This is a genomic window from Pseudomonas sp. FSL W5-0299, from assembly GCF_005930655.1.
Classification (GTDB): Bacteria; Pseudomonadota; Gammaproteobacteria; order Pseudomonadales; family Pseudomonadaceae; genus Aquipseudomonas; species Aquipseudomonas mandelii.
This window is the reverse complement of record NZ_RXHX01000010.1, coordinates 1-202,433: the sequence shown is the minus strand read 5'-3', so window position 1 is coordinate 202,433 and position 202,433 is coordinate 1. Positions and strand designations below refer to the sequence as shown.

188 protein-coding genes, 1 tRNA gene and 9 pseudogenes are annotated in these 202,433 nt (G+C 59.3%); 74 read left to right on the top strand and 124 right to left on the bottom strand.

The genetic code is table 11. The annotated features are described in order from the left end of the window. Nucleotides 1-254 precede the first annotated feature (254 nt). The 3 genes from FHL16_RS15640 to FHL16_RS15630 all read right to left on the bottom strand — a co-directional run bounded on the left by FHL16_RS15640 (nucleotide 255) and on the right by FHL16_RS15630 (nucleotide 3,345). Nucleotides 255-1,913 (bottom strand): cation acetate symporter, encoded by a 1,659-nt coding sequence (locus FHL16_RS15640; protein ID WP_010456858.1) that lies wholly within the window; start codon nucleotides 1,911-1,913, stop codon nucleotides 255-257. After that, nucleotides 1,910-2,221, bottom strand: coding sequence for a DUF485 domain-containing protein (locus tag FHL16_RS15635; RefSeq protein WP_010456859.1), 312 nt, complete (start codon nucleotides 2,219-2,221; stop codon nucleotides 1,910-1,912). The genes FHL16_RS15640 and FHL16_RS15635 overlap by 4 nt, the downstream gene beginning before the upstream one ends. Before the next feature lie 272 nt (nucleotides 2,222-2,493). Further along, nucleotides 2,494-3,345, bottom strand: coding sequence for a glycine betaine ABC transporter substrate-binding protein (locus FHL16_RS15630; RefSeq protein ID WP_010456861.1), 852 nt, complete (start codon nucleotides 3,343-3,345; stop codon nucleotides 2,494-2,496). 299 nt (nucleotides 3,346-3,644) lie between these two features. Between FHL16_RS15630 and FHL16_RS15620 the strand changes: the two genes are divergently transcribed. Further along, nucleotides 3,645-5,240, top strand: a complete 1,596-nt coding sequence (locus FHL16_RS15620; protein ID WP_077748650.1) for a glycoside hydrolase family 17 protein — start codon at nucleotides 3,645-3,647, stop codon at nucleotides 5,238-5,240. 120 nt (nucleotides 5,241-5,360) lie between these two features. Here the strand turns inward: FHL16_RS15620 and FHL16_RS15615 are convergent, their stop codons facing one another. Beyond that, entirely contained in the window at nucleotides 5,361-5,729 is a 369-nt protein-coding gene (locus tag FHL16_RS15615; protein ID WP_010456864.1) for a hypothetical protein, read from the bottom strand. Nucleotides 5,730-5,953: 224 nt separating this feature from the next. Here FHL16_RS15615 and FHL16_RS15610 point away from each other — a divergent pair, with 224 nt between their 5' ends. Both FHL16_RS15610 and FHL16_RS15605 read left to right on the top strand, forming a co-directional pair. Further along, on the top strand, nucleotides 5,954-7,252 hold the full coding sequence (locus FHL16_RS15610; RefSeq protein WP_077748649.1) for a serine/threonine protein kinase: 1,299 nt from the start codon (nucleotides 5,954-5,956) through the stop codon (nucleotides 7,250-7,252). Continuing rightward, nucleotides 7,245-8,033 carry an MlaA family lipoprotein gene (locus FHL16_RS15605; RefSeq protein ID WP_010456868.1) on the top strand — a complete coding sequence of 263 codons (789 nt, stop codon included), beginning with the start codon at nucleotides 7,245-7,247 and terminating at the stop codon, nucleotides 8,031-8,033. Before FHL16_RS15610 ends, FHL16_RS15605 begins: the two co-directional genes overlap by 8 nt. A gap of 91 nt (nucleotides 8,034-8,124) precedes the next feature. Here the strand turns inward: FHL16_RS15605 and FHL16_RS15600 are convergent, their stop codons facing one another. Together FHL16_RS15600 and FHL16_RS15595 are read right to left on the bottom strand one after the other, a co-directional pair. Next, nucleotides 8,125-9,087, bottom strand: a complete 963-nt coding sequence (locus FHL16_RS15600) for an IS110 family transposase (protein ID WP_077748648.1) — start codon at nucleotides 9,085-9,087, stop codon at nucleotides 8,125-8,127. Nucleotides 9,088-9,389: 302 nt separating this feature from the next. Further along, nucleotides 9,390-10,304 (bottom strand): DUF808 domain-containing protein, encoded by a 915-nt coding sequence (locus FHL16_RS15595; protein ID WP_010456870.1) that lies wholly within the window; start codon nucleotides 10,302-10,304, stop codon nucleotides 9,390-9,392. Between the two features lie 134 nt (nucleotides 10,305-10,438). Here FHL16_RS15595 and FHL16_RS15590 point away from each other — a divergent pair, with 134 nt between their 5' ends. Continuing rightward, nucleotides 10,439-11,044, top strand: coding sequence for a TetR/AcrR family transcriptional regulator (locus tag FHL16_RS15590; RefSeq protein WP_077748647.1), 606 nt, complete (start codon nucleotides 10,439-10,441; stop codon nucleotides 11,042-11,044). 131 nt (nucleotides 11,045-11,175) lie between these two features. Here the strand turns inward: FHL16_RS15590 and FHL16_RS15585 are convergent, their stop codons facing one another. Both FHL16_RS15585 and FHL16_RS15580 read right to left on the bottom strand, forming a co-directional pair. Further along, entirely contained in the window at nucleotides 11,176-11,634 is a 459-nt protein-coding gene (locus tag FHL16_RS15585) for an REP-associated tyrosine transposase (protein ID WP_077748646.1), read from the bottom strand. 196 nt (nucleotides 11,635-11,830) lie between these two features. Then, nucleotides 11,831-12,271, bottom strand: a complete 441-nt coding sequence (locus FHL16_RS15580) for a GlcG/HbpS family heme-binding protein (RefSeq protein WP_077748645.1) — start codon at nucleotides 12,269-12,271, stop codon at nucleotides 11,831-11,833. Nucleotides 12,272-12,538: 267 nt separating this feature from the next. Between FHL16_RS15580 and gcl the strand changes: the two genes are divergently transcribed. From gcl to FHL16_RS15540, 8 genes are all read left to right on the top strand, one after another. Beyond that, the gene (gene gcl, locus FHL16_RS15575) at nucleotides 12,539-14,314 is read left to right on the top strand and encodes a glyoxylate carboligase (protein WP_010456878.1); all 1,776 of its coding nucleotides are present in this window, start codon (nucleotides 12,539-12,541) and stop codon (nucleotides 14,312-14,314) included. A gap of 174 nt (nucleotides 14,315-14,488) precedes the next feature. After that, nucleotides 14,489-15,271: a hydroxypyruvate isomerase gene (gene hyi, locus FHL16_RS15570; RefSeq protein ID WP_077748644.1), complete on the top strand. Its 783-nt coding sequence runs from the start codon at nucleotides 14,489-14,491 to the stop codon at nucleotides 15,269-15,271. A 167-nt stretch (nucleotides 15,272-15,438) separates the two neighbouring features. Next, nucleotides 15,439-16,329: a 2-hydroxy-3-oxopropionate reductase gene (locus tag FHL16_RS15565; protein ID WP_010456882.1), complete on the top strand. Its 891-nt coding sequence runs from the start codon at nucleotides 15,439-15,441 to the stop codon at nucleotides 16,327-16,329. Between the two features lie 153 nt (nucleotides 16,330-16,482). Continuing rightward, on the top strand, nucleotides 16,483-17,763 hold the full coding sequence (locus tag FHL16_RS15560; RefSeq protein ID WP_077748643.1) for a glycerate kinase type-2 family protein: 1,281 nt from the start codon (nucleotides 16,483-16,485) through the stop codon (nucleotides 17,761-17,763). Beyond that, nucleotides 17,753-19,168, top strand: a complete 1,416-nt coding sequence (gene pyk / locus FHL16_RS15555; protein ID WP_010456886.1) for a pyruvate kinase — start codon at nucleotides 17,753-17,755, stop codon at nucleotides 19,166-19,168. The genes FHL16_RS15560 and pyk overlap by 11 nt, the downstream gene beginning before the upstream one ends. Nucleotides 19,169-19,307: 139 nt before the next feature. Next, the gene (locus tag FHL16_RS15550) at nucleotides 19,308-20,222 is read left to right on the top strand and encodes an urea transporter (protein ID WP_077748654.1); all 915 of its coding nucleotides are present in this window, start codon (nucleotides 19,308-19,310) and stop codon (nucleotides 20,220-20,222) included. Between the two features lie 21 nt (nucleotides 20,223-20,243). Beyond that, on the top strand, nucleotides 20,244-21,068 hold the full coding sequence (locus FHL16_RS15545) for an ion transporter (RefSeq protein WP_010456890.1): 825 nt from the start codon (nucleotides 20,244-20,246) through the stop codon (nucleotides 21,066-21,068). 93 nt (nucleotides 21,069-21,161) lie between these two features. Then, on the top strand, nucleotides 21,162-22,160 hold the full coding sequence (locus FHL16_RS15540; protein WP_010456892.1) for a sulfate ABC transporter substrate-binding protein: 999 nt from the start codon (nucleotides 21,162-21,164) through the stop codon (nucleotides 22,158-22,160). Between the two features lie 191 nt (nucleotides 22,161-22,351). On the opposite strand, the gene FHL16_RS15530 is transcribed toward FHL16_RS15540, so the two are convergent. Beyond that, on the bottom strand, nucleotides 22,352-22,981 hold the full coding sequence (locus tag FHL16_RS15530) for a DUF5666 domain-containing protein (protein WP_177346237.1): 630 nt from the start codon (nucleotides 22,979-22,981) through the stop codon (nucleotides 22,352-22,354). A gap of 234 nt (nucleotides 22,982-23,215) precedes the next feature. Between FHL16_RS15530 and FHL16_RS15525 the strand changes: the two genes are divergently transcribed. Then, the gene (locus tag FHL16_RS15525) at nucleotides 23,216-24,421 is read left to right on the top strand and encodes an MFS transporter (RefSeq protein ID WP_010456896.1); all 1,206 of its coding nucleotides are present in this window, start codon (nucleotides 23,216-23,218) and stop codon (nucleotides 24,419-24,421) included. Between the two features lie 97 nt (nucleotides 24,422-24,518). On the opposite strand, the pseudogene FHL16_RS15520 reads toward FHL16_RS15525, so the two are convergent. Next, nucleotides 24,519-24,689: pseudogene (locus FHL16_RS15520) on the bottom strand (type II toxin-antitoxin system HicB family antitoxin); the annotation flags it as partial. A 185-nt stretch (nucleotides 24,690-24,874) separates the two neighbouring features. Between FHL16_RS15520 and FHL16_RS15510 the strand changes: the two are divergent. Both FHL16_RS15510 and FHL16_RS15505 read left to right on the top strand, forming a co-directional pair. Then, entirely contained in the window at nucleotides 24,875-25,594 is a 720-nt protein-coding gene (locus tag FHL16_RS15510) for an SDR family oxidoreductase (protein WP_010456900.1), read from the top strand. Nucleotides 25,595-25,645: 51 nt separating this feature from the next. After that, nucleotides 25,646-26,533: a LysR family transcriptional regulator gene (locus FHL16_RS15505; RefSeq protein ID WP_077748641.1), complete on the top strand. Its 888-nt coding sequence runs from the start codon at nucleotides 25,646-25,648 to the stop codon at nucleotides 26,531-26,533. Between the two features lie 63 nt (nucleotides 26,534-26,596). Here FHL16_RS15505 and FHL16_RS15500 read toward each other — a convergent pair whose 3' ends face one another. The 10 genes from FHL16_RS15500 to ccmA all read right to left on the bottom strand — a co-directional run bounded on the left by FHL16_RS15500 (nucleotide 26,597) and on the right by ccmA (nucleotide 33,963). Next, the gene (locus FHL16_RS15500) at nucleotides 26,597-27,001 is read right to left on the bottom strand and encodes a hypothetical protein (RefSeq protein WP_010456904.1); all 405 of its coding nucleotides are present in this window, start codon (nucleotides 26,999-27,001) and stop codon (nucleotides 26,597-26,599) included. Nucleotides 27,002-27,015: 14 nt separating this feature from the next. Further along, on the bottom strand, nucleotides 27,016-28,218 hold the full coding sequence (gene ccmI / locus FHL16_RS15495) for a c-type cytochrome biogenesis protein CcmI (RefSeq protein ID WP_077748640.1): 1,203 nt from the start codon (nucleotides 28,216-28,218) through the stop codon (nucleotides 27,016-27,018). After that, nucleotides 28,211-28,684, bottom strand: a complete 474-nt coding sequence (locus tag FHL16_RS15490; RefSeq protein WP_010456908.1) for a cytochrome c-type biogenesis protein — start codon at nucleotides 28,682-28,684, stop codon at nucleotides 28,211-28,213. Before FHL16_RS15490 ends, ccmI begins: the two co-directional genes overlap by 8 nt. Next, complete coding sequence (locus FHL16_RS15485; protein ID WP_010456909.1) at nucleotides 28,681-29,217, bottom strand: DsbE family thiol:disulfide interchange protein; 537 nt, start codon at nucleotides 29,215-29,217, stop codon at nucleotides 28,681-28,683. Before FHL16_RS15485 ends, FHL16_RS15490 begins: the two co-directional genes overlap by 4 nt. Then, nucleotides 29,214-31,202 (bottom strand): heme lyase CcmF/NrfE family subunit, encoded by a 1,989-nt coding sequence (locus tag FHL16_RS15480; protein ID WP_010456911.1) that lies wholly within the window; start codon nucleotides 31,200-31,202, stop codon nucleotides 29,214-29,216. Before FHL16_RS15480 ends, FHL16_RS15485 begins: the two co-directional genes overlap by 4 nt. A gap of 3 nt (nucleotides 31,203-31,205) precedes the next feature. Next, complete coding sequence (gene ccmE, locus FHL16_RS15475) at nucleotides 31,206-31,661, bottom strand: cytochrome c maturation protein CcmE (RefSeq protein WP_010456913.1); 456 nt, start codon at nucleotides 31,659-31,661, stop codon at nucleotides 31,206-31,208. After that, nucleotides 31,658-31,834: a heme exporter protein CcmD gene (gene ccmD, locus FHL16_RS15470; protein WP_010456915.1), complete on the bottom strand. Its 177-nt coding sequence runs from the start codon at nucleotides 31,832-31,834 to the stop codon at nucleotides 31,658-31,660. The genes ccmE and ccmD overlap by 4 nt, the downstream gene beginning before the upstream one ends. Continuing rightward, on the bottom strand, nucleotides 31,831-32,586 hold the full coding sequence (locus FHL16_RS15465; RefSeq protein WP_010456917.1) for a heme ABC transporter permease: 756 nt from the start codon (nucleotides 32,584-32,586) through the stop codon (nucleotides 31,831-31,833). The genes ccmD and FHL16_RS15465 overlap by 4 nt, the downstream gene beginning before the upstream one ends. 76 nt (nucleotides 32,587-32,662) lie before the next feature. Then, nucleotides 32,663-33,331 carry a heme exporter protein CcmB gene (gene ccmB / locus FHL16_RS15460; protein ID WP_077748639.1) on the bottom strand — a complete coding sequence of 223 codons (669 nt, stop codon included), beginning with the start codon at nucleotides 33,329-33,331 and terminating at the stop codon, nucleotides 32,663-32,665. Next, nucleotides 33,328-33,963 (bottom strand): cytochrome c biogenesis heme-transporting ATPase CcmA, encoded by a 636-nt coding sequence (gene ccmA, locus FHL16_RS15455; protein ID WP_077748638.1) that lies wholly within the window; start codon nucleotides 33,961-33,963, stop codon nucleotides 33,328-33,330. The genes ccmB and ccmA overlap by 4 nt, the downstream gene beginning before the upstream one ends. Before the next feature lie 197 nt (nucleotides 33,964-34,160). On the opposite strand from ccmA, the gene fliK reads away from it, so the two are divergent. Further along, a complete protein-coding gene (fliK, locus tag FHL16_RS15450; protein ID WP_077748637.1) occupies nucleotides 34,161-35,735 on the top strand; it encodes a flagellar hook-length control protein FliK in 1,575 nt (524 codons plus the stop codon). After that, nucleotides 35,732-36,061 (top strand): EscU/YscU/HrcU family type III secretion system export apparatus switch protein, encoded by a 330-nt coding sequence (locus tag FHL16_RS15445; protein WP_010456924.1) that lies wholly within the window; start codon nucleotides 35,732-35,734, stop codon nucleotides 36,059-36,061. Before fliK ends, FHL16_RS15445 begins: the two co-directional genes overlap by 4 nt. Before the next feature lie 116 nt (nucleotides 36,062-36,177). Here FHL16_RS15445 and FHL16_RS15435 read toward each other — a convergent pair whose 3' ends face one another. The 14 genes from FHL16_RS15435 to flhA form a co-directional block, all read right to left on the bottom strand. Continuing rightward, entirely contained in the window at nucleotides 36,178-36,570 is a 393-nt protein-coding gene (locus FHL16_RS15435) for a DUF2802 domain-containing protein (RefSeq protein WP_010456926.1), read from the bottom strand. Continuing rightward, nucleotides 36,571-37,056, bottom strand: a complete 486-nt coding sequence (locus FHL16_RS15430) for a chemotaxis protein CheW (protein WP_010456928.1) — start codon at nucleotides 37,054-37,056, stop codon at nucleotides 36,571-36,573. A gap of 89 nt (nucleotides 37,057-37,145) precedes the next feature. Further along, a complete protein-coding gene (locus FHL16_RS15425) occupies nucleotides 37,146-38,042 on the bottom strand; it encodes a CheW domain-containing protein (RefSeq protein WP_077748636.1) in 897 nt (298 codons plus the stop codon). A gap of 1 nt (nucleotide 38,043) precedes the next feature. After that, complete coding sequence (locus FHL16_RS15420; protein ID WP_010456932.1) at nucleotides 38,044-38,832, bottom strand: ParA family protein; 789 nt, start codon at nucleotides 38,830-38,832, stop codon at nucleotides 38,044-38,046. Nucleotides 38,833-38,875: 43 nt separating this feature from the next. Continuing rightward, nucleotides 38,876-39,766: a flagellar motor protein MotD gene (gene motD, locus FHL16_RS15415; protein ID WP_010456934.1), complete on the bottom strand. Its 891-nt coding sequence runs from the start codon at nucleotides 39,764-39,766 to the stop codon at nucleotides 38,876-38,878. A 15-nt stretch (nucleotides 39,767-39,781) separates the two neighbouring features. Next, on the bottom strand, nucleotides 39,782-40,522 hold the full coding sequence (locus FHL16_RS15410) for a flagellar motor protein (RefSeq protein WP_010456935.1): 741 nt from the start codon (nucleotides 40,520-40,522) through the stop codon (nucleotides 39,782-39,784). Next, complete coding sequence (locus tag FHL16_RS15405; protein ID WP_077748635.1) at nucleotides 40,522-41,673, bottom strand: protein-glutamate methylesterase/protein-glutamine glutaminase; 1,152 nt, start codon at nucleotides 41,671-41,673, stop codon at nucleotides 40,522-40,524. The genes FHL16_RS15410 and FHL16_RS15405 overlap by 1 nt, the downstream gene beginning before the upstream one ends. A 50-nt stretch (nucleotides 41,674-41,723) precedes the next feature. Next, a complete protein-coding gene (locus FHL16_RS15400) occupies nucleotides 41,724-43,955 on the bottom strand; it encodes a chemotaxis protein CheA (protein ID WP_010456937.1) in 2,232 nt (743 codons plus the stop codon). 53 nt (nucleotides 43,956-44,008) lie between these two features. Next, entirely contained in the window at nucleotides 44,009-44,797 is a 789-nt protein-coding gene (locus FHL16_RS15395; RefSeq protein ID WP_010456938.1) for a protein phosphatase CheZ, read from the bottom strand. A 22-nt stretch (nucleotides 44,798-44,819) separates the two neighbouring features. Next, complete coding sequence (locus FHL16_RS15390; protein WP_003183998.1) at nucleotides 44,820-45,191, bottom strand: chemotaxis response regulator CheY; 372 nt, start codon at nucleotides 45,189-45,191, stop codon at nucleotides 44,820-44,822. Nucleotides 45,192-45,358: 167 nt separating this feature from the next. Beyond that, nucleotides 45,359-46,099 carry an RNA polymerase sigma factor FliA gene (fliA, locus tag FHL16_RS15385; RefSeq protein WP_007894214.1) on the bottom strand — a complete coding sequence of 247 codons (741 nt, stop codon included), beginning with the start codon at nucleotides 46,097-46,099 and terminating at the stop codon, nucleotides 45,359-45,361. Beyond that, nucleotides 46,096-46,926 carry a flagellar synthesis regulator FleN gene (fleN, locus tag FHL16_RS15380; RefSeq protein ID WP_003222917.1) on the bottom strand — a complete coding sequence of 277 codons (831 nt, stop codon included), beginning with the start codon at nucleotides 46,924-46,926 and terminating at the stop codon, nucleotides 46,096-46,098. The genes fliA and fleN overlap by 4 nt, the downstream gene beginning before the upstream one ends. A 116-nt stretch (nucleotides 46,927-47,042) precedes the next feature. Continuing rightward, nucleotides 47,043-48,377, bottom strand: coding sequence for a flagellar biosynthesis protein FlhF (gene flhF, locus FHL16_RS15375; RefSeq protein WP_010456940.1), 1,335 nt, complete (start codon nucleotides 48,375-48,377; stop codon nucleotides 47,043-47,045). Between the two features lie 11 nt (nucleotides 48,378-48,388). Further along, nucleotides 48,389-50,518: a flagellar biosynthesis protein FlhA gene (flhA, locus tag FHL16_RS15370; RefSeq protein WP_010456941.1), complete on the bottom strand. Its 2,130-nt coding sequence runs from the start codon at nucleotides 50,516-50,518 to the stop codon at nucleotides 48,389-48,391. 231 nt (nucleotides 50,519-50,749) lie between these two features. On the opposite strand from flhA, the gene FHL16_RS15365 reads away from it, so the two are divergent. Then, the gene (locus FHL16_RS15365) at nucleotides 50,750-52,096 is read left to right on the top strand and encodes a YncE family protein (RefSeq protein WP_077748634.1); all 1,347 of its coding nucleotides are present in this window, start codon (nucleotides 50,750-50,752) and stop codon (nucleotides 52,094-52,096) included. A 139-nt stretch (nucleotides 52,097-52,235) separates the two neighbouring features. Here the strand turns inward: FHL16_RS15365 and FHL16_RS15360 are convergent, their stop codons facing one another. From FHL16_RS15360 to FHL16_RS15100, 52 genes are all read right to left on the bottom strand, one after another. Next, nucleotides 52,236-52,898: a hypothetical protein gene (locus FHL16_RS15360; RefSeq protein WP_042933033.1), complete on the bottom strand. Its 663-nt coding sequence runs from the start codon at nucleotides 52,896-52,898 to the stop codon at nucleotides 52,236-52,238. 175 nt (nucleotides 52,899-53,073) lie between these two features. Next, on the bottom strand, nucleotides 53,074-54,213 hold the full coding sequence (gene flhB, locus FHL16_RS15355) for a flagellar biosynthesis protein FlhB (RefSeq protein ID WP_077748633.1): 1,140 nt from the start codon (nucleotides 54,211-54,213) through the stop codon (nucleotides 53,074-53,076). A gap of 3 nt (nucleotides 54,214-54,216) precedes the next feature. Then, on the bottom strand, nucleotides 54,217-55,002 hold the full coding sequence (fliR, locus tag FHL16_RS15350; protein ID WP_077748632.1) for a flagellar biosynthetic protein FliR: 786 nt from the start codon (nucleotides 55,000-55,002) through the stop codon (nucleotides 54,217-54,219). A 3-nt stretch (nucleotides 55,003-55,005) separates the two neighbouring features. Continuing rightward, nucleotides 55,006-55,275 carry a flagellar biosynthesis protein FliQ gene (fliQ, locus tag FHL16_RS15345; RefSeq protein WP_010456946.1) on the bottom strand — a complete coding sequence of 90 codons (270 nt, stop codon included), beginning with the start codon at nucleotides 55,273-55,275 and terminating at the stop codon, nucleotides 55,006-55,008. Then, entirely contained in the window at nucleotides 55,272-56,030 is a 759-nt protein-coding gene (gene fliP, locus FHL16_RS15340; protein ID WP_077748631.1) for a flagellar type III secretion system pore protein FliP, read from the bottom strand. Before fliP ends, fliQ begins: the two co-directional genes overlap by 4 nt. Further along, nucleotides 56,030-56,470 (bottom strand): flagellar biosynthetic protein FliO, encoded by a 441-nt coding sequence (gene fliO, locus FHL16_RS15335; RefSeq protein WP_077748630.1) that lies wholly within the window; start codon nucleotides 56,468-56,470, stop codon nucleotides 56,030-56,032. Before fliO ends, fliP begins: the two co-directional genes overlap by 1 nt. After that, nucleotides 56,471-56,929 carry a flagellar motor switch protein FliN gene (gene fliN, locus FHL16_RS15330; protein WP_042933032.1) on the bottom strand — a complete coding sequence of 153 codons (459 nt, stop codon included), beginning with the start codon at nucleotides 56,927-56,929 and terminating at the stop codon, nucleotides 56,471-56,473. A 65-nt stretch (nucleotides 56,930-56,994) separates the two neighbouring features. Next, nucleotides 56,995-57,963, bottom strand: coding sequence for a flagellar motor switch protein FliM (gene fliM, locus FHL16_RS15325; protein WP_010456950.1), 969 nt, complete (start codon nucleotides 57,961-57,963; stop codon nucleotides 56,995-56,997). Between the two features lie 9 nt (nucleotides 57,964-57,972). Next, entirely contained in the window at nucleotides 57,973-58,470 is a 498-nt protein-coding gene (gene fliL / locus FHL16_RS15320) for a flagellar basal body-associated protein FliL (RefSeq protein WP_077748629.1), read from the bottom strand. 209 nt (nucleotides 58,471-58,679) lie between these two features. After that, nucleotides 58,680-60,056, bottom strand: a complete 1,377-nt coding sequence (locus FHL16_RS15315; RefSeq protein ID WP_077748628.1) for a flagellar hook-length control protein FliK — start codon at nucleotides 60,054-60,056, stop codon at nucleotides 58,680-58,682. A gap of 105 nt (nucleotides 60,057-60,161) precedes the next feature. Next, the gene (locus FHL16_RS15310) at nucleotides 60,162-60,509 is read right to left on the bottom strand and encodes an Hpt domain-containing protein (protein ID WP_010456953.1); all 348 of its coding nucleotides are present in this window, start codon (nucleotides 60,507-60,509) and stop codon (nucleotides 60,162-60,164) included. Between the two features lie 30 nt (nucleotides 60,510-60,539). Continuing rightward, a complete protein-coding gene (locus tag FHL16_RS15305; protein ID WP_010456954.1) occupies nucleotides 60,540-62,246 on the bottom strand; it encodes an ATP-binding SpoIIE family protein phosphatase in 1,707 nt (568 codons plus the stop codon). A 5-nt stretch (nucleotides 62,247-62,251) separates the two neighbouring features. After that, nucleotides 62,252-62,557: an STAS domain-containing protein gene (locus FHL16_RS15300; protein WP_010456955.1), complete on the bottom strand. Its 306-nt coding sequence runs from the start codon at nucleotides 62,555-62,557 to the stop codon at nucleotides 62,252-62,254. A 210-nt stretch (nucleotides 62,558-62,767) separates the two neighbouring features. Continuing rightward, nucleotides 62,768-63,217: a flagellar export protein FliJ gene (gene fliJ, locus FHL16_RS15295; protein ID WP_010456956.1), complete on the bottom strand. Its 450-nt coding sequence runs from the start codon at nucleotides 63,215-63,217 to the stop codon at nucleotides 62,768-62,770. Nucleotides 63,218-63,223: 6 nt separating this feature from the next. Continuing rightward, the gene (gene fliI / locus FHL16_RS15290; RefSeq protein WP_077748627.1) at nucleotides 63,224-64,582 is read right to left on the bottom strand and encodes a flagellar protein export ATPase FliI; all 1,359 of its coding nucleotides are present in this window, start codon (nucleotides 64,580-64,582) and stop codon (nucleotides 63,224-63,226) included. After that, a complete protein-coding gene (gene fliH, locus FHL16_RS15285) occupies nucleotides 64,572-65,372 on the bottom strand; it encodes a flagellar assembly protein FliH (RefSeq protein WP_010456958.1) in 801 nt (266 codons plus the stop codon). The genes fliI and fliH overlap by 11 nt, the downstream gene beginning before the upstream one ends. Nucleotides 65,373-65,379: 7 nt before the next feature. Then, entirely contained in the window at nucleotides 65,380-66,399 is a 1,020-nt protein-coding gene (gene fliG, locus FHL16_RS15280) for a flagellar motor switch protein FliG (RefSeq protein ID WP_007894195.1), read from the bottom strand. Beyond that, entirely contained in the window at nucleotides 66,392-68,179 is a 1,788-nt protein-coding gene (gene fliF, locus FHL16_RS15275) for a flagellar basal-body MS-ring/collar protein FliF (RefSeq protein WP_010456960.1), read from the bottom strand. Before fliF ends, fliG begins: the two co-directional genes overlap by 8 nt. Nucleotides 68,180-68,193: 14 nt before the next feature. Next, nucleotides 68,194-68,523, bottom strand: coding sequence for a flagellar hook-basal body complex protein FliE (gene fliE, locus FHL16_RS15270; RefSeq protein ID WP_010456962.1), 330 nt, complete (start codon nucleotides 68,521-68,523; stop codon nucleotides 68,194-68,196). 130 nt (nucleotides 68,524-68,653) lie between these two features. After that, complete coding sequence (locus FHL16_RS15265) at nucleotides 68,654-70,033, bottom strand: sigma-54-dependent transcriptional regulator (protein WP_077748626.1); 1,380 nt, start codon at nucleotides 70,031-70,033, stop codon at nucleotides 68,654-68,656. Between the two features lie 5 nt (nucleotides 70,034-70,038). Beyond that, nucleotides 70,039-71,244: a sensor histidine kinase gene (locus FHL16_RS15260; RefSeq protein WP_172962161.1), complete on the bottom strand. Its 1,206-nt coding sequence runs from the start codon at nucleotides 71,242-71,244 to the stop codon at nucleotides 70,039-70,041. A gap of 128 nt (nucleotides 71,245-71,372) precedes the next feature. After that, the gene (locus tag FHL16_RS15255) at nucleotides 71,373-72,848 is read right to left on the bottom strand and encodes a sigma-54 dependent transcriptional regulator (RefSeq protein ID WP_010456968.1); all 1,476 of its coding nucleotides are present in this window, start codon (nucleotides 72,846-72,848) and stop codon (nucleotides 71,373-71,375) included. A gap of 173 nt (nucleotides 72,849-73,021) precedes the next feature. Continuing rightward, on the bottom strand, nucleotides 73,022-73,318 hold the full coding sequence (locus FHL16_RS15250) for a flagellar protein FliT (protein ID WP_077748624.1): 297 nt from the start codon (nucleotides 73,316-73,318) through the stop codon (nucleotides 73,022-73,024). Between the two features lie 10 nt (nucleotides 73,319-73,328). Further along, nucleotides 73,329-73,724, bottom strand: a complete 396-nt coding sequence (fliS, locus tag FHL16_RS15245) for a flagellar export chaperone FliS (RefSeq protein ID WP_010456972.1) — start codon at nucleotides 73,722-73,724, stop codon at nucleotides 73,329-73,331. A 128-nt stretch (nucleotides 73,725-73,852) separates the two neighbouring features. Next, complete coding sequence (gene fliD, locus FHL16_RS15240) at nucleotides 73,853-75,283, bottom strand: flagellar filament capping protein FliD (protein ID WP_077748623.1); 1,431 nt, start codon at nucleotides 75,281-75,283, stop codon at nucleotides 73,853-73,855. 82 nt (nucleotides 75,284-75,365) lie between these two features. Then, complete coding sequence (locus FHL16_RS15235) at nucleotides 75,366-75,731, bottom strand: flagellar protein FlaG (RefSeq protein ID WP_010456977.1); 366 nt, start codon at nucleotides 75,729-75,731, stop codon at nucleotides 75,366-75,368. Between the two features lie 73 nt (nucleotides 75,732-75,804). Next, nucleotides 75,805-76,656 carry a flagellin domain-containing protein gene (locus tag FHL16_RS15230; protein WP_008072599.1) on the bottom strand — a complete coding sequence of 284 codons (852 nt, stop codon included), beginning with the start codon at nucleotides 76,654-76,656 and terminating at the stop codon, nucleotides 75,805-75,807. Nucleotides 76,657-76,909: 253 nt separating this feature from the next. Then, nucleotides 76,910-77,179 carry a hypothetical protein gene (locus tag FHL16_RS15225; protein ID WP_077748622.1) on the bottom strand — a complete coding sequence of 90 codons (270 nt, stop codon included), beginning with the start codon at nucleotides 77,177-77,179 and terminating at the stop codon, nucleotides 76,910-76,912. Continuing rightward, nucleotides 77,176-78,468: a motility associated factor glycosyltransferase family protein gene (locus FHL16_RS15220; RefSeq protein WP_077748621.1), complete on the bottom strand. Its 1,293-nt coding sequence runs from the start codon at nucleotides 78,466-78,468 to the stop codon at nucleotides 77,176-77,178. The genes FHL16_RS15225 and FHL16_RS15220 overlap by 4 nt, the downstream gene beginning before the upstream one ends. Nucleotides 78,469-78,564: 96 nt before the next feature. Then, nucleotides 78,565-79,491, bottom strand: coding sequence for a ketoacyl-ACP synthase III (locus tag FHL16_RS15215; protein ID WP_010456985.1), 927 nt, complete (start codon nucleotides 79,489-79,491; stop codon nucleotides 78,565-78,567). A 228-nt stretch (nucleotides 79,492-79,719) separates the two neighbouring features. Continuing rightward, nucleotides 79,720-80,772: a pseudaminic acid synthase gene (gene pseI / locus FHL16_RS15210; RefSeq protein WP_077748620.1), complete on the bottom strand. Its 1,053-nt coding sequence runs from the start codon at nucleotides 80,770-80,772 to the stop codon at nucleotides 79,720-79,722. After that, a complete protein-coding gene (gene pseG / locus FHL16_RS15205) occupies nucleotides 80,765-82,270 on the bottom strand; it encodes a UDP-2,4-diacetamido-2,4,6-trideoxy-beta-L-altropyranose hydrolase (RefSeq protein WP_077748619.1) in 1,506 nt (501 codons plus the stop codon). Before pseG ends, pseI begins: the two co-directional genes overlap by 8 nt. Then, nucleotides 82,267-82,962, bottom strand: coding sequence for a pseudaminic acid cytidylyltransferase (gene pseF / locus FHL16_RS15200; protein WP_010456991.1), 696 nt, complete (start codon nucleotides 82,960-82,962; stop codon nucleotides 82,267-82,269). Before pseF ends, pseG begins: the two co-directional genes overlap by 4 nt. A 21-nt stretch (nucleotides 82,963-82,983) precedes the next feature. Beyond that, nucleotides 82,984-84,147 carry a UDP-4-amino-4,6-dideoxy-N-acetyl-beta-L-altrosamine transaminase gene (pseC, locus tag FHL16_RS15195; protein ID WP_077748618.1) on the bottom strand — a complete coding sequence of 388 codons (1,164 nt, stop codon included), beginning with the start codon at nucleotides 84,145-84,147 and terminating at the stop codon, nucleotides 82,984-82,986. Then, on the bottom strand, nucleotides 84,144-85,145 hold the full coding sequence (pseB, locus tag FHL16_RS15190; RefSeq protein ID WP_077748617.1) for a UDP-N-acetylglucosamine 4,6-dehydratase (inverting): 1,002 nt from the start codon (nucleotides 85,143-85,145) through the stop codon (nucleotides 84,144-84,146). The genes pseC and pseB overlap by 4 nt, the downstream gene beginning before the upstream one ends. A gap of 30 nt (nucleotides 85,146-85,175) precedes the next feature. After that, nucleotides 85,176-88,109 (bottom strand): TIGR00180 family glycosyltransferase, encoded by a 2,934-nt coding sequence (locus tag FHL16_RS15185; RefSeq protein ID WP_077748616.1) that lies wholly within the window; start codon nucleotides 88,107-88,109, stop codon nucleotides 85,176-85,178. 51 nt (nucleotides 88,110-88,160) lie between these two features. Continuing rightward, nucleotides 88,161-88,898, bottom strand: a complete 738-nt coding sequence (locus FHL16_RS15180) for a cephalosporin hydroxylase family protein (RefSeq protein ID WP_010456998.1) — start codon at nucleotides 88,896-88,898, stop codon at nucleotides 88,161-88,163. A 17-nt stretch (nucleotides 88,899-88,915) separates the two neighbouring features. Continuing rightward, nucleotides 88,916-89,986: a class I SAM-dependent methyltransferase gene (locus FHL16_RS15175; protein ID WP_010457000.1), complete on the bottom strand. Its 1,071-nt coding sequence runs from the start codon at nucleotides 89,984-89,986 to the stop codon at nucleotides 88,916-88,918. Next, nucleotides 89,976-90,833: an NAD-dependent epimerase/dehydratase family protein gene (locus FHL16_RS15170; protein WP_077748615.1), complete on the bottom strand. Its 858-nt coding sequence runs from the start codon at nucleotides 90,831-90,833 to the stop codon at nucleotides 89,976-89,978. The genes FHL16_RS15175 and FHL16_RS15170 overlap by 11 nt, the downstream gene beginning before the upstream one ends. Next, entirely contained in the window at nucleotides 90,830-92,056 is a 1,227-nt protein-coding gene (locus FHL16_RS15165; RefSeq protein WP_077748614.1) for a class I SAM-dependent methyltransferase, read from the bottom strand. Before FHL16_RS15165 ends, FHL16_RS15170 begins: the two co-directional genes overlap by 4 nt. Further along, a complete protein-coding gene (locus FHL16_RS15160) occupies nucleotides 92,053-92,613 on the bottom strand; it encodes a dTDP-4-dehydrorhamnose 3,5-epimerase family protein (protein WP_010457005.1) in 561 nt (186 codons plus the stop codon). Before FHL16_RS15160 ends, FHL16_RS15165 begins: the two co-directional genes overlap by 4 nt. Then, the gene (gene rfbG, locus FHL16_RS15155) at nucleotides 92,610-93,692 is read right to left on the bottom strand and encodes a CDP-glucose 4,6-dehydratase (protein ID WP_077748613.1); all 1,083 of its coding nucleotides are present in this window, start codon (nucleotides 93,690-93,692) and stop codon (nucleotides 92,610-92,612) included. The genes FHL16_RS15160 and rfbG overlap by 4 nt, the downstream gene beginning before the upstream one ends. Then, a complete protein-coding gene (gene rfbF / locus FHL16_RS15150) occupies nucleotides 93,674-94,447 on the bottom strand; it encodes a glucose-1-phosphate cytidylyltransferase (RefSeq protein WP_008072576.1) in 774 nt (257 codons plus the stop codon). The genes rfbG and rfbF overlap by 19 nt, the downstream gene beginning before the upstream one ends. Before the next feature lie 265 nt (nucleotides 94,448-94,712). After that, nucleotides 94,713-98,294, bottom strand: coding sequence for a glycosyltransferase (locus FHL16_RS15145; RefSeq protein ID WP_077748612.1), 3,582 nt, complete (start codon nucleotides 98,292-98,294; stop codon nucleotides 94,713-94,715). A 95-nt stretch (nucleotides 98,295-98,389) separates the two neighbouring features. Next, nucleotides 98,390-99,955, bottom strand: a complete 1,566-nt coding sequence (locus tag FHL16_RS15140) for a flagellar hook-associated protein 3 (protein WP_010457009.1) — start codon at nucleotides 99,953-99,955, stop codon at nucleotides 98,390-98,392. Nucleotides 99,956-99,968: 13 nt separating this feature from the next. Then, on the bottom strand, nucleotides 99,969-102,029 hold the full coding sequence (flgK, locus tag FHL16_RS15135) for a flagellar hook-associated protein FlgK (protein WP_010457010.1): 2,061 nt from the start codon (nucleotides 102,027-102,029) through the stop codon (nucleotides 99,969-99,971). Nucleotides 102,030-102,052: 23 nt separating this feature from the next. Continuing rightward, nucleotides 102,053-103,348: a flagellar assembly peptidoglycan hydrolase FlgJ gene (gene flgJ / locus FHL16_RS15130; RefSeq protein ID WP_077748611.1), complete on the bottom strand. Its 1,296-nt coding sequence runs from the start codon at nucleotides 103,346-103,348 to the stop codon at nucleotides 102,053-102,055. Nucleotides 103,349-103,359: 11 nt separating this feature from the next. Further along, complete coding sequence (locus tag FHL16_RS15125; RefSeq protein ID WP_010457013.1) at nucleotides 103,360-104,448, bottom strand: flagellar basal body P-ring protein FlgI; 1,089 nt, start codon at nucleotides 104,446-104,448, stop codon at nucleotides 103,360-103,362. Between the two features lie 27 nt (nucleotides 104,449-104,475). After that, on the bottom strand, nucleotides 104,476-105,171 hold the full coding sequence (gene flgH / locus FHL16_RS15120; protein WP_010457015.1) for a flagellar basal body L-ring protein FlgH: 696 nt from the start codon (nucleotides 105,169-105,171) through the stop codon (nucleotides 104,476-104,478). A gap of 51 nt (nucleotides 105,172-105,222) precedes the next feature. Next, nucleotides 105,223-106,008 carry a flagellar basal-body rod protein FlgG gene (gene flgG, locus FHL16_RS15115; protein WP_010457017.1) on the bottom strand — a complete coding sequence of 262 codons (786 nt, stop codon included), beginning with the start codon at nucleotides 106,006-106,008 and terminating at the stop codon, nucleotides 105,223-105,225. A 45-nt stretch (nucleotides 106,009-106,053) separates the two neighbouring features. Next, the gene (locus FHL16_RS15110; RefSeq protein ID WP_010457018.1) at nucleotides 106,054-106,794 is read right to left on the bottom strand and encodes a flagellar basal body rod protein FlgF; all 741 of its coding nucleotides are present in this window, start codon (nucleotides 106,792-106,794) and stop codon (nucleotides 106,054-106,056) included. 366 nt (nucleotides 106,795-107,160) lie between these two features. Further along, on the bottom strand, nucleotides 107,161-108,723 hold the full coding sequence (locus FHL16_RS15100; protein WP_010457020.1) for a sigma-54-dependent phenylalanine hydroxylase transcriptional regulator PhhR: 1,563 nt from the start codon (nucleotides 108,721-108,723) through the stop codon (nucleotides 107,161-107,163). A gap of 383 nt (nucleotides 108,724-109,106) precedes the next feature. Here FHL16_RS15100 and phhA point away from each other — a divergent pair, with 383 nt between their 5' ends. The 3 genes from phhA to FHL16_RS15085 all read left to right on the top strand — a co-directional run bounded on the left by phhA (nucleotide 109,107) and on the right by FHL16_RS15085 (nucleotide 111,549). Next, nucleotides 109,107-109,895, top strand: a complete 789-nt coding sequence (gene phhA, locus FHL16_RS15095; protein ID WP_010457022.1) for a phenylalanine 4-monooxygenase — start codon at nucleotides 109,107-109,109, stop codon at nucleotides 109,893-109,895. Between the two features lie 104 nt (nucleotides 109,896-109,999). Further along, a complete protein-coding gene (locus tag FHL16_RS15090; protein ID WP_010457024.1) occupies nucleotides 110,000-110,356 on the top strand; it encodes a 4a-hydroxytetrahydrobiopterin dehydratase in 357 nt (118 codons plus the stop codon). Continuing rightward, nucleotides 110,356-111,549 carry an amino acid aminotransferase gene (locus FHL16_RS15085; protein ID WP_077748610.1) on the top strand — a complete coding sequence of 398 codons (1,194 nt, stop codon included), beginning with the start codon at nucleotides 110,356-110,358 and terminating at the stop codon, nucleotides 111,547-111,549. The genes FHL16_RS15090 and FHL16_RS15085 overlap by 1 nt, the downstream gene beginning before the upstream one ends. Nucleotides 111,550-111,794: 245 nt before the next feature. Here FHL16_RS15085 and FHL16_RS15075 read toward each other — a convergent pair whose 3' ends face one another. After that, nucleotides 111,795-112,784 carry a LysR family transcriptional regulator gene (locus FHL16_RS15075; RefSeq protein WP_010457027.1) on the bottom strand — a complete coding sequence of 330 codons (990 nt, stop codon included), beginning with the start codon at nucleotides 112,782-112,784 and terminating at the stop codon, nucleotides 111,795-111,797. 90 nt (nucleotides 112,785-112,874) lie between these two features. On the opposite strand from FHL16_RS15075, the gene FHL16_RS15070 reads away from it, so the two are divergent. The 14 genes from FHL16_RS15070 (at nucleotide 112,875) to FHL16_RS15005 (ending at nucleotide 125,813) form a co-directional block, all read left to right on the top strand. Beyond that, nucleotides 112,875-113,501, top strand: coding sequence for a hypothetical protein (locus tag FHL16_RS15070; protein ID WP_077748609.1), 627 nt, complete (start codon nucleotides 112,875-112,877; stop codon nucleotides 113,499-113,501). Between the two features lie 92 nt (nucleotides 113,502-113,593). Beyond that, on the top strand, nucleotides 113,594-114,364 hold the full coding sequence (locus FHL16_RS15065) for a 2OG-Fe(II) oxygenase (protein WP_010457032.1): 771 nt from the start codon (nucleotides 113,594-113,596) through the stop codon (nucleotides 114,362-114,364). 1 nt (nucleotide 114,365) lies between these two features. Then, the gene (locus tag FHL16_RS15060) at nucleotides 114,366-115,004 is read left to right on the top strand and encodes a LysE family translocator (RefSeq protein ID WP_077748608.1); all 639 of its coding nucleotides are present in this window, start codon (nucleotides 114,366-114,368) and stop codon (nucleotides 115,002-115,004) included. Between the two features lie 198 nt (nucleotides 115,005-115,202). Further along, nucleotides 115,203-116,942 carry a dipeptidase gene (locus FHL16_RS15055; RefSeq protein WP_077748607.1) on the top strand — a complete coding sequence of 580 codons (1,740 nt, stop codon included), beginning with the start codon at nucleotides 115,203-115,205 and terminating at the stop codon, nucleotides 116,940-116,942. Nucleotides 116,943-117,614: 672 nt separating this feature from the next. After that, complete coding sequence (locus tag FHL16_RS15050; RefSeq protein WP_042955538.1) at nucleotides 117,615-118,514, top strand: LysR family transcriptional regulator; 900 nt, start codon at nucleotides 117,615-117,617, stop codon at nucleotides 118,512-118,514. A 484-nt stretch (nucleotides 118,515-118,998) separates the two neighbouring features. After that, entirely contained in the window at nucleotides 118,999-119,208 is a 210-nt protein-coding gene (locus FHL16_RS15045) for an AlpA family transcriptional regulator (RefSeq protein WP_020798931.1), read from the top strand. A gap of 30 nt (nucleotides 119,209-119,238) precedes the next feature. Continuing rightward, on the top strand, nucleotides 119,239-120,102 hold the full coding sequence (locus FHL16_RS15040; protein ID WP_020798930.1) for a ParA family protein: 864 nt from the start codon (nucleotides 119,239-119,241) through the stop codon (nucleotides 120,100-120,102). Continuing rightward, the gene (locus tag FHL16_RS34460) at nucleotides 120,086-120,301 is read left to right on the top strand and encodes a hypothetical protein (RefSeq protein ID WP_077748606.1); all 216 of its coding nucleotides are present in this window, start codon (nucleotides 120,086-120,088) and stop codon (nucleotides 120,299-120,301) included. The genes FHL16_RS15040 and FHL16_RS34460 overlap by 17 nt, the downstream gene beginning before the upstream one ends. A gap of 13 nt (nucleotides 120,302-120,314) precedes the next feature. Beyond that, nucleotides 120,315-121,982 carry a ParB family protein gene (locus FHL16_RS15030; RefSeq protein ID WP_020798929.1) on the top strand — a complete coding sequence of 556 codons (1,668 nt, stop codon included), beginning with the start codon at nucleotides 120,315-120,317 and terminating at the stop codon, nucleotides 121,980-121,982. A 20-nt stretch (nucleotides 121,983-122,002) separates the two neighbouring features. Next, nucleotides 122,003-122,563 (top strand): DUF2857 domain-containing protein, encoded by a 561-nt coding sequence (locus FHL16_RS15025; protein WP_020798928.1) that lies wholly within the window; start codon nucleotides 122,003-122,005, stop codon nucleotides 122,561-122,563. Nucleotides 122,564-122,566: 3 nt separating this feature from the next. Next, nucleotides 122,567-123,724 carry an STY4528 family pathogenicity island replication protein gene (locus FHL16_RS15020; RefSeq protein ID WP_020798927.1) on the top strand — a complete coding sequence of 386 codons (1,158 nt, stop codon included), beginning with the start codon at nucleotides 122,567-122,569 and terminating at the stop codon, nucleotides 123,722-123,724. A 270-nt stretch (nucleotides 123,725-123,994) separates the two neighbouring features. Further along, the gene (locus FHL16_RS15015) at nucleotides 123,995-124,783 is read left to right on the top strand and encodes a PFL_4669 family integrating conjugative element protein (RefSeq protein WP_020798926.1); all 789 of its coding nucleotides are present in this window, start codon (nucleotides 123,995-123,997) and stop codon (nucleotides 124,781-124,783) included. After that, on the top strand, nucleotides 124,780-125,325 hold the full coding sequence (locus tag FHL16_RS15010; protein WP_020798925.1) for a DUF3158 family protein: 546 nt from the start codon (nucleotides 124,780-124,782) through the stop codon (nucleotides 125,323-125,325). Before FHL16_RS15015 ends, FHL16_RS15010 begins: the two co-directional genes overlap by 4 nt. Nucleotides 125,326-125,399: 74 nt before the next feature. Next, a complete protein-coding gene (locus FHL16_RS15005; RefSeq protein WP_020798924.1) occupies nucleotides 125,400-125,813 on the top strand; it encodes a single-stranded DNA-binding protein in 414 nt (137 codons plus the stop codon). A gap of 219 nt (nucleotides 125,814-126,032) precedes the next feature. Here the strand turns inward: FHL16_RS15005 and FHL16_RS15000 are convergent, their stop codons facing one another. Next, nucleotides 126,033-126,236, bottom strand: coding sequence for a DUF7740 domain-containing protein (locus tag FHL16_RS15000; RefSeq protein WP_042955536.1), 204 nt, complete (start codon nucleotides 126,234-126,236; stop codon nucleotides 126,033-126,035). A 250-nt stretch (nucleotides 126,237-126,486) separates the two neighbouring features. On the opposite strand from FHL16_RS15000, the gene FHL16_RS14995 reads away from it, so the two are divergent. The 6 genes from FHL16_RS14995 (at nucleotide 126,487) to FHL16_RS14970 (ending at nucleotide 132,197) form a co-directional block, all read left to right on the top strand. Continuing rightward, nucleotides 126,487-128,505, top strand: coding sequence for a DNA topoisomerase III (locus FHL16_RS14995; RefSeq protein ID WP_020798922.1), 2,019 nt, complete (start codon nucleotides 126,487-126,489; stop codon nucleotides 128,503-128,505). 770 nt (nucleotides 128,506-129,275) lie between these two features. Continuing rightward, complete coding sequence (locus FHL16_RS14990) at nucleotides 129,276-129,524, top strand: hypothetical protein (protein ID WP_020798921.1); 249 nt, start codon at nucleotides 129,276-129,278, stop codon at nucleotides 129,522-129,524. 23 nt (nucleotides 129,525-129,547) lie between these two features. Next, the gene (locus FHL16_RS14985) at nucleotides 129,548-129,940 is read left to right on the top strand and encodes a hypothetical protein (RefSeq protein ID WP_020798920.1); all 393 of its coding nucleotides are present in this window, start codon (nucleotides 129,548-129,550) and stop codon (nucleotides 129,938-129,940) included. An 89-nt stretch (nucleotides 129,941-130,029) separates the two neighbouring features. Further along, nucleotides 130,030-130,743 (top strand): DUF5983 family protein, encoded by a 714-nt coding sequence (locus FHL16_RS14980; RefSeq protein WP_020798919.1) that lies wholly within the window; start codon nucleotides 130,030-130,032, stop codon nucleotides 130,741-130,743. 279 nt (nucleotides 130,744-131,022) lie between these two features. Continuing rightward, a complete protein-coding gene (locus FHL16_RS14975) occupies nucleotides 131,023-131,820 on the top strand; it encodes a hypothetical protein (protein ID WP_020798917.1) in 798 nt (265 codons plus the stop codon). Nucleotides 131,821-131,837: 17 nt separating this feature from the next. Then, nucleotides 131,838-132,197 (top strand): DUF3085 domain-containing protein, encoded by a 360-nt coding sequence (locus tag FHL16_RS14970; protein WP_020798916.1) that lies wholly within the window; start codon nucleotides 131,838-131,840, stop codon nucleotides 132,195-132,197. Nucleotides 132,198-132,532: 335 nt separating this feature from the next. Here the strand turns inward: FHL16_RS14970 and FHL16_RS14965 are convergent, their stop codons facing one another. From FHL16_RS14965 to FHL16_RS14955, 3 genes are read right to left on the bottom strand one after another with little or no spacing between them, the layout of a single operon-like run. Then, nucleotides 132,533-134,773: a DEAD/DEAH box helicase gene (locus FHL16_RS14965; protein WP_042955535.1), complete on the bottom strand. Its 2,241-nt coding sequence runs from the start codon at nucleotides 134,771-134,773 to the stop codon at nucleotides 132,533-132,535. Beyond that, nucleotides 134,748-136,043, bottom strand: coding sequence for an ATP-binding protein (locus tag FHL16_RS14960; protein WP_020798914.1), 1,296 nt, complete (start codon nucleotides 136,041-136,043; stop codon nucleotides 134,748-134,750). Before FHL16_RS14960 ends, FHL16_RS14965 begins: the two co-directional genes overlap by 26 nt. Further along, a complete protein-coding gene (locus tag FHL16_RS14955; RefSeq protein WP_020798913.1) occupies nucleotides 136,040-138,535 on the bottom strand; it encodes a tellurite resistance TerB family protein in 2,496 nt (831 codons plus the stop codon). The genes FHL16_RS14960 and FHL16_RS14955 overlap by 4 nt, the downstream gene beginning before the upstream one ends. A gap of 468 nt (nucleotides 138,536-139,003) precedes the next feature. Here FHL16_RS14955 and FHL16_RS14950 point away from each other — a divergent pair, with 468 nt between their 5' ends. The 4 genes and pseudogenes from FHL16_RS14950 to FHL16_RS34450 form a co-directional block, all read left to right on the top strand. Further along, a complete protein-coding gene (locus FHL16_RS14950; RefSeq protein ID WP_020798912.1) occupies nucleotides 139,004-139,903 on the top strand; it encodes a DUF3577 domain-containing protein in 900 nt (299 codons plus the stop codon). 187 nt (nucleotides 139,904-140,090) lie between these two features. After that, nucleotides 140,091-140,918, top strand: a complete 828-nt coding sequence (locus tag FHL16_RS14945) for a DUF932 domain-containing protein (RefSeq protein WP_042955534.1) — start codon at nucleotides 140,091-140,093, stop codon at nucleotides 140,916-140,918. Nucleotides 140,919-141,008: 90 nt separating this feature from the next. Next, nucleotides 141,009-141,272 (top strand): annotated as a pseudogene (locus FHL16_RS34455) (DUF3275 family protein); the annotation flags it as partial. Between the two features lie 80 nt (nucleotides 141,273-141,352). Continuing rightward, nucleotides 141,353-141,733 (top strand): annotated as a pseudogene (locus FHL16_RS34450) (DEAD/DEAH box helicase); the annotation flags it as partial. A 123-nt stretch (nucleotides 141,734-141,856) separates the two neighbouring features. Here the strand turns inward: FHL16_RS34450 and FHL16_RS35000 are convergent. Beyond that, nucleotides 141,857-142,132 (bottom strand): 4-fold beta flower protein, encoded by a 276-nt coding sequence (locus FHL16_RS35000; protein WP_077748605.1) that lies wholly within the window; start codon nucleotides 142,130-142,132, stop codon nucleotides 141,857-141,859. Nucleotides 142,133-142,153: 21 nt separating this feature from the next. After that, a complete protein-coding gene (locus FHL16_RS14930; protein WP_042955531.1) occupies nucleotides 142,154-144,835 on the bottom strand; it encodes an AAA family ATPase in 2,682 nt (893 codons plus the stop codon). Nucleotides 144,836-145,104: 269 nt separating this feature from the next. On the opposite strand from FHL16_RS14930, the gene pilL2 reads away from it, so the two are divergent. The 7 genes from pilL2 to FHL16_RS14895 are packed head-to-tail and all read left to right on the top strand — an operon-like array spanning nucleotide 145,105 to nucleotide 151,041. Next, nucleotides 145,105-145,638: a PFGI-1 class ICE element type IV pilus protein PilL2 gene (gene pilL2 / locus FHL16_RS14925; protein ID WP_042955530.1), complete on the top strand. Its 534-nt coding sequence runs from the start codon at nucleotides 145,105-145,107 to the stop codon at nucleotides 145,636-145,638. Further along, nucleotides 145,635-146,288 carry a hypothetical protein gene (locus FHL16_RS14920; protein ID WP_020798907.1) on the top strand — a complete coding sequence of 218 codons (654 nt, stop codon included), beginning with the start codon at nucleotides 145,635-145,637 and terminating at the stop codon, nucleotides 146,286-146,288. Before pilL2 ends, FHL16_RS14920 begins: the two co-directional genes overlap by 4 nt. Before the next feature lie 9 nt (nucleotides 146,289-146,297). Then, nucleotides 146,298-147,023: a TIGR03759 family integrating conjugative element protein gene (locus FHL16_RS14915; protein ID WP_020798906.1), complete on the top strand. Its 726-nt coding sequence runs from the start codon at nucleotides 146,298-146,300 to the stop codon at nucleotides 147,021-147,023. Continuing rightward, nucleotides 147,005-147,586, top strand: a complete 582-nt coding sequence (locus FHL16_RS14910; RefSeq protein WP_077748604.1) for a lytic transglycosylase — start codon at nucleotides 147,005-147,007, stop codon at nucleotides 147,584-147,586. The genes FHL16_RS14915 and FHL16_RS14910 overlap by 19 nt, the downstream gene beginning before the upstream one ends. After that, nucleotides 147,583-148,110 carry an integrating conjugative element protein gene (locus FHL16_RS14905; protein ID WP_020798904.1) on the top strand — a complete coding sequence of 176 codons (528 nt, stop codon included), beginning with the start codon at nucleotides 147,583-147,585 and terminating at the stop codon, nucleotides 148,108-148,110. The genes FHL16_RS14910 and FHL16_RS14905 overlap by 4 nt, the downstream gene beginning before the upstream one ends. Before the next feature lie 10 nt (nucleotides 148,111-148,120). Further along, the gene (traD, locus tag FHL16_RS14900; protein WP_020798903.1) at nucleotides 148,121-150,295 is read left to right on the top strand and encodes a type IV conjugative transfer system coupling protein TraD; all 2,175 of its coding nucleotides are present in this window, start codon (nucleotides 148,121-148,123) and stop codon (nucleotides 150,293-150,295) included. Continuing rightward, the gene (locus tag FHL16_RS14895) at nucleotides 150,292-151,041 is read left to right on the top strand and encodes a TIGR03747 family integrating conjugative element membrane protein (RefSeq protein WP_020798902.1); all 750 of its coding nucleotides are present in this window, start codon (nucleotides 150,292-150,294) and stop codon (nucleotides 151,039-151,041) included. The genes traD and FHL16_RS14895 overlap by 4 nt, the downstream gene beginning before the upstream one ends. 82 nt (nucleotides 151,042-151,123) lie before the next feature. On the opposite strand, the gene FHL16_RS14890 is transcribed toward FHL16_RS14895, so the two are convergent. Further along, nucleotides 151,124-152,473, bottom strand: a complete 1,350-nt coding sequence (locus FHL16_RS14890; RefSeq protein WP_020798901.1) for a type II toxin-antitoxin system HipA family toxin — start codon at nucleotides 152,471-152,473, stop codon at nucleotides 151,124-151,126. Next, a complete protein-coding gene (locus FHL16_RS14885) occupies nucleotides 152,470-152,733 on the bottom strand; it encodes a helix-turn-helix transcriptional regulator (RefSeq protein ID WP_042955529.1) in 264 nt (87 codons plus the stop codon). The genes FHL16_RS14890 and FHL16_RS14885 overlap by 4 nt, the downstream gene beginning before the upstream one ends. Nucleotides 152,734-153,024: 291 nt before the next feature. On the opposite strand from FHL16_RS14885, the gene FHL16_RS14880 reads away from it, so the two are divergent. The 10 genes from FHL16_RS14880 (at nucleotide 153,025) to FHL16_RS14835 (ending at nucleotide 161,067) form a co-directional block, all read left to right on the top strand. After that, nucleotides 153,025-153,399 (top strand): integrative conjugative element protein, RAQPRD family, encoded by a 375-nt coding sequence (locus FHL16_RS14880; RefSeq protein ID WP_020798899.1) that lies wholly within the window; start codon nucleotides 153,025-153,027, stop codon nucleotides 153,397-153,399. After that, nucleotides 153,396-153,629 carry a TIGR03758 family integrating conjugative element protein gene (locus tag FHL16_RS14875; protein WP_020798898.1) on the top strand — a complete coding sequence of 78 codons (234 nt, stop codon included), beginning with the start codon at nucleotides 153,396-153,398 and terminating at the stop codon, nucleotides 153,627-153,629. Before FHL16_RS14880 ends, FHL16_RS14875 begins: the two co-directional genes overlap by 4 nt. Before the next feature lie 72 nt (nucleotides 153,630-153,701). Continuing rightward, nucleotides 153,702-154,004, top strand: coding sequence for a TIGR03745 family integrating conjugative element membrane protein (locus FHL16_RS14870; protein ID WP_238706179.1), 303 nt, complete (start codon nucleotides 153,702-153,704; stop codon nucleotides 154,002-154,004). Nucleotides 154,005-154,019: 15 nt separating this feature from the next. After that, nucleotides 154,020-154,415 carry a TIGR03750 family conjugal transfer protein gene (locus FHL16_RS14865; protein ID WP_020798896.1) on the top strand — a complete coding sequence of 132 codons (396 nt, stop codon included), beginning with the start codon at nucleotides 154,020-154,022 and terminating at the stop codon, nucleotides 154,413-154,415. Continuing rightward, a complete protein-coding gene (locus FHL16_RS14860; protein WP_020798895.1) occupies nucleotides 154,412-155,092 on the top strand; it encodes a PFL_4703 family integrating conjugative element protein in 681 nt (226 codons plus the stop codon). The genes FHL16_RS14865 and FHL16_RS14860 overlap by 4 nt, the downstream gene beginning before the upstream one ends. Continuing rightward, a complete protein-coding gene (locus FHL16_RS14855) occupies nucleotides 155,089-155,979 on the top strand; it encodes a TIGR03749 family integrating conjugative element protein (RefSeq protein ID WP_020798894.1) in 891 nt (296 codons plus the stop codon). Before FHL16_RS14860 ends, FHL16_RS14855 begins: the two co-directional genes overlap by 4 nt. After that, the gene (locus FHL16_RS14850; protein ID WP_020798893.1) at nucleotides 155,969-157,393 is read left to right on the top strand and encodes a TIGR03752 family integrating conjugative element protein; all 1,425 of its coding nucleotides are present in this window, start codon (nucleotides 155,969-155,971) and stop codon (nucleotides 157,391-157,393) included. Before FHL16_RS14855 ends, FHL16_RS14850 begins: the two co-directional genes overlap by 11 nt. Next, a complete protein-coding gene (locus FHL16_RS14845; protein ID WP_020798892.1) occupies nucleotides 157,374-157,808 on the top strand; it encodes a TIGR03751 family conjugal transfer lipoprotein in 435 nt (144 codons plus the stop codon). Before FHL16_RS14850 ends, FHL16_RS14845 begins: the two co-directional genes overlap by 20 nt. Continuing rightward, nucleotides 157,808-160,669 carry a conjugative transfer ATPase gene (locus tag FHL16_RS14840; protein ID WP_020798891.1) on the top strand — a complete coding sequence of 954 codons (2,862 nt, stop codon included), beginning with the start codon at nucleotides 157,808-157,810 and terminating at the stop codon, nucleotides 160,667-160,669. Before FHL16_RS14845 ends, FHL16_RS14840 begins: the two co-directional genes overlap by 1 nt. Before the next feature lie 11 nt (nucleotides 160,670-160,680). Continuing rightward, entirely contained in the window at nucleotides 160,681-161,067 is a 387-nt protein-coding gene (locus FHL16_RS14835) for a hypothetical protein (protein ID WP_238706177.1), read from the top strand. Between the two features lie 44 nt (nucleotides 161,068-161,111). On the opposite strand, the gene FHL16_RS14830 is transcribed toward FHL16_RS14835, so the two are convergent. Then, nucleotides 161,112-162,128 carry a nucleotidyl transferase AbiEii/AbiGii toxin family protein gene (locus FHL16_RS14830; protein WP_020798889.1) on the bottom strand — a complete coding sequence of 339 codons (1,017 nt, stop codon included), beginning with the start codon at nucleotides 162,126-162,128 and terminating at the stop codon, nucleotides 161,112-161,114. Next, complete coding sequence (locus FHL16_RS14825; protein WP_020798888.1) at nucleotides 162,118-162,732, bottom strand: DUF6088 family protein; 615 nt, start codon at nucleotides 162,730-162,732, stop codon at nucleotides 162,118-162,120. Before FHL16_RS14825 ends, FHL16_RS14830 begins: the two co-directional genes overlap by 11 nt. Before the next feature lie 307 nt (nucleotides 162,733-163,039). On the opposite strand from FHL16_RS14825, the gene FHL16_RS14820 reads away from it, so the two are divergent. From FHL16_RS14820 to FHL16_RS14790, 7 genes are all read left to right on the top strand, one after another. Next, nucleotides 163,040-163,294, top strand: coding sequence for a hypothetical protein (locus tag FHL16_RS14820; protein ID WP_020798887.1), 255 nt, complete (start codon nucleotides 163,040-163,042; stop codon nucleotides 163,292-163,294). 244 nt (nucleotides 163,295-163,538) lie between these two features. Next, on the top strand, nucleotides 163,539-164,033 hold the full coding sequence (gene radC / locus FHL16_RS14815) for a RadC family protein (protein WP_020798885.1): 495 nt from the start codon (nucleotides 163,539-163,541) through the stop codon (nucleotides 164,031-164,033). Between the two features lie 151 nt (nucleotides 164,034-164,184). Next, entirely contained in the window at nucleotides 164,185-164,622 is a 438-nt protein-coding gene (locus FHL16_RS14810; protein ID WP_020798884.1) for a TIGR03757 family integrating conjugative element protein, read from the top strand. Beyond that, nucleotides 164,619-165,554: a TIGR03756 family integrating conjugative element protein gene (locus FHL16_RS14805; RefSeq protein WP_020798883.1), complete on the top strand. Its 936-nt coding sequence runs from the start codon at nucleotides 164,619-164,621 to the stop codon at nucleotides 165,552-165,554. The genes FHL16_RS14810 and FHL16_RS14805 overlap by 4 nt, the downstream gene beginning before the upstream one ends. Nucleotides 165,555-165,562: 8 nt before the next feature. Further along, nucleotides 165,563-166,966 (top strand): integrating conjugative element protein, encoded by a 1,404-nt coding sequence (locus FHL16_RS14800; RefSeq protein ID WP_020798882.1) that lies wholly within the window; start codon nucleotides 165,563-165,565, stop codon nucleotides 166,964-166,966. A 2-nt stretch (nucleotides 166,967-166,968) separates the two neighbouring features. After that, complete coding sequence (locus FHL16_RS14795; RefSeq protein ID WP_042955527.1) at nucleotides 166,969-167,304, top strand: hypothetical protein; 336 nt, start codon at nucleotides 166,969-166,971, stop codon at nucleotides 167,302-167,304. Between the two features lie 12 nt (nucleotides 167,305-167,316). Further along, nucleotides 167,317-168,834, top strand: coding sequence for a conjugal transfer protein TraG N-terminal domain-containing protein (locus FHL16_RS14790; protein ID WP_020798880.1), 1,518 nt, complete (start codon nucleotides 167,317-167,319; stop codon nucleotides 168,832-168,834). Between the two features lie 20 nt (nucleotides 168,835-168,854). Here the strand turns inward: FHL16_RS14790 and FHL16_RS14785 are convergent, their stop codons facing one another. From FHL16_RS14785 to FHL16_RS14775, 4 genes are all read right to left on the bottom strand, one after another. After that, nucleotides 168,855-169,232, bottom strand: coding sequence for a DUF3742 family protein (locus FHL16_RS14785; RefSeq protein WP_042955526.1), 378 nt, complete (start codon nucleotides 169,230-169,232; stop codon nucleotides 168,855-168,857). A gap of 140 nt (nucleotides 169,233-169,372) precedes the next feature. After that, on the bottom strand, nucleotides 169,373-169,534 hold the full coding sequence (locus FHL16_RS34035) for a hypothetical protein (protein ID WP_020798878.1): 162 nt from the start codon (nucleotides 169,532-169,534) through the stop codon (nucleotides 169,373-169,375). 73 nt (nucleotides 169,535-169,607) lie between these two features. After that, entirely contained in the window at nucleotides 169,608-170,063 is a 456-nt protein-coding gene (locus tag FHL16_RS14780) for a type II toxin-antitoxin system YhaV family toxin (protein WP_020798877.1), read from the bottom strand. Next, entirely contained in the window at nucleotides 170,063-170,380 is a 318-nt protein-coding gene (locus FHL16_RS14775; protein ID WP_020798876.1) for a type II toxin-antitoxin system PrlF family antitoxin, read from the bottom strand. Before FHL16_RS14775 ends, FHL16_RS14780 begins: the two co-directional genes overlap by 1 nt. Before the next feature lie 312 nt (nucleotides 170,381-170,692). Here FHL16_RS14775 and mobH point away from each other — a divergent pair, with 312 nt between their 5' ends. Continuing rightward, nucleotides 170,693-172,519 carry a MobH family relaxase gene (gene mobH / locus FHL16_RS14770; protein ID WP_020798875.1) on the top strand — a complete coding sequence of 609 codons (1,827 nt, stop codon included), beginning with the start codon at nucleotides 170,693-170,695 and terminating at the stop codon, nucleotides 172,517-172,519. 208 nt (nucleotides 172,520-172,727) lie between these two features. Here the strand turns inward: mobH and FHL16_RS34445 are convergent. The 13 genes and pseudogenes from FHL16_RS34445 to FHL16_RS14705 all read right to left on the bottom strand — a co-directional run. Continuing rightward, nucleotides 172,728-172,976 (bottom strand): annotated as a pseudogene (locus tag FHL16_RS34445) (Lrp/AsnC ligand binding domain-containing protein); the annotation flags it as partial. Between the two features lie 21 nt (nucleotides 172,977-172,997). Next, the gene (locus tag FHL16_RS14760) at nucleotides 172,998-176,267 is read right to left on the bottom strand and encodes an efflux RND transporter permease subunit (protein WP_020798873.1); all 3,270 of its coding nucleotides are present in this window, start codon (nucleotides 176,265-176,267) and stop codon (nucleotides 172,998-173,000) included. Continuing rightward, entirely contained in the window at nucleotides 176,264-177,340 is a 1,077-nt protein-coding gene (locus FHL16_RS14755) for an efflux RND transporter periplasmic adaptor subunit (RefSeq protein ID WP_202979493.1), read from the bottom strand. Before FHL16_RS14755 ends, FHL16_RS14760 begins: the two co-directional genes overlap by 4 nt. Beyond that, a complete protein-coding gene (locus FHL16_RS14750) occupies nucleotides 177,333-178,370 on the bottom strand; it encodes a patatin-like phospholipase family protein (protein ID WP_020798871.1) in 1,038 nt (345 codons plus the stop codon). Before FHL16_RS14750 ends, FHL16_RS14755 begins: the two co-directional genes overlap by 8 nt. 522 nt (nucleotides 178,371-178,892) lie before the next feature. Next, nucleotides 178,893-179,447, bottom strand: coding sequence for a methyl-accepting chemotaxis protein (locus FHL16_RS34995; RefSeq protein WP_371106615.1), 555 nt, complete (start codon nucleotides 179,445-179,447; stop codon nucleotides 178,893-178,895). A gap of 1,109 nt (nucleotides 179,448-180,556) precedes the next feature. Beyond that, nucleotides 180,557-181,246 carry an OmpW/AlkL family protein gene (locus FHL16_RS14740; protein ID WP_077748602.1) on the bottom strand — a complete coding sequence of 230 codons (690 nt, stop codon included), beginning with the start codon at nucleotides 181,244-181,246 and terminating at the stop codon, nucleotides 180,557-180,559. Nucleotides 181,247-181,350: 104 nt separating this feature from the next. Continuing rightward, a complete protein-coding gene (locus tag FHL16_RS14735; RefSeq protein WP_020798868.1) occupies nucleotides 181,351-182,967 on the bottom strand; it encodes a long-chain-fatty-acid--CoA ligase in 1,617 nt (538 codons plus the stop codon). Between the two features lie 85 nt (nucleotides 182,968-183,052). Then, the gene (locus FHL16_RS14730; protein WP_020798867.1) at nucleotides 183,053-184,717 is read right to left on the bottom strand and encodes a GMC family oxidoreductase; all 1,665 of its coding nucleotides are present in this window, start codon (nucleotides 184,715-184,717) and stop codon (nucleotides 183,053-183,055) included. Nucleotides 184,718-184,751: 34 nt separating this feature from the next. After that, nucleotides 184,752-186,203: an aldehyde dehydrogenase family protein gene (locus FHL16_RS14725; RefSeq protein ID WP_020798866.1), complete on the bottom strand. Its 1,452-nt coding sequence runs from the start codon at nucleotides 186,201-186,203 to the stop codon at nucleotides 184,752-184,754. Nucleotides 186,204-186,235: 32 nt separating this feature from the next. Beyond that, complete coding sequence (locus FHL16_RS34990; protein WP_042955522.1) at nucleotides 186,236-186,766, bottom strand: rubredoxin; 531 nt, start codon at nucleotides 186,764-186,766, stop codon at nucleotides 186,236-186,238. Between the two features lie 43 nt (nucleotides 186,767-186,809). After that, a complete protein-coding gene (locus FHL16_RS34985) occupies nucleotides 186,810-187,196 on the bottom strand; it encodes a rubredoxin (RefSeq protein WP_042955521.1) in 387 nt (128 codons plus the stop codon). A gap of 160 nt (nucleotides 187,197-187,356) precedes the next feature. Further along, nucleotides 187,357-188,559 (bottom strand): alkane 1-monooxygenase, encoded by a 1,203-nt coding sequence (locus FHL16_RS14710; protein WP_042955520.1) that lies wholly within the window; start codon nucleotides 188,557-188,559, stop codon nucleotides 187,357-187,359. Between the two features lie 304 nt (nucleotides 188,560-188,863). After that, a pseudogene (locus FHL16_RS14705) lies at nucleotides 188,864-189,181 on the bottom strand (IS66 family transposase zinc-finger binding domain-containing protein); the annotation flags it as partial. Between the two features lie 154 nt (nucleotides 189,182-189,335). On the opposite strand from FHL16_RS14705, the pseudogene FHL16_RS14700 reads away from it, so the two are divergent. Next, a pseudogene (locus FHL16_RS14700) lies at nucleotides 189,336-189,728 on the top strand (transposase); the annotation flags it as partial. Nucleotides 189,729-189,775: 47 nt separating this feature from the next. Here the strand turns inward: FHL16_RS14700 and FHL16_RS14695 are convergent. After that, a pseudogene (locus FHL16_RS14695) lies at nucleotides 189,776-189,970 on the bottom strand (transposase domain-containing protein); the annotation flags it as partial. Nucleotides 189,971-190,148: 178 nt separating this feature from the next. On the opposite strand from FHL16_RS14695, the gene FHL16_RS14690 reads away from it, so the two are divergent. The 3 genes from FHL16_RS14690 to FHL16_RS14680 are packed head-to-tail and all read left to right on the top strand — an operon-like array spanning nucleotide 190,149 to nucleotide 193,353. Further along, a complete protein-coding gene (locus tag FHL16_RS14690; RefSeq protein ID WP_020798860.1) occupies nucleotides 190,149-191,402 on the top strand; it encodes a site-specific integrase in 1,254 nt (417 codons plus the stop codon). Further along, nucleotides 191,399-192,346: a tyrosine-type recombinase/integrase gene (locus FHL16_RS14685; protein WP_020798859.1), complete on the top strand. Its 948-nt coding sequence runs from the start codon at nucleotides 191,399-191,401 to the stop codon at nucleotides 192,344-192,346. Before FHL16_RS14690 ends, FHL16_RS14685 begins: the two co-directional genes overlap by 4 nt. Then, nucleotides 192,343-193,353, top strand: coding sequence for a site-specific integrase (locus FHL16_RS14680; RefSeq protein WP_077748601.1), 1,011 nt, complete (start codon nucleotides 192,343-192,345; stop codon nucleotides 193,351-193,353). The genes FHL16_RS14685 and FHL16_RS14680 overlap by 4 nt, the downstream gene beginning before the upstream one ends. 87 nt (nucleotides 193,354-193,440) lie before the next feature. Here FHL16_RS14680 and tnpC read toward each other — a convergent pair. From tnpC to FHL16_RS14635, 9 genes and pseudogenes are all read right to left on the bottom strand, one after another. Then, nucleotides 193,441-194,793: pseudogene (gene tnpC / locus FHL16_RS14675) on the bottom strand (IS66 family transposase); the annotation flags it as partial. An 18-nt stretch (nucleotides 194,794-194,811) separates the two neighbouring features. After that, a complete protein-coding gene (tnpB, locus tag FHL16_RS14670; RefSeq protein ID WP_020798857.1) occupies nucleotides 194,812-195,171 on the bottom strand; it encodes an IS66 family insertion sequence element accessory protein TnpB in 360 nt (119 codons plus the stop codon). 318 nt (nucleotides 195,172-195,489) lie between these two features. Beyond that, nucleotides 195,490-196,653 carry an NAD(P)/FAD-dependent oxidoreductase gene (locus tag FHL16_RS14665; protein WP_020798856.1) on the bottom strand — a complete coding sequence of 388 codons (1,164 nt, stop codon included), beginning with the start codon at nucleotides 196,651-196,653 and terminating at the stop codon, nucleotides 195,490-195,492. Between the two features lie 49 nt (nucleotides 196,654-196,702). Continuing rightward, complete coding sequence (locus FHL16_RS14660) at nucleotides 196,703-199,183, bottom strand: LuxR C-terminal-related transcriptional regulator (protein WP_238706176.1); 2,481 nt, start codon at nucleotides 199,181-199,183, stop codon at nucleotides 196,703-196,705. Nucleotides 199,184-199,424: 241 nt separating this feature from the next. Further along, complete coding sequence (locus FHL16_RS14655) at nucleotides 199,425-199,721, bottom strand: transposase (RefSeq protein WP_020798854.1); 297 nt, start codon at nucleotides 199,719-199,721, stop codon at nucleotides 199,425-199,427. A gap of 3 nt (nucleotides 199,722-199,724) precedes the next feature. Continuing rightward, entirely contained in the window at nucleotides 199,725-199,991 is a 267-nt protein-coding gene (locus tag FHL16_RS14650; protein WP_138739045.1) for a hypothetical protein, read from the bottom strand. 337 nt (nucleotides 199,992-200,328) lie between these two features. Beyond that, nucleotides 200,329-200,637 (bottom strand): hypothetical protein, encoded by a 309-nt coding sequence (locus FHL16_RS14645; RefSeq protein ID WP_020798852.1) that lies wholly within the window; start codon nucleotides 200,635-200,637, stop codon nucleotides 200,329-200,331. Between the two features lie 176 nt (nucleotides 200,638-200,813). Next, a pseudogene (locus tag FHL16_RS14640) lies at nucleotides 200,814-202,127 on the bottom strand (tyrosine-type recombinase/integrase); the annotation flags it as partial. A 224-nt stretch (nucleotides 202,128-202,351) separates the two neighbouring features. Continuing rightward, nucleotides 202,352-202,427 (bottom strand) — tRNA-Gly (locus FHL16_RS14635). Between the last annotated feature and the right edge of the window lie 6 nt (nucleotides 202,428-202,433).

Below are 202,433 nucleotides of genomic sequence, written 5' to 3'. Positions count from 1 at the left end.
CTTTTTGGTTCCTTTTGGCTGGGCCGGCACTCCGGGCGTTTGACAAAAGGGACTCGCCGTAAGGGCGAAACCGCCAGCCGCCGTTACCGCAGGAATGGATATATACACCTGAGAGAGACAGGTCGGCTGTCAGGCCGCCTTCGCGGGCAAGCCTCGCTCCTACACCAAATACCATCGCCAACAAAAAAAATGCCCCGATCTCTCGACCAGGGCATTTTTCGTTTAACGCAACTTACACAGACAAACCCGAAGCCTTAGTGAGAAACCGCCCCACTCGCCCCCAAACCGGTCTGCGAACGAACAAACTGCGGGAAGAACAGCGCACGCTCATTAACGCCAGCCGCCGACTTGTCAGTGATCGAGAAGAACCAGATCCCGATAAACGCAATGGCCATCGAGAACAGCGCCGGGTACTCATACGGGAAGATAGCCTTCTCGTGATGCAGGATCTGCACCCAGATGGTTGGACCCAGCACCATCAAACCAACCGCACTCACCAGACCCAACCAGCCGCCGATCATTGCACCGCGAGTGGTCAGCTTCTTCCAGTACATGGAAAGCAGCAGCACCGGGAAGTTACAGCTCGCTGCGATGGAGAACGCCAGGCCCACCATGAACGCGATGTTCTGGCTTTCGAACAGAATGCCCAAGCCGATCGCCAGCACTGCCAAAGCGATGGTGGTGATTTTCGAGACACGGATCTCGTCCTTCTCGTTGGCCTTGCCTTTCTTGATCACGCTGGCATACAGGTCGTGAGACACCGCCGAAGCACCGGCCAGGGTCAAACCGGCAACCACCGCCAGAATGGTCGCAAACGCTACCGCCGAGATAAAGCCCAGGAAAATACTGCCACCCACCGCGTTGGCCAGGTGCACCGCCGCCATGTTGTTGCCACCCAACAGCGCGCCAGCAGCATCTTTAAAGGCCGGGTTGGTGCTGACCAGCAGGATCGCGCCGAAGCCGATGATGAAAGTCAGGATGTAGAAGTAGCCAATGAAGCCGGTTGCATACAGCACGCTCTTGCGAGCTTCTTTTGCGTCACTCACGGTGAAGAAGCGCATCAGGATGTGCGGCAGGCCAGCGGTACCGAACATCAATGCCAGGCCAAGGGAGAACGCCGAGACCGGGTCTTTCACCAGACCGCCGGGGCTCATGATCGCTTCGCCTTTGGCGTGAACCTTGATCGCCTCGGAGAACAGTGTGCTGAAGTCAAAGTTGACGTGCTTCATCACCATCAGCGCCATGAACGAGGCACCGGACAGCAACAGCACAGCCTTGATGATCTGCACCCAAGTGGTCGCCAGCATGCCGCCAAACAGCACGTACATGCACATCAGGACGCCGACCAGGATCACTGCTACGTGGTAATCCAGACCGAACAGCAACTGGATCAGCTTGCCGGCCCCGACCATTTGCGCGATCAGGTAGAACGCCACCACCACCAGCGAACCGCAAGCGGACAGCGAGCGAATCTGGGTTTGCCCAAGGCGGTAGGACGCCACATCGGCAAAGGTGTACTTACCCAGGTTACGCAGGCGCTCGGCGATCAGAAACAGAATGATCGGCCAGCCCACCAGGAAGCCGATCGAGTAGATCAGGCCATCGTAGCCGGAAGTGAACACCAGGGCGGAAATACCCAGGAAGGACGCCGCCGACATGTAGTCACCGGCAATCGCCAGACCATTCTGGAAACCGGTGATCTTGCCGCCGGCCGCATAGTAGTCGGCCGCCGAGTTATTTTTCTTGGAAGCCCAGTAGGTGATATACAAAGTCGCGCCGACGAACGCCACGAACATCAGAATCGCGGCGACGTTCAGCGGTTGTTTCTGAACCGCGCCGGTCAGGGCTTCAGCCGCCCAGGCACCCGGTGCGAATGCTGCAACGCTCAATAGAGCCAATAGACGCCGGATCATTGCTGAGCCTCCTTGAGAATCAGATTGTTCAGGTCGTCGAATTCGCCATTGGCGCGTCGTACATAGATCGCTGTCAGGATAAAGGCCGAGAGAATCAGCCCGACACCAATCGGTATCCCCCAGGTAATCGAAGAATCGGGGCTGATTTTCGCTCCCAGAATATGCGGCCCGTAAGCAATCAAAAGGATGAATCCGGAGTAAAGCCCAAGCATGATCGCCGAAAGAATCCAGGCGAACCTTTCTCGCTTACTAACCAGCTCCTTGAAGCGCGGGCTGTTTTGAATCGAGAGGTAAATGCTGTCGTTCATTGTTTTTATCCTCGCAGCACAGATTAAAGTTGGAACGTTATCCACTCTATGCGGCTGCGGGGCAGGTTCCAGACGACCTTAGTATTAGAACGACATGACAGAATCGCCATTTTCTGGTGTGACGCAACTTTTGTAGGAGCCAGGCTTGCCGGCGAAGGCGTCCTCACGATCGCTTTCGCCGGCAAGCCTGGCTCCTACAAAAAAAAACAAAAGGCCCGTTGGCAATATGCCAAGGGGCCTTGATAGGTGCTGACTAGAGCCGTCAGCTCAAATCACTTGATCCAGTCTGCAACGCGCTCAGGGTGTTTGGCCACCCAATCTTTCGCCGCGGCGTCAGGCTTGGCGCCGTCTTGAATCGCCAACATGACTTCGCCGATTTCGTCTTTCGAGGCCCACTGGAAGTTCTTCAGGAACTTGGCAACTTCCGGCGCCTTGGTGGCCAGTTCTTTGCTGCCGATGTTGTTCACGGTTTCAGCCGCGCCATAAACGCCTTTCGGGTCGTCCAGGAAGCGCAGTTTCCACTTGGCGAACATCCAGTGCGGTACCCAACCGGTCACAGCGATGGATTCGTTTTTCTTCTCGGCACGGGTCAGCTCGGCAATCATGCCGGCGCCGGAACTGGCCTTGAGTTGATACCCGGTCAGATCGTAATCCTTGATCGCCTGCTCGGTTTTAAGCATCACGCCCGAACCGGCGTCGATGCCGACGATGCGTTTTTTGAAGGTGTCGTCAGTTTTCAGGTCATCGATGGTTTTAGCCTTGACGTACTCCGGCACGATCAAGCCGATTTTTGCATCCTTGAAGTTCGGACCGTAATCGACGACTTGATCCTTGTTCTTGGTCCAGTATTCGCCGTGAGTCACCGGCAGCCAGGCGGACAACATGGCGTCGAGTTTGCCGGTGGCCACACCCTGCCACATGATCCCGGTGGCGACGGCTTGCAGTTTCACGTCATAACCCAGCTTTTGCTTGATCACTTCGGCGGCCACATGCGTGGTCGCGACGCTGTCGGACCAACCGTCAACGTAACCGATGCTCAGGGTTTTGCTCTCGGCATTGGCCATTGTGGAGCCAATCGCGAGCACCAGAGCGGCACCTGCGCCTAAAAGTCGTCGCATCTTCATCGTTACTTCCCCGAAAGTGCTGCGCTCGACGGGTGCCGAGTCGCGTCAACGTATTGTTATGGTGCACAGCGCCCCCATCACGCCCACCGCAAACTCGTTCGAACATCAGCGTGATTTTCCATGGGAGCACTGATGCCTCGATAATCAACCTGACGACAACCGGAACCTGTGCTGTCAGCGACCTCAAGGCATCGAGAAACGACATCAGAACGCCATTAATCACGACCGCCTGGAGTGCGCCGACCAATCCGCCCGAACTTTGCATGTCAAAATCATGCAAGCCCCCTAGCGCGGGGCAAATGAAGGTAACATGCGCGGCTTTGCTCCCAGACGGCCTGACCATGCCCGCGACCTCCCGCTTTCCTTTTCTGGCTTATCTCTTCGCTTGCCTGCTGGGGCTGTTTGCCCTTGGCGGCTTTTGGTACGGCCTTGGCAAACCGGTGATTCTGCCGGACGTGGCCAGCGCGACGCACAAGCTGCAATGCGCCTCCTACACCCCGTTCGACAAGGACCAGTCGCCGTTCGACGTGCCGTTCAAGTTGCGCCCCGAGCGCATGGACGCCGACCTCGCGCTGCTGGCCAAAAGCTTCGAGTGCATCCGCACCTATTCCATGACCGGCCTCGAGGCGTTGCCCGACCTGGCGCGCAAGCATGGTTTGAAACTGATGATTGGCGCCTGGGTCAACAGCAACCCGGTGGACACCGAGAAAGAAGTCGACCTGCTGATCGCCTCGGCCAACGCCAACGCGGACGTGGTGACCTCGGTGATCGTCGGCAACGAAACCCTGCTGCGCAAGGAAGTCACGGGTGCGCAGTTGGCAAAGCTGATCAATAAAGTCAAAAGCCAGGTCAAGCAACCGGTGACTTACGCCGATGTCTGGGAGTTTTGGCTCAAGCACCCGGAAATCGCCCCGGCAGTGGATTTCCTGACCATCCATTTGCTGCCGTACTGGGAAGATGATCCCTCGAACATCGATGCCGCGCTGCAGCATGTGGCCGAAGTGCGTCAGGTGTTCGGCAACAAATTCGCGCCCAAGGACGTGGTGATTGGCGAAACCGGCTGGCCGAGCGAAGGCCGTCAGCGCGAAACCGCCCTGCCGAGCCGGGTTAACGAAGCCAAGTTCATTCGCGGTTTTGTCATCATGGCCGAGCAGCAAGGCTGGCATTACAACCTGATCGAAGCTTTCGACCAGCCCTGGAAGCGCGCCAGCGAAGGTGCGGTCGGTGGTTACTGGGGGTTGTTCGATGCCAATCGCCAGGACAAAGGCGTGCTGGCCGGTCCCGTGTCGAACGTGCCGTACTGGTCGCAGTGGCTGGCCGTTGGCGGCTTGATTTTTCTTGGCACGCTGATCCTTGGCGGGCGTGTACGCACCACCCGCGCTGCACTGGTGCTGCCGCTGCTCGGCGCACTGGCGGCGTGCTCGATTGGCGCCTGGGGTGATCTGGCGCGAGTCACGACGCGCTTTGCCAGTGAATGGTTGTGGGTGGCGTTGCTGACGGGGTTGAATCTGTTGGTGCTGGCGCATGCCGCATTGACGCTGAGCGCTCGTACCGGTTGGCGTGAGCGGGCGTTCAATGCACTGGAGCGTCGAGCAGGCTGGCTGGTCGCCGGAGCAGGTTTTGCGGCGGCGGTGATGATGCTTGAACTGGTGATCGACCCGCGTTATCGCAGCTTTCCAAGTGTCGCCTTCATACTGCCGGCGCTGGTTTACCTGTGCCGCCCAGTGAGCGCGGCGCGCCGTGAAATCGCCCTGCTGACCTTCATCATTGGCGCCGGCATTGCACCGCAGCTGTTCCGTGAAGGGTTGCAGAACCAGCAAGCCTGGGGTTGGGCGCTGGTGAGTGTTTTGATGGTGGCGATGTTGTGGCGCTGTTTGCGGGTTCGCAAGGCGTAATCTTCAGCGCAGCTGGTGGCCTCTTCGCGCGCAAGCCACGCTCCCACAGGTTCGGCGAATACAGATGTTGTGTACGACGAAGATCCTGCAGGAGCGAGGCTTGCCCGCGAAGACGGACTATCAGGCGCTACGGGAGGCCCGGACCAGCCGCAACCCGGCAATCACTACCGCAAAAACGGCCAAGGTCGTGTTGTACAACGCCAGCGCCGGAAACCCGAACACCAGCGCCAGCACTGCCAGCCACCACCCTGCCCGGCCCGGCACCACAAACCCGATGATCGCAGCGGCCAGTGCAGCAAAGCCCAACACCTTGAAGTGAATCATCAAGCCCAGGTTCGAACGAATCTGGCATTCCCAGCGGCTCGCCTCGTCCACGCAGATGCCAACCCACTGCGCATCCTCCATAAAGCCATAACGCGCGCCATAACTGGCGGCCAGCCATAATGGCAGCAGAACGAGTAGCAGAATCACGGGCAGACGGCGGGACATGAAGCACTCCAATAAACGAAAACGGCGGCCAGCTTAATCCTCCGGCAGCGCTAAGCAAACGCGCGTAACAGATAATTAGTCACGAAATAGCTGCAAAGTGTATCGTCCAGCTACTATTGATCCGAAATTCGCCCAGATTGGTGCCGCAGCATGGCACTTTGGCGCAAACCCCGTGGTCATAGCCTGCGAACTTCATTCGGCACCTTCCTCTAAGGGATCTAGTCATGCTCCGTTCCTTGCGCTTCGCCGCCCTGTTTGGCGGCCTTATTTTGAGTGCGTCCGCACTGGCGGTCGATATCGACGCCGCCAGTTATGGCTACCCCTTGACCAACCCGTTCGAGGCGACCATTGCCACGACTCCGCCGGACCTGCGCCCGGAGTTACCGCTGGACGACGACATCGATCAGCAGACTCGCAGCGTGACTCTGCGCCCGGAGCGTGCATTCGAACTGCCAGACAATTTCTGGCCGGTCAAAAAGCTGACCTATCGTATTGCCACCCAGGACAAGGCTGCGCCGCTGATCTTCCTGATCGCCGGCACCGGTGCGCGTTATGACAGCAGCCTCAATGAATACCTGAAAAAGCTCTACTACAAGGCCGGTTATCACGTGGTGCAACTGTCGTCGCCCACCAGTTTCGACTTTATGAGCGCGGCCTCACGCTTTGCCACACCGGGTATCACCAAGGAAGACGCCGAAGACATGTACCGGGTGATGCAGGCCGTGCGGGCGCAAAACCCGCACGTTGCCGTCACCGATTACTACCTGACCGGTTACAGCCTGGGCGCGCTGGACGCGGCCTTCGTCGCGCACCTGGACGAAACCCGTCGCAGCTTCAACTTCAAGAAAGTCTTGCTGCTCAACCCGCCGGTCAACCTCTACACCTCGATAACCAACCTGGACAAGCTGGTCCAGACCGAGGTCAAGGGCATCAACAACAGCACCACGTTTTATGAACTGGTGCTGAACAAACTGACTCGCTACTTCCAGCAAAAAGGCTACATCGACCTCAACGATGCCCTGCTCTACGACTTCCAGCAGTCCAAGCAGCACCTGACCAACGAGCAGATGGCCATGCTGATCGGCACTTCGTTCCGCTTTTCGGCGGCCGACATTGCCTTCACCTCGGACCTGATCAATCGTCGCGGCCTGATCACCCCGCCGAAATACCCGATCACCGAAGGCACCAGCCTCACGCCGTTCCTCAAGCGTGCGCTGCAATGCGACTTCGACTGCTACATCACCGAGCAAGTGATCCCGATGTGGCGCGCCCGCACCGACGGCGGCAGCCTGCTGCAACTGATCGACCAGGTCAGCCTGTATGCGCTCAAGGATTACCTGCACGACAGCCCGAAAATCGCCGTCATGCACAACGCCGACGACGTGATCCTCGGCCCTGGCGACCTCGGTTTCCTGCGCAAGACTTTCGGCGACCGCTTGACCGTTTATCCACTGGGCGGCCATTGCGGCAACCTAAATTACCGCGTCAACAGCGACGCTATGCTGGAGTTCTTCCGTGGCTAAATACCTCCTGCTTATCGCTGCGTTACTCTGTGCAGGCGTCGCCAATGCCGACAACAGCAAAGCCAACGCACCTGTCGTGGTCGACAGTGACGGTTTCAAGGAACCGCTGAGCAAACTCAAGTTCAACCCGGGGCTGGATCAGCGCGAGTTCGAACGTTCCACGCTCAATGCGCTGAACGTCTACGATCCGCTGGAAGAGTGGAACCGCCGGGTTTATCACTTCAACTACCGCTTCGACCAATGGGTGTTCCTGCCGGTAGTCGACGGTTATCGCTACATCACCCCGAGTTTCCTGCGCACCGGCGTGAGCAACTTCTTCAATAACATCGGCGATGTGCCGAACCTGATGAACAGCCTGCTGCAGTTCAAGGGCAAGCGTTCGATGGAAACCACCGCACGCCTGTTGCTCAACACCACCATCGGCATCGCCGGCCTGTGGGACCCGGCCACGGCCATGGGCCTGCCGCGCCAGAGCGAAGACTTCGGCCAGACCCTGGGCTTCTACGGTGTACCGGGCGGCGCTTATTTCGTGTTGCCGATCCTCGGCCCGTCGAACATCCGCGACACCGGCGGCCTGGTGGTGGACTTCAGCGCCGAATCGGCGATCAACTTCCTGAACGTCTCGGAAGTCAGCTCCAACCATCCTGAGGTCTGGGCCCTGCGCGGCGTCGACAAGCGCTACCAGAACAGCTTCCGCTACGGCCAGCTGAACTCGCCGTTCGAGTATGAGAAGGTGCGCTACGTGTACACCGAGTCACGCAAGTTGCAGATCGCCGAGTAATTTCATCGGCAACAAAAAAGGCCATTCGATTCGCGTCGAATGGCCTTTTTTATGAGGTCTCTCAAGCACCAAAAAACCAATGTGGGAGATTCTATGTTTGGGGGGAACACCCAAACATAGAATTTGGCTTGTATTCGGTTTGGTTTTTCATCAGGGCAAACATCACTCTGGCCAGCTTGCGTGCCAGGATAACCAAGGCCTGAGTGCCTTTTAGACCTCTGTCCAGATAGCGTTCGTAGTACGGCTTCCAGGTCGGCGAACGGCTGGCAGCCATAGCGCTATTGTGAAACAAGCGCCGGAACTCCGAGTCCCCTCGTTTAGAGAGTCGGCGCTTTTGATCCTTTTGTCCTGACTGCCTCACACGCGGATCCATGCCGAGGAAGGCGACGTACTCGTCGCTGTTGGCAAATTCCCCACGCATAAAAGCAGTGGCCGCTGCGGTGGCCGTCAGGAGCCCTACGCCCTCGATGGCCTGGCAACGCTTCACCTGATCATCAATCCCACCTTCCTCAGCAATTTCCTTGAGCGTTTTCTGAATCATCTTTTCGAACTGGGCAATGGCGGCCAGAAGCTGGTTGAAGTGCTCTTTCAGCAAGGATTCGTTTTTCCAGCTCTGCTTGAGTGCAACACAGGCCCGGACCAACTGAGCCCGACGGCGAAGCAGGCTTTTCATTTGTGTGTAAGCCTTCGGTGGCGGATTCCAGATCCTCAATCTGTCGGATTCGCGGCTCAAGTAACGGGCCAGCAGTTCGGCATCCAACGTATCTGTTTTCGCCCTCATGCCTATTCCATCGCGGTATTTGTTGAGGCGACTGCCATCGATGACGTAAACGTCATGGCCCATTTCATGGGCCATTTCCGTTGTATCAAGGTGATAGATATTGGTCGCTTCTAGCGCGATAGCGCTGTGCGCTGGCAGCGTCTTGAGCCATTGCTTCAAGGTTGATCGCTTGTTCGCGATATTTAGGGTCTTTTCCAGGTCGGATCGATAGATAACGATCTCGTCCTTCGCCACATCCACACCGACGACCACCTGCGAATCCAGGATTGTCATGGCACACCCTCCGAGCTAGGGTTTAGATACTTGACGGGGTTCACCGTTGCGCTGGCTTGTTTCTATCGTCGGTCCGAGCCGATGCATTCCTTATCGGCGCATTAGGTGAAGGGGTGGGACGAAGTCTCCCACGGTCTGTACTGGTTAGAGTCAGATGACGAGCTTTAGTCCCACCCACCCCTTCAAGTCTAAACATACAAGCGAGCCTGCTCGCGATGGGGCCAGCACAGTCAACATCTATGCTGACTGAAACACCGCTATCGCGAGCAGGCTCGCTCCCACACTTGGAAAGTGCCCAGCTTCTAGCCTTTCAGTGTTTTCCAGATTTTGCTGGCGACCATAACACCCGCCAGCACCACAGCTCCGGCCACAATCCCCGCCACCGCATTCAGCAACGTCGGCACGATAAACCCGGCACCGCCAGCCCCTGCACTGACGCTTTCAATCCAGTGATGAACCACCGGCACGCCATGGGTCAGAATCCCGCCGCCCACCAGGAACATTGCTGCCGTGCCGATCACCGACAGGCCTTTCATCATGTACGGCGCTGCGCGCAGAATCCCGCCGCCGATGCTTTTGGCCATCTGCCCGGGCTTCTGGGTCAGCCACAGGCCGAGATCATCAAGCTTGACGATACCCGCCACCAGGCCATAGACACCGATAGTCATGACGATGGCAATACCCGACAGCACGATAACCTGCTGAGTCAACGACGCATCTGCCACGGTGCCGAGGGTGATGGCGATGATTTCCGCCGACAGGATGAAGTCGGTGCGGATAGCGCCCTTGATCTTGTCTTTCTCGAACGCCACCAGATCAACGGCCGGATCGGCCACGGCTTCGACCAGCTCGGCATGTTCGGCCTGATCTTCAGCCTTGCTGTGCAGGAATTTGTGGGCGAGTTTCTCGAAACCTTCGAAACACAGGTAGGCGCCACCGACCATCAACAGTGGGGTGACCAGCCACGGGATGAACACGCTGATCGCCAGCGCGGACGGTACCAGGATCAGTTTGTTGAGAAACGAGCCCTTGGCCACGGCCCAAACGACCGGTATTTCCCGTTCGGCACGCACGCCGCTGACCTGCTGGGCATTGAGCGCCAGATCGTCACCGAGCACGCCGGCGGTCTTCTTGGCGGCCATTTTGGTCATCAACGCCACATCGTCGAGAACGGCGGCGATGTCGTCGATCAGCATCAGCAAACTGCTTCCTGCCATAAATCAGGTTTCCTTCTTGAATGAATGCCGCGCAGCATAGCGCGACCGAGCGCCACACGGGGCATTCTTGAGCGCCGCGCGAGGCCGGTGATACCATGCGCAACCGCCAGAACAGGCAAGGAACCCCCTGGTTTATGAGCACTATCCGCGAGCGCAACAAAGAACTGATCCTGCGTGCCGCCAGTGAAGAATTTGCCGACAAGGGCTTCGCAGCGACCAAAACCAGTGATATCGCAGCCAAGGCGGGATTGCCCAAGCCCAACGTCTATTACTACTTCAAATCCAAGGAAAACCTCTACCGCGAGGTCCTGGAAAGCATCATCGAGCCGATTCTGCAGGCGTCGACGCCGTTCAACGCCGACGGTGTGCCCAGCGAAGTGCTGAGTGGCTACATTCGCTCGAAAATCCGCATCTCCCGCGACTTGCCTTTCGCCTCCAAGGTATTCGCCAGCGAAATCATGCACGGCGCCCCGCACCTGAGTGCCGACCTGGTCGAACAGCTCAACGGCCAGGCCAAGCACAACATCGACTGCATCCAGACCTGGATCGACCGCGGCCAGATCGCCCCGATCGACCCTAACCACCTGATGTTCAGCATCTGGGCCGCGACGCAGACCTATGCTGACTTTGACTGGCAGATCACGGCCATTACTGGCAAGGCCAAGCTGGATGAAGAGGACTATGAAGCGGCGGCGCAGACGATAATTCGGCTGGTGCTGAAGGGGTGTGAGCCCGACTGATAGACCGCGGTGCGCCGCCTTCGCGAGCAAGCCCGCTCTCACAGTGAATCCTCAGCGATCACTAAATCTGCGATTAACGCAAATCCCTGTGGGAGCGAGCCTGCTCGCGAAAGGGGCAACCTGATTTCAAATCAAACCCAGATCGCATCCCACAGCGGGTAGTCGCCAAGCCGCTCTACCAACCCGGCCCGCAACGGGTTGGCCACGATGTACCGGGCCAACTTCACCAAATCCTCCTCCCGGCGCAGTGCTCGATCATGAAAGCCTTGCTGCCAAAGGCTGATCTTACGACCGGTGCAACGGTTTACCGATTTAGTACTCAATGATTTAGTCCGTTGCATCAGCCCACTCAGCGATCCGCGCTGCAACTCGATCAACCAATGGAAATGGTCAGGCATGACAACCCAGGCCAATGAGTTGGCACAATCTTGATCTTGAGCGGCGCGAAACTGCGCTACGACCAATCTGCCCAATGCGACATCGTTGAATACAGGTTGTCTTCCAAGTGTGTTGGTGGTCAGCAGGTAAATTCGGTTGGGCTCGGCAAAGCGACCAAGGCGTAAGCGATGTGAAGCGGATAGATCAGGCATTCCTTTGCCTCTCTCAAATTGATGGCATCAGAAGGCTAGACCTTAAAATGCTAGAGGGAGTGGCAGACGTTTAGCTGGATGTGTCTGATAGATTGCCTTCGCGAGCAGGCTCGCTCCCACAGTGAATCTGTGGCGTACTCAAATCCGGTGTGGGAGCGGGCGTGCTCGCGAAAGCGGTGTATCAATCACCCATTAATCATGCCGTAACCCCCGCATCCGCCCTCCACCCCACCGCCTCGATCGCACTGATCGCGCACTGCTCGTCAACGTCCGACAGATCCCCGCTGACCCCCACCGCCCCCAGCACATTCCCGTCCTGATCCCGAATCAACACGCCGCCCGGTGCCGGCACGACGCTGCCTTGCCCCAGGCTGTTCAGCGCGGCGAAGAACGTCGGTCGTTGTTGGGCGTCCAGCGCCAGCAGGCGTGAGCCTTTGCCGAGGGCGATGGCGCCCCAGGCTTTGCCGATGGCGACTTGCGGGCGCAGCAGGCTGGCGCCGTCTTCGCGCTGCAAGGCAATCAAGTGCCCGCCGGCATCCAGCACCGCGATGGTCAGTGGAGCCGCGGAGATAGCACGCCCAGCGGTGATGGCCTGATCGATCAGGTTGACTGCAACTTTCAAGGTTAAAGCGCTCATGGTGCCGTCCTCATTTTGTTATAGGGAAAGCCAGTGGACTGCGCGCTTGCGTCGCAGTCCGATGCAACAAATAGAACACAATGAGTTATTTTTTTGTATACAATAATTATCGAAAAGCGCCACATGCGACGAAAAGCCACAGCAGAACGGGCTTCCGACGAATGAAACAGTCGCTTGCGAAAATGGATTGACCTGCGCCGTCCGCCGTGAATACACTCTGCGCAAAGCCACTTGTATACAATTACAAAACGTAAGAGGCACAAAACCATGAGCAAAATGAGAGCAATCGAAGCCGCCGTTCTGGTGATGCGCCGTGAAGGGGTTGATACCGCTTTTGGCATCCCGGGCGCCGCGATCAACCCGCTGTACTCCGCCTTGCAGAAGGTTGGTGGCATCGATCACGTCCTCGCGCGCCACGTTGAAGGTGCCTCGCACATGGCCGAGGGCTACACCCGCACCAAGGCCGGCAACATCGGCGTGTGCATCGGCACCTCCGGCCCGGCCGGCACCGACATGGTCACCGGGCTCTACAGCGCCTCGGCCGACTCGATCCCGATTCTTTGCATTACCGGCCAGGCCCCCCGCGCCCGTATGCACAAGGAAGACTTCCAGGCTGTCGACATCACCGCGATCGTCAAACCAGTGACCAAGTGGGCAACCACCGTCATGGAACCGGGCCAGGTGCCTTACGCGTTTCAGAAAGCCTTCTATGAAATGCGCTCCGGCCGTCCAGGCCCGGTGCTGATCGACTTGCCGTTCGACGTGCAGATGGCTGAAATCGAATTCGACATCGATGCCTACCAACCACTGCCGCTGGCCAAGCCAACCGCTAACCGTGTGCAAATCGAGAAGGCCTTGGCCATGCTCGATCAGGCCGAGCGTCCATTGCTGGTGGCCGGTGGCGGCATCATCAATGCCGATGCCAGCGAGTTGCTGGTGGAATTCGCCGAGCTGACCGGTATCCCGGTGATCCCGACCCTGATGGGCTGGGGCACCATCCCGGACGATCACCCGCTGATGGTCGGCATGGTCGGTTTGCAGACGTCGCACCGTTACGGCAACGCCACCCTGCTCAAGTCCGACGTGGTGTTGGGCGTCGGTAACCGTTGGGCCAACCGCCACACCGGTTCGATCGATGTGTACACCGAAGGCCGCAAGTTCATTCACGTCGACATCGAGCCGACGCAAATCGGCCGCGTATTCAACCCGGACCTGGGCATCGTCTCCGACGCCGCGGCCGCGTTGACCGTGTTCATCGAAGTCGCTCGCGAATGGCAAGCCGCCGGCAAGCTGAAAAACCGCAGCGCCTGGCTGCAAGACTGCCAGCAGCGCAAAGCCAGCCTGCAGCGCAAGACTCACTTCGACAACGTGCCGGTCAAGCCGCAACGGGTTTACGAAGAGATGAACCAGGTGTTCGGCAAAGACACCTGTTACGTCAGCACCATCGGCCTGTCGCAGATTGCCGGCGCGCAGTTCCTGCACGTCTACAAGCCTCGTCACTGGATCAACTGCGGCCAGGCCGGCCCGTTGGGCTGGACCATTCCGGCAGCACTGGGCGTGGTCAAGGCCGATCCGACCCGTAAGGTCGTGGCGCTGTCGGGCGACTATGATTTCCAGTTCATGATCGAGGAATTGGCGGTGGGCGCGCAGTTCAAGCTGCCGTACATCCACGTTGTGGTCAACAATTCGTACCTGGGGCTGATTCGTCAGGCCCAGCGCGGTTTCGACATGGACTACTGCGTACAGCTGTCCTTCGATAACCTGAACGCCCCGGAACTCAACGGTTACGGTGTCGACCACGTCGCGGTGGCCGAGGGCCTCGGTTGCAAGGCGCTGCGGGTGTTCGAACCGGGTCAGATCCAGCCTGCCCTGCGCAAGGCTCAAGAGCTGATCGAAGAGTTCAAGGTGCCGGTGATCGTCGAGATTATTCTGGAGCGCGTGACCAACATTTCCATGGGCACCGAGATCAACGCCGTCAATGAATTCGAAGACCTGGCGCTGGTCGGCAACGACGCGCCAACGGCGATTTCGCTGCTCGATTAACTGCTGATCGTTCCCACTGTGGGAGCGCGCCTGTGTGGCGAGGGAGCTTGCTCCCGCTGGGTCGCGAAGCGGCCCCAAAAGCTTTGCGACTGCTTCGCAGCCGAGCGGGAGCAAGCTCCCTCGCCACACAGGCTCGCACCCACAGGGGACTGCACAAATTTACGGGAGACCACCATGCCGCGTTTCGCAGCCAACCTGTCCATGCTGTTCACTGAGCAGGATTTTCTTGCCCGTTTCGAAGCGGCCGCCAAGGCCGGCTTCAGTGGTGTCGAGTACCTGTTCCCCTACGACTTCAGCTCTGCCGAGATCAAGGCCAAGCTCGACGCCAACGGCCTGACCCAAGTGCTGTTCAACCTGCCGGCCGGTGAGTGGGCAAAGGGCGAACGCGGTATCGCGTGCCTGCCGGACCGGGTTGAAGAGTTCCGCGCCGGTGTCGATCTGGCAATCGCTTACGCGAAAGTGTTGGGCAACACCCAGGTCAACTGCCTGGCGGGTATTCGTCCACAAGGTGTCGACGATGCCACCGTGGAAAAAACCTTCGTCGCCAACCTCAAGTACGCCGCCGACAAGCTGCAAGCGGCGGGCATCAAACTGGTGATGGAAGCGATCAACACCCGCGACATCCCGGGTTTCTACCTGAACAACACGGCGCAAGCCCTGTCGATTCGCGAACAGGTCGGCAGCGCCAATCTGTTCCTGCAATACGACATCTATCACATGCAAATCATGGAGGGCGACCTGGCCCGCACCATGGCTGCGCATCTGGGCGAGATCAACCACATCCAGTTGGCCGATAACCCGGGGCGCAACGAACCGGGCACCGGTGAAATCAACTACCGCTTCCTGTTCGAACACTTGGACCGCATCGGTTATCAGGGTTGGGTTGGTTGTGAATACAAACCGCTGACCACCACTGAAGCGGGCCTGGGCTGGCTGAAAACCCACAACGCGATCTGATACCGCGTCATCGTTCTTCGCGGGCAAGCCTCGCTCCTACAGGATCAGGTTGATACGCAACAGGGCGACAGACACGTACCCGTAGGAGCGAGGCTCGCCCGCGAAGGCGTCCTCGCCGACACCCAAGAATTTTGCGAATAGAGCAATAAAAACAAGAGGAATTTCTCATGGCTAAAATCGGATTTATCGGCACCGGCATCATGGGCCACCCAATGGCGTTGAACCTGCAGAAAGCCGGTCACAGCCTGTTCCTGTCGGCGCACCACGATGCCGCCCCGGCCGACCTGATTGCCGGTGGCGCCGTCGCCCTGGCGAACCCGAAAGAAGTCGCCCAGGAAGCTGAAGTCATCATCATCATGGTGCCGGATACCCCGCAGGTCGACGACGTGCTGTTCCGCGCCGATGGCGTTGCGGCCGGCGTGGGCAAAGGCAAAATCGTTATCGACATGAGCTCGATCTCGCCGACGGCTACCAAGGCCTTCGCGGCCAAGGTCAACGAAAAAGGCGCTCAATACCTCGACGCGCCAGTGTCCGGCGGTGAAGTCGGCGCCAAGGCCGCGACCCTGAGCATCATGGTCGGCGGTGATGCCGATGCCTTCGAACGCGCACTGCCGCTGTTCCAGGCCATGGGCAAGAACATCACCCTGGTCGGTGGTAACGGCGACGGTCAGACCGCGAAAGTGGCGAACCAGATCATCGTCGCGCTGAACATTCAGGCCGTGGCCGAAGCACTGCTGTTTGCCGCGAAAAACGGTGCCGATCCCGCCAAGGTCCGTGAAGCGCTGATGGGGGGTTTCGCCTCCTCGAAGATCCTCGAAGTGCACGGCGAGCGCATGATCAAAGGCACCTTCGACCCGGGCTTCCGCATCAGCCTGCACCAGAAGGACCTGAACCTGGCTCTGCAAGGCGCCAAAGAGCTGAACATCAACCTGCCGAACACCGCCAACGCCCAGCAAGTGTTCAGCACCTGCGCAGCCATCGGCGGCAGCAACTGGGACCACTCGGCGCTGATCAAGGGCCTGGAACACATGGCGAACTTCTCGATTCGCGATAAGTAAGCCCTGCCCAAAACCCTGTGGGAGCGAGCCTGCTCGCGAAAGCGGTTTCACATTCAACATCTATGTTGGCTGACACACCGCATTCGCTAGCAGGTTAGCTCCCACAGGGATCTGAGTTGCACCTTCAAATAACAAGAATTCCGGGAGCCCGCCATGTCGGTCGATCCGCAACAATTCCTGCGCGACCTGTTCGCCACAGCCATCGACGCCGCCCATCCGCAGCAAGTCCTCGAAGCCCATTTGCCCAAAGATCGCAGCGGTCGGGTGATTGTCATTGGCGCCGGCAAAGCCGCGGCCGCCATGGCGCAGGTGGTCGAGCGTTGCTGGCAGGGTGAAGTCAGCGGTCTGGTGGTCACCCGTTACGGCCACGGCGCCCCATGCGAAAAAATCGAAGTCGTCGAAGCGGCTCACCCGGTGCCGGACGCAGCCGGTCAAGCGGTCGCCAAGCGCGTGTTTGAACTGGTCAGTAACCTGAGCGAAGACGACCGCGTGATCTTCCTGCTCTCGGGCGGCGGTTCTGCCCTGCTGGCCTTGCCGGCCGCCGGCATCACCCTCGCCGACAAGCAGTCGATCAACAAAGCCCTGCTCAAATCTGGCGCGACCATCGGCGAGATGAATTGCGTGCGCAAGCACCTCTCGGCGATCAAAGGCGGCCGCCTCGGCAAAGCCTGCTGGCCGGCCACTGTTCATACCTACGCGATTTCCGATGTGCCGGGCGACCTCGCCACCGTCATCGCGTCCGGCCCCACCGTGGCCGACCCGAGCACTTCGGCCGAAGCCCTGGCGATCCTCAAACGCTACGGCATCGACGTCCCTGCCTCGGTCCGAACCTGGCTGCAGAGCCCGGAATCGGAGACGGTCAAGCCCGGCGATCCGAGCCTGGCGCGCAGCCATTTCCAACTGATCGCCCGCCCCCAGCAATCGCTTGAAGCGGCGGCCGTGAAAGCGCGCCAGGCCGGTTTCAGCCCGCTGATCCTCGGCGACCTGGAAGGCGAATCCCGCGAAGTGGCCAAGGTTCACGCAGGCATCGCCCGGCAAGTGGTCTTGCATGGCCAACCATTGGCGGCGCCCTGCGTGATTTTGTCGGGCGGCGAAACCACCGTCACCGTGCGCGGCAATGGCCGTGGCGGGCGCAACGCCGAATTCCTGCTGAGCCTGACCGACAGCCTCAAAGGCCTGCCCGGTGTCTACGCCCTGGCCGGTGACACCGACGGCATCGACGGTTCCGAAGACAACGCCGGCGCGATCATGACCCCGGACAGCTACGCCCGCGCCGCCGCTTCCGGCCTGAGCGCCAGCGACGAGTTGGACAACAACAATGGCTACGGCTATTTCGAGGCGCTGGACGCATTGATCGTCACCGAACCGACCCGCACCAACGTCAACGACTTCCGCGCCATCCTGATCCTCGAGAGCCCTAACAATGACGCCTGATAAAAAGGTCAAAATCCTCGCCACCCTTGGCCCAGCCACCGACGGGATCGATGACATCCGTGAGCTGGTGCAGGCCGGGGTCAACATCTTTCGCCTGAACTTCAGCCACGGCGATCACGCTGACCACGCGCAGCGATACCAGTGGATTCGTGAAGTCGAGCGCCAGCTCAATTACCCCTTGGGCATTCTGATGGACCTGCAAGGCCCGAAGCTGCGGGTCGGCAAATTCGCCGAGGGCAAGGTGCAACTGCATCGCGGCCAGGCCCTGCGCCTGGACCTCGACCCGACGCCGGGCGATCAGCGCCGGGTCAACCTGCCGCATCCGGAAATCATCGCCGCACTCGAGCCCGGCATGGACCTGCTGCTGGACGACGGCAAGCTGCGTCTGCGCGTGGTCACCAAGTACGCCGACGCCATTGACACCACGGTGCTCAACGGCGGCGAACTCTCGGACCGCAAAGGCGTGAACGTGCCCCAAGCGGTGCTGGAACTGAGCCCGCTGACCGCCAAGGATCGCCGCGATTTGAGCTTCGGTCTGGAGCTGGGTGTGGACTGGGTTGCGCTGTCGTTCGTGCAGCGTCCTGAAGACATCCGCGAAGCCCGCGAACTGATCGGCGACAAGGCGTTCTTGATGGCCAAGATCGAGAAGCCATCGGCGGTGACTCAGCTGCGGGAAATCGCCGAGTTGAGCGATGCGATCATGGTCGCTCGCGGTGACCTGGGCGTGGAAGTGCCGGCGGAAAGCGTGCCGCAGATTCAGAAAAACATCATCAGCCTCTGCCGCGAACTCGGCAAACCGGTGGTGGTGGCGACGCAGATGCTCGAATCGATGCGTTTCTCCCCGGCCCCGACCCGCGCCGAAGTCACGGATGTGGCCAACGCCGTGGCTGAAGGGGCCGATGCGGTGATGCTGTCGGCGGAAACCGCCTCGGGCGAGTACCCGCTGGAAGCCGTGCAAATGATGAGCAAGATCATTCGCCAAGTGGAAAACGGCCCGGATTATCAGGCGCAACTGGACGTGAGCCGGCCGAAGGCCGAGGCGACGGTTTCCGATGCGATCAGCTGTGCGATTCGTCGCATCAGTAACGTGCTGCCGGTGGCGGTGCTGGTGAACTACAGCGAGTCCGGGACGTCGAGCCTGCGTGCGGCGCGGGAACGGCCGACGGTGCCGATCCTGAACCTGACGCCGAACCTGCAAACGGCGCGCCGCTTGACGGTGGCGTGGGGGGTGCACTCGGTGGTCAATGACAGGCTGCGGCAAGTGGACGAAGTGTGTTCGACGGCGCTAGAGATCGCGCAGGCCCAAGGCATGGCGCAACGCGGGGATACCTTGTTGATCACGGCCGGTGTGCCGTTTGGGCAACCGGGGTCGACTAACTCGTTGCGTATCGAGACCTTGATTTAGCGTCCTTACCGGCCTTTTCGCGGGCAAGCCTCGCTCCTACAGGATTTGCGTGATCCCGATATTTGGCACGATGCAAACCCTGTAGGAGCGAGGCTTGCCCGCGAAGAACGATTACTCGCTCCTCCTGACTCACAAAAAAATGCCTGCCAACCACTTCAACACCCACTGCCCCGATTGGGCGACTGCCCTGCTCAATGGTTTCAGCCAGATCTTCCTCCAGCGCCATCCGCTGTTTGGTCTGCTGTGCCTGTTGGCGATTCTTTTCACCGCACCTACCCTGCTCGGCGGTGCGCTGCTGGGCGGCGTCGCCGGGTTGCTCACCGCGCAACGACGCGGTTACGCCAAAGCCGATCGTCAGGCCGGACTGTTCAGTTACAACGGTGTCTTGCTCGGTCTTTTGCTGAGCCTGTATTTCCCTTGGTCAGCACTGTTGCCGCCGCTGATCATTGCTGCGGGCGGACTGAGTGCGATGCTTACCCAGCAATGGCTCAAACGCGTCCGGGTCAGCCATTACCTGCCTGCCTATACGGCGCCCTTCGTTGGGTTGGGCTGGGTGCTTCTGTGCTTCGCCACTCCCTCGACAAAAGCGCATCTGATCGAAATCAACACGCTGAACATGCTCGCCGCACCGCTCAAAGGCTTCGGCCAGGTGATGTTCCTCGGTCATCCGCTGGCCGGGGCGATGATTGCCGTGGGTTTGCTGATCGCTGATCGTCGCGCCTTTTGCTGGGCGTTATTGGCGTCTGTCGCGGGCATGGGCTGGAGCCTGTTGCATCACGATTTCTATACCGCATTGATCGGCCTCGGTGGCTATAACGCCGTACTCACCGCCCTCGCCTTGAGCTCGCTGCGCCAGCAGCCGTGGCTGCCGCTGGCTGGCATCGCATCAGCGTTGTTGCTGACGCCGGTGTTTTCCGCCATCGGTCTGCCGACGCTGACCGCGCCGTTCATCCTCGCCTGCTGGCTGGTCCGCACGGTTGTTCAACTGCTCGGCATCACCGCTGTCACCCGTGCGCCTTGCGCTATTGAGGAGAATCAACCTAGGCTTCGCTGATCATTGGTTCAGGCGGTATCCATGGACAGCAGCAAAAACTGGCGTGAAGAGCTTTACGTCATGGTTTTCCAAAGCGACACCAAGGCGGGGCGGCGCTTCGACGGCATCCTGCTGTTGATTATCCTCGCCAGCATCGTGATCGTGATGCTCGACAGCATCGACACGGTCCACAAGAACTACGCCGACGTGCTGGCGTACATCGAGTGGGGCTTCACCGTCATCTTCGCCATCGAATATGGCTTGCGCCTGTACTGCTCGCCCAAGCCGTTGCGCTATGCGTTCAGCTTTTATGGGCTGGTGGATCTGCTGGCAATCGTGCCCGGCATCCTGGCGCTGTATTACGCCGATGCGCAGTACCTGCTGATCATCCGGATCATTCGGATGCTGCGGATTTTCCGCGTGCTCAAGCTCAGCCCCTACCTCAAGCAAGCCAACTATTTGATGTCGGCGCTGCGCGGCAGCAAACAGAAGATCGTGGTGTTTCTGGTCAGCGTGTGCACGCTGGTGACGGTGTTCGGCACGTTGATGTACGTGATCGAAGGCCCGGAACACGGCTTCACCAGCATTCCCAAAGGCATCTACTGGGCGATCGTCACGCTGACCACGGTGGGCTTCGGCGACATCGTGCCCAAGACGCCGTTAGGCCAGGTGATTTCATCGCTGGTAATGATCACCGGTTACTCGATCATCGCCGTGCCGACCGGTATTTTCACCGCCGAACTGGCCAATGCCATGCGTGGTGAACAGCTGCAACACGACTGCCCGGTGTGCAAGAAAACCAGTCACGAACACGGTGCGGCATTCTGCTCACGGTGCGGTAACGCTCTGTTTAAGAAACGGGAATAAGCAAAGAGCTTTTTAATCTTTAAGGGTCTATGCGAGCCCGGCTATAGTCGCTGGCAAATTGCCTCACTTTTAAATCAGAACAAGGACTGCGCAGTGAAAAAACTCTTTGGCGCCTCACTTCTGGCCGCTGGCCTGGCATTGACCAGCGTGGCTCAGGCCGCACCGACCCTGCTCAACGTTTCCTACGACGTGATGCGCGATTTCTACAAGGACTACAACACTGCGTTCCAGAAACACTGGCAAGCCGAGCACAACGAGAACATCACCCTGCAGATGTCCTTCGGCGGCTCCAGCAAACAGGCGCGTTCGGTGATCGATGGCCTGCCGGCTGACGTCATCACCATGAACATGGCCACTGACATCAACGCCCTGGCGGACAACGGCAAACTGATTCCGGACAACTGGGTCACCCGCCTGCCGAACAACAGCGCACCGTTCACCTCGGCCACCGTGTTCATCGTCCGCAAAGGCAACCCGAAAGCCCTGAAAGACTGGCCTGACCTGCTCAAGGACGGCGTGCAAGTGATCGTACCGAACCCGAAGACCTCGGGTAACGGTCGCTACACCTACCTGTCTGCCTGGGGGTATGTGCTGAAAAACGGCGGTGACGAGAACAAGGCCAAGGATTTCGTCGGCAAGCTGTTCAAGCAAGCGCCGGTGCTCGATACCGGTGGCCGTGCCGCGACGACCACGTTCATGACCAACCAGCTCGGTGACGTGCTGGTGACCTTCGAAAACGAAGCGGAAATGATTGCCCGTGAGTTTGGTCGTGACCAGTTTGAAGTGATCTACCCAAGCGTCTCCGCTGAAGCCGAGCCGCCGGTGTCGGTGGTCGACAAAACCGTCGACAAAAAAGGCACCCGCGCCGCGGCCGAGGAATACCTGAAGTACCTGTGGTCCCCGGAAGGTCAGGAAATTGCAGCGGCCAACTACCTGCGTCCGCGTGACCCGGCGGTGCTGGCCAAGTACACCGATCGCTTCCCGAAAGTGGACTTCCTGTCGGTGGAGAAGACCTTTGGTGACTGGCGCACCGTGCAGAAGACCCACTTCAATGATGGCGGGGTCTTTGATCAGATCTACAGCGGCCAGTAATTCCTGAGCCCAACGAGAAAGGCGACCTGAGAAGGTCGCCTTTCTCGTGGTCGAACACAAAACCCAAGTTCACTGAAGATCCCCTGTAGGAGTGAGCCTGCTCGCGATAGCGAAGTGTCATTCAACATTGATATCAACTGACATTCTGCTATCGCGAGCAGGCTCACTCCTACAGGGTTTTTGCCCTGCCTTCACATCGGTGGGGTAACGCCATCCTTGCCCGCCGAGATCGATTGCGCAGTCAGTGTCCCGTCTGCACTTTGGGTGACGAATGTCACGATCTTCACCCCCACCTTCAGCAAACTCCTGTCCCCCGGCATCAAATTCACGATCGGCACATCCTCCGGTACCAGGATCTTCTGCTGCCCGCCCTTGTAGTTGACGGTCAACATCCGGCCATTGCTGACCACCAGATCGCCCACGCTGCCATTGGTCATGCTGCTGCCCTTGACCAGATCGAACGGCCGATGCCCGTCGCCGCTGCCCGCCAGTTCCGGTGGAAAGACGTGGACTTCCAGCGCCTTCAAGGTGCCATCGTCTTGCGGAATGGCCGCCGATCCAACGTAGCTGCCGGGTTTGATGTCTTCGATATTGGCCAGGGTAACGGCGCGGACTTTGGTGTCGTTGGTCAGGTTGATAACCACGTTTTCGCCAGTGTTGACGTGGACTTTCAAGACGTCGGGGCTGACCCCAGTGATCTCGCCGCGCACGCCAATGCGCAGGCCCGGCGCGTCGGCGGCCTGGGCCAGACCTGCCGTGACCAGGCCGACCAAGGTAACCACTGAAACACCGCGTATAAGGTGACGAAACATCGCATTCATGGAAGTGCCTTCCGGTTATGAATCGTGAAGGAGAACATAAGCACGCTATCGAACAGGATGTAAGTGAATGTATCATCGGAGCTCGATATTTTGACGCAAGGTTTATCGATGGACAGCACTCCTGTCCGTCACTCATTCCGCAAAGGAATGATTGCTATCACTCCAATCCCTCTTCTGCCGAATCCGATACCTCTTTAGCCTGCGCGCATTCCCTTCTGTTCAGCGAGACACGTTATGAACCCAGCGACCCAGGTGCCCCACGGCACCGCGACAATGACCAAAGGCATGGTGCTGCTGTTCGCCTTCTGTTGCGGCGCGATTGTGGCCAACATCTACTACGCCCAGCCGATCATCGGCCTGATCGCGCCGGACATCGGCCTGACCAGCACCATGGCCAGCCTGATTGTTTCGCTGACCCAGATTGGTTACGCACTTGGCTTGTTCTTCCTGGTGCCGCTGGGTGATCTGCTGGAAAACCGTCGACTGATGATCATCACCACCGTGGTGGCGATTGCCAGCCTGTTGGGCGCGGCGTTTACCGATCAGCCGAACGTGTTTTTGCTGATCTCGTTGCTGGTGGGTTTCAGTTCGGTGTCGGTGCAGATCCTGATTCCGCTGGCGGCGCACCTCGCGCCGGAAGAGTCACGCGGTCGGGTCGTCGGCGGGATCATGGGCGGTTTGCTGCTGGGGATTCTGTTGGCGCGGCCGGTGTCCAGCGTCGTGGCGGACCACTTCGGCTGGCGCGCGATGTTTGTGATCGCGGCGGCGTTGATGGCGGCGATCAGCATCGTGCTGGCGTTGACCATTCCCAAGCGTCAGCCGGATCACAGCGCCTCTTATGGCCAGTTGCTCGGTTCGCTATGGACGCTGCTGCGCCAGCAACCGGTGTTGCGTCAGCGCGCGTTCTACCAGGGTTGCATGTTCGCCACGTTCAGTCTGTTCTGGACCGCCGTGCCGCTGGAGCTGGCGCGCAATCACGGCCTGTCGCAAACCCAGATCGCGATCTTCGCCCTGGTCGGTGCCATCGGTGCGATCGCCGCGCCGATTGCCGGTCGACTGGCCGATGCCGGCCACACCCGCATCGCCTCCTTACTGGCCCTGCTGTTCGCCAGCCTGAGCTTCCTGCCAGCGTTCATCCATCCGGTCTACAGCGTCATCGGTCTCGCGGTCACGGGCGTGGTCCTCGACTTCTGCGTGCAGATGAACATGGTCCTCGGCCAACGCGCGGTCTACGCCCTCGACGCCAAAAGCCGCAGCCGCTTGAATGCGTTGTACATGACCAGCATCTTCATCGGCGGCGCGTTCGGTTCATCGGTGGCCAGCGCAGTGTATGAGCATGGCGGCTGGCTGTGGATCGTGATCGTGGGCAGCGCGTTTCCACTGTTGGCATTGTTGCGGTTTTTGAGTGTTTCGCCGAAGGCTGCGTTGGCGGCTGCATAAGGTCAAAAAGCATCGCGGGCAAGCCACGCGCCCACAGGAATCTGGCTTGCTCGTGACTGATGTGCGACTGATGTTCCACACTTCAAATCTTGTTCACAGATGGCGGCACCGGAAGATCCAGCCCCTGTGCTTCCATTTGTTGCAGAAGTATCTGCGCGATTTCGACAGCTGCGTCGTATGCCTCCTCGAACGTATCCCCGACAGTCACAGCACCCGGGATATCCGGTATTTGAATACCCACTCGATCCTCATTCCCCCAAGCACGAATCCTATAACTTCACCTGAGCGCATTTCGCCCCTGCGGTCAGGATGGATCTCACCTGATTCGTTACCGCCAAGGCCAACCCGGATTACACTCAGCGTCCAAAGCCTGAAGCGATGCTGGATGCGATTCGCGGCTGACCCGTTCAACGGCCGCCCGCCCCGGCGGCCTGTGCTTTCAAGGAGTGTGCAATGACTCGACGTACCTTTCTCATTACCGGTGCCAGCAAAGGCATCGGTCGGGCAGTGGCCGAACATCTGGACCGTGCGGGGCATCGGGTGGTCGGGATTGCCCGGACCCCGGACCTGTCGTTCCCCGGCATTCTGTTTCCGCTGGATTTGAGCGACAGGGCGCTGACCCAGGAAGTGCTGGCGGATCTGTCCAGGACGTATGAATTTGATGGGCTGGTCAACAACGTCGGCCTGGTCCGCCCCCAAGTGTTGGGCGAAATCGACCTCGACACCTTTGATGACGTGATGCGGGTCAACCTGCATTCGGCGTTGCAGGCCACTCAGGCGTTGCTGCCAAATATGCGCGCCAAGGGCTGGGGTCGAGTGGTCAATATTTCCAGTCTGACTGTACTCGGCATCACCCAGCGCACGGCCTACGCGGCGGCCAAGGCAGCGTTGATCAGCTTCACCCGCTCCTGGGCGCTGGAACTGGCGCAAACCGGCGTGACCGTAAATGCCGTGGCGCCGGGGCCGACCGAGACCGAGCTGTTTCGCGCCAACAACCCGCCGGGCAGCGAAGGTGAAGCTCGGTATCTGGCGGGTGTGCCGATGGGACGACTGGGGCAGCCACAAGAGATCGCGGCGGCCATTGCGTTTTTGTTGTCCGAGCAAAGCGGGTTTATTACCGGGCAGACCTTGTTTGTCGACGGCGGCTCCTCCATAGGCAAAGCCGCGTTCTGACTCGCCCCACTAGGGGCTCGACAGTATTTAGAATCGCAAAAAGGACTTGAGATGGACCGCCTCGGCGCAATGGAAACCTTCGTCTACGTGGTGGAAACCGGCTCGTTTTCCGCCGCCGCCCGGCGCCTGAATATCGGCCAGCCCGCCGTATCGAAAACCATTGCGCAACTGGAGTCGCGTCTCGCGGTTCGACTGCTGTTGCGCTCGACTCGCGGCCTGATGCCCACCGAAGCCGGGCTGGCCTTCTTCGAACGCGCCAAGCGCGCCATCGAAGAAGCCAATGAGGCCGACAACGCAGCACGCGGCGCCGCCAGCGGTCTGACCGGCAACCTGCGGATCTGTGCTGCCGTGACCTTCGGTCGACTGCACATCGTTCCGCACCTCGGGCCGTTTCTCGATCAGAACCCGGACCTGAACATCGACCTGATGCTCGATGACCGCAACGTCAATCTGGTCGAGGAAGGCATCGACATCGCCCTGCGCATGGGCACCCTGAGCGACTCCGGCCTCACCGCTCGTAAAATTGCCGAATGCCGGCGCGTCGTGCTGGGCACCCCCGCCTATTTCGAAAAACACGGTGAGCCCACTTGCCCGACCGACCTGAGCAACCACCAGGCAATCGCCTACACCTTGGGCGGCGGTGGCAACTGGCAGTTCAGCAACGGAACAGATGAGCAGTCAGTCATCATCAGCGGGCGAATCCGCGTCAACGCCGCCGAAGGCCTGCGTGCAGCCGTGCTCGCCCATCAAGGGCTGACCCTGGCGTCGGAATGGATGTTTGCGCCGGAACTGGCCAACGGTGCGGTCAGGGAAGTGATGAAGGAGTGGGCCCTGCCGAATCAGGACCTGTGGGCGGTATTTCCCACCGGCAGAATGGCCAGCGCGAAGGCTCGGGCGTTTGTGGAGTTTGTGCAGGGGTTGATGGCCAAGGAGACCTGAATCACTGGGGATCCTTGCAAACCCCAGACAGCAAAACGGCGATCCGAAGATCGCCGTTTCTGTTTATTCCCCGAATTGCCGCCCCAACCCACCCGGCACACCATGGATATTGGTCTCTTCCCATGGCCCGTCCGGGCTGATCGACCGGCTCCAGCCGTTGTTCCAGCGGTAGTAGGTGCGCTGGCGGTAGAAGGTGTTGGGCTGGTCATCAAGCACGTACACGCCAAGCTTGGCATCCCAATGGCTGTTGCCACCCGGTGGGGGCGCGAAGCTGGCGGAGGTGCGTGGCAAAGGTTTGGCGGGCTTGGCCGGAATGCTCGGCTTGCTCGGTGTCGGTGTGGGGGACGGCGTCGGACGCGGCTGCGACGGCGGGATCGGTGGCAGCCGTTCAGGCGGCTGCGGTTGGACCACACAAGCGCTTAACCCCAAAACCATACTGAGCAGGGTGATACGAGCGATGGTGGTCATAGTGGCGTTTCCTGTCATTTATCCGGGCTGTCGATGGTCAGTTTTTGCGCTGCGGTGGTGCTGCTGGCCAGGGGCTGGCTGCGACCGATCCATTCGCCGGCAGTCGGTTGGCCGGCGCGGGAGATGCGCGCAACCAGTTGGACTTCAGGGAAGTTCGACAGTTTCAACTGCGGCATCATTGCGTCGGCATCGCCCAGTTCGACGGTGGCCGGCAGATCGGCCACGGTCAGGCGTTTGGCGGCCAATGGGGCCGGTGGACCTGAGGTGGCGCGGGCGAAGATGAACACGCTGTCGCCGGGCTGGACCTTGGCTTTGAGCTCAGGTGCCAGATCGACGGTGACCTTAAGCTTCGCTGCCGCTTTGGCCACTGGAGCCTGGGCGACTTTGCCGCCGCTGGCTTCGAGTTTCTCGGTGGCTCGCGTGATCCCGCCTTGCAGCGCGGCACGGGAACTGTCCTCCGGCGGCAGTTGCGCCAACAGGCGATTCCAGTAGTCGATGGCGTCCTGATACCGCTGGCTTTCAAACGCCGCGATGCCCAGCAGACCAAGGCTGGTGACTTCTTTCGGATCGGCTTTCAGTGCTTCGTCAGTCAACGCCTGAATCTTGTCCGACCACTTTTTGCCATCGGCGAAGTACTGGGCCTGGGCCCATTGGCCGAGCAGTTCCGGCTGACGACCGGCCAGGTTCACCGTGCGCTCGAAGATCTTCGCCGCGTCTCCCGGACGGTCCTGAGCCATGTAGGTGCGACCGAGGAAGTACAAGCCTTCAGCCGAATCCGGTTGCGCCGCGACCGCGCGCTCCAGACGCTGGGTCATCTCTTCCATCGACTGCGGCGCCTGGGCGAATTCGCGAGTCAGTTCAACCTTGTCGCTGGCACCGTAATGCAGGTACAAGCCAAGCCCCAGGACCGGCACCAGAATCGCCGCCAGCAAGGGCAACGGTTTGCCCAGGCGTGCCACGCGCGGTGCCTCGACGCCTTCGGTGTCGGCGAGCAACTCACGGGCAGCTTCGGCGCGACCGGTTTCCAGTTGCGCCGCGTTGAGCACGCCCTCCTCCTGCTCGGTTTGCAACTCAGCCACGCGCTCCTGATACAGCGCAACGTTCAGGGCAGTACGATCCTCTTCAAGCTGTGCACGACGGCCACGCAAAACGGGGATCAGCAGAAAACTCAGGGCAACCAGAAGCAGCAGACCTGCAGCGAGCCAGAAATCAATCATTCTTGGTTTTATCCAACAGGTGGTCGAGGCGCTCACGCTCCTCGGCAGAGAGCTCATCCTTGGTGTCAGCGCGCTGCACGCGACGACGGCGGACGATCACGGCGATGATCACAAAACCGCCCAGCAACAGGCCGGCGGGGCCGAACCAGAGCAGAGCGGTCTTGGCGTTCAGAGCGGGTTTGTAGCGGACGAAATCACCGTAGCGATCAACCATGAAGTCGATGATCTGCTGATTGTCCTTGCCCTCGCCCAACATGCGGAAAATCTCTTTGCGCAAGTCGGCGGCGATCGGTGCGTTGGAATCGGCGATGTCCTGGTTCTGGCACTTGGGGCAACGCAGCTCTTTGGTCAGCTCGCGAAAACGCTCGCGATCGCCTTCTTTGGCGAACTCGTAGGTGTCAATGGCGGCGTGGGCAACACCGGCCATGCTCAAACCCAATACAAGGGCGGCTATCCAGCGCTTCATGGCTTGGCCTCATCGACCAGCGCCTGATACCGGGCCGCCAGTTTTTCGCGCCAGACTTGTTCGTCGATCACCCCGACGAACTTGTCGCGGATGATGCCTTTGGCGTCGATGAAAAAGGTTTCCGGGGCGCCGTAGACACCGAGGTTCAGGCCCAGCGAGCCGTCCGCGTCACTGATCCCCAACTGGTACGGGTTGTGGAACTCCACCAGCCACTTCTTAGCGTCGGCGTTGACGTCCTTGTAGTTGATGCCATAAATCGTTACGCCCTGCTGGGCCAGCTTGTTCAATACCGGATGCTCGACCTTGCAGGCGATGCACCAGGTGGCCCAGACGTTGACCAGCGCCGGTTTACCGAGAATGTCGGCCTTGGTCAGGGTCTTGTCGCCTTCCACGGTCGGCAGGGAAAACGCCGGGAACGGCTTGCCGATCATCGCCGAAGGCAACTCGGCCGGGTCCAGGTACAACCCGCGATACAGGAAAACAGCCACCACCAGAAAAATCGCCAGTGGCAACAGCATTAACCAACGTTTCATGCAGTGGCTCCCGACATACCGAGTGCTTCCCGCACGCGGCTTTTTACCTTGACCCGATAACGGCGATCCAGCGCCGCCAGCAACCCGCCGAAACCTGTCAGCAGCCCGCCGAACCAGATCCAGCGCACGAACGGCTTGACGTGCACGCGCACGGCCCAGGCGCCATCGCCCAGCGGTTCGCCGAGTGCGACGTAAATGTCACGGGTGAAACCGGCGTCGATCCCGGCTTCGGTCATCACCGAGTTCTGCACGGTGTACAGGCGTTTTTCCGGGTGCAACACGCTGACTTCCTTGCCGCCCTTGATCACCCGGACGGTGCCCTTGTCGGAGGTGAAGTTCGGGCCTTCGTAGTGCTTGGCGCCTTCGAACACGAAGTGATAACCGGCCAGGTCCATGGACTCGCCCGGCGCCAGGCGCAAATCGCGTTCGGCACTGTTCTGGCTCGACAGCACGACGCCAAGGGCGCACACGGCGATGCCCAAGTGCGCGATCTGCATGCCCCAGTAGCTGCGGGTCAGGGTCGGCAGGCCTTTGATCAGGCCTTTGTGGCGGGTCTTGTCGAGGATGTCGCGCACACCGGCCAACAGCACCCAGGCCGCGAGCATGAACGTGGCGAGCACCGCCCAGTTGAAATCGCCGTAAGCGACGCCGGCCACCACGGCCAACGCGGCACTGCCAAGCAACACCGGGGTCAGCATGCTTATCAGCCATTTGACCGGGGTGTCTTTCCAGCGCACCAGCATGCCGACGGCCATCACCATCATCAGCAACGCCATCAACGGAATGAACAGCGCGTTGAAGTATGGCGGGCCGACGGACAGCTTGGCGCCGGTCATCGCATCGAGAATCAGCGGATACAAGGTGCCCAGCAGAATCATCGACGCCGCCACCACCAGCACCAGGTTGTTGCCCAGCAGCAGGGTTTCCCGGGACCACAGGTTGAAGCCGACGTGGCTTTTCACCACCGGGGCGCGCAGGGCGAACAGCGTCAGCGAACCGCCGACCACGAACAGCAGGAAAATCAGGATGAACACACCGCGCTCCGGGTCGGAGGCAAAGGCGTGAACCGAGGTCAGCACGCCGGAACGTACCAGGAACGTACCGAGCAAGCTCAACGAGAACGCGGCAATGGCCAGCAATACGGTCCAGCTTTTGAACACGCCCCGTTTTTCCGTGACCGCCAACGAGTGAATCAGCGCCGTACCGACCAGCCAAGGCATGAACGAGGCGTTTTCCACCGGGTCCCAGAACCACCAGCCGCCCCAGCCGAGTTCGTAGTAGGCCCACCACGAACCCAGGGTGATGCCGATCCCGAGGAAAGCCCAGGCAACGATGGTCCATGGACGCGACCAGCGCGCCCATGCCGCATCAAGACGACCGCCCATCAGCGCCGCGATGGCGAAGGCGAAGGCCACGGAGAAACCGACGTAACCCATGTACAGCATCGGTGGGTGAACGATCAGGCCAATGTCTTGCAGCAACGGATTGAGGTCGGCGCCATCGCTGGGCACTTGCGGCAGGATGCGCTTGAACGGGTTGGACGTGAGGATCAGGAACAGCAGGAAACCGGTGCTGATCATGCCCATCACCGCCAGCACCCGGGCCAGCATCACTTGCGGCAACTGCCGGGAGAATACCGACACCGCAAAGGTCCAGCCGCCGAGGATCAAGGCCCAGAGCAGCAGCGAACCTTCGTGAGCGCCCCACACCGCGCTGAACTTGTAGTACCAAGGCAAGGCGCTGTTGGAGTTGCTGGCCACGTAGGCGACGGAAAAGTCATCAGCCATGAACGCGTAGGTCAGGCAACCGAAGGCGAACAGCAAAAAGGCGAACTGGCCCCATGCCGCTGGTTGCGCGAGGCTCATCCACAAACGGTCACCGCGCCAGGCGCCGAGCAACGGCACGATGGCCTGGACCAGCGCGAAACACAGCGCCAGGATCATGGCCAGGTGGCCGAGTTCAGGGATAAACAGTGCGGATGTCATCGATCAACCCTCCTTCACGGGCGTTGGAGCAGATTGACCGCTGTCTTTCAAAGCCTTGGTCACTTCCGGCGGCATGTACTTTTCATCGTGCTTGGCCAGCACTTCGTCGGCCACCACCACGCCGTCGGCGTTCAGTTTGCCCAGCGCCACGATGCCTTGCCCTTCACGGAACAGGTCCGGGAGGATGCCGCGGTAGCTGATGGTCACGGACTTGTTGAAGTCGGTGACGATGAATTTCACGTCCAGCGAATCGCCGGAACGTTGCAGCGAGCCCTTCTCGACCATACCACCGGCGCGGATGCGCGTGTCTTGCGGGGCTTCGCCGTTGGCGATCTGGGTCGGGGTGTAAAACAGATTGATGTTCTGCTGCAGGGCGCTCAGGGCCAGGCCGACGGCAGCGCCGACACCCACCAGGATCGCGAGAATGATGATAAGACGCTTTTTGCGCAGCGGATTCACTTGCCGTTCTCCCGGCGCAAACGACGCGCCTCTTGTTGCAGATACCGCTTGCGGGCCAGGATCGGCGCCGCCACGTTGAGGATCAGCACCGCCAGGCAGATGCCATAGGCTGACCAGACATACAGGGCGTGATGGCCCATGGCGAGGAAGTCGCCGAATGAAGCAAAACTCATCGAACGGCCTCCAGACTGTTCTGCACTTCAGCTTTCACCCAACTGGCCCGGGCTTCGCGCTTGAGCACTTCAAGGCGCATGCGCAGCAACAGCACCGCGCCGAAGAAACAGTAGAAACCCAGCACCGTCAGCAACAATGGCAGCCACATCTCGGCGGGCATCGCCGGTTTTTCGGTGAGGGTGAAGGTCGCACCCTGGTGCAGGGTGTTCCACCACTCCACCGAGTATTTGATGATCGGGATGTTGATCACGCCGACAATCGCCAGCACCGCGCAGGCCTTGGCCGCACTGTCACGATTGCTGATCGCGTTGCCCAGCGCAATGAGACCGAAGTACAGGAACAGCAGAATAAGCATGGACGTAAGTCGCGCATCCCAGACCCACCACGAGCCCCACGTCGGCTTGCCCCAGATCGCGCCGGTGACCAGCGCCACGGCGGTCATCCAGGCACCGATGGGCGCCGCGCATTGCAGGGCGACATCGGCCAGTTTCATTTTCCAGACCAGCCCGACGATGCCGCACACTGCCAGCATGACGTAGACGGACTGCGCCAGCATGGCGGCCGGAACGTGGATATAAATGATGCGAAAGCTGTTGCCTTGCTGGTAGTCAGGCGGCGCGAAGGCCAGGCCCCAAACGACACCGACGCCGATCAGCAGCACTGCGGCAATGCTCAGCCACGGCAGCAATTTGCCACTGATGCCGTAAAACCATTTGGGCGAGCCGAGCTTATGAAACCAGGTCCAGTTCATTACTGTTTCCATCACGGTTGCTCTTCGCTATGAAGAGCCAAAGGGTCTTTACTGATCAAAAAATGACCAGACCTCATTATTCGCCGACGCTGATCTTCAGGCCAGCAGCTATTGCAAACGGTGTCAGGGTTATCGCCAGGGCGGTCAGGCTACCAAGCCACAAGAGATAACCGGTCGCCGGCATGCCCTGCAGGGCCGCCTGCAAGGCGCCACTGCCGAGAATCAACACCGGGATGTACAGCGGCAGAATCAGCAGCGCCAGCAACAGGCCGCCTCGCTTCAATCCCACCGTCAGGGCTGCGCCCACCGCACCGAGCAGGCTCAGCACCGGTGTACCCAGCAATAAAGAAAGCAGCAACACCGGCAGACAGGCGGTTGGCAAACCGAGCATCAATGCCAGCAGTGGAGCGAGCAAAACCAGTGCCAGGCCAGAGAAGACCCAGTGTGCCAGTACCTTGGCCAAAACCAGAAGAGGCAGGGGGTGCGACGAAAGGACCCACTGTTCCAGCGATCCGTCCTCGAAATCACTGCGAAAGAGCCCGTCCAGCGAGAGCAGGACCGATAAAAGTGCCGCGACCCACACCAGTCCCGGAGACAAGGTTTGCAACAATTGAGACTCGGGACCGACCGCCAACGGGAACAGCGAAACGACGATCGCGAAAAAAACCAGCGGATTGGCCAGCTCAGCCGGACGGCGGAACAGCAGACGGGACTCACGGGCGACCAGCAGGCCGAAAACACTCATACGGCCCACTTCCCCAGATCGATATCGCGATAGCTGGCCGGCATCCGTCTCAGCGTGTGGTGAGTGGTCAGCACCACCATGCCGCCGCGCTCGCAGTGGGCGGCCAGGTGTTCTTCGAGTTGCGCCACGCCTTGTTTATCGAGCGCGGTGAACGGCTCGTCGAGGATCCACAGCGGCGGACTGTCGAGGTACAGGCGCGCCAATGCCACACGGCGTTTCTGCCCGGCGGACAACGTATGGCAGGGAACATCCTCGAAACCGCGCAATCCGACATCGGCCAGCGCTTGCCAGATCGCCTCGTGGGGAGCCGGTTGATGCAGGGCGCAGAGCCAGATCAGGTTCTCCTCCGGCGTCAGCAAGTCCTTGATCCCGGCGGCATGGCCGATCCACAGCAGGTTGCGCGCCAGTTCAAGGCGCTGGTCGTTCAGCGGCTGACCGTTGAGCAGCACTTGACCGGCGGTCGGCTGCATCAGGCCGGATAACAGACGCAAGAGGCTGGTCTTGCCGCTGCCGTTGGGGCCACTGATTTGCACCATTTCGCCACTGGCCAGTCTCAATTCGAGATTTTCGAAGAGCAGCCGAAGGTCTCGCTCACAAGCAAGGGCAACGGTTTGCAGGACAGGACTGGTCAAGAGATCACGGGCCTTTTGCGGTTCAAGTCGGCGGCGGAGCGGCCGCTAAAGAGATGCAGCATAGATGCATTGGCGGCCTGTTCTAGAGAGCTGCGTCAAACAAATGCAATGTTTTCGCCACTCCCCGAAGGACGGGCGGCATTATACATGCCATACCCTACTCTAAAGAGTGCATTTTCCTCAGGTTGTGACCGCGTATGACAGGCGAAATGAACATCCTCCCGGTACCGCAGACCACGCCCGCGACTTCGCGGCCGCTGGTAGTGAGCGGCGATCTGCTCAAGCTGCTGTCGCCGATGGAGGGCCTGATCACCCCCGGCCAGACCGCCAAGGCTGAAGTGCTGTCGCTCAAGCAGGCGGATCAGACCTTTCAACTGTTGCTTAAAGTCACCCTCGACAGCGGCCGCCAGACCACGGTCCAGGCCACCAGCACCCAGCCGCTGCCCCAAGGCACCAGTCTGGCGATCACCCAACCGTCAGCGGGCAATCTGGCGATCACGGTGCAACAGGCCATTGCTTCCAGCGTCGCCACCCTCACCCGCATCGACACCGCGCAATTGCCGGTCGGGACGTTGTTGCAGGGCAAAGTGCTGACCTCGCAAGTGCTGCCGCAGGTGCCGGGCCAGCCGACGGTGTTTCGTTCGATGGTGAGCCTGCTCAACACCGCGTTGAGCGGCAGCACGCTGAGCATCGACAGTCCGACGCCGCTGCGCATCGGCACGCTGTTGAGTGCCTTGGTGCAGGACACGCAAACGCTGAAGTTCGTGCCGTTGAGCAACCGTCAGGAGCAACTGGCGATCACCCAGCAATTGGTCAGTCAGCAGAGCCGCCAAGGCTCGCTGGATGGTTTGATCAAGCTGCTGCAAAACCTGCCTCCATCGGATCAGACCTCCAGCGACCTGCGGGCCGCGGTGGAAAAACTGCTGGCCGGTTTACCGGACGTTCAGCAACTGAGTACGTCAAAAGGCCTCGCTCAGGCGCTGGCCAATAGCGGGCTATTCCTCGAAGCGAAATTGCTGACCGGGCAAAATCCGACACTGGCGCCCGACATGAAAGGCGATCTGCTCAAGCTGATTGCGCAATTGACGCCGGGGCTGCCGGCCAACACCAATCTCAATGCGATCATTGCCGCCAACACGCTGGTCCAGTCCATGCCGAGTTTCGTGCGCAGCGCCCTCGGCATGCTCGGCCAGGTCAGCGCCAAGCCGTTGCCGACCAGTTTCCCGCTGCCCGAACGGCTGCTGCAAAGCCAGGACGGTGAAAACGATCTGGAGCATTTGCTGCGTCTGGCTGCGGCGGCGGTTTCGCGCCTGCAAAGCCATCAGTTGTCGAGTCTTGAGCAGACCGGCGTCACTGACGATGGCCGCCTGCTCAGCACCTGGCAGCTGGAAATTCCGATGCGCAATTTGCAGGACATCGTGCCGCTGCAGGTCAAGTTCCAGCGCGAAGAAGCGCCGGAGAAAGAACAACCCCACGAACGTCGAGACGAACGCGAACCGAAGCAGCAACTGTGGCGCGTGGACCTGGCGTTCGACATGGAACCGTTGGGCCCGATGCAGATTCAGGCGCAGCTGATCAAGGGCAGCCTGTCCAGCCAGCTCTGGGCTGAACGGCCGTACACCGCCAGCCTGATCGAAAGCAATCTGGCTGCACTGCGCCAGCGCTTGCTGGATTCCGGGCTGAACGTCGGCGATCTGGATTGCCACCTCGGTACACCGCCACAAGGCCCACAAACCCGCCTCGAACAACGCTGGGTCGACGAAACCGCATGAGAAACCCCAACACCCCACGCCAGGCCATCGCCCTCAAATACGACGGCACCCACGCCCCTACCCTCACGGCCAAAGGCGACGAAGCACTGGCAGAAGCCATTCTGAAGCTTGCCCGTGATTATGAAGTGCCCATCTATGAAAACGCCGAGCTGGTGAAGCTGCTGGCGCGGATGGAACTGGGGGAAAGTATTCCGGAAGAGTTGTACCGCACGATTGCCGAGATTATTGCATTTGCGTGGAATTTGAAGGGCAAGTTTCCGGCGGGGCATGATCCGGAGGCGACCATGGTTGAGAAGGACATCACTGATCGCGGTGACGACTACTGATCGTTCCCACGCTCTAAGTGGGAATGCAGCCCGTGACGCTCTGCGTCACATTCAACAGCGGAATGCGGAGCGTCCCCAGAGATCGTTCCCACGCGGGGAACGATCTCTGGCAGGCGTCAGTTCTTGTGAAGCTTGCGCATCAACTCCGCCTCAGCCTGGGTCAACCCGCAGGACTGAGTCAGTTCATCAACGGTAGCCCCCATACCGACCAGGCGCGCCGCCTGGGCAAACGACAGGCTCGACGGATCGCGCTGTTCCAGCTGCGCCAGTTTGTCCGGCAAGGGACTGACGACGGCGCGCAGTTCGTGCAGGTCTTCACCCATGCGCACGTTGCCGCTTTGATAGTCGTCGACGCGTTTGGCCAGGTCCTTGATGCGCTGATCGCGCAGCGCATCACCCTGGGCCTGTTGCGCGGCAATTTGCCGTTGAGCGCGAATGTACGCCAGGAACATTGCCAGCGTGCCTGCCCAGAAAAGGAACAGGACAATGACCGCTACCTCAAGAATCAATCAGATGTTCTCCAGGTCCGACCATTCTTCTTCGCTCATCATCTTGTCCAGTTCGACCAGGATCAGCAGTTCATTGTTCTTGTTGCACACGCCTTGAATGAACTTGGCGGACTCTTCGTTACCGACGTTTGGCGCGGTTTCGATTTCCGACTGACGCAGGTAAACCACTTCGGCCACGCTATCGACCATGATCCCGACCACTTGCTTGTCGGCTTCGATGATGACGATACGGGTGTTGTCGCTGATCTCGGCATTCATCAGGCCGAAGCGCTGACGAGTGTCGATGACGGTGACCACGTTGCCGCGCAGGTTGATAATGCCCAGCACGTAGCTCGGGGCACCCGGGACCGGGGCGATTTCGGTGTAACGCAGGACTTCCTGAACGCGCATCACGTTGATGCCGTAGGTTTCATTGTCCAGTTTGAAGGTTACCCATTGCAGGATCGGATCTTCGGAACCTTTTGCATTCGTCGCTTGACTACTCATACCCTGACCCCTCGAAAAACCGCTTCTGGCGGTGTGTGTTCTGTGTGGCGGCATTCAACAATGCCGTCGCATACTTGTTATGTCGGCAGCTATGTCGGTTTGTGTAGCGGCTTGCTGCCGCCCATGTGCTTTGCCCCACCGCTGGCGATCAACTCGGCCAGGGCGGAAACGTCCAGCAGCGCACACATGTGCTCAATCACCGTGCCGGCGAGCCATGGCCGCTGACCTCGATGACTTCTCCATTTGATTTCGTTCGGGTCCAGGCGCAACGAGCGGCTGACCTGATGCACCGCCAGCCCCCACTCGTAGCCCTGAACCGAAATAACGTATTGCAGGCCCTGGCGGAAATCATCGCGGTAGCGGTCGGGCATGACCCACCGCGCGGTGTCCAGGACTTTCAGGTTGCCGGCCTGACTCGGCAGGATCCCGAGGAACCATTCCGGCTGGCCGAACAGTGGCGTCAGCTCGTGACCGGCCAGCGAATAAATCGAGCCCAGGCACACCAGCGGCACCGCCAGGGTCAACCCGGCGACATCGAACAGCAGGCATTCGAACGGCTCGGCGGCCCACGCCGGGCGACCGTCGGTTTCCACCGGTGGCGGCGTGTTGCTCGGCGGCAGATGGACTTCGACCAGCGGCGGCACCAGGGTTTGCAGCAACGGTGCGAGGGTCGAGACCGGCGCCAGGATCGGTGCCGGCGCATCTTCGATCACCACCGGGGCTTTAGCGACCGCAGCGACCACTGGCGCGACGACAGGCGCAGCTGCCACAACGGAATTCTGCGCATCACGCGCCTGCTCTTCAAGCACGGCTGCCTGGAACTCGTCCAGCGCAGCCTCAACCTCTACCGCTTCAACGACCTCGATGACTTCAGCCACGGCTTCCACTTCCAGCGGCAACTCTTCAGTCGCTTCCATCAGCAGGCTGTCCAGATAAGACTGGAGCGCCTGTTGCGGACGCGAGGTGCTTTTCACCGGCCGATTCATCTCAGGCCACCTGCGGGACAAGTTGTGCCGCCAGCAAATGCTTGAGCAAGGCGCGATAAGCGAGAACCCCACGGCTCTTGCCGTCGAATTGCGAAGGCGTCAGCCCGGCCCGGCTCGCATCCCGCAGGCGCGTGTCGATCGGGATGTAGCCTTGCCAGATTTCTTCCGGGTATTTGTCGCGCAGCACGCGAAGGGTCCCGAGGGACGCTTGGGTGCGGCGGTCGAACAAGGTTGGAATGATGGAGAACGGCAAGGCCACTTTGCGTGAGCGGTTGATCATCGCCAGTGTATTGACCATGCGCTCCAGACCTTTGACGGCCAGGTGCTCGGTCTGCACCGGAATCACTAATTGCTGGCTCGCCGCCAAGGCATTGACCATCAGTACGCCGAGCAACGGCGGGCTGTCGATCACGGCGTAATCGAAGTCCTGCCACAGTTGCGCCAGGCTCTTGGCAATCACCAGGCCCAAACCACTCTGGCCCGGCGACTGACGTTCAAGCGTGGCCAGAGCGGTGCTCGACGGCAACAACGAAATGCGTTCGTCGCTGGTCGGCAACAGCAACTGCCCGGGCAAGCCTTGCGGCACGCTGCCCTTGTGCAGGAACAGGTCGTAGCTGCTGTGCTCCAGGCTGTCGGGATCGTAGCCGAAGTAGCTGGTCATCGAGCCGTGCGGATCGAGATCGACCACGACCACGCGCTTGCCCGCCTCGGCCAGCAAGCCGGCTAAAGCGATAGAGGAAGTGGTTTTACCAACACCACCCTTTTGATTGGCAACGGCCCAGACTCTCATTCGGATTGTTCCTCCCGGTCGATATGCTCGACCGAGAAATAGCTCAACGTGTTAATGCAGGTGACGGAGAATTGACGGCGCTCTCTCGTACCGGCGACTTGACCGGGGTCGGTGCAGTTTGTGTGCCAGCACGCTTCAACGCGGCATCCGGTTGCGCATGGGCGGTCCCGGTGCCCGTGAGGCTGCGACGTACATCAAGATTTCGCGACACGACCAGCACCACGCGACGGTTACGCGCCCTGCCCTCAGCGGTGGCGTTGTTGGCCACCGGCTGGAACTCGCCGTAACCCACCGACGCCAGGCGGCCAGGGTTTACGCCCTGCATCGCCAGCATGCGCACGATGCTCGCCGAACGGGCCGAAGACAGCTCCCAGTTGGTCGGGTATTGCGCGGTGCGGATCGGCTGATCGTCGGTGAAGCCTTCGACGTGGATCGGGTTGTCGAACGGCTTGAGGATTGCGGCCACCTTGTCGATGATATTGAACGCCATGTCACTGGGCATCGCATCGCCGCTGCCGAACAACAGGCTGGAATTGAGTTCGATCTCGACCCACAACTCGTTGCCGCGCACGGTCATCTGATTGGACTTGATCAAGTCGCCGAATGCCGCGCTGATGTCATCGGCGATGCTTTTCAATGGATCACTGGCACCGGCCACGCCGGCATCGACCTGCTCGCTGTCCTTGACCAGAGGCTTGGCCGGGGTCACGGTCTTCGGCCGCTCTTCACCGATCGGGATCGGCTTGAGGGCGCGATCGCTGTCGGTAAACACCCCGATCAGCGCCTCGGAAATGACTTTGTACTTGCCCTCGTTGATCGACGAGATCGAGTACATGACCACGAAGAATGCGAACAGCAACGTGATGAAGTCGGCGTAGGAAACGAGCCAGCGTTCGTGATTGACGTGTTCTTCAGGTTGCCGACGACGAGCCATAGTCCGTTACTCCCATCAATCCATGAAGCCCTGAAGCTTCAACTCAATAGAGCGAGGGTTTTCACCTTCGGCGATCGACAGGATTCCTTCCAGCAACATTTCGCGATAACGCGACTGGCGCAAGGCAACGGACTTGAGCTTGGCGGCAATCGGCAGCAACACCAGGTTGGCACTGGCCACACCGTAGATGGTGGCGACGAAGGCGACGGCGATGCCGCTGCCCAGTTGCGTCGGATCGGCCAGGTTGCCCATGACATGGATCAGGCCCATCACCGCGCCGATGATGCCGATGGTCGGCGCGTAGCCGCCCATGCTTTCAAAGACTTTGGCCGCTTCGATGTCGCGGGCTTCCTGGGTGTAGAAATCCACTTCAAGAATGCTGCGAATCGCTTCCGGCTCGGCGCCGTCGACCAGCAGTTGCAGACCTTTGCGCGAGTAGCTGTCAGGTTCGGCATCGGCCACCCCTTCCAGACCGAGCAGGCCTTCCTTGCGCGCGGTCAGGCTCCAGTTGACGACGCGGTCGACGCCACCGGCCAGGTCAACGCGAGGCGGAAACAGAATCCAGCCAATGATTTGCATGGCACGCTTGAAGGCGCTCATCGGTGATTGCAGCAATGCCGCGCCGATAGTCCCACCGAGTACGATCAGCGCCGCCGGGCCGTTGGCCAATGCGCCGAGATGACCGCCTTCAAGGTAGTTGCCGCCAATGATGGCGACAAACGCCAAGATGATCCCGATAAGGCTTAAAACATCCATCAGATACACGCCTCGACCAAGTGCCTGCCAATATCGTCCAGACCGTAGATCGCGTCGGCGAGGTCGGCTTTGACGATGGCCATCGGCATGCCGTAGATCACGCAGCTGGCTTCATCCTGAGCCCAGATCGCGCTGCCGCCCTGCTTGAGCAGGCGCGCGCCTTCACGACCGTCGGCACCCATGCCGGTCAGTACGACCGCCAGAACTTTGTCGCCGTAGGACTTGGCAGCCGAACCGAAGGTGATGTCCACGCACGGTTTGTAGTTCAGACGCTCGTCGCCCGGCAGGATTTTCACCGCGCCACGGCCGTCGATCATCATTTGCTTGCCGCCCGGCGCCAGCAGCGCCAGGCCCGGACGCAGAATGTCGCCATCCTCCGCTTCCTTGACGCTGATGCGGCAGAGCTTGTCCAGACGTTCGGCGAAGGCCTTGGTGAAGGCGGCCGGCATGTGCTGGATCAACACGATCGGCGCCGGGAAGTTGGCCGGCAACTGGGTCAACACCCGTTGCAGGGCAACCGGACCGCCCGTGGACGTACCGATAGCCACCAGTTTGTAGGCTTTGCGTTTTGGTGCAGGCGACGACTGCCCGGACGATGCCGGGGACGATGCCGGGGCGTAGCTACGCGCCGGAATCGGTGCCGGAGCCGGACGCGCAGGCGTGCTGCTGCCGTAACTGCTGACGCTCGAAGGCGCAGGCGTCGGGGCTGCCGCGGCGACCGGGGCCGGTGCGCTGTAGGTGCTGGCACGACGGTTACTGCGCGAGATGCTGAGAATCTTCTCGCACAGCAGTTGCTTGACCTTCTCCGGGTTACGGGAGATGTCTTCGAAATTCTTCGGCAGGAAATCCACCGCGCCGGCGTCCAGCGCGTCGAGGGTTACCCGAGCGCCTTCGTGGGTCAGCGAGGAGAACATCAACACCGGGGTCGGGCAACGCTGCATGATGTGCCGCACTGCCGTGATGCCATCCATCATCGGCATCTCGTAGTCCATGGTGATCACGTCTGGCTTGAGGGCCAGCGCCTGATCGATCGCCTCTTTTCCGTTGGTCGCCGTACCGACGACCTGGATATTCGGATCCGCTGAAAGAATTTCCGAGACGCGGCGGCGGAAAAACCCCGAATCGTCCACCACCAGGACTTTGACTGCCATAAACACTCCGTTAGGACGGAGCGAGGCTTAGTCGCCCCGCTCCACCAGAATCAAATACGCCGTGCGGCGTAACGCTTGAGCATGCTCGGAACATCGAGAATCAGCGCGATGCGACCGTCACCGGTAATGGTGGCGCCCGACATGCCCGGGGTTCCCTGGAGCATTTTGCCCAATGGCTTGATGACCACTTCTTCCTGGCCCACCAGCTGGTCGACGACGAAGCCGATCCGCTGAGTACCCACCGAAAGGATCACCACGTGGCCTTCGCGCTGCTCTTCGTGAGCGGCGGAGCTGACCAGCCAGCGCTTGAGGTAGAACAATGGCAGCGCCTTGTCCCGCACGATCACCACTTCCTGGCCGTCCACCACGTTGGTGCGCGACAGGTCGAGGTGGAAGATTTCGTTGACGTTCACCAGCGGGAACGCGAACGCCTGGTTGCCGAGCATGACCATCAGCGTCGGCATGATCGCCAGGGTCAACGGGACCTTGATGACGATCTTCGAGCCTTTGCCCTTGGTCGAATAAATATTGATGGTGCCGTTGAGCTGGGCGATTTTGGTTTTCACCACGTCCATGCCCACGCCGCGTCCGGAGACATCGGAAATTTCGGTCTTGGTCGAAAAACCCGGCGCAAAGATCAGGTTGAAGCAGTCGGACTCGCTGAGGCGATCCGCGGCATCCTTGTCCATCAGCCCTTTCTTCACGGCAATGCCGCGCAGAACATCGGCGTCCATGCCCTTGCCGTCATCGGAGATGGACAGCAGGATGTGGTCGCCTTCCTGTTCTGCGGACAGGATCACCTTGCCGCTGCGAGGTTTGCCCATCGCTTCGCGCTCGGCCGGCTCTTCAATGCCGTGGTCGACCGAGTTGCGCACCAAGTGGACCAGCGGGTCGGCCAGGGCCTCGACGAGGTTCTTGTCGAGGTCGGTTTCTTCGCCGACCAGCTCCAGGTTGATCTCTTTCTTGAGCTGGCGAGCCAGGTCGCGAACCAGACGCGGGAAGCGCCCGAAGACTTTCTTGATCGGTTGCATCCGGGTCTTCATGACCGCGGTCTGCAGGTCGGCCGTGACCACGTCGAGGTTCGACACAGCCTTGGACATGGCTTCGTCGCCGCTGTTGAGGCCCAGACGGACCAAGCGGTTACGCACCAATACCAGTTCGCCGACCATGTTCATGATTTCGTCGAGACGCGCGGTATCAACCCGCACGGTGGTCTCGGCTTCACTGGCCGGTTTTTCCGGTGGCGGCGCGGACGGTGCGCGGGCTGGAGCCGGTGCAGCGGCAGCTGCCGGTTTCGGCGCTTCGGCTTTCGGCTCGGGCGCCTTGGCAACCGGTTTCGGTGCAGCAGCCTTGGCGGCTGGAGCAGCCACCGCAGCACCTGTGCCGACTTCAGTGAATTTGCCTTTGCCATGCAATTCGTCGAGCAGCGATTCGAACTCGTGATCGGAGATCAGATCACCACCGGCCGCTTTCGCGGTTGGCGCAGCCGAGGCGGGTACGGCGGCAATGGCCGACTCCAGCGCGTCCACCGCAAAGTTGCCCTTGCCGTGCAACTGGTCGAGCAGTGCTTCGAATTCGTCGTCAGTAATATCAGAGCTGTCGCCGGCCGCTTTCGGAGCAGCCGGTGCAGTGGGCGGTGCCACCGCGTCGACGGCGAACTGGCCTTTGCCATGCAGTTGATCGAGCAACGACTCGAACTCGGCATCGGTGATTTCGTCGCCGGCCGCCGAATCGGCAGCCGCCACTGGAGCAACCGCCGGCGCTTCGGCTTGAGCCTTGACGGCGTTCAGCGAGTCCAGCAATTGCTCGAATTCGTTATCAGTGATGTCGCCCGATTCTTCAGCAGCAGGTGCTTCAACCACTTCAGCAACCGGTGCAGATTCATCAGCCGTTTGCGGCTCGGCCAGACGGGCCAGTGCCGCGAGCAATTCAGGCGTGGCAGCCGTAATCGGGCTGCGTTCGCGGACCTCGGTGAACATGCTGTTCACCGCATCCAGCGCTTCGAGAACCACGTCCATCAGTTCCGAGTCGACGCGACGTTCACCCTTGCGCAGGATGTCGAACACGTTCTCGGCGATGTGACAGCACTCCACCAGCTCGTTGAGCTGGAGGAAGCCGGCGCCCCCTTTTACAGTGTGAAAACCGCGAAAAATTGCATTGAGCAAGTCCGCATCATCCGGTCGGCTTTCAAGCTCGACCAGCTGTTCGGACAGTTGCTCTAGAATCTCGCCGGCCTCAACCAGGAAATCCTGAAGGATCTCTTCATCGGCGCCGAAGCTCATTAAGGGGGTGCTCCTGAGGTCTAAAAACCTAAAAAACCTAAAATGCTAAAACTCTAAAATCCTAGGCTGGATAACAAATCGTCCACATCGTCCTGACCGGACACAACGTCTTCTCTTTTATCGGCATGAATCTGCGGACCTTCACCCTGAGAGAGATGTTTTTGCGGATCTTTTTCAGCGAGCATCGCTTCACGGTCATGTTCGATACCCGCAAAGCGGTCTACCTGACTGGCCATGAGCACAAGCTTGAGCAGGTTGCTTTCAACTTCGGTGACCAATTGGGTCACGCGTTTGATCACCTGACCGGTGAGGTCCTGGTAATCCTGGGCCAGCAATATGTCGTTGAGGTTGCTCGACACCGTGCGATTGTCTTCGCTGCTGCGTGTCAGGAAACCGTCGACTCGCCGGGCCAGTTCGCGAAACTCTTCAGCCCCGACTTCGCGACGCATGAAGCGCCCCCAGTCGGTGCTCAATGCCTGAGCTTCAGTGCTCAGGCCATTGACCAGCGGCGTGGCGTTTTCCACCAGGTCCATGGTGCGGTTGGCCGCAGCCTCGGTCAGCTTGACCACATACCCCAGTCGCTCGGTGGCGTCCGTGATCTGCGACACTTCCTCGGCTTGCGGCATGTTCGGGTCAATCTGGAAATTGACGATCGCGCTATGCAGCTCGCGAGTGAGCTTGCCCACTTCCTGGTACAGGCCGCGGTCACGGGTCTGATTGAGCTCATGGATCAGTTGCACAGCGTCGCCGAACCTGCCCTTTTCAAGGCTTTCGACCAGTTCGACCGCGTGTTTTTTCAGGGTCGATTCAAAATCGCCCAGTGAAGATTCGTTATGCTCCATAGCTCCCCCGTGGCGCAGTGGATCAACCGATGCGTTCGAAAATCTTCTCGATTTTTTCTTTCAACGCCTGGGCCGTAAAGGGTTTGACCACATAGCCGTTAACACCGGCCTGGGCTGCTTCGATAATCTGCTCGCGCTTGGCTTCGGCGGTCACCATCAGCACCGGCAGGTGCTTGAGCTTTTCATCGGCGCGCACGTGACGCAGCAGATCGATACCGGTCATGCCAGGCATGTTCCAGTCCGTTACCAGAAAGTCGATGCTCCCGCTGTTGAGAACCGGAATGGCAGTAGTGCCATCGTCGGCCTCGACCGTGTTGGTGAACCCAAGGTCACGCAACAGGTTTTTTATGATCCGCCGCATCGTTGAGAAGTCATCAACGATGAGGATTTTCATGTTCTTGTCCAATTCGACCTCCAAGCAGTCTTAAACGCGCCCAGCACCTGGACGCGCCATTTCAATCAATCCGGCAATGCACTCGATGACTGTCTGGAGCACAACAGATCGCGACCGGTGCAGCTCAACACCCCACCGGCCTCGTTCGCAGTGTCCCCACACTGCCTTCAGCGCGCTCGCCACTCCCCCAAACGCCCCCGCAAACGGGCCGCGCACTGGCTATGTAACTGGCTGACCCGCGATTCGCTGACCCCCAGGACCTCACCGATTTCCTTGAGGTTCAGCTCTTCGTCGTAGTACAGCGCCAACACCAGTCGCTCACGCTCCGGCAAATTGGCAATCGCGTCCGCCAGCGCGGCCTGGAAGCGTTCATCTTCCAGATCGCGTGACGGCTCCAGATGTGCACTCGCGCCATCCTCGTGCAGCCCTTCGTGTTCGCCGTCCTGCAACAGATCGTCGAAACTGAATAACCGGCTGCCCAGGGTGTCGTTCAAAATCCCGTAATAATCGTCGAGACTCAATTGGAGTTCGGCCGCAACTTCATGATCTTTAGCGTCACGACCGGTTTTAGCTTCAATCGAGCGAATTGCGTCACTGACCATGCGGGTATTGCGGTGAACCGAGCGTGGCGCCCAGTCACCCTTGCGCACTTCATCGAGCATCGCGCCGCGGATTCGAATGCCCGCGTACGTCTCGAAACTCGCGCCTTTGCTGGCGTCATATTTGGTCGATACTTCCAGCAGGCCGATCATCCCGGCCTGGATCAGGTCTTCAACCTGAACACTGGCCGGCAGACGCGCCAGCAAGTGGTAAGCAATGCGTTTGACCAGTGGCGCGTAACGCTCGATCAGCTCGTACTGCGCGTCACGTGCCGACTTCTTGTAGAGGTTGTAGCCACTGGCTGTCATAGGACGGGTCCTGCGGTCTGTTGCACGAGGCGCTCGACGAAAAACTCCAGGTGCCCACGCGGGTTGGCAGGCAGCGGCCAGGTGTCGACCTTCTGCGCGATGGCCTTGAACGCCAGGGCGCACTTGGAACGCGGGAAGGCTTCGTAGACGGCACGCTGTTTCTGCACGGCCTTGCGCACGCTTTCGTCGTAAGGCACCGCGCCGACGTATTGTAAGGCGACGTCAAGGAAGCGGTCCGTGACCTTGGTCAACTTGGCGAACAGGTTGCGACCTTCCTGCGGGCTCTGGGCCATGTTGGCCAGGACGCGGAAGCGGTTCATGCCGTAATCGCGGTTCAGCAGTTTGATCAGCGCGTAGGCGTCGGTGATCGAGGTCGGCTCGTCGCACACCACCAGCAAGACCTCTTGCGCTGCGCGGACGAAACTGACTACCGAGTCACCAATACCTGCAGCGGTGTCGATCACCAAGACATCGAGGTTGTCGCCGATATCGCTGAAGGCCTGGATCAGGCCGGCGTGTTGAGCCGGGCTCAGATGAACCATGCTCTGTGTGCCGGACGCGGCCGGGACAATGCGAATACCGCCGGGGCCCTGCAACAGAACGTCGCGCAGCTCACAGCGGCCTTCGATCACGTCGGCCAGGGTACGTTTGGGTGTCAGCCCCAAGAGGACGTCGACGTTCGCCAGCCCCAGATCGGCGTCCAGCAGCATGACGCGCCGGCCGAGCTCAGCTAGAGCCAGGGACAAGTTCACTGACACGTTAGTCTTCCCGACGCCACCTTTGCCGCCGGTCACCGCGATCACCTGTACGGGATGCATGCTGCCCATGTTATTTCTTTACCTTGTCTTGCATAGACGGAGGCCACATTACTGGCTGCGCGCTCAATAACTGAACAATGCATGGCAGACCATCGATGTAGGTACAAAAACGGTTCATTAGCACCTCAGCCAACCTGCTTGGTCGGGCTGTGGTAAATATCAGCGAACATGTCAGCCATGGCTTCTTCGCTGGGTTCTTCTTGCATTTGCACGCTGACGGCACGACTGACCAACTGATGACGACGCGGCAGATGCAAATCATCCGGAATACGCGGTCCATCGGTCAGGTAAGCCACCGGCAATTCATGACTGATCGCCAGGCTCAACACCTCGCCCAGACTTGCCGTTTCATCCAGTTTAGTCAGGATGCAGCCAGCGAGCCCGCAGCGCTTGTAACTGTGATAAGCGGCCGTTAGAACCTGTTTCTGGCTGGTGGTTGCCAGAACCAGATAATTTTTTGACTTGATGCCCCGTCCGGCCAGGCTTTCGAGCTGCATACGCAGGGCTGGATCGCTGGCCTGGAGGCCGGCGGTATCGATCAGCACCACGCGCTTGCGCAGCAAGGGGTCCAGCGCCTGCACCAGAGATTGGCCCGGATCGACGTGGGTTACCGACACGTTGAGAATCCGGCCCAGGGTCTTCAATTGTTCCTGAGCACCGATACGGTAGCTGTCCATGCTCACCAGCGCGATGTTTTGCGCGCCGTATTTGAGCACGTAGCGGGCCGCGAGCTTGGCCAGGGTGGTGGTCTTGCCCATGCCGGCAGGGCCGACCATGGCAATCACGCCGCCCTCTTCCAGTGGTTCGACTTCCGGTGTGGCAATCATCCGTGCCAGGTGCGCCAGTAACATGCGCCAGGCCTGACGGGGTTCGTCGATGTCGGTAATCATCGCCAGCAAGTCGCGGGACAACGGGCCGGACAGGCCGATGCGTTGCAGGCGACGCCAAAGATTGGCCTGGGCTGGACGGCTGCCTTGCAGCTGATTCCAGGCCAGGGAGCCGAGTTGTACTTCCATCAATTCGCGCAGGCTGTTGAGTTCGAAACGCATCGAATCGAACGCCCGCGGATCGACGCCGCCAGCGGCAGGTGCCGGGGCTGGTGCCGAGCGACGAGGTTCGGCATACGTCGGCTCGATCAGCGGCTCGGCGGCGGTCAACGGCAGGCCGGCGAACAACTGGCGATTGGTGGTCTTGTCGCCCTCGGTTTCGCCTTCGCCACGCAGGCTCAATTCGGCCTGGGCGGTGACGATCCGCGACTGGGTCTTGCGCAGCTCATCCTCGAGTTCCATGTTCGGCACACGCGGGGCCAGCGCCGACAATTTGTAATCCAGGGCAGCCGTCAGCTCGACACCACCGGCGATCCGGCGATTGCCAATAATGGCGGCATCAGCGCCCAGCTCATCACGAACCAGTTTCATGGCCTGACGCATATCGGCGGCGAAAAAACGCTTAACTTGCATAAACCACTACCTCAGCCGTTGGGCCCTACTGTCGCAACGATGGTCACTTGCTTGTTGTCAGGAATTTCCTGGTAAGCCAACACATGCAAACCCGGCACTGCCAGTCGGCCGAATCGCGACAGCATCGCGCGAACCGGACCGGCTACCAGCAGAATCACCGGTTGACCTTGCATTTCCTGACGCTGCGCCGCATCGATCAACGAACGTTGCAGTTTCTCAGCCATGCTTGGCTCCAGCAGAACACCCTCTTCCGAGCCTTGTCCTGCCTTCTGAAGACTATTGAGCAATATCTGTTCCAACCTTGGCTCCAGCGTGATAACTGGTAGCTCGGAGTCAGTCCCTACAATGCTTTGGACGATTGCGCGGGATACGCCGACGCGCACCGCGGCCACCAAAGCGGCAGTATCTTGACTCTTGGCAGCATTGTTGGCGATGGCCTCGGCGATGCTGCGAATGTCCCGCACCGGCACCTGTTCGGCCAACAACGCTTGAAGCACCTTGAGCAACTGCGACAGCGAGACCACACCCGGCACCAGCTCTTCGGCCAGCTTCGGCGAGCTTTTGGCCAGCAATTGCATGAGTTGCTGGACTTCTTCGTGACCGATCAGTTCGCTGGAGTGCTTGTACAGAATCTGGTTCAAGTGCGTCGCCACGACCGTACTGGCGTCCACCACGGTGTAACCCAGCGATTGCGCCTGGGCACGCTGGCTGATTTCGATCCAGACCGCTTCCAGGCCAAAAGCCGGATCTTTGGCGGTTATGCCGTTGAGCGTGCCGTAGACCTGCCCCGGATTGATCGCCAGTTCGCGATCCGGGTAAATCTCGGCTTCTGCCAGGATCACGCCCATCAGGGTCAGGCGGTAAGCACTCGGGGCCAGGTCGAGGTTGTCACGAATGTGCACAGTCGGCATCAGGAAGCCCAGGTCCTGGGACAGCTTCTTGCGCACGCCCTTGATCCGCGCCAACAACTGACCACCCTGATTGCGATCCACCAGCGGAATCAGGCGATAGCCGACTTCCAGCCCGATCATGTCGATCGGTGTCACGTCGTCCCAACCCAGTTCCTTGGTTTCCATCGCGCGAGCTGGCGATGGCAGCAGCTCCTGTTGACGCTTGACCTCTTGCAGGGCCTGAACCTTGACCACGTTCTGCTTCTTCCAGAACAGGTACGCGCCGCCAGCAGCCAGGGCCGCCATGCTGAGAAAGGAGAAGTGCGGCATGCCGGGCACCAGGCCCATCACTGCCATCAAACCCGCCGCCACGGCCAACGCTTTCGGCGAGGCGAACATCTGGCGATTGATCTGTTTGCCCATGTCTTCCGAACCGGAAGCACGGGTCACCATGATTGCCGCCGCTGTCGACAACAGCAGTGATGGCAATTGCGCCACCAAACCGTCACCGATGGTCAACAAGGCGTAAACCCGGCCGGCATCACCAAAGGTCATGCCGTGCTGGAAGATACCGACCGCCATGCCGCCGATCAGGTTGATGAACAGAATCAGCAGGCCGGCGATGGCGTCACCGCGCACGAATTTGCTGGCACCGTCCATCGAACCGTAGAACTCGGCTTCCTGGGCGACTTCCATCCGGCGCAGTTTGGCCTGGTTCTGGTCGATCAGGCCGGCGTTCAAGTCGGCGTCGATTGCCATTTGTTTGCCGGGCATCGCATCGAGGGTGAAACGTGCGCTCACCTCGGAAATCCGCCCGGCGCCCTTGGTCACCACGACGAAGTTGATGATCATCAAGATCGCGAAAACTACGATACCAACCACGTAGTTACCGCCGATCACCACCTCGCCGAAGGCCTGGATCACCTTACCGGCGGAAGCGTGACCGTCCTGTCCGTGGAGCATCACCACTCGGGTGGAGGCCACGTTCAGCGCCAGTCGCAACAACGTTGCCACCAGCAGAATGGTTGGGAACACTGCGAAATCCAGCGGCCGCAAGGCGTAGACGCAAACCAGCAAGACGACAATCGACAACGCGATGTTGAACGTGAAAAACACGTCCAGCAGGAACGGCGGGATCGGCAACATCATCATTGCCAACATGACCAGCAGCAACAACGGCACACCCAGGTTGCCCCGACTTAAGTCGGCAACGTTTGTGCGTGCGGTGCTGAGTAACTGAGAGCGATCCACCGGTTTTCCCCGTTCCTTTAAAGCAAACTTTTGACGCCTGAAGCAGGCGCAGAGCGGCTACTGCAAGAAGCCTTCCAACTTTTGCCGGAGCGGGGAATACGTAGTGGATTGCAGGCGCAACCTTTGTGACCACTGATCCAAAAAGCATTCGTACCTGTTAGTTCTGACAGTAGCCGTGTGCCGCGCATTGACCTTCAATGAAAGACCAATCGCAGCGACAGGAATTGCCCCATGAACAGCACACGCACGCCACTGACTGCACCGTCGGTGAAAGTTAATCTCGACACTCTCGACTGGAAAGACACCGGAATCAGGCTTGCCTCCCGCGAAGACTGCTTTCCCTACAATGGGGTGAACGTAACCATTGCCGACCCGTGTTTAGCCTCAGACAACGAACTGGAGCTACTGCTCGACGACAAAGTCATTGCTCGACACATCATCACAACTGCGGATGCCGGATCGCCTTTGATGATCCATGTGAAACCCGAGGACCTCACCGAAGGCCGACATGAACTGAGCTATCGAGTAAAAATCAACAACCAGCCATTTCAAACATGCGAGCAACGCGCAGAGATTCACGTTGCACTCAGGTCTCTGACAGACCTGCGCCTGGAAAAGGTGACCTCCCGTCACCACGGCCCATTTGCGCAGATCCAGATAAGCTACCCGCACGCTGCCCCCCTGGCGACGCGGGCGAACGACAATATACAGATGGTCCAGGGCATCCACGGCCTCACCCTCAACCGGGATGCTTCACGGCTGTATTTCGTTCAATCCCCGGATGGCAGCGTCAGTTATGTCCGCGCAATGGATACCCGTACTCAGACAATCGTTCATAGCTACTCACCTGAAACGGGAGGCGAAACGTTAGGTGGCCTAAGCCCGAACGGTGACCATGCTTACGTCAACAGTCGTTACTCGAATTACATTTGGGAGATCGACACTAAAACTCACGACATCAAGAAAGGCGCCGACCTCGAATCCGGCTCACCTTATATGGTGGTGAGTTCAAGCGGCGAACGTCTCTATGCCTGTAACACACTGGGAATCAATGGGTACTTGAAAGCAGTCGATACAAGCACTCAGTCCATTGTCCTGTCGCTGCCGATCAATCCGTGGCCTTTTGGCCTCGCTATCAATTCCAGCGGTTCGCGTGTGTACCTTGCCCACGGGGGCGACGCGGAGTCGGACTCCGATCCAACCGCTATTGACGTCATTGACACTGAAAAATTAAAAACTGTCGCAAGAATACCGATCACTGGATCTGCCTACTCGATGGCCCTGAACCAGGACAGTACTCGCCTTTATGTGGCCGATATCAGTGCTAGCGAAATTGCGGTAATTGATACGGCTACCAACAAAATCATCAATGTTGCCTGGAGCGAAAAATCGCCGAGACATGTGTCGGTGAGCGCCGACGGTAAGCACCTCTATGTCGTTACGTTTACCTCCGCGTTCATCTGGGTTCTGGATGCTGTAAGCCTGGAGGTTATCCAGAAAATCGATACAGGAAAGAACAACCTGAGAGAGGTGCTTGCGCGGCCTGACAACGGCATCTTTGTGCTTTATTTCTATTAGAATCCAAAGCTAAAAGCCTACTCACCTGCAGTTTTCCAACTGCAGGTCTCCCTTCGCAACTTTTGCGCAGGGAGGTTCGAAACAGAAGGGCTCACGTCAGCGGTCGTCAGGCACAAAAACATCACACACCAGCGCTCAATCATCCCGCCGTCAGAATCTGCGCCTCACGGATGGCACCGAAATCAAGCGTTCTGCCAACCATGTACCGTGTACCTTTATTCATCTGCAATCCCTCCGCCTCCACCAACTCCTCCAAGGCATAGCCAAGTATGACGACTGTCCCCGGCGCAAGGGAATCACCCGCCATGTTGTGCCCCAGCAACAGGTCTAATGCCCATTGAAATTTAATGACCGGCAAATCACTCACCAGAATCGGGCGTTTTTTCGAATGGCGATAATCTACTGTGGCGACCACTTGCAGTTGCCCATCGACAAATGAGAATTCAGGTTTGTGAGGGCGTCGCTGCAAGACCCCGGCGGACCACTGATCGTTGTAGTTTTCTGGATCCGTAAAAAGGCGGCACAACTCCTCTGTGCTACCGATTTTTCCGGCCGAGTCTTCTAAATAGTTGAAGCTGTCATGGCTGGCGAACCCTTCCAACGAGGGCCTGATGGCATTTTTGGGAAAGTTTAAATATCCAGGTATATGAGCATTGGCCATCTGCACAAAGCACGCGAAATCCAGCGACATTCTGAATGTGACCGAATAACCGATAGCGCTTTCTGTCGGCTTATCCTTCAGAACACCCGAAACAAACTTCAACTCCATACCCTGCAGTTTTCGATAGAGACGCTCGGTCATGATTATTCCCTCTAGAACAGACGCAAACACCAATCCTTGGCGCTCCAGTCGAATGATCAGAACACCACTGCAAGGACGTTGATCGGGAGAATTCCCACGGGTATGACAGCGCAAGCGGGTGCTGACCGTCTACTGTCAGAACTAACAGGGTTGCAGAGTTTTCAGATGAACGGGATCAGGAATCACGCCGCAGATCCGGTGGGATCGGCAAGTTGTCCTTGAGCGGATCCGGGCGCTTGCCCTTGCCCGCGCGGTACTGGCGGATCTGGTAGACGTAGGCCAGCACCTGAGCGACCGCCAGGTACAACCCACCGGGGATTTCCTGCTCCAGTTCCGTGGAGTAGTAGATCGAACGCGCCAGGGCCGGCGATTCGAGCAGCAGCACATTGTTAGCCACGGCGATTTCACGAATCTTCAAGGCAAGGAAGTCGCTGCCCTTGGCCAGCAGCACTGGCGCGCTGCCCTTGTCGGGATCGTACTTGAGGGCGACGGCGTAGTGAGTCGGGTTGGTAATCACCACGTCGGCCTCAGGGATGGCTGCCATCATCCGCCGCTGCGACATCTCGCGCTGCAACTGGCGAATACGCTGTTTGACCTCCGGCCGCCCTTCCTGATCCTTGTGTTCGTCACGCACTTCCTGCTTGGTCATCAGCAGTTTCTTGTGGCTTTCCCACAGCTGCACCGGCACGTCGACGGCAGCGATGATGATCAGCCCGCAAGCCATCCACAAAGTGCTCCAGCCGACCACTTGCAGGCTGTGAATGATCGCCATGTCCAACGGTTCATGAGCGATGCGCATCAGGTCGTCGATGTCGGAAGACAACACCGCCAGCGCCACGAACAGCACGATGAAAAACTTCGCCAGGGCCTTGAGCAGTTCGACCAGCGCCTTGGCCGAGAACATCCGCTTGAGCCCCGCACCGGGGTTCATGCGACTGAATTTCGGTGCCAGGGAGCCTGCCGCGAACAGCCAGCCACCGAGGGAAATCGGGCCAATCAACGCGGCCAGCAACAAGGTGATCATCACCGGCTGAATTGCCAGCAGGGCGATCTGCCCCGAGTGCAGCAGGAAGGCGCCCATGTTGCGCTGATCCAGAATCACTTCCCGCGACAGCGTGAAGTTCATGCGCATCAGCTCCATCATGTCCTGCGCCAGGGCTCCACCGAAAACCAGCAGCCCGCCAGCGCCGGCGAGCATGACAGCCAGGGTGTTGAGCTCCTTGGAGCGCGCAATCTCGCCCTTTTCCCGGGAGTCCTTTTTACGTTTCTCCGTGGGGTCTTCTGTTTTGTCCTGACCGCTTTCGCTCTCAGCCATGACTCAGCGCGCCCGTGCCAGTTCGCGTAACAACTGCAAGGCCTCGGAGGCCAGCGGTTGATACTGATTGATGATGTCCGCCAACCCGACCCAGACGATGAACAGCCCGAGCACCAGGGTCAGCGGGAAACCGATGGAAAAAATGTTCAGTTGCGGCGCGGCCCGGGTCATTACGCCGAACGCAATGTTGACCACCAGCAACGCGGTGATCGCCGGCAGTACCAGCAACAGTGCAGCACCCAGAACCCAGCCCAGCTTACCGGCCAGCTCCCAGAAATGATTGACCATCAAGCCACTGCCCACCGGCATCGTGGTGAAGCTTTCGGTCAGGACTTCGAAGACCACCAGATGGCCATTCATGGACAGGAACAACAGCGTCACCAGCATGGTGAAGAACTGCCCGATCACCGCCACCGAGACGCCGTTGGTGGGGTCGATCATCGACGCGAAGCCCATGCCCATCTGAATGGAGACGATCTGCCCCGCCACCACGAACGCCTGGAAGAACAGCTGCAAGGAGAAACCCAGCAACGCACCGATGAGGATCTGCTCGGCGATTAGCAGCAGCGCACTCAAATCCAGCGCATTGATCGGCGGCATCGGCGGAAGGCCCGGCGCAATCACCACTGTGATCGCCAGGGCGAAATACAGGCGCACGCGAGTGGGCACCAGGGTTGTGCCGAACACCGGCATGACCATCAGCAAGGCGCCGATGCGAAACAGCGGCAACATGAACGTCGCCACCCAGGTACTGATCTGGGTATCGGTCAGCTGCAGCAGCGACGGCATGGTTTAGCCGATGACCTGAGGAATATTGCCGTACAGCTGCAGGATGTATTCCATGAACGTCTGCACCAGCCACGGGCCGGCGACGATCAGCGTGACCAGCATGACCAGCAAGCGCGGCAGGAAGCTCAGGGTTTGTTCGTTGATCTGCGTGGCGGCCTGGAACATTGCCACCAGCAGGCCCACCAGCAGACTCGGAATCACCAGCACAGCCACCATCATGGTGGTCAGCCACAGCGCTTCGCGAAAAATGTCTACCGCCACTTCCGGCGTCATGGCGACACACCGCCGAAGCTGCTTGCCAGGGTGCCGATGATCAACGCCCAGCCATCCACCAGCACGAACAGCATGATCTTGAACGGCAGGGAAATGATCAGCGGCGAGAGCATCATCATCCCCATGGCCATCAGCACACTGGCCACGACCAGGTCGATGATCAGGAACGGAATGAAGATCATGAAGCCGATCTGGAACGCGGTTTTAAGCTCGGAGGTGACGAAGGCCGGCACCAGAATGGTCAGCGGTGCCTGATCCGGCGAAGCGATGTCGGTGCGCTTGGACAGGCGCATGAACAGCTCGAGATCGCTGCTGCGCGTCTGCGTCAGCATGAAGTCCTTGATCGGCACCTGGGCCTTGGCCACGGCATCCTGAGCGGTGAGTTTCTCCGCCAGGTACGGCTGCAAGGCGTCCTGATTCACCCGGTCAAACACCGGTGCCATGATAAACAGGGTCAGGAACAGCGCCATGCCGGTGAGGATCTGGTTCGACGGCGTCTGCTGCAGGCCCAGGGCCTGACGCAGGATCGAGAACACAATGATGATCCGGGTGAAACTGGTCATCAGCATGACGAACGCCGGGATGAAACTCAGCGCGGTCATGATCAGCAAAATTTGCAGGCTGACCGAGTATTCCTGAGCGCCATTGGCGTTGGTACCCAGGGTGATCGCCGGGATCGACAACGGATCGGCGGCGAACGCCAGCGGCGCGACCAGCATCAGGGCCAGCGTCAAGACGATGCGTAACGCACCCATTACTTCTTATCCTTCTGATCCTTGCCAAGTATCTTCAACAGATGCTGGGCAAACTCCGGGGTCGCTTTCTCGGTGGTGGTCGGCACTTCAATCGGCTCTTTAAGCACATGCAGTGCAGTGATCGTGCCGGGGCTCAGGCCAAGCAGGATCTGCTCATTGCCGACTTGCACCAGCATCAAACGGTCGCGGGGGCCCAAGGCACGGGAACCGACGATCTCGATCACCTGCCCCTTACCGGCCGGCCCGGCCTGCTGGACCCGGCGCAGCAGCCAGGCGAGGAAGAAGATCAACCCCAGCACCAACAGCAAGCCGAAGACCAACTGCGTCAGTTGCCCGGCCACACCGCTACTGACTGCCGGCGCGGCCGCCGCCGTCGCAACCGGCTCGGCGGCCAGAACGCTGAACGGCAACGTCAATAAAAACCCCAGAACCCTCTTCACTTAGCGCAGCTTCTTGATACGTTCGCTTGGGCTGATCACGTCGGTCAGGCGGATGCCGAACTTCTCGTTGACCACAACCACTTCGCCGTGGGCGATCAGGGTGCCGTTGACCAGCACGTCCAGCGGCTCACCGGCCAGTCGGTCCAGCTCGATCACCGACCCCTGGTTGAGTTGCAGCAGGTTGCGGATGTTGATGTCGGTGCTGCCCACTTCCATGGAAATCGACACCGGAATGTCGAGGATCACGTCAAGGTTCGGACCGTCCAGGGTGACCGGATCGTGGTTCTTCGGCACGCTGCCGAACTCTTCCATCGGCAGACGGTTAGACGACGAGCTGCCGACGTCGGCGGCCAGCAAGGCGTCGATATCGGCCTGGCCGGCATCACCGGTTTCTTCCAGGGCAGCAGCCCATTCGTCAGCCAGTGCCTGGTCGTCCTGGGCGTTCATATCGTCGTTCATCATTTGTCCTCGGCGGGCAACTGCTCAATCAAGAGCAGCCAATTAATAGGGGGTTGGAGCGCCAATCAGCGGCGCTCGATCGGCTCGATCACCTGCAACGCAAGGTTGCCTTTATGCGAGCCCATCTTGACCTTGAAGGCCGGCACGCCGTTGGCGCGCATGATCATCTCTTCCGGCATCTCGACCGGGATCACGTCACCCGGCTGCATGTGCAGGATGTCGCGCAAACGCAACTGGCGACGGGCAACCGTGGCACCGATCGGCACGTCGACGTCCAGCACGTCCTGGCGCAGGGCGTTGACCCAGCGCTCGTCCTGATCGTCCAGATCCGACTGGAAGCCGGCGTCGAGCATTTCGCGCACCGGCTCGATCATCGAGTACGGCATGGTCACGTGCAGGTCGCCGCCGCCCCCATCGAGTTCGATGTGGAAAGTGGACACCACCACCGCTTCGCTCGGGCCGACGATATTGGCCATGGCCGGGTTCACTTCCGAGTTGATGTACTCGAAGTTCACTTCCATGATCGCCTGCCAGGCTTCCTTCAAATCGACGAAGGCCTGCTCCAGCACCATGCGCACCACACGCAGCTCGGTGGGGGTGAATTCACGCCCTTCGATCTTCGCGTGACGGCCATCGCCGCCGAAGAAGTTGTCCACCAGCTTGAACACCAGTTTGGCGTCGAGGATGAACAGCGCGGTGCCGCGCAACGGCTTGATCTTGACCAGGTTGAGGCTGGTCGGCACGTACAGCGAGTGCACGTATTCGCCGAACTTCATCACCTGCACACCACCGACGGCAACGTCCGCCGAGCGGCGCAGCATGTTGAACATGCTGATGCGGGTGTAGCGGGCGAAACGCTCGTTGATCATTTCCAGGGTCGGCATGCGTCCACGGACGATGCGATCCTGACTGGTCAGGTCGTAGCTTTTGACGCTGCCGGGTTCGGCAGCGTTATCGGTCTGTACCAGACCATCGTCGACGCCATGCAACAGCGCATCGATCTCATCCTGGGACAGCAGGTCCTGCACGGCCATGTCGTGTTCCTACTGCAGTACGAAATTAGTAAAAAGCAGCTGTTCGATAACCACTTTGCCGAGTTCTTTCTGCGCCACTTCCTGGACGCTGGCCGTGGCCTTCTGACGCAACATCTCCTGGCCAACCGGGGTCGCCAGCGTGGCGAAGTCCTGGCCGGAGAACAGCATGACCAGGTTGTTGCGGATCACCGGCATGTGCACTTTGAGCGCTTCCAGATCAACCTGATTGCGGCCTTGCAGGGTGATGCTCACCTGCATGTAGCGCTGGCGACCGTTCACGTTGTAGTTGGCCACGAAAGCCGGGGCCATGGGCTCGAAAATCGCTGGCTGCTTGCCGACCACAGCGGTTTCGGCGGCGACAGGCTTGCTCTGGGCACTGTGCATGAAGAACCAGGTCGCCCCCACGGACATGCCGACCGCCAGCAACAGGGCCACCACGATCGCAATGATCAGCTTGACCTTGCCTTTGGTTGCGGGTTCTTTTACTACTGCGTCGCTCTTCGCCATGCCAATAATCCGTCACTATTCGGGTTTTCACAGTCGCACGGCAAGGCAAGAGCAAGTGTTATGCCAGAAGTGTCGAGGAGGTATGGGAGACAGCGAAAGGCAATCAATTGTAGGAGCGAGGCTGCCCGCGAAACAGGCGCCGCGGTTTATCAGCCATACCGCGTCATCATTCTTCGCGGGCAAGCCTCGCTCCTACAGGAGAGGTGTGATCAGGCGTAGTAGTCGACGGCGCTGGAGCCGATCACGCTGGTAGCGGTTGCCGCCACTTCGGCGACGGCGGTTGCGACCTCGTCATCCATGGAGTCAAGACGACCTCCATTGGCGCTGGTCCGACCGCCCTGCCCCTGCTGAGCCTGATCCTGGCCCTGGCCTTGCCAGCCACGAGACTGGTCGGACACATTGACGTCGACCTGGCCCATGCCCTGTTGCACGAACATGTCACGCAGGCGTTGCATCTGACTGTCCAGCGCTTCACGAACGCTTGGATGGGCGCTCATGAAGGTAACCTGGGCCTGCTGGTCGGGAACCATGTTCACCCGGATATCGAGACGCCCCAGTTCAGCCGGTTGCAACTGGATGTCGGCCGCCTTGAGGTTGGCGCTGGAAAGGTACATGACGCGGTTGACCACTTCCTCGGTCCAGCCGCTCTGATGCATGGCGATCGGTTGGTTGACCGGCAAGGCATTGGCGGTTTTCGGGGTGGCCGCCTGAGTCAGTGCCGCCAGACGGTTGGCGAAGTCATCGACACGGGTATCGCTGCTGGCGGACGTCAAATCCTTGAGGCCGCTATCAATCAGACCGCTGAAGGCTTTCTCGCCACCCTGACTGGTGCTGTCCTTGTCGGCTTGCACGTCGAGCATGCTGGCCATGCCGGCGGCAAAGTTCTGCGCCGCCGTCAGCTCACCGTCAGCCTGGGTCTGGGCAGCCGTGGCTTTGGACTGGGCCTGGCTGCTGGCGGATACGTGGCCGCTCTGCTCCATGGCCATGCGCACGGCGGGCAATGCGTCGAGCGGATCAGCTTCGGGATCAAAATCGCCGTCAGTGGCCGTCTCCACTGGCACAGACGCGGCAACAACGGCGGCGGCAACCGGCGCTTCAGCCTGCGGCTGTGCAGTCGTGACAACTGGCGCAGCTGTTTGCGCGGCCGGTACGGTTACCGACGGCTGTACTGCCTGCATCAACGCAGGATCAAGCGCCGGGTCGAGGCTCGGATCGACAGGCGCCGTATCGGCCACCGGCGTTTCAGCCGTCTCGGGCTGGTTGTCGCTGGCAGCTGTGTCATCGGTCGGCGCCGGTTTATCGGCGGGCAAGGAATTGCCGCTATCGGCAACCGCCCGTTCCGGGGCGGCAGGCTTGTCAGTGCTGACATCCGGTTTGCCGTGGGTTTTCGAGGCATTTTCGGTAGCCGGTTTAGCCGCTTTATCGGCGACCACAGAAGGCTTGTTCCGGGCTTGATCGGCGTAAACATCAGCGAAGCTGGACGCCTTGCCCCCTGGCTCAGCGGTCAGCGCCGGGGTATTGGCGGAGGCGACTTGAGTCTTGGCCGTCGCGGCGGCCTGAAGAAGCGAATGGGGGGTAACGGGCATAAAACGGTCTCCGCTGCACTGGGATCGTAGGTACAGTTGAGTGAGTTGATTGCAAAGGTCGAGCCAGTTCGGCTCGACAAAGGTTAAAAGCGCCGGACGGTTGCGTCAGTCCGCTAGAGAGCGCTGTCGCTCCGCCTCATACAGCGGTCGGACAATGGCGAATTCGCCGTCGATTTCCCCGACCAGCTTTTCAATACCGGCGAGGCTTTTTTGCTTGGCGCGTTGCTCAAGCTCATTGCACAGCTCAGCGAGACGAACGGCCCCCATATTGCTGCTGCTGCCCTTGAAACTATGGGCGGTGCTCATGAGTTGCGCGGCATCTTCAGCCTCTCGCAACACGCACAAGCGCTTTTCGGAATCGGCAATGAAGGTATCCAGCAACATCGGATAATCACCCTCCATGACTTCTTGCAGCGCGCTCAGCACGGCACGGTCCAGATGTGTGTCAGCCACTTGCTCACTCCTTGATCAAGAATGGGTGAATTATGCCAGAGCCTCCCAGAAAAACTCTACGCGAGCACTACGACCATCGTCGGACCAGCTCGCGCTACGGCTCAATTGGCGGATCAGACTGACGCCGCGCCCCGACAGACGGCCACCGTCGACGGGACGCTCCATTACCCGCGCCACATCGAAACCTTTGCCACTGTCTTCGACCCGCACAATCAGGCTGCCGCCCTTGCCCGTCGGCACGATCTGCAAATGCACCCGCACAAAGCCGTCCTGCAACGCCTCCAGCCGCTCATTGCGCGTTTGATAATAGCGCGCAAAACCCGAAGCATCGCGCTTGAGGCTTGAATCCAGCCCCAGCACGCCGTGCTCAAGGGCGTTGGAATACAGTTCTGCCAACACGCTGTGGAGCGCCCCACTCTGAGCCCGCAGACCATGGACCTCAAGCAACAATTGCAACAGGTACGGCAGCGGATTGAAACGTTTGAGGGTCGCGGCGCGAAACTCGAAACTCACCGACCAGTCCAGCGGACACGACTGGCCGCTGTCGGAATACACCGGCGCCGGAGGGCTCAATTGCTCGGCCTCCAGCAGACTGATCTCGACCATGCTCACATCATCGCGGGCCTCGCCACGAAAATCCCGCAGTGCCTGCTCGATGTCCTCGAACAGCGCGTCTGGCTGACGATTGGCCGCAAACACCTGATGCAAGCGCTCTACACCGAACAACTGATCGTTGGCATCGCAGGTATCGATGACCCCGTCGGAGAGTAGAAACACCCGATCACCAACGGCCATCGGAAACACTTCGGTGCGGTCATTGAAGGTTTGCGGGCTCAGTATGCCCAACGGCAAATGCCGCGCCGTCAACGGCGTGCGCTCACCGCTGACGATGTTGTGCAGATAACCGTCCGGCATCCCGCCGTTCCAGACTTCCACCGAGCGCCGCTGAAAGCTCAGGCACAGCAAGGTGGCACAGCAGAACATGTCCACCGGCAGAATGCGCTTGAGCTTGGCGTTCATCTCACGCAGGGTTTCAGCCAGGCCATACCCTTTGGCAGTCATGCCATAGAAGACTTCAGCCAAGGGCATCGCGCCCACCGCGGCCGGTAGACCGTGGCCGGTGAAATCACCCAGTAGCACATGCATGTCGCCGGCCGGGGTGAACGCCGCCAGCAGCAGATCGCCGTTGAACAGCGCATAAGGCGATTGCAAGTAGCGGATGTTTGGCGCACTCAGGCAGCCCGAATGCGCCACCTTGTCGAATACGGCCTTGGCCACCCGCTGCTCGTTGAGCAAGTAGTCATGATGTTTGGCGATCAGGTCACGCTGCTGTAGCACCGTGGCCTGCAACCGGCGCAAGCGATCCATGGCCTTGATCTTGGCGGCAAGGATCACCTGGTTGTAGGGCTTTGCCAGAAAGTCGTCACCACCGGCCTCCAGACACCGGGCCAGGGCCTCGCTTTCGGTCAGCGAGGTCAGGAAGATGATCGGCACCAGGGTTTCCCCGGCCAGCGCCTTGATCTGTCGTGCCGCCTCGAAACCGTCCATGACCGGCATCATGGCGTCCATCAGAACCAGGTGCGGCCGCTGCTGGCGAAACGCTTCGACGGCTTCGGCGCCGTTGGCGGCCGTCAATACCTGGTGGCCCTGACGACGGACAATGCTCGACAGGAGCATGCGATCGGCCGCGCTGTCTTCGGCGATGAGGATGGTCAGCGGTTCAAGCGACGGCTGCATGGCGGTCAAGTGATGTCGAACAGCTTGTCGAAATTGGAGATGGCGAGGATCTTGCGCACATCTGAATTGCTGTTAACGACGCGAATATCGGAACTGTCGCCACCGGCGTGATCACGGAGCAGAAGCAGCATCCCCAGCGCCGAGCTATCGAGATACGTGGCCTTCCTTAAGTCCACCACAACAGATTCCGGTTTTTTTTCGAGTTTCTCGTAAGACTCGCGAAACTCCTGATGCCGACCAAAATCGAATCGTCCCTCGATCGAAATCGTCAGCTTTTTCCCATCCGGAGATACATCTGTAACAACTGACATTTATCGGCTTCCTTGTCATGGGTAAACGTACGTGTACAAGGTTTAGCACTTGGCGGAGATGGGAGCAAGGCGGGAAGTTGTCGCGCCTGTCAGACCGCCTTCGCGGGCAAGCCTCGCGCCTACAGGTTATGCGTCCACATTACTCGCAAACGACACAAAACCTGTAGAGCGTGGTTTGCCCGCGAAGAACGGTAACGCGATCCCCCTGATTCAATACGGATCATGCCGCGGCAACCGCTGGGACAATTCGTCCAGCAGCTTCTGCTCGCGCTTGTCTTCGAGCTTGCGCGCCTCGTCCATGTAGCGTTGTACAAGTTTGCGCAAACCTTCGACCCGGGCAAACGCCTGCTGCCAGGACTCGCGCGCCTTGTTCAGGTTGTTCTGGTGCCAGTTCAGGCTTTGGCGCTGCTGATCGATGGCGGTGCCCAATTGCGCAAGAAATCCCTGATAGCCAAGCAACCACTGGCCGGAAACGCCAGTGCTACCGCGCACAATCCATTGCTCCTGGTATTCGAGGCGGAAGTTTTCGAGGTCGGCGAGCTTGCTTTCCGCCACACGAACCTGGCCCTGGAAGTGCCCGAGGCGCATGACCGCGGTTTTTTCGGCCTTTTCGGCCATTTCCACCACGGGTGCCAGGCGTGCCGCGCGGCTCAGGGCCATGGCCGGTTAGCCGCCCGCTGCCGGAGCGAAGATCGAGGCGAGGTGGTTTTCGCTGGCGCCCATGCCGATGTTGTCGTTCAAGCCCTGACGCAGATAAGTGGTCATGGCGGGCTGCAAGGAAATCGCGACGTCGGTTTCACGATCACCGCCCGGCACGTAGGCACCGACGCTGATCAAGTCGCGGCTCTGCTGATAGCGCGACCAGTACTGTTTGAACATCTGCGCCCGGGCCATGTGCTCGGGGCTGACCACCGACGGCATGACCCGGCTGATGGAGGCTTCGATATCGATGGCCGGGTAATGACCTTCTTCGGCCAGGCGCCGGGACAGCACGATGTGCCCGTCGAGCACGCCTCGCGCCGAGTCGGCAATCGGGTCCTGCTGGTCATCGCCTTCGGACAACACGGTGTAGAACGCGGTGATCGAACCGCCGCCCTTCTCGGCGTTACCGGCCCGCTCCACCAGTTTCGGCAACTTGGCGAACACCGACGGCGGATAGCCTTTGGTCGCGGGCGGCTCGCCAATGGCCAGGGCGATTTCCCGCTGGGCCTGGGCGAAACGGGTCAGCGAGTCCATGAGCAACAGGACGTTCTTGCCCTTGTCGCGGAAATACTCGGCGATGCGCGTGCAGTACATCGCGGCGCGCAGACGCATCAGCGGTGCATCGTCCGCCGGCGAGGCGACGACCACCGAACGCTTGAGCCCTTCTTCACCGAGAATGTGCTCGATGAATTCTTTAACTTCACGACCCCGCTCACCGATCAGCCCGACCACGATAATGTCGGCCTCGGTAAAGCGGGTCATCATGCCCAGCAGCACGGATTTACCGACGCCGGTACCGGCAAACAGACCGAGACGCTGACCGCGACCGACCGTCAACAAACCGTTGATGGTGCGAATGCCCACATCGAGCGGTTCACTGATCGGTTCACGCTTGAGCGGGTTAATGGTCGGGCCGTCCATCGGCACCCAGTCTTCGGCCTTCATGCCGCCCTTGCCGTCCAGCGCACGGCCGGCACCGTCCAGCACCCGCCCGAGCATGCTCATGCCCATCGGCAAGCGGCCAGTGTCTGCCATAGGCACCACACGGGCACCGGGCGCAATGCCGGCGACGCTGCCGACCGGCATCAGGAACACCTTGCTGCCGGAGAAACCCATGACTTCGGCTTCGACCTGCACCGGTTGATAACTGTCGTCGTTGATGACCATGCAGCGGCTGCCCATTGCCGCGCGCAAACCTTCGGCTTCGAGGGTCAGGCCGACCATGCGCAGCAGACGGCCTTCGAGGATCGGAGCCCCCGCCAGCGTAGTGACCTCGGCGTAACTGCCCAGGCGCTTGGCGAAGCTGGTGCGATCAAGGCGCATCAGGTTCGTCCAGCGTCGGCTCGACCGCAGGTTTTTCGTCGACCGGCAGTTCCAGGCTCAGATCCGGAGCGGCCGGGTGCAAGGCCTGGTCATGCAACTGATCGAACAGCTTGGCCATGACTTGGGCGACGCGGGTTTCAACGGTGGCGTCAATGCGACTGTGTTCGGTCTCGACCCGGCAACCGCCGGGCAGCAGGGATTCGTCTTCGACGATGCGCCAGGTTTCTTCATGGCGCTCGCGCAGGGCTTTGACCTGTTCGAAGTCCTGCGGATTGATGTGCAGCCGCACGTTACCCACGCCCAGCGGCAAGAGCTTGAGGGCTTCGCGCATGACGTGTTCGATTTGCGTCGAGTCGATGGCCAGTTCGCGCTGAATCACCTGTTTGGTGATGTGCTGCACGAGGTCGACCAGGGATTTCTCGATCTGGGTGTCCTGCTCGGCAATGGGCTCGAACAGGTTGGCCATCAGCTGTTCCAGGCCGGCAACCTTCGGCGCCAGGACGGCTTCAGCTTCCTGACGGACCTTGAGTGTGGTGCTGTGGAAGCCTTCTTTCTCGCCGATGGCGAAGCCTTCGTTGTAAGCCTCCTGACGGATGCTTTCGAGTTCTTCGAGGGTCAGTGGCTGGACTTCATCCAGCGGCACCTCTTCCATTTCCGGCGGTTCGGGCTCGGGTTCCGGCTCGGGCTCCGGCACAAACGGATCGAAACTGGGCAACGCCCAGACATCGAAACCGGCGACGGCCTTGCCTCGGATCAGGTCGGTCTGGGACTCATCATGTTTGGACGACATAGTGACCTTAGATCATCTCTTCGCCGCCCTTCCCGCCGAGAACGATTTCTCCGGCTTCGGCCATACGGCGGGCAATGGTGAGGATTTCTTTCTGCGCAGTTTCCACGTCGCTGACGCGCACCGGGCCCTTGGCCTCGAGGTCGTCGCGCAACAGTTCGGCCGCTCGTTTGGACATGTTCTTGAAGATCTTTTCCTTGACGCCTTCGTCCGAACCCTTGAGGGCCAGCACCAGCACGTCGGAGGACACTTCACGCAGCAACGCCTGAATCCCGCGGTCGTCGACATCGGACAGGTTGTTGAACACGAACATGAGGTCTTCGATCTGACCGGACAGGTCTTCGTCGACTTCGCGGATCGAGTCCATCAGCTGGCCTTCGATCGAGCTGTCGAGGAAGTTCATGATGTCGGCCGCACGCTTGATGCCACCCAGGGTGGTGCGCGAGGCATTCGAGTTGCCGGAGAACTGCTTCTCGAGAATCTGGTTGAGTTCTTTCAGGGCCGCTGGCTGCACGGTGTTCAGCGAGGAGACCCGCAGAATGATGTCCAGGCGCACCTTGTGGTCGAAGTTGCCAAGCACTTCACCAGCCTGATCCGGGTCGAGGTAGGCCACGACGATCGCCTGGATCTGCGGGTGCTCGTAACGGATCACATCGGCGACGGCGCGCGGTTCCATCCACTTCAGGCTGTCGAGGCCGCTGGTGTTGCCGCCCAGCAGGATGCGGTCGATCAGGCCGTTGGCCTTGTCTTCGCCCAGTGCCTGGGTGAGCATTTTGCGCACGTAGTCGTCGGAGCCGACGCCCAGGCTGGTCTGGTCGCCGACGATGTCGACGAACTCGCTCATGACCTGTTCGACCTGCTCGCGATGGACGTTGCCCATCTGCGCCATGGCCACGCCGACGCGCTGGACCTCTTTGGGCCCCATGTGGCGCAACACTTGGGCAGCATCGGTCGAACCCAGGGACAGCAGCAGAATCGCGGCTTTGTCGACCTTGGTCAGTTTGGCGGCAACGGCTCGGTTATCACTCATCTGCGTTAATCCACTCTTTCACGACCTGGGCCACGCGACCCGGATCTTCTGCCACCAGACTCTTGATTGCATTCAACTGTGCGTCATAGCCTTCGCTCGGGCTCGGCAGCAGGATGCTTTGCGGACCACCGAGGCTGACGCGGTCGTTGCCCAGTTCGCCGTCCAGGCCGCCCATGCCACCGAGTTCCACGTCGCTGCCAATGCCGGCCAGTTGCTTGCCTTTGCCGCCACCGGTGATGTTGTTGAGCACCGGACGCAGCACACCGAACACCAGCACCAGGATGAACAAGACACCCAGCACTTGCTTGACGATGTCCCAGAACCAAGGCTGGGAGTAGAACGGAATATCGGCAATCACTTCACCGCGCTCGGCGGAGAATGGCATGTTGATCACGCTGACGCTGTCACCCCGGCTCGCGTCGAAACCGACGGCGTCCTGCACCAGGCGAGTGAAGCGCGCCAATTCATCGGCGCTCCACGGCGCACGGGTGGTCTCGCCATTGGCGGCGTTGATCTTGACCTGATCATCCACCACCACCGACACCGACAGGCGATTCAAACGGCCCTGCTGTTGTTTGGTGTGGCTGATCGAACGGTCGAGTTCGAAGTTCTTGGTGGATTGTTGACGCTTGTCCGCCGGATACGGTGCCAGCATCGGCTGGCCGGTGGCCGGGTCCATGATTTGCTGACCGTTGGCATCGATCAACGGCTGGCCTGGCTGAACCATGCCGGCTGCCGCAGTGCTGCCACCGGTGGTCTGCGGCGCGGAAGCTGGCGATGGCGGCTGGTTGCTCAGGGCACCCGGCACACCTTGCGGGCCATTGCTGGCAGTGCGTTGTTCGTTGACCGACTGCTCGCTGCGCAACGCCGGTTGATCCGGGTTGAACTGCTCAGAGGTCGACTCGACAGCGCTGAAGTCCACGTCGGCCGAGACTTCGGCTTTGTAGCGGTCGTTGCCCAGCACCGGTTGCAGGATATTGTGCACGCGCTGGGTCAGCATGCTTTCCATGCGACGGCTGTAGTCAAATTGCTTACCGGCCATGGTCAGTTCGGAATTTTCCGCCTGATCCGACAGCAGGTTGCCCTTCTGGTCGACCACGGTGATCTGGGATTTGCTGAGTTCGGGAACGCTGGTCGCGACCAGATTGATGATCGCCACCACCTGACCCGGCTCCAGCGAGCGGCCGGAATACAGTTCAACCAGCACCGAAGCGCTCGGCTTGCGTTCGTCACGCACGAACACCGAGCTTTTCGGAATCGCCAGGTGCACGCGAGCGCCCTTGACGTTGTTCAGGCTGGAAATGGTCCGCGCCAGTTCGCCTTCGAGGCCGCGACGATAACGGGTCGCTTCCATGAACTGGCTGGTCCCCAGGCCCTGGTCCTTGTCGAGGATTTCAAAACCGATGTTGCCATCGCTGGGAGTGACACCAGCGCCCGCGAGCTTGAGCCGTGCACGGGACAGGTCATCGGCCTTGACCAGCAAGGCACCGGAGTTGGGTTCAACGGTGTAGGGAATATCGGCGGCGGCCAGGGTATCCATGACCTGCTTGGCGTCCATACCGGCGAGGCTGCCGTACAGAGGCCGGTAGTCCGGCTGCTGCGACCACAGCACCACGGCAAAACCAATCGCCACGCTCGCAGCCAGGCCGACCAACAGGCCCACCTGACGCAACATGGTCATCTCGGAGAGGTTTTCCAGGAAGGACAACCCGAACAGCGGCGGTTTGCCGTCTACTGGGGTGGCCTTGGCCGGAACGTTATCGGCGACTGCTTCTGCCATGACTCAATTCGTCCTTAAACCGGCATCTGCATGATGTCTTGGTATGCCTGAACCAGCTTGTTTCGCACTTGGGTCAACGCTTGAAAAGACACGCTGGCCTTCTGCGAGGAAATCATGACATCCGTCAGGTCGACGCCACTTTTGCCGATCTCGAAGGCACTGGCCAACTGACTGGACGCTTGCTGGGTGTCGTTCACTTTATTGACAGCCTGACCGAGCATGTCGGAAAAGCTGCTGCCACCCAGTTCAGGGACTGCGGCAGTCGATTTAGGCGCAGACATGGCATCCATTTGCATGGAGCGCATGTCCAGCATCAACCGATTAAATTCAATACCTTGGCTCATGGTCTACTCTCGTTGGCGACCCGCAATTTTTTGACACTCACTCGGCGGGTAGTGAGGTGTTAGCAACAAGGGTGCCAGCTCCGTGGCTGCTCTGAACAAAAGCGTTTCCCGGGCTTTGTTGGCGAACGAATCAAGTCGCGAACAAATAAGCTTCCACATCCATCCCGGCATCGCGCATCTGCGCCAGCTTGTAGCGCAAGGTGCGTGGGCTGATGCCCAATCGCTCAGCCGCTTCTTTGCGACGGCCGCGCTCGGAACGCAAGGTGTCGATGATCATCTGGAATTCACGGCGACGCAGGTCATCACCCAACGCCCCGGCCGATTCAGCCTCGACCTCCACGGCCCGCACCGGCGCCAACGCCGGCAACGGCGCACAAGCCACCGGTCCGGACAGGCAGAAATCCTGGGGCTGGATCAAACCACCCTGCTGCAGAATCAAGGCGCGCTGGATCGCGTTATCCAGTTCACGCACGTTGCCCGGCCACGGATAACCGATCAGGCACGCCTGTGCCTCGGGCGACAGTTTCGCAGCGGCATGCTTCATTTTATTGACGTGTTTGGCCAGCAGACGCTCGGCCAGCGGCAGGATGTCGGCGGTACGCTCGCGCAGCGGACGCCAGGCCAGCGGAAATACCGACAATCGATAGAAGAGATCTTCTCGGAACCGCCCCGCCGACACCTCACCGGACAGGTCACGGTTGGTGGTCGCCACGACCCGTATATCCAGGGAGATCGGCTTGCGTGCGCCGACCCGTTCGACTTCACGCTCCTGCAACACCCGCAGCAATTTGGCCTGGAGCCCGAGGGGCATTTCAGAAATTTCGTCGAGCAGGATCGTTCCGCCATCGGCCTGCTCGAACTTGCCGGCCTGCGCCGCGATGGCGCCGGTGAATGAACCTTTTTCGTGACCGAACAAAGTGGCTTCGAGCATGTTGTCGGGGATCGCCGCGCAGTTGATCGCAATGAACGGCTGACTGGCGCGATGGGAGTGCTGATGGATATAACGCGCCAACACTTCTTTACCGGTCCCGGACTCGCCGGAGATCAATACCGTCGAATCGCTGCGCGCGACCCGCGCGGCCAGTTCCAGCAATTGCACACTGGCCGGCTCGAAGGCGATCGGCCCTTCGCTCTCGGTCGCACCGAGCGTGCCCAGTGCGTGCCGCGCCACGAGGTCGAGCAAGGCTTTGGGCTCGAACGGCTTGACCAGATAATCCGCCGCGCCCTGGCGCATCGCATCGACGGCCCGCTCGACCGCACCATGAGCGGTCATCAGCAACACCGGCAATTGCGGCTGACGCGTTCGCAGCAAACCGAGCAGTTGATGGCCGTCCATGCCTGGCATATTGACGTCGCTGATCACCAGGCTGAAGGCCTCATTGCCGACCGTCGCGAGCGCCTCTTCCGCCGAACCGACGGCCGTGTAATCGTGCCCCGCGAGCAGCAGCGTATCGGCCAGTGCTTCGCGTAGCGCGCGGTCGTCCTCGACCAGTAAAACCTTGATTGCCATGTCCTTCACTCCGCTCCCTGAGCGTTAGGCTGTTCACCGGAAAAAAGCGGCAGGATGACCTGCGCGCAGGTGCCGCGACCCGGCCGCGAGCGCAACTGCAATTCTCCCTGATGAGCACGGGCCACGGCCTTGACCACGGTCAGGCCCAGGCCAGTCCCGGTGGTTTTAGTGGTGAAAAACGGCTCACCCAAGCGCGCCAGTACTTTGCCGTCGATGCCGCTGCCGCTGTCACTGATGCACACCCGCAGGTTGTTTCCCCTGGCATAGAAATGCACTTTCAAGCGGACATTACCGGCACTGGCCTGAACGGCGTTCTCGATCAGATTAAGGATTGCGCCGACCAAGGTGTCGCGGTTGCACAGCAGTTCACCGGCATGACTGTCGCACTGCCAGCGAATCGGCAAATCCTGAACATGAGTCAGTGCAGCCGATTGCAGCGACTGCATCAATTGCTTGGGCGTGACGCGGTCGGTCAACGGCAGCTCGCCCCGCGCGAACACCAACATGTCGCGAACCTGATGTTCCAGCTCATGCAACCGCTCTTTCAGGCGCCCGGCAAAACGTTGCTGCGTGGCGACCGGCAATTCCTGCTCAGTCAAATGACTGGCGTAGAGCAACGCGGCGGACAACGGCGTCCGAATCTGATGGGCCAGCGAGGCGACCATTCGGCCGAGAGACGACAGGCGTTCGTGGCGAGCCAGTTGATCTTGCAGATGACGGGTTTCGGTCAGGTCGTTGAGCAACACCAACTGCCCGGGCTCGGCATCCAGCGAACGAGTGGCGATCGACAGACGTCGACCGTCCTTCAGAGAGATTTCGTGACCGTCGTCTTCGCGAGGAGCAAAGCAACGGGCAATGACATGGCGCCAGAGCTCGCCTTCGAGGGGCAGGCCGAGCAACTCGCAGGCCGCCGGGTTGGCTTCACGCACAATGCCCTGGGCATCGATGACGATGACGCCGCCAGGCAACAGATCGAGGAGGTTTTGCAGACGGTTGGCCAGACGTTCCTTTTCCGCCAGCTCTTGCATGCGCTGAGCGCTGACCACCGCCAGCTCACCCTTGAGCTCGGTGACCCGGGCTTCCAGCATGCTGTAGGAATCAGTCAGCTGGCTCGACATTTGGTTGAACAGCGAGAACGCCTGCTCAAGGCCAAGCCGGCTTGCCTGCTCTACGGACGACGGTTGCCCCGAAGCATCAGGGACAGGAGACATCTGGGCGGCTTGGGGCATCGTGCTCTCTCGCTAGGCTGACCGTCAGTTAAACGGAACGTTGCGAGGGATGTAGCAATACCCGTGCCTAAAAAAAACCGCCTACAAATGAACGACTTGAAAAACAGGCGTCAATCATCCGCCTGTTCATCACCGTCGCGACGGCTCATGCCGTACTTGCGCATCTTCTCCACCAGCGTGGTACGACGAATACGCAGGCGTTCTGCGGCACGCGCCACGATCCCATTGGCATCATCCAGCGCCTGCTGAATCAAGCCCTGCTCCAGACCACCGAGGTAGTCTTTGAGGTCCAGACCTTCCGGCGGCAGCATGGCGTTGGCGGTGAAGTCCGGGGTATGACCGTTGATGGCCACCCGCTCTTCAAGATCACTGCGCAGGCTGTCGACCAATTGCTCGTCTTCATCATCGACGTAGCGGAATTTCTTCGGCAGCTCGACCACGCCGATCACCCCGTAGGGGTGCATGATCGCCATGCGTTCCACCAGGTTGGCGAGTTCGCGAACGTTGCCCGGCCAACCGTGACGGCACAGCGACATGATCGCCGCCGAGTTGAAGCGGATCGAACCGCGCTTCTCGTGCTCCATGCGCGAGATCAACTCGTTCATCAGCAACGGGATGTCTTCGACACGTTCGCGCAGCGGCGCCATCTCGATCGGGAACACGTTCAGGCGGTAGTACAAGTCTTCGCGGAACGTGCCGATCTCGATCATGCTTTCGAGATTCTTGTGAGTCGCCGCTATGATGCGCACGTCGACACTCTGGGTCTTGTTGCTGCCCACGCGCTCGAAGGTGCGCTCCTGCAACACGCGCAGTAACTTGACCTGCATCGGCAACGGCATGTCGCCAATTTCGTCGAGGAACAGGGTGCCGCCATTGGCCAACTCAAAACGCCCGGCGCGGCTGGTGATCGCCCCGGTGAAAGCGCCTTTCTCGTGGCCGAACAATTCGCTTTCCAGCAACTCGGCCGGGATCGCCCCGCAGTTGACCGGAACGAACGGCGCGTCACGACGCTTGGAGTGGTAGTGCAGGTTGCGCGCGACCACTTCCTTGCCGGTGCCGGACTCGCCAAGGATCAGCACACTGGCGTCGGTATCGGCCACTTGCTGCATCATCTGACGGACGTGCTGAATCGCCCGGCTGGTGCCGACAAGGCTACGGAAAAGGTTGGGTTCGCGATGACGACCGCGCTCGCGGGCCTGGTCGTACATCTCGCGATAGACCTGCGCACGGTGCAGCGAGTCGAGCAATTTGCTGTAGCTGGGTGGCATTTCGAGGGTCGAAAGCACTCGGCGACGCTGGTCTTCAGGCAAGTCAATGGAAGAATTATCGCCCATTAACAAAACCGGAAGGAACTCATCCCAGGTTGCGAGTGTCTTTAACAGGCCCGGAAGTGCGCCAGGAGCATTGACCGTCCCGATGAGGACACAGATCACTTCACGACTTGAGGACAAAGAGCCGACAGCCTGCTGCCAGTCATGGCTACCGCAGGGTAAATTTTCTTCGCCAAGAAAATTTAAAATCACCGCCAAATCGCGGCGGCGGACGCTATCGTCGTCAATCAGCAGAATTTTGGTTTCACGCCACATGCAATAGCAACTTCCCTAGTCAACTCAATGCCCAAAATGAGGGGGCAAGCTAGACGCTTGCAGACACGTTATGCCTGTAGACGACTGAAATCTGGTACCAGCCACTAGTTAAGTCAAAAAACCGTGCACAGTCAAATTTATGGCGCACTATGTTTGGATTAACTGAGGGTTAATTAACCAAACAGATGGTAAACCTTTGCCGCGCTCTGTGCTTGATGGATCTGCGACATCTCGTCGACTATCGCCTGGCGCTCCCCTGTCGCCGCCTCCAGAAGCTGTTTATACACGCCCAGCAACTCCTCAAGGTTGTCGCGCAACGCGACCTCATCCACCGAAGCTTCACTCAAGACGTCTTCCATGCAGCAACGGCAAGCCAGGTCCAATTCACTAATGGCCTCCCAGTTGCGCTCGGCCAATGCACCGACGAGGGCATCGCGGGTTAGTTCGATTCGCTGCAAGACAAGACTCATGGTGATCTCCTTAAAACTGCGGACCCGGCGCGGCAATGGCATCCCAACCGTCTTTGACCGTGCGAAGCAGGTCGGCGACTTCGTCGAGGATTTTTGGATCGGTCTTGATATTGGCTTCAGCCAGACGCTTCATCATGTAGGTATAGAGATTATCCAGTTCGCCTACCGATTCAGCCTGATTTTCCAGATCCAGACCTTCACGCAGACCGCCGATGATGCCGATGGCCTTGCCGATCAGAACGCCCTTGTTCGGAATGTCTTTGCGTTCCATCGCGCCCCTGGCTTGGGCTATGCGATCCAGTCCGCCTTCCATAAGCATCTGAACCAGACGATGCGGGCTGGCTTCGGAAGTCTGCGCCTGAGCGCCAATCTTCTGGTATTGGCGAAGGGCTAACATTGGATTCATGTTGTACCTCATCAGAAATCTGTGGTTCGTATAACCAGTGTATCGACGACGCGTCAAAAAACTTTAGATCCAAAAACAAAAAGCCCGGAGCGCTCTAAAACGCTGCCGGGCTTTTGGCGGTTCGGGTGTTACGAGTTCTTCTGCTGCGCTGTCATCGCCTCAAACATCGAGGTGATGTTACTGGCTGTCGCTTTCAGCTTGCCGACCAGAGTATCCATGTCGTTGTACTTTTTGGTCAGCACCGCCGTCAGGGTCTCGATTCGGCGATCCAGGGCCGCCTGGTCATTGGACAGCTTTTTCTTGGTTGAATCCAGACTCTTGGCGCGCGCGTCCAGGATAGAGTCGACTGCTTTGCCATTGACGGTTTTACCTTCGGTGTAAGGCTTGATCGCGTTGTTCATACGCTCAATCAGACCATTGGTACCTGTGAACAGTGTCTGAACCTCACCGCCCAGCTTCTTGTCGTTCATTGCAGTGTTGAACTTGGTGCTGTCAAAGTCCAGTGCGCCGGTCTTCTGGTTGGTGGTGATACCCAACTGGGAAAGCACAGTCAGCTTGTCGCCGGCACCGGTCTGTGACAGCGGGCCCCGCAAGGAATCCAGAATCGAACGTGGCAGCGGGTCACCGGTCAGCGCCGCGGAAACGGTCAGCTTGCCATCGTCATCCAGGGACGGCTTGGTCAACGAAGTCACAGCGTTGGCGACGGCGTTGTACGCATCGACGAATTTCTGGATCGACGCCTTCAGACCATCATTGTTGGGCGCAACGGTGACGGTCGACTTGCCGGTGGTGAGCAAATTCAGGCTCAACCCGGAGATCGTCTTGTCGATGGTGTTGGACTTGCTGGTCATCGCCAGACCGTCGACGCTAAACACCGCATCCTGGGCCGGAGCACCAATAGCCCCCGAAGAAGTGGCCGTCGGCGGGGTGACCATCGGGGCGGTCCCATCGATTTCCAGACCGGCAATACCGCTGGCGGAAATGTCGGAACCCGCACCAGTCGTCGTGGAACCCAACACCAGACGCGAGCCGAAACTGTCGGTCACAATGTTGGCGCTCAAGCCACTGGACTGGTATTGGCTGTTGATCGAATCACGCACCGATTGCAACGTGGCGCCTGCACCCACAGTTACCGGATAGCTTTTGCCATTTTGGGTGATGGTCAGCGTGCCAGCAGGGATCGCACTGGTTGTACCACCGGCAAATGCAGCGGAAGCCACTTTCGATGAGGTGGCCAGGCTAGTGATGTCGACCACGTAGTTACCGGCGACAGCCGCGTTACTGGACGTAGCGGTCAGCACTTTTACATCGGACGACGTCGCGGCAAAACCCGTGAACTGAGGGGTTGTCGTACTACCCAGATCGGTAAGCGCTTTCTGGAACGTGGCCAACAGCGACTTCAAGGTACCAATCCCGGAAATACTCGCCGAGTTAGTGGCGGTTCCACGATCGATCTGACCTTGCTTGGCCGCTTTGTCAGCGTTCACCAAGGCTTTGACGATAGCACCAGTATCAAGGCCGGAACCTAAACCTGTGCCCGGTAGAATTGGACTTGCCATGTGAAACTCCCTTCAGTGTGTCGCCGGCCTTTTGACCACTACAACGCCCAAAAGAACATAGCAACAAAATTCGTGCCAGTTGTCAGGCTTTAGCGCTGAACAACAGGCTGCTTGCATCATTCAAACTATTGGCCAGTTTCAAGACCTCTTCGTTGGGGATCTGACGGATCACCTCACCAGAGTCGCTGGCAATCACTTTTACCACAACCTTGCCTGAAGGCTCGTCAATCGAGAACTCCAGATTACGCTTGACCGACTGAACGAACTTTTCGATTTCCTGAACGGCCATCTTCAGTTTTTCCTGCTCGGTTAAGCCGCTTTTACCTTCATCCTTGACAGCAACCACTGACGCAGCGACCGCTTGAGGCTTTTCCGCAGGCTTCTCGGCAACAGCCGTCGCCTTTGGGGCCGCAGGATAAGACAAGTTCAGCTTCACGCTCATATCCATGTCCATCACCTCTTAAACCAAAAAAGCGAGAGAGCGCGACATGCACACTCCCCCGCCAAAACTCACTCAGCTATTACTGAAGCAGTTTCAGTACAGCGGATGGCAGTTGGTTGGCCTGAGCCAGAACTGCGGTGGAAGCTTGTTGCAGAGTTTGTTGCTTGGTCAGCTGTGCAGTTTCAGCAGCGAAGTCGGTATCTTGTACGCGACCCAGTGCAGCACTGGCGTTTTCGTTGATGTTTTGCAGGTTGGAAATGGTGCTGGACAGACGGTTTTGTGCAGCACCGAGGTCAGCACGGCTGGAGTTGATCTTGGCCAGAGCGGCGTCGATTTTGGTCAGCGCGTTGTTCATCGAAGCTTCGGCGGTTGCCGAGTTGTTACCAGTGATCTGAACGGTAGCCGAGTCAACCGACAGGGTAGCTGCGTCGAAGCCGCTGTCCAGGGTCAGGGTGATCTGGTTGGTAGCGCCAGTGTTGGAACCAACCTGGAAGGTCATGGTGCCAGCGGTGCCGTCGATCAGGTTCTTGCCGTTCAGGTTGGTCGACTTGGCGATACGAGTCAGTTCGTCCGACATCGAAGCGAATTCTTTGTTCAGAGCAGCGCGGTCAGCGGTGCCGTTCGAGTCGTTTCGGGATTGAACAGCCAGTTCACGCATACGCTGCAGAATGTTGGTCGATTCTTGCATCGCGCCTTCAGCGGTCTGAGCGATCGAGATACCGTCGTTGGCGTTTTTGATAGCCATGGTCTGACCGCGGATCTGCGAAGTCATACGGGTAGCGATTTGCAGGCCGGCGGCGTCATCTTTAGCGCTGTTGATTTTCAGGCCGGAAGACAGGCGAGTCATCGATGTCGACAGAGCGTCGGAAGCGCGGTTCAGGTTTTTCTGAACGTTCAACGATGTGACGTTGGTGTTTACTGTTAAAGCCATGACGAATTCCTCGTTGGTTGGGTACTGCGGCTTCCGGCCCTGGCAACCGCCGGGTATGGCCTAGAGAACCTTCGTAATAGTTATCGTCGCCAATGCAACTTGCTTTAGGGGATTTTCAAAATTATTTGCCATCACGTTGCCACCCCCCGTAAATCAAGGGGTTGGCGATGATCCGGCAGCGAAAAAATGACGCCAGGGAAATGTCGGCGACAGGTTGGCGAGGACTCGCCGGCACCGACAGAAGGGATATTGCTTAAACAGACAGGCTTTCGGTCAGCAACTCGACCAGTTCATATTCCAGGTAATCGGCCAATGCGAGCCAGTTCTGCGCTTCCTGACACGCGAACACTTTGCTGAGCAAAAATGCCCATTGCTGTTGCGATGCCTGCGGCGTGGAATCAAATGCCGGATGCACTTCACCGACCAGCTCGATCATTACCAGGCTGGCTTCGACATCACGCCCCAGACGGAACAAGGCTGCACAGTGCTGCGCATCGGCAACGAAGGTTTCAAGCGCGCTCATGACGCAAACTCCGGATGAAAAACCGTACCAGCGATCATCGCCCCTGCCCGACTGCTGTTATGGAAACGCACCTGTGGGTGGCCCGCAATAAAACGCTCCAGCTCACACAGATAGCTGCGGAAGTTGAGTTGAGTCTTGATGCGCTGGCCGTGGCCATCCAGCACCCAGTGCTTGGCAGCCCCCATCTGCGGCCCCAGATCACCATCGCTCCACCCTGCGTGGGTCTTGTCACCCGGGAAGGCAAAGTCGGCGCCGAACAGCGTGATTTGCACAGCGCCCATCTTCACCGCCAGGTCGACCGCCGGGTGAATCACGCTGCCGCCAACATACAGCTCGCCCCTGGGCAATTGCCGACGCAGCTGCTGGTAGATCGGGCTCGCGGAATAACCGGCATAACGCGGCCCCTGCCAGGCCTCGATCACCGCCGGATCAAGCATGGGCATGTACACCAGCGTGATGTCGGCCGTGCCTTCAGACGGCAGGTGCCGCTGCGAAATGCGCTGGTCGATGCTGACGACAATGTCAGGACGAATGCCGTGCTTGAGCAGCGGACGATAGGCCGTGTCGACGCAGATGAACAACGGTCGCTCGGCTTCATTGCGAATGGCGCGCAAGGTCGCAAAGTGCTGTTCCAGGCTTGGCCCGGTGGCGATGACAAACACCTCCCGCCCCGGCTGTGAACCGAACAACTCGGCCACGTCGCGATCGCCCAGCAACCATTTGAGACTGACCTGCAAGCGCTCCACGATTTCAGGCGACTGCGGATCGAACTCACGATTGTTGAAGGTCAGATGGGTTTCACTGATCAGGCGATCACGGATCTTTGCGCTGAAATCGTCGGCCAGTACCAGCTCGGAGGGCAAGGCAAAAAACGGCAGCTGGATTTCTCCCAGATCGCCGGCATACAACAGCTCGACCCTGGGATCGCTGAGCCACGGCTGTTGATCGAGCAGTTGCAGCACCAGGGCAAACACGGCCCCGTTGAGGATGTGCACGTACAAATGCTCAAGACCGGCGCGTTGCAGCAACTCCATTTGCAGATCGCCGAGCCCGGTGCCGTAGACGTGCGCCACCGGACTGTAGAGCGGCAAACTGTCGGCCTGAAGCACGGCCTCGCGACTGCGATCATGGCGGCTGGTCAGCTGAATGCCATTGATGCTCAGCGTCGAGCCCAGGCCTTCCACCAGATCAGCCTGTAGCAGGCTCGTGTCTTCGACCAGCAAGCGCACAGCCAACGCCGGCCAGCGTTGCTGGATGACGTCGACGTTGTGCTCAAAGAACTCGCTCATGGCGCCTCGCATTGTGTTCGGGCAAAAAAATAGCGCTCAAGATTACACCTTGAGCGCTTTTTTTGTGTCTGGCTTTCTTTGACTAAGACGCCTTGTTCAAGGGCGGTAGAGGATCGCCGAGCCCCAGGACAGGCCAACGCCGAAACCGCTGAGCGCAACGCGCTTCCAGTCGGAGTCCAGCACGTGTTTTTCCAACAGCAGCGGAATGCTCGACGACACGGTGTTGCCAGTCTCGACCATGTCCTTGATGAACTTCTCCGGCTCGCCTTCGAAGCGGCGCGCCACGGCGTCGACAATCGCGGCGCTGCCTTGGTGAATGCAGAAGGCGTCGATGTCATCAGCGGTCAGTTGCGAGTCAGCCAGCAGCTCATGCAAGTGCGCCGGGACTTTGAGCAGTGCAAAGTTGAACACCTGGCGACCGTTCATGTAGAACACGCCGTCGGTGACTTTCAAGTGCGGCGCACCGGAACCGTCGGTGCCGAACTTGGCTTTGCCCAGCTGCCAGGGCGCGTTTTCGCCCATCCAGGTCGCGGTGGCGGCGTCGCCGAAGAGCATGGTGGTGTTGCGGTCTTCCGGGTCGACGATCTTCGAATAAGGGTCGGCGGTGATCAGCAAGCCATTCTTCAGGCCAGCGGCTTCCATGAAGCCCTTGATCGCGTAGATGCCGTAGACGTAGCCGGAGCAGCCCAGGGAAATATCAAACGCCGCCACGGTAGTCGGCAGGCCCAGCTTGTCCTGAACGATGGCGGCCGTATGTGGCAAACCTTCTTCGTCGCCGTTCTGGGTGACGACGATCAGCACATCGACGGATTCACGCTTCAAGTCAGGGTTGTTGGCGAACAGCGCGTTGGCTGCTTCGACACACAGGTCCGACGTTTCCTGCCCGGCGTCTTTACGCGGCAGGAAGGCCGAACCGATTTTGCCCAGGATGAACTCTTCATCCTTTTCGAATTTTGCACCTTGTGCGTAATTGTCCACGCCGGCTACAGGAACGTAGCTCGCAATGCTTTTTATGCCAATCATTACGGCTTCCCAATAATAAACAGCCCAATACCACCGCTCGTAATGATTCGAGGGGCGCCGACAAACAGAGAAAAACGTCGCCCCATGGAGGCGACAACGGGAAGAATAAAAGGCTATCACTGGGCCAAACAGAGACCAGGCGCCACCTCCCCGATTTATACAATACAGTGAAGATGCGCGTTATGACTCGCAGGTCACGCTATTTTGCCGAAACAGACCGACAAGGCGTTATTCGACCAACGACCAGTCCAGCGCGGTTCCACGCTGGATGGCGTGGCGGGCGCGGCGGCCCAGAAGGGTTTCAGCGTGTTTGGGCGCCAGCCCCAGGCCAGGACGGATGGCACGCAGATTGGCGACGGTAAACGGCTCTCCGGCCGCCATATCTTGCGTGACATAGAGCGAGCGTCGGTACACCAGGGACTTGCGCTCGGCCTCGGTCACGCCGTAATGCACCTTGCCCATAGCCTGCCAGGCACGCTCGGTTTCGATCACCAGGCTTTCCAGTTCGGCCGGCTCCAGGGAGAAACTGGCGTCCACCCCTCCGGCCGCACGGTCGAGGGTGAAGTGCTTTTCGATCACAGTCGCTCCCAGCGCCACGGCGGCCACAGACACGCCGACGCCCATGGAGTGATCGGACAGGCCGACCTCGCAGCCAAACAATTCACGCAAATGTGGAATCGTGCGCACATTGCTATTGGCCGGTGTTGCCGGGTACGTGCTGGTGCATTTGAGCAGCACCAGGTCCTTGCATCCCGCCTCACGGGCAGCGCGCACGGTTTCGTCGAGCTCGGCGATACTGGCCATGCCGGTGGAGATAATCAATGGCTTGCCGGTGGCCGCGACCCGACGAATCAGCGGCAGGTCGGTGTTTTCAAAACTGGCGATCTTGTACGCCGGCACATCGAGGCTTTCGAGGAAGTCGACGGCGCTGTCATCAAACGGCGTGGAGAACGCCAGCATGCCCAGTTCCTTGGCCCGGGCGAAAATCGGCGCGTGCCATTCCCACGGCGTATGCGCTTTCTCGTACAACGCATATAACGAGGTTCCGGCCCACAGACTCTTTGGGTCCTTGATGAAGAACTCACCTTCGGCCAGGTCCAGGGTCATGGTGTCCGCGGTGTAGGTTTGCAGCTTCAAGGCATGCGCGCCGGCTTTGGCCGCCGCTTCGACGATTTGCAGAGCCATGTCCAGCGACTGGTTATGGTTGCCGCTCATCTCGGCGATGATGAACGGCGGCGCGTCGGCACCGATGGAGCGGTTGCCGATCTTGAAGCTAGTCATTGCTGCGTTCCTTTAATACGCGCGTGAACGCGCAAGCACTCTGAGTAAAACCGGCTTCGCGAAACACCTTCAGCGAAGGCTGGTTGTCCGGCAACACTTGGGCGGTGATGGCGGTCAGTTGCGGCCAGTGGGCCGTCACGAACGTCTCGCCGCGGACCAGCAGCGCCCTGCCCCAGCCCAGGCCGATGCGATCTTCAAACAGATAAATCGAGACTTCGGCTTCAAAACCGCGCACGTCATAACGCAACACCCCCACCGGACCGTCATCGGTTTCGGCGATCAACAGCAAGCGCCGCGCATTATTCAAACTGGCGGCCAGCCAATGTTGATGCGACGACCATTCAATCGCCCCGGCGTCCAGCGACCAGCGCCGAACCGCCTCGGCGTTGCGTCCGTGGAACAGAAGCCGTGCATCGTCTGCGGTCGCGAGACGGATCTGCAACACCGCACCGGCCAACGTTGCCGCCACCCGCTGCGCCCCCCGACCATCCACCAATTGCCGCGAATGATCGGCCAGGCTCTGGCGTATCCCCTGATTGCCCGCGACAAAACCGATGGCCTGGCGCAGTTGTTCAACGCTCACCTGTTCACGAGGGCCCAGGTAGACATGGGCACCCGAGGCGGCCATGACCTCGCCATTGGCCTGCTGATTGTTCGAGACCGCAATGCAAATCGTCGGCAGCCCCATGGCCGCCCGCTCCCAACTTGTCCCGCCACCGGCACCGACAAACAGGTCGGCCTCGGTCATCAGCCGGTAGAAGTCGCTGACAAAACTGTGCAAGCGCCAGTTCGGCCGAGTCGCCGCCATGGCCTGCATATCGTCCCAGGCCGGGTTGTCGGCTCCGGCAACGAAATCGACTTCCAGCGCATCGAAATCCGCCATGGCCAGCATCGCGTGATGAGTCTGCATCGCCGCATCGAAGCCGCCGAAATTCACCAACACCCGCTTGGCCTGCGGTTTGATCGGGATCGCCGGGCAACGGAACTCATCGCGCAGCATCGCGAAACGTGGGCCGAACAACGTATGGCAGCCAGGCGTGAGCAGTGAGTCATAGGCCGCTGGCGTGCCCGACAGGTTCTGGTTGAGCAGCAGGTCGACGGCGTACTGGCGAGTGGCAAGATCATCCACCGCAGCGATCCGTAGCGCCCAGCGCCGGGCCGCCGTTTGCCAGTGATGGTCGAGGCCGTAGTGATCGACGATGATCCAGTCGAACGGCGGATGGTTTTCCAATGCCTGCGCCAACGCGTCGATGTCCGCCTGCCACGGCAGCATGGATTCGATGCCTTGCTGCGGGTCTTCATCGGGATAACGCCCCGGCAGCGCGAAGGTTTCAAAACCTTCGGCCGCCAGACTGTCCAACCGATGGCCCGGCAGCAGGCGACAGGCAAAGGCAACATGTGAACCCTGCTTGCGCAAGGTTCTGGCCAGGGGCAACAAGCGAGCGATATGCCCGCTGCCAATGGTCGGCGATGCGTCGGAGCGAATCAGCACCCTCATTGCAGTTCGCCTCCAGCCTTCAACGCGGCGTAAAGGTATTCAGCGCGTTTCCAGTCTTCGAGGGTATCGATGTCCTGCACCAGATGCCGCGGCAGAATCACCGGCAGGCTCGCCGGGGAAAACAATACATCGCCACGCAACCAGGCCTCGCTGCGCCCCCAGTAGAACTGCCCCGCATCTTGAAAGGCTTCGGCCAGGTCCTGCGAGCGGGTGTTGCGAAACTCCGGGTACAACGACGTCAACGCGCCGTGTTCGTCGAGGGTCAAGGCACGCTGCACGGGAAAGCCGAAACCGGCCACGGAAAACGCGAAGGATTTATCCGGGTTCTGCTCCAGCAATTCAAAGCCCTGACGCAGAAACCGTGCCTGCAAGAGGGGTGCGGTCGCGTAGATACAACAGGCATAGTCGAACGCCGCAAGCTCATTCAAGGCATGCACCATCACCGCCGCCGTGCCGGTGAAATCGTCGGCCAACGACGCCGGACGCATGAACGGCACCTGAGCACCGTGCACCCGCGCGACCTCGGCGATGTCTTCATCGTCGGTGCTGACGACCACCTGATCGAACAGCTGCGAATCCAGCGCCGTACAGATCGAGCGGACGATCATCGGCACGCCGTCGAACGGTTTGAGGTTCTTGCGCGGGATTCGCTTGCTGCCGCCCCGGGCCGGAATGATGGCTACGCAGCTCAAGATTCACTCCTGTTCAAGGCACTACTCTTCAAGAGTCAGTCGCCGCAGTTGCTCGATCACATAGTCCTGCTGTTCGTCGCTCAGCAAGGGAAACATCGGCAGGCTGATGGCCTCGGCGTAATAACGCTCGGCTTGCGGAAAATCACCTTCGGCAAAACCCAGGTCGCGATAGTACGGCTGCAAGTGCACCGGAATATAGTGCAGGTTCACACCGACACCCGCCGCTCGCAAACCTTCGAATACTTGTCGATGGCTGAGATTGATGCGATCTGTCTGCAACCGCACCACGTACAAATGCCATGCCGATCCGGCCTCGGGCTGCGCACTGGGCAAGGTCAGCGGCAAGTAGGCCAACAACCGGTCATAACGCGCCGCCAGCTCACGACGGCGTTCGATGAAGTCGTCGAGTTTGTTCAGTTGTGATAACCCGAGTGCCGCTTGCAGGTCGGTGATCCGGTAATTGAAACCCAGCTCGACTTGCTGGTAGTACCAGGGACCGTGACTCGGCTCTGTCATCTGCTGCGGATCGCGGGTCATGCCGTGGCTGCGCAAGCGCTGCAAGCGCTCGGCCAGGTCCACACGATTGGTGAGGATCATGCCCCCTTCGGCGCTGGTGATGATCTTCACCGGATGAAAACTGAACACCGTCATTGCCGCGAATTCACAGCACCCCACCGGACGTCCGGCATAGGATGCACCCACCGCGTGGGAGGCGTCTTCGATGACGGTGAAGCCATAACGCTCAGCCAGTTCAGCGATCTTGCGCATGTCGCAGCTTTGGCCAGAAAACGCCACGGCCACCAAAACCTTCGGCAGCGTACCGTCACGCTCGGCGGCTTCAAGTTTCGATTCCAGTGCGAAGGTATCGAGGTTCCAGGTCAGCGGATCGATGTCGACGAAATCCACCTCCGCGCCGCAGTAGCGACCGCAATTGGCGGAGGCCAGAAAGGTGTTCGGCGTGGTCCACAAACGGTCGCCCGCCGCGAGCCCAGCCGCCAGGCAAGCGATGTGCAGCGCGGCCGTGGCATTGCAAACCGCCACCGCGAAATCGGCCTGGCAGCGCTCGGCCATGGCCTGTTCAAAACGTTCGATGGTTGGCCCTTGAGTCAGCCAGTCAGACTGCAACACAGCAACCACCGCGTCGATGTCTGCCTGATCTAGACTTTGCCGACCGTAGGGAATCATGCCTGCAACCCGGCGTGCAGGTCGGCGATCTGGCCCACCGAAAGGAAGTGCGGGTTGGTGTCGGAGCGGTACTCGAAGTCTTCGCTCACCGGCCGGCCCTGCTCGCCCAGTTTGTCGACGGCAAAATCCACGTCGACGCTGGTGAAACGAATCGACGGCTGAATGGTGTAGTGATCGGCGAACTCCAGGGTCATTCGCGCGTCGTCCAGAGGCACCATCAACTCGTGCAGTTTTTCACCCGGGCGAATGCCGACGTTCTTGTGCGGCAAGTGTTCAGCCATGCCCGACGCCAGATCAACGATGCGGATCGATGGAATCTTCGGCACAAACACTTCACCACCGTGCATGCGGGCGAAGCTGTCGAGCACAAACTGCACACCGTGATCGAGCGTGATCCAGAAGCGCGTCATGCGCTCATCGGTGATGGGCAATTCGGTTGCGCCTTCGGTAATAAGCTTACTGAAGAATGGCACGACCGAACCCCGCGAACCCGCCACGTTGCCGTAGCGGACCACGGCAAATCGAGTCTGCTGTTCACCGGCAATGTTATTGGCGGCCACGAACAGTTTGTCCGACAGCAATTTGGTCGCGCCGTAAAGGTTGATCGGGCTGGCTGCCTTGTCGGTAGACAGCGCGACGACTTTCTTCACGCCGTTATCGATGGCCGCGGCAATGATATTTTCCGCGCCATTGACGTTGGTACGAATGCATTCGGTGGGGTTGTATTCCGCCGCCGGCACTTGTTTCAAGGCCGCGGCGTGCACCACGTAATCGATGCCGCGCATGGCCTGACGCAAACGGTCGGCGTCGCGCACATCACCGATGAAGTAACGCATGCACGGCGCGTTGAACGTCTGCTGCATCTCGTACTGCTTGAGCTCATCGCGGGAAAACACCACCACGCGCTTGGGCTGGTATTGCTCCAGCAAGCGGCGGATGAAGTTGCGCCCGAACGAACCAGTGCCGCCAGAGATGAAAATCGATTTACCGTTGAACATGCCTTGAGTCCTTTTACCTGTCAGCCAGGCTTATGCGAGCAACTGCGCCCAATTCACACTGGAAGCGTCGCCGAGGGTAAAGCCCTTGCCGGTCAAGGCCAGGTTCTGGTTGTAGGCTGAATCCTGTTCGAAGCGTGCTTGCCACTTGTCGCGCAGAGCGGCGCGAGCCTGGGTTGCCTCAGGCAGCACGCCCGGATGCAACAGTTGCGCTTGTGGTGTCCAGACAGTCAGGTAACCGGCATCGGCGACTTTCAGGCACAGGTCGATATCGCCAAACGCTTCGTCGAAATGCTCCTCGTCCAGACCACCTACCGCTTCGAACACGTCCTTGCGAATCATCAGACAGGCACCGGACACTGCCGAGTAGTTCTGCTCGACCTGATGGCCGTTCATGTAGCCCTTGGCGTCCTTACGTTCATCGACAAAGACCGAGCCGATATCGCCATTCAAACCCAGGACCAGACCGGCCTGAGTGGTGACGCCACGAATGTCCATCAGTTTGGCGCCAACGATGCCGACTTCCGGACGCTGGGCCTGGTTGAGCATGGCGTCGAGCCAATTGGCATTGACCACTTCGGATTCTGCCGACAGCAATACCAGGTAGTTCCCCTTGGCTTCGCCACAGGCAAAATTGTTCAGCGCCGAGGCGCTCAGGCGCTGACCGCTGCGCAGTACACGAAGGCGATCGCCCTTGCCTTCCAGGCTGCTCAGCCAGGTTGCGAGTTCTTCGGATTGGCTGTGGTTGTCAGCAATCAGCACTTCGTGACGCTGATAACGGGTACGTTGCAGCACACTGACCAGCGCCCGTTGCAGCGACTCAAGGTTGTCCTGGCTCTGGAGGATGATCGATACCAGCGGCCGTTCAGCGTGTTGATAGTCGATCTGGTACGTCAGCGGCAGTGCCGAGCTGACCTGAGCGCGATAACCGCGCGCCGCCAGAGAGCGGGTCAGCACCTGACGTTCCTGAGCGCTGGATTCTTCTACCGGGGCATTGCAAATCAGCAAGGGTTCGGCCAGATGCGCCAGCCCTGCCAGGCCACCGTCCTCGATCAGGCGCAGCAACAGATCGAACTCCAGAGCCTGGGGGGACTCGGTCGAGAAACCTTTGGCCTGAGCCAACACATCACGCTGGATCAACCAGTGGCGCGCCATCAACGACGGCACGGTTTGCAGCAGGTCGAGGTTGACCCCGGGACGGAATACATCCGCCAGAGCGCCGTTGGCCTGACGCTGAAGCTCATCCATCGCCACCGCACGCACACCCTCGGCACCGGCCAGCTCAAGGCTGGCGCGCAGCAAACCGCTGGCAGTGAACTGATCTCCGGCCTCGGCCAGCAACAGCCAATCGGCGGTGGACTGGGCGACGATCTGGTTGATGCGCTCCACATAATTGGTTGTGCTGACTTTGACGAAGTGCACGGTGTCGCGCACGGTCGTGGTCGCCGGTAAATCACCGGTGGTGAACACCACCAGGTTGAACGCCCTGCAGTGACCAGCGACCAAGCTATCGAAGGTCGCCTGCAACTTGACCATGTCGGCGTCCAGATCCAGCAACAGAATGCCGAACTGAGGACCGCCATTGTGCCTGGCCAACTGTGCGGCGATCGCCTTGAGCTGCGCGGCATCCGGGTTACGCGCTTCGAGCCAGTTCAGCAACCGGCCGGACGGCATGTTCTCGAACAATCGGCGGTCTTGCTGACCCGGTAAAGCGTTCAGTCGCTCGGCCCAGGCTTGCAGCTTGAGGCCTTCTTCCGGCTCTTCGCTGTCCTTCAACGACTCCGCCAGGCGCTTGACCACCGCCCGGTTGAACACGTTCAGGCTCAAGGCCTCCCACAACCGGCTACGCACAGTGCGGTCAGTGTCATTGGGGTGAATTTGCATCAACTCATGCTGCTTGAGCAGGATGCCTTCCAGTTCCTGAAGTTGCAGGCGTCCGGCAGGCATGGCATGCAGCAGGAATTCGAACTCGGTCAGCAGGTCGAACACCGGTTTGTTGTAGAACGGCATTTCGACGAATTGCTCGGGGCCGAACGAACGAATCGGCTCTTCCCCCGCCTCGCGCCAGGCCGAGCGAATAATCATGGTGCCTTTGAGCGAGCGACCTTCGATCAGGCAATCGGCCATGGCGGTAAAACTGTCCAGGGCGATCTGCTTGGCCTGGACCGCCCCCTTGGCGCTGAGTGGCGTCGGGATCGAGGCCAGGAATTCGGCAAACTGCTCGCGCTCGGCAACGCTTTTGGCGTCTTTGAAGGTCAGCACCGTCAACACGTTGGTGTTGTGGTCCGAGGCGCCATAGTTCATTTCCCGCACGGCGAACGGAATCGGCAGGATCCGTGCCTTCGCACAGGCCAGCAGGTAGAAGGTGTGGCCGATCTCCTGCCATTCGAAACCGGTGCCCGGTGGCAGCAGGCTGTACCACTGTTGCAGCAGATCGGTACGGGTGACCGCATAGAACGGCGGCAGGAAATTATCCATGAACCGCACGACACGGTCTTCAGCCTGCTCCGAGTTGTAATCCTCATGAACCTTGCGGTCGCGGCGGAAGTAGTTCACTTCAGTGGCGCGGGTCAGGTACATGATCCCGTAGCCGTGGCACAGGCCGTAGTCGGGGTTGGCTTCGAGAAACTCCACCGACTCGGTCAGTGCGCGGTGCAGCAGGAAGTCGTCATCGGCAGCAAACACCATGTAAGGCGTGGTGACCTGATTGACGCCGTAGGTGAGTTTTTCCTGCAGCCCCTTGTAGGTGTATTGCGGCAAGTGGCGATAGTCGACCGACGGGAAGTCCCGGGCCATGTTCTCGTCACCCTCAGCAGAGGAGTCCAGAACCAGAACCGTGCAGGGATAGCTGCTGTAGTACTGCAAAGTGCGCCGCAGGAACGCGTTCCGGTTGTGAGAAATCACCACCACCGTAAACCGCTCGTTCAGCGGTGCAACGTTGTTTTGAGCACTGTTTTGAACCTGCATCTTCCTATCCCCACAACCGGCCAATCGCCAAGAACCTGAAACCACTTTTGATTAACGAACGCGACGCAGATAGCCGTCTGGCGCAACGGTGATCAGCAGTTTGTTTTGCATCTGCTGGTCGATCTCGAAGTCCTTGTTTTCTTCCAGGTACTTCCACACTGCGGTTTTCGGGTTATCGCCCGGGCCCCAAGGACGATCCGGGAAGAAGTCCGCCGGCATGTCTTCAACCACGGTGTCCATCACCACGCAGTAGCTGTCCACCGAGACCAACGGCGCGTAAAGACGCAGTTCTTCGAGCACGTGATCGTGAGTGTGGTTAGAGTCCAGCACCAGAATGACTTTCTTGCCTTCGGCCGCGGCGCGCACTTGTGCAGCGATTGCAGGATCAATGCTCGAACCTTCGATCATCTTGATGCGCTTGCTCATCGGGTGGCTTTCGATGGCTTCGCGGTTGTGCGGACGGATGTCGAGGTCAATACCCAGCACTTCGCCGTGGCCTTGCAGCTCAAGCAACGATGCGTAGTAGATGATCGAACCGCCATGGGCGATGCCGCACTCGATGACCAGATCCGGTTTGACCTGCCAGATGATCTCTTGCATGGCCATCATGTCTTGCGGCAGCTGGATGATCGGACGGCCCATCCACGAGAAGTGGTAGCTGTATTTGTGCTTGGCCGATTCGTTGAAGAAGTCCCGGGCCAGGCCGGTGAGTTTCTGGTCATCACCTTGCTGGGCGATCTGTTCCCGGCATTCGGCTTCGAAGGCTTTATTGATGCTGTTGTCGGTCATTTCAAAATTCTCAATGGTCACTGGAACGAAGCGCTGTCGACGGCGTGATAGACGTAGCGTCCATCGGTCATCCGCTTGATTTCTTCGAGGTAGTTGGAGTTCATCACAAACAGGTTGGCGCCTTCGGGCAACGCATCCATGGCCTCTTGTGGCGAGGACACCCGCACGCCACTCAGGGGCAGATATCGGCCTTGTTTGGCCGGGTTGATATCCACCACACGATCCACCGCCACGCCGGCCCGTTGCAGGAACAGCGAATAGATCACGCCTTTGGACGACGCGCCCCAGATCGCCGAACCCTGCTCGGGCGCGGCCTGAATGATCTGCACGGCTCGGTCGAGGCTGGTGGTGAAATCTTCGGGCAGCGTCAGGCGCGACACCGGTTGATCCGGGGTCAGGCGCAACGTCGACAGGTCGGCGACGATGTACAGGTATTGGCCACCGAACAGGTGACCGGCCTCGTGCACCGTGCCGAACATCCGGCGCAGGTCGTCGAGGCGGAAATAATTGACGTGCTCGTAGAACAGGTCGAACCAGGCACGGTGCTCGAGGATCCAGTCGAAGCACGGCACTTCGATGTAGATCTGCCCGCCTTGATTGGCGTCGGCCATTTCGGCGAGGAAACTCACCGGGTCCTGAATGTGTTCCAGCACATGGCGCAGCACAATGGCGTCCGCCGCCAGCCCCAGGCCGCGGGTGAACGGCGCCTTGATCACGTCAGCGTTGTTGCCTTCGTAGGCCGGGTCAATGCCGGTGATGGCGTAGCCCAGGCTTTTCAGCAACTCGAGAAAGTAGCCTTTGCCGCAGCCGACTTCGATCAGTTCCTGACCCTTGAAGTGACGGGCAATGATGCCTTCGACATCGCTCAAGTGCTTCTGGAACTGGCCCGAGTGCGCCTGTTCGTTCTGGTAGTCAGCGTCGTAGCTGAGCTTGTCGGCATCGAAGGCCTGGTTGAAGATCAACCCGCTCTTTTCGTCCTGCACCAAGACCATGTCGGCGCACGCCGACGCTTTCGCCGACGCAGGGTCGGCAAAGGTGCGGTTCTGCAACACCGGCAGGTCGGCGACCCGATACAACTCATGCCTCATGCTCTGCTCCCAGTAGCTGTTGCAAACGGTCCGCCACGCCCCAGAACGCCATCGGTTCGTGGGTCGGGTATGGGTAGTGACCGAGGTTCAGGCGGATCGCCGCGCCACGCTCGCGCAGGCGCTGCTCGACCAGCGCCCGAACCGAAACCGGTTGGCCGCTGGAACAATTGATCACGCCGTCGAATTCACGCTGTTGCACGATGGCGGCGAGGTAGCCGGCGGCCGTGTCGATGGCCAGGTAATCGCGCAGCTGCTCGCCGGCCGACATGTTGAAACTGGCATCGCCGGCATCGATGGCCCGGTCCAGCGCCGCCAGCAAACTGTTCGGGTTTTGCCCCTCGCCGTGCAGGTAAAACAGCCGCGCCCATTGCAGCTTGAACGGTTGAACCCGCTGCAGATTTTCGAGGAACAGGCGCAAGGTGTTCTTCGCAAGGCCGTAAGGATTACTCGGCAGAGGCGCGGTCTGCTCGCTGAGCGGTCCGCTCTGCAAGCCATATTCAAAACAGGTGCCGGTGACCAGCACTTGCGAGACGCCCGCCTCCACCGCGCCCTTGATGAACCGATAGTCGGCCATCAGGTTGTGCTCGAAGTGAAACAGCGCCTGATAGTTCGGCAACCCTGGCCAGGCCAGGTGCGCCAAGGCATCGATGCCATCGGTCAGTGCGGCAATGTCGAGGTCGGCGGCGTGAATATCCGCCGCAACGAATTCCACGGCCTTGATCCACGGCAATTTCGCGGCGGTCTCGGCGTTACGCGCCACGGCGCGGACTTCGCAGCCACGGGCGAGCAAGGCCTCGACCAGATGCCTGCCGACGAACCCGGTCGCCCCGGTGACCAGGACTTTCACAGGACGGTCAACTCAGGCACGGCGATGACAAAGCGGCCGTCCCACTCGCGCACCTGGGCCAGTTGCTGACTGACTTCGTGCAGCAAGTTCCACGGCAGCACGAGGACGTAATCCGGCTTTTCCACTTCGATCTGCGCGGGCGAAACAATCGGGATGCGGCTGCCCGGCAGGTACTTGCCCTGTTTGTGAGGATTGGCGTCGGCCACCCAGGCCAGCAGGTCCGGCTTGACCCCGGCGTAGTTGAGCAAGGTGTTGCCCTTGGCCGCCGCGCCGTAACCGACCACGCGCTTGCCATCGGCCTTGGCCTGCAACAGGAAACGCAGCAGTTCGTGCTTGATGCGTTCGGCAGCGGGCGCGAGGGTCGCGTAGTACTCGGGCGTTTTCACCCCGGCGGCGAGTTCGGCTTGCAGCTGCTGAGCCACCGCTGGCTGCACCTCGCGGCGCACACCGTCGGCGCGCTGGACAAAGACCCGCAGCGATCCGCCATGGGTCGACAGCTGGCTGACGTCGAACACTTCCAGACCGTTGCGCGCGCACAGGGTCTGGACAGCGGTCAGCGACAGATAGGAATAGTGCTCGTGATACAGCGTATCGAACTGCTGCCCGGCCATCAGGGTCAGCAACTGCGGAAACTCGAACGTCGCCACGCCGGTCGGCTTGAGCAATGTCGCGAAACCGCCGAGGAAATCATTGATGTCGGGCACGTGGGCCAGCACGTTATTGGCCGCCATCAGGTCGGCAGACCAACCGTCGGCGATCAGTTGTGATGCCGTGTCGCGGCCGAAGAACAGCTCTCGGATCTCCAGACCTTTTTCCCGCGCCGCTTGTGCGGTGCTGCGGGTCGGCTCGACGCCCAGGCATGGGATGCCGCGCCCGGCCACGTACTGCAACAGGTAACCGTCATTGGCCGCAATTTCCACCACGCGGCTGTCGGCGGTGAGGCCGAAACGCTCGACCATTTCGGCGACGTATTTGTCGGCATGGGCCAGCCAGGTGCTGGAGAACGAACTGAAATACGCATACTCGGCGTCGAACAGGCTGTCGGCGCTGGTGTAATCCTCGGTCTGCACCAGCCAGCATTGCTGACACACCGCCACTTTCAGCGGTACCCATTGCTCGGCTTGTTCCAGCTGATCGGCGCGCACATACGCGTTGGACGGCGGCGAGGTGCCGAGATCGATCAGCGGCAAGGCCAGAGAAGTCCCGCAACCACGGCAGTTCATACACGTACTCCAGCGAAGTGTTCATCAAGCAAAGGATGGCTGGAATCCCGTGCCGACAGATTATTGACAGGCAACGGCCAAGCAATCGCCAGCCGTGGATCGTTCACGCTCAAACCACCCTCGTGCACCGGCGTGTAATCCGCGCTGTGCAGGTAGAGCAATTCAGCGTCGTCGGTCAGGGTCTGGAAGCCATGGGCGAACCCGGCAGGGATCAACAGGCTGCGACCGTCGCCGGCCCGCAGGTGTTCGGCGTGCCAGTGCAGAAAGGTGTCGGAGTCGGGGCGAAGATCCACCGCGACGTCCCAGACTTCACCGCGCAGGCAAGTGATCATTTTCGCTTCCGGCGCGCTGGCGTTCTGGTAATGCAGACCGCGCACACTGCCGCGTTCGCGGGTGCAGGAATGGTTGATCTGGCGGATATGAAACGGCTCACCGAATGCACTCAGGCTGCCTTCACAAAACAGCCGCGCAAAGTGCCCGCGCTCATCTTCGAAGCGTTTGTGCTGCACGCTGAACAGTCCGGCGAGCGGCAATGGCTGCAACAGAAACTCGCTCACAGCGCGCCTCGGTACAGGTTCAACTGGCTCAGCGTGATGGCGCGCATGTCGTCACCGTTCCGCCACGCCAAATGCCAGTCGAGGGTTTGGGTCAGGCACTGCTGCAACGACCAGCGGGGCTGCCAGGCCAACTGTTGACGGGCACGGCTGCTGTCCAGGCGCAGCAGACCGGCCTCATGCAAATCACTTGGTTCGATGCGCAGGCCACGGGCTTGCGGCCAGCGGCTGGCGAGCAGTTCGACGACTTCGCCGACGCTGCACATATCCGCTTCGCTCGGGCCGAAGTTCCAGGCACCGGCAAATGCCGGCCCCTTTTCGTAGAGCCCGGCGGCCAGTTGCAGGTAACCGGCCAACGGCTCCAGCGCGTGCTGCCACGGGCGTACGGCTTGTGGGTAACGCAGGGTCACCGGTTCGTCGGCGGACCAGGCCTTGAGCACATCGGGAATCAAACGCTCCGGCGCAAAATCACCACCGCCCAGCACATTGCCGGCACGCGCCGTGGCCAGGGCCAGACCGTGTTCGGCATGTTTGTCGGCCGGGAAGAACGACGCCGCGTAAGACTGCGCCAGCAACTCGCAGCAGGCTTTGCTGCTGCTGTAGGGATCGTGTCCGCCGAGGGCTTCGTTTTCGCGGTACGGCCACAGCCATTCCTGATTGGCGTAGACCTTGTCGGTCGTCACCAGCACACAGGCCCGCACGCCGCCGACCTGGCGGATCGCTTCGAGCAAATTGAGGGTGCCCATGACGTTGCTGGAGTATGTCCCCAGCGGGTCGCGATAACCTTCGCGCACCAGCGGCTGGGCTGCCAGGTGCAGGACGATTTCCGGTTGGGTTTCGGCGATCAGCTCCAGCAGCGCGCCGAGGTCACGCAGGTCGCCGCGCTGATCGTTGATGCCTTCGTGCACCCGCGCCAGCTCGAACAGGCTCGGCTCGGTCGACGGGTCCAGCGAAAAACCGCTGACCTCAGCCCCCAGGCTTTGCAGCCACAACGTCAGCCAACTGCCTTTGAAACCGGTGTGGCCGGTCAGCAGGACCCGCTTGCCGCGCCAGAACTCCGGACTCAGTCCCATTGTTTCCATGGGGCCTCCCCGCTCTGCCACAACGCTTCGAGGTGATTCTTGTCACGCAGGGTGTCCATCGGATGCCAGAAACCTTCGTGCTCGAAGGCCTTCAACTGTTCATCCTGGGCCAGACGGGCCAAGGGCTCGGCTTCCCAGGTGGTCTCGTCACCGCCGATGTACGACAGCACTTTCGGTGAAAGCACAAAGAAGCCGCCATTGATCCAGCCACCGTCGCCACGGGGCTTCTCGGTGAAACCGAGCACCTGATCGCCGTGACGCTCCAGGGCACCGTAACGGCCCGGCGGTTGTACGGCAGTGACGGTCGCCAGGCGACCGTGGGCGCTGTGGTAGTCCACCAGTTGACGGATATTGATATCGGAGACGCCGTCGCCGTAGGTAAAGCAGAAGGCTTCTTCATCCTTGAGGTAACGGCCGGCGCGCAGCAAGCGGCCACCGGTCATGGTTTCTTCACCGGTGTCGATGAGGGTGACGCTCCACGGCTCGCTGTAGTTCTGGTGCACGTCCATGCGGTTGTTGCGCATGTCGAAAGTGACGTCGGAAGTGTGCAAAAAGTAGTTGGCGAAGAAGTCCTTGATCGCATAGCCCTTGTAGCCAAGGCAGATCACGAAGTCATGAATTCCGTGGGCGGAGTACTGTTTCATGATGTGCCAAAGAATTGGCTTGCCGCCGATCTCGATCATTGGCTTTGGCTTGAGGTGCGACTCTTCGCTGATCCGCGTACCGAGACCACCTGCCAGAATTACTGCCTTCATCGCTGTCCTCTTGCTCTTCGCGCGGCCTGGGCACCCTCGCGAGGGTGGGCGGACCGTCAGATGCACATCATTTACCCGCAGCCATTGAGCCGTTCACACCCATTGGGGTGAAGGTTTTATGGCGATATACGGGGGACTTGCAGGAAGTGAGCCAATTGCGCAGGACAAAAAAGATCGCAGCCTTGGACAACTGCTGCAGGTATCAATACATCCCTGTAGCGGCCCAAGGCTGCGATCTTTTGACGTTTAGAGGGTAATCACGGGATCAGTCAGGCAACCAACCCCACAACCAGTGATTGAGGTTGTCGCCCCGCAGCATGAAATCGCGGTGAACCGCTTCACGCAATTCATCGCCCATACGGTAGCTGGCGTCCGGGTCGGCCAGGTGCATGCGGATCGCCTGCAGCCATTCGTCCGTGCTGTTGCTATAGACCCTGGTACACGGCAGATGGCCGCGATAGGCCTCGGTGTCGGTGCAGATCACCGGGTATCCACAGGCGCCGTACTCCAGCAAGCGCAGGTTGCTTTTGCAGTCGTTGAAGATATGGAATTCCAGCGGTGCCAGCGCCAGGTCGAGGTTCAGGCTGGCCAGTTTGAACGGGTAGCTCTGCAAGCCGATGGTGGAGTGAAACTCGTGGACATACGGACGCAAGGCATCAGGGCACATGCCGAAGAACACCCACTCGACTTGGTCCGCCAGTTCGCGCACAACCTCGGCAATGATCTCCAGGTCACCGGTGTGGCTGGTGCCGCCGCCCCAACCGACTCGCGGCTTGCTGGAGGTGCGCCGATGGCTGGTCAGCGTCGCCCATGGTGCCGGCGATAGCATGTTCGGCACTACGCGGATTTCGCTGTGCATGCTCGACAAGGCATCGGCCAGCGGCTGAGTGGTGACCACTACGCGATCGCACAGGCCAATGCCTTCGCGCAACAGCTGCTCGGTATTGACCGGTTTGTTGCGGGCGTGGGTGTTTTTCTTCGGCGCACTGACGATGTAGTCGTCGAGTTCGAAAATTCGTAGCGCACTGGAGTACTTTTTCATCCGCAGAATGTCACCCGCAGCGCCTTCGCTGTAACGCCCTTGCAGAATGATCGTGTCTGGTGACAGACGCTCGATCTCCACGGTCGACGGCGACTCATAGGCCACCCGCGCGATCACCCGACCGGCTGCTTCGAGCTCAGCCAGTGGCGCGGTTACCCGGTAATGGCCAACGGCGGTGCTGTTAACCGGCAGACCGAGAATCAACGGCAAGGCACGGGTGCAGAACGGGTTCCAGTTATTGCGCAGTGACGGCTCCAGACTGAAGCTGGAAATCCCAAGGCTCAGCGCCGGGCTGTAGGCCGGATCCTTGGCGATCTTCGGCAGCCATTTGCGATAGAAATCCTCCTGTTCACGCTCGCGCAGTGCCAGTGTCGAAAGCCCTGCCGGCGACACCTCTTGCTGCACCCATACCACGCTGGCGTAAGGCGTCCAGACCACCAGATAACCATCGTTGCCTGCCCGCAAACACAAGTCGACGTCGCTGAGGCCCTGGGTGAAGGTCACCTCATCGAACTGCTCGAGTTCATCAAACACTTGCTTGCGCACCATCAGGCAGAGATTGCTCACCGCACTCCAATTCTGGGTTACGTGTAATCGCTGCATGTAGCCGCGAGAACCGGCCGCTTCGCCATAAAATGGTGAACCGACAGGCCCGGCCAGGCCAAGAATCAACCCGGCACTGACGATCGAGCCCTCGGGGCTGAGGATACGAGCACCGACCACACCCACTTCGGGGCGCTGGGCGTGATTGAGCATTTCATCCAGCCAGTCGCTGTCGCAGATCACTGTCTGCGCGCTGAGCAGCAGCAAATATTCGCCATGCGCCAGGCTCGCGGCAAAGTTACGGATCGCCGCGTCGTTGGCATCACCGGCGTAACGCAATACTCGCAGCATTGCGGCGCCCAGCTGCGCCATCGCCTCCAGCCAGTCGAGCATCGCCGGGTCGTCCGTGCCGCTGTCGACGATCAGGATTTCGTATTGGCTGTAAGCCGTGCGCTCGATCAGACCTTCGATGCACCGCTGCAACGCGTACAGCGAATCGCCGGTCTGGATGATGATCGACACCAAAGGGCGCGCCCCATGGAGGTAGTCGATTCGGTTGATCAACGGCAACTCTTCCTGCCGGATCGAGTGCGCCACACCAATACGATCCAGGTGTGCGCTGACCATCCCGGCATTGTTCTCGATCACCTCCGGCAACGACAGCCAGGCGGCGAAAGACTGACTCGACTCAATCTGGATTTCGGCGATGTGCTCAATGGTTTGCGGCCCGGCCTCTTCCACCAGACGCCATAACAAATCGTGCGGCGCCAGCTCACCGTGAGCCGAATCGAAGCCGCCCAGCGTCATGAAGCGCTGCCGCTCGAAGGCCAGGGTTCGGCCGACGTAGGGATAAGCACGCATCAGATCGAGATTGAAATCGGGTTTGAACACCGGGTCGATCGACTCGCCATCGACCAGCGCGCCCTCATCGCTGTAGGCACAGAGAATGCCCACCGAACCCGCAATGCGTTCAGCCAGGATCAGCAGGGCCGACTCGCGCAAAGTGTCGCCAGCATGCAGCAGATAAAACCAGTGAGCGCCTTCCAGCTGCGGCACCACCGCGTTGAGTTGTTGCGCCCAATCCGCCTGGAACGGCAACTGCACCACACGATCGTCTGTCGCGCACAAGGCATCAGAAAGCACCACCACCGCCTGCGGCGTGTAAAGCTGTCGGCTGATGCTTTGCAACGTAGTGTTCAGCGCTGCACTGTCAGCGCCGCTGTCGATCACAATCGGCACGATCTGCGGACGGAACGCCCAGCTGTCGAGGCGTTGCGGCATGAGCTGCTGCTCGACATCGGAGAACCTGCGGATCGCCAGCCATTCGCGATAGAAATCGGCGTAGCTTTCGCTCTCCCCGCCCACCCGACCATTCACCACTGTGTTGCGGTTGCCCAAAATGCGCACCACGCACAATTCTTCCCAGGCGTGGGGCTGGTCGGTGATTTTAGTCAGCTCGATGTAGCGCACCCAACCCGATGCCGGTGCCGATTCACCGCTGCGTGCCGCGAGCATCTGCGAAAGCCAGCTCCACTCCACCGCTGCGGCCTTGACCATTTCCGGGGTTTTGCTCAGACGCTCCGGGTACAAACGTTCGGTACTCAGCACAGTGCTCAGCGACACCAGATTGCCGCGACGCATCAAGCACACGAACAAGGCGAAATCGAGCATGGCGACGAAACCGGCGCCTTCCTGAATCAGCGCCGGCAACAGCTCCAGTACATCGACGCGACGCATCAGGGTCGAACTGAAGTTGCCGAGGAAATTCTTCGGCGTACCTTCGAAGATCGCCAGCATGTCATCGCCCTTGAGCAAGGCGTCGTTCGGTGAGAACCGGCAATTGTCGACCCGTGGCGGCAGGATGAAATTGCCGGCGTCGCTGAGCATCCGCAGGGCAAAGACCACATTCACGTCCGCGTGGTCGATCAACACCTGCGCCTGCAAGGCTACGCTGGGTGAAAACAGACGGTCGTCATCACACAGCACTTTGATGAATTCGCCACGGGCTTCTTCGACGCAACGCAATACGTTCTTCTGCAAGCCCAGACGCTGCGGATTACGCAAGTAGCGAACCGGGTGAGCCGGGTGAGCCGGCTCGATGAAGGCCTCGACAATGTCGCGGATATCGTCGCCGGACGAATCGTCACAAATGACGATCTCGATGTGCTCGTAGGTCTGGGCGAGCGCACTTTCCAATGCCTGACTGAAGAAGCGCGGGTTGAAGGCTGGGATGACGATACTGACGAGGGGGCGTTGATTCACGGCAGGAAACTCTCGAGCGGCGGGCCTCTACCCTTTCAGGCAGAGGCCCCGGAACCGCTTACAAAAAGACGGTTGGCAGCTCGGCAAGCGCTGGCTCAGACCTTGTTGAACAGGCCCAACTGAGCGATCTTGCTGAAGGCCAGTTGCGAGGCCTGCAACATGGTTTGTTGCAAGGTCAGACGGGTCATCACTTCAGCCGGATCGGAATCGCGGATTGACGATTGGGTCTGGGCATTGGCCAGCGTCAGGCTCTGGTTGGTATCGTTCTGGGTCTCCAGAGCAGCACCGCGACCACCCACCGAACTCAAGGCGCTGGACAGCTGATCGGTGCCGCTGGCCAGGTTGGCAATACCGGAAGCCAGTGACGCTTGCAGCTTTTGAGTAGCGATCGGGTCACCATTGGTTGGTGTATTCAGAGCGGTTTTCAGTTGGCTCACGGTGTCCAGGATGTTCTGGGTTTCGTGAGTGTTGACCGCGATGCTGAACTGATCGTTGGCAGCCGGCGCACCGCTCAACGTGAAACTCACACCCGATGCAGTGGCGACGCTGCCGGCCATGGTTCCGCTAGACACAGGCTTACTGCTGGCCGTCAAAGGCGCCGCATACAGGTCGAAGGCGGTGGCGCTGGTGAACTTGAGGATCGCCGAACCGGTAGGGAAACTGGCGTGGTAATCCACCGGGTTGGTGATGCTGCTGGTGGTGACCTGCGCCGCCGAAGCGTTGCCCGGGCTGCCGGTTGCACTGAAGGTGTCCGGCTTGGCCGCCAGGGTAAACGTGTGGCCAGGCAGCACGGTCGCCGCCGTATCGCCGGCACTCAGGTTGATGTTCAGGGTCAGCTCGACGCCACGGAAAGTGACGGCCTGGCCGTTCTTGCTGGCAGGGTCGAACGCACCGCCCTGACTGGCTTCGGCAGTCACGTCATTACCGCCCGAGTCGGTGATTTTCAGCTGGGTGCCGCTGACGAAGTCCACGGTATACGGCTCGCCGCTGCGGAATTTGGCGTTGTAGGTGACGTTCGACGACACCTGGCCGTTGGACAGGGTCACGCGGCCGTCATCCACGACCGGCGCGGTCCGGGTGACCTCGCTACGGCTGGTGTTGATCGCCTGCTGGAACGCTTCCCAACCGGTGCTGTTGGTGGCCATCGACATGGTGTCGCCGATCGCCAGGTCAAGCGTCACCTGGTCGCCGTTGTAGCTGTAGGTGCCATCGTTGTTACGCGTGAACGGAATTGTATCGCCCTTGGAACCGGCGAAGATGTATTTGCCGTTCTCGTCCTTGCTATTCATCAGGCTCAGCAACTGCTCTTCGATCTGCCCCAACTCCGATGCGTTGGCCTGGCGATCGGCATCGGTGTAACCGGCGTTGCCGGCGCCCACAGCCAATTCCTTGGCGCGCTGCAGCACGCTATTGATGCTGGTCATCACCGCTTCGGTCGTGCCCAGGGTCGCCTTGATGGTCGTGGTATTGGCCTTGTACTGATCAAGCATCGACGCCTGTTGACCCAACTGCAGCAGACGCGAGGCGCCAACCGGATCATCGGCGGCGGTGTTGACGCGAACCAGGCTGCTGGCCTCTTCGCTGCTTTTGACTACGTTGGCGAAATTTTTCTGGTAGTTCGCAGCAGAGGACTCGTAAAACTGGGCGGTAGAAATGCGCATGGGCTACGACTCCTTAAAGACTGTTGATCAGTGTGCTGAAGATTTCCTGCGCAGCCTTGATGATCTGCGAAGACGCGGTGTAGTACTGCTGATATTTGACCAGGTTGCCGGTTTCCTCATCGAGGTCGACACCCGACAGCGAATCGCGAGCGCCCTTGGCGTTGGCCAGGATAGCGGTGGTCGCGGCACTGTCGAGCTTGCCTTGCGCGGCCTTGGCGCCGACGCCTTCGACCAGTTTGCCGTAGGCGTCGGTCAGGGAAATGCCTTTACTGGCCGAACCGGTATCCACGGTCTGCTTGGTCTGCAAGCCGGCCAGTGCGGTACCGTTACGGTTGTCCAGCGTACCCGGTTGACTGAGCGTGACGTTAATTGCACTGCCTTGACCTGGCGAACCGGCCACGGTCATATCAAAGGTCGCCGTACGCTGCACGGCGGGTGGCCCCGGATCCATGATCGCGGCGCCGCTGGCGTCGACCAGTGGAATGCTCAGGCTGAGCGTATTGTTCTGGCCAGGCACAATGGTGCCGCTGCTGAGTGCATTGCCTTTGGCATCGAGCAATTGGTAAGTCTGGGTGGTGCCACCGCCGGCACCGAAAACCACTTTGACCGGAGTCGAATTCTGCAGCCCGTTCTGAATGGCCAGAGTGGTCGCCGAGTCATAAATATCAAACTGCGTGGTCAGGGTCGGTTGACCACTGGCCGGGATCGTCAAGGTGCCGCTACCGCCCGGTGCGATGGACGCGCTCAACGGTGCCGCGATGGCCAGACGCTTGCTGTCGGTCATCTCGGTCTTGATGTTCGCCGCCGCGTTGCGGGTCGGCGTGATCTTGAACGTGTCGCCCGCCGCGGCGGTGCCGCCGGAAAGCTTCAGCGAGAAACCGTCGATTACCGGCGGCGGCGTGGTCAGGGTGCTGAAAGCGCCCATGGACGTGCCATCTGGCAGACGCGACACGGTGTAGTTGGTGCCGCTGGTGAAGGTGACCTTGTAGTCGTTGATGGTCAGCTTGCCGCTGTCTTCGATACTCACATCAAAGTTACCCGAGCCGGCACTGTTGCCGACGGTGGCAACACTGCGGCTGGCCATCTGCGCGGCACTGTTGATGCTGTTGAACAGGTTCGAGCCGAACGCACCGTTTTTGTCGATGCCCTGAGCCTGGAGGCTGTTCATCTGATCGGCGACAACCAGCGCCACGCGGCCCAGTTCGTTCATCGCCGGGTCCAGTACGGTGCTGCGATAGCGCAGCAAACCACCCATTTCACCACCGGTCATCACCGACGTGATGTCAACGGTGCTACCGGCGCGATTGAGCTGAATGCCCATGCGCGAAGGGTCGTTCAGGCTTGACGCCACGGACAGGGTGCTGGCGGTGCCGCCGATGACCAGCGGCTGGCCGCTGCCCAGATAAACGTCAAGGTTACCGTCGCGTTCGATGACCTGCGCACCGGTGAAGGTGGAGAGCTGACGCACGGTTTCGTTACGCGCATCGAGCAGCTCGTTCGGCATGCCGCCGGATTTGGAAATCTCGGAAATCTTCTGGTTCAACTGCGCCACGGTGGCGGCCAGTTTGTTGACCTGATCGGCCATGTTCGCCAGGTTGCCGTTGACGTTGGCGTTCTGCTGCGTCAACTGGCTGGAGATCGAGTTGAAACGATTGCTCAAGGCCTGGGCATCGCTGAGCAGCAGCTGGCGCGACGCGTCATCACCCGGCTTGGCGTTGACGTTCTGCACCGAGGCGAAGAACTTGGTCAGGGCGCCGTTGAGGCCGGTGCCGCTGTCCGAGAGCAAGGCGTCGAGCGGGCTGATCTGCCCGGCATACGCAGCCGCATCGCTGTTGAGCGAGGTGGTGGTCTGCAGTTGTGCATCGAGGTAGCTGTTGTAGACGCGACGCACATCGGCCAGGGTCGTACCGGTGCCGATGTAGACATTGCCGAACTGATTCGAGGCTTTGGTGCCCTGCACGGTTTGCTGGCGTGAATAACCGGCGGTGTCGGCGTTGGCAATGTTATTGCCGGTAGTCATCAACGAGGATTGGCTAGCAGCCAGACCCGACATCCCGATATTGAGCAAACTCATGGTTCAGACCTTATGCCTTGTGCCTATAGAGGCGTAGTAGAAGCGCCCGCCGCAGCGTAGTTTTGGTAACTCGTCATCTGCTTGGCTATCTGCGAAATCTTGCTTGCGTAGGCCGGGTCTGTCGCATACCCGGCTTTCTGCAGCTCGCGTACAAACTGTTCTGGGTTATCGGCAGACTTCAGAACATCTTGATAGCGATTATTGGTTTGCAGCAAAGTCACCAGGTCATGGAAGCTGTCTTTGTACGAATCGTAGGAGCGGAACTCTGCCGTCTCCTTGACCATCTCGCCATTCCTGAATTCGCTGGTGATCGCTCGCGCCGATTCACCCTTCCAACTGCTGCTGGCCTTGATGCCAAACAGGTTGTGACTGCTGCTGCCATCCTGGGCACGCATGACCGATTTGCCCCAACCGGTTTCCAGGGCCGCCTGGGCCACCAGGTAACGCGGATCGACGCCGATACGGTCGGCGGCTTCCTTGGCCATCGGCAGCATGGTGTTGACGAATTCGTCGGCGGAACTGAAGGCTTTCTTCGGTGGCGCCAGCGGAATCTGCGCCATCGCACGGCCGTAAACCTGCAGACGTCCGCTCGACTTGTTATCGGTTGGCGAGGGCAGCCAGTCGCCATTGAACAGCGGGCCGGCACCGGTCACGACCGGAGTCGCGGCGCGCTCAGGCAGCAAGGCTTTGTTCGGGGTTGTAGCGGCAGTCGTTGCCGAAGGCACCAGGCCGGCGAGCAAGCGATCGGCCAGTTTCGGCGGCAAGGCCAGACGGCGCTGATTGATCAGCGCCATGTCATTGTGATGCGTGCCCTCGCCTGTTGGCGCTTTCACCGAACGCGAGGCCCACAACGGACGCTGACCATTGAGCCGCGACAGCGGACCGTCGGTGGCCGCGGTGCCTGCGGCAACCGGTGTCGGCACGGCCGCTTTCGCCGCTTCCTGCTTGGCGGCGGACGCGGCTGCAGCCTCGCCCGGCGCCAGCGGTTTGTTCTTCGACATCTGGCGCATCAGCACGTCCGCCAGACCGATACCGCCGCCCTCGCGGGACATGGAAACGGCCAACTGCTGGTCGTACATTTCCTGGTATTGCTTGGCCGCTGGAGTGTTGAGCGGATTGTCCTTGCCCAGCGCATCGGTGGCCGAGCGCATCGACTTGAGCATTTCACCGAGGAACAGCGACTCGAATTCCTGCGCCACTTTGCGCATGTTCGCGTCACTGTCCTTGTCGCCGACCTTGAGCTGGTTCAAACGATTCAAGTCCGAATAGGAGCCCGAATCGTTGCTGCTGACACCCAGGCCGCCCTTGCGCATATCCATGGTCGCTGTCCTCAGATCACAATCAGGTCGGCTTGCAACGCGCCAGCCTGTTTCAATGCTTCGAGGATCGCCATCAAGTCACCCGGTGCCGCGCCGACCTGGTTCACCGCACGCACAATTTCGTCGAGGGTGGTGCCCGGGCCGAACTTGAACATTGGCTTGGCTTCTTGCTGAGCGTTGACCCGCGAGCGCGGCACGACGGCGGTCTGGCCATTGGACAGAGGGCCGGGCTGGCTGACAATCGGGTCTTCGGTGATGGTCACCGTCAGGCTGCCGTGAGTCACGGCGGCCGGTGAAACCTTGACGTTCTGGCCGATCACGATGGTGCCGGTGCGCGAGTTGATGATGACTTTCGCCACCGCCTGACCCGGGTCGACTTCAAGGTTTTCGATGATCGACAGATAGTCGACGCGCTGACTTGGATCGAGCGGCGCGCTGACCCGAATTGAACCGCCGTCGATGGCCTGGGCAACGCCAGGGCCGAGCATGTCGTTGATCTTGTCGACGATGCGCTTGGCGGTGGTGAAGTCCGAACGGTTGAGGTTCAGGGTCAGGCTGTTGCCCTGGTTGAAACCGCTTGGCACCGAACGCTCCACCGAGGCACCGCCCGGGATACGACCGGCCGACGGAACGTTGACGGTAATCTTCGAACCGTCGCGGCCTTCGGCATCAAAACCGCCGACCACCAGGTTGCCTTGAGCGATTGCGTAGACGTTGCCGTCGATACCCTTGAGGGGTGTCAGCAGCAAGGTGCCGCCGCGCAGGCTCTTGGAGTTACCGATGGACGAAACGGTGATGTCGACCTGCTGACCCGGCTTGGCGAACGCCGGCAGATCAGCACTGATCGACACGGCGGCGACGTTCTTCAACTGCACGTTGCCCGAACCCGGCGGCACCTTGATGCCGAACTGCGAGAGCATGTTGTTGAAGGTCTGCAGAGTGAACGGGGTTTGCGTCGTCTGGTCGCCGGTGCCGTTAAGCCCGACCACCAGGCCGTAGCCGATCAATTGGTTGGAGCGCACGCCGGAAATACTGGCGATATCCTTCAGCCGCTCGGCTTGCGCGTTGAACGCAGCCGAGAGCATCAGGGCAGCCACCATCAGGTGTTTAAGATTCAACGTGGCCACCTAGAAAGGGAACAGCGGGCTGAGGAAGAAACGGTCGAACCAGCCTGGCTGACTCGCATCGGCAAACGCACCGGTGCCCGAGTAGGTGATGCGTGCATCGGCGACGCGGGTCGACGACACGGTGTTGTCGGTGGAGATGTCATCGGCGCGCACCATGCCGGCAATCCGCACCAGCTCATCGCCGGTGTTGAGCGTCAGCCACTTCTCGCCGCGCACGGCGATGATGCCGTTGGGCAGCACGTCAGCGACGGTCACCGTGATCGAGCCGGTCAGGCTGTTGCTCTGCCCGGACTTGCTGTCGCCCTTGGTCGCGCGATCACCTTCGTAGCCAACGTCCAGGCTCAGGCTACCGCTGCCCACAGGGTCGCTGGTGCTCAGGCCACCGCCAAAGAACGAGCTCAGGCCGATGTCGGTCTTGCTGTTCTTGCCGATTTGCGAGTTGGCGTTCTTGCTGGCCTGGGTCCGTTCGTTCAGGGTGATGGTGATGATGTCACCGACCCGGAACGCCTTGCGGTCGCTGTACAGGTTCTGTTCAAAGCCGGCCTGATAGATCGAGCCGTTATTGGCGGCAGCCGGCAACGGCGTGCGCGGCAACACCGGGGCGTAGTAAGGGTCATTGGGCTTGGGTGGCGGAGCGACGCAGCCCGCGAGCACGACGACCCCACTCAGTGCCAGAACAGATACAAAGCGATTCATGACCCTACCTCACGGTGTTGCAGACGACCTCATGGCCGCCTCATAGACTGATTACAGATTCTGCGTTACGAACGAGAGCATCTGGTCGGCGGTGGAGATCACCTTGGAGTTCATCTCGTAAGCGCGCTGAGTGGTGATCATGTTGACCATCTCTTCAACGGTGCTGACGTTCGACGTTTCCAGGGTGTTCTGCAGCGTGGTACCGAAACCGTTCAGGCCCGGGGTGCCGACTTGCGGCGCGCCGCTGGCAGCGGTTTCCAGGAACAGGTTGTTACCCACGGCTTGCAGGCCGGCCGGGTTGATGAAATCGGCGGTTTGCAGGTTGCCGATCACCTGGCTGGCCGGGTTACCCGGAACGGTGACCGACACGGTGCCGTCGCGACCGACCGTGAAGGTCTGCGCGTCGTTCGGAATGACGATGGCCGGCTCCAGGGCGAAGCCGCTGGCATTGACGATCTGGCCGTTGGAATCGAGGTGGAACGTGCCGTCACGGGTGTAGGACGTGGTGCCGTCCGGCTGCAGGATCTGGAAGAAACCGCGACCATCGACGGCCAGGTCCAGCGGCTGCTCAGTGGTTTGCAGGCTGCCGGCGGTGAAGTTTTTCTGGGTGCCGACGATGCGCACACCGGTACCCACTTGCAGACCCGACGGCAGTTCGCTGTCCTGGGTCGACTGGGCGCCTGGCTGGCGCTTGATCTGATAGAGCAAGTCCTGGAACTCGGCACGGTCACGTTTGAAACCCGTGGTCGACACGTTGGCCAGGTTGTTGGAAATGGTCGTCAGGTTGGTGTCCTGGGCGGACAGACCTGTTTTGGCAACCCATAGAGCCGGAAGCATTCGATTCTCCTCGTGCGCCTGTTTTACGGCGCGACGTTCTGATAATTAGCTGATCTGCAAGACCCGAGCCATGGCCTGGTCATCGTCTTTGGCGGTGTTCATCATCTTGATGTGCAGCTCGAACTGCTTCGACAAAGCCAGCACCGAGGTCATCTCTTCCACGGCGTTGACGTTGCTCGACTCAAGGAACCCGGACACCAGTTTGACGCCTGCATCGGCTTGCGCCGGCTTGCCGTCCTTGGTGTGGATCGAACCATCCAGGCCTTTGGTCATGTTCTTCAGGTCAGGGTTGACCAATTTGATACGGTCGACTTCAGCCATCACACGCGGGCCTTCGCCCATCGCACGGATGCTGATGGTGCCGTCTTCGCCCACTTCGATTTGCTGCTCGGGCGGCACGGCGATCGGTCCGCCGTTGCCCATCACCGGCATACCGTTGCCGGCACGCAGCACGCCGAGGGCGTCCACGTTCAGGCTGCCGGTGCGCACGTAGCTTTCAGCGCCATCGGGGGTCTGCACGGCGATCCAACCGTTGCCTTGCACCGCGACATCGAGGTCGCGACCGGTTTCAACCAGCGAACCTGGTGAGAAGTCGGTGGCCGGACGCTCGGTCATGGCAAACGCACGCGCCGGAAAGCTGTCACCAAACACCGGCATCGAACGGGCCTGTTCCAGGTCCTTCTGAAAACCGTTGGTAGAGATGTTTGCCAGGTTGTTGGCATGAGCCTTCTGCGCCAGTGCATTCTGGCTGGCGCCGGTCATTGCCACATAAAGGTACTTGTCCACACTCTTTCCTCTGCATGCCGGACGTTTGCCGCCCACCGCTGTACTGTTGAGCGATAAGCAATTTACAGACCAACTTTTTTCTGGCGGTGCGAGGCCCGGCAAACAAAGGACTTGAGGGGTTTTGCGGGGATTGGGGAAATGTATCGGAGACGAAAAACCGGCGGTGTTATGCCGGTTGGTGGCAAGTGCTGGCCTTTGCAGCCAACAGCATCCCCTGTGGCGAGGGAGCTTGCTCCCGCTGGGCTTCGAAGCAGCCCCAAAAAGATTGGCCGAGCCTGACAGTCAGATCATGCCGGATGGTCTTACGGCCGCTTCGCGCTCCAGCGGGAGCAAGCTCCCTCGCCACAAAGTTGTCATTGCTTCAGCTTAAGCGTCGGGGTCTTTGCCGACTTCATACTCACGCAACTTGTTGGCAATGGTCGTATGCGAAACCCCCAACCGCTTGCCCAGCTGCCGACTGCTCGGATGCTCGGAATACAACCGCTCCAGCACCGCTTTCTCAAAGCGCCCGACGATCGCATCCAGCCCGCCTTCGAGGGAGAAATCGCCAAGCGGCTGACGCACGCCGTAATCCGGCAAGCGAATGTGCTCGGCCTTCACGGTCCCGCCTTCGCACAACGAAACCGCCTGGAACAACACGTTTTCCAATTGCCGGACATTGCCCGGCCAATGGTAATGACTGAGCCGCTCCATCGCCGCTGGCGCCAGCTTCGGCAGCGGGCAACCGATCTGACGACTGGCCTGGTCGAGGAAGTGCTCCACCAACGGCGTCAAACCATCGAGGCATTCACGCAGCGGCGGAATGTGCAGTGAGAGCACGTTCAAGCGGTGATACAAATCCTGGCGAAACTCGCCCCGCGCGCATAACTCGGACAAGTCCACCTGCGTCGCGCAGATCACCCGCACATCCAGATAGACCTCTTCATCACTGCCCACACGACGGAAGCAACCGTCCTGCAAGAAGCGCAGCAATTTCACCTGCAAGCGCGGGCTCATTTCCCCGACGCCATCGAGAAACAACGTACCGCCCGCCGTCAGCTCCAGCAGCCCAAGCTTGCCTTCGGCACGCGCGCCTTCGAAGGCGCCGGGGCCGTAGCCGAACAATTCGGTCTCGGCCATCGATTCCGGCAGGCCGGCGCAGTTGAGCGCCATCAAAGGTGACTGGCCGCGCGGACTCGCCAGGTGACAGGCACGCGCCAATAATTCCTTACCGGTGCCGGTTTCGCCTTCTATCAAGAGCGGCGCATCCAGCGGCGCCATGCGCCGCGCTTCGCGGACCACCGCGGCCATGACTTTCGAGCTTTGGAAGATGCTGTCGAACCCGCGCAGTTCCTGCTTGCGGACGTTATAGATGCGCTCCCCCACCCGATCAGCGCGGTGCAGCGTCAGAACTGCACCGGCCATGGCTTCGCTGTCGTCATGCTCGGATTGCAGCGGCGCGATGTCGGCGAGGAACACATCGCCCTTGACCTTGACCCGCAGCCCGTTGATCCGCGACTTGTTGGCACGCACCAGTTCCGGCAAATCAAAATCCTCGGCGTAACGCGACAGCGGAATCCCCGGCACCTCATCCACCCGCACCCCGAGCAACTGCGCCGCTGCACGGTTGGCCGCCACGATGGAGCCGCCCATGTCGATCGACAACACCGGAAACTCCAGGGCGCCGAGCAAGGCATTGAGCTCCATGTGCCGACGCTCGCTGGGCATCAGCCCTACACGCTTAACGCCAAATACCCCGGCAATCGACTCGAATTTCGGACGCAACGCCTGGAACTGAATATTGATCAGGTTCGGGCAGTGCAGGTAGATCGCATTGCCATGCTCACCGCCGACCTCGCCGCGAGCGACGTTGATTCCGTACTCGACCAGCAAGTTGAGAATGTCGCGCAGGATGCCGATGCGGTTCTGGCAGTGGACTTTGATACGCATATAAAGGCCCAAGAAAAACGGTCAATAGGTTGGATGCCCGAGGTACAACCCTGTGGGAGCGAGCCTGCTCGCGAATGCGTCGGTGCATTCGGCATTGATGTGTCAGGCAGAACGCTTTCGCGAGCAGGCTCGCTCCCACAGGGTATTTTTTTGCTGGCACGCTCAGATAGCCGTCAAGATTATGTGACAGGCGCAACGCTTTTCAAACCCGAAAAACTCAATACCTGCGCCACCGCGATCCATTCGTAACGAAAACTTTACGAAAACTGGAGAGATTTCCTACGCAGGGCACGATTCACCTACTGCAACGCGGCACGCCTTGGAGTATTTCTAAGTCCATAGCAGCACATAACAAGAATGAAATCCCCTAGCAGGAGAGCAGCATGAAGCAGACGCAGTACGTGGCTCGCGAGCCCGATGCGCAAGGTTTTATCGACTACCCCGCTGAAGAACATGCGGTGTGGAACACGCTGATTACTCGCCAACTGAAAGTGATCGAGGGGCGTGCGTGCCAGGAATACCTGGACGGTATCGAAAAACTCGGTCTGCCCCACGACCGCATTCCGCAACTCGGTGAAATCAACAAAGTCCTCGGTGAAACCACCGGTTGGCAAGTAGCCCGAGTGCCGGCGCTGATCCCCTTCCAGACCTTTTTCGAATTGCTGGCCAACAAGCAGTTTCCAGTGGCGACCTTTATTCGGACCCGCGAAGAGCTGGATTACCTGCAAGAGCCGGATATTTTCCACGAGATCTTTGGCCACTGTCCGCTGCTGACCAACCCTTGGTTCGCGGAATTCACCCACACCTACGGCAAGCTTGGCCTACAGGCCACCAAGGAAGAACGCGTGTACCTCGCGCGTCTCTACTGGATGACCATCGAGTTCGGCCTGGTCGATACACCAGAAGGCCTGCGCATTTACGGCGGCGGCATTCTCTCCTCGCCGAAAGAAACCGTTTACTGCCTGTCGGACGAACCTGAGCATCAGGCCTTCGATCCGCTGGAATGCATGCGCACGCCTTACCGCATCGACATCCTGCAGCCGCTGTACTTTGTCCTGCCGAACCTCAAGCGTCTGTTTGATGTGGCTCATGAAGACATCATGGCCATGGTCAAGCAAGGCATGCAGCTCGGTTTGCACGCGCCTAAATTTCCACCCAAAAAAGCCGCGTGATCCGCAGCTTTTAGAATCAAGTGAGCCTGTCAGGACACGACGCTTTGCTATAGCGTGGTGAAACTGACGGCCGATTTCCAATCATTCGATTTCAGGAACCCATCATGTCCACATTGAATCAAGCCCATTGCGAAGCCTGCCGCGCCGATGCCCCTCAGGTCAGCGACGAAGAATTGCCGATCCTGATCAAGCAGATCCCGGACTGGAACATCGAAGTGCGCGACAGCGTGATGCAACTGGAAAAAGTGTTCCTGTTCAAGAATTTCAAGCACGCCCTTGCATTCACCAACGCAGTCGGTGAAATCTCCGAGGCCGAAGGCCACCACCCTGGCCTGCTCACCGAGTGGGGCAAAGTCACCGTGACCTGGTGGAGCCACTCCATCAAGGGTCTGCACCGCAACGACTTCATCATGGCCGCGCGCACTGACGAAGTGGCCAAGAACGCCGAGGGCCGCAAATAATGCATTTCGACGCCATCGGTCGAGTACCCGGCGACCCGATTCTCGGCTTGATGGAAGCCTATGCGCAGGACCCGAACCCGCGCAAATTCGACCTTGGCGTGGGCGTCTATAAAGATGCCCAGGGCCTGACGCCGATTCCCCAGTCCGTGAAGCTGGCCGAGCAGCGCCTTGTGGATCGCCAGACCACCAAAACCTACATCGGTGGTCACGGCGAACCGGCGTTCGGCAAGGCGATCAGCGAGCTGGTACTTGGCGCCGACTCCCCACTGATCGCCGAACAACGGGCCGGCGCCACCCAGACACCGGGCGGCACCGGCGCGCTGCGCCTGAGCGCCGACTTCATCGCCCAGTGCCTGCCGGGCCGTGGCGTGTGGCTGAGCAACCCGACCTGGCCGATCCACGAAACCATCTTCGCGGCGGCCGGGGTCAAGGTCAGTCATTACCCCTACGTCGGCAGCGACAACCGCCTCGACGTTGAAGCCATGGTGGCAGTGCTCAAAGACGCGCCGAAGGGCGATGTGGTGTTGCTGCACGCCTGCTGCCACAACCCGACCGGTTTCGATCTGTCCCATGACGATTGGCGCCGCGTGCTGGACGTGGTGCGCAACCGCGATCTGCTGCCGTTGATTGACTTCGCCTACCAGGGCTTCGGCGATGGCCTGGAACAGGATGCATGGTCGACCCGGCTGTTCGCGGCCGAGTTGCCGGAGGTGCTGATCACCAGTTCCTGCTCGAAAAACTTCGGGCTGTACCGCGATCGCACGGGTGCGCTGATTGTCTGTGCGAAAACCGCTGAGAAGCTGGTGGATATCCGCAGCCAACTGGCAAACATCGCCCGCAATCTGTGGTCGACGCCGCCGGATCATGGCGCTGCCGTGGTCGCGACGATTCTTGGCGATCCCGAGTTGAAAAGCCTCTGGGCCGACGAAGTGGAAGCCATGCGTTTGCGCATCGCCCAATTGCGCAGCGGCCTGATGGAAGCGCTTGAACCCCATGGTTTGCGTGAGCGTTTTGCGCATATCGGTGTGCAACGCGGGATGTTTTCCTACACCGGCTTGTCGCCGGAGCAAGTGAAACAGCTTCGTGATCATCACAGCGTGTACATGGTCGGCACCGGCCGTGCGAACGTGGCCGGGATCGATGCAACCCGCCTTGATCTGCTGGCCGAGGCCATCGCCGAAGTCTGCAAGTAACCTCAAGCCCTGCACACTCCCACCTGTGGGAGCGGCGGTGCGGCGATCCGACTTGCTCGCGAAAGCGCTGTGTCAGGCGACATAGATGTCGACTGAGACTCCCTCTTCGCGAGCAGGCTCGTTCTCACATTTGTTTTGCTGACCCTTCCAACGAACCAATCGCTGAAGTTGCGCCCGGCCGCGTCAGCGGCGAGAGGGTTGCAACCTCACCAGAGTGGGAGCAAGCCTGCTCGCGAAGGGGCCAGTCAGAGCAATCCATCACTCTCGGGCAACTCATACTCCGCCGCAACCTTCCCAGCCCTCCCCGGCTTGCTCAGGGTCGGCTCCTTCTCCAGACACTCCACCAGATAATCAATAAGCACCCGCAATTTCGGCGGCAAATAGCGCGTCGGCGAATGCAGCAACCAGGCGCCGCCATGGTAGGACGCGAGGAAGGTCCAGTCCGGCAGCACCTGCACAATCAACCCTTGCTCCAGCGCATAACGCGCCGTGAAATACGGCAGACTGCCAATCCCGATGTGCTGCAACACCGCCCCCAGCCGCACGCCTGTGTGATTCGCCGCATACCGACCGCGCACACCGACCGTCACAGCCTTGCTGCCTTTTTTGAATTTCCAGCGCGCATCGCTCGGGGTTTCACCCAGGTAGATACAGCTGTGGTTGAGCAAGTCGTGGGGGTGCGTCGGCGTGCCATGTTCGGCGAGGTATTGCGGTGTAGCGCAGAGCAAATGGTCGATGGTGAGCAATTGCCGCCCGACCAACCCTGCGGGCGGTCGATCGGTAATCCGAATCGCCAGATCAACGTTGTCGTCGATCAGATCCACCTGCCTATCCTCAAGCAACAACTCCACATCCACTTTGGGATAACGGCGCAGAAATTCCGGCATATGCGGGTGAATCACAAATCGACCGACCGCCTTGGGCACGCTGACCCGAACCAGCCCTTCCGCTTCATGGGTGAACTGCCCGCTGATTTCCATCACGGACTTGGCCGCACTGACCATTTCCTGGCAACGCTTGAACACCTCTTCGCCACCGTCGCTCAAGCGCAGCTTGCGCGTGGTTCGCTGCAGCAGACGCGTGGCCAACGCTTTTTCCAGACGCGAAATACTGCGACTCACCGCCGAGGGTGAAGAACCCATCTGACGAGCCGCTTCGGAAAAGCTGCCGGTCTCGACAACCTTGACGAAAATCGCCATTTCACCCAGTAACGGCAGTGGAAGATTTATGCTCACAGCGCAACAGTCCTTTGATGTTTGAACGGATTATCACGCAATTCCACGATTCATATAATAAAAAGAGAAACTTTAATGAGGACATGGAATATGACGCTTCGCCTCTTTTTCCATAGTGATGACCTCAAGGCCAATGTGGAAGTCCTGGATTGCACGCCCCAGGAAAACGAGTTTGCGGTGGTGCTGCGCGCCACGTTGTTTCACCCCCAGGGTGGCGGCCAGCCTTTCGATACCGGCTGGATCGGCGAAAGCCAGGTGCTGCGCGTGGTCCAGGACCCGGACCGAATCATTCATTTTGTCGACCGGCCAGTAAAACCCGGCATGACCCAGATCAGGATTGACGAGCAACGCCGCCGGTTCAATTCGCGCATGCATTCGGCCGGCCACCTGATCGGCCATTTTGTCCAGGCACTGGGCTGGATGCCGGTCAAGGCTCATCACTGGCCGGGCGAAGGACGCGTGCAATTCAAACCGTTGGAGTCGGCAAAAGAGATGGATGCCGAGATGATTCAGCACGGCATCGAGCAATGGGTCGCCCATGACCTGCCGCGCCTGACATCGATGCGCGAAGGCGCCCGGGAAATTGGTTTCGGTGAGCTGCCCGCCTACGGCTGCGGCGGCACCCATGTACGTAGCCTGAAGGATTTGGGCACGGTCACGATCGCTTCCCTTTCACTGAAAAAGGGAATGCTGTCAGTCCACTACAGCGTGGATTGAGCTTTCGGCGATGTCGTCCCCGGCATCGCCCGACGCCCGGGGGAGCCCGCATTCGCGGGTTCTGTTGACTATCTAATAGATGGACCTAAGACATGATGCTTGACGTCGAGCGTCTCGATGAGACGTGCATAAAAAAACTGGCCAATGAAGAAGTCCTCGCCATCCGCGTCAAAGGCCTGCTGCCCCAGCCGCTGGCGATTCAGATTGGCGACAAGATCCTCGCCCCGGGTTTTGAAGGCTATATCAATGCGCCGAGCATCGGTCGCATCGGCATGGCGTTTTATGAGGCGGAAAACCAGCCGCTGCTGATCGAAGATTATTTCGAGCATGCCTCGCGCAACATCGCGGAATTACGCAAACGTTGCGCGCCCTACTCGTCCCCGGTCGACACCTTGCGCTGCATGCTCGATGAGTCCTGGCCGGCGGGTGCGCACCTGGAAAATCTCTACGGCCGCAAGATGTATGTCGGCCTGTCCCGCGTGGTGAAACCAGGGGTGTGCTTCCTGGCCCATCACGACATTTTCGCCAAGGATGCCCCCGACAGTTACCAGGCCAGAAGCCTGGAAGCGCAGTTCGCCTGCAACGTCTACCTGAACATGCCCTCCGAGGGTGGCGCCTTGCAGATGTGGGACCACGATATTTCTCCGGATCAATTCGACGAGATGCGTGGCGACAGCTACGGCATCGACCCGGCCTTGCTCGGCACGCCGGCCCTGGAGATTCGTCCTGAGCCGGGTGATTTCATCATGTTCAATTCGCGCTGCATGCACTCGGTAACACCCGGCGTGGCGGATCCGCGATTGAGCCTTTCGTTCTTTGTCGGCTATCGCGGCAATGCTTCACCCCTTACTTTCTGGAGTTGAAATGCTTTCGAATTACCTGGGCGAGTTCCTTGCGCTGGCGACTATTCACTTTCTGGCTGTGGTCGCACCTGGACCGGACTTCGCTGTCACCATCCGTCAAAGTGTGCGTTTCGGCCGGTTGGTCGGGATCTGCACGGCCCTGGGCATCGGTGCTGGGATTTCCGTGCACGTGCTTTACACCCTGCTCGGGGTCGGCGCGTTGATGCACACGACGCCCTGGTTACTGACGGTGGCCAAGGTGGTGGGCGGCGTTTACATTTTGTACCTCGGTGTCAGCCTGCTACGCAGTAAACCCAAATCCGCGCTTGAGGGGGACAAAGTCGCCAACGAGCCCGTCGTCGAACAAACACTGTTGAAGGCGTTCACCACCGGCTTTTTGACCAACGCGACCAACCCCAAGGCAACGCTGTTTTTCCTGGCAATTTTCACCACGCTCATCAGCGCTACGACACCCTTGAAGATCCAGGCGCTGTATGGGGCCTGGATGTGTTTTGTGAACGCGCTGTGGTTCGTGATCGTCGCGCTGTTCTTTTCCAGCGCCCGGGTGCGATTGCTGTTCATGCGCATGGGGCATTGGTTCGAACGCACCATGGGGGTGATTCTGATCCTGTTCGCCGGGCGTTTGATTCTCTCGATGTAATAGCGCCTCAAACGCAAAAGGCCCGCTCAGTCTGACTGACGGGCCTTTTTCGTTTCTGCGCCGCTTTTGCATTTCTGTGCGACAGATCCCACATCAGGGACTCCCGTAACACTCCGTTACAGTGTTAGCTTGGAACCGTTTCTGTCTCATCGATCAGAAACTTCTCACTCCACTGCCTGCAAAGGAATGCCAACAGCAATGAATTTCTCACTCAAGCACCTGGCTGCGTCAACCCTGATACTGGCCAGCCTTTCGTCGTTCACCCTGACAGCGCAGGCCAACATCACCCCGCAACAGAGTGCGGCGATCCTCAAGACATTCAGTGACACCTCCGTAACGGATTTCAGGCAATTCCTGGGAGGCCTAGCCAAGAGCGACCTCGGCAAAACCGACAATCTCGGCTCCGCCATCAGCGCCTTCCTCGACAACAAGACCCTCACTCCAGACCAGCAGAACGAAATCCATCGCCTGCTTGGTCTCTACGCACGGGTGAAATACGGTGCCGCCGCCACCGAGACCCTGCGCGAGCTGGTGGCTATCCCGACCTTCCGCGTCGAGGGCGTTGATCAACACGACAATCCCGAATTCATCAAGATCGCCGACAAGATCAAGGGCCTCGCCCAGGCGTTCAACCTGAACTTCCGCAACATTGACAACCGCGTCTATGAAATATCCCTTGAGGGCAGCAGTGACGAAGTCGTGGGCATTCATGCGCATGCCGATGTGGTGCCCGTAACACCGGAGAACTGGGTTCTGAAAGACGGCACCAAACTTGATCCGTTCAAGGTCACCCTGATCGGCGACCGCATGTATGGCCGGGGCACCGAAGATGACAAGAACGGTATCGTGGTAGCGCTTTATGCGATGAAGGTCATCAAGGAAGAGAAGCTGCCGCTGGCGCGCAATTTCAAGCTGCTGGTCGATACCACCGAAGAAACCACCGGCGACGCCATCCCTTATTACTTCGAACACAACCCGACACCCAACTACAATCTGGCGCTGGATGGCGGCTACCCGGTAGTGATTGCGGAGAAAGGCTACGGCACCGTGATGGCGAACTTTGCCAAACGCAAGGCTGAGGGCAAGGGCGCCGAGATCATCTCGATGACCGGTGGCATGGCCACCAACCAGATCCCGTCGACATCGGTCGTCACCCTTTTGAGTGAGAAGCCTGTCGAGTTGGCCGCCAGCCTGCAGAAGGCCGGCGCCGAATATGCCAAAAGCAATGGCGGCAACTTCGACGTCACTGCCAAAGTTGATGGCAAGGATGTCAAATTGACGGTCACCGGCGTTTCCGCCCACTCCTCCGAACCCGAATCCGGCATCAACCCGGTGTCGAGAATGCTGGGCTTCATCAATAGCCTCGACGGCAAGGTTGCGCTCAAGCACAACCACATCACCGACGCCGCCCGCTACGCTGCCGACAACTGGGGGCTGGATTACCTGGGAGGCAAATTGGGGGTCGGTTTTTCCGATGCTTTCATGGGACCGCTGACTGCTTCGCTGACCTATGTCGGGATGGACGATAAAGCCTTCAAGCTCGCGGTCAACCTGCGCGTGCCGAAGGGCAAGTCGCCGGAAACGCTCAAGTCTGAAATCGCCGATAAGCTTGATGCCTGGAGCAAGAAGCCCCACGTCGCGGTGGCCTTCGACTACTCGATCGCCGAGCCGATGTACCGCAACCCTGAAGGTGAATGGGTCAAGGCCTTGCTCGCCGTGGCCAGCGAAAACCTGGGCATGGAACACAAGTACGGCACCTCTGCGGGCGCCACTTCGGTCCATGACCTGCCCAATGGCGTGCAATTCGGCCTGGCCAGGCCCGAGGTCAAGTACACCGGCCACACCGACAACGAGTTCAAGACGGTAGACCAGTTCCTGCTGGACCTGCAGATCGTGACGGAAATGATGGGGCGGATCGGGCAGTTGCCGAAACTCTGATCGCCTTTTCGGACCCGCTGTTGTGGCGGGTCCGACGCGTTGATCATCTTGATGCCGGCACCGTCAAAAAAAGGACCGTCGGGCCTTTTTATAAATGGCACACAAACAAAAACGCCGCTCATTGCTGAGCGGCGTTTTTGTTGAATATGGAGCGGGAAACGAGACTTTAATCCAGCCTCTAACTCTTTGATTACTATGAGTTTTCCGCAACAACTGCCTCGGCAGCGGACGCAATTATGGACTTGTTTGTACGGCCAGGCAACCCCCACGTCAATTTTTCTTCCAAGGTGCGCTGGAGATGACCACCAACATCCAAGTGCCCGCCCCCGGTGGCTTAGGCCCAAGGACGTAAGACGCCGACTGCTGCTTCAGTACTGCCTCCCCAACAGCCCTTTGCTCTCCCCCGTCACACGATCACTCCATGACCAGTAAGTCTGAGATGAGGCGTACTTCTCAATTTTTCCAGATAGCATGGCCCATGTAGAGGGGGGGAATTGACATCGGCAGTAAACTCCGATGTCTGGTTCAGTCGCTATCAGGCAAGGGCCAGAAATCACCAAGAAAATTCGATGAGCGATCTTCAAATGATGGACTCTGCAGCCCGTGCTCGAGACGAAATGACGGCGTTCTGTCCCCATGGAGCAAATTGCAACACAGCAAGGAGGCTGTTTTATGAGGATACGTCACCTACGTTACTTTCTGGTCGTCGCCGAAGAGCTGAGCTTCTCGCGGGCCGCAACCAGAGTCCACATCGAGCCTTCTCCCCTCTCCCGTGCGATTAAGGAGCTGGAGTCTGAGCTGGGGGTCCGCCTGCTCCATCGCACCCAAGGGCGCATTTGCCTGACCTGGGCTGGTGAAGTCTTCCGAGAAGAAGCACGTCGTATGCTTCTACACATGGAGGGCGCACGAACCCGCGTACATGCTGCGGTGCGCGGGTATCGTGGATGGTTGCGCATAGGTCTAACCGATAGCCTTGCCCAGCCTCGACTGACCAGATTATTGGCCCGGTGTCGCGAGGAAGAACCCCTCACCGAAGTCAGGATCGTCGAAATGACGGTCAACGAGATGGTCAAGGCCCTGAATCACGACCAGATCGATGCCGGCTTCACCGTACATACCGAACTCAGCAGCGGGATCGTCAAAGAGGCGGTATGGACAGATCGTCCTGCCATCGCCATCCCCCGGAACCATCCCCTTCTCGCGCTCGACAAGATACCGCTCCACGAAGTTGCCCGACATCCGTTGATTCTCTGCCATCCTGAACGATGCTCGGGCGGGCACGATGTCATTCGCAGTTGGTTCTGCGACCCTGCATTGCCATCATTGAATGTTGCCGAGTATGTGTCAGGCCATGAACCAATGATGATGCTTGTGGCTGCCGGCTACGGCATTGGCGTAGGGCTTGCCTCGCAGATCACCCTGTATAGGCACTCCGATGTGATCATCCGTCCCATCACTGACGATGTACCCAGTACCGCGACCTTCATAACCATGCTCGACAGACCACCATCGGACGAATTGCGTCGGTTCGTCGCTCGTGCCCAGCAAATTGGCAAAGCAACGAACAGCTGATGGACTGCTCTCAAAACGGAAAGTGTGCCCTGTCGTTGGTTGTCAGGACCCTCTTTTTTCGGCAGTTCCCCGACCAGAAATGTCTCCTGACTGCGGAGTACACGTCAGGTCACACTGCGAAACAGGCCAGATGATCGCCGTCATCGCCCCATAGCCAGATGAGAACAGCTCCCACCTCCGTATGACTTTTTTTGTCACCTGGCTGACGAAAAGATTCGAATCTACCAACTCATCAATCACGCAAAAGAGTGCTGCTCCTTTTTGATCTTGAACGCCCTCTGGACGCTGCCAATAGTGAAACGCCTACGGGTCGGCTAGACGCTGTACGCCATCGAATCAGTAGAAATCGGATAAGCCGAATCTCATGGCTCTCCGATGAATCCGGTGGTCAGCACGATCCGATTGTTTGATGCGCCAACGGAGTGACGCTCTTCTACTACGGGTCACGCCTACGAGTGCTACCAAGCGTAAAGGAGTGACCACCATGTCCACTGAGCATATTGCTACTGCGGAGCGCCGTATCCTCCGCCGCGCAGAAGTTGAAGCCAAGACTGGATTCAAGCGCGCACACATCTACAACTTGATGAAAGAAGGTAAGTTCCCCAAGGCCTTACGCTTGGGCGTTCGTGCGGTCGGCTGGGACTCTGCCGAAATCGACAACTGGATCAGCGAACGCCTCAAAGAGCGCGCTTGACACCGCTCCACTACGGAAAAGGAGCGAGCCATGCACGTGATCGCGATCATTTCGACGAAGGGCGGGGTAGGTAAAACCACCGTCGCGGCGAATCTGGGAGGCTTTATCGCTGATGCAGGTCAGCGGGTACTGCTGATCGACCTCGACGTACAACCCACATTGTCGTCCTACTACGAACTCACCCACCGCGCCACCGGCGGCATCTACGAGCTGCTGGCATTCAATGCGCAAACCCTGGCGCAACTGGTATCGCACACAACCATCCAAGGCCTGGATGTGCTGCTGTCCAACGACGAGCACCAGCAACTGGGAACACTGCTGCTGCATGCTGCGGATGGACGCTTGCGCCTGCGTAACCTGCTGCCGCTGTTCCGACCGCACTACGACCTGGTGCTGATCGATACACAGGGCGCACGCAGCGTCATGCTGGAGATGGCCATGCTCGCTGCGGACATGGCCCTCTCCCCGATCACCCCCGAGATTCTGGCTGCCCGGGAACTGCAGCGAGGCACGCTGCAGCTTATCGATGCAATCACCCCATACCGCTACTTGGGTATCCAACCTCCGCCACTGCACTTGCTGCTCAATCGCGTGCAGGCCGTCTCGTCGAACGCCAGGCTGGTTCAGCAGACGCTGCGCCTGATTTTCCGTGAGCATAACGAGGTCCAGATACTGCGCACCGAGGTGCCCGCCATCGAGGCCTTCCCGCGCGCCGCGACGGCAAGCCAACCCGTACATAGGATCGAATACCGACGCCCGACCGGGCGTCAGGCACCGGCGGCCCTGGAGACCATGCGCGCCCTTGCGAGCGAACTTTGCCCGCAATGGCAGGAGCAGTTTGTCGGAGTGACCGGCCGAGCCGGCGGGAGACGTTCACATGTCGAGCGCTCATGAACTCTGCCGCGGCCACAAGCGGCTACTACCGCTGATTGAGTTCGCCCTGAGTGAAGGCTGGGAGGTCAGCCGCACGCCAGGGGGACATATGAAGTTCGTGAAGCCTGGCCTATCGCCGATATTCACCAGCTCGACGGCGAGCGATCACCGGGCAAGCCAAAACGCCTGGGCACGGCTGCGCCGAGCCGAACGGAACTAGCCGGGAGATTGGAATGGCCAATGTCACTCCCCAAGAAATGGCCGGCAAACTGATGGCCGAGGGGTTTTCCCGTTCCGGCCCTGCCGCACAGGCGTTGAGCGATCCGCTCACCGACACCCCGATGGTGGTCACGCTCGACGAGTTGCGCCCCTATGAGCTTGATCCACGCCTGACGCGCAACCCGCTCTACGACGAAATAAAAGCCTCCATCCGGGAGCGCGGCGTCGATGCCCCGCCGCCGATCACCCGGCGTCCGGGTGCCGATCACTACATCATCCGCAACGGCGGCAATACCCGCCTCGCCATCCTGCGCGAGTTATGGTCCGAGACGAAGGCGCAACGTTTCTTCCGTATACCTTGCCTATACCGTCCGTGGCCCGAACGCGGCGAAATCATCGCACTGACCGGGCACCTTGCGGAGAACGAGTTGCACGGCGGCCTGACCTTCGTCGAGCGCGCGCTCGGCGTTGAAAAGGCCCGCGAGCTCTACGAACAAGAAAGTGACAAGCCGCTGTCGCAATCCGAACTCGCCCGCCGCCTCAGCGCTGACGGCTACCCGATCCAGCAGTCCCATATCAGCCGCATGCAAGACACCGTGCGCTACCTGCTGCCCACCATTCCCAACGTGCTGTACAACGGGCTGGGGCGGCATCAAGTCGAGCGGTTGGCGGTATTGCGCAAGGCCGCCGAACTCACCTGGGAAAAATATGCGTGCGGGAAAGCGTTGGCCATCGATTTCGAGACGCTATTCCACGACGTCCTCGCACCGTTCGATGGGCAGCCAGACACCTTTTCCGTCGGGCGGGTCCAAGACGAACTGATCGGCCAAATGTCGGAGCTGCTCGATACCGACTACAACGTGCTGGAGTTGGATGTCGACAGCACCGAGCATCGCCAGCGGGCGGTAAGCAGCCCACCGCTGCTGCCAGTCGAGGCCGCGACCGTCGTCACCACCATCAAAACCGACGGTGCGTCCACTCCCCAGCCGGCTTCGACTCGCAACCATGGCACGGCAGCAGGGGTCGTGGGGGTTGCATCCAACGACACCACCGCCCCGCCTTCACCGGGACCAGGCGCTCCGCCTGGTGAGGGTGGTACCGAAGCGTGCCTGCAGGCTCACATCGTTTCACCTGCCGACAGCACCGAGCGACTGCAGGCCATCCAGCAACTTGTCGCCGAGCACAGCGGCGAGCCCCTACCGGCCTTCGCGGACAATGTGCTGCAGGCGATTCCCGTGCAGGCCGGTGGACTTTTCCCGATCAGCGACGTCTGGTACATCGAGCCGGGATTGGATTCGCCGGATCGTCTGCGCATCCACATTGCGCAGTTCGCGCAAGAAATCGCAGAGGAAGCCGAGCTGGCCGACTGCATCGAAGCGGTCAAAGCCGGTATTGGCTTCACCTGCCTGACAACCCGGCAAGGCACTCAGCCGTTTCTGTTCGGTCACACGGTGCTCGCGTTGCTCCGTGCATTGAGTAGCCACTACGTCGCCGAGCCTTCGCGCCTCGATCAGCGCGATATCCGGCTGGATGACAGCCTGGGTGCACTGCTGCGGGGAACCGATAGAGGGGACGCCCTGCCGCGCCTGAGCGATAACGGGTTGGTCAAGCTGTTCCGTCTGGTCCGGCTGGCACGCCGGCTTTGGGATCTGGAAGCCAATCCAGATGAGACCGACCACTGAAACCGGCCGGAGGGAACCATATGTCGGCACCTCATCCCTTGAACCAAGCGGTCGTCGCCCAAGCCTTGCACGATCTGCGCAACGGCCAACTGCGCCGTTGCCTGTCCATGGGCTTCAGCGAGCGCGAACTGGATGTACTGAAGCAGCCCGCGCTGGTCAGTCTGCTGGCCAATGCCCAGGTGCCGTGGTGCTCTGTGAAGGTGAATACGGACGTCCTCTGGCGCCTGGTCGGCCAGATGAACGACATCGAGCAGGAGATCGCCACGGTCGATCGCATGCTGCGTCTCGGTGCCAGTACCGAAATGGTCAGCAAGTTTTTCGGCCTGACCCATCAGGAAGTAGCCCTGCGCCGCGACATCATAGGGCTGCCCAAACGCCGGGGGCGGCATCCGGTTCTGAATGAAGAACAGGACACGACCCTGTGGAAACGCTGGAAATCCGGCATTACCGAGCGCGGCATCGCGCTGGACGATGACAGCGCGATGCTGGCGCTGACAATGGATCTGGCCGAAGCCCTATCTTTGCCCATGTCCGTGATCTGGGCTGCGATAGGAAGCTGGATCGACCAAGGCCTGGTGTGACCCATGGTCTCGCCGGCAGGCCCCGCCTCCCTTTCAACGCTGCTCGACAACGCCCTGCAGCACCTGGCACCCGCCAAGGACACCGACCCGGCCAGCGATGGCTTCCTCTACAGCGGCAATCGCCATGAAAGCGTACCCCGCGCGCTGTTTCTTGACAGGCGTTTGACGCCGCTGGAACGCAATGCCTGGCAGATCGTCCGGCTCTTGCTCAACGCCGATGGGGTGACGGCGTTCCCCACCTACGATCAGTTGCGCCGCTATCTGGCCTCGACGCCCTGCGCCGAACAGGCTTCGCATGAAACAGTGGCACGTGCGCTGACACTCCTGCGGCTGACGCGCTGGCTCAGCCTTGTGCGCCGTCGGCGCGACCCCAAGACCGGACGCATCAAAGGCAACCTCTACGTCCTCCACGACGAACCGCTCACCCCCTTTGAGGCCATGCAGCTCGACCCTGAATACCTGGGCCTGGTGAGCCATGCGCTCACCCATGCCAGCAAGGCCATTCAGCGCGTGGGTTACTGCGCCATCCGGGAACTCAGCGAAGATCCCATGCTCAGCGGCCGCGCACTGCCGACGCGGCTGCAGGTGCTGGCCCGACGCATGGCCCAGGGTGGCGTGAACCCCCTGGAAAGTTATCCACAGGAGCAGCCCGAACACGAATCCGAAGAAGGCGGCGATGCCCTTCTTCGGAATGGCGAACGGCCCGCTTCGGATTCCGAAGCAGGTGAAAACCCCAGCAAAACCGCCCTTCTTCGGAATCCGAAGCAGGACCGTACTGAAGTACTTAGTAAATCAGTAAGTACAGTACTGCGCGCGCGCGAGCTCCAGGATCTTCGACTGCCCGAGCGTTTTTTGGCGTTGAAGGATGAACAACAGGCCGGTGCCCTGGTGGCTCTGCAGCAGGTGGACGCCGAACTGCGGCAAGCCGTGCTCGACGAATGGGCCGCGCGCTGTCGCAGTAGCGAGGTGCGCAAACCCGCCGGCTATCTGTTCGGCATCATCCAGGCCGCTATCCGCGGCGAATTCAAAGCATGGGCTGGACAGGGGCAGAGCAACGCCGTCGCCATCGAGCTGTCCCCCGCAACCAATCCCCGACCGGCGAACCCCGAGGTCGTCCAGGCACACCTCGCCCATCTGCACGCCCTGCTGAACCAGAAATGACGGCTAGGGAAACGTCCCTGGATCACCCTAGCGCTATCCCCAGGGGATAGTTGCAACAGGCAGCCTTCCCAGCTTGCACAAGCAGGCATCTCCCATCGCGGCGTCAGGCTAACCGGCTGGATCTCCATGGAACTATCCCCTGGGGATAGTTGCAACAGACAGCCTTCCACCATCAACAAACCGGGCAGGCATCGGGTGCGGTTTGTTGACTGACCACCTTCCGTCCGCTGTCCAAGCTGGCGACTCGTTCCTCCACCGCGAGTCGCCGCCATGGCCACCGACAACGCCTTGCAACTGAACCTCGGATCGCTGCGCAGCGCAATGTCGCTGACGCTGCACACCCATCACGCCTCACGCATCTGGCACGGTCGAGCGGCCAGCGACGGGAAACCCGGCATCGTCGGTTTGAACGGTTTCATCGCCATCGCCAACAAGATCAAGCGCGGCTCCGAGCAGGACGACCCTTACTCGGACTGGTGGATGCTGAGGGTCGAGGAAAAGTTGTCGCAGACCAAGGACACGTTGCTGGCCTTGCGTGAACAGGTCGACCAGGCCCTGTCCGACGTGCCACCAGCGCTGTCGCTGGGCGAGAACATGAACGTGCAGCCGGTGAAACTGCCGCTGTTCGTGAACGCGCAGCTCGGCTTCCTCGCGGTGTACTTGCTGGCCGACTACGACGACCTGGCGCGCAAGCTGATCCTGGCCCACCACACGGCGCTGATTGATCGCAGCACGCTCGAACGCTGGCTCAACGAAGGCGCCCACGCGCTGCGCAGCCTGTTCTCGCTTGCGCAGCAATATCGCTTCTCGGGCTGCACCCGGGATGACTTCGCCGCCAAGAATGCCGCAGCCAGGGCCACCATCGAGAAATACGGTGAACTACCCCAGGACGTGTTCGAAGGCACCCGGCGCTCCCGCTACGCACCGCCCATCATCCGTCGCTCGGCGCTGGCAGTGCCTGCAAGCCAAGGGACAGCGGACGCCAGCGACGACGATTTCCAGACTGAAACCAGTGAAAGCGCGGTTGCTGCGGCAGCCGACGAGGGTGAGCCAGCATGACGACCATTCCGGCATCTGGGCCAACTCGCCGCTTTTACCCGCTGGAACAGGCTGACTTCCAGCGCTTGGAACACGCAGCCTCTCTAAAAGGCCTTTTGAAGCCTTTTAAAGGTAAGGGGACGCTTACCGAGTGGGCCAGCCAGTGCCACGCGCTGCGCGACGGCTTGATCGAGCTGGCGCAGCGGCGCGTCCTGGCACAGGCGGACGCCTACCCCTTCCGTCTGCTGCCCGTGCAACTGGCCCAGCAGACCACTGGCGCAGGCACGACCTTCTTGCGCTGGCGCAAACCCGACCGTTCGGCAATGGGCGTGGCGCTGTGGCAAGAACTGATCACCAGTAACGCCACGCCCGACACGCTGGTCGAAGAGCTCTACGCCATGGAGCTGCAGCGCATCGTCCTCAACATGCAGATCAGCCTGCTGCACACGCTGGGCCGCCAGGCCCAGGAATGCGCTAGCAAAGTGGCCCAGGCACACGCCGCCTATCTGCTCCGGTGTGACGGTGCCACCTCTGAACGCGAGTACGGCCCACAAACCAACTGAGCACACCCACCTCCTCCCGCCTGCGCCAACCGCTCTCGGCGCAGGTCATTTCACCCCAACCAAGGAGTTACCCCATGAGCACGTTCTTTATCGGTGAAGGCAACATCGGATCTGCGCCGGAGTTCCACGAGTACCCCAACGGCAACGAAGAACCACGTCGGGTCTTGCGTCTGAACGTGTACTTCGACAATCCCGTTCCTGCCAAGGACGGCAGCTACGAGGATCGCGGCGGCTTCTGGGCACCCGTCGACTTGTGGCATCGGGACGCCAAACACTGGGCCACGCTGTTCCAGAAAGGCATGCGTGTCGTCGTCCAAGGTCGCGAGGAGCGCGACGACTGGAAGGACGACAACGACAACTCACGGACTACCTATCGGATCAATGCCCGTAGCGTGAGCATGCTGCCCTACCGCATCGAGGCTGTATCGCTCAGTGCCAAGCCGGGCAGCTCAGAACCGGAACCTCCGGTCGAACAAGCCGCCCAGTGACCAGCCGCCTCTCGGTGGACCTATACCCTGGGGATAGGTCCACTGGATTCCATTGAGTTCCAGCGCACACAAGATGAAGAAGCGGATACACCAGAAACGAAAACCGTGAGTTCTTTCTGCAGAATCAGTTGCCCCACTCTTCCGGGTAAGACCTGCACCGTTCTTCGAACTCATGAGCAAAGCATTGCAGCCTTGTACAGCCCAGCCGCATGCCTTAGGTCAATTCAGCTCCAAATCCAGATTGGCTGCAATATGAGCGACCAACTCCAACGGTTTCTTGGATTCGGAAATCTGGAACATCAAGTCGCGCTTACTCCGTGGCAGCAACTTGGCGCAGCGTTTTGCCGTGCTACGCACCGCCGCGTCCGTACCATGGATCTTGGCCGCCAGGAGCACAGCCAAGGTGGCATCCGAAATCATCATCACTCAACCACCCATCAGCGGAGCAGGCACTGCATCCAGCTAGTTTTCTCAAGCCCATACAGGCGCGCTCAAAAAGCCAAACGATACTGATAGGACGTTTTCAGCAAAGCAAGACTTTCGGCACGCCCTATCGATAACCGTCCTCCACCCAATACGGCGACTTGGGATTCGGTTTATCACACTCAACCGCGTTTGGATCCTGCGATCTTGCAGCCAGCTCTTCTAGGCCCTGCATCATAAAGGTCATTCCGTGCGCGTATTTCTTTGCGAAAAGCCCTCCCAGGGCAAAGACATCGCTCGTGTGCTGGGTGCCGGCCAACGCGGCAACGGCTGCTACAGCGGAGCCGGCACCGTCGTGACCTGGTGCATTGGTCATCTGATCGAGTCTGCACCACCGGAGGCCTACGGCGAGCAGTACAAGCGCTGGTCCATCGAGCAGCTTCCCATCATTCCCGAGCGCTGGCGCGTCGAGCCGAAGGCCACAACCGCCGCGCAATTCAAGATCGTCAAGCAACTCGTCGGCCAGGCCAGCGAGCTGGTGATCGCAACCGATGCCGATCGCGAAGGCGAGATGATTGCTCGCGAGCTGATCGACCTGTGCGGCTACCGCGGGCCGATTCAACGGCTGTGGCTGTCGGCACTCAACGATGCGTCAATCCGCAAGGCGCTGAGCGCGCTGAAGCCGTCGAACGAGACGCTGCCGCTGTACTACTCAGCGCTCGCTCGTTCCAGGGCGGACTGGCTGATCGGGATGAACCTGAGCCGGTTGTTTACCGTGCTCGGGCGTCAAGCCGGCTACGACGGCGTGCTCTCGGTCGGTCGGGTGCAAACTCCGACGCTGGCACTGGTGGTAGCCCGCGACCGCGCGATCGCCCGCTTCGTTTCGGTACCGTATTGGGGCGTCGAGGTCGCGCTATCGGCGGGCGGGCAATCCTTCCTCGCCAACTGGATCGCACCGGACGGCTGTACCGATGACGCCGGTCGCTGCTTGCAGCAGTTGGTGGCACAGCAAGCAGTCGATCGCATGCGCGCTGCCGGCAGCGCCCAGGTGGTGTCGGTCGAGACGGAGCGGGTGCGCGAAGGCCCGCCGCTGCCATTCGACCTGGGTACACTCCAAGAGGTGTGCTCTCGGCAACTCGGGCTGGACGTGCAGGAGACGCTGGACATCGCACAGTCCTTGTACGAGACGCACAAAGCCACAACATACCCACGTTCTGACTCGGGCTACCTGCCCGAAAGCATGTTCGCCGAGGTGCCGGCCGTGCTCGATGCCGTGCTCGCCACCGATCCCAGCCTGCGCCCATTGCTCGACCAGCTCGACCGTACTCAGCGCTCACGCGCCTGGAACGACAGCAAGGTGTCGGCCCACCACGGCATCATTCCGACCTTGGAACCGGCCAACCTGTCGGCCATGAGCGACAAGGAGCTGGCGGTCTACAAGCTGATCCGCGCGCACTACCTCGCGCAGTTCCTGCCGCATAACGAGTTCGACCGCACGACGGCCCAGTTGCTGTGCGGCGGCCAGAATCTGCAAGCCATCGGCAAACAGGTGATCGTCTCCGGCTGGCACCAGGTGCTGGCCGTACCGGACGCGGACGACGCGGACAGCGAATCGGCACCGCGCAGCCAGGTGTTGCCAGCCTTGCGCGACGGGCTGTCCTGCCAGATCGGCCAGGTCGCTCTGAAGGCACTCAAGACGCTGCCGCCCAAACCCTACACCCAGGGCGATCTTGTCAAGGCCATGAAAGGCGTCGCCAAGCTGGTCACTGATCCCCGACTGAAGCAGAAGCTCAAGGACACTACGGGCATTGGTACCGAGGCGACGCGTGCCAGCATCATCAGCGGCCTGCTTGGCCGCGGCTATCTGCTGAAGAAGGGCCGCGCCATCCGTGCGTCGGATGCCGCATTCACACTCATCGATGCAGTGCCAACGGCCATCACCGATCCCGGTACGACCGCAGTCTGGGAACAGGCCCTGGACATGATCGAGGCCGGCGGCATGACGCTGGACACCTTCGTCGAAAAGCAATCCATCTGGATCACGCAGCTCGTGCAGCAGTATCGCGGCACCAGCCTGTCCATCAAGCTGCCCGAAGGACCGGTCTGCCCGCTGTGCGGTGGTGCCACTCGACAGCGCACGGGTAAGACCGGTGCCTTCTGGTCCTGCCGCAGCTATCCCGATTGCAAGGGCACCCTTCCTGTCCAGAAGGGCCAGCAGGCCGGCGTAAAACCCAGAGCGGCGCGCAAGCCGCGACAGATTTCGACATAGGCCGGATGGCTCATCTCCCCCATCGTATCGACTACGGTTGATGCGCATACCTCGCTCCCGCGGGGAACCCAGCACGCACATCCTTCTGCAACGTGTGCCCGTCGCCGGCGTTTCGCCGGCCAGACGAGAAGGCGGATTCATCCGCAGTCCGTACCTCACGGACACTCTGATCTGTGTGGTTTCCGCAGCCCCGAAGGGTCCCCTGGCGCCTTGTCTCGATGACAGGACGAGCCGCCAGGAGATCCTTCGGGTCGAACGGTATTCAGTGCCGGCACCCACCGGCGAAACAACGGGTTCCTTTTGTACGCAGATGCGTGCCAAAGGATTTCGGCCCCAGCCACGACAAGGGTCGAGTGCAATCGCTGCGACAGCGGACGGCTTTGACGACGGCCAATCCCTGAATCAGCTCACAGGTGGTTTCTTCCTCGACAGCCGAAGGCCCAGGCCTTCGGCGCCTTTCTCCTGCCTGCCCGAAATCGCCGGCTCGACGAATCCTCGTCGAGCCCATAAACGAATGCACCCTCTGACCTTCCCCTCCCGCAATCGGGAGGTCGCCGGTTTCCCATTTCCCGCTGACTCACTCCCCTACGCAACTCGATGCTGCTCCGCATGTGTCGTCGGCCTCGGTCGGCACCATGCCAGCAGCACGGATCCTTGGCTGCACCGCGGAATCCCCCGCGCTGATCCGACCAGTCCGCTTCGCACCACCGTGCGGACGAGCGCCAGCAAGGCGTCGGTGCCTTGTTCCATTCCAGCCAGGAGGCTCTTCCATGTCCCATGCACCTTCCGCGTCGCCCAGCGCCACCCAGGCCCGAGCCGAATCCGTCGGTTATCTGGCCCTGACCTATGTAGGGAAACGCCTGCCCCTGCAGGTACGCCACAGCGCCGCCGGCTACTTCATCGGCACCACCGACGAAAACGGACCGGTCTCGCGCGAGTCCTTCGATTACTTCCGCTCGTATCAGGCTGCCGACCAGGCCCTGGCCACTGGGTGCTGGCAACAGCGCCTCCACCCCTGAATCCAATTCATCGGGAGAACGCCATGAACCAGTCTTTCCCCCAAGACGTACTTGATCAGATCGCGCGGGAGATCCTGCACTTCGACAATGCGCCTGCAGCCTTTTTGGAAGCCTGGAAACGAGGCATCCAAATCGCCGGCGTCGAATGGTTCGGCGATGGCACCCACGCAGGGCTGCAGCAAGCCAGGAGCAAGTGGGAGCTGCGGCCGAATTTGCCGAGAGTCAACGACGCCCTGGGTGTTCTGAGCAGCGGCCAGCGGATGTTTCTGTCCGCCATGGTCAGCTTTTACAACGCCGCTGAAGGCGGCGCGCTGCTCAAACGCTGCCAGTTCGAGGGGCTTGCCGATCTCGGCGGTCTCGATCTCGAGCGCCGCAAGGTCATCGCCGACCTGCTGCTCCACTACCACGGCTGGTAAGCCTGCTCTAAACCGCCATTTTTCTCACACCCCACGAGGGACATGCGTCCCTTGGGGCCATGTCCCTCTTTTTCGACAGGAGCGACAACATGTCCCCTCATCCCAACCCCTTCCTCCGCGACTACCAGAATCTGCACATCAGCCGCAGCCTGTTCATCACCTACGAAGACGACTGCCCTCCGGCCTGGCGTCCGCTGCACCCTAGCCAGGCGCACCTGTCCGACGATCAGGTCGCGCATTTCCCCTGCTTCTTCAACGACGACTTCGCGTTGATCACCGAGGGCCAGGAAATCCCTGATGAGCTGGAGGCTCAGTGCCAGAGCGAGGGTGTGGTCCGAACCGTAGTCTATGCCGTCAACGGCGACGACTTCGGCCAACCTGTCCATGTCGGTGATACCTACGCCGAAGACGCCGCGCGTGAAGTCGTGCGGCGGCTTCGCTTCGAGACCGGCCACTACAGTCGCTGCTGGGAGATCAGCACCGCACATATCACGGAGGATGCGAATCGCTACCTGGAAGAACTGGCGGACATCGCCACACCAACCGGGTTCCTGTTTGTCGCCTTTCGCATTCCGTACAGTCCCGCAATTGGCGTGAAGCTGATCGCCACGCCCTGGACCGACACCAATCTGGAATACGTCGAAGGCATCTCCACCGAGCAGCTGCGGCAGGAACACTTGAGCAAGTGCATGCCGGAATCCCTCGTCGAGGTTCTTCACCTGGCCGCACTGGCTGATGTGCGAATGCTGGTGTTCGATGCCGATGCATCGAATCTGGATGGACTGAAGCTCTACGACGAATAGCCCTTTCGAGCCCCACCCGGGGCTCTTCTTATTTGTGGAACCCGGTAGTGGCGCGTTACCGATTTCCGGACGACTGCCACCGAAGCGTACCCCACGCTGGCCTCATGTTCGCTGGCGTAGCCGGCAGCATGCCCAGGCAGTCGAGACCTTCGAGACTGCGGTGCGGTTCATCGCACTGGTTGCTCTGTTGCTCCAGCGCATGTCGTGCCATCCACCCAACCCACAGGGGACATCCTCCCTTGCGGGCGGGAGTCCCTTGTTTTCATCAAGGAGTCTCCAATGGATACCCAAGCCATCCGCGCAAAAATGCCCGTTCTGGTTGCCGGTCATGTTCCGCGCAATGTCCGCTCGTTCAAGTTCAATATCTTCGACGGCCAACCCAAGGTCTCGACGTTGGGCTTCCACATCGATCCCCGACCGTTCGAGGGCAAGGTGATCGCCGCCACCGGTGAGGCCATCATCGTCAAAACCGGCCGTGCCGAATTCGCTGTGCTCGATCGCGCACTGCTGACCGAAGTGCCTGACGAGGGAACCAAGGTACAGGTCCAGCCGTATGCCCGACGCCGTTTCGACGGTCTGCGCGCGGACACGCCGGAAGAACGCACCGAGTACACCGCAGACGGAACGCCCTATACGGTGCAAACGCACATCATCGGTTCAGCACCGGCCAAGCTGCCGATCCCGCAACCACGCTGCCCGGAGTTGCAGGAGCTCATCAATCAGCTTGAACAGTTGGCTGCTCCGGACGGCTTCCGCCGCGTGACCCACTTGCTGGTGGATGCCGGCGCACGGGACTTCTCCTTCGTCGACCCGCTGCCCGACGACATCATCAAGACGCCTCCGGCAATCAGCTTCACCGTTGCAACAGCGAAGTTCCAGGGGCAGGTCACCGTGCTGTACGAACGTGCCGATGATCTCTATGCGATCGAGCTGAAACGCGACGGGGAACTCGTCGAACGTGTCGATCAAGTGTTCTTCGACTCGCTCGGCGAAACGCTGGAGCGACTTATCGACGACGGTAGTTGGCGGCGCATCCACGTGCAGTGCCTGTCTGGACCCAAACCTGTCCGTCACTGAGCAGCAGGAGATCAACCATGTCCCTTCGATTCAAAGGCGCAGAACTGCGTCCCGTGCTTGCCGAAGCGGTTGCCAACCAGTGCCGCGTGGTCCTGGCCAAAGACCAGGGCGTGTACTTCCTTGCCGAACGCCGTCCTGAGGACGGGTGCCAGAAGCTGCTCGTCTACGCCGTCGGCTGCAACCCTGACGTCGACCCATTCGACGACTGGTGGGAGCTGGCCAGTGCCGAGCTCGGCGGCGATGACTTCGGTGAGTTCTTCGACGCGCAGGCCAGCGTGTTCGCACACATCCTGAACAGCGAGGACGACCTGGAGCTGTCCGCTACCGCCACACACCTGTCCCTCAAGCCAGTACCGCCGACGTCAGGCGGCAACTGATCCTCTCCACCACAGCCCCCGCTCGCGGGGGCTTCTTCTGTTTGCACCGCCCCCTCGTTCGCGTACACACCGTATCCAGACCGCACTGGTCTTCCTCGCCGACTGACGCCGGCCTGACCCAGGAGACGCCTGCATCCGCGACCCGCTCAAGGTCGACCACCTCACCTGCATCAGCTCAGTGGCGGCCGCACCAATACCTGCATGCGCTGACGCTGCTGCAGGCCAGCAACGGATTACCCCGGACACCATGGTCTGTTTTCGGTCAGCGGCAACAGGCAAGAAAGTAAAGACCACCTTACGCTTGGCACGACTGCGCCGAACGCTGGCAGGGGGAATCACGAGAGAGAAGCAGTATCCTCCAAGCCACTCAGGTGAGCTGCGGTCTGCTGTGCTTTTTCCAGATCGAGATACATCGTTGCGAACGACTCCATAAGCAGCTCGGGAGGCAGCGCCCAATCCCACTTTTCCCTGATCATATTTTGCACGTCCCGGAGGACCGTACTCGCCTTAACCTCCTTTAAAGCCGCAACCTCTCGAAGCTTGCTCTCAAGCAACGCCCCTCCCCCCTGCACTTCGATGACCAGTCCTGAGCTCTCATTGGGCAAGCCGACATATTCGAGAAGAATGGCCAAGGCATCATTGGTCCAATCTCCCTGCCAGGTGAAAAGGTAGGTTCTGCCTCCACTCTCAATAAAGTTGTTCTGATGGCCCAGCCCAAGATCAGCAAAGTTTTTCCGGGCCTCCGCCAGCAGCCGTTGTGCCACTAGATCGAGGTAGGGATAAGCCTCCGTTTCCTGCAGTACGGTTTTCATCTCTTGCCGAACATTGTCGTGAACTCGAGCAGCCAAACCGTCGAAAGCCGGGGGGGCTCCTCCCGGGGAGGGCTTGACGGCGATCACTTTGCCTTCCGTATCAACATCAATCACCTGCCAGCGACGCCCGGCGAAGATGATGCGCTGCTCAGCACTCAGAGGTCGTGAGACAGGCAGAGCGCCAAGAGGTCTTCCATCGCAAACAACTCGGAACTCTTCATTGCTGGTGAATGCACTGTAGAAGTCGTAGTGATTGATCAGCCGCTCACCCAACTCACCAGGCAGCAAGAGCCCGGCCTGCTCCTGAACGATCAGATCTCGTTCACCCAAAGCACGCAGGAGGTTCAGAAAGCTGTCCCGCTCGACAGCCAAGAAAGGGCCATTGCGTACTAGCGTTCCCCATAACTCTGCCGCAGTGGCACCACCTCGTTGCGCAATCACCGAGAGGCATTGTTGCACCAGGGTCGACAAATGCAGGCCCTGTGGTCTTGGCGGTTCAAACCATCCCCTCATCAGTAGCCGGATCATCGCGATGCTTTGTACCAATCCTTGGCGCAAGCGATCTGACATTGGAGAATCATCCGTCAATCGACGCTCCTTGCAGTATCCACGCAGGATGGCTGCCTCTCCTGGGCGACGTCCAGAGCGTCCAAGACGTTGGCGCAAACTGGCAACTGAAGGCGGCGGACCTATCTGCACAACGGTTCTGATGCTGCCAATGTCGATGCCCAGCTCCAGCGTGGTGGTACAGATCGCAGTCGCCGGTCGGTCTCCCGTCTTGAGGGCCCGCTCGGTATCTTCCCTGATATCTTTCGACAGGCTGCCATGATGTGGCCAGAACTCATTAGGTACACCATCTTGCTCGCAGCGACGCCGTAGCTGATCAGCAAACCATTCGACCTGAGTCCTGCTGTTAGGGAACACCAAGTTGTTGCTTCCCCGCAGCACCTGGAAGAGGTGCTCGGCAATTGTGTGATCTGAATCCGATTCGTCTTCTGGGCTCTCCTCCTTTTCGGGCTGTTGGGGTGTGTCTTTCTCTGGCTCCTGAATGCCTCTGATCTGAATTTTCAGAATTTGTCCCGAACCTTTCGATTCGATCACCGTCACCTTGCTCGGGGCAGCTGGGCGCAAGAAGGTAGCAGCCAGCATCATGTCGCCCAATGTGGCTGACAAACCTATCCTCGGGAGAGGACGTCCGATCACCTGCTCCACCCGATGCATCAAAGACTGAAGTTGCTTGCCTCGCTCACTGCCGATAAAGGCATGCAGCTCATCGATCACGAGGTAGCGCAGGTTCGCGAAAATTCCGGGCAGGCTCGTCCCCCGGTTCACGAACAGTGCTTCAAGAGACTCCGGGGTGATCAACAGCACGCCTTCAGGGGATTTGAGAAAGCGGTGCTTGCGGCTCGACGAGATATCGCCGTGCCAGGCAATGACGGGAATCTCGAGTTCGTCGCATAGCGTGCTCAATCGCTCCCATTGGTCATTAATCAGTGCCTTGAGCGGACTGATGTAAAGCACTGAGCCTGGCGGTTCCTGCTGCTTCAGCAGGTTCGTCAGAATGGGTAGGAATGCGGCCTCGGTTTTACCGGCCGCCGTCGCCGCGGCGATGATGACGTCCTGATCCGCACCGAGTAGTGCGGGGATGGCCCGCTCCTGGGCATCACGTAGTGAGGTCCAGCCTTCCATCCAGATCCAGCGCTGAATTCGGGAGTCAAGAAGGCTCAAGCCCTCCGACTCAGAGCTGGAAGGTTGCAAGTTCATCGTCGGCATTTACTTGAGTATCGGCCTCGCCGCCTCTATCCGGGCTCAGCTCCACAGCCCCCAACAAATGTCTCCAGTCCGCGCCCGGGTTCTGCTCCAGCACGGCCAGCAAGTTGATGAATGCAGTGATAGTGGTGCGGGGTGTACGGAAATAGGCATCCCCCAACCGTTGGTTGCAATGCGCCATGAACAAAGGCAGCGCCTCGTCAGGCAGGAGGTAGCGTGCGCTGTCGCCCGAGGCGTAGACATGGCGCAGCTTCTGGAGAAGTACATAGAAGTCTTCGGGTGTCAGGCTCGCCAGGCGGATGACCGGTCCTGACAGGTCCACCAACCCAGACTTGGCGAAACTGTTTTCGGCCAGACGCGACTGCAAAGCCGGATAGCTGTACAAGCCGCGGCGGGTATCCATCAGGAATTCGGGGGTGCCTCCGAGCACGAATCCAAGGCCTTCGGCAGAACCCTGCAAGGAGTCGTTGAGGATGCGCAGGATCTGTTCGTAGTTGGCGTTACGTGCCTGGGTATTAGCTAGCTTATAGAGATTGACCAGCTCATCCAGGCAAACCATCAACCCCTCAAAGCCTGCCAAGCGGACAAACCGAGCCAGGAGTTTGAGCTGATCATAGACGGAAGCATCGTCGATGATTGTGCGTACACCCAAGGCAGCGCGCGCGTCGGTTCTTGTGGTGAACTCACCTCGCAGCCAGCGGATGGCATCGGCCTTGAGCTGTTCGTTGCCCTCCTCGAAGCCCTTGCAATAGGCCGCGATCACATCAGCGAAATCATAGCCGTTGACCATCTCGGTCAATTGGCCCAGTTGTTCGCGTATCACAGTCTCGCTGTCCTTACCGGACGCCTTGGCCTCGCTCTTGGCTTGGGATATGAACCTTTCGACAATGCCCTGCAAGGCTCCGCCATCAGGCTTGGTACGCGTGGACATGTTTTTCGCCAACTCGGCATAAAGCGAGCGAGCCTGGCCACCGGAGGCATGGAGCCGGCGATCGGGATTCAGATCCGCATGCATGGTCACGAGCTTGCGCTCCATCGCAATGGCGCGCACAAGATTCAGGAAAAAGGTCTTTCCCGCGCCGTACTCACCAATTACGACTCGAAACGCTGAACCGCTCTCGGTCAAGCGCTCGACATCACGAATGAGCGCTTCCAGCTCACCAACCCTACCCACCTGGATCAGGTGTTGACCTGCTCGAGGAACGACTCCCGCACGAAGGGACTGAATAACCGCATCGCGATCTTTAGCTCTGATGCTGCTCATAACGGTAGTTTTCCCATGATGTCAGGATTGATCTCGAGGGGATCTTCACCTTCGGTAATAGGCATATCGAAATGCTCGAAGGCCATGTCGTTAATGTGCTCAAGCGCGCCATCGAGCATGAGATCCATATCGCTGGCCACCGCTTCCAACTCCTCTCGTGACCATTCCATCCGAGAGACAAGCAAGCGAAGGAAGGCCGAGTGATCAGCATCCAGCCCACAGATGCTACTGGTGTCATCCGAAGCGCCACTGTTATCGGGCTCCTCAGGCTCGACGATTTGCTCATCTACGAAAACTTGGGCCAGCAACGCCGACACCTGCTCGGTTTCACGTTGTAGTTGGGCAATCCGCTCATGATCCAGCGTGAAGCCAGTCATCGACGCTGACGATGCGGAGGAAGGTGATATCGACGCAACCGTAGGAGCAGTGCTCGTCGACGCGGCACTAGCTGCCACATGGAGGTCTCCGTATAGGAGCTGAGAGTCCAGTTGAAGAACCTTGTAGACACGCTCAAGCAACTTTACTTCCGCAGGGCTCACCTCCCCATCCGCTTGAGCTAGGTGGGCAAGGAACGCCGCCACAGTTCGCTTCGCCGAAGTGGTCAGCGGTTCCAGCTTTTTCTTCAGGCTTTGCAAGGTCGGCGGCTGGTTGAGTTTTAGACGGAGGTGGGCCTTCAGGCGCTTGCGATGCGCCCCACTCAAGTGGCTCCAGGAATCGACGTGACGGGACAGCAGCATGATCTCTTCTGGAGATGTGTCGCCATCCGCCGCAGCAACGGCACAGGCTAGATCCAAGGTGACTGAGGCGGCATTGTAAGCGGGAGAAGCTCGTAGATCCCCGTCTTCTATCTGGGTGGCAAACAGCGCTACGGTATCTTCCGCCTTAGGTGTTTTGCTGCCGGCTAATACATCCGGTTCAATGCCGATATGCAATGACTCCAACGCGCGCGCCAGCGCGATCACCTTGTCCCGCGAAAGAGCTCCGGCACTTTTCAGTCGCCCCGCCAGTTCGCCGAAACTCATGACCACCATGCCGTCGCCTATGCGCTGCTTCAGCGCATCCAACTCGGCACGCGCAGCCGCCGGCCACAGCATGATGGGAAGCTGCAGCAAGCCTTCCAAAGCATCGGGGGTATCGGGATTACGACCTAGGTATCGGCTGTAGGGCTCCAGCTCCGTCGTGCATTCGTCGACTATCTGCTGAAGTTTTTTACGGGGTGTTGAAGTTGCTGTTACGTCGGGGATATCACCGAACCCCTCGAGCGTTTGAGCCGGCAAGGCAGCCGACGCTGTGTTGTACTGCAACTTCAACCTGGTCTTGTTCAGCGGCAGAACCATGCCGTCGCCATGAAGCTGCTCATACTTGATCTTGAACAACGCGGCGAAGGCGTCCTGGCAACGGCTCACAGGCGTCCGTTTGCCAATACTGTGATCCGCCAGCGCCCAGGACAAGGCCCATGTGGCAGGCACACGCTGCTTGTCGGTAGCTAGTTGCCCCAGACCAATACGCAATTCCATGGGCATTTCATAACCGTAGGCCTGGTTGTCCGGAGGCGGTGCCAAATAACGTTTCGGTGGGGTCTCACCCATGCGCAGAAACGCGAGAAACCGGCCAGCGTAGTTGCTGAATGAACCGCTCCCCCCATAGATGACAAGAAGGCGCTCGACTTCCGACACGATGCCGGGGATTTCGGAAGCGACATTGGGATCGTTCTTCGCATCAACGAATACACGCCGCTCAAGGCCGTAGAAGAACAGGAATACGTAGCCGATATTGGTATGAGGTGCTTTCCGCCCACTGGACAGCCATTGCAAGTAGGCGCGACGCGCCTCGGCGGAAATCGAGTCGTAACTGGACCAGTAGCCAGTCAGCCGCTCGGCGATGTCGATAACACCACGCGCAATCTTGAGTTTGGGGTTGATCAAAGATGGCTCGGGTGCAGCATAACGATCAGCTCGCCCAGTACCGACATAGATCATGCCGCCTGGAATCTTTTCTCCGGCTACCTCAACGAATTCACCAGCCGGAATCCAGCGGACATTTTCATCCATCAGTGTCGCCGGCGCACTCGGCAGGCGATATGAGGATGGCTTCGAGACCTCGAGGGTAACCGTGAAAAATTCTGTGTCCGCTAGCCGCCTGACTTTCTCCTCCGCAGCAGGTGCCAGTTCCTGGGGGCTGCCTGTATAGGCCTGATCTTGGATTTCGACCTCGTCCAGAGAGAACACTAGGCCACGATTTGGATCAGCCTCTAACGCTCTCGGCCGATTTCTTGAAGATGGAGGGCGGTGCTGTTGATGCGCCACAGGGGGAGGGGTTTTGGGTGCGTTGCTGTTGGCCTTTACGGTCAGCCAAACACCGAAGCCGATAATCCCGATTCCAGCAAGAGCAATCCAGGCTTCTTTAGGGATAGAGGCAATCGCTCCCAGGAACAGGACTCCGAGGATAGCCACCCCGGAAATTTCAGATTTGTTTCTTCGCTTCCTTGCCATCAGATCTGATCGCCTCTCTAAATCAATACTGGCCCATTGTCAGTATCGGTAATTTAAGCCCAACAGCCAATCTTTTTGATCCCGGGGATGCTGCCTCGTGAAACACTTTTGCTTGCGTCTCCAGCTCGCTTTTGGTGGCGAATCGTTCGGAGTCTGCTATTGCGGCGACTGACGAATAAGGTCACCGGCAGTAGCCGATTCCCCCTGGCCGGGGACATCGCACAGCGCCAGGCTCACCTCATGTTCCGCTGACGTCGTCAGCGACATGCCAGGCAGCTTCGGTCTTCAAGGCTGCCCACGGTTCCCCCGTGTGACCGACCCCGTTCGCACCGCATCCCTCGCGCGAACAACTACCGGCTTGCCGATGGTGGATGCAGATGTTCCTCAACCCACCGCGGGGTTACGCACCTCCCCGCCTTGGGTCGGTGTGTCTTCGCTTTCTTGTTCTCAAGTCAATGGAGATTCACCATGACCCACACTGCTTCCAACCAGAAGTCGTACTTCGATATCCACACCTCCGGCATCGGCTACATCCAGCGTGCCCGTGAGGTTCCGGTGAATGGCGGCCGCAAGGCGCAACCCTTCCTCGCCTGCACCATCGCCGCGCTGGTCGGCCCTGCCAAGGACCCGGTTCTGCGCTACTTCGACGTGAAGGTCTCCGGGGCCGAAGCCAAGAAACTGGTCCAGAACTACATCGGTGTCGATGATCCCAAGCATCGCCCGCTGGTGCGGTTCCGCCTGGGCGACCTCTGGGTCGATCCGTTCATCCGTCCCAGCGGCGAGCACAAAGGCAAGGCCGCTGCCAGTCTCAAGGCCCGTCTGCTGAAGGCCGAGTTGATCGACCGCGCCGAGCTGGCACAAGTCGAACAGCATGAGCTGATCACCCACGGGATCGGCTACCTGAATCGTCCCAAGGACGTCACGCCTAAGGATGGTGATCCGTTCCTGGCGTGCTCCATCGGTGCGCTGGCCGGGCCAGTCGATGATCCGGACTACCGCTACATCGAGACCATCGTCACCAACACGGATGCCCAGCACCTGGTGCGTCGCTGCGTCCAGGCCGTCGAAGCCGAGAAGAAGGTGCTGATCGCCTTCAAGCTCAACGACATGCGGGCCGATCCGTACCTACGCACCAAAGGCGAGAAGGCCGGTGAAGCGGCTGCCACGCTGGAGTCCAAGCTCATCCACATCGGCCTGGTCAAGGTCGATGGCGAGCAGGTCTACCCGCTGAAGTCCGAGGCACCCGTCACCGAAGACGCACCTGCGCCCGAAGAAACGGTTGCCGCCGAGGACGAAAACGAGGGGCCGCAATCCAGCGAACCCGAGCAATCACCTGTCGAGGAGCCCGCTCTGGCGGCTTCGTTCTAGCCCGCGAGGCCCGTCCTGGGCCTTGTCCTTCATCCCTCGTCCATGCCCCGGCACCTCGGTGTCGGTGGCATGCGATCGAGCTGTTTTCCACCCCGCCCCGCTCGCGGGGCTTTTCATCCCATGCAATCACCCGTGCCGGGCTGCCCGCCTCCACGCGCCGATTGCCGCATTGTTCAAGGAGTCAGCCATGCAACTCGCATCTCGTTTTGCACCCCGTTCTCCGATACTGCGCGCGGACCGTCCCCTGTCGGACGATCAGATTCGCTCGGTGGTCCCGTCAATCTTCGCGGAAACCCCGCATGAAAGCCGATCCGAGCGTTACAGCTACATCCCCACCGCCTCCGTGCTCGCCGAGCTGCGCAGCGAAGGATTCCTACCCTTCATGGTGTGCCAGACCCGCGTGCGCCATGAGGACCGCCGCGAATACACCAAGCACATGCTGCGTCTTCGCCACGCCAGCCAGATCAACGGCGACGAAGCGAATGAAATCATCTTGCTGAACTCGCACGACGGCACCAGCAGTTACCAAATGCTCGCCGGCATGTTCAGGTTCGTCTGCCACAACGGACTGGTCTGCGGTGACACCCTGGCCGACGTGCGCGTGCCCCACAAAGGCAACGTCGCGCACCAGGTGATCGAAGGTGCCTACGAAGTCCTGAAAGGCTTCGAGCGGATTCAGGAGTCCCGCAACACCATGCGCATCATCACCCTGGACGAGGGCGAGCAGGAAGTGTTGGCCCGCTCTGCACTGGCGCTCAAGTACGACGCGCCCGACAAGGTGACGCCGATCACCGAGGCTCAGGTGCTGACGCCCCGACGCTTCGACGACCGGGGCGGCGACCTGTGGTCCACGTTCAATCGCATCCAGGAAAATCTCATCAAAGGAGGTTTGAACGGACGCAGCGCCCAGGGTCGACGCCAACGTACCCGGCCGGTCCAGGGGATCGACCAGAACCTGCGGCTCAACCGCGCGCTGTGGATGCTTGCCGAAGGCATGCGCCAACTCAAGGCCTGACGCCGCTTCCTCGTTCCATCAACGGCACGCCACCTGGTTCCTGACCAGGTGGTCGCCTTTCTTCATCCCATCCACACAAGGAGAAACACCATGGATTCCACGGTAGCCCCCAGGGCAGCCTCACCCATCATAGTTCCGGGCCAGCTCACGCTGCGCACGATTCGCGGCCGCAACGGCCCGTTCACGGTCGGCCGCCTCACCACGCACCTCGGTGTGTTCGAGGTGAAGGATGCAGAACTGGAGCAATACCCCGAAGGCAAGTACGACGGGGAGTTCGTCATCCGGTACATCTACCCGAAGGCCTACCCCACCGGCGGCGGCATGCGGTTCGAGATCCGCGCCAACCTGGATGGAATGACACTCTCAGGCCTCGACAAGCTGAGCCGCTACGAAACACGCGGCTTCGCCTCCAGGACGTCGATCCGCTCGATGAAGAGGCCTCTCGCCGTGGGGGCTGGATCGCCGAGCAGCTGGACCGCGGCATCAACGTGCCCATCACCAATTCCGAGCCGGTCAAGACTGGGCTGGACCTGTTGGAGTTCCCGACGATCGTGCTCCTTCAGTCGGGCTACCACGTGTACTCGTTGCAACAGGCCGCGCGGCGCTCATGGCGTATCGGTCAAAAGCAGCCGGTCAAGGTGATCTACCTGGGCTACGCGGCCACCTCGCAGATGACCTGCCTGGAGCTGATGGCCAGGAAGATCATGGTGGCACAGAGCACGTCGGGAGACGTGCCTGAATCCGGGCTCGACGTCCTGAATCAGGATGGCGACTCGGTGGAGGTAGCACTGGCACGGCAGCTCGTTGCGGCCTGATCTACCTGCGTATGCCGGCGGCCTATCGGGCTGCCGGCCTCCTATCATCACGGCCTCTCCACAGGGGCAAGAATCCCTCCCCCCCAGTCCACGGCCCCTAGCGGGCCGTTTTTGTGCGTTGCTTTAGTCTGGTATATCAGGCTCATTGCCCCATATAGCTGACCCAGCTCGTTGAGCTTTTGCCGTTCCGGCACGGCCTGCTGATGCAAAGGGAGAGCTGACTCCAGCGCTATGCGTGGAGCGGTACACAAGGCGATCACCGATGATAGTTCCCACATAGCGCCCGTCAATGCCATAGACCTTTTCGCCTTTAATGCGACCCACTACCTTTCCAGAGCGGCTATAAACTGTGTTGCTTGACACTTGGAGGGGCTTTCCATTTTTCGTGTAAAGATCCAAGTCTTATCTCCGTTATTGCAACTATGCCTCTGTGTTTACGAACACTTTTTTTGCTGCCCTGCGCTTCTGGCCTCGCTCGTTTTCGAATTTCCCCTTCGCTTTCTTGGCGAATTGGACCAATGCTGTGGTTGATTCAACGTCTTTGATCAACTGGTCTGGTTCAGGGATCGGGAGCTGATGCTCACCGTTGGTGTCGTGAGCATCCGTCGCCTCGCAACACCTGTCGTAGATATCCATGAGTTGCTCCCATTCCTCTTGCGACTGATAGAACACTGCGCCATAGCTATTGACGGACACCTCATCCGAGAATGGGAGGATGGTTTCGTTCATATACACCTCACGAACCGCTCGCTCGATAGTTCCTCTTAGCTTCGTGTAGCAATCCTTCGTACGGTTTTTCAGCGCTTCGCTCAGGTAGTCTCCCGCTTCAGCCTGAATCTCTTTAGCAGCCCCTCCTACCTCATCCAAGCGAGCTTTCCAGTCCGCCGTTTCCCACGTCATGCCTTCCTTCACATGACCTGGATACTTCCCATCCCAGCCTATCGTGAGGTAGTGAGCTGGCTGTTGAGCTTTAATTATGGTTCGGCCCAAGTCGCCCAGAAAGACCGCATCGTGCGTAAAAATGATGAGCTGCCGTTCTTTTGCGAGTTGAGTCAAGCGGTTCGCAATACTCCGGCGATGGTGATGATCCAGCGACGTGGTGGGATCATCAAACACGATGGTAGAGGCATGACCTTGCAAGCGCGACTCAGCCAGGAAAATGGCTAATCCCATCACTCGTTGCTCGCCCTCCGAAAGCACCAGATGTGCCCCGTTTTCACAGTCCTTTAGCTTCAATGTGACCATGGTTTGGCCGGCATCAGCATTCGTGCGGCCAGAAATGAGCGCTTCTACTCGACCTCTGAATCCTAGCGCACGTAACTCTTCATTCATGCTGTCGGCCAATGCGTTGGTCACATGCTTGGTTGCAAAGGCGGTAGCTTTTCTAGACAAGCCTCGGCTGTCTAAAGATGCGTAGCAGTCCGATAGCTTTTTGTGGGCTTGCGCATCGCCGACATACTTAAGCACCTCCTGAATCCGCCCAGACAATCGTTCCCGTGCCTGAAGTTCAGTCCTCTCCTTTTCCAATTGCTTCTTGGCTTCTTGGTCCAGAGCCTTTCGGAATTCTTGGGCGCGGACTCGCAACTGTTGTACTTTCCCGGAAAGTCGAACGTCCAAAGTTTCCCCCTCTGGGAGGGCCGGACGCGGGGCGTCCCAGATTCCAGTGTGAACCGCCTGCTGTGCCCAATCACGCCGAGCATTCCATTGGCAGACTGACGTCGCAGCGAACAAGGCCAACACTGGATCAATTTCGTTCAACTGTTGTGCCGTGATTTGATCAAGCGGGACGAAATTGGCCTCTGCAATTTTCTTCATGGTGTCATCCATGAATTCGGCGGCGCTCTGTACGTTGCGCGAGGCTTCGTTGGCAATGTATTCCGAGAATCCTCTCAGGCGCGCCTTCGTATCCTGCTCCAGCGACGTTTGACAAAGAACGCACTTGGCGTCATCGCCAAGATAGGGGTGATCATGTCCAACGTAAGCATGCTCCGTTGAGAACTTGGCTGCTGCCTCAAACAGCAATTTCCATGCATCGTTGCCCGTTCCTGTAAGAAGCTCCGCTTCCTGCCCATTTTTTCGATGGTGGAGTTGTTGCTGTGCCAAGCTCCAAGCTTCCCGGGCTTTCAGAAGACGGTCGTGGCGGTTCTTTACTTCGTCTAGGGCTGCATCTGTGACATAGCGTTGAGCGGCTCGCGCGGTAATGGAAGATGTTTCCAGTCGCTGAGCTAGCTGCTCGGCTCTTTTGGCTTCAGGCTCGGGGTCCATAGTGGCGAGAATCCCATTGAGATCGACAAGTCGCTGGGCCTCCCCTTCAGTTACCGTAGCGAGCTGTTTTAATCGATCTCCATCACTGCCAGAGCCTAGCTGTGCAACGATGGCCCCGACTTCGTGATTGCCCAGAAGGTCATTAAAGGCTGTCTTGTCCAAGCGGATTGCATCGCGGTCTCGACCAATCTGGGCTTGGATTTCACGCTGTACCGCAATGAAGCGGTTCAGCTGCGGTAGGCCGTATGGCTGATATTCACTCGCACCTTCTTTTGCCAGATAGTCACTACCACAGGCGCTGTCATAAACAGCCACCTTGGCCAAGGCTGAATCAACGTCTTGACCTTGTACCCATTCAACCTGCCTTGGATTGCCGTCCTCCAAAAAGACCATACTGGCCGATGGAATTGGTCGAGGTTTCGTGCCATCGAATGCGTTTGGAAGAACCGCCGTTCGATGGCGCGCACGGCAGATGTTCTTCAAAACACGGGCGAAACCCGACTTGCCTGCACCATTCTCGCCGAACAGTATGTTCAGCCTATCGGGCATCAGTTCCAGTCGTCGACCTTGAGGGAAGCGGTTGACGTTCTGCATGTTCTCCAGATAAAGCAGTCGAACGCTGCCACTTCCAGCCACCGCGGGGAGATGGCCCGCGTTGAGGGGGATCGGACGTGCATCGGTCTGCGGGCCACAACCATGCTTTTCTTTGACAAGATCAATCAGTTTTTGAACTTCCGCTGGGGAAACATTTCCGTCAATGAAGACACGGCGGAGGGCGTCGCGCTGCCATTCCTCCAGTCCCTGGGACCATTCCAGAATCTCATTCAGTAATTCCATTTCACTCTCTCTTGACCACGCACCCAAGCAAGGTAGCAAAATGCCATAAAACCTTCCACTTACCCCCTGTCGCACGCTGATTGTGGAGACGTCGCGCCTAGTCGTTTCTTTCCGGTACATAAGGACGCACTTTGTGTTTAGCCATGTAGATCATTGCGATTGGCCGGTGTGAACTGAAGGAAATCGGCAACACAGCAATTCCCTTTGTTTGCTGATATAGCCTCGCAGGATGGCGATGGTGTCGGCTCGACCTTGCAGAGAGCCGAGCCATGCACGCCGCCCTTTCCTACTGCAGTTGCCTACTGCTGGCCGTACTGGCGGCCGGCTGCGCAACGCCCCCACCACCTCCCGCCCCCGATGAGGTGGCAGCTCCGGCACCGGAGTACATTCCGGTCGTCCGCTACGGCCGCTACACCCTTGTCGAACTGACCCCGACGGCCGCCCAGCAGGATCTGCTGTTGCAGGTAGTCGACGTGTCCATTCCCGACACCCTCAACGCGAACGTGGCCGACGCGCTGCGCCATGTGTTGCAGCGCTCCGGCTACCAGCTCTGCAACGGACGTGAAACCGATGCGCTGAACAGCCTCCCGCTGCCGGCAGCGCACTACCACCTCGGTCCGCTGCAACTGCGCGATGCCCTGCTGATCCTGGCCGGGCCGGCGCGGACACTGCACGTCGATCACGCCACGCGCCGCGTCTGCTTCAACCAGCCCCTCAACACGCCTGCCGAACCGACGCCCGCCACCGCGGATACCGCTCCCCTGGAAGGCCCCTTCCCTGCCGTGGAGGAGCCCCAGCCATGACGACGATGCCAGGTAGTGGGCAACACCGGCACAGCACGCTGATGCGCGTCGCCGCGATCACCTGGCTGCTGCTCATCAGCACCGCCGTCGTGATCGATCACGTAGCGCTGTCTGGTCTGGCAGCACAGGTCGAAACCAGCGCGCCCGGCCTGCAGGTCGCCGTGCTGGAAAAGCGGCTGGCCGAACTGGTCCAGCAGGTCGAGCAAACCCAGCAGCAACCGGCAGCACTACCCCAGACGCGCTATGAGGTCGAGCAGCAGGTGTTGGAGCAGCGGCTGAACACGATTGAGCAGGCACTCGGCAGCCGCCCGACAGCGGAAAACCTGCTGCCGCTGCAAGCCCGCATCGAGCAGCTGGAAATGCGGCTCAGCGCGCCTCGCCCGACGCCAGCGGCCACGACCCGACCACGAGGTGCCGCCCCCGCCAAACCGAAAGCCGCCAAGTCGCCATTCCGGGTGATCGGTGTCGAGCTGCGCGCCGGAGAGCGGTTCCTCGCGATTCTGCCATCCGCCTCGAGCGAGCTCTCGCAGGTTCGTTTGCTGCGTCCCGGAGAGGCGGAAGCCGGCTGGCGCCTCGAAACCACCGAGTGGAGCAGTGCCGTGTTCCGGCACGGCGACGACACCCGCCGCCTGCCCGTTCCCGCGCAGTAGGAGGGGCAAATGAGGCAGCGCCATATCGTCCCCGCACTGATTGTCCTGCTGACCAGCGGCCTCACCCAGGGTACGGAAAACCTCGCCACCAACAATATTCTCAGCCACGAGCGGCCGGTGGTCACCGAACGCGGTGACGAACAGCATGCGCGCGATTGGGGCCTGAGCGCCGAGGAATGGACACGCTACCGGGATCTGATGCAAGGGCCCCTGGGTGTCTATTCGCCGAACATCGATCCGCTCACCGCGTTGGGCATCGAGGCACGCTCCGACCAGGAACGGCACCGCTATGCTGAGCTGCAGGTCGAGGTCGAAGCCAGCCGCGTCGAAAAGCTGCTCGCGTACCAGCGGGCTTACGATGCCGCCTGGCAGCGGCTCCACGCCGATATGCCCCGCGTCATCCTGCCCGACGCCGAGGCGGCATTCTCGCCGGTTGTGCCAGCAGCGAACGGACGGATCACCGTATTCGTCAAGGACGCCTGCCCCGCCTGCGATCAATCCACGCTGCGACTGCAGGCAGCCGGCATGGAATTCGACATCTACGTCGTTGGCAGCCGCGCCGATGACGCCCATATCCGTGCCTGGGCACAGCGCATCGGCATCGACCCGGCCAAGGTTCGCGGCGGCCAGATCACACTCAATCACGACTCGGGACGCTGGCTATCGCTGGGCCTGCCCGGCGACCTGCCTGCGGTCGTGCGCCAGGTCGGCGGCCAATGGCAGCGGCAGCCGTAATGTCGCGCCAAGCCGTGCTCATGCTGCTGGCCTGCGTACTGGCCGGCACCGCCCAGGCGCAGGAAATCCCACCGCCGGTCTATCAAGTCGCCGCGCAGCACGCCGGCATTCCCTCGACCGTCTTATACGCCGTCACGTTGCAGGAAAGCGGCATCCGCTTACGTGGCCGCCTGGTGCCATGGCCGTGGACGCTTAACGTCGCCGGCAAAGCGCAGCGCTACGCCACCCGCGCCGAGGCCTGCGCAGGGCTGCGCCAGGCACTCAGGCGCACACCCACCACCCGCATCGACGCCGGTCTCGGCCAGGTCAATCTCGGCTACCACCCGCAGCGCTACGCACGGCCCTGCGACCTGCTTGATCCCTACCGCAACCTGGCCATCGCCGCCGAAATCCTGCGTGAGCAGCACACCCCAGGCGACGACTGGCTGCTCGCCATCGGCCGTTACCACCGCCCCGCTGGCGGTGCGCCGGCCGCGCGCTACCGCCACAGCGTCGGCCAGCACCTGGCCCGCGTGCTGGGCAAACCCCGGTTGGAAATCACCTCCCGAAGGAACCTGCCATGAAATCCCTGCCCACCCTCGCCGCCTTTCTCTCTCTGCCGTGGCTGCCGGTAACTGTTCAGGCCGACACGTTGATTGTCGTCGCAGAACGGGGCGGCACCTCGGCCTTGCGGTACTACGAAGCGCTGAACCTGCAACCTCGTAGCAGCATGGTATCGCCACGCATCGAGATTCCGCGCCCGCCAGCCAAAGTATTCAACGAGTCCGACATGCTGCCGGTGCGCTCGATGCGGCTGTCGCCGGGCGATGTGGCGCGTCGGGTGATCGAAGCGCCGGGACTGCCGCCGTTCTTTCTCGTCGGCGACGACGAACGCTCGCGTGCCTGGCTGCGCCAGCGAGCACTGCGCCTGCGCGAACTCGACGCGGTAGGCCTGGTGGTCAACGTTGCCTCGGCCGAGGCCCTGGCCGCGCTACGGGCGCTGGTGCCCGGACTGCCGCTGGCACCGGTTGCAGGCGACGACCTCGCCGAGCGCCTTGGCTTGCGTCACTACCCGGTGCTGATCACGGCGACCGGCATCGAACAGTGAGGCGCCGGCCATGGCCCAGCCCCACGCGATCGAGGTGCTGCTGCGACCAGCGGTGGAGCTGTACACCGTGGCGGTCTGCGCCGCCGCCGCGTTGCTGTCCGTGGCGGCACCCTGGTCGCTCGCGCTGAGCCCATCGATTGGCCTGGGCAGCGCACTGGCCTTCCTCGCCTTCGGCGCGATCCGCCTGCGTGATGCCATGGTCATCCTGCGCTACCGGCGCAATATCCGCCGACTGCCGCGCTACGTGATGACCAGCCGCGATGTGCCGGTCAGCCAGCAACGGTTGTTCATCGGCAAAGGCTTTCGCTGGGAACAACGGCACACGCACCGCCTGACGCAAACGTTCAGGCCCGAATTCCGCCGCTATGTCGAGCCCACGCCTGCCTACCAGTTGGCGCGCCGCCTGGAGGAACGGCTGGAGTTCGCGCCGTTTCCGCTGTCGCAACTGGCCAAGCTCACCGTCTGGGACATCGCGCTCAACCCGGTGCGCCCGCTGCCGCCGGTCGGTGGTCTGCCGCGACTGCACGGCATCGAACCGAACGAAGTCGACGTGAGCCTGCCGCTCGGCGAACGGGTCGGGCACTCGCTCGTGCTGGGCGCGACGCGGGTCGGCAAGACCCGCTTGGCCGAATTGTTCGTGACCCAGGACATTCGGCGACGCAACACTGCAGGCGAGCACGAGGTGGTGATCGTCTTCGATCCGAAGGGCGACGCGGACCTCTTGAAACGCATGTACGTGGAGGCCAAGCGCGCCGGGCGCGAAGGCGAGTTCTACGTCTTCCACCTCGGCTGGCCGGACATCAGTTCGCGCTACAACGCGGTGGGCCGCTTCGGTCGAATCAGCGAGGTGGCCACGCGCATCGCGGGGCAGCTTTCGGGTGAGGGTAACTCGGCCGCATTCCGGGAATTCGCCTGGCGCTTCGTCAACATCATCGCGCGTGCCCTGGTCGAGCTGGGGCAGCGGCCCGACTATCTGCTGATCCAGCGGCATGTCGTCAACATCGACGCGCTGTTCATCGAATACGCGCAGCAGTACTTCGCCAAGCACGAGCCGAAGGCCTGGGAAATCATCGTCCAGCTCGAAGGCCGGCTGAACGACAAGAACATCCCGCGCAACATGATCGGTAGGGAAAAGCGCGTCGTCGCGCTCGAGCAGTACCTGTCTCAAGTCCGCGTCTACGACCCGGTGCTCGACGGTCTGCGCAGCGCCGTACGCTACGACCGGACGTACTTCGACAAGATTGTCGCCTCTTTGCTGCCACTGCTGGAAAAACTCACCACCGGCAAAACCGCGCAACTGCTCGCGCCGAACTACTCCGACTTGTCCGACCCGCGGCCGATTTTCGATTGGATGCAGATCGTCCGCAAACGCGCAGTGGTCTATGTCGGTCTCGATGCGCTCTCGGATGCCGAGGTCGCCGCGGCTGTCGGCAACTCGATGTTCGCCGACCTGGTATCGGTCGCCGGCCATATCTACAAGTTCGGCATCGACGATGGTCTGCCCGGTTCGCTGGCGGGAGCCAGAGTCCCGATCAACGTCCACGCCGACGAGTTCAATGAACTGATGGGTGACGAATTCGTGCCGCTGGTCAACAAGGGCGGCGGGGCCGGGCTACAAGTCACGGCCTACACCCAGACGCTCAGCGACATCGAAGCTCGCGTCGGCAACCGCGCGAAAGCGGGCCAGGTCATTGGCAACTTCAACAACCTGTTCATGCTGAGGGTGCGCGAGACCGCGACCGCGGAACTGCTCACCCGCCAGCTGCCGAAAGTGGACGTCTACACCACGACACTGGTCAGCGGAGCAACCGACAGCTCCGACATCCAGGGCCCGACCGACTTCACCTCCAACGCGCAGGATCGCATCAGCACCGCCAGCGTGCCGATGATCGAGCCCGCGCACGTGGTCGGCCTGCCGAAAGGCCAGGCGTTCGCGCTGCTGCAAGGCGGGCAGCTCTGGAAAATCCGCATGCCGCTGCCCGCCCCCGACCCTGACGAAATCATGCCCGACGACCTGCAGCAACTCGCCGGCTACATGCGTCAGCACTATGCCGAGGCCGGAGACTGGTGGGATAACCAGGACCTGCCAGGCCTGCAGGATCAGCCGCTGCCCGACGACCTTGTCGACGGCTTCCGCCACCTGGTCGACACGGACAATACCGCCGACAGCGAGACCCGGCCATGAGGGAGCCGGCCGCCACCACGCAGCGCGAGCAAACCCGCCAACAAGGTTTTTTCGCGAGTGTAGTCAGCCTGCCGCTGCGCATGCTCGGCGTGCTGATCGGCTCGCTGCTGCTGTCGATCATCATCGAGTGCGTCGGCATGCACCTGTTCTGGCCGGAGCAAGGTTGGCACCACGCCCAAGGCATGCTCAACTACGAGCTGAACCACCTTTCCAACCACTTCAGCCGTAGCGCCGTGGTGCAGGAACCAGGTCGAACTGCGCACCAACTGGTCGAGGGCACCTACGAATGGATCTTCGTGAAGAGCGGGCTGCTCGACTGGATGAGCCAGGCATCGGCGCGCGCCCGCGCACCCAGCCATAGCCATGCCCGGGACTTGCGTTACTACATCAGCCAGGTCTACGTCTGGAGCGAGAACTACCTGATCGCCGCCGCATTCACGACGCTGACGTTCATCGTCCGGTTGCTGGTCCTGGTGCTCACGCTGCCGCTGTTCGTACTGGCGGCCTTCGTTGGGCTGGTCGATGGCCTGGTGCGGCGCGACATTCGCAAGTTCGGCGCGGGCCGCGAGTCGGGCTTCGTCTACCACCGCGCCAAAGCGAGCCTGATGCCACTGGCCGTCCTGCCGTGGATCATCTACCTCACCTTGCCCATCAGCGTGCATCCGTTACTGGTGCTGCTGCCGAGCGCAGCGCTGCTCGGGCTGGCGGTGAACATCACCGCGGCCAGCTTCAAAAAATATCTTTGATTGCCAACCAGTGCGTGGCGGTGTTTGAAATCCCCCTGCGGACTGCACATGCTGCCGACCGAGGTACAGGTCGAACAGAGGATTAGCGCTTACGACGCGGTGGCGCCAGCAGCTCCGACCGTCCGATCGTCACACCTGACTTCTCTGCGGGCTCGGGGTCGGAGAATCCTGCCGCCGCGATGGCAACATCCAGCCCCCTGAATTGCACCGCCCGTTTGGGATCGCGCAGTGACGACATGCCTTGGTTCCACGCATGCACCATCTGCTTGGCAACGGTGTGCCAGCGAGGCTCGTTCCTGGCCGCCTCGATCACCTCCTCACCCACGATCACGGCCGATTCGCACAGGCGCTCGATCATCTCGGCATAGCGCCGTGGTGCGATGCCCAACCGCGCATTGAAGAATCGCTCCAGCGTCTTCCCCGCCGCCCAGGTCTGGCGGCCGTCGATGGGCAGACCCGGAGGGTTGTTCGCGTAACGCGGGTAAGCCTGTGTCGTCACGATATCGTAGACAGGTGTGTAGCCCACGTCAGTCAGCGAGGTGTAGTACAACGCGATGTTCTTTGCATGACAGTCGGCATTGCGTACCACGTAGTTGATCAGCAGGTGCCAGCCGAGCTGCTCCAATTGCGCACGTACCTGCGCTGCCGGCAGATAGGCGCGCGTGGCATTGAGGATCTTCTCGGTGGTGGTCGCGTACTTCTCGTGCGGCGGCAAACCCAGCAGACCACAAGCGTCTTCGAGCCCGTGGGTGGGAACGCCGCGCTCATCGACGTCGAAGCGCTCGACCACCAGCACACGACCGTCGTCAGACATGCGCGTCTTGGCAACCGGCACGACATTGAGCCGCTCCAGCACACGCATGCTGTAGAACTCGTTGAAACCGAGATAGGGCGTACTGTCGTCCGAGCCCTTGATAATGTGATGGCTGGTGCGCAGCGTGGGTTTACCCAGCGGATCGGTCACGCCAGACAGAGCGTCTTGTGGCGCGATGAATTTGGGCACCACGCCCGAGATCGACGCGCGCGCGTAGCGGCGCACCAGCGCGGCGAAGTGCTCGGTGGTGTTATCGGCTGTCAGCAGGCGCTCGACCTGCAGCGGTTCCATATCGGCCCCCGGCTTGCCGCCTTCGGGCGTGAGCGTGACCCGTCCGATACCCATGCCCCCGACCACGGCCAGCAACGACAGATCGGTGCCATCGAGCAGCGGACCGAACTCCTCTCGAATGATGCCGAGCAGGTAGCCTTCGGGCAGGTTCTGGCGGAAGAAGGGATGCAGGTCGCGCGGCCAGCGCCAGGGTTCCTCGCGCACCGGCATGGTCAGGCTGACGAAATCGGCTGGATCGGTGCCGGGAAGGTACTTCAGGACGTACTCGTCACGCTCACGATAGAGCTGGGCCGTCGTCTTGCCGCCGACCTGCACGTCAAGCCTCATGAGGCATCACCTCGGCGTTGTTCGGCCAGGATGTCCTCTACCGTGCGTACATGGCCGGGTCTCACGAGCTTCAGGTCGTAGCCAGCCGCTTCGAGCAAGCGAACCAGGATCGATACGCTCATATCACCCTTGGCCAGGGTCTCCATACGGGCTACCGTAGAACGTGCAACGCCGGCCCGCTGAGCGAGTTCTTCCTGGCTCAGGTCGGCCTCCCGGCGAGCGGTTTTGAGCATCTCGGAGACGTCAGAAAGCGTTGTCACTGTAGCCCCCAGGCATCAAAATTATTCTATAAAGGCAATAATGTAGCCCAAAAGGCACAAAAACAAAAATTACTCACATACCCCAATCCGCATTGAGTGCCAACCTACCCCAGCCGTTCACCCCTGTCCCGGCATGATCCGTTCGTGGCTCGTCGTGATCGAGCACAGCCACCGACATCTCCACGCCTGCGTAGCCAACAAGCCGATCATGACCAATCCCGCATTCATTGCGGCATCAACCTCAATACATGAAGAACATTTCGCCATTCCTCGCACATCGTGGATTGGCAAATGTCGATGCGACTTCTCTCACCAGCCAACAGGCACCCCGCGCCCGGTCTGATCCTGGCACTGCTGCTCGGCCTGCATGTTTCCGGCCACGCCTGCGCCGACGACTCCACGCCCGAGCACGCCCGACTCGTCGCCGCACTGCGTCAGCTCGACAGCATCGAACGGCTCGTCGCTCAGCAAGCCGCGCAACCGCACGACGAACGTGCCCGCTACCACTTCGACTACGCCCGCCTCGCCGCCGACCTCGAACGCATGCGCGCCGGCATCCGCGACTACCTGAGCCCATCGCGTGCCCAACCGCGTGACCCCGCCGTGCTGCTCGGCGACTACCGCCAGAGCGTAACCCCGCCTCCTGAAGCGGACGCCGCGCCATGAACGCCGCGCAGACCGCCGCCTTCCAGGCCAACAGCGGCGTCACCCCGTCCGATGTGTCCGTCGTGCTGATCGGTGCGGTGTTCGCCGTGCTGCTCGTGTGGGGTGTCTGGGCGATGCGCTCGGCCTACGTCGGCTGGGCAGATGAACAGCTTTCCCAACGTCAGTTCCTGGTCGTCGTGGTGCGCTTTGTCGTGCTGTACCTGGCGCTGACCTTTTTCCTGCTCTCGTAAGAGGTCGCCATCATGCAGCCGCTCTACCCTGTCTTGCGCCCCCACCGCTTCGCCCACCGGGTCACGCTGTCGATGCTCGGCGTACTGGGACCACGCGCCCATGCCGCCCTGCCCACCCTGGAAAGCCCATCGCGCGGCACTGGCACGGGCATCATGCAAACGCTGCAGAACTACGGCTACGACATCGTGATGCTCATTGCGCTGCTGGTGGTGGCCTCGATGTTCGTCGGCGTGTGCTACCACGCCTACACCCGTTATGCCGAAATCCACATCGGTCGCTCGACCTGGGGCCAGTTCGGCCTGACCGTGGCCGTTGGCGCAGTCCTGCTGGTCGTCGGCATCTGGCTGCTGACCGAAGCCATCGGCGTTCTCTGAACCGAGGATGCCGGCATGACTGAAGACATCCGCCCGGACGGGACGGTGGCATTCCTGCCCCACCGTCTCAACCGTCACCCGGTGGTGGTTCGCGGGCTGACGGCGAATGAACTGTGGGTCTGCGCTGGCTCGTCAGGTGTGATCGGCCTCGCCACCGGAATTCCTCTGGCCGTCCTGTTCGCGACTATAGCCATCGTCCCCACGACCATCCTGCTGACGGTCGCCGCTGGCATTTTCATCGGTGGCGGTACGCTGCGCCGGCTCAAGCGTGGCCGCCCCGAAACCTGGCTGTACCGGCAGTTGCAGTGGGGGATCGCCGTTCATCTGCCGCTCCTCGCCCCCTTCAGCGGCGGTCACAGGCTGGTGATTCGCTCCGGCTGCTGGAGCACACGCAGGAGCAAAGCGCTGTGAGCCGGTTCAAGAACGAGGTGCTGCGGCTCGAAGCCCACATCAAGACCCTGCGCATCGGGGCTGTCGTGCTCGCCGTGCTGGCGCTGGTCATGGGTGTCGGCTGGTGGAACGCGCCGCGCGACCTGACCATCCATGTACCGCCGGACCTGCGCTCCGGCAGTACGCGCAAGTGGTGGGACGTGCCGCCCGAGAGCGTTTACGCCTTCACCTTCTATGTGTTCCAGCAGCTCAACCGCTGGCCCACCAACGGCGAAGAGGACTACGCGCGCAACCTGCATGCGCTCTCTCCGTACATCACCCCGGCCTGCCGCGCCTTCCTGCAGGCCGACTACGACTACCGCCGCAACACCGGCGAACTGCGTCAGCGGGTGCGCGGCATCTACGAGATTCCGGGTCGCGGCTACGGCGATAACCCCAGCGCACGGGTGCGGATCCTGTCTGATCGGGACTGGGTGGTGACGCTCGACCTCAGCGCGGACGAGTACCACAGTTCGGAACAGGTCAAGCGGGCGCTGGTGCGCTACCCGATCAAAGTCGTGAGCGTGGATGTCGACCCGGCGCACAACCCGTTCGGTCTCGCGCTCGACTGCTACGAGGGAGCCCCACAGCGCATCGCCACTCCCGCACCGGAGACACCCGCCCGCAGCGGCCTGGGGCAGCAAGGAGAAACGCCATGAAACATCGAGCTCTCACCTGGCTGGGCGCGCTGGCCATGCTGGCAACGCCCATCGCACAAGCGGTGGAGATCCTGCGCTGGGAACGCCTACCGCTTACCGTACCGCTCGTGATCGGCCAGGAACGCATCGTGTTCGTCGAGCGCAACATCCGCGTGGGCGTACCCGCATCGGTTGGCAACCGCCTGCGCGTGCAGAGCGCCGCCGGTGCCCTCTACCTGCTGGCGAGCGAACCAATCGAGCCGGTACGGCTGCAACTGCAGGACGCCGATACCGGCACCGTGCTCCTGCTCGACATCGCCGCCGAGCCCGCTCAAGAGGGCCAGCCGCCCCTGGAGCCGGTGCGCATCATCGAGACCGCATCACCCGCCGCACGCACTGATGCAAGCGAAGCAGGCAACGACAGCGCCGCGGCTGCCCAGCCCGTGCGCGAGACACCGCAGCCCGTCGTCCTGACCCGCTACGCGGCGCAGAACCTCTACGCACCGCTGCGCACCGTCGAACCCGTGTCGGGTGTCACACGCGCCACTCTGCGCCGTGACCTCCCGCTGGACACCCTGCTGCCGACGCTTCCGGTGCAGGCCCAAGCGCTCGCGGCATGGCGTCTGGACAGCCTGTGGGTCAGCGCCGTGCGCCTGCGCAACACCGCCTCGCACTGGATCGACCTCGATCCGCGCGCGCTGCAGGGCCACTTCCTCACCGCGACCTTCCAGCATTCGACCCTGGGGCCGCGCGGCACGCCGGACGACACCACCGTCGTCTACCTGGTCACCCGTGGGCACGGGCTGGTGCAGGCCCTGCTGCCGACCCTTGCACCGGTCGATGCGTCACTCAACCTGCCGGTGCCGCAAGCACCCGGCTTCGACGATGGAGGCCGCAATGCACAGTAACGGCCTGCTCAAGTGGTTGATGATCCCGCTGGCGCTCTTGTTGCTGTTCGTCGGTGTCAGGCTGTTCTCCGGCAGCAGCGACGCGCTCATGGCGCCGGAGGAAGCGGTCCGGCTCACGCCCGATGAAGCCAAAGCGCTCGGCATCGAGGGCGACACCCCGCGCGACACCGTGGCGACCTTAGTCGCCCAGGTCCGCCAACTGCGCACCGAGCTGCAGACCGCGCTGAGCGACAACAAGACCCAGCGCGAAGAAAACCAGCGCCTGCGGCAACGCGAAGGTGCCATCGACCGGCGCATCCAGAGCGCACTCGAAACCGAGCGCAACCAGTTGCACCAGGACCGCGAACAGGTCGCCAGCGAGCGACAGCAAACCCAAGGCCTGCTGCAGCAATTGCAGCAGCGCCTCGACAGCATTGGCAAGGATGACCCCGCCGACCTGCCGGTGGGCCTGGGCCTTGAACCGGGCGACGGCCTGGGTGGCGACGCGCTGCGCTGGATCGAGCCGGACGACCGGCGCGACGACGGCCAGCAGCGCACCTCCGGCAATGCCGGCGACCCCAGCTTCCCGACCCGCTTCGGGCCGGCACAGAAGACCCTCGAAACCACAGCTGCCTCAGTCGTCGATTCCGGCCGCCGCGCGGCGGGCGTACCGGAGACGACGGCCGTCTACACCGTGCCGAGCAACGCCACGCTGATGGGCTCTATCGCCATGACGGCACTGATCGGCCGCGTGCCGATCGACGGAACCGTCAACGATCCCTACCCCTTCAAAGTCCTGATCGGGCGGGACAACCTCACGGCGAACGGCATCGACATTCCCGACGTGACCGGTGCCGTCGTCAGCGGCACGGCGTCCGGTGACTGGACCCTCTCCTGCGTACGCGGACAGATCCGCAGCGTCACATTCGTCTTCGAGGACGGCACCATCCGTACCATTCCAGAAGACGGCCAACGCGGTGCAAACCGCCAACAGAACAACAACGGCAACAACACGCAGGACGGCCTGGGCTGGATCAGCGACCCGCACGGCATCCCCTGCGTCAGCGGCCAACGGCGCAGCAATGCCCAGCAGTACCTCGGCACCCAGGCGCTGATCACCGCCGCCGGTGCCGGCGTCGCGTCGTTGATCGACTCCGACAGCGGCCAGGTCTCCTACATGAGCAGCGACGGCTCTGTCGGCACCGTGGGCATCGGCGCGAACGAAGCCATGGGCCGCATCCTCGCCGGTGGCGTGCAGGACATGTCCGCCTGGGTCAATAAGCTGTACGGCCAAGCGTTCGCGGCGGTCTACGTCAAGCCCGGTGCCAAGGTGGCCGTACATCTCGAAGAACCCTTGACCATCGACTACGACCCGAAAGGTCGCCGGGTCGATCACCGCCTTGGAGGACTGCCCCATGTGCAAGATCTGGACTGACGGCCTGGCGTTGCTCGGCATCGCGCTCGTGCTGGGTGGTTGCGCCACCAGTAAGGAGGATCTGTTGCCACACGACGACAGGACCATGCTCGACATCTGGAACGTCGAAACCAGTGGCAGCGCGGGCGGCGGTCCGGCGGCCCGGCAGTTGCTCGATGCGCGCCAGGCCCTGCGCCGGCCGCTGACCGAGGCCGACGTGCAGGCCACGCCGGGTGTGCAGGCGCGCTACACCCGCACGGCGGCCAACGAAATCCACCGGCAGTTTCACCGGCTGCCGAACCCCGATCTGCTGATGTATGTGTTCCCGCACCTGGCCGGCAGCGACCCGGTGCCGGTGCCCGGTTACACCACAGTGTTCCCCCTGTATCAGCGGGTGCAGTACGCACTGCCTGGCGAACGGGTGGAGGACTACTGATGGCCTGGCCCCTGTTCAAGCGCCGGCCGCAGACCGAGGCACCGGGTCCGCCTGCTGATGCCTGGAGTCGTCACGTCGAGGCGCTGCGCGCCCACGGCATTGCCGAGCCCGGCACCACACATACCCGGCACCGGCCCGCAACCCAGGCTGACGAGCAGGCGTGTTACGACGTCGCTCCCTCTTTTACCGACCTGCTACCGTGGGTGGAATACCTGCCCGAATCGGGGTGCGTGTTGCTGGATGACGGCACCTCGGTGGCGGCCTTGTATGAGCTGCTCCCGGTCGGGACCGAGGGACGTGAACCCGACTGGCTGCTTCAGGTCCGCGACACCCTGGAGAACGTGCTGCAGGACTCATTCGACGAACTGGAGGACAACCCCTGGGTCGTGCAGCTCTATGCCCAGGACGACACCAGTTGGGATCGCTACCTGGATGAGCTGCGCGGCTACATCCAGCCCCGCGCCCAGGGTACCGCCTTCACCGAGTTCTACCTGCGCTTCTTCGCCCACCACCTGCAGGCCATCGCCAAGCCAGGTGGGCTGTTCGAGGACAGCACCGTCACCCGCCTGCCCTGGCGCGGCCAGGTGCGGCGCACGCGGATGGTCGTCTACCGTCGTGTCGGCCAGGCACCGCAGCGCCGCGGGCAGACGCCCGAGCAGGCCCTCAACCGGGTCTGCGACCGCCTCGTCGGCGGGCTGGCCCATGCCGGCGTGCGCGCCCAACGCCTTGGCGCGGCAGACATCCACGCCTGGTTGCTGCGCTGGTTCAATCCCAATCCAACCCTGCTCGGCCCCGCCGCCGAAGACCGCGAGCGGTTCTATGCACTGACCCGCTACCCGGACGAACAGGAGCCCGGCGAGATCGAGCTGGCCAGCGGCAGGGATTTCAGCCAGCGCTTGTTCTTCGGCCAGCCGCGCTCGGATGCCGCTCAGGGCTTGTGGTACTTCGACGGGATGCCGCACCGCGCGATCGCCGTCGATCGCCTGCGCACACCGCCGTCGACCGGCCACGTCACCGGCGAAACCCGCAAGGGCGACGCGATCAACGCCCTGTTCGACCAACTGCCGGAGGACACGATTCAGTGCCTGACGCTGGTCATCACCCCGCAGGATGTGCTCGAAGCACACCTCAACCACCTCGGCCGCAAGGCCGTGGGCGACACCCTGGCCTCGGAACAGACCCGCGCCGATGTGCAACAGGCCCGTGGCCTGATCGGCAGCGCCCACAAGCTGCACCAGGGGGCACTCACCTTCTACCTGCGCGGCCGCGACACGGCGGAGCTGGAGGCCCGCGGCCTGCAACTCGGCAACGTGCTGCTCGGTGCCGGACTGCAGCCGGTGCGCGAAGAAGATGAGGTCGCACCGCTCAATACGTACCTGCGCTGGTTGCCCTGCGTCTACGACCCGGCGAAAGACCCACGCCAGTGGTACACGCAACTGATGTTCGCCCAGCACGCCGCCAATCTGGCACCGTTGTGGGGGCGCAGCCAGGGCACGGGCCACCCGGGTATCACCTTGTTCAACCGCGGTGGCGGCACCATCACCTTCGATCCGCTGAACCGCCTCGATCGGCAGATGAACGCGCACCTGTTCCTCGCGGGGCCGACCGGCTCCGGCAAGAGCGCGACCCTCAACAACCTGCTCAACCAGGTCACCGCCATTTATCGGCCACGGCTATTCATCGTCGAAGCGGGAAACTCGTTTGGCTTGTACGGCGACTTCGCCGCGCGCCTGGGGCTCACCGTCAATCGCGTGAAACTCGCCCCCGGGGGCGGAGTCAGCCTCGCCCCGTTCGCCGATGCGCACCGGCTGGTGGAAACACCCAGCCAGGTACAGACGCTCGACGCCGATGCGCTGGACGAAGACGAAGACGACGCGGCGGCAGACGGCGACGAGCAGCGCGACGTGCTCGGCGAGCTGGAAATTACTGCGCGGCTAATGATCACCGGCGGGGAAGACAAGGAAGAAGCGCGCATGACGCGCGCGGATCGCAGCCTGATCCGCCAGTGCATCCTCGACGCCGCCCAGCATTGCGTGACCGAGCAGCGCGCAGTACTCACGCGCGACGTGCGCAATGCGTTACACGAGCGCGGCCGCGACACGACCCTGCCCGAGAGCCGGCGTATGCGTCTACTGGAAATGGCCGATGCGATGGACATGTTCTGCCAAGGCAGCGATGGCGAGATGTTCGACCGGCCGGGCACGCCGTGGCCCGAAGCCGACATCACCATCGTCGATCTCGCCACCTACGCCCGCGAGGGCTATAACGCCCAGCTCTCCATCGCCTACATCTCGCTGATCAATACGGTCAACAACATCGCCGAGCGCGACCAGTTCCTGGGTCGCCCGATCATCAACGTGACGGACGAGGGACACATCATCACCAAGAACCCTCTGCTCGCGCCCTACGTGGTGAAGATCACCAAGATGTGGCGGAAATTGGGCGCATGGTTCTGGCTGGCGACGCAGAACCTGGACGACCTGCCCAAGGCCGCCGAACCGATGTTGAACATGATGGAGTGGTGGTTGTGTTTGAGCATGCCGCCGGACGAAGTGGAGAAAATCGCCCGCTTCCGCGAACTCACCCCGGCACAGAAAGCCTTGATGCTCTCGGCGCGCAAGGAATCTGGAAAATTCTCGGAAGGCGTGATTCTGTCGCGCAGCACAGAACTGCTGTTCCGCGCAGTGCCACCCAGCTTGTATCTTGCGTTGGCACAGACCGAACCCGAAGAGAAAGCCGAACGTCACCAACTCATGCAGGAGTACGGCATCAGCGAGCTGGATGCCGCCCTCAAAATCGCTGAAGTCATCGACCGGGCGCGCGGTATCACTCCACTGTCGCTGGACTGGGCCACCCACTGAGGAACGCCACCATGAACAAGGCCCCCATATCTGGCAACATGCACCCACTCCATCGAAGCCGACCTATCGCAATGCCTTTGTCCTACGAGGTCGTACAGCTCTTCACGTCGCCGCAGGGCCATCTGGTCGAGATCAAACTTCTCGATCGACAGGACGACAGACCGGAGCCCGCCCACGAATGGCTCTGGGTCACCGATCAGTCCGTTACCACGCTGCGCCCGCGGCTCAGCGATGGCGAAACGCGGCAGGTGCGAACTTTCCGCGAAGCGCGCCTGCAGCTCGATGGCCAGCGCGCCGAGCTGACATGGTTCAATGACGAGCAGTTCGCCCTCACCGCAAGCCCGATGCGGGCGCTGCCCACCCTGCAACACCAGCTCATCCACAACCATCTGAGTTGAAGCTTTGGCTGGCCAGGGTCTCTCATGGGCAGGACAACCAGCGCTCATTGCCCTCGGTTGATCTCCTGCTCCAGGGAGGACAGGCGCTCGACGATGCGATCGAAGGGCAGCGTCTCACCGTAGAACATCTGTGCGGCCAGCATCGCCTGGTAGTCCTCCCGCAAGGCGTTGAGCAGCGCCGGTTCCGGCACCAGCCTCAGCCCGCCCGTCATGCAACGGCCATAGTGGCTGTAGCCGCTGCGGTAGAACGTCTCCTTGATGTTCAGCACGTCCCGCAGCAGCTCGGTGTCGGGCACGGCCTGGCGGCCGACGTCATGGTCTGCCAACCGTGCCAGATCGTACCAGTGCCGCGACAGCCGCTCGGCACCTGTGCGTATCTCCGGGCGGTGGCACTCGACATGGATCAGCGTGGCCTTCTCCCAAAAGGTGCGCATGGGTGACAGCACGGCAACTTCAGCGCTCGGGAACACCAACTCCGGTACATACGTGGCCATGTCCGGCACGATGGTTAGCGTGTTCTGCGGCAAGGTGGCGTTGCGGCCGCCGAATTCGATCAGCACGCTCGGACGCAGATAGGCATCCGTGTTTTCCACGGCGCTCGGGTAGTAGAGCCAAAGCTTCTCCCCATCCTCGCTGACCTCGATGGTGATCTCCCACCCTGGCACGCCCTGCGCCAGCGCCTCGCGCAACGCCGGCACCAGTTCGCGGCTCACATGCTCCGCCAGCGCCGCCTTGAGCGTGTCGGACAAACGCCGGCGCTGGTTGCTGCCGAGCGTCGCCAGCTCGGGCACGTCATCAACCAGGCTGCGGTAATCAATCGTGACGTCAATGTCCTCGGAAAAGCGCTCGATGGCCTGGTAGACCTTGGACAGCGACGTGCCCCCCTTGAAAGCCATCGGCTTGCGGCACGGCAGGCTGAACAGAATTCCCAGCGCCTGGCACAACCAAATGTCCTTCTCCAGGATTTCGGCACGCCGCCCCAGCACGGGTGCCAGGCCGTTCAGCAGTTCAGCCTGCTCTGCCAGGGGAAGCTCGAAATAACGCTCGGGGCTATCGGCCATACGCAACCTCGCCACGCTCGTAGCCGATCAGCGCAGCGATCATCCAGGCCGGCATCACAGTCTTCGCCTTACGCAGGGCCTCGAACTCGCCGCCCGGCAGCTTCTCGGCGATACGCCGGAAGGTGGCCGGGGTGACCTGGTGCCGCCCCAGGTACCACAACGCGGACAGCGCCAGTCCCGCCGGACGACCCGCCAGTGCCAGCTTACGCGGTGCCACATGCTGCAGACGTACGACCAGCTTGCCCAAGCGAACCGTGTGCGACGACCCCGAGGTATAGAACACCGGCTGCGCCGGTACCTGCGTCGAAAAGCCGAGCCGCCGTGCTGCCTCAGCGCCATGCACCTCGATGGTCGCGCCCTCGCTCGCCGCGAGCGTCTGCGCCACCTTCTCGGGTGCAGGCATGGCCTTCACTCCGAAGCGCCCGATCCTGGGCACGCTGTACAGGCCATGGCCGATGCGCTCGATCTGGCCGGCCTTGGTGAGCCTCATCAGGGCCTGATCGATGGCCGCACGCGACCCCAGCCCAGCGAACAGGGCTGGAGTAAAGGGTTCGCCAGCAGGGTGTGCGGCAATGTGTTCGCGTATGGCTTTAGCAGTGGTCATGAAGGACCTCCATTTGTTAGATATTTTGCATATAAATCTAACAACCTGCAAGCAGTCAGCGGAATAGCTTCAATAAGGAAGACAGCGCTCTGCCGCATTGGCACCCAACCTGCGCGCGAAGAGGTGCTCGACTCATGCCCTCGCCCCGCCCCGCCTGGCTGGTGGCTGCTGTGGCGCTGATCCTGGCGCAGGCCTGGCACCTCGGCACGCTGCCGCCCCCCTCCTCCTGCGAATGGCACCCGGACAGACGTGCAACTACCGACCGGGCCTGTCTGGACAGCGGCCACCCGCAGGCCGCCCAAGCTCTGTGCGATGGCATCACCGCCACACCGGCGCTATACGCCTGCGCGAAGAGCTCAGCGACCAGTCCCTGCTGTTGCTCGGCCCGTTGGAAGGCGATGCACTGGTGTCCGCGTTCAATCCGCTCTCGATCCGCGAAGAGTCTGGGCCCACCACCCTCTTTTCGCCCTTGGCGCGACAACTGCGGATCAGCCGCCCTCAAATCGGGGCGACCTGCTTGCCGATTCGTTGTAGTTCCCTGCCCTGGGTTGCGTTCGACTAGCGCCGCAGTCCACAGAGAATGTCCGCCGTTGTTGTCGGCGACATGCCCAGGTAGCCCTGGTCTTCAAGGTTACGGCGCTGCCGCGCTGACCATCCCGTTCGCTGCGCATCCATGAAGGCGAACACACCACCGCCCGCCATGCGGTGGACGGATGCCCATTTATCAGCCGTTTTCTCAATCATCCCCCGGAGGGCTTGCCCTCTTACGGGGAAACCTCCGTCCCTTTGGTTTCAGGAGGTTTCCCATGCCCATGTCACTCACCGTCATCGACGCGCAATCGCGCATTTCATCATCTAACGAGAACGACAACCGCATCATCCAGCAGGCCATCTCGCTGTTGGAGCATCGGCTGTTCGCCCAGGGTCCACTGTTGCAGAGCCCGCAAGACGCACAGGACTACCTGCGATTGGCGCTGATGCAGGAGCCGAACGAGGTGTTCGTTGCCTGCTTCCTTTCTTCGCGGCATCAGGTCATCGCTTGCGAAACGCTGTTTCGAGGCACCATCGACAGCGCCACAATTCATCCCCGCGTGGTCGTCCAGCGCGCTCTGGAGCGCAACAGCGCGGCCCTGATCATCGCGCACAACCACCCCTCGGGGGACACCGAGCCGTCCTCTGCGGACAAGGTGCTCACCCAGCGTCTGAAGACGTCCCTGGAGTGCGTGGATATCCGCCTGCTGGACCACTTCGTCATTGGCAGGGGTATTCCCTTCTCGTTCGCCGAGGCCGGCCTGCTGTAGCCCACGGCGTCACTCACGGGAGCCTTGCGGCTCCCGTTGTTCTTCACGCGCCCCAGGACATTAATCGGGCAGTGGCCGTTCCCGTTTGTTTGTCGCCGCGATTTCCCTCGTCGAGTCAACTACCGCCACAACCAACTCACGGTAGTTCGACATGCCAGCGCCGCATCCTTGCCTGCCTCCATTGCACAAGTACCCACTTGCCGCAGCGCTTTACGCCGGGCTGCTCAGCCCACTGGCGCAGGCCGACGACATCCTGGTCATCACCGACAGCCAGCATCCGGTAAAGGTGCCCATCAGCGCTCGGCTTATCGAGCTGGATCAACCTGCTCGAATCAAGGCCGAGTTGGGTGCCCATCTACCTACCGACCCTACGCGCGGTGCCGCCCTCGTGCAGCGGCGGCTGAAAGACGGTGGCAACGCTCTACAGACGCGTATTGGTACTGCTTATCAAGGCGTGGTGGATGCCTGGAGCCTGGGAATCGTCACAATCCCCGCTGTAGTGGTCGACCAACGTTATGTGGTTTATGGCGAGCCGGACGTCGCCAAGGCGGTTGCGCTCATCGAAGCGCACCGGAGGACGCAGCCATGATGTGTTCTCGCCGCCTGCGCGCCGGCATCGCCGCCATCCTGCTGACGACGGGAGCCCCGTCGTTCGCGCTCAACACTGCAACCATCGCCTCCTCGACGCTCTCGCCGGACTGCCTGGAGTATCGCGTTGCCGGAATCTGCTTCTGGCTGTTCTGCACGAATTTCGGTTGTTCCGTGGAGACCTCGGTCAAGGTCAGGCACTACGTACCCGACGCGGTGGTGTCCAGCTATTCCAATACCGGTGCCAATCCCTGGGGTGAGGTTCAGTCGATGAGCCAACCCAATGCCACGGCACAAGCCGGCGGCGACGGCACCACGAACGAGGACCACGAAAACAACCTGGCGAAGTTCAAGAACGCCGACGTGATCGGCCATCCCGGCGGCTATGTGTTCAGCCAGTTCGCCTCCAGCTTCGGCTACAGCTGCGAAGGTGCCGGTACCGCCTTCATGCCTTACCTGCTGAGCACCCTCGACACCATCGCGTGGCGCTACAACGTGCCCGAAATGGCGTACCCGGAAGCCCTGATTCCCGGCGAGCGCGAGATCGGTACGCGCGCAGGGCGCAATCTCTGGGGCAACGTCTATCCACGCGGCGGGTTCCTGCACCAGACCGACGACTACAAGTCCGCCGCGGTGGTGGCTCAGCGCGCTGGCGACATCGTGACGCGACGCGGCCAGCTCCACGTGTATCAACCGCTGCTGGTCAACGCCCGGGACGGCTACTGGCCGGCCGGCGCACTGATCGAGAGCGACGCGGCGACGGGCAAGTGGCAGGAGCTGACCCCCACGCGGTCGCGCTCCTGCGCGGTCTTTCCTCACACCGAAACCCGCGTGCAGGCACAGCGAGGCGACTACGCCTGGGCGCTGTGGCGCCCCTATAGCTGTTGCCGCAGGCGTGGCCAGACATTCCTTGGCAGCACGGATTTCAATTGAGGCTAGCCATGACGATCCACCCTGCTATCACGTTCTCCGAAACGCTGCGCACTGCCCTGCTGGCCGCCGCTCTGGTCCTGGCCTGCACCGGTGCATCCGCCCAGACCAGCGTCAACCAGTATGGCGCGCAACACCAGGGCGCCGTGATCGGTGGCGACGTGCTGTATTCGATTGGCGGCGGGCGCGCCGTGTCGATGACGCCCGTATCAAACATGCGCGCCATCGGCGTAGGCGTTGGCTGGAACAGCAACCTGACCTGCGGCGACATGTCGATTTCCACGACCATCCAGAACCAGTTGAACGGCTTGACCAACGGGTTCCAAACCATCATGTCGTCGGTCATCCAGAACGCCACGGCCGCCGTGGCGTCATTGCCGGCATTGATCATCCAGAGGGCGGATCCGGGGCTCTACAACCTTCTCACCAACGGCGTACTGCAGGCCCGTCTGGATTTCGATCGCTCCAAGCTAACCTGTCGCGCCATGGCGGAGAAGATGGCCGACGTGGCCGGCGGCCAGGTTGGCTGGAGCCAGCTCGCCGACGGCATGGTGCTCAAGCAAGCCGTCGCCAGTACCGACGCGGTATCCGCCATCGAGCACACCGAAACGAGCCGGGGCAACGAAGGGGTGACCTGGGTCGGTGGCGACAATGCGGGAGGCGTCGGGCAGCGCCCGATCCGCGTCGTCAGCGACGTCACCCGTGCCGGCTACAACCTGGTCAACGGGCGCGATGTCGACGACACCAGCTCGATCGATCCGAGCAGTTGCGCCGGCAACCTGACCTGCCAGACCTGGAGCTCGCCTGCGGCTGCCGCCGCCTGGGCCGTGCGGGTGCTGGGCGAACAGGAGCAGCGCACCTGCGAAACCTGCAGCAAAACCGTTACCACGCCGGGAGTCGGCTTAACGCCGCTGATTCAGGAGGAGTACGAAACCAAGCTGGAAGCGCTGCAGGAGTTGATCAGCGGCAGCCGCCCCCTGAGCTTCGACAACCTGCAGGCGGCCGGCAGCGCCTCTCTGCCCATCACCCGCGGCGTGATCGAGGCGCTGCGCGACGAACCGGACCAGGACATTCTGGCTCGACGCCTCGCCTCGGAAATCGCGCTGTCCAGTGTGCTCGAAAAAGCACTGCTGCTGCAGCGCACGCTGCTGACCGGGCGCAAAGAGCCAAACGTCGCGGCCAACGAGCTGGCGCAGAAAGCGGTTTCACACGAGAGCGACCTGCTCGACCGCGAGATCCACAACCTAAAGACCGAGCTGGAACTGCGCCGCGAGCTGGCGAGCAATTCGCCCACCGCCATCATCCAGCGTCACAGCGCACGCTCTGCCGGCTCGCGCGGCATCTATCAAGGCGACCCGACCCGCGATCGGCTCGATCAGCTGCAGCGCCCAGCGAGCGGTGGAGGCACCCCGTGAGCATGAGCGCGGGGCGATCGCAGCACTGGCTGCGGCGCGTGGCCCTGGTGCTGCTGTGGGCCATCCTGCTGCTGGTGGCAACGGTCGCCGCCAATGTCGTCGGCATCCACCTGGCCGGCAGCATCGAGGGCTGGCAGCAATGGCTGACGGCGCATACCGGCCATTTCCTGGCCTGGCGGCTGTGGCTCTATGCCGGCACCGCCTGGGGCTGGCTCTGGATGCGCCGCCGGGTGCTGGCACGCGAGCCGGAAGCCGGCAAGCGCCTGCTAAGGGCCGAAATTGCCGCCATCGCTGCGGTGGCGGCACTGGAAATCGGCCAGTTCGTACAGGCCGGATGAGCGGAGACGGCAATGACCCTCTACACCACCGATTACCTGGAGTATTACCTAACCCTGGTAAGCTGGATCGTCCACAACGGCATCTGGGCGGTGCTGGTCGCCAGCGGCGTATTCGCCATTCCGTTTCTGGCGATCATCCTTCAGGAATGGCTCAAGGCCCGCGCCGAAGGTGCCGACGAAGGCAACAAAGGCGCACTGTCGGCCGTGCGCATCGAGAACCGCATCTTCGTCGCCATCGTGGTCATCCTGTTCGCCGGCATCCCGTTCATCGACGTGGATTTCAACACGCTCCGGTTCGATCGCACCCGCTCCATCCAATGCCAGGTGAACGTCCCGGAGCCTGCGCAGACGGGCTGGTCGCAGTCTTTCAGCACGCTCAACAACCAGTCGGCCAAGGTGCCGGTGTGGTGGTTCTTCATGCACGCGATTTCGCGCGCCGTGACCGGCGCCTCGGTTGCCGCTATTCCGTGCGGGACGGACTTACGGCAGATCCGTATGGAGGTCGATGCCACGCGCATCGACGATCCGGTGCTGGCCCAGGAGGTGAGCGATTTCACCCACGACTGCTACGGGCCAGCGCGTGCCAGGCTCTTCATGAATCGCCCGGACCTGGACGAGGAGCAGATGTACGACGTGACCTGGATCGGCTCACGCTTCTTCCTCGACACGCCGGGCTACTACGACACCTACCGCGCGAAGACGCCACGCGAGGGTTGGCCTTACGACAGTGCCCGCGACGCTGGGCTGGCCGAGGTGCCCAGCGGTGCGGGTTATCCGACCTGCAACCAATGGTGGTCCGACGGCACGAATGGACTGCGTGCGCGCCTGCTCGGCCAGGTCGACCCCAGCCTGCTGACCCGAATCGGCGGCTGGGCCGGCTTCCTGTCCCAGGATCAGGTCAACGATTCGGTAATCCGTGCCATTGCGTCACCCCGGCAGCAGAAACTCAACCAGGGTGCGATCTATAGCGACTACGGCGGCCAGATTGAAATGACCGTCCCTAACGTCGCCACCCGTGCCGCCAGTGACGTCGGGCTGGCTATCGGCTCCATCGCCTATTTCCCCGCGATGGACGCAATGCGGCAGGCACTGCCGATGGTGCTGGCACTGCTCAAGATGGCATTGGTCATCTGCATCCCGCTCGTGCTCGTCATTGGCACCTACGACCTCAAAACCGTGGTCACGATTAGCGTCGTGCAGTTCGCGCTGTTCTTCGTTGATTTCTGGTTTCAGCTCGCGCGCTGGATCGACTCGACGATCCTCGATGCGCTCTATGGTTGGGGCTGGGGATGGAACCGGCCGCACACGAATTTCGATCCGCTGATCGGACTCAACAACACCTTTGGGGACATGCTGGTGAGCTTCGTGATGGCGACGATGTTCATCGTGTTGCCTACGTTTTGGGTAGCAGCTCTGGGGTGGGCTGGCGTGAGCGCTGGCGTGATCGCTCAGAATCTCGCCGTCGGCTCCAAGGATGCCAAAGACAGCACTGGCGCAGGCGTGAATAAGGTAACGGGCAAGGTGTTGTAACGAGGCTCGCTATGCGACTTCTATTCGTCGTATGGGTTATTCGGGTCGTGAGGGTCGATGCGCTGCCCACTGGACGAATACAACCCATAGCCAGCCTCACCATGACGCAGCTCGTCTTTGGGTGTCCAAAGGTCTTCGTCCTGCTCATGTTGCGCAAAACCACGAGCAACCAGCAGCACAAAAACCAGTAGCAAGACGAACCAGAACGCGACGTACAGCAGCGCACCGAGCACCACCAGCTTGACGACCACCAGCGTTGCCTTGGCAAGACTGGCCGGCAGACCTTGAGCAACCAGCCAGCCACTCACCTTCCGCTCCTGGCGCATATACGCCCGCCACATCCGGCCCAACACTTGGCCCAGGCGCTCCGCAAATGAAGTCTGTGCAGAGGGTTTCATGGTGGCTACCTCATGGTTGTCCTGTCGTGTTCTCTCAATGCCTGTTCCATCGCACGCATGATTGAATTCTGTGATGTTTTTCTAACCAGATACGAATTGCCATGCAATAACTAATCAGCGCCTGCGCACAAGGTTCGGTATCAGCGCTGCATCCTTGCCGCTACTGCCGCGTCGATTTCAGCAATGCCTTCCGCGGGCGGCACGTTAGCAAAGCCTTCCGCGATTCGGTCGCTCAGTGCATCGAAACGATCGTGCATGCGGCGAATGCGGCCGAACAGAGCGGCATTAATTTCGTAGACCATCACCGTCCTCCAATCGTTCATCCTGCTATGTCGCCGACTCGTCCGCAGCACAACCGAGTGCGACCTCGCGTTGCTATGATGCGCGCCACTCCGCCTGGCTCGCCGCTACCAGAGCCGCCCAATCGTCAGGCGGGTTGCCTCGTCCGAGCATCTTCTCGAATACGGCATAGGGGTCGGATTTGCTTCCCGCCGACCTCAAGGTCTGTTCGTCGTTGACCCAGGCGAACACGATGGCCTTCGCCTTGGAGTCGTAGCGAAAGAACAGTCGGAATCGCCGCCCGATCTTCGCGCGCCGCCAATGGCGGTACGCCACCCCCAAGGTGTTGCCCTGGCGGAACTCGTCGCGTGAGGGATCGCTTGGCACGACTTCCATGATCAATTGGCTCAACGCCCGAAACAGCTTGACGTTGGCGTTGCCCTCGAAGCCTTGCGGGTCGTTCTGTTCAGCCCGCTCCGCGGCCACCTGCAGCTTGCGCAACTGCTCGATCACGCCCTCATGGAACAGCAGGGTCCAGCCATGCCGCTGCATCAGAGCGCCACTTCGCCTTCGATGTCCTCATCGAGGTTCACCGCGTGGCCTGCATTTGCCAACAGGGACAGGGCAAGATCATTCGGCAAGGACCGGACATGTCGGCCGGCCCGGATGTCCGCTTCCAGCAGGCCCAGGAAGGCTCCGATCGCCGGGTCTTCGTGCTCGGCGTCCGCTCGGGACACAATGACTTCACCTCCGCGCAGATCGAAGGCCACCTTTGCGCCGGTGTCCACACCCAGCGCCTGCCGAATGGGCTTGGGCAGCGTAATCTGGCCCTTGGAGGTCAGCGTGGCGATTTCATGGATCTCTGGCATCGTAGCTCTCCCGATAGCAATGCCCATATGGTAAGGATGTTTCCTTACAACGTCAATCTGACTGAGCATGGCACCCCCATCTGCTCGAAAAGGAAGGTGCCATCGTAGGTTCGGCACAGGTCGCCTTCCCGCCGCAATCCGACTTGGGCCAAGCCGCATTGGTTGTGGTTCGGCAGGATCCGCGGCCCTATACCCAAAGACTTCCGTAACGGCCAAAGGGTTGGGAAGGGGCAAGGGAATGGGGTCAAGGGGAAAGGCCCTACCCGAAAAGGCCAAAAGGCTCCCCTGAGCAGCCCGTCACCGGGGTTCGCCATGCTCTCGCTGCTCCAGCGCAAACGGGTATCACCAACCACCGGCGCACAATCCACTCCAGCCATCGAGCCCCCCAAAGGGCTGACGCGGCCGGAGTCGGCCGCCTCCCTGCTGTCCACACCGCGCCGGCAACGCCTGCTGGAACACATCTGGCAACGTACCTCGCTCTCACGCAAGCAGTTCGCCTCGCTGTACCTTGCACCACTGGAGCGCTACGCCGAGTTGCTCCAGCAACTCCCCGCATCCGAAAGCCACCACCACGCCTACCCCGGCGGCATGCTGGACCACGGCCTGGAAATCGTCGCCTATGCGCTCAAGCTGCGGCAGTCGTATCTGCTGCCCACCGGCACCACGCCGGAGGATCAAGTCGTGCAGGCGGAAGCCTGGACCGCCGCCATAGCCTACGCCGCACTGCTGCATGACATCGGCAAGGTTGCGGTCGACCTGCATGTCGAGTACGGCGACGGCAGCCATTGGCACCCCTGGCACGGCCCACTGGCCCGTCCCTACCGCTTCCGTTACCGCCAGGACCGCGAGTACCGTCTGCACAGCGCAGCAACGGGCCTGCTGTACCGGCAGGTGCTCGACTGCGAAATTCTCGACTGGCTCAGCAGCTATCCCCCGCTCTGGTCCGCACTGCTGTACGTCCTGGCCGGTCAGTACGAACACGCCGGCGTCCTCGGCGAGCTGGTGATTCAGGCCGACCGTGCTTCGGTGGCCCAAGCCCTGGGCGGCGATCCAGCACGTGCCATGGCGGCACCGAAGCACGCCCTGCAGCGCAAGCTGCTCGACGGGCTGCGCTACTTGCTCAAGGAAGAACTGAAACTCAACCAGCCCCAGGCGTCGGATGGCTGGTTGACCCAGGACGCCCTCTGGCTGGTCAGCAAGACGGTGTCGGACAAGCTACGCGCCCACCTGCTGGCACAGGGCATCGACGGCATCCCCGCCAACAACACCGCCGTGTTCAACGTGCTGCAGGACCACGGCATGCTCCAGCCCACGCCGGATGGCAGGGCGATCTGGCGGGCAACCGTCACGAGCGAAGCTGGGTGGTCGCACACATTTACGCTGCTGCGGCTGGCCCCGGCCCTAATTTGGGAGGGAGACGATCGGCCGGCACCGTTCACCGGCACCGTGGCGGCGGAGCTGAAGCCCCAAGATGACGCCCCCGCACCACCACCAGCCGATACCGGCGACCTCTCGCCCGCCGCTGCCGCAACTGCTCCGTCCGCAGGACCCGCTATCGATAGCGTCGATGCCCTGCTGACATTGCTCAGCACCTCCGATAGCGAACCGACCGAGCAGGGGCCGGCGATTGAACCGTCACGAGCAATCGGCGTCGATGAGCCGTCCGCATATTCCCACGGGGCCGACCCAACGTCGCCACCCGCCCCAGCGCTCCCCTCCTCCTCGAACAACGAAATCACGCGGGAACCACCTTCCGGCGAACACTTCATGGCCTGGCTGCAGCAGTGCGTCCAGAGCCGCAAGCTCATCATCAATGACGCCAAGGCCCTGGTGCATACCGTGGCCGACACGGCGTTCCTGGTCAGCCCTGGTGTGTTCCAGCGCTACGCGCAAGAGCACCCGCAAACGGCCACACTCGCCAAGCAGGACCAAGTCGCCGACTGGCAGTGGGTGCAGAAACGTTTCGAGAAGCTGCAACTGCACCGCAAGCAAGCTAGTGGCCTGAATATCTGGACGTGCGAGGTGACGGGGCCACGCAAATCACGGCGACTGCATGGCTACCTGCTGGCAGATCCGCAGTATCTGTTTGATGATGCCCCTCCCGCCAACCCCTACCTACAACTGTCTTGTAATCAATAGGCCCCGGGGTCGCCCTGATTGGGCGATACTGGAACCATATAAATCAAATGGTTACGTGAAGTCGTAGCCCTTTTTGTGGCCAAAGATCAGCTAAGGGTAGGTTTAGGGTTCACTGGCCGCGACCAGGGCCACTTCCCGTTCAGGAGGACGCGGTACTCGAGGCACTGATCGTCCAGCGTTACAAGGACTGAAGGTTTTCGTCGACCAATCAATGGTGGCTCAGCAGCTTACGCAACTGCGCACCATCCTTGAGCACTGGAGACTTGATGACGATATCGATGAAGTACTTGGGTATGCCGATGTTCTTGTCCAGCAGCCACGCCATCACTTCCTGGTAGTGCTGGATACTGCGGGTCATGAAACGCGGCAGTTAGTCGTAACCGCCGCTGATCAAATGGCATTCAAGACCTCATCTAACAGGCGGATTATTGGACTCGAACATGGTGAAGTCTTCGCGGCAGTCTGATCGGATTAATGTTCACACGGTCGCACGCTCACTGGGAGAATGCTGCCTAAGCAGTCGATAAAGTAGAATCGGTACCACGATCAGCGTAAGTATCGTCGCGGACAGTGTGCCGAAGATCAGAGAAATCGCCAGCCCACCAAATACCGGGTCGCTAAGCATGATCATGCTGCCAAAGATGATCGCCAATGCAGTCAGAAGAATAGGACGCAGACGCACCGCCCCTGCTTCCAGGATGGCTTTGCGCAAGCTCATACCCTGGTGCCGATAATCGAGCACAAAGTCTATGATCAGCAGCGAGTTTCGCACCACCACTCCAGCCAGGGCGATGACTCCGATCAGGGAAGTGGCGGTGAAGGATTGACCCATTAGCCAGTGCCCCGGAAAGATACCCACCAGCCCCAAAGGAATCGCAGCCATGGCAACCAGAGGGATGGCGAAGGACTGATAGTAGGCCACCAGCATTAGATAAATGAGCGTAAGAGCCAGCCCCAGTGCACCGAGCATGTCGCGATAAGTGTCCAGCGTCATGCGTATTTCTCCATCCCACAGCAGATGGTAACCATCGATGGTGTCAGGCACCGCAGGAGTAAGACGCAAATTCCCGGTGCCCAGGCGTTCGTCGTTGGCAAGCAGCAAACCGTCCAGCCGCCGGTCCAGATCCAATACGGCGAATACTGGGGCTGTACTGACAAGCTCACCGCCGACATACAGGACGCGCTCGCCGTCTTTGTGCTGGATGGGACGTTCGGTCAGGGTCGACTCGATACGAACCAGTCCGGACAAGGGCACGCTTTTACCCTCCCGACCAGCCAGGTGAATCCGCGACAACAATGCCGGGTCGATTTGGTGACGGCGAGGAATTTTCAGACGGATGGGAACGGCGTTCTTTTCTCCGGCAATGTGCACTCGCCCGAGCTCTTCACCGTCCAGCAGACGCCGCAAGGCAATCGCTACCTCGGCGGTGGTCACACCGGACAGTGCAGCTTTTTCCCGGTCCACCACCAGCCGATACTCCGGTACATCATCCGGTTCGGAGTCATTCACCTCGACCATGTCGTAAGTAGCCCTGAAAGCCTCTTCGACTTGCTTGCCGATCGCCCTAAGTTGCGCCAGGTCTGACCCGTAGATTTCGGCCACGACCATGGCGCGCACTGGCGGCCCAGGGGAATCCTCAAGCAACTGGATGACGCTACCGGGGTAGCGTGACTGAATGGCCAGAAGGCTTTGACGCAGATCTCGGACAATTTCAATTGACGTCGTGCTGCGCCTTGCCTTATCAATCAGGTTAACCCGTATTTCCGCTATGTGTGGCCCGGTCTTGTTGCCGGTGCCGCGCAATAGGCCATTGAAATCGACCACACCGGCCTCACCGAGCCAGCTCTGATAGTTAAGGATAAAAGTGTTTTGCCGCAATACGGCACCGATCTCTCGTACGACCCGGTCGGTGGTTTCTAGCGGGCTGCTCTCGGGCATGGCAAGGACAATATTGAAGGTGTTCTTGTTGTCCTTTGGCAGCATGGCCATCTCGACGCCAAGCCAGGACTGCGCTCCGCTTATTCCCGCAGGGCGCATGAACTGCCACGCCGGTTGCAGCAGAGAAAGCAGGATAGCAGTAGCCACGCCCAGCAGAACGCCTCGACGCAACCGCGGACGATCGATCAGCGGTGTCATCAGGGCGTGGTAGAAACGGTGTAACCGATCCTTGCTGTTGTGATCTTCAAGATCATGTCCCTCGCCAGGCTGGAGCCAGCGGTTGGCAGCCCAGGGGGTAATGGTATAGGCCACCAACAGCGAGGCCAGCATGGCAACGGGCACGGTGAAAGCAATCGGGTAGAAATATTGCCCGAGCATACCGGTTACCATCATCAGCGAGATAAATACCAGCATCACGGCGATGGTCGCCAGATTCGTAGGACTACCGATTTCATTGGTAGCCTGTACCGTGACCGCACGCTTATCACTCCGCCCCAGATGAGCGTAGCGCCGGTGGATATTTTCAATAACCACGATGGCCGCATCCACCAGCAGGCCGAGGGACAGGATCAGGGCGAATAGAGTCAGACGGTTGATGGTGGGGCCGAACAGGTAATTCACGCCCAGGGTCAGCCCCAAAATCAGGGGGACGCTAAGGCCCACGATTAAGGCTTCCTTCAGACCGAGAAAAAGCACCATGACCAGAAAAACTGAAAAGACCGCGATACCCAAGTGCTCAATCAACACATTCACGGCGGCATCAGCTTTTTGACCATCGTTACGGGTAACCACGAGTTCCACCCCAGCGGGGATAAACTGTTGCCGCATTCGCTCGATGCGGGCGAGTACCTCGTCAGCGACAACCACCGCGTTGGTGCCAGGTTTTTTGGCAACCGCTAGAGCAACTGCGGGCATTTCAGGATCCGAATTTTTGCCAAAACGCGGGTCTGCAGGGCCGAAGGTAAAACGTGACAGCTGAGTGCGTTCCTCGGCCGGGCCGTCAACGATGACCGCTACATCGTCAAGGTAAATGGGCCGACCAGCATGACTACCAACAATTAATTGTTTCAGGTCATCCTCTGAGGTGAGATAGCCATCGAGAAATACACTGCGATTATGGCCCTGCTGCACCACACTCCCCAAGGGAGCCGAGACATTGGCAGTGGTAAGGAAAGCGCGAACCTGATCGACGGTTACGGCGAACGCCTCCAAGCTATCCGGCTCAAGCTCCACGCGTACCTCCCGGTCGCGTCCGCCCTTGATATAGGTCGCGGAAACTGACTCCAGACTGCGTAAGCCGTCAAGCAAGCGATCAGCCAACCGCTTCAAAGCGTAATCATCATACGTTTGCGAGGCCAGAGTCACCGTTACGATGGGTACGTCATCCACGTCCACGCTAATAATGAGTGGTGCACTGGCATCGGCGGGCAGACGATCGCGCTGACTGAGAATCCGGTCGTAGAGCTTGACCAAGGATTTTTCCTTGTCCTGACCTACCTCGAACTGCACGGTAAGAAAGCCGACGGAGTTCATCGATGTAGCGAAGGTATGGTCGACGCCGGGGACTTGCTTGACAATGTCTTCCAGCGGACGAATCACCAGTTGCTCCACCTCAACAGCGGAAGCACCAGGCAGCAATACCCGCACCTGCGCACCGGGGACGATGATTTGCGGGTTTTCCTCGCGTGGCGTGAGGAGGATGGCCAGCATGCCGAGCACGGCGCAGGCAAGCATGAATAGTAGAGTCAGTTTTGAGGTGACGAAGATTTCGGCCAAGTGCCCCGCGATATTGACTTTGCGCTGGCTCATGGATATTCAGCACTAGTGATGCGGTCACCTTCGCGCAGGCCAGGAGCGACCACTGCGACTATCTGCTCACCCACCAGAAGGCCTGCTGCGATCTCAATACCCTTGGGCCACTCGCGGCCCGTGCGTAACCAGCGAAAACGTGCCAGCCCTGCGTCGTCAACCAGGAACACTCCGCGCAGTCCACCTCGTTCCACCAGCGCCTGCGGCGGAATTAGCACAGCCTGGCTGTCCCCGATGACAAAACTGGCACGGCCGAACATGCCCGGCAGCAGATTCTTGGTATTGGGCAGCGCGATTTTCAACTGATAGCTGCGGCTGACCGGGTCACCCGAGGGCACGACACGGCTCACCATACCTTGTAGCACCTGAGGCAGCACATCGATCTTCACGCGTACCGAACTCCCTACAGCAATCGCAGCAACATGGGCTTCGCTGACAGACGTGTCGAACAGCAAGGTACGGCCTACCTCCAGGATGAGCATCGGTTCGCCCGGCTGGGCCATATCACCGGCACGCTTCAAGCGAGCCACCACCACGCCGTCGCCTGGACTCCTTATTTCGATGTAGGCGCGCTGTGCATCCGCCGTCTCCTGCGCAGCTTGCGCCTGATTCAGTAACTCTTTGGCAACATCACGCTTGAGGCGGATCTTGCGCCACTCATACTCGGAAATATAACCCCGCTCATAGAGGCGCTTAAAACGCTCGAAATCGATCTGGACATCGGCAAAGGCTGAGTTAGCCGCACTAAGTTCCGCCCTGCTCTGGCGGATGCCACCTTCGATGTTGGCACCATCGAGTTTGGCAATGATTTCTCCACGCTGCACCCGGTCACCCTCCCGCACCTGCAACTCATGGATGTAACCACTCACCTTGGACGTGACCTCTATGCGCTGGTCGGACACCACGGAGCCGACGGTCGTGTAGTCAATAGGGACATCGACAGCAGCCACTGTAAAAGTACTCAGATTCCAGCTTTTTAGACCTACAGTTGAAGGCGTATCCGCAGACTGCCCGCATCCTGCCAGCACGCCAGAAGTCAATACCAGCAGTATGGTGTGGATGGCTCTATTCACAGGGGGTGTTCCTTCTTTGCAGGCTTCGCAAGATATGGGGTGATAGTGAGGCCAATTGCCGCTGAGTGTGTCCATAACCGATGGCAATAATTTCCTCGGCGTGGCCGAAGTCCAGAAAACGGATGTGTCCCAGCGGAGGCTGGATGAGCAAATCCGGTCGATCCAAGCTCAAGCGCGATTGGGTGATGCTCGTTTCCATGATGTTAATCGAGGCTAGCAACACGTCGAAAATATTGGGTAGCGGTTCCTGGGAAAGCCATGTCCTGAATTGCATCGAGACGGAATCATCCCCAGCAATCAACTTGCGCTGTATATCCGTCATGCTTAGCCGATAGTCGCCTACCCAACATGAAAACTTGTCTGCCGGACCGTCTCCTGTACTGGTCGAAGCATCACAACCCTGCACCGGTTTGAAGTTCTTTCCGGGGACGATTTGTTGATTGAGGTCGACTGCGATCACTGGGCCGGCTCCCATAGCGCGCACGACGCTTATCGGCACGGGATTGGTGAGTCCGCCATCTACCAGAATTCGACCGTTGCTGCGCACCGGGGTGAAGATGCCGGGTACCGAGATGCTTGCACGCACAGCCTCGATCAGGTCGCCCGAGCGGATCACGATCTCCTCGCCGTTGACGATATCGGTTGCCACGCAGGCAAAGGGCGTAGGCAATGCCTCGATAGTCTTGGCCTGAACGTGCGCGCGTAGCAAGGCGCTAACTTTCGCACCGTCGAGCAAGCCCGACCTAGGCAACACTACATCGAAGAAAGAAGCCGTCATTTTCCAGTCGAACGACTGAAAGGTGGTTTCCAGTTCTTCCAGTTGGCCGGCAGCCTGGATCGCCCCGATCAGTGCACCGATACTGGTGCCAGCGATGACGTCCACTTCGATGCCGGCTGCTTCGATGGCACGGATCACACCAATATGAGCGAGCCCACGCGCCGAACCGCTGCCCAGCGCCAGGCCTACTTTACGTGATTGCCCTGGTACTACACCGCAGTCGGAATGGTCCGTATCCTGCGAAGAGGTCATGTCGTTATCCTTCTGATCTAACGCTCGTGACAAATAACTCGGCTGACATTTTGTCTATTCATTCCTTGCTGCCGCTGGGCCAGATGTAGTTAAACAACCAGATACTGCCAGGGATGGCATCGATGAAGCCAAGCAGACCAAATAAAAGGCAGTCCCTTCAAAATCGGAGCGCCGTACACAAACACGACGATTAATGAACCTATACTCAGCACCGCTGACAACATTAGTTCACCCACAGGGGTACCTGTTTATTTTGCAGGATGGCAATTCTTGTGAGTCGCTGATTTGTAGACGAATTTTATGGCTGTCACATTGACAACCACAGGCACGGCCACGCTAGACTTGAATTGTGACTTCCACACCCGTTCGCTAAGGCCGCTCGGTGCCGCTGTCTTTAGCCTTGCACGCTACTACTGCTCATAGGCCATAATCGGAAACAACCGCCGCCACACGCAGCATCTAAGTACGGTCGACACGAAACCTTAAAAACCGCACTTTTAAAAATTACAGAGCAATCTAAAATCAATCTAACTTAAATATCTCTACAGCCCCACCCAAACTGCCAGCCAATTTAACTAAAGATTGATTTACTTCCGTTATCCTGCCACTACCCAGCTCAATTCCCGCAGCAATGTCTCTAATAACATTCGCATTACCCAACATATCTTCTACAACTGCGCTCTGCTCTTCTGAAGCGGCTGCAACTTGTGAAATCTGCAACATTATTTTGGATACAGAATCTACAATCTCATAAATTAATCTACTAGCTTCGTCAGCTGCAACGACACTATTTTTTGACTCAACCACACAATGTTTAATTACATCGAGAGCAACTAATATGCTTTTATTTAAAGACGCGATCATTGCCTGTATTTCATAGGTGGAATTATTTGTACGCTGAGCTAAGCTTCTAACTTCATCAGCTACAACAGCAAACCCTTTCCCAGCCTCGCCGGCATGTGCCGCCTCAATTGCCGCATTTAAAGCCAGAAGATTTGTTTGATCTGTGATTTGATCAATAATATCAACAATTGTACCTATTTTTGCAATATCAGTTTCAATGCACTTAATAGCCATGCATGAATCATTAACCCATTCTGACAGAGCATTTATAGATGAGACAGCGTTACCAATAGACTCTTGACCAAGAACCGCCAACCGCTGCCCCTCAGATGACAGTACTTCAGACTTACTTGCCGCATTGGATGTTTCCGTTATTGCGGAAGAAATCTGTGATAATGCACTGACAAATTCGTCAACCTTAGTTGACTGTTTACATAGATCACTAGACGTACCTTGTGAAACCCTTAAAGCCTCAAGTGCTGAATTAGACAGATCAACTTGTACGTTTTTTATTGATTCAATCAAGACGCGCACTCCGGCAGCCATAGCCATGACGGATAACTGCATTTTACCTACTTCATCATTTCTCGGTGCAGCACAGTATGTAAGATCACCTTTTGACATGCCATCCATCACATGAATCATTCCAGTTATTGACTCAAGGGTTCTCTTCATAAGAAGATAAATAATGAAAAAGAAGAGACCATTAATTACTAAAAAAGTGAAAAAAACATAAGACTTAACACGCCGCGAAATATCTGCAAGCTCAACCCCAAAGCGATCAGAGTTATTATACGACCAACTCACAAGCCGTTTCATTTCCTCAATCTGCTCAGAAGAAATCCTATCTTTATAAATACCACTTGCATACTCAACGAACTGCCCAAGCCTTTCTGATGAAGTATCAGAAAGCTCTAGGATCAACCCCTTCCCTAATAGTTTTAAAAGAGCCTTGTCACCCTCCCACATACCATTTACAGATACAGCTTGCCTGCGCGCCCTCCGAACCTGTTCCATTATATAAATAATGTTTGCTTCTTTTTTCTGTAACTCATAATGTACATTACTCAAGGCAACAACATGCTCCCTCTCATAATAAGAGAACTCAGTCAACTTATACATTAATCGCATCCCGAACAGCGCAACCAAAAACAAAAATCCTGCCATAGCAACAATCAATAAAAAACGATACCGCAGCGAACTATTGATACTCATACCCCCTCCATTAGAAGAAAATTCGACCTAAATAAACACCATAAAATTTAAATACTTATATTAAAAAAAAGTATTAACAGCACTCTTTACAGCCTAAAGAATGCTGTTAAATGAAGAACAATAAATAATTAGAACATATATGATGCCCCGAGGCTCAGGATGAAAGGATCAACCTCAATCTTGGTAGAAGCAGGCGCCGATCCAAATGTGCCAGAGACATCAGTTTCGAACGGAATATAGCGTAGATCTGAATTTAGCATCCATGAGTTACCAACATCATATCTAAGTCCGACCTGAACAGCAGGTGCCCATTTATCTTCGATATCAAATGAAGTCAAGGCACCATCAGTTTTGTCAAAGAAAAATACCCGCCCGACACCCAACCCAACATATGGATAAAATCGTTCGAAATTATCGAAATGATATTGGAGTGATAAAATTGCAGGACCATAGTCAACTTCACTGACTCTTCCCAGTGCAGAGATGGAACCTTCACCTTGAAATTTAGCTCTAGCTGGAACTCCCACAAAAAGATCCAGCGCCACTTTATCAGTAATAAAGTAGGAAATATCAAAAGTAACTGTTGTGTCATTGCCAATGCTTACAGCAGCGCTAGGCACAGTAGCCCCGCCTATATTTAGCGGGCCCAATGTCTCATCGACATAAACTTTAGAAAGATTTAAGCTTGCAACCCAGTCGCCCTTATTGTAACCAGCTCCTCTCGAATAGGTTTCGCCTGACAACGCGTCGGCGGCACCTAACACAGAACCACTTACCGAAATCCACATTGAGATATTTTTCACAAAAGTCGGACTCATGATGCATCTCCATTTTTATTATAAAAATAAATTCATGAAACAAGTTACTACATTTCACAGAGACTGACTTTTAAAAAAATCAGCCCGAGTTCGCACCGAAAGCGTCACGCTAGAATATCAGCGTATTTCTCACGCAAACGATTCTTCAGAATTTTACCAGTTCCATTGCGCGGCAACTCATCAACAAATATAACAGCATCAGGAATTTGCCATTTAGCCACTTTTCCTTCGAAATAATAAAGCAAATCATTGTCCGTAAGACTTGAATCTGGGGCTCTGACTACAACAAGAAGCGGACGTTCATCCCACTTTTCGTGCTTTACCGCTATGACTGCAGCATCAACTATCGCTGGATGCGAAATCGCAATACCTTCTAACTCTACTGTACTAATCCACTCGCCACCGGACTTTATAATATCCTTTGCGCGATCACAAATCGTCATGAAGCCATCGTGATCAATAGTGGCCACATCACCAGTTGGAAACCATCCATTCGAGAGGGTTGTACCAATAGTGCTACGAAAATAATCTTTAATAACCCAATGACCTCGAACGATAAGATTGCCTTTGCAGACACCATCTTCAGGCAGTGTGGCACCCTCATCATCAACTATCTTCAGTTCGACACCATAAGGTGGACGCCCCTGGCTTTGGCGCAGTGCAAGTTTCTTATCCAATGGCAAATTCACTTGATGCCCGAGCAGCGTATTTGCCGTACCAAATGGAGAAAGCTCAGTCATACCCCAAGCATGAATAACTTCAATACCATATAGATCGTTAAATTCTTTAATCATAGATGGAGGGCACGCTGAGCCTCCTACAACAGTTCGAGTAAGGCTTTCTGCTTTCGATCCACTTTCTGCTAAGGAGGTTAACAACCCCTGCCAAATAACAGGCACTCCAAGAGCAATACTGACACGTTCCTGGTCAATTAGCTTCGCTAAGCTAGCGCCATCAAGCGCAGGGCCCGGAAGAACTAATTTTGCACCCACCATAGCAGCTGAGTATGGAATACCCCACGCATTTACATGAAACATCGGAACGACTGGTAAAATTGTATCTCGCGCAGACAAATTTAGCGTATCTGGCATTGCAGTCGTCATCGAATGTAGAACTGTGGAGCGGTGTGAGTAAAGTACGCCCTTAGGATTCCCCGTAGTACCCGAAGTATAACAGAGACTAGAAGCCTCACTTTCATCGACATCAGGCCATACATAGTCATCATCACCTTGTCGAATCAGATCTTCGTAGAAAAGCAATCCTGGTATCTTGGCGGAAGCTTGTAAATCTGCACATCCCATCAAGACAAAGGCTTTGGCCGTTGTTAATAGCCCATCCAGCTCAACAATTATAGGCAAGAATGTCTCATCAAAAAATACTACTTTGTCCTCCGCATGATTTATCACATAAGCGATCTGCTCTTTGAATAGCCTAGGGTTGATTGTATGGCACACCATCCCAGCACCTGAAATACCGAAGTAAATCTCAAGATGGCGAACATTGTTCCAGGCAATGGTTGCACAACGATCACTTTGTGTGAGCCCCATTTTGCCTAGTGCGGACGCAAGCTTACGGGCACGCTGCGCCACCCCAGACCAATAAGTCCTTGTTACTTCGCCAGAGGTTTCAACAGAAACTACCTCTGTACTACCATGGTATCGCTCAGCATGATCAATAAGTGAACTAATGATCAACTGCTTATGCATCATATTACCAATCATAGCGCGGTTCCAGATTCACGATTAAAAATATTTACAGCAGTTACTTCAGTAAAACGCTTACTCATACATTGAGTGAAAACCAACGCTAAAGCAGTTCTGGCGAAAAATTATTGTGTCTAAAATTAATGCTCGCATCCAATGAATCCATATCAATTTTCCGCAAAATTATTTCCGCAGCATTTTCAGCAATCATAATCGTCGGAGCGTTTGTATTCCCGGCGACTAGATTCGGCATAATGGATGCATCAACAACTCTTAGATTTGTTAAGCCACGCACTTTCAGGCTTGGATCAACAACTGACGATGGATCTTTACCCATTCTACAAGTACCTACTGGGTGATAGATTGTCTCAGCTCTACTACGAATATCTGCAACTATTTCATCATCGCTGGTAACAGCAGGACCTGGGACTATTTCCCGTTTAAAATGCTGAGCCATGGACGGGGCCTCAAAGATAGCGCGGCCAATCTTAACGCCAGCAATCATAGTTTTAATATCTTCAGGGTCACTAAGATAATTGGGTTCAATTAGTGGATCATCCAGTGGGTTAGCACTTTTGAGACCAACCCTTCCTCGACTTTTAGGTAAAAGATCACATATGTGTAGCGTGTAACCATAACCAACAGCTATTTTACGACCGTGATCCTTTAAATAGGTTGGCAGGAAGTGAAACTGCAGATTAGGTCGATCACGTTCAGGAGAGCTTTTTACAAAGCCACCTGACTCTGCCACATTGCTCGTCAGAAAACCCTTACGCTTAAAAATATAGGACAATAAACCCACAACCGCACGCGGTATGAAAGAGAACGCCACGCCTATCGGTGCTTGGGAGTTTGCAGCACACATCAGAGTAATATCCAAGTGGTCTTGAAGATTTTGTCCAACTTCAGGAAGGTCGTGCACTAGGGTAATGCCATGCCCCTTAAGCTCGGCTGCCGGTCCAACTCCAGACAGCATTAAAAGTTGAGGTGTATTGACCGCACCAAGAGAAAGAATCACCTCACCACTATCTGTAGTCTTAACCTGATGATTCATATTGCGTTTTATATAAGACACCCCTACTGCCTTACGATCTTCAAAAAGTACTTTTGTAGCATGCGCTTCAGTAATGATATCTAGATTAGGTCGATCAATTACATCATGCAAAAATGCACGAGCGGAACTCCAGCGCTGCCCATGCTTTTGGGTTACTTGATAAAAACCTACGCCCTCTTGGTGAGCACCGTTGAAATCACCGTTGAAGCTAATTTTAGCCTCCATACCAGCTTGGACAAATGATTTACTCAGTGGATTTATATCCTTTAAATCACTAACAACCAGTTCTCCGCTCGTACCATGGTAGTTTGATTTATCAAACCGCTGGTTGCGCTCAAGTGTTTTGAACAACTCGAAAGCACGGTTCCATCCCCAATAAGCCCCACCCGCGAGCTCCCAAGCATGGTAATCATTCTCATGACCCCGGATATAGACCATCGCATTGATCGAACTTGAACCACCTAGCGTTTTCCCTCGGGGCCAAAATAGACTGCGCTCATTAAGTTGTTGCTGCGGTGCAGTTTGAAATGCCCAGTTAAGTTTTTTACTATTAGAAAGTAAAGCAATACCTAGCGGCATATGGATTAACGGGTTTGTATCTCGCGGCCCGGCCTCAAGTAAGCAAACACGCTTCAACGGATCGGCTGAAAGGCGATTAGCGAGAACACATCCAGCGGATCCAGCACCAACAATTATATAATCATACATATTCATGTTACCCCTAAAAGAAAATTATTGCAGTACCACTTCAGCTCAAGTACCTTACCGTCATGTTAATTAATCGCTTAACCTTTTCCGTATAAGGGGGAAACAACAAGTGTGTAATTGATAACTTATCCTGCAAAATTGGCTTCTCGTGTGAAAAAGCCTGAAAACCATAAAACCCATGAGCACTGCCAATACCGCTATTATTAACCCCACCAAAAGGAAGATTGGGATGCAAAAATTGAACGACACTTAGATTTATTCCAACTGACCCAGAACTCGTGCGAGCCACAATATCTTGAGCAAATCTTATATCTTCAGAGAAAATATAAAGCGCCAGAGGCTTAGCGTTATCGCGTATCTGATTAACCACATAGTCTATATCATCATATTCAATAATAGGCAGTAATGGACCGAATATTTCCTCTCGCGAAACATCCATCTCCGGAGTTATTTTAGATATTAAAGTTGGCGCTATAAATCTTTCCTGCGCATCAATCTCACCTCCCTGTAAAATTTCCGCTCCTTTTGCTTTTGCGTCACCTATGAGATCATAAAGCCTATTGAAGTGTTGATCACTTACAATCCTACAATAGTCCGGCGATCTCTTCTGCGCCTCAAAATCTTTTCCATAAACCCGCATAATTTCCTTTATGATGATTTTATTAAAATCATGGGCTATACTTTTGTGCACAAATACATGGTCAGGCGCGATGCACGTCTGTCCATTATTCGAAAACTTTCCCCAGACAATGTTACGAGCAGCTTTTTTTAAGTTTGCTGTCGGGCCAATAATCGTTGGGGACTTTCCGCCTAGCTCCAATGTAACCGAAGCCAGTGTTTTCGCTGCGGCTTGCATTACTAATTTCCCGACTCGCGGGCTACCTGTAAAGAAGATATGGTCAAATGGTAGCGCCAACAGCTCTTGAGAAACAGTGGCGTCGCCCTCCACCACAGCGACTAAATCCGCGGAAAAGGCTTCCCGAATGATAGAATCTATCAACTGAGCAGTATGCGGGGTCAACTCAGATGGCTTTATAATAACGCTATTGCCAGCTGCCAGCGCAGAGACAAGTGGGCCAAAACTAAGATTGAAGGGATAGTTCCAAGGCGCAATGATTAAACAAACCCCCTTTGGCTCGAAACAAAGTCGTGCTTTGGTGCCCAGCACACTAAGTGCTGCCCTCACCCTTCGTGGCTTCATCCAAGTTTTCAGGTTGCGTTTTGCGTGACTTATTTCTTGCAATACCGGAAATATTTCTGTCAGTTTTACCTCGCTCGCCGGCTTACGGAAATCTGCCGCAAGTGCAGCGATAATTTCTGACTCACGCCGCTGAATTATTTCTTTAAGTACATCAAGAGCAGCCGTACGCTCTGCTAAACTAAGTGTCCCCCGGCGACCGCTACTTGCCTTTTTTTGCGAATTAAATATTTCAATTATCGAGTTTCTTTCAGTACTTAAACTGTACCCGGCTAGCCCAGTGTGCATATTCATTTTTATTATTTTCCTGAAGGACTTTAAATGTATTAGGCTGATTTTTCTTGGTAGAGCACATAGTCTTCTTTAGTGGCCCCACAATCCGGACAGCACCAGTCATTAGGGATATCCTCAAAACGAGTACCTGGAGCAAATCCCTCGACCTCGTCACCTAACTCCTCGTCATATATATGACCGCAAGTAATACAGATCCATTTAAGTAATGCTGCTCCGCTCTGTGGTTTAGTTACCTGTGACTTACTTTGTCCCTCTAGTTTCTGCTCTTCAACTGCAACGTCAAGCGCGCTCTCTACGATCATCGTCGCATTTGATATTCCAGCGTTTACATCAGAACCACCCATTTTATTCAGACCTGATAGAGTACTGCTTGGCCTGATATTTACTTCCCCTGCGACCCCCTCAATCATTACAAAATCTAGCTTGTCTCGAACGGCGCAATCTGGACAACACCATTCTTCAGGAATGGCGACCCAAAGAGTATTTGGAGCAAACCCTTCATGCGGCTCACCCTTACTTTCATCATAAATATATTTACAATCTGGACACTTATAGCTAGCCATGGTTGTCACCCTATTAATTAACTTCACCCTTAAAGGATGTTCATTATTTTTTTTTCTTTGCGGAAGACCTACGTACAGTTTGCGTTTGGCTTCGCCGCTGATTTATGGTGACCACCTCAAGCTCATCGGCCAAACTTATTTTTTCAGCCTTTTTTTTTGGTTCAGAACTCGTTTTTTTGAGCTCTAATAACATATATTCGGCAGTGTGATTTTCATTTTTAATTCCAAGATCGTTGCTCTCTTGTTGTACGAGTTCGCACTGCGGATCACAAATTATCTTAAAGTCAATTTTGTCTCGAACGGCACAGTCTGGGCAGGCCCAATTTTCGGGAATTTCATCCCAAGTAGTACTGGGCTTAAACCCTTCGTGCGGCTCCCCTCTACATTCGTCATAGATATACTGACAGTCTGGACACTGGTACTTAGCCATTATTCTCCCTCTTGTAGAGCCTGTGTTCGCAGTCCATCGACCTGCGTCTACACTGCACAAGACAAACTCTCGAAAATACTGTTATCGGGTGCTGCCGACAGATTCAAAAACCTAAACCTGTCGGCACTTTCAACTGCAGAACTGACCTTCAAGGCATCTATTACACCATTGCTTTTACGCCTTGATTATCACTAGCCTCAACATGAGCAAACTTCTTCATGTACTCTGCACGCATTGAGTCGTCAATTTGAATCTTGCTCAGGTCGCCATTTGCCCAATTCACCACTTTAGGATCCATGACCGACCGAAACCACTGAGGGATCATTGCCATGAGAAATACACCGGGGTAACCAGTCGGGAGTGCGGGTAGGCCTGGGAAATCACGTAATGATTGGTATGAACGAGTTGGGTGTGCGTGATGGTCAGAGTGACGCTGAAGGTGGAACAGAACTAGATTCGAGACTATGTGATTACTGTTCCAAGAGTGATGTGGCTTTTGATGTTCATATCGCCCATCTGCCATTTTTTCACGCAGTAAACCGTAATGTTCAATATAATTGGCACTGGTCAACTGCCACCACCCAAAGGCCAACTGGATTGGAAGGAACACCAGCATTTTCGGACCAAAGAAGGCAAGGAGGAGAGTGTAGAGGATAACGGTGATAACCATTGGTTGGAGAATCTCGTTCTCTAAACTCCAAACGCTTTGGCCACGGCGCGAAAGGCGTTGCTCCTCAAGTCCCCACGCACGACGAAACGCCCCTGGAATTTCACGGGTCGAAAATTTATAAATATTTTCCCCCATACGTGACGTCGCAGGATCCATCGGTGTAGCAACATCTCGGTGATGACCTTTATTGTGCTCAATAAAGAAATGTCCGTACCCGACAACAGCCAGAACAATTTTCGCCATCCAACGATCAAATGCTTCTTTTTTGTGGCCCAACTCATGACCAGTATTAAGCGCTAGACCATTCACGATGCCCAGTGACAAGGCAAGCGCGCCGATTTCGAACCACGACATAGGCTGAGTCCCGACCCACCAAGCAGACACGATTAGTGCTGCGTAATGCATTGGAACTGTTAGATAGGTTAAAACTCGATAGTAACGCTCCTTCTCCAGCTTCTCGACTACCTCTTCAGGTGGATTATTAAAGTCCTCACCGAATGCCGCATCAAGCAATGGAAGAAACCCGTACCATACAGCCAGAACTAGACCATAAAAAACACCCCATCCTGTCTCATTGGCAAGCCAGATCCCAATCATCGGAGTTGCCGGCCAGAAAGTTGAAAGCAGCCAAAAATATTTCTTTTTGTCCACGTATTCTGGAACTAAATCCAGAACGTTGTTTTTTCCAATCATTTTTATTCTCCTATTTTTCAATAAGTCTCTGCGAGCACCACACAGCCTGATTCCTACCCCAACAGGGAAAATCCAGCTATCTCCTCCCACATTTGACATGGTCAAAATCGCACTCACCTTAGACTCTCCTCAACTACCCATTGGTGTAGTTCTTTGGATCTCGGTAGGAATGGCAGTCACCTGCCCCCCCCCGCACAGACTGTTGTGGTCAACGAATTCTGGACACTGGTTTAGGGCCTGTTGCCGCTGACCGAAAACTGACCAGTAGGGGCTGTTCTGCCGACTGAAAACTGACCGGTCGCTATAGGCCATCGACGTATTTGGTGGTCAGCAACATCGCCAAAACGCTGGAGCTGGCCATGCTCTTTTCGATCAGTTGCACCGGTTTTTCAGCAGTGACCAGCGCGGTTTCACAGCCACGGCAGGCGTAGACCTTACGCACATGTTTGATCACGCGGATTTGCATCGGCACGATCTCAAGCTGCTCGCTGATTTCCTCGCCAATGCTGTGTTTACGGCAACCGCAGGCACAGCTCAGCTCGTGATCGGGCAGTTCGTGAATGACTTCGATACGCGGAAGATAGGCGGGCAGAGGCTTGCGTTTACCCCGTCGTTTGGTCGGGTCGCGGTAGGGACGGCAGTTACCTGCCGCCCCCGCACAGATCCGTACGTGCGGAACTACCGCATAAAATGTGGCTGAGCACATTTTATGCGGGGTGACTCTCAAGTACGGTTCTTAGGGGAGGCAGGAGTGGTAACACTCCTGCTTTACCCGACTGAAGGCTCATATCGGCGTGGACGTCGAGTCTGGCCTGGTGCACAGCGTGGTAGGCACGGCGGCCAATGTGGCGGATGTCACCCAGGTCGACAAGCTGTTGCACGGAGAGGAAAACATGGTGGGGGCCGATGTTGGATATACAGGTGTCGAGAAGCGTCCTGAGCATGGGGGCCGTCAAGTTATCTGGCAGGTTGCCGCACGCCGCAGCACCTACAAGAAACTCGATAAGCGCAGCGCGCTGTACAAAGCCAAGCGCAAGATTGAGAAGGCCAAAGCCCAGGTGCATGCCAAGGTCGAGCATCCGTTCCGGGTGATTAAACGTCAGTTCGGTTATGTGAAGACGCGCTTCCGTGGCCTAGCCAAGAACACTGCGCAACTGGTGACGCTGTTCGGAAAGCGCTCCATAAACCCCATCTACCCAGTTCAGGCAGTTTGGTTTTAAATCGCCTTCAGGTTCCAGGGCAGTAGCGCTTCATAGTCCTCAACGGTAGTGGCTTGGGGCAGGAGCTCGAGGATATGGCGCAGCCAGGCATAAGGCTCCTGACCGTTGGCTTTGGCGGTTTCCACCAGGCTGTAGAGCTGCGCGCTGGCTGTCGCTCCTTTTGGCGTGTCGCTGAACAGCCAGTTCTTGCGCTTATGCCAAGCTTGGCATAAGCGCAATTATCCTCACTCGGAAATTATGCTCAGTTCGCCTGTGCTCGGTTTCGTGATCGCATAGTCCACCTGCTGTCCGGGTCTTCCGGCGCGTTTCGGACACGCCATAATTTTTGGTGGTTTTCTGTAGAGCCCGTCCCCTCTACAGGAGCACACCATGTCTGCGGATCAATACCTGGCGAGACTTTCTTGCCGCGACGAGCTCAACGACAGTCCGCTCAGCGCTACCGTCGTTCCTTACGTCGAAGCCCTACTTGTCCAGCGCTACGCTAAGCGCACGATCGGCCTGTATTTGCATGCTCTGGCCCACTTCGGTCACTGGATGAAGACCGAAGCGCTGTGTGTGGAGAGCATCGACGCAGCGCTCACCGAGCGCTTCGTGCGCGAGCATTTACCTGCCTGTACCTGTTCTATGTCGCTGCATTCCGGCACGGTCAATACTAGGGCGGCACTCCGGCACTTGCTAAAGCTGCTGGCACAACGGCGACCAGTGAAATCATCCACAGATGATCCGATCACAACTGAGCTTGACCGGTTTGGCGATTATCTTCAGAACATCTGCGGGGTGGCCCCCCAAACAAATGCTCGTCGATGCAAAGACGTCGGGGTACTTCTCGTTTACTGCTTCGGAGCCGAGCCGCTTGTTCTATCGCCACTGTCCGTTGCCCAGATTGACGCATTTGTAGCTACCTTGATCCCGCGCTTGCGACCGGCATCGTTGCGGACGGGGTGCAACAGTTTGCGTAGCTATTTTCGTTTCCGCGCCTTGCTGGGGGAGTCGACCGACGCACTCTCGGCGAGCCTCCCGAGAGTCGCGGACTGGCGGCATGCCACCTTGCCCAAGGCGCTCTCGGATGCTCAGCTGGCGGCGTTTCTCAAGGTGTTCGATTGCTCAAATCCGGTCGAACTGCGTGATTACGCCATCGCACGCTGCCTGCTTGACCTTGGTTTGCGTGGCGATGAAGTGGCTCACCTGACACTGCAGTCGGTCGACTGGCGCAACGGCACGCTTACGCTCGGCACTAGCAAGAGCAAACGCGTGCAGCAATTGCCCCTTCCAGTGCCCACCGGTGAGGCGATTGCCCGCTATCTGCGACAGGGACGACCGCAGACGACCGACCGCAATTTGTTCGTGCGCCATCGCGCACCCGTCGGCATACCGCTCAGCGTGGCTGCCCTCCGTAGCGCCATGAATCGAGCCTTTGTACGCTGCGGCTTGCGTGATCAGTTCTGCAATACCCATGTCCTGCGCCGTACCACGGCGACCCGGCTGCAGCGCGCAGGGGCGTCGGTCAAGGAAATCGCCGATCTGCTGCGCCACCGAAGCATCGACACGGCCAGCGCTTACGCCCGCGTCGACCTGGAAGGTTTGCGCGCCGTCGCATTGCCCTGGCCCGGGAGTCGCTCATGAAGACGCCGATCTCCTGGATGTCACACGTCGAGGCGTATTTGGCGCATCGGCGCGGCCTCGGATTCAAGCTGACGAATGATGAAGCGCGGCTCAGATCATTCGCCCGCTTCGCTGACCAGATCAGCACGGCGGATCATCTGACGGTGGCGCTTGCCGTCGCCTGGGCCCGCGCTTCGCGGTGTCCAAGTCCGCTCACATGGGCTCGTCGCATCGAGGTTCTGCGTGGTTTCGCCCGATTCTGCCAGCGTCTCGATCCGGCTACCGAGATACCACCACGCGATCTCTTCGGTTCTGCTCACCGGCGCCTGGTCCCGCACATCTACACTGCTGCGGAGCTGGTCGCGCTCCTCAAGGCTACCGATGAACTCATTCCGATCAACGGGCTGCGCGCCGCAACCTGCCGTACCGTATTTGGATTGCTGGCCGCGAGCGGGCTGCGTATCGCCGAAGCGCTTGCGCTCACGCGCGCAGACGTCGATCTGGCGAGCGGGGTGCTCTGTATCGAGGAGGCCAAGTTTCATCAGCGGCGTCTGGTGCCGCTGCATCCGAGCGTTACCGAGCAGTTGCGCGCATATGCCCGGCAGCGTGACCAGCTCGTGCCGCGGCCCGCGTGCGAACGGTTCTTTCTGCGCGATGACGGCCAGCCGGCCAATCAGCGCGCAATGCTGTACGCCCTACAAACGCTGTGCCGACAACTCGACTGGCAGCCGCGCGGGAACCATGTCCATCACCGTTTGCACGATCTGAGACACACCTTTATCGTGAGCAGCATGCTGCGCTTCTACCAGCAGGGCATCGATGACGAGCACGCCGTACTGGCGCTATCGACGTACGTGGGGCATGCCAGGGTGAGCGATACCTACTGGTACTTCACTGGCGTGCCGGAGCTGATGGCGATTGCGGCTGAGCGCTTCCACCGCTATGCACTGGGAGCATCGCAATGAACCCCTTGCTGGCCGATGCTGCCGAATTTTCTGCCTTGCTCCAGCGCTTCTTTGCCGAACGCCTCATGCAACAAAAGAACGTGAGCCCGAGAACGGTGAGCGCTTACCGCGACACCTTCCGTCTGCTGCTTCGCTACATCGAGCGCGAGAGGGGCAAACCGCCCGCCAAGCTGACGCTGAATGACTTCGATGCAACATTGGTGCTCGAGTTTCTGGCCCATCTTGAAGCCGAGCGGCATAACTCGGTGCGCAGCCGCAACGCGCGCTTGGCAGCCGTGCGAGCCTTTGCCCACTACGTGGCCTTGCAATGCCCGCCAGCTCTGCAGTTGGCCCAGCAAATATTGGCCATCCCGATGAAGCGCTTCGACAAACCACTGCTCGGGTTTCTTTCCCGCGACGAGGTTCAGGCGCTGCTCGCCGCGCCCGATGCCAATACATGGTGCGGCCGGCGCGATCGTATCCTGATCGCGCTGCTCTACAACACGGGAGCCCGAGTCTCCGAGTTGATCGGCATTCGCGTGGCTGACGTGACGCTGGAAGTCACCCCCTCGGTGTGTCTGCACGGCAAGGGGCGTAAGCAGCGAACCGTGCCGCTGTGGAAGGAAACGGCCGTCGAGATCCGTCACTGGCTGCAGTCCGTCGGCTTGCGGGCGGAACAGCCCCTGGTACCCAGCCGACGCGGACTGCCGATGACGCGCTCGAATGTGGCTGAGCGGATTGCCTTGGCAGTCACTGCCGCGACAAAAAAGTGCCCCCAGTTGCAGCAGCGCAAGGTGTCACCACACACGCTGCGGCATACGACGGCCATGCACCTTCTGCAGGCCGGAGTGGACATCACCGTCATCGCGCTATGGTTGGGCCACGAAAGCCCGGTCACCACCCATGGATATGTCGAGGCTGACCTGGCCATGAAGGAACGTGCGCTTGCCACCATCGGCCCACCCGAAACCAAGCGCACGCGCTATCGTCCGACTGACGCCCTGCTGAAGTTTCTGGAAAGTCTCTGAAATTATGCAAAGTCGGCAGTGGTTGGCTGCCAGGCGCGCCGTCATCCACTGCTGCATACCCGACATAATTTCCGAGTGAGGATAATTGCGGCCGATGACGAAGGGCCGGATGGCCCGCTCGGCAGCGTTGTTGTCGATCGGCAGGTGGCCGGCCTCGATGTAGCGCTCGAGTCGGCTCCAGTTGCTCGCCAAGTAGTTCACTGCTTTGCCCAGGGCATTCTGCGCGGTGACCTGCGGCTGGGTTTTCTCCAGCCAGGCCTTGAGTTGGGCGAGCAACGGCCGGCTGTGTTGCTGACGGCCGTGGTGGAGTGCCTCATCGCTGACGTCCTTGAGTTCGCGCTCGATGCCGTAGAGTTTGTTGATCATCCCCAACGCGATGTCGGCGCGTCCGGTTTTGCCCTTCGGTTGCACCTTTTGCGCTTCGACGAATTTGCGCCGTGCATGCGCCCAGCAGGCCAGACGTTCAACACCCGACTGTGCGGCCACAGCGTTGTAGCCAGCGTAGTCGTCGGTCATCAAATAACCGCGATAGCCGGCAAGCAGGCGCAGTGGTACCTCCTGGGCACGGCTGGCGGTGTACTCGAAGAGGATCACCGGCTTGTTCGGCGGGCCGCCGGTTTGCACCCACATCCAGGAGTGGCTGCTCGGGTCGCGCCCCGGCTCTTTCAGCACCTGCACACGGGTTTCATCGCAATGGATCACCGGGCTGTCCAGCAGCTTGTCGCGCATCAGGTTGAGCAAGGGTTGTAACTGCGCACCGCACTGAATCACCCAGCGCGCCAGGGTCTGGCGGGGGATGTCGATGCCATGGCGGCTCAGAACCGTCTCGAAGCGATACAGCGGCAGGCCGTCCGCATACTTGGTGGTCAGCAGCATGGCCAAGACGCTGGGGCTGGCCAGGCTTTTCTCGATTAACTGCGCCGGCTTATCGGCGGTGACCGGCGCGCGTTCGCAGCCCTTGCAGGCGTAGGTTTTGCGGATGTGTTTGATCACCCGGATCTGCATCGGGATGATCTCCAGTTGTTCGCTGGTTTCCTCACCCATGACGTGTTTGCGGCAACCGCATTCGCAGGTCAGTTCGTGCTCGGGCAACTCGTGAATGACTTCGATGCGAGGCAGTTCGGCCGGCAGTGACTGGCGCTTGCCACGCGGTTTGCTGACGGCGACAGGGCGCAGTTCGACCGTTTCGACGTCGTCCTGACCATCGCCATTGGGCTGCTCGGCCAGCACCTCGGCCTCGTTGAGCAAGGGCAATTGCGGCGACTCGGGATCGCTGGTCTGCTCGGACTTGCGGCCAAACAGGCGATCACGCAGCAAGGCAACCTGCTCTTGCAGTTGCGTGATCTTGCCCAGATTCGACTGACGCTCCAGCAGCACGTCAGACAGCAGCTGCTTGAGCGTTTCGGGGTCGTCAGGAAGGGTTTCGGGCACGGAAATCATGCCGTGGATTATACCGGCTCAGGTCACGAAACGCGGCGTCAAAACCTGATGCGGGCGGTTGCGCCACAGGTCAAAACCATCCAGCAGCCAGTTCAATTCCTGGACCGTCAGCACGATGGCTTCGTCTTGATCGTCAGGCGATGTTTTGAATCGCTCGGCATCAAGGCGCTTGAGCCACAGACAGAAGCCATTGCGCTCCCAGTACAAGATCTTCACCCGGTTACGCGACTTGTTGAGGAAGACGAACAGCACCGGATCGAACACCGCCACCTTGATATCCAACTCGACCAGAGCAGCCAAGCCGTCGATGGATTTTCGGAAATCCACCGGCTTGGGGTAGAGATAGACTTTTTCGACTTTGGCGTCGGGGCGCATCATGGCGGCTGGCTCCAGAAAGAAATCGGAGCACAGCATTGGCTGGCCTGCGGATCATTTGAAGATGGGGTTTATGGAGCGCTTTCGCTGTTCGCCCTGTCGAATCTGTGGATGGCGCGCCGACATTTACTGACAAATGCAGGAGAGGTGCGCCCGTAATGTGGGCAATAGCCGCCGAGAGGTGCTCGCGGCGGCTAAAAACTCAGAAATGAGCGGGTGATCTAATCGATTTTTGTCGATTTACCGCTTTCAAAATCAGCGGAGGTTGAAGTCAGCCAGAAATGCATGGCTACTTCAGAGGATCCTTAGGATGTCCGATAATCATTGATACTCAGGCATTGTTATACTCTCGCCAAGTAAACCTTGACGTTTCGGCAAATTTATTGTCTCGGTTGCAATCAGTATTTCATTTTTATACGCAAGAACTTCTAGTTCAACAGCTTTTGTATTGGTTGCCACAACGAGTTTGTCGTAATCTTTTAGAGCGCCAAGTCCTTGTAGTGTAATCCCTTTAAGATCAGACCAGAACCGTGGCGGGGTTGGTGTGGGTCTTGACGTTCCACAAATACCGCTTGCGACAATTTGAGCTTGTGTAACAGCATTATGAATTGTTTCTAAACGTACCATTGCCTCAAAAAAAGGGTTCCTTGCTAGTGCGCAGTCGCCGATTGCATATATATTAATATCCGAAGTGCGCATTTGTTCATTAACCACAACACCATTGCTCACTTCAAGGGCTGCCTCAGCTGCCAATCCTAGTTCAGGTATAGCGCCGATTCCAACTACAATCAAATCTGTTTGAATTTTTTCGCCACTTGCTAATACGCATTTATCCACATGGCCATTCATGCCCTTTATGGAGGTTAATTTCGCATTTAACATGAACTCAACTCCTTCAACCTCAAGGCGGGCTCTGACCAAATTGGCTGCTGCTGGTGTTACAACGCGCGCCATTACTCGCGGGGCGGCTTCTATCACTGTAACCTTCTTCCCTAAGCCCACCGCAGCTGAGGCGACTTCAAGCCCGATCACTCCGCCGCCCAACACAACAACAGACGTACTTTCCGCAAGTTTTCTACGTAAATTTTTGGCGTCTTCTATGTTGCGTAAATAGCAAACTCCAGACAATTCAGACCCCTCACAGGTTAACCTGCGCGCGTTAGCACCTGTTGCAAGTATCAATTTATCATATGTGTACTCCTCCCCGTTTTTAGCAGAAACCACCTTGCGCTCCACATTAATTGATACAACCACTGTATTCAACGAAATATTAATGTTGTTGTTTTTATAAAAGTCTTCGGATTTTAGTGGTGGTGTGGATGCCGCAGTTTCGCTTGTCAGAAAAGCCTTGGATAGAGGAGGCCGCTGATAAGGCGCAACAGCCTCATTACTCAAAAGCCTAATTTCCCCTGTATAGCCATATTGACGAAGCCAGAACGCTGCGTTTACTCCAGCTGTCCCGGCGCCAACAATAACAATTTTCATATAATCTCTCCGATATATCTTCCATTGTTTTCACTTAGTGCCAGTCGCCTCAGATGAAACTCTGGCGCTCGGCTTCAATTATTGCTTGCGTGCGACTCTTTACATTAAGAAAGGTGAATATTTTCCTCATATGCCATTTTACAGTATCTTCGGTAACATACAGAGCGGCCGCTATTTCTTTGTTCGAATAACCATCCTTTACATATCTCAAGACGCTGATCTGCTTCAGCGTCAAAGACGTACCATCGTTATTCAACGGGGCGTTTATAGTGTCCACTATTCTTGACAGGCTCAAATTTGCAATCGTTTGGTCTACGTTAGCTACTGCGAAGATTTCACGTGATGCCGGTATTGCTATTTTAATTAAACGCATTTCATCAAGTACTGTTTGAAAACATTGAAGCTGCTTTGCCATTTCCAACGCGTAAGCTATGTTATGCCGGGCTTTATTTAGTGTGCCAGCACCGGATTGTGCTCCCGCTAAATATAATAATCCGCGGACTTCCAATTGGCCTGCGCCAATTTTTCGGGCTTGATGAATAGCCAATAACGCTCTGTGCGCGGCAAACTTAAAGTTATGAGATTGGGAGGACTCGATTGATCGAAAAAGCATTAGGCGTGCGCGGAGGGGGGGGGAGTGCGGCCCGGAGAAAACTTCTAATTCTTCACATTCTTGTAACTTATCTACATTCGTTACGCCTTGAAAAATTGAGCGCTGACAGATCTCAATTTGGCTCATAAATTCTAATCTAGGTAGATTTTTTTCAATCGCATGTGCCTTCGCCCACTCCAAAATCTCAATGGAACCATTGAGGTCATTCCTTCCAAGCCGCCAGGCTGACACAGTGCGGCATACGGAAAAGAACAAGTCTGTCACTCCGTGATTGGCAATGAACTCTAGAATTTTGGTAAGCTTTTCTTCTGATGTGTCCAAATGACCCAGTTCATAATTTATTTCAAGCTCTAGAGCATCCAACATTTTGGAAGTGAACGCGGTCTCATTACTCTGTGTGTCGCTGTCCGTGCGTGCTTGAGTCAAAATTTTCTTCGCCCTGATAATTTTACCGCTTGCTAGCGCTTGTTGGATCTGGGCGACATTCAGCCAACCAAAAGCAAATTTCTGGTTGGCAAATTTGTTCACGGCTTGAGCTTGGGCCAGCACCTTCTCTAACTCTGCAAACCTATACTCACTGGCAAAGATAAACGCCAAACAGGTCAACGCAGCCCCCTTGCCAACTGCGTTTGAATCCCCAAATAAACTAATCCACTTGTTACAGAGGTCCTCACTCGAAAGCATTTCATCATTCGTTGCTTTACCTATTGCTAACACAAGCTGCGGCCATCCTTTTTCTTGCCATTTGTTTGTTTTATCGGGCTGGAACTGGACAAGTAGATTTTCAAGTAATTTGGTTGCTCGCGCGCCCTGCAGACTGAAAAAACACACCCACGCGTAACCAATAACTATTGTGGGATGTTTGTACAACTCCTTCACCGGCATTTCCGATAGCCACTGTCTTAATGTAAATATTTCGCCCTGGCGAAATGCTAAATCTAAAATTATCTCTTCGCTCAGGCCGACTGCCCAGCGACTGTTATTCGCCCGAAGGGCTATACGTATAGCATACTGGAACTCGCCCCTACGCCAGTGCCAGAAAGCTGCGCGTTTAAGCAGGTAGGATTTTTTAGCAGGATTTTCAGTCCATGTAATACGTTGAAGAAAATCGCGCAATACTGGATGCAATGTAAACTGCGCGGCCTCACCTTTTACCGGACGAAACAACATGTAATCGACACTAAAAAATCTAATAAAATTGGTCGCATTGGTGCATTTGAACACGTAATTGTAGCTGTCATATGTCACGAAATCGAGTAACGAAGAGTTCACAAGAAAAACACGCTGCTGCTCGGAAAGCGCCTCAAATATTTCGTCATTTAAGTAATTATTTACTTCAAATACTTCTGAAATAGACTTGGCTGAAAGTTCACTTTTTAACAAAAGCCCTATAATAGCGGGCCATCCTTCCACCTCTTGTACCAAGGTCTCTATCTGCACCTTAGTAAGTCCAAGAACGGCCTCCGCCTCCGCTAACGCCACCGCCTCGTCTACGGTAAGGGCTAAGTCTTTCTCGGAATATTCCTGCATTGCGCCTGCAAGTTTAAGTTGGGATAGCCCTTTTATCGTATTACCTGCAACTGCAAATCTAATATTTTTTGGTGTTTCTAATATGAATGTTACAATCGCGTGCAGCACCGGGAGGCCCAAGTCGTGGCTTATATTATCCAAACAAATCAGCACCTCTATCTCATTGATTGAGGTGTTATTCCAAAGACTGGATGCAAGTTTTCGCAAGAGTGCTGGCTTGCTCTCGTTCTCTCTGACATGACTGAAGTTTACTAGCCCGAAAGTTTCAAGCTGCTCAATAATCTCTGCACAGATGTCAACTTCACTGTAAGAATCTTCTCCTAAAGAAATCCATACTGCAGGATGTCCGGTTGTTCTGTGGCGTAGCCATTCGAACGCTAGAGCCACGGTTTTTCCATATCCAGGCGGGGCTCTGTAAAAGCATACTCTGGCCGCAGTTTCATTCGCGCAACTCAATCGGGGTCTATATATGCGACTGTAGACCTTGGCACTTATTAGCGCCTCAACTTTACCCGACCTTGTTTTAGAAATCGGCAAACCATGATTTATTTTTCTTATTTTCACTTTACTATTTTGCTCCAGTGGAACAGCGCTCTTCTTATGATATTCCAATTGTTAAATGTATAAACTACACTAAAGTGTAGTAAATATTCTGGATAGTGGGAAATTTACGCACAGCGGTAAATAGCTCGACATGGCAGCTCTTATGACGCCCCAACCTATAGTTTCGATAAATCAGCTGACGCGACAAATAGCCTGACGCGGCAGGTATCGCACTGCCGTTGTCCGAGTGCAGTACCAGCGGCTGACCGGCCCGCCATTCGCGCAGACAGGCCTGGCGCAGTAGCTGGGCGGGCTGCTCGGCGCTTTCACTGGCATGCACCTCGCTGGCCACCAGCTTGCGGCTGTAGGCGTCCTTAATCATGTATCAGTAGAAGTAGCGGCCCTTGACCGTGGTCAGCAGCCAGGTGATGTCCCAGCACCAGAGTTGGTTCGGGCCATCGGCGACATGGGTCGTCAGCGCTCGCTTCACCGGTGGGCGGCTACGGCCGCGCGGATGCCGCTGCTCGGCTTCCCTCAGCACCCGGTAGAAGGTCGACTCCGAAGCCAGCCAGGTGCCCTGATCGGCCAGCCGCGCCACGATCTGATGCGGCGGCAGGCTGGCAAACTCGGGCTGGTTGGCGACTTCCAGCACACGGCGGGGCTCTTGCGGACTCAGCTCGTTGGCCGGTGCCGCACGCGGCGTCAAGGGACGCCGATCCTCCGGGCAGTGCTGCCAGCGCTAAAGGCTGCGCAACGACGGACCCAGTTCGGCACAGGCCTGCGCCCGCAGGGCTCCCGCCGCCACGGCTTCTTCGATCAACTGCAGGGTTTCGCGGCGATCCGGAGCGCTGATCGTCCTTCCCCCAGAGCGCCTCGGCTTTTTTTCGCAACACTAACAGGGCTGCGGTTTCTGCCAGCGCCGCGCCCTTGCGCCGCAGCTCACGCTCCAGCTGCTTGATGCGCTGCTTCGCGGCCTTCTCCTCTTCGCGCTAGCGCCGGTTTTTGCTCGGCTGAACCGGGCTGTTAGCCTGCTCGCAGGCTTCACGCCAAGCCTTGACCTGCTCGACATACAGGCCTTTGCGCCGGCAATACTCTGCCAGCTCCGTCTCCTTGAGACTGGCGCTTTCCAGCACCACCCGAAACTTGTCCTGGCTCGACCACTGATCGGCCTGATTACCCTCTCCCGGCACCACTGATTCCGCTGCTCTGGCCTGTTTGCGCCAAGCATACAGGGTGGCATCGGTAATGCCTGTCACCTCCACCAACTCCGGCACCGTCCGGTTCAGCGGCGGCATCATCTGCCGCCCCCCCCGCCACACTCCCGACGCTCTATCGAATAACGCGCCACACAGTTCTCACTTCCGCCCACCGACCAAGACTCATCGAATCAACTCACACGACAACTATCCTGACGCGGCGAGCTTCACCACAGACGAGATCAGAATCGGCGACACATCACACCCCTCGATTCGCCAGGTGCTTCTGCGCCTTCCTCCAGCGCCGGAATGCCGTCGATGCGGATAGTCAAATGCGCACACGCAGCTTTCACCTCCCCCTGCTCCAGCAGATCGAGCCGATCTGCCCAGTCCTGCATCATTTTCCGGCGAGGTTCCACGTAAAGGGCATGGTTGTAGGTGGCGCTGACTTTATTGGGATCAGCGTGCGAGAGTTGCGCATCCACCCAAATCTTGGGGTAGCCGACCTCGTTGAGCGCCGTGGAGAGCGTGCCACGGATGCCATGGCCGGTGAGCAGGTCCTGGTAGCCCATGCGCTTGAGCGCTCCATTCAGCGTGTTCTCGCTGATGCGCTTCTTGAGATCACCCCTGTGAGCCAACAGGTAACGCTGGGCAGGTTTGACCTGCTCCAGCAGGTAGCGAACGATCTCGATGGCCTGGACCGATAACGGCACGACGTAGGGCGGAATATCCTGCGGCCGCTGTCCACGCTTGCGCATACCGTCCTGCAGTTGCTTGACCACCTCGGGGGGAATGATCCACAGACCGCGCTCAAGATCAAACTGATCAGGGGTTGCCAAGCGCAGTTCGCCAGTCCGAACACCCGTCAGCAACAACAGACGAATACCAAGTCGTGTGGTGATCGTGCCTCTATAGCAACGCAGCTTATGCAGCAGGTCGGGCAGCTCAGATAACCGCAGGAAGGGATTATTGACCACAGGTGGTTTGGGGACAGCTACCACATCCAGATCCGATGCTGGGTTGCTCTCCAGTCCTTCGACTTTCACTATAGCAAAGCGGAACAACTGCCTGAACCAGGCGCGCACCTTCTCCGCAGTCGTGAATGCCCTACGCTGCTCGATCCGAGCAAGCACTGTCAGTAGATCGGGACGACGGACCTCATAGATGGACATGGCGCCCAAGGCAGGCAGCACGTCTTTATCGAAGATGCGCTGGATCTGCGAGAGCGTACTCTGCCGCCCCTCCTTGAGTTCCAGCTTGCGGTGTGCAAGCCACTGCAGATATACCGCCTTGAAGCTGTGCTCCGCCGCCAAACACGCAGCACGAAACTTCTTCTTGCGGTCATTCTTGGGATTGATGCCTTTCGCCAACAGAGCGCGGGCCTCATCGCGCAACGCACGCGCCTCCCGGAGACTGACCTCCGGATAGGTGCCCAGAGACATCCGCTTCTGTTTAGCAGCCCAGTAGTATCTGAAGTGCCAGGATTTACCTCCCGTAGCGGATACCGCCAGCGAGAGGCCATCGAAGTCAGGGAGGGTATAGTCTTTGCCAGTCGCCCGGGCTTGCCGGACAGAGACGTCTGTGAGTGCCATGGTATAGCTCCTGAACCTGGGTCAGGGCTAGATGCTTGTCTCGCAGGCCACACTCCTCCAGCAACAATCCGGAAACCACGCACCCCGTAAAGATGGACTTAAAAATGGACTTAAAAGCCCTGGCTGGGGGTGGTTTCCAGTGGATTTCGCTGGAACGAAAAAAGGGCCTTAGGCCCTTCTTTCAATGACTTACAGACTTCGGTGGACGTCTGTAGATCATAATTTGGAGCGGGAAACGAGACTCGAACTCGCGACCCCGACCTTGGCAAGGTCGTGCTCTACCAACTGAGCTATTCCCGCAAATGG

Bases quoted from the DNA above. Each gene is read 5' to 3' on its own strand.
- FHL16_RS15640 (WP_010456858.1), bottom strand. From the start codon at position 1,913: ATGATCCGGCGTCTATTGGCTCTATTGAGCGTTGCAGCATTCGCACCG.
- FHL16_RS15635 (WP_010456859.1), bottom strand. From the start codon at position 2,221: ATGAACGACAGCATTTACCTCTCGATTCAAAACAGCCCGCGCTTCAAG.
- FHL16_RS15630 (WP_010456861.1), bottom strand. From the start codon at position 3,345: ATGAAGATGCGACGACTTTTAGGCGCAGGTGCCGCTCTGGTGCTCGCG.
- FHL16_RS15620 (WP_077748650.1), top strand. From the start codon at position 3,645: ATGAAGGTAACATGCGCGGCTTTGCTCCCAGACGGCCTGACCATGCCC.
- FHL16_RS15615 (WP_010456864.1), bottom strand. From the start codon at position 5,729: ATGTCCCGCCGTCTGCCCGTGATTCTGCTACTCGTTCTGCTGCCATTA.
- FHL16_RS15610 (WP_077748649.1), top strand. From the start codon at position 5,954: ATGCTCCGTTCCTTGCGCTTCGCCGCCCTGTTTGGCGGCCTTATTTTG.
- FHL16_RS15600 (WP_077748648.1), bottom strand. From the start codon at position 9,087: ATGACAATCCTGGATTCGCAGGTGGTCGTCGGTGTGGATGTGGCGAAG.
- FHL16_RS15595 (WP_010456870.1), bottom strand. From the start codon at position 10,304: ATGGCAGGAAGCAGTTTGCTGATGCTGATCGACGACATCGCCGCCGTT.
- FHL16_RS15590 (WP_077748647.1), top strand. From the start codon at position 10,439: ATGAGCACTATCCGCGAGCGCAACAAAGAACTGATCCTGCGTGCCGCC.
- FHL16_RS15585 (WP_077748646.1), bottom strand. From the start codon at position 11,634: ATGCCTGATCTATCCGCTTCACATCGCTTACGCCTTGGTCGCTTTGCC.
- FHL16_RS15580 (WP_077748645.1), bottom strand. From the start codon at position 12,271: ATGAGCGCTTTAACCTTGAAAGTTGCAGTCAACCTGATCGATCAGGCC.
- gcl (WP_010456878.1), top strand. From the start codon at position 12,539: ATGAGCAAAATGAGAGCAATCGAAGCCGCCGTTCTGGTGATGCGCCGT.
- hyi (WP_077748644.1), top strand. From the start codon at position 14,489: ATGCCGCGTTTCGCAGCCAACCTGTCCATGCTGTTCACTGAGCAGGAT.
- FHL16_RS15565 (WP_010456882.1), top strand. From the start codon at position 15,439: ATGGCTAAAATCGGATTTATCGGCACCGGCATCATGGGCCACCCAATG.
- FHL16_RS15560 (WP_077748643.1), top strand. From the start codon at position 16,483: ATGTCGGTCGATCCGCAACAATTCCTGCGCGACCTGTTCGCCACAGCC.
- pyk (WP_010456886.1), top strand. From the start codon at position 17,753: ATGACGCCTGATAAAAAGGTCAAAATCCTCGCCACCCTTGGCCCAGCC.
- FHL16_RS15550 (WP_077748654.1), top strand. From the start codon at position 19,308: ATGCCTGCCAACCACTTCAACACCCACTGCCCCGATTGGGCGACTGCC.
- FHL16_RS15545 (WP_010456890.1), top strand. From the start codon at position 20,244: ATGGACAGCAGCAAAAACTGGCGTGAAGAGCTTTACGTCATGGTTTTC.
- FHL16_RS15530 (WP_177346237.1), bottom strand. From the start codon at position 22,981: ATGAATGCGATGTTTCGTCACCTTATACGCGGTGTTTCAGTGGTTACC.
- FHL16_RS15525 (WP_010456896.1), top strand. From the start codon at position 23,216: ATGAACCCAGCGACCCAGGTGCCCCACGGCACCGCGACAATGACCAAA.
- FHL16_RS15510 (WP_010456900.1), top strand. From the start codon at position 24,875: ATGACTCGACGTACCTTTCTCATTACCGGTGCCAGCAAAGGCATCGGT.
- FHL16_RS15505 (WP_077748641.1), top strand. From the start codon at position 25,646: ATGGACCGCCTCGGCGCAATGGAAACCTTCGTCTACGTGGTGGAAACC.
- FHL16_RS15500 (WP_010456904.1), bottom strand. From the start codon at position 27,001: ATGACCACCATCGCTCGTATCACCCTGCTCAGTATGGTTTTGGGGTTA.
- ccmI (WP_077748640.1), bottom strand. From the start codon at position 28,218: ATGATTGATTTCTGGCTCGCTGCAGGTCTGCTGCTTCTGGTTGCCCTG.
- FHL16_RS15490 (WP_010456908.1), bottom strand. From the start codon at position 28,684: ATGAAGCGCTGGATAGCCGCCCTTGTATTGGGTTTGAGCATGGCCGGT.
- FHL16_RS15485 (WP_010456909.1), bottom strand. From the start codon at position 29,217: ATGAAACGTTGGTTAATGCTGTTGCCACTGGCGATTTTTCTGGTGGTG.
- FHL16_RS15480 (WP_010456911.1), bottom strand. From the start codon at position 31,202: ATGACATCCGCACTGTTTATCCCTGAACTCGGCCACCTGGCCATGATC.
- ccmD (WP_010456915.1), bottom strand. From the start codon at position 31,834: ATGAGTTTTGCTTCATTCGGCGACTTCCTCGCCATGGGCCATCACGCC.
- FHL16_RS15465 (WP_010456917.1), bottom strand. From the start codon at position 32,586: ATGAACTGGACCTGGTTTCATAAGCTCGGCTCGCCCAAATGGTTTTAC.
- ccmB (WP_077748639.1), bottom strand. From the start codon at position 33,331: ATGAGTGTTTTCGGCCTGCTGGTCGCCCGTGAGTCCCGTCTGCTGTTC.
- fliK (WP_077748637.1), top strand. From the start codon at position 34,161: ATGACAGGCGAAATGAACATCCTCCCGGTACCGCAGACCACGCCCGCG.
- FHL16_RS15445 (WP_010456924.1), top strand. From the start codon at position 35,732: ATGAGAAACCCCAACACCCCACGCCAGGCCATCGCCCTCAAATACGAC.
- FHL16_RS15430 (WP_010456928.1), bottom strand. From the start codon at position 37,056: ATGAGTAGTCAAGCGACGAATGCAAAAGGTTCCGAAGATCCGATCCTG.
- FHL16_RS15425 (WP_077748636.1), bottom strand. From the start codon at position 38,042: ATGAATCGGCCGGTGAAAAGCACCTCGCGTCCGCAACAGGCGCTCCAG.
- FHL16_RS15420 (WP_010456932.1), bottom strand. From the start codon at position 38,832: ATGAGAGTCTGGGCCGTTGCCAATCAAAAGGGTGGTGTTGGTAAAACC.
- motD (WP_010456934.1), bottom strand. From the start codon at position 39,766: ATGGCTCGTCGTCGGCAACCTGAAGAACACGTCAATCACGAACGCTGG.
- FHL16_RS15410 (WP_010456935.1), bottom strand. From the start codon at position 40,522: ATGGATGTTTTAAGCCTTATCGGGATCATCTTGGCGTTTGTCGCCATC.
- FHL16_RS15405 (WP_077748635.1), bottom strand. From the start codon at position 41,673: ATGGCAGTCAAAGTCCTGGTGGTGGACGATTCGGGGTTTTTCCGCCGC.
- FHL16_RS15400 (WP_010456937.1), bottom strand. From the start codon at position 43,955: ATGAGCTTCGGCGCCGATGAAGAGATCCTTCAGGATTTCCTGGTTGAG.
- FHL16_RS15395 (WP_010456938.1), bottom strand. From the start codon at position 44,797: ATGGAGCATAACGAATCTTCACTGGGCGATTTTGAATCGACCCTGAAA.
- FHL16_RS15390 (WP_003183998.1), bottom strand. From the start codon at position 45,191: ATGAAAATCCTCATCGTTGATGACTTCTCAACGATGCGGCGGATCATA.
- fliA (WP_007894214.1), bottom strand. From the start codon at position 46,099: ATGACAGCCAGTGGCTACAACCTCTACAAGAAGTCGGCACGTGACGCG.
- fleN (WP_003222917.1), bottom strand. From the start codon at position 46,926: ATGGGCAGCATGCATCCCGTACAGGTGATCGCGGTGACCGGCGGCAAA.
- flhF (WP_010456940.1), bottom strand. From the start codon at position 48,377: ATGCAAGTTAAGCGTTTTTTCGCCGCCGATATGCGTCAGGCCATGAAA.
- FHL16_RS15365 (WP_077748634.1), top strand. From the start codon at position 50,750: ATGAACAGCACACGCACGCCACTGACTGCACCGTCGGTGAAAGTTAAT.
- FHL16_RS15360 (WP_042933033.1), bottom strand. From the start codon at position 52,898: ATGACCGAGCGTCTCTATCGAAAACTGCAGGGTATGGAGTTGAAGTTT.
- flhB (WP_077748633.1), bottom strand. From the start codon at position 54,213: ATGGCTGAGAGCGAAAGCGGTCAGGACAAAACAGAAGACCCCACGGAG.
- fliR (WP_077748632.1), bottom strand. From the start codon at position 55,002: ATGCCGTCGCTGCTGCAGCTGACCGATACCCAGATCAGTACCTGGGTG.
- fliQ (WP_010456946.1), bottom strand. From the start codon at position 55,275: ATGACGCCGGAAGTGGCGGTAGACATTTTTCGCGAAGCGCTGTGGCTG.
- fliP (WP_077748631.1), bottom strand. From the start codon at position 56,030: ATGGGTGCGTTACGCATCGTCTTGACGCTGGCCCTGATGCTGGTCGCG.
- fliN (WP_042933032.1), bottom strand. From the start codon at position 56,929: ATGAACGACGATATGAACGCCCAGGACGACCAGGCACTGGCTGACGAA.
- fliM (WP_010456950.1), bottom strand. From the start codon at position 57,963: ATGGCCGTGCAGGACCTGCTGTCCCAGGATGAGATCGATGCGCTGTTG.
- fliL (WP_077748629.1), bottom strand. From the start codon at position 58,470: ATGGCGAAGAGCGACGCAGTAGTAAAAGAACCCGCAACCAAAGGCAAG.
- FHL16_RS15315 (WP_077748628.1), bottom strand. From the start codon at position 60,056: ATGCCCGTTACCCCCCATTCGCTTCTTCAGGCCGCCGCGACGGCCAAG.
- FHL16_RS15305 (WP_010456954.1), bottom strand. From the start codon at position 62,246: ATGCAGCCGTCGCTTGAACCGCTGACCATCCTCATCGCCGAAGACAGC.
- FHL16_RS15300 (WP_010456955.1), bottom strand. From the start codon at position 62,557: ATGTCAGTTGTTACAGATGTATCTCCGGATGGGAAAAAGCTGACGATT.
- fliJ (WP_010456956.1), bottom strand. From the start codon at position 63,217: ATGGCCCTGAGCCGCGCGGCACGCCTGGCACCCGTGGTGGAAATGGCC.
- fliI (WP_077748627.1), bottom strand. From the start codon at position 64,582: ATGCGCCTTGATCGCACCAGCTTCGCCAAGCGCCTGGGCAGTTACGCC.
- fliH (WP_010456958.1), bottom strand. From the start codon at position 65,372: ATGTCGTCCAAACATGATGAGTCCCAGACCGACCTGATCCGAGGCAAG.
- fliG (WP_007894195.1), bottom strand. From the start codon at position 66,399: ATGAGTGATAACCGAGCCGTTGCCGCCAAACTGACCAAGGTCGACAAA.
- fliF (WP_010456960.1), bottom strand. From the start codon at position 68,179: ATGGCAGAAGCAGTCGCCGATAACGTTCCGGCCAAGGCCACCCCAGTA.
- fliE (WP_010456962.1), bottom strand. From the start codon at position 68,523: ATGAGCCAAGGTATTGAATTTAATCGGTTGATGCTGGACATGCGCTCC.
- FHL16_RS15265 (WP_077748626.1), bottom strand. From the start codon at position 70,033: ATGGCAATCAAGGTTTTACTGGTCGAGGACGACCGCGCGCTACGCGAA.
- FHL16_RS15260 (WP_172962161.1), bottom strand. From the start codon at position 71,244: ATGTCTCCTGTCCCTGATGCTTCGGGGCAACCGTCGTCCGTAGAGCAG.
- FHL16_RS15255 (WP_010456968.1), bottom strand. From the start codon at position 72,848: ATGTGGCGTGAAACCAAAATTCTGCTGATTGACGACGATAGCGTCCGC.
- FHL16_RS15250 (WP_077748624.1), bottom strand. From the start codon at position 73,318: ATGAGTCTTGTCTTGCAGCGAATCGAACTAACCCGCGATGCCCTCGTC.
- fliS (WP_010456972.1), bottom strand. From the start codon at position 73,724: ATGAATCCAATGTTAGCCCTTCGCCAATACCAGAAGATTGGCGCTCAG.
- fliD (WP_077748623.1), bottom strand. From the start codon at position 75,283: ATGGCAAGTCCAATTCTACCGGGCACAGGTTTAGGTTCCGGCCTTGAT.
- FHL16_RS15235 (WP_010456977.1), bottom strand. From the start codon at position 75,731: ATGGATATGAGCGTGAAGCTGAACTTGTCTTATCCTGCGGCCCCAAAG.
- FHL16_RS15230 (WP_008072599.1), bottom strand. From the start codon at position 76,656: ATGGCTTTAACAGTAAACACCAACGTCACATCGTTGAACGTTCAGAAA.
- FHL16_RS15225 (WP_077748622.1), bottom strand. From the start codon at position 77,179: ATGAGCGCGCTTGAAACCTTCGTTGCCGATGCGCAGCACTGTGCAGCC.
- FHL16_RS15220 (WP_077748621.1), bottom strand. From the start codon at position 78,468: ATGAGCGAGTTCTTTGAGCACAACGTCGACGTCATCCAGCAACGCTGG.
- FHL16_RS15215 (WP_010456985.1), bottom strand. From the start codon at position 79,491: ATGATTGGCATAAAAAGCATTGCGAGCTACGTTCCTGTAGCCGGCGTG.
- pseI (WP_077748620.1), bottom strand. From the start codon at position 80,772: ATGACTAGCTTCAAGATCGGCAACCGCTCCATCGGTGCCGACGCGCCG.
- pseG (WP_077748619.1), bottom strand. From the start codon at position 82,270: ATGAGGGTGCTGATTCGCTCCGACGCATCGCCGACCATTGGCAGCGGG.
- pseC (WP_077748618.1), bottom strand. From the start codon at position 84,147: ATGATTCCCTACGGTCGGCAAAGTCTAGATCAGGCAGACATCGACGCG.
- pseB (WP_077748617.1), bottom strand. From the start codon at position 85,145: ATGTTCAACGGTAAATCGATTTTCATCTCTGGCGGCACTGGTTCGTTC.
- FHL16_RS15185 (WP_077748616.1), bottom strand. From the start codon at position 88,109: ATGCAGGTTCAAAACAGTGCTCAAAACAACGTTGCACCGCTGAACGAG.
- FHL16_RS15180 (WP_010456998.1), bottom strand. From the start codon at position 88,898: ATGACCGACAACAGCATCAATAAAGCCTTCGAAGCCGAATGCCGGGAA.
- FHL16_RS15175 (WP_010457000.1), bottom strand. From the start codon at position 89,986: ATGAGGCATGAGTTGTATCGGGTCGCCGACCTGCCGGTGTTGCAGAAC.
- FHL16_RS15165 (WP_077748614.1), bottom strand. From the start codon at position 92,056: ATGAACTGCCGTGGTTGCGGGACTTCTCTGGCCTTGCCGCTGATCGAT.
- rfbG (WP_077748613.1), bottom strand. From the start codon at position 93,692: ATGGAAACAATGGGACTGAGTCCGGAGTTCTGGCGCGGCAAGCGGGTC.
- rfbF (WP_008072576.1), bottom strand. From the start codon at position 94,447: ATGAAGGCAGTAATTCTGGCAGGTGGTCTCGGTACGCGGATCAGCGAA.
- FHL16_RS15140 (WP_010457009.1), bottom strand. From the start codon at position 99,955: ATGCGCATTTCTACCGCCCAGTTTTACGAGTCCTCTGCTGCGAACTAC.
- flgK (WP_010457010.1), bottom strand. From the start codon at position 102,029: ATGAGTTTGCTCAATATCGGGATGTCGGGTCTGGCTGCTAGCCAATCC.
- flgJ (WP_077748611.1), bottom strand. From the start codon at position 103,348: ATGGATATGCGCAAGGGCGGCCTGGGTGTCAGCAGCAACGATTCGGGC.
- FHL16_RS15125 (WP_010457013.1), bottom strand. From the start codon at position 104,448: ATGGTGGCTGCCCTGATGCTCTCGGCTGCGTTCAACGCGCAAGCCGAG.
- flgH (WP_010457015.1), bottom strand. From the start codon at position 105,171: ATGAATCGCTTTGTATCTGTTCTGGCACTGAGTGGGGTCGTCGTGCTC.
- flgG (WP_010457017.1), bottom strand. From the start codon at position 106,008: ATGCTTCCGGCTCTATGGGTTGCCAAAACAGGTCTGTCCGCCCAGGAC.
- FHL16_RS15100 (WP_010457020.1), bottom strand. From the start codon at position 108,723: ATGCGTATCAAAGTCCACTGCCAGAACCGCATCGGCATCCTGCGCGAC.
- phhA (WP_010457022.1), top strand. From the start codon at position 109,107: ATGAAGCAGACGCAGTACGTGGCTCGCGAGCCCGATGCGCAAGGTTTT.
- FHL16_RS15090 (WP_010457024.1), top strand. From the start codon at position 110,000: ATGTCCACATTGAATCAAGCCCATTGCGAAGCCTGCCGCGCCGATGCC.
- FHL16_RS15085 (WP_077748610.1), top strand. From the start codon at position 110,356: ATGCATTTCGACGCCATCGGTCGAGTACCCGGCGACCCGATTCTCGGC.
- FHL16_RS15070 (WP_077748609.1), top strand. From the start codon at position 112,875: ATGACGCTTCGCCTCTTTTTCCATAGTGATGACCTCAAGGCCAATGTG.
- FHL16_RS15065 (WP_010457032.1), top strand. From the start codon at position 113,594: ATGATGCTTGACGTCGAGCGTCTCGATGAGACGTGCATAAAAAAACTG.
- FHL16_RS15060 (WP_077748608.1), top strand. From the start codon at position 114,366: ATGCTTTCGAATTACCTGGGCGAGTTCCTTGCGCTGGCGACTATTCAC.
- FHL16_RS15055 (WP_077748607.1), top strand. From the start codon at position 115,203: ATGAATTTCTCACTCAAGCACCTGGCTGCGTCAACCCTGATACTGGCC.
- FHL16_RS15050 (WP_042955538.1), top strand. From the start codon at position 117,615: ATGAGGATACGTCACCTACGTTACTTTCTGGTCGTCGCCGAAGAGCTG.
- FHL16_RS15045 (WP_020798931.1), top strand. From the start codon at position 118,999: ATGTCCACTGAGCATATTGCTACTGCGGAGCGCCGTATCCTCCGCCGC.
- FHL16_RS15040 (WP_020798930.1), top strand. From the start codon at position 119,239: ATGCACGTGATCGCGATCATTTCGACGAAGGGCGGGGTAGGTAAAACC.
- FHL16_RS34460 (WP_077748606.1), top strand. From the start codon at position 120,086: ATGTCGAGCGCTCATGAACTCTGCCGCGGCCACAAGCGGCTACTACCG.
- FHL16_RS15030 (WP_020798929.1), top strand. From the start codon at position 120,315: ATGGCCAATGTCACTCCCCAAGAAATGGCCGGCAAACTGATGGCCGAG.
- FHL16_RS15025 (WP_020798928.1), top strand. From the start codon at position 122,003: ATGTCGGCACCTCATCCCTTGAACCAAGCGGTCGTCGCCCAAGCCTTG.
- FHL16_RS15020 (WP_020798927.1), top strand. From the start codon at position 122,567: ATGGTCTCGCCGGCAGGCCCCGCCTCCCTTTCAACGCTGCTCGACAAC.
- FHL16_RS15015 (WP_020798926.1), top strand. From the start codon at position 123,995: ATGGCCACCGACAACGCCTTGCAACTGAACCTCGGATCGCTGCGCAGC.
- FHL16_RS15010 (WP_020798925.1), top strand. From the start codon at position 124,780: ATGACGACCATTCCGGCATCTGGGCCAACTCGCCGCTTTTACCCGCTG.
- FHL16_RS15005 (WP_020798924.1), top strand. From the start codon at position 125,400: ATGAGCACGTTCTTTATCGGTGAAGGCAACATCGGATCTGCGCCGGAG.
- FHL16_RS15000 (WP_042955536.1), bottom strand. From the start codon at position 126,236: ATGATGATTTCGGATGCCACCTTGGCTGTGCTCCTGGCGGCCAAGATC.
- FHL16_RS14990 (WP_020798921.1), top strand. From the start codon at position 129,276: ATGTCCCATGCACCTTCCGCGTCGCCCAGCGCCACCCAGGCCCGAGCC.
- FHL16_RS14985 (WP_020798920.1), top strand. From the start codon at position 129,548: ATGAACCAGTCTTTCCCCCAAGACGTACTTGATCAGATCGCGCGGGAG.
- FHL16_RS14980 (WP_020798919.1), top strand. From the start codon at position 130,030: ATGTCCCCTCATCCCAACCCCTTCCTCCGCGACTACCAGAATCTGCAC.
- FHL16_RS14975 (WP_020798917.1), top strand. From the start codon at position 131,023: ATGGATACCCAAGCCATCCGCGCAAAAATGCCCGTTCTGGTTGCCGGT.
- FHL16_RS14970 (WP_020798916.1), top strand. From the start codon at position 131,838: ATGTCCCTTCGATTCAAAGGCGCAGAACTGCGTCCCGTGCTTGCCGAA.
- FHL16_RS14965 (WP_042955535.1), bottom strand. From the start codon at position 134,773: ATGAACTTGCAACCTTCCAGCTCTGAGTCGGAGGGCTTGAGCCTTCTT.
- FHL16_RS14960 (WP_020798914.1), bottom strand. From the start codon at position 136,043: ATGAGCAGCATCAGAGCTAAAGATCGCGATGCGGTTATTCAGTCCCTT.
- FHL16_RS14955 (WP_020798913.1), bottom strand. From the start codon at position 138,535: ATGGCAAGGAAGCGAAGAAACAAATCTGAAATTTCCGGGGTGGCTATC.
- FHL16_RS14950 (WP_020798912.1), top strand. From the start codon at position 139,004: ATGACCCACACTGCTTCCAACCAGAAGTCGTACTTCGATATCCACACC.
- FHL16_RS14945 (WP_042955534.1), top strand. From the start codon at position 140,091: ATGCAACTCGCATCTCGTTTTGCACCCCGTTCTCCGATACTGCGCGCG.
- FHL16_RS14930 (WP_042955531.1), bottom strand. From the start codon at position 144,835: ATGGAATTACTGAATGAGATTCTGGAATGGTCCCAGGGACTGGAGGAA.
- pilL2 (WP_042955530.1), top strand. From the start codon at position 145,105: ATGCACGCCGCCCTTTCCTACTGCAGTTGCCTACTGCTGGCCGTACTG.
- FHL16_RS14920 (WP_020798907.1), top strand. From the start codon at position 145,635: ATGACGACGATGCCAGGTAGTGGGCAACACCGGCACAGCACGCTGATG.
- FHL16_RS14915 (WP_020798906.1), top strand. From the start codon at position 146,298: ATGAGGCAGCGCCATATCGTCCCCGCACTGATTGTCCTGCTGACCAGC.
- FHL16_RS14910 (WP_077748604.1), top strand. From the start codon at position 147,005: ATGGCAGCGGCAGCCGTAATGTCGCGCCAAGCCGTGCTCATGCTGCTG.
- FHL16_RS14905 (WP_020798904.1), top strand. From the start codon at position 147,583: ATGAAATCCCTGCCCACCCTCGCCGCCTTTCTCTCTCTGCCGTGGCTG.
- traD (WP_020798903.1), top strand. From the start codon at position 148,121: ATGGCCCAGCCCCACGCGATCGAGGTGCTGCTGCGACCAGCGGTGGAG.
- FHL16_RS14895 (WP_020798902.1), top strand. From the start codon at position 150,292: ATGAGGGAGCCGGCCGCCACCACGCAGCGCGAGCAAACCCGCCAACAA.
- FHL16_RS14890 (WP_020798901.1), bottom strand. From the start codon at position 152,473: ATGAGGCTTGACGTGCAGGTCGGCGGCAAGACGACGGCCCAGCTCTAT.
- FHL16_RS14880 (WP_020798899.1), top strand. From the start codon at position 153,025: ATGTCGATGCGACTTCTCTCACCAGCCAACAGGCACCCCGCGCCCGGT.
- FHL16_RS14875 (WP_020798898.1), top strand. From the start codon at position 153,396: ATGAACGCCGCGCAGACCGCCGCCTTCCAGGCCAACAGCGGCGTCACC.
- FHL16_RS14870 (WP_238706179.1), top strand. From the start codon at position 153,702: ATGCTCGGCGTACTGGGACCACGCGCCCATGCCGCCCTGCCCACCCTG.
- FHL16_RS14865 (WP_020798896.1), top strand. From the start codon at position 154,020: ATGACTGAAGACATCCGCCCGGACGGGACGGTGGCATTCCTGCCCCAC.
- FHL16_RS14855 (WP_020798894.1), top strand. From the start codon at position 155,089: ATGAAACATCGAGCTCTCACCTGGCTGGGCGCGCTGGCCATGCTGGCA.
- FHL16_RS14850 (WP_020798893.1), top strand. From the start codon at position 155,969: ATGCACAGTAACGGCCTGCTCAAGTGGTTGATGATCCCGCTGGCGCTC.
- FHL16_RS14845 (WP_020798892.1), top strand. From the start codon at position 157,374: ATGTGCAAGATCTGGACTGACGGCCTGGCGTTGCTCGGCATCGCGCTC.
- FHL16_RS14840 (WP_020798891.1), top strand. From the start codon at position 157,808: ATGGCCTGGCCCCTGTTCAAGCGCCGGCCGCAGACCGAGGCACCGGGT.
- FHL16_RS14835 (WP_238706177.1), top strand. From the start codon at position 160,681: ATGAACAAGGCCCCCATATCTGGCAACATGCACCCACTCCATCGAAGC.
- FHL16_RS14830 (WP_020798889.1), bottom strand. From the start codon at position 162,128: ATGGCCGATAGCCCCGAGCGTTATTTCGAGCTTCCCCTGGCAGAGCAG.
- FHL16_RS14825 (WP_020798888.1), bottom strand. From the start codon at position 162,732: ATGACCACTGCTAAAGCCATACGCGAACACATTGCCGCACACCCTGCT.
- radC (WP_020798885.1), top strand. From the start codon at position 163,539: ATGCCCATGTCACTCACCGTCATCGACGCGCAATCGCGCATTTCATCA.
- FHL16_RS14810 (WP_020798884.1), top strand. From the start codon at position 164,185: ATGCCAGCGCCGCATCCTTGCCTGCCTCCATTGCACAAGTACCCACTT.
- FHL16_RS14805 (WP_020798883.1), top strand. From the start codon at position 164,619: ATGATGTGTTCTCGCCGCCTGCGCGCCGGCATCGCCGCCATCCTGCTG.
- FHL16_RS14800 (WP_020798882.1), top strand. From the start codon at position 165,563: ATGACGATCCACCCTGCTATCACGTTCTCCGAAACGCTGCGCACTGCC.
- FHL16_RS14795 (WP_042955527.1), top strand. From the start codon at position 166,969: ATGAGCGCGGGGCGATCGCAGCACTGGCTGCGGCGCGTGGCCCTGGTG.
- FHL16_RS14790 (WP_020798880.1), top strand. From the start codon at position 167,317: ATGACCCTCTACACCACCGATTACCTGGAGTATTACCTAACCCTGGTA.
- FHL16_RS14785 (WP_042955526.1), bottom strand. From the start codon at position 169,232: ATGAAACCCTCTGCACAGACTTCATTTGCGGAGCGCCTGGGCCAAGTG.
- FHL16_RS34035 (WP_020798878.1), bottom strand. From the start codon at position 169,534: ATGGTCTACGAAATTAATGCCGCTCTGTTCGGCCGCATTCGCCGCATG.
- FHL16_RS14780 (WP_020798877.1), bottom strand. From the start codon at position 170,063: ATGCAGCGGCATGGCTGGACCCTGCTGTTCCATGAGGGCGTGATCGAG.
- FHL16_RS14775 (WP_020798876.1), bottom strand. From the start codon at position 170,380: ATGCCAGAGATCCATGAAATCGCCACGCTGACCTCCAAGGGCCAGATT.
- mobH (WP_020798875.1), top strand. From the start codon at position 170,693: ATGCTCTCGCTGCTCCAGCGCAAACGGGTATCACCAACCACCGGCGCA.
- FHL16_RS14760 (WP_020798873.1), bottom strand. From the start codon at position 176,267: ATGAGCCAGCGCAAAGTCAATATCGCGGGGCACTTGGCCGAAATCTTC.
- FHL16_RS14750 (WP_020798871.1), bottom strand. From the start codon at position 178,370: ATGACCTCTTCGCAGGATACGGACCATTCCGACTGCGGTGTAGTACCA.
- FHL16_RS34995 (WP_371106615.1), bottom strand. From the start codon at position 179,447: ATGGCTATTAAGTGCATTGAAACTGATATTGCAAAAATAGGTACAATT.
- FHL16_RS14740 (WP_077748602.1), bottom strand. From the start codon at position 181,246: ATGAGTCCGACTTTTGTGAAAAATATCTCAATGTGGATTTCGGTAAGT.
- FHL16_RS14735 (WP_020798868.1), bottom strand. From the start codon at position 182,967: ATGATTGGTAATATGATGCATAAGCAGTTGATCATTAGTTCACTTATT.
- FHL16_RS14730 (WP_020798867.1), bottom strand. From the start codon at position 184,717: ATGAATATGTATGATTATATAATTGTTGGTGCTGGATCCGCTGGATGT.
- FHL16_RS14725 (WP_020798866.1), bottom strand. From the start codon at position 186,203: ATGAATATGCACACTGGGCTAGCCGGGTACAGTTTAAGTACTGAAAGA.
- FHL16_RS34990 (WP_042955522.1), bottom strand. From the start codon at position 186,766: ATGGCTAGCTATAAGTGTCCAGATTGTAAATATATTTATGATGAAAGT.
- FHL16_RS34985 (WP_042955521.1), bottom strand. From the start codon at position 187,196: ATGGCTAAGTACCAGTGTCCAGACTGTCAGTATATCTATGACGAATGT.
- FHL16_RS14710 (WP_042955520.1), bottom strand. From the start codon at position 188,559: ATGATTGGAAAAAACAACGTTCTGGATTTAGTTCCAGAATACGTGGAC.
- FHL16_RS14690 (WP_020798860.1), top strand. From the start codon at position 190,149: ATGTCTGCGGATCAATACCTGGCGAGACTTTCTTGCCGCGACGAGCTC.
- FHL16_RS14685 (WP_020798859.1), top strand. From the start codon at position 191,399: ATGAAGACGCCGATCTCCTGGATGTCACACGTCGAGGCGTATTTGGCG.
- FHL16_RS14680 (WP_077748601.1), top strand. From the start codon at position 192,343: ATGAACCCCTTGCTGGCCGATGCTGCCGAATTTTCTGCCTTGCTCCAG.
- tnpB (WP_020798857.1), bottom strand. From the start codon at position 195,171: ATGATGCGCCCCGACGCCAAAGTCGAAAAAGTCTATCTCTACCCCAAG.
- FHL16_RS14665 (WP_020798856.1), bottom strand. From the start codon at position 196,653: ATGAAAATTGTTATTGTTGGCGCCGGGACAGCTGGAGTAAACGCAGCG.
- FHL16_RS14655 (WP_020798854.1), bottom strand. From the start codon at position 199,721: ATGATTAAGGACGCCTACAGCCGCAAGCTGGTGGCCAGCGAGGTGCAT.
- FHL16_RS14645 (WP_020798852.1), bottom strand. From the start codon at position 200,637: ATGATGCCGCCGCTGAACCGGACGGTGCCGGAGTTGGTGGAGGTGACA.